This is a genomic window from Streptomyces sp. NPDC054796, assembly GCF_053611545.1.
In genome coordinates, this window is record NZ_JBSHAO010000009.1 from 57,672 (window position 1) to 219,404 (window position 161,733).

The following is a 161,733-nucleotide window of genomic DNA, read 5'->3' on the forward strand; positions in this document are numbered from 1 at the left end:
CCGTCACCGGCCTCCAGCGCCTCCAGCATCCGGGCCATGAGGGAGGGCTGGCTGCTGGACGAGATCAGTTCGCCGTCGCGCATCCGCGTGGCCAGCGGTACGTCGTCGTACACGCCCTCGCGCCAGCGCTCCCTGCGCCGCGGATCGGGGTCGTCGCGCCACAGCCGCTCCCGGGCGCCGCCCGGCGACACCGTGTAGTAGTACGGCACGAACAGTTCCCTCCGCACCTCGGCGAAGGCCGCGCGCCAGGCCGGGTCCGTGAGCGCACCGCCCGCGACGATCTCCTTTACGAGGTCCGACGCTCCACCCATACCTCCACTGTGCGGCGCACGGCCCCAGGACGCGAGGGCCGACACGGGCCCCGCTCCGGGGAGGGGCGGGGAGCGGGCCCGCGAGGGGCGTCGCGGGAGAGCGTCGTGGGGCGTCGTGGCGGGGCGTCGTCGCGGAAGAGGTCCTTCCGCGACGATCCGCGGCTAGCCTCGCCGCATGACGGACGCCGCGATCAAGGTCGAGGGTCTGCGCAAGCGGTACGGGGAGACACAGGCCGTCGACGGCGTCTCGTTCGAGGTCGGACGCGGCGAGTTCTACGGCATCCTCGGACCGAACGGCGCGGGCAAGACCACCACGCTGGAACTGGTCGAAGGACTGCGCGAGCCCGACGAGGGCTCCGCGACGCTGCTGGGGCGCCCCTCCTGGCCGCGCGACCCCGCGCTGCTGCGGCGCGTCGGCGTACAGCTCCAGTCCTCGTCCTTCTTCGAACGGCTCACGGCCCGCGAACAGATCCACACCTTCGCCTCGCTCTACGGCGTCCCCGCCGCACGCGCCGACGCGATGCTGGAGACCGTGGGGCTGACGGAGAAGGCCGGAACCCGCGAGAACAAGCTCTCCGGCGGGCAGGCGCAGCGGCTGTCGATCGCGTGCGCGCTGGTGCACGACCCGGAACTGGTGTTCCTGGACGAGCCCACCACGGGGCTCGACCCGCAGGCGCGCCGCAACCTGTGGGACCTGCTGCGACGGATCAACTCCGAGGGCCGCACGGTCGTGTTGACCACGCACTACATGGACGAGGCCGAGGTGCTGTGCGACCGGGTCGCCGTCATGGACCACGGCCGCATGCTGCGCGTGGGGACGCCCGCCGCGCTGGTGGAGGAGCTGGCCGTCGCGTCGCTGGAGGACGTGTTCCTCCAGCTCACGGGGAGGGAGTACAGGGAATGACGGCCTTCCTCAGCCTGTCCAGGGCCATGGCGCTGGGCATGTTCCGCGACCGCACTGCGGTCTTCTTCACGCTCGTCTTCCCGCTGATGTTCCTGGTCCTCTTCGGCGCCCTGTTCAAGGGCGACTCGACGACCCAGGCGAAGATCGTGCAGGTCGGCGACGTCGCCGTACTGGACGCCATCCCGGACAAGGAACGCGCCCAACTGCGCGACGTGCTGCGCGTCGAGAAGACGGACGGCTCGGCCGAGGCCCGCGCGCAGGCCATGGAGCGGGTGCGCGAGGGCGACATGGACGCGGTGGTCTTCCAGCGCGGCTCCGCCCCGAAGGGGGCAGACGGCGTGAAGGGGGCCGACGGCGCGAAGGGGGCCGACGGCGCCGAGGGTGCCGCGATCGAGCTGCGCTACTCGGCCGCCGACTCCGTACGTGCCGGTACCGTGCGCGGCGTCATCGACTCCGTCGTCCAGCAGGCCAACCAGCGTGCCACCGGGCAGCCGCCCGCCTTCCGGCTGGCGACGGCGCAGGTGGAGGACAGGTCGGTCAAGCCCATCCAGTACCTCACCCCGGGGCTGCTGGGCTGGGCGATCGCGATGGGAGGGGTGTTCGGGGCCGCGTTCAACCTGGTGAGCTGGCGCAAGAAGCGGATCCTGCGGCGGCTGTGGCTGGCCCCGGTGAGCGCGACCTCGGTGATCGGCGCGCGGGTCGGGGTGAACCTCGCGCTCGCCGCGGCCCAGACCCTCGTCTTCCTGGGGGTCGCCACGCTGCCGTACTACGGGCTGCGGCTCACCGGTCACTGGTGGCTCGCGCTGCCGCTGGTCGCGTGCGGGACGCTCGCGTTCCTGTCCATCGGCCTGGTCGTCGGCTCCTGGGCGAAGACCGAGGAGGCCGCCAACGGCCTCGCGCAGATCGTCATCCTCCCGATGGCCTTCCTGTCCGGCGCCTTCTTCCCGCTGGACGCCGCGCCGGGGTGGGTGCGCACGGTCTCCGACTTCATGCCGCTCAAGCACCTCTCCCAGGCGATGCAGGACGTCATGAGCCGCGGCGGAGGCTGGGGCGACGCGCTGCCCACTATGGGCGGCCTGCTCGCCTTCGCCGCGCTTCTGACGCTGCTCGCGTCGCGGCTGTTCCGGTGGGACGACGCGTAGTGCCCACGGTGGGACGCCGAGGGCCGAGGTGGAGCGGGCCGGGGACTAGGTCTCAGGGCCTGGGTCGTCGCGTCTGCGACCATGGAGGAGTGATGGAGATTCCGCGCGGCAGCTTGCAGACGCAGACCTTTTACGAGCAGGTCGGCGGCGAGGAGACCTTCCGACGGCTCGTGCACCGGTTCTACCAGGGCGTGGCGGAAGACCCGCTGCTGCGTCCCATGTACCCGGAGGAGGACCTCGGCCCGGCCGAGGAGCGCCTGGCGCTCTTCCTGATGCAGTACTGGGGCGGCCCCCGCACATACAGCGACAACCGCGGCCACCCGCGGCTGCGCATGCGGCACGCGCCGTTCAAGGTCGACCAGGCGGCGCACGACGCCTGGCTCCGGCACATGCGCGACGCCGTCGAGAGCCTGGAACTGGCCCCCGAGCACGAGCGTCAGCTCTGGGACTACCTCGTGTACGCGGCCAGGTCCATGGTCAACTCCGCGGACTGACCCCCTCCCGTGCCCCGGCCGGGGCACGGGGACACGGAGCGGGGGGCGGAGGAAAACGGGCGGGGAAACGGGGAGGGCGGGCGCCCACACAGGGGTGACGCTCACACGGGGGTGGCACTCACACGGGGGTGACGCTCAGCCCCGAGCCGCGTTCGCCGGGGCGGCGTACCACCACGGAGCCGTAGGGCGTACGCAGCCGCAGCCACGTACCCGCCCGCAGCAGCGACACAGGCTCCTTGCCGCGCAGGAACCCCAGCGCGTGTGCCGCGTGCGCCGCGCGCAGCGGAAGTTCCGTCCTGCCCAGGGGCCGCGACCAGATCTCCTCCGCGAGCGCGTCCAGCTCCTCGCGGGTGGGCTTGCGCGGCCCCACCCCCAGCTTCTCGGCGCGCTCGCGGAACTCGCCGACCGCCGCGGCGGCGACAGCCCGCACCGCGTCCGGCGGCACGTCGGCGAACGCCTGCCAGCCGCCCTTCGGCGGCAGCACCCCGGCCCAGGGCGGGCCCGTGACGGCGCTGGGAACGGTCACCGTCTCGGTCTTCTCCACGACGCCTTCCAGGAGTTCACCCGCGGAGACCGTGACATCCAGCTCCACCGGCTCCAGCAGACGCCCGGTCAGGACGGCCAGCACCTCGAACCGCGCGGGCTTGGCGAAGACCGCCGCGACGCCGCCGCCCGCCTGGATTCGGACGGCCGCGTTCTTCTCCCAGCGCAGCAGCCGCCCCAGGAACGCGACGAGCCCCGCCGCCTCTCCGGGGTCAGCGAATACCAGCCGCCGCTGCCGCACTGTCATCGAAATAGCCCTCCAGGAACCCCTTCTCGGCGGCCGTGAGCCGCCGGGGGCGTTCCTTCTCCAGGTTGTACGGCACGATGATCGTCTGCGCCCGTGCGTACACCGTGTCCGCGTCCTTGACCTCGTACGCCACCGTCGTGGACGCCGCACTGATCTTGGTCACCCATGTCTCGATGGTGACCGGCGTGTGCCGGTGCACCAGCGGGCGCAGGTAATCGATCTCGTGCCGCGCCACGACGGTGCCGCCCGTGAACGGTGCGACCTCACCGGCCCCGTCCCCCTCGCCCGTGTCCGCGTTCGCTTCCGCGTCCACCGACGACGCCGCCTCCCGCGCCAGCCGGAACATGAAGTCGATCCGCGCCTCCTCCAGATAGCGGAGGTAGACCACGTTGTTGACGTGCCCGAAGGCATCCATGTCCGACCAGCGCAGGGGGCACTGGTATGTGTGTCGCACGCTCAGCTCGCCCGTCCCGTCCTCAGCCGCGCGTGAGCTTCTTGTAGGTAGCGCGGTGCGGACGGGCCGCGTCCGGGCCCAGCCGCTCGATCTTGTTCTTCTCGTACGACTCGAAGTTGCCCTCGAACCAGAACCACTTGGACTCCCCCTCGTAGGCGAGGATGTGGGTGGCCACGCGGTCCAGGAACCAGCGGTCGTGGGAGACGACCACGGCGCAGCCGGGGAAGTCCAGCAGCGCGTTCTCCAGAGAGGAGAGCGTCTCCACGTCGAGGTCGTTCGTCGGCTCGTCGAGGAGGAGCAGGTTGCCGCCCTGCTTGAGCGTCAGCGCCAGGTTCAGGCGGTTGCGCTCACCGCCGGAGAGCACGCCCGCGGGCTTCTGCTGGTCCGGGCCCTTGAAGCCGAACGCCGACACGTACGCGCGCGAGGGCATCTCGACCTGGCCGACGTTGATGTAGTCCAGTTCGTCCGAGACGACCGCCCACAGCGTCTTCTTGGGGTCGATGTTCTCGCGGCTCTGGTCGACGTAGGAGATCTTGACCGTGTCGCCGACCTTGATGGCGCCCGCGTCCGGCTCCTCCAGGCCCTGGATCATCTTGAACAGCGTCGTCTTGCCGGCGCCGTTCGGGCCGATGACGCCGACGATGCCGTTGCGCGGGAGGGTGAAGGAGAGGTCGTCGATGAGGACCTTGTCGCCGAACGCCTTGTGGAGGTGCTCGACCTCGACGACGACGTTGCCCAGTCGCGGGCCCGGCGGGATCTGGATCTCCTCGAAGTCCAGCTTCCTGGTCTTCTCGGCCTCGGCGGCCATCTCCTCGTAACGGGTCAGACGGGCCCTCGACTTGGCCTGCCGCCCCTTGGCGTTGGAGCGCACCCAGTCCAGCTCGTCCTTGAGACGCTTCTGGCGCTTGGCGTCCTTCTGGCCCTCGACCTTGAGACGGGCCTGCTTCTTCTCCAGGTAGGTGGAGTAGTTGCCCTCGTAGCCCACGGCACGGCCGCGGTCCAGCTCCATGATCCACTCGGCGACGTTGTCCAGGAAGTACCTGTCGTGCGTGATCGCGATGACGGTGCCGGGGTACTTCGCGAGGTGCTGCTCCAGCCACTGGACGGACTCGGCGTCCAGGTGGTTGGTGGGCTCGTCGAGGAGGAGCAGGTCCGGCTGCTCCAGCAGGAGCTTGCAGAGCGCGACGCGGCGCTTCTCACCACCGGAGAGGTTGACCACGGGCCAGTCGCCGGGCGGGCAGCCCAGGGCGTCCATGGCCTGCTCGAGCTGGGCGTCGAGGTCCCAGGCGTTGGCGTGGTCGAGCTTCTCCTGGAGCTGGCCCATCTCCTCCATCAGCGCGTCGGAGTAGTCGGTGGCCATCTCTTCGGCGATCTCGTTGAAGCGGTCGAGCTTCGCCTTGATCTCCGCGACGCCGTCCTGCACGTTCTCCAGCACGGTCTTCGTCTCGTCCAGCGGCGGCTCCTGGAGCAGGATGCCGACGCTGTAACCGGGAGAGAGGAACGCGTCACCGTTGGACGGCTGCTCCAGCCCGGCCATGATCTTCAGCACCGTGGACTTACCGGCGCCGTTCGGGCCCACGACACCGATCTTCGCGCCGGGCAGAAAGCTCAGGGTGACGTCGTCGAGGATCACCTTGTCGCCGTGCGCCTTGCGCGCCTTGCGCATGGTGTAGATGTACTCAGCCAAGAGGAACCGTCCGGCAATCTGTAGGTGTCGAAGCGGCGGGAGCCGCCGCGCAGGTCATCACGCGACGGGCTGCCGCGTGGTCGAGCGCGACATCGCCGCGTAGGCATATAGAACCCATCTTGCCGCACACCCCCGCCAGGCCCGAAACGGGGCGGTCACCGCCCCGGCCCGGCACCGGCCCCCGGACCGCCCTTCCGGCACGGCTCCGGGGCCCGGCCACGTCCCACCCAGGCCCGTCTCCGAGCGCGGTACGTGTACGTGTGCGCAGCCGTGCGGCTACTCCTTGCCGTCGGCCTTCCCGGTGCCCCCGGCGCTCGCGTCGCCCTCGGTGCTCGGGGTGCCCTCGGCCGTCTCGGGGCCGCGCCTGCGTACGGCGAGGACCGCCACGCCGCCGACGACCACCAGGCCGATGGCGATGCCGATGATCCACGGGGTGCTGCTGCTGGCACCGGTCTCGGCAAGGTCGGCTGAGCCGTCCGCGGTGATGCCCTCCCCGCCACCGACCGTGGCCGGCTGGGTCTGCGGCGCCATGTCCGTCTCGTCCTGTGTGCTCACGGCGCTCGCCGTGGCGCAGTCCAGCACTCCGGAGAAGGTCTTCTCGAAACCGTGAGGCCCGGAGATCGCTATCCGGTAGGACTGGTCCTCCTCGACCGGCACCGTGATCGTGTCCTTGCCGCCCACGGGTATCTCGTGCTTCTCGCCGGAGAGGCGGAAGGCGAAGGGCTCGTCACCGCCGTTGGTCACGGTGACGTCCACACCGCCCTTGGCGCAGTTCTTCTGGGCGGTGGCGGCGGGTATCGCTCCGCCGTCTGCCCAGTTCGCCGTCGCGGTCGCGGAGACCGTGGAGGAACTGGACCCGGCGAGTATCTGCGTCTGGCTCTTGGCGTGCTCGCCGACGCCCGCGAAGGTGCGGCCGACGGGGACCTTGGCCGAGGTCTGCACGGTGAGGGAGGTGCTGCCGGGATCCGTGTCCTCCGGCACGTCGAAATACAGCTCGGTGCCGTTACGGGCCGTGTCCACGGGCTTGCCGTCCTTGCCGACGAGGTGGACGCCGCTGGCCGCGGCGTCGGCAGCGGGTGCCACGGCCACGCTCGGCTCGCTCGTGCGCACCGTGACGGGACCGATCCTGCCGCCCGCCTTGCCCGAGACCTCGGCGGGTTCGAGGCTCAGCGAGGCACGGGGCTCGGAGACGTTCCGGGCGGCCTTCTCCAGGTGGTCGGCGAGCTTCTCGGCGTCCGGATCGAGGGCCTCCACCTCGGCGTCGTCGGAATACCGCCATATCGCGACCTGTGTCCCCGCCGCTGCCGTGTCCGGCGTGAGCCTCTTGGCACCGGACGACTTCGCGAGCGCCTGGAGGTCATTGACCTGCGGATACGAGTGTCGCAGGATCCAGCGGATCTTCCCCGCTTCCTTGTTCGCGTGCAGCGAGGAAGCACTGGAGGGCACCTCCTGATAACGCGCCTGCTCCTGAGTGGGGTTGTCGACGTCCACGCAGTAGGACTGGAGGGTGCCCCCGCCCTGGACCCCCATCTCGAAGAGCCCGGCCCCGGTCTTTCTGCTCTCGCCGTCCTTGCGGACCACCGCCTGGTCGTAGGTCTCCAGGCCGTGCAGTGTCGCCGTCGCGCCGCCGTGCGGCGACGGCGCGCCCGCGGCGGCGGCCGGACCCGCGCCGGCCAGTGTCCCGGCAGCGAGCAGCCCTGCTGAGGCCACTGCCGCGACAGCCCGGCGAACGATGGCCCGCCTGCGTACAAACGTCATGGTCTTCCCCTCTGGGCGAGACGGACGGCGATGGCAGTCGCCCCCTTGGTGGTGTCTCGCCCATGAACGCTCAACCCCCGTCAGCTACGCGACGGATCGTAGAGAGCAGGCGTAACACGTTCCCCATCAATCCCGGCGCACAAGCGTTCTGACTCGCAATCGTTATCAGCGAATCCGAACGGACCGGGACGTTCACGACCCGGCCCGCTGACCTGGAACAACCGCGCCGGGAACCGCAGTTGCCCACATCACACTCCCGTCCGGCTCCTTTTCCGGCCTCCCTCCGGCCCTCTTTTCCGGCCTCCCTCCGGCCCTCTTTTCCGGCCCCTCTTCCAGTGCCAGGGGCACGCGTTCCTCCCCGCCCGGAGGGGCCGCCTCCAGCGCCGCCGGTTCCGGCACCGCACCGCCCGGCGGCGCGCCGCCGCCTCCCCGCTCGCCCTCGTCCGGCACGCCCGGGAAGGGCGCCGAGAAGGAAGGGGAAGAGGAGAGAGAAAGGGAAGGGGAGGGCGTCAGGCCCGGCTTCGCCTGGACCACGCGGACGAAGGCCGAGGTGCCGCGCGAGAGGTCGTGCCCGACCGTCGACGCGGTCAGATCCGCGGCCACGAAGCGCCGCCCCTCCTTCTCGCCCTCCCGGATCCGCAACTGCCCCTGCACGATGACCGGCTCGCCGACGGCCACCGACGACGCGACGTTCGCGGCGAGACCGCGCCAGGCCCATACCGTGAAAAAGCTGGTGTACGCGTCCGACCAGCAGCCCCGTTGCTGGTCGAAGCGCCGGACCGTGCTCGCGAGCCGGAACCGGGCGACCGGGGCCCCGGACGCCGACGTCTTGAACTCGACCTGCGTCGCCGCGTTCCCCACCACCGTCACATGTGCCTCATGCACAGCAAACCGCCTCCCCCTGGGCGACCGCCGCTTTCACGACGGCCGCCGCGTCTCGTGCTCTCCGGGCCGTCCTTGCTCCGGCCCCGCGGAGATTCCAGGATGCACGTCTCCGGCAATGCCGGGCGGATCCCGCCCAAAGCTGGGTATGACGTGCCAGTTGTGGATAACTCCCTCACCCGACCGAGTGAGACGGGGCCAGTGGGGAGGCGGAGAGACAGGGAGGCGGGGGTGTCGGCGGGCCCCGGAACCCGGCGGGCCCTAGATCCCGACGCGGTCCCCCGCGGCGATCACGTACTGCTCCCGCACCTCCCTGTACCGCAGCAGTTCCGCGGCCACCGGCTCCAGCACCCGCGTACGGCCGCACCCCGCCGCCAGGCGTCGCAGACGGCGCTCCTCCTCCAGCCCGTACGCGCGTGCCGGGCCCCTCGCCGCCGTACGGCAGCCCCAGGCCAGCAGCGGTCCGCCGAGCGAGCCGCCCGCCATCAGCAGCACCGGAAGCCATCCCGCGCCGTCGCTCAGCCCGACCATCGCGGCGAGCAGCCACAGCACGCCCAGCAACTGGAGCGCCGTCAGCAGCCCCTGGGCCGTGGTCGCCGCCGTCCACCACGGCGGGCGCGGCCTCGGGCCCCCGGCGGCCGGCGCGACGCCCGTGCCGGAGCAACCGGAGTCCTCCGCCCCCACCCGCTCCGGCGCTTCCTCCCGTACGGCCTCGTCCAACGCCTCCGGCAGCGCCTCGGCGCCGCGCCAGGCCGCCTCGCGCACCGTCAGCGCCCATGCCTCTGGCAGCCCGGCCGAGGCGCGCTCCGACAGCTCCCGTACGGCCTGTGCCACCACAGGGCGCGCGACGCTCGGTCCCGGACGCGGAGCGTCCGCTTCCCTGTCCGCTTCCTCGTCCGCGCCGTGCACGACGCCGCCGTCCGTCGAGCCCGACGGAACCGACGGTCCCGCCACGTCACCGTTCTGCCGGGCGCCCGCCTCGGCACCCGCCCTGTACCGGCGCAGCAGCCGCGACCACGACGTACCGCACGAGCGCTCCGCGTGCCGCAGCCACGCCCGTTCCGCCGCCTGGCCCGCCGCTGTGGCGCCCACGGCCGAGGCCAGACGGTCCTCGAAGTCCTCCCGTACGCGCTCCGTCAGGCCCACGGGTTCCTCGGCGCACTCCACGCCTGCCGCCCCGGTGACGGGAGCGAGGCCGGAGCCCGGGCCCGGGGCCGGGTCCGCGTAGACCGGACGCAGCCGTTCCACGGCGCCGTCCACGTCGGCGCTCAGGCGCAGTACGGGCGCGTTCCTTGTGGCGACGAAGTCGGCGAGTTCGGCGCGGAGTTCCGCGACGCCGTCACCGGTGAGCGCCGAGGTCGCCAGCACGCGCGCTCCGGGCTCGCCGTGCTCGCCCAGCGCCATGCCGTCCTCGTCCAGCAGCCGCCGCAGGTCGTCGAGGACCGTGCCCGTGGCCTCGCCTGGCAGCCGGTCGGTCTGGTTCAGCACGACGAAGGTGACCTCCGCGTATCCGGCGAGCGGGCGCAGATAGCGCTCGTGCAGCACCGCGTCGGCGTACTTCTCGGGGTCCACCACCCAGACCACCGCGTCGACCAGCCGCAGCAGCTTGTCGACCTGCTCCCTGTGGCCCTCGGCGACCGAGTCGTGGTCGGGCAGGTCGATCAGCACGAGCCCGTCCAGTGGGGTGGCCGGTGCGGTGTCCGTGCGCGCGGCGCCTCTGTTCGCGGTCTCCCTGCTCGCGGGATCCGTACTCACGGGGTCCGTGCTCGCGACGTCCCTGCCCGTGGACTCCGTTTCCGGCTCCGCCTGGGGGCCCGGGGCCGGGTGGCCGTGTTCCGGAACCGTCCGGTCCGTGGCGCGGTGACGCACGTCCGGCGCGATGCCGAGGCGGTCGAGGAGGCCGTCGGCGCCGCCCGCTTCCGCCGCTTCCCAGGTGCAGGCCACCGGCAGGGCCGTGGTGGGCCGACGCATTCCGGTCTCGGAGAAGCGTCCTTCGGCGAGCGCGTTGAAGAGCGACGACTTCCCGCTGCCGGTCGCCCCGGCGATCGCGACGGTCGTGTAAGCGCGGGGCAGCCGCCCCCGGGCGCCCGCCTCGTCGAGTACGCGCCCCGCCTCGGCCAGTTCCCGCCCCTCCACGCGCGCCCGCGACAGCCCGATCAGCTCGCGCAGCGCCCCGAGCCGCTGCCGCAGCGCGTCGTCGGGATGGGGGCCGAGGTGAGGGCCGGAGCCGGGGCCGGACCGCTGCGGCCCGCGCACGTACGCGTCACGGCCGTACGTATCACGGCCGTACGGGTCGCGGCGCGAGTCAGCGGTCCGGCCGGTGACGGCCATGGGTGTCTCCCGCGCCACCGGGGCCCCCGGGCCTCGCGCCTCCTGTTCTCGCTGACGGTTCCGTTCGCGCTCCAGCTCGCGCTCCCTCTCCCGTTCGTGGCGGGCCTCGGCCCTGCGCGCCGCCGTGGCCGGGCCGAGGGTCGCGCGGCGCGCGATCAGCCCGTCGTTCCAGGAGGGCCCGTTCACGCTCGCGTCCGCGCTCGCCTCGTCCGGCACGGTTACGGCGCCGCCCCCTGCTGACGGCTCCGAACCCGGGTCCGGCTCCCCGGCCGCCGACGTCCCCTGGACCCCTGCCTCGACGTCTCGCTCTTCGTCCCCCTCCCCGGGGAAACCACCCGTACGGGCGTTCTCGGACGACATCCCCGTCACCTCTCCCTCTGCCACTGCGCCACCTCCCGCGCCCGCGTTCCGGGCCGTTCCGCCTGAGCGGCGTGCAGCACGGAGAACGCGGCGATCAGTTCCACCTGCGGATCCGCGGTGGCCTCCAGTTCCTCCAGTGGCGCCAGCCGACGGTCGCGCTCCCCATACAGCACCCGCTCCACATAGGTGGACAGGAGCCGCCGTCCGCTCCGACGGAGGCGCTTCGCGCCCTCGGCGCCCAGGAGTCCGTGGAGCGTCCGGTAGGCGTCCCGGGCCCGTTCGCCGCCCAGCAGCGCCGTGGCGAGGAGCCCCGCGGCCTCGTCCGCCTCGGCGACGGACGTCCGCTCGGCGGCCCTCGCCTCCTCCTCGGCCAGCTCTACGAGGCAGCGGCGCCACCGCCGTACGAGCACGCCCATCCGCCCGCGCGCCTCCTCTCCGGCCTCCCCGGCCTTCGCGGCTCCCCCGGCCGCGTCAGGGACACCCACCGCGTCCCCCACCGCGCCCACCGCGCTCCCCGCGTCGACGGCACCCACGGCACCCCCCATGGCGACCGCCGGAGCACCTGGCTCGCCGCGCCAGGCACCGTTCGCGTGCTCGTCCGCCGAGGCGACGGCACCGGCGAGAAGCGCGGTGAGTCCGTCCTCGAAGGCGTCCAGGAGTTCGTCGCCGCCGCTGTCCACGGGGAAGCCGCGCCAGTGCGCCGCGGCGTCACCGGCCAGCAGTTCGCCGTCGTCGATCCGCTGCCGTACGCGCGCCGCGGCCTCCCCGTACGCCTCCTCGATGTGCCCCATCAGTCGCTGGGCCGCGGCGTGCTGCGCGGCGGCGGCGTTCGCGAGGGCGCCGACACGAGGGCGCAGGGACGCGAGCGCGCCCGTCGCCGTACGTTCGGCCGCGACCGCGCGCGCGGCGGGATCCCGCGCCCGCTGGGTCAGCCACTCGCGCAGCCCCGCCACGGCGGTGACCGGCAGCAGTCCTGAGCCGCCGGCGGACTCGGGCAGTTCGGGGATGGTGAAGCGGGGTACGTCGGCGAGCCCGTCCCGGTCGAGGAGCAGCCCGTACTGCCGGGCCACGTCGGGCGCGATCTGATGCGGCACCCGGTCCAGGACGGTGGCGAGCGTGACGTCGTACTCCTTCGCTGTGCGCAGCAGGTGCCACGGCACCGCGTCCCCGTAGCGCGCTGCGGTCGTCACCAGAACCCAGATGTCGGCGGCGCAGAGCAGTTCGGCGGCGAGGTCGCGGTTGCGGGCGACGAGGGAGTCGATGTCGGGGGCGTCGAGCAGGGCGAGGCCAGGGGGGAGCGCGGGGTCGGTCTCGATACGGAGCGCGCGGGCCTGGCCCGCGCCGTCGGGGCCGCGCTCGGCCTCCTCCTCAGCGGCGAGCAGTTCGTCGTCGGTGACGTCCACGACGCCACCCGGACCACGCCCGTTACCTCCGCCATCTGTGCCCCCGGCGGCCCCGGAACCACCGGAGCCCCCCGAATCGCCGGAGCCCGACACGCCCGGCGGACGGCCGTCCTGCCGGGGCATCCAGACGCGCCCGAGACGGGGCAGCACCCGCTGCCCCGCGAACCAGTGGTGGTCGTCCGGATGGCACACCAGCACCGGAGTGCGCGTGGTGGGACGCAGCACGCCCGCCTCGCTGACCCTGCGCCCGACGAGGGAGTTGACGAGTGTCGACTTGCCCGCGCCCGTCGAACCGCCGATGACGGCGAGCAGGGGAGCCTCGGGCGCGCGCAGCCGTGGGAGCAGGTAGTCGTCGAGCTGGTCGAGCAGCTCGTCCCGCGAACGGCGCGCGCGCTCGGCGCCCGCCAACGGCAGCGGAAAGCGTGCGGCGGCGACGCGGTCGCGCAGCGCGGTCAACGCGTCGAGAACTTCGGGCCGTACGTCCAAGATCGCCACATGGGTAGAATGCCCAATTTTGGCGGGTTTTTGAAGCGTATCCACGGCCCTGCGCATGGAAAACAACGGCATTCGCTCGGCAATTGCCCCATTCGCCCCATGTGACCCAAAGAACGGCCCCGCCGCAGCGGGCGCAGCCATAACGACTGAGCAACACCCTCACGGCGCGCCGCAAAAACCGCTGCACAAATCGCACCCGCCTGCGATTATCGGGACCGCTTCACTGAACCTCCACATGGTGTCGCGGACGTGAAGCAAGCGGTGCGAGCTACCCGGACCCCTATCCTTGACCCCGCCATGGTCACCCGGAGGCGCGCACGCCCATCCGCGACCAGGACTGGCCCCCGTAGCTCAGTGGATAGAGCAGGCGCCTTCTAAGCGCTTGGCCGCAGGTTCGAGTCCTGCCGGGGGCGCCATCATCGGCACGGCGGACAGCCCTCCCACCGGGAGGGCTTTTTCACTGATCTTCGCTGGTCAGAGGCACTCTAGTGCTGGCTGCGTAGCGACGGCGTAAGTTCCCGTCGGCTCGGCTCCCACTCGCACGGCGACGGCTGCCCGGCACCCGTGCGCGACCCGTGCGGCGAGAAGACCGCCTTGCGCGCCTTGTCCCAGACACGCCGGAAGACTGATCCGGCGCCCCGGCCCCTCGTCGTCACCGGGGCCGACAGCACTCCTGCGCCACGGAGACGAAGGCCGACTTCGCCCTCATGAGTTCATCCGGCCTCTCATGGCGCCGCAGGCAGTCGACGAGGTGCTGTGCGGCGGCAGCGGCCTCGGGCGGGCCCTCCAGGGTTACCCCGCCCAAGGCACGTTGCAGAAGAACCTCGTCGTCGGCGTGGCCCCGCCCGCTCCGCTCGGTGAGAATCCTCGCCTCGGCGGCACCGAGGAATTCCATGTAGGTCTGGCGGCGAAGCGCGAACTCGCGCTGCACGGACTCGGCGCGAAGTGTCGTGTGAACCGATTCGAGCAGCGCGTCCGCCTGGCGGTCTCCCGCGTGACGTGCCGCGGCGGCCTGCCGGATACCGGCGCTGCGGGTGTACCAGCCGGTTACCGCACTGCCCGCTACCGCCGAGCCCGCGGCGATCAGGGCGACTACCCAGTCACTCATGCCATCATCCTCCCGATCGGCCCCGGCTCGCCGCATCATCTCCGCCGAACGTGCGGCACGGATCACGCTCCGCCCCCCTTCGAAGAGCGGCCGATAGGATGGGATCATGTCGCCCGACGACGCGAATGAACCTACCGTGACCTGCGGAAACCGTGGAACCCTTCCGCCGAGCCCCGGTAGAATGAAGGATTACGGGCGACGGGCGACGGGCGACGGGCGACGGGCGACGGGCGACGGGCGACGGGCGACGGGCGACGGGCGACGGGCGACGGGCGACGGGCGACGGGTCTTGTTCGCGGCCCGCTCGGCAGTTGCCCTGTACCGCCTGCTCGACGTTCTTCCCGTCTTCTCCGGAGACGTCAGGATCACCCGCCTGTTCACACTCGTCCCCGGCTCCGACTTCGGAGCCGACGCCTTCTCGGCGATCGACGCTCTCGGCGGTCGCACAGTGCCGTGGAGCGAGGCGTGCGACGACTCGTACGACCTGATCGTCGCCGCGAGCCCGAAAGGCGACCTCAGGCTGCTGCGCGGCCCACGCGTCCTCGTGCCGCACGGCGCGGGTTTCAACAAAACAATCCGCAACGAAGGTTCGGCCCATGCGGCGTCCGGACTGGACCCGGCGTATCTGCGACGCGCCCACGACCACGCTCCGGCAGCGCTGCATGCCCTGGCCCACCCCGAGCAGATCACCAGGCTGGCCACCGCGGACCCGCGGGCCGCCCAGCGCGCGAAGGTGATCGGCGATCTCACCCTGGAACGCGTACTCGCCTCGGCCCCCTTGCGTGAGCGTTACCGGGCGGCACTGGGGACCGGCGCCCGCGAGCTGCTGGTCCTGGCCTCCACCTGGGGTCCCGAATCCCTGATCCGACGGCATCCCGGACTGCCCGCCCAGCTCGCGGCACACCTGCCGTACGACGAGTATCAGTTGGCGCTCGTGATCCATCCGAACGAGCGCAGTTCCCTGGGGAAATACGAGCTGGCCGAACGTCTCGCGCCGGCCCTCGACGCGGGAATGGTCCTGCCTGACCCGCACGAGGAGTGGGCCTCCGCTCTGATCGCCGGGGACGCCCTGGTAACCGACCACGGATCGGCCGCCCTGTACTACTGCGCCGCGCGGGACCGGCCCGTCGTGAGCGTCCACCCGGGCGGCGGCGGCGAACTGATACCCGGCAGCCCGATGGGCGTACTCCTCGACCGGATACCGCGGCTGGAAAGCGCCGGCAAGATCGCCGACGCACTGCGCGCGTACCGGCCGGGCCCCGGGCACGCCGCAGCTCAGGCCGCGTTCGCGCCCGTCAGTGACGCGATGGACCGGCTGCGGCGCGAGGTCTACGCCCTGCTCGGCCTCGCGCCACCCGGCTACGACGTCACGCCCCGGCTGCTGCCCTCGCCCGTGCCCGCGCCACGTGTGCCGACGGCGTTCGACGTCCACGTGGTGACCGGCGCGGCCGGCGTCCGGATCACCAGACATCCGGCCGGCACCGGGCTCCCCGGCCACCACCTGGCCGTGGAACACGGCGCCGCCAGTGAACGGCTGGCCCGTTCCGCCGGCCTGTTGTTCCGTCGTCCCCTCCCGCCGTCCGCCGCCCCCGTGGACCTGGCCTGGACCGCCGACGGGTGGACCCGGTACGCCCTGTCCGCCTACCCGGGCTGCCGTTCGGCGGCGGCTGTGCTGCCGAACGGCGCCTGCCTGCTCCGGATGCGCGGTCACGAGCGGGCCTACTCCGTCCAGGCCGAGCCCCGGTCCGCGTCAGGCCGCGTGACACGGATCGACCCGGCCATCGGCCTGTCGGCCGTACACGCGGGGCTGACCTCCCAGGAGCCCGCCGCGGACGGCCGCACCACGCTGAACTGCCTCGTGGGCGAGCGGACTTTCCACATCACCCTCCGCCCCGCCACGCACGCCGAAGCCGAGCAAGTGATCTAGCCCAGAGAGCCGCCCCAGGGCTGCCCCGGAGCTATCCCAGGCCGTTGCGTCGCCGGAAGGCCTGTGCTGCCGCGCGATGCTCTTCGGCCTCCGCCAGGTGGCCTTCGGCCGTGTCCAGTTCGGCGAGCGCGTCATGGACGCGTGCCAGGTCGAAGCCCGAGCGACGTCCGTCGGCCTGTCCGAGCGACCGCTCGTACAGCTCACGCGCCTCACCCGTCAGGCCGAGTCGGTACAGCACGCCGGCGAGAGCGAACGCCGAGCGTCCGATCAGCCTCTCGCGCCCTTCCTCCACGAACCCGGCATGCGCGTCGGACAGCAGCCGGCGGGCCGTCTCAAGGTCACCCGTCTTCGCGCTCGCCTCTCCCATCCGATAGGTCTGGAGCAGGGCACCGTAGGGGTTGGGAATCGCCCGGTGCATGTCGCGGGCGGCCGTGAAGTCGGCCAGTGCGGCATCCCACTCGCCTCGCGCGGCCTTGAGCATGCCGCGGTGCTCGACGGCCGAGGCGGCGAGCTTCCGGTCCCGTACGGAGTCCCCCAGCAGTTCAGCGGCGGACATCGCGCCGTCGATCTGCTCCTGGGCCTCGCGTAGCCGCTCCGACTCCCACAGCGGCCTGGCGAGCTGACAGCGCGTGCGCACCAGCCATCCCGCGTCGCCCCCGTGCCGGACCGCCGCGTCCACGGCGCGCCGGAAGACGTCGACGACCTCGGACTGGTGCGGGTGGTCGAGGGCGTGCGTCCACACGGGCTCGGACAGGGCCACGGTCTCGGTGTCCATCCCCCTGGCGTGCGCCAGGCGCGAGCACGCGAACAGCACATGCCGTTCCTCGTCCAGCCAGCGAGCCGCGCGTACGGCGTGTCCGGCCCGGGTCTCGCCGTCAGCGGCCGTATCCGGGTCCTCCAGTGGAACGTCCGGCGCGCCGGGGACCGGATCGAGGCGGTCCACGACGGTCAGCCGACGGCCGGCCGCGAACCGGTCGGCGAGCTGGGCCTGCCGCGCGAACCAGCGCAGCAGCCTGGCCTGTGCGGCGGCCGTCTCCTCCTCCGCCGTCTCCTGGCGGGACCGTCGCAGGGCGTGCGCGCGCAGCAGCCCCAGCAGCCTCATCTGGCCGGTCTCCGTCAGCGACAGCGGGCGCAGATCCAGTAATCCGGCTCCCCCGAGCTCCTCCAAGGCGTCCCGGCAGTCCTCCGGCCCCAGCCCCGACAGGGCGGTGGCGGAGTGCAGGGTGAACGTCTCACCGGGATGGTGCGCCAGCAAGCGGTAGAGGGAAGCCGCCGGGCGGGAGAGATCGGCGTAGAACGCGTCCCAGAGCCGCTCCACGCCGGACAGGCCCTTCTCGTTCAGCTCGGCCGTGAGGTCGGCGAGGAGACGAGAGAGCGGACGCAGCCGGTGCGTACGTACCCACTGGCCGGCTACGTGCAGCGCCGCGGGAAGGCCGCCGCACAACCGGACGATCTTCCGCGTCGCCTCCGGGTCCGAGGCCAGCCGGTGGTCCGGGACGATCCGCTCCAGCAGCTCTGCCGCCGCCTGGTCGTCCAGTGGCGGCAGGGCCAGATCCACCGCGGCGCCCGCTTCGAAATCGTGGAGCGGACCGTGGCTCGTGACGATCACCACGCTGTCGCCCGACGACGGGAGCAGGGGGACGACCTCGGAGGCGTAGCGGGCGTTGTCCAGGAGGAGGACCATTTTTGCTTCAGAGGTCCTGTTCCAGAACTGCCTGCACCGGGCCCCGTACTGCGCCTGCACCAGGTCCGGCGCCACGCCGAGAGAGTCCAGCAACCGGGAAAGCACATCACCGGGGTCCAGCACGCCGTCCACCCGGAAGTCGTCCAGATCGACGGACAGCACACCGTCCGTGAACGGGTAGCGGTCCCCGAGAGCGCGGGCGATCAGGACTGCCAGCTCCGTCTTGCCCAGGCCGCCAGGGCCGCTGAGCGCCAGCACCAGCGGCCGGGAACGGCTCCGCCAGTCCGTCACGGCGCGCAGGGCGCGTTCCCGCTCGTCGTCACGGTTGACAAAGTGCACCGGTTCCGGTGGAAGTTCGACCCTCACGACAACCCCCTTGACCCTCTGTAGTGCCCTGCACACACCGACCCGTGATCACGCACTCTAGACACTCCGACCGGCCGGCGTCTGGTGCCGCCGAAGGTCCGGGTCCGGCAGGTCGAAGTTCCGGGCGCTGTGCGCGCTCGGCCGGTCCTGGAGCGGCACGGCAGCGCGTCACTCGTGCCTTCTACCGGAATTGCGCGACATCCCCCGGGATTGCGTCGGTTCGGCTCCCGCTTCGCCCCACCCGCCTCGCACGCCCCCAGGAAGGGCACCTAGCCTGGGGCGTCCATGTGAGGCCGGTCGGGGTGGGGAGCGCGCGCGTATGCAGAGCCTGGGGGCCGACGATCCACGCGTCATCGGTGGGCATCGGCTGCTGGGCAGACTCGGCGAAGGCGGCATGGGACGCGTCTATCTGGCGCGGAGCGAGCGCGGACGGACCGTCGCCATCAAGGTCGTCCGCTCCGAGCTGGCGCGGCAGACCGACTTCCGGCGCCGCTTCCGGCGGGAGATCGAGGCCGCGGCGCGCGTGGGCGGCGAGTGGACGGCGCCCGTGCTGGACGCCGACACCGAGTCCGCGACCCCCTGGGTCGCCACCGGCTATATCGCCGGGCCCTCCCTCGCCGAGGTCGTCGGCGACACGTACGGGCCGCTGCCCGAACGCACCCTGACCGCGCTCGCCTCCGGCCTCGTCCAGTCGCTGCGGGCCATCCACAGCGCCGGGCTCGTCCACCGCGACCTCAAGCCCGCCAACATCCTCGTCACGCTCGACGGCCCCCGCGTCATCGACTTCGGCATCGCCCGCGCCCTGGACGCCGCCGACCGTTCGGAGGGCCCGCTCACCAGGACGGGCGCGCTGCTGGGGTCGCCCGGTTTCATGTCGCCCGAGCAGGTGCGCGGGCTGCCGGTGCATGCCGCGAGCGATGTGTTCTGCCTCGGGACCGTGCTGGCCTACGCCGCCTCCGGGCGGATGCCGTTCGGCACCGAGAGCAGCGGCATGCACGCGCTCCTCTTCCGGATCGCGGAGGAGCAGCCGGATCTGACGGGCGTGCCGGGGCGGCTCCACGGGCTCGTCGACTCCTGTCTCGCCAAGGACCCGCACCGGCGGCCCGGACTGGACGCGCTCGCTGAGCAGCTCGACGAGCGGATCGACGCGGCCTGGCTGCCGGGCGAGGTCCTGGCGCAGCTCGGGCGGCACGCGGCGGAGCTGCTGGACCACGAGGAGCCGCTGCCCGGCCCGGGGCAGGGCCAGGGGCCGGGCGGCGACGGGCAGGTGCCGGACGCGCGGGGCGCGCAGGGAGCGGCGGGCGCGGCGGGCGCGGCGGCGGACGCGATGGCTCCAGGGTCCGCGCCCTACGGAGAGGTGTACGGCAGTGCCCACGCCCAGGTTCCGGTCCCGGCGCCCGGCCCCGCGCCCGTCGGCGCCTTCGGGCCCCCGCTGGACGAACCGCCGCGCGTGACCCCGTCGGCCACGGACGCCGTAGAGGCGGAAGCCGGGGACACAGGAGACGCCGGAGACACCGGACAAGGGGCCGGTGCCGTCGGCAACGCGCCCACGGCCGGGGCGAAGTCGCCGCGCGACCTGGCGCGGCGGACCTACTGGCTGCTGATCGCGTACGCCGTGTACGCCGCCCTCAGCCTCCCCTTCCACATGGCGGGGACGCGCGGCGTCTCGAACGAGCCGGGAGGCCGGATAGGCCCCCTCGACTTCAACATGCTGAACGGCAGGGCCGGGCCGAGCGGCGCCGGGCTGCTCCTCGAAGTCCTCGGGGCGCTGACGGGTGTGGCACTCGTCGTCGCGTGGTCGATGTGGTTCTGGCGGGTACGGCTCAACGCCGAGGTGTTCGCGCCGGGCTGGAACCGGCACGGGAAGCGCATGGCGGTCGTCGGCTGGTTCCTGCCCGTCGCCAATCTCTTCCTGCCCAAGCGCGTCATCGAGGACATCTGGGCCGCCAGCCGCCCCGAAGGCCCCATCGCCGTCCCCGGCCCCGTTCCAGGACAGGGCCCCGGCTCCCTCCCTGGGAACGGCGCGGGCACCGCGCTCGGACACACCCCGCCGGGCGGCGCGTTCGGACCCGTCGCGACGGGCGGCGGCGCCCTGCCGCTCATCGGCGTGAAGAGCCCCCTGGTCGGCCTCTGGTGGGCGATGTGGCTGCTCTTCCTCCTCTTCTCCACCGTCGCCTCGTTCATCGGCTGGGCCGGTGACGGCGGCTACGCCACCACCTCCGTCTCGGCCGCCTTCGCCGTCGTGGAGAACCTCTGCTGCGTGCCCGCCGCCGTGCTCGGGGCCCTCGTCGTCAAGCGGATCACCGGCTTCCACGAGACCAGGCTCGCCGCCGCGCGCTGACCCGGCGCGGCCCTCGAACGGGCCCGCACACGCCACCCCGTGAGGGCGGCCCACGAGGAGTCCGCGCGGACAGGTGTGCAGGTCACACGGGTCGTGGGCGCGCGACCACGCTCCGCTCCGTACCGGTGTGACGCTTCTCTCCGGCTTCGCCACCCGAAGACTCATTGTCCGCTTCGCCCCCATAGGGATTGACCTGCGGCGATGACGGTTTCCGCGCCGCACTGGGGGCAATTTGATCTCGCCTGACGGTTTTTGGCGCATCAGGACGGGTGTGCTTACGGTCGCCACCGCTCGACCCGTTCGCCGCCCCCCTGACGGCGGACAGCCGCGACCGTAAGGAAAGAAACACCATGCTGTTCTCCGGCAAGGGCCGTCACCGCCGCCCCACCAAGGCCGCCCGTATCGCAGCCGTGACCGGCGTCGCGGGTGCCGCCGTCGCCGTTCCGCTCATGAGCGCGACCGGTGCCCAGGCCGCCTCCGTCGACACCTGGGACAAGGTCGCCCAGTGCGAGTCCGGTGGCAACTGGAGCATCAACACGGGCAACGGTTACTACGGTGGCCTCCAGTTCTCGAATTCGAGCTGGGCCGCCGCGGGTGGCACGCAGTACGCGCCCCGTGCGGACCTCGCCACCAAGGGCCAGCAGATAGCCGCGGCCGAGAAGCTGCTGGCCATCCAGGGCCCGGGCGCCTGGAGCTGCGCCGGTGCGGGCAACCTGAGCGCGGGCGGCCCCTCGCCCGACGTCAGCACGGGCGGCGGCAGCGGCAGCGGCAGCGGTTCCGGCAGCTCGCAGCAGAGCCAGGGCGAGAACCAGGGTCAGAGCCGACAGAACGAGCAGAGCCAGCAGCAGGCGAAGCCGCAGCAGGAGTCCGCTCCGGTCCAGCCGCAGCGGCAGTCCTCCGGCGGCGACTACACCGTGAAGTCCGGCGACACCCTGGGCACCATCGCCGCCGCGCACGGCACCGACTGGAAGCAGCTCTACCAGGAGAACAAGTCCGTCGTCGGTGGCGACCCGGACCTCATCCTCCCCGGCCAGCAGCTCCGGATCGGCTGACACCGCCCCTCCCCATGACCGCCGTGGTCCGCGCCCCTTCCCCCCGAGGGCGCGGGCCACGGCTCTTTTCGCCCCCGCTTTCCTCCCCGCCGCCTTCGCCGGGCACTCGGTACGGGCCCACCGACCATATGATCGTGCGTGAACGGAGAAGGGGCGGAGGGGCGGAGAGCCGCGGCGAGGCGAGGGGGGACGCACAGGGTGGCCAGCAGGACCGGTACCGGTACGGCCCAGCCGCTGAGGGCTGCGGGCTGGGTGCTGCTCGGACTCGCGGGTGCGACGGTGCTCGTGGCGGGGTTCGTCGTCGCGTGGCGGCATGTGCGCTTCTCGCCCGGACTGGTCGACGAATGGCCGGGCGGCGCCGTCGGATTCGGGCTGACCTGTGCGGTGGCCGCGCTGGTCGGCTGGTCGGGCTCGTTCCGCCTCGCCGCACGCGGCCTCACCTCGGACGGTTCGACGGACGGCGCCGACGAAGCGAGCGCCGACGGCAGCCCCGTCGACGGCAAGGCGGCGCACCGCCGCGACCTCGCCGGAGCCGTCTGCTGTGTGGTGCTCGGCGTGACGGGGCTCCTCTACGGCCTCGCCGTCGTCCCTCCCCGCTGGTGCTACCAGTCGCTGAGCCCGCGCTGCGACTCCCTGCCGGGCGCGGCCGAGGCGGGGATCGCCTTCCTCGGCACGCTGATCGTGGTCTTCTTCGCCAACGGCGCCGTCGCCGCGCTCCTGGAGCGGCTGCGAGAGCGGTCGCGGGAGCTGTGGAGCCGCCGACGGGCCGGGGCCGGGGCCGCGGCCGCGGCACGGCGGCGCGACGCGGACCGGCGGGGCACGCGCCGCGTCAGCGGGAGTTGATCATCGCGTAGTCGGCGCCGAGGACCCTGGGGGCGCCCGAGGGCGGCAGGTGGGCGACGGCCTGCCCGAGGTGGTCGTCGGTGATGGTGCGGCGCGCCGAGCCGTCGTAGACGGCCTCCGCCGAGGAGGGCGTCACGCCGGCCTCCTCGTCCTTCCCGCGCTCTCCGCTCCGGGCGGTGAGTTCGACGGTGTGGGCCACGGGCACGACCGCGAGCACGCCGCCGTCGGCGGTGCGCAGCGCGTAGGCCCGGCGGTCCTCCGGTTCGTCGGCGACGAACCGCTTCCTCACCCCCATCTCCGCCAGCACCTCGTCCCGCTCGCGGTGGATCTTCAGCGCGCGCCGTACCGGCTGCGTACGGGTGAGTTTCGCGCCCGCCTTCTCGCCGCCCGTGACGTACAGGTCCGTCACGGCCGAGGGCAGCCGGTCCGGGGCGAGGGGCGCTTCGCCGGGGGCCTCGTCGGTGTCCGCGACGGCGGCGGCGCCGTCGGCGCCCTCGACGACGCGCGGAAACCTCTCCTCCAGGAACGCGGCCGCCGTCAGCTTCCACCCGCCGCGCTCCCCCTCAGCCGTCTCGGGCTTCGCCCTGTCGAAGACCAGCAGCCGCCGCTGCTTCGAGTGGTCGACGCGCGCCGTCGCGGCGAACCAGTCGCCCTTGGCGGGGATGTGGAAGGAGATGTCCTCGTAGGTGAAGGGGACGAGATAGCCCTCCTTCTCCTTCTTGGACAGCGTGTCGAACTGCTCGTATCCGGCCTTACTGCGCGCGAACAGCGTCCCGCCCTCGACCGTCGAGAGCAGCTTGGCGTCCTGCCGCGCGTTGGCCTTGTTGTTGACCTCCACGTAGTGGTCGACGACCTCGCGCGCCGCCTTCCGCGAGAGCAGCGGGCGGCCCGTGGCCCCGGCGGTCGCGCTCGCCCTCGCGCGGGCCTCGGCCTCTCCGCCGTCGCCGTCCCCGTCGCCGCTGCCCGGACCTCCGGTGCAGGAAGCGAGCGCGCACGCCAGCGCCGGGGCGCAGAGCAGGGCGGCGACGCCTCGGCGACGGCTCAGTACGGTCAACAGGCCCATCGTCTCTCCCCGTTCACGCCGTTCACGTCTCCCCGTCCGCTTCGGACGGACCGGCCTCCGTATGATCGCGTGCCGCCCCGGCGAACGCGAGGCCGCACGGGCGTGCCGCACGGGCGTGGGGACCGCTTACGCGCGGTGAGTAGCGGTACTCAGCACCGATACGAGTAGCGGCGCGGGTGCTGCCAGAGCCCTCCCGGGACCACTGTCGGGGCATGGAAACGGGGACACGTCCGCGTACCGGCCTGCGGCCGGGCACGGGCGAGCGAACAAGTACGGAGACGGGCTCGGGGGCGGGGGCCGGCGCGGGAGCCGGAGCGGGGGCGGGGCGACTAGGGCTGTACGCGCTCAAGCCCTGGTACGCGCGACGGCTGACCGGCGTACGGATGCGGCTCGTCGCCCTGCGGGTTCCGCCCGACGCGGTGACCTGGACCGGCGTGACGGCGGGCGCCGCCGCGGGCGCCACGCTCGCGCTCGCCGGGCACGGCGTCGTCGCCGGACTGCTGGCAAGCGCCCTGCTCGCCCTGCGGCTGGCCTGCGCGAACCTCGACGGAGCCCTCGCCCGCGACACGGGCCGCACCAGCGCGCGGGGCGCCTTCGTCAACGAACTCGGCGACCGGCTCGCGGAGTTCGCCGTACTCGCCGGATGCGCCGCCGTCGCCCCGTGGTGGCTGGTGGCGCTGGCCGCGCTCGCGGCGACGCTGCCCTCGTGGGTGTCGCTCGCCTCGGCCGCGGCCGGAGGGCCGCGCCTCCAGGGCGGCCCCGTCGGCAAGACGGAGCGCTGTGCGCTGCTCGCGGCCGTCGCCCTCACCGGCTGGAGCGTCCCGCTGCTGACGGTGCTGGCCGCGGGCTCCGTACTCACCGCGGCACTCCGCTGCGTACGGGTCTGGCGAGCCCTGTGAGCGTGACCGGGGGCGTAGGCATGGACATGAGCATCGGCGGAATCAGCGGAATCGGGGGCGCCTTCGCGGTGAGCGGGTTCGCCGTGTGGCGCTCGGGGCGGCGCGAACTCGTCGAACGGTGGGTCAGTTGGCTCGTGATCGTGCCGGTCGTGTGGGGTGCGCTCGCCGCGGGGCCCGGGGGCGCCGCGTTGCTGGCGGCCGGGCTCGGCGTGGTCGCGGCCGTCGAGTTCGGGCGGCTGTGCGGGCTGCGGCACGCCGAGTCGGCCGTCGTCGTGGGCGCGGTCGCCGTGCTGCCCGTGGTGGCCTGGCTGGCACCCGGCTCCCTCGTACGGCTGTGGCTCGCGGCCCTTCTCGCCGTCGCCCTGGTGCCCGTGCTCGCGGGGGACGCCGAGGGCGGGGGCGAGCGGGCCAAGGGCGCGGTGTTCGGGGTGGTGTGGCTGCTGCCGCTGACGGGGCTCGTGCTGCTGGGGGAGCGCGCGCTGCCGCTGTGCGCGGCCATCGCGGTGAGCGACATCGCCGCGTGGTGCGCGGGTCGCGCCCTTCCGGGGTCCCCCGCGCTCTCGCCGCTCAGCCCCGCGAAACGCTGGGGCGGCGTGGCGGGCGGCGCGCTGGGCGGGGTCGCGGTGCTGTGGGTCGCGGGCGCGCTGACGTGGCCGCTCGCGCTGGCCGTCGCGGTCGGGGCACCGCTGGGCGACCTGCTCGAGTCCATGCTGAAGCGGGGCGCCGGCGTCAAGGACACCGGCGCGTGGCTGCCCGGCTTCGGCGGCCTCCTCGACCGCGTCGACTCCCTGCTGGTGGCCCTGGCCGTGGCGGTGGTCCTCTCATGAACCGGGACCAGGACCGAGACCGGGACCCGCGCCAACCCCGCTGGCGACACCTCCTGCGCACCGCACGGACGCGACGGACACACGGCAGCGACCCCCTCGCGAACCGCGCCCAGACACCACAGGCACACGGCGGCACCCCTGCCGTGAACCGCGACCGCGACACCGACCGAGACCGGGACCCCCACCAACCCCGCTGGCGACGCCTCCTACGCACCGCACGAACCCCACGGGCGCGCGGAACCACGCGCCTTCCGCCCCCGCCCGTCGGCGTGCCGCACGGCCAGGACGCACCCCGCGCCCGCGCCGAACACGCGCCCCCGCCCGCTGACGTGCCCCCGCCCACCGGTGGCACCCGGCTCGGCGCCCATGCGCGGCGCCTGTTGTGGCGCGGCGTGCTGCGGCTCACGGGCGGGCTCCGCGTCGAGGGGCGGCGGCATGTGCCGCGTGGTGGCTGTGTCGTCGTGGCTCCTCACGCGTCGCACGCCGACACGGCCGCGCTGCTCGCGGCCCTGCCCGCGCGGCGGCGCCCGCTCGTGGCCGCCGCGGCCGACTACTGGTTCGCCGGGCGGGCGCGCGCCACGCTCTGCCGCCGCCTGGTCGCGGGGTTCCCCGTGCGCCGTGGCGGGCGGGGCTTCGGCGACCTGGCGGCCTCGGCGGTACCGGCGCTGGCGCGCGGACAGGCCGTCGTGGTCTTCCCGGAAGGCACCCGTTCGCGCGACGGCTCCGTCGGCCGCTTCCGCAGCGGCGCCACCCGGCTGGCCGAACTGGCCGACGTGCCGCTGCTGCCCGTCGGCCTCGTGGGAACACGCACGCTCCTGCCCGCGCACGGCCGCCTGCGCCGTACGCGCGTGACGGTGCGGTTCGGGCCGCCGACCCGTGATCCGGAAACCGCGTGGCGCACCGTATGTGTGCTCGGGGGCCTCGCCGCACAGACAGCGGACGGGACGACGAACGAGAAGGGGGAGAGCCCTCATGCCAGGCCCGACCAGCCCGATCAGCACGACCGGTTCAACCAGCTCGACCGGCCCGACCAGTTCCACCACCTCCGCCGGTCCCCCTGACGCCCGCCCCTCCCCCCTCGCCCGCCTCAAGTGGGCCGCGGCCCGCGCGCTGCTCCGCACGGTCGGCCGTACCAGCAGGGGCATCCGCGTCGGCTGCCGGTACGGCTTCGACAGCGGCACGATGCTCGACTACGTCTACGTCGACCGCGCGGGCGGCCTCCTCGGCATCGGCAGGCTCATCGACCGCGTCCACCTCGACGCCGTCGGCTGGCGCGCCGTACGTGCACGGCGCGAGCTGCTCACGCGGATGCTGCGCGAGGAGATCGCGGGGCGCGGCGGCGAGGTCGTCGTCCTGGACGTCGCTGCGGGTCCGGGGCGCTATCTCCTGGACCTGCTGGCCGAGGACCAGCCCGGCGGCCAGCTCCGCGTCGTCTGCCGCGACCTGGCCACTGCCGGCCTGACGCGCGGACGCCGCCTGGCACGCGAACGTGGCCTCCCGGAGGGCTCGGTCACCTACGAGCGGGGCGACGCCTTCGACCCCGCGCCGCTGCCGGGCGGCAGGGCGCCGGACATCATCGTGGTCTCCGGCCTGTACGAACTGGTCCTCGACGACGACACGGTCCGCGAGTCGCTGGAGCGGCTGCGCGGAATGCTGGCCCCGGACGGCACGCTGCTCTTCACCACCCAGACCCGGCACCCGCAACTGGAGTTCATCGCGAACGTCCTCACCACGCGCGAGGGCCTGCCCTGGCGGATGAGGTGCCGCTCCGTGGAGGACGCGGAGGCGTGGGCGGTGAAGGCGGGCTTCCCCGCGCACTCCGTGGCCAGCCGTCGCGAGGATGTCGGCCTGTTCACGGTGACCCGCTGCGGCGGCGCCTGAGAAATCCACGGAGGAGATCCGCGGAAGAGGTCCGCCGGAAGCCCGAATGCCCTCGTCCCCCGCCCGTACTTGCCCGGAACGGGCAGACAGGGCGAACGGGCCCGAAGAGCCCGTTCTCGTGAACCCGGCAACCGGAAGCACCCCGGCGGCCCGACGGTCCCGCCTCGCGCCCGTCGCTCCCCGGCCGGAGAGGGGACGGAGCGCACGCGCGCCGCGTGCCCCGCGAAACGCGGGAACGGTTCGCGACGCGCCGAGGCCGATGCCCCCACCCCCGTCGGGGGCATCGGCCTCCGCGCCGCCCACCAGCGATGACGCCGGTGAACTCGCGCACGGACGGGAACGTGACCGTGAGGAGCGGACCGGCTGGCCCGGGTGCGAGCACCCGGAGGCCGACCGCTTCGGCACGTCCCCCGTGCTGCGGTGTGCCGTCATCGTGCCATTACGGAGTGCGGCAGCACATTGCCAGACCCCGGCAATTTTTACGCCGCACTTACGTCCCGGTCGCGGCGGAACCGCGCACGGTTGCGCCCGTGTGCCACAGGTTCGGTGCCGCCGTGTCACAACTCGCCACACGCGACTCGACGGTCACGGCTCGACGTCACAGCCCGACGGGCACGGCACCGGGCACCGCGCGCCGCTCACAGCTCGTTCTCGGGCCACCCCAGCAGCCGGGCGCCCATGGCCGCCGTCTCCAGCGTGAAGCGGTGCAGCGCGTCGCCCGGGTTGTAGCCGGTCAGGCCGCGGATGCGCTCCAGCCGGTAGGAGAACGTCCGCACACTCACGCCCAGCCGCCGCGCCGCCTCCGCGTTGACATAGCCCGCCGCCGCGTAGGCGGCCAGGGTGTCCAGCAGGGGCGCGGCTCCGCCCCGCGCGCCCGTCAGCGGGCCGAGCACCGTGCGCACGAGGTCGGCCATCGCAGCCCTGTCCCGCAGCAGCACGGGGAAGACCAGCAGCTCGGACGCGTTCAGCCGGGCTTGCGGCAGGCGCAGCTGGTCCGCGAGGTCGAGGGCGCCGAGCGCCTCCTCGTAGCTGCGCACCACGCCGCCGGCGCCGGGGTGCTCGCGGCCGACGGCTACGCGGCGCGCGCCCGCGTAGTGGGGCCCCGGGTCCTCGGCGAGGGCGACGAAGCAGTCCAGCACGTCGCGGTCGCCGCTCGCCGCGATGCACACGAGCCGCCCCTCCTTGGTGGACAGCAGCACGTCGCGCGGTCCGAAGCGGCCGAGCAGCTCGCGTTCGATGCGGCACACCGTCGGGTGCACGTCGTCGTACTTCTCCACGCCCGCCGCGACGGCCACCGTGTGCGCGTGCGCGAGCCGCAGCCCGAAGCGCTGGGCGCGTTCCGCGAGGCGGCCCAGGTCGCTGCGCCCGTAGAGGAGGTCGTCGATGAACTCGCGGCGTTCGCCCTCCTCCTGGCGCACCGCCAGCCGCTGGGCGCGCTCGTGGCCCTCGCCGAGCGCGGCGATCGCCGCCTCGACCGCGGCCAGCACCGCGTCCCCCGTACGCCCGCGCTCCGCCGCGCCCGCCGCCCTGGCGACGCCGGGCAGGGTGCCCCACAGCGTGCGCGTCCTGCCGAGGTAGAGACCGATCAGCTCGCGCAGGCCGTGCCCGGCCTCGGCCGCGCGCTCGCCCAGTTCCCTGAACGCGTCCAGCTCGTCCCTGCGCGGCAGCCGCCCGGTCTCCGAGACCTCGGCGAGCAGCCGTGGGTAGTCCCCCAGAAAGGTGCTGGATATCGCGTCGCCGCGCTTCACCGGGCTTCTCCGAGGATGCCCCGGCGTTCAGGCCGGGGAGGAATCGGCCCCCTGCGCAGCAGGGCAGGGACAGTCGGATCGCCGTCAGGGCGATCCGGCGTCCACTTGGTGACGGGGCGAGTGAGTCTGTCACGGTCCGTTGTGCTCAATTGTCAGTCCTCGCGGTGAGGTTCGGGGGTATGACGGCGCGAGTGCGGGCGGGGGAGAGTTGCGGGCATGTCCGGTACACCTATCGTCTGCGGCTGTCGTCCACGGCCCGGTCCGCGCTGGAGGCCGAGTGGGACCGCTGCCGGTGGATCTGGAACGAAGCGGTCGCCAAATCCCAGCGGGTGCACCGGCACAACCGGGCGAGTGGCCAGAGCGTGACGTGCGGCCCGGCCCAGTGGGAAGGCCGCCGACGCCGCAATCGGCGCCACCAAACAAGCCCTGGTGGAGATGGCCCGCAAACACGGGCGCATCCTGCACCTGGTCCATCCCGCACACACCACCATGGACTGTGCGCGGTGCGGAGCGAGAACCAAGCACGCACTCCCCCTCTCCGAAAGAACGTATGCCTGCACCACGTGCGGAGCCGTCTCGCCCAGAGACAAGAACTCCGCACGTGTAATGCTGGTCCGGGCCGGTCCGGGCTGGTCCGCACCCCGGCTAGCGCCCCTTCATCCATATGAGGGGGAGGCGTCCAAGTGGTGTTCCCTCGCCCCCCGGTGTCCGGCGTCGGCGCGGCACGGGTGGCCGCGGCCTCAGCGTAGGCCAGGGGGCGGCGACGGGAACCCTGCGCGGGAGGTCACACGGCCCGCGGGCCGATGCCGGGGCCCCATGAGGCCGGTGCCGGGCCATCGCGAGGGGCCGTTGTCGTGAACCGTACGGTTCGGGTTACGGTGTAAGGAAAACGTCAAGATCAATGATGTCAAGGTGTGCCGGGAAGTCTGGTCGGCGGCGCTTCGTCGCGTCCGAAACCGCCCACGAACCCGGAGCACACCGATGAACCCCTCCCCCGCACCCACCGCGCCCGGCGAGCGGCAGACCTCCCTGTTCGGCCGCCCCTCGGCGAGGGAACGGCGGCACCTGGCCGACGCGCTGCGCACCGAGACCGTGGGCGGCATGGTGCTGCTGGCCGCCGCGGTCGTCGCGCTCGTCCTGGCGAACACCCCGCTCAGCGATCTGTACGCGTCGGTCCGCTCGTTCCACTTCGGCATCCCCTCCCTCGGCCTCGACCTCTCCGTCGAGCACTGGGCCTCGGACGGGCTGCTCACCGTCTTCTTCTTCGTCGCCGGGATCGAGCTGAAGCGCGAGCTGGTCGCGGGCGAGCTGCGCAGACCCGCCGCCGCCGCGCTGCCCGTCGTCGCCGCCGTGTGCGGCATGGCCGTCCCCGCGCTCTTCTACGTCGCCACCAACCTCGCGGGCGGCGGGACGATGAACGGCTGGGCCGTGCCCATGGCCACCGACATCGCCTTCGCGCTCGGCGTCCTTGCGGTGATCGGCACCAACCTGCCCTCGGGCATCCGGGCCTTCCTGCTGACCCTGGCCATCGTCGACGACCTCGGCGCCATCCTCGTCATCGCCGTCTTCTTCACCTCCACGCTCAACTGGGCCGCGCTCGCCGGGGCCGTCGCCGGGCTCGTGCTCTTCCGGGTGCTGCACATCAATCTGCGGGTGCGCGGCTGGTACGTGTACGTGCCGCTCGCGCTGGTCATCTGGGCGCTGATGTACAACAGTGGCATCCACGCCACCGTCGCCGGTGTGGCCATGGGCATGCTGCTGCGCGTGCTCCCGCGCAAGGGCGCCGACGGCGAGCCCGTCGAGGAGACCTCGACGGCCGAGCGCGTCGAGCACCGGGTGCGGCCCCTGTCGGCCGGGGTGGCCGTGCCCTTCTTCGCGCTGTTCGCGGCCGGGGTCGCCGTCTCGGGGCCCGCGCTGGCCGAGACCTTCACCCGGCCCGAGCCGCTGGGCGTCGTCCTCGGTCTCTTCGCGGGCAAGTTCCTGGGCGTCTTCGGCGGCACATACCTCACCGCCCGCTTCACCAGGGCCCGGCTCAGCGACGATCTCGCCTGGTCCGACGTGGCGGGGGTCGCCGTGCTCGCGGGCATCGGCTTCACGGTCTCGCTGCTCATCACGGAGCTGGCCTTCACCGACCCGGAGACGACCGAGCACGTGAAGGCCGCCGTGCTGATCGGGTCGCTGCTCTCGGCGCTCGTCGCGTGCGTGCTGCTGAAGGTGCGGGACGCGAAGTACCGGGCGCTGTGGGAGGCGGAGACCCGCGACGAGGACCGGGACACCATCGCCGACATCGATCAGGAGGAGGACCCGGTACGGCGCCCGGCGGAGGCGGCACGCCGCGCGGCGGAACGGGCCCGCGAGGCGGAGGCCCGCGCCGGGCTAGCCGCGGACGGCGCTCAGGAGCCGTCGTCGCGGGACGGGTCGTCCTCCGACGGTGCCGAGGAGGGGCCCAGCTCCAGCCGCAGGAAGCGCGGCCGGTAGAGGGCGACATCGCGGTGGATCGCCTCCGTGCCGGACAGCACGTTGACGTCGTAGCTCATCAGCAGCCCCGTCCCCTCCCCCGCGCCGCTGTTGGCGCCCGACGCGAACTCGGCGTGCCCCTGCGGGTTGTACGGCACCGCGCCCGCGAGCGCGCCGCCCTCGGGCAGCGGGGGCTCGGCCACGGCTGAGGGGCCGTGCCAGGGGCCCGTCGGCGAGCACGACCAGTAGGACGTCACGTCCGACATGCCCTTGCCGCCGGGGCCGCCCGCGTCCATGGTCAGCAGCAGCCAGCTCTCGCCGTGCCGCACCACGGAGTACGTGCCCGTGGCGCCGCGCTGCTCCGTCTTGCCGACAAGTATCGGCTCGGAGTCCTCCGGGTCCGCCTGCCAGCCGCCGTCCTTGCCCGACCAGTACCGCCAGGCGTCCGCTTCGGCCAGCCGCCCCTCCGGGACCCGCGCCACGTGCGCGCGTGACGCCTTGCCGCTGACGCTGCCCTCGTCGGCGCCGAAGACGTACGTCCAGCCGCCCTCGGTGACGGCCGACGTCCCGTACAGCACGCGCCGCGCCAGGCCGTCGTCCGTGGGCCGGTAGACGGTGCTGACGTCCTCGACGCGCAGGTCGGGGAGGGAGAGCGTCGCCACCTGCGTCGCCCTCGGTACGCCGAAGATCCAGGGCGGCGAGCCCGCCTCGCGCTGCCACAGCAGCACCCGCACCACACGCTCGTCGTCCCCGGCCGACCTGGGCTCCACGACCGCCTGCACGGGCCAGCGCCACACCTCGCGCCCGTCGGACGTGGCCGTGCCGGGGAACAGGGCCGTGTGGCGTCCGCCGTTGCTGCCCAGCAGGGTGCGCTCGATCCGGCCCTCTGCCGACATCACCAGGCCCGCGTTGCGCACCCACACCGGGCTGGTGCCGCGGCTGCGTCCGCCGCCGAGCTGTTCGTCGACCTGGTCCAGGAAGGTGTCGGCTGACATCCACAGCGTCCGCCCGTCCGGAAGCCGCACGGAGCGGGTCCCGTCGCCGCCGGTCCAGTCGTCCAAGCGGGTGTTGTCGTTGCCGTAGCGTTCGAACTCCGCGGTCATGTCCGGCTCGTCCTGCCAGCCGACGGCCTTCACGCCCGCGCATCCGGGGCCGCCGTCCTCGTCGCCGGGCACACTGATGAGGAGCACGAGCACCACGAGCGCGGCGAGCAGCCCGAACCCGACAGCCGGTTTCCTCCGCGGCTGCCGTGCCGGCTGGGGCGGGCGGGGTCCCTCCATCACGGGCCAGGCTAGGCGCATACCGCGCCGCGCGGTCCGGCTTTGCGTCAGGTCGCGGGGGCCGACGTGCCCGTGCCGGGCGCCGGAGGGGTTCCGCAGGGGGCGGAACGGGCGTTCTGGCGAACTCCCGCCACCACGCGGCGCTGAGGCGGCACGACGATAGAGTCCCAGGCCATGGGGATGTGGAACGGGGACACCGGTCCGGGAGCGCCGGTACCGGACGGATACATACCGCAGGCGGCGCCTACGGCGGGAGGGCCCGGCCACGCACAGCCGGGGTACGGGGGTCACGCGCAGCCGGTACCGGGGCCGCCGGGAGGAGGCGGGCCCGGGTTCGACCCGTACGGCCAGGACCCCCACGGCAACGCGGGCGAGCAGCGCGAGAAGCGGGTCAGGCGGCGGATCCTGATCATCGCCGGGTCCGTCCTCGGCGTCGGCCTCCTGGCGCAGGCAGCGCTCGCCTTCTTCGTCGGCGACCCGGACGACGAGAGCCTGAGCGGCCCCGCGTACCGCATCACCGTGCCCCGCACGATCGACGGCGGACGGTACACGCTCGCCGAGGACTTCAGCGACGCGCCGCGCACCACGCTCGACATGGGCACCTCGCGGCGCTCCCGCGCGACGGTGAACGGGCTGACGCCCGTCGCGGGCCGCTACGAAGCGGAATCCGGCTCCGGGGAACTGGTCCTGCACGGCTACAACGGCCCCATGCGGGAGCCGCGCGCCTACCGCAACGCGCTGGTGTCCGCGCTCTACGGGATGGACGTCCCGCCCGAGGACGGCACCGAGTACACGCCCAAGGGCACGAAGGAGCCGGTGCGGTGCCTGCGGCTGCTGCTCGACGCGGCCGACCGAGGCTACGGCCACGGCACGGCGGAGGACGGCTCCTTCCCGGCCGCCGTCTGCTCCTGGGCGAACCGGAACTCCGTCGGCGCGCTCGTGGACACCCGCCCCCGCACCAACGAGAACGGCGAGATCGTCGGCCTCGAAGCCTTCGCCGAGCGCACGGGCGCCGTTCGCGCGCAGGTACGCGAGGCCGAGGGGTCCGCGGCGACGGCCGGGTGAGCGACGCGATGCGGAATCCGATGGAGTACCCCGGAGGTCCGACGGAGTACCCCGGAGGTCCGACGGGGCATCCGGGAGGCGGTCCGACGCCGGGCCCCTACGTCCCCGCCTGGGAGCCGCCAACGGACGTGGAAGCGGCGCTCTACGGGGCGAAGGCGCGGCAGGACTGGGCCGCGTACTACGACACGCTCGGCGACACCTGGCTCTGCTACTCCCTGCCGAGAGGGCCGCTCGACGCGCTCGGACAGCGCGACATGTACCCGTACTGGAGCCCGGTCACGGGCACCTGGTGCTTCGCCGTCCTCACGCAGGGGATGCTGCCCGCGCCCGTGGCAGAGCCGGTCTTCGTGCGCACCACCCTGGACAGCCTGGCCGCCAGTTGGCCCGACGACCGCTGGTGGCTGGCCGTGAACCCCGGTTCGCCGTGCGAGGCGTACTTCCCTGGGACGCTGCCGGTCCGCACGGTGTGGCGGCGCCACGCAGAGCGCGCGTGGCGTGGCCAGCGCGACACCCTCCGCACCCTGCGCGTGGGCGGCCCGCTGCACGGCCCCGTGGCGCACGGCCTCGCGTGCGGGGCGCTGCACTGCGTGCGCGACGGCTCGCTGTGGAACGCCATGGGCTGGCACGGCAGCGGCTACGACGGGGAGCGCGAGCGCATCAGGGGCCCGTGGGACGTCCACGGGCGCGACGACTGGCGCTACCGCCAGGAGCAGTTGCTGAACGGCGCGATGAGCGACCCCGACTGGGAGTTCGTCCTCGCCGTCCGCAGATCGCTCCACTCCGGCGACGACGAGCCCGAAGCGGCCGAGGGCGGCACCGACCGCACAGGTCCGGCCGCCGCGCTGCGCTGGCGCGCGGCGACCGAGCGCGCGGCGCGTGCCGAGGAGGGCGGAGAGGGAGGCGAGGGTGCCGATCCTGACGGTTCCGGCGCCGAAGCACGCGTCAAGCGGCTCCAGCAGCTCATCGGGCGGATCATGCGCTACGAGTCCCGCTTCCGCGCCGACGGGCTCCTGCCACCCGACGGCACCGTGCGCTCCGTCCGCGCCTGGGACTACGGCCTCGCCTCGATGATGGCGCGCTGGGGCCTGGGCGGGCGCTACTGCGACATGGCGGAGGCCGAGCGCGCCGTCGTGCGCGCCGGCGAGGTGAGCAAGGAGGCGTACGAGTCGTGGGAGGAGTTCTCGCTCGGCTATGTGCTCGGCCGGTGCCTGCACTTCGACGAGGAGCGCTACGGCGACTGGTACACGGACATGGTCACGGCCCACCGGATCCTCACCACGGACCCGGGCAGCCCCTGGCTCAACATTCCGTTCAAGTGATGTGAGGCGAAAGGTCGGTCCGGCATGGGTTGGTGGAGCGGGCACGGCGTACCCGGCGGATCCGGCGCGCCCGGCGGACCCGGCGTGCCCGGTGCGGCGGGGGCACCCGTAGCCGCGTGGCAGGCGCCGACGGACGTCGAACAGGCGCTGTACGAGGCCAAGGCCCGCGAGGACTGGCCCGGCTACTTCGACGTGCTCGGCAGCACCTGGCTCTACTGGTCCACGCCCCGGCACCCGCTGGACGCGGTCGGCCAGACGTCGTTCGGCTCGTACTGGAACCCGGGCACGCGCACCCGCTGCGTCGCCCTGTTCACCGCCGGCATGCTGCCGCCGCCCGTGCCCGACCCCGTCTTCGTCAGCAGGCACCTGGGCTCGCTCGCGCGGATCTGGCCCGACGACGAGTGGTGGCTGGCCGTCGACCCGGGTACGCCGTGCGAGGCGTACTTCCCCGCTGGCATGGCGCACCGGGCCGTGTGGCGGCAGCACTGGGAGCGGGCCTGGCGGCCACGGCACTCCACGCTGCGCACCCTGTGGACGGGCGGCCCCCTGCACGGCCCGGTGGCGCACGGGCTCGCGTGCGGGGCGCTGATGAGCGTGAAGAACGGCTCGTACTGGAACTCCGTCGCCTGGCACGGCACCGGCTACGACGACGAGGTGTACCTGCTCAAGCGGTGGTGGGGCGTCACCACGCGGGAGAAGTGGCTGACGTATCTGGAGGAACTGCTGCGCGGCGACATGGTCAGCGGCGCGTGGGAGTTCGTGCTGAAGGTGCGCGACACGCTCGCCCGCGCGTCCAGGACGGGCACGGTCTCCGTCGCCAAGTGGCGGGACGTGACCGAGCACCTGGCCCGCGAGCGGCTCGCCGAGACGCTCGCCGGTTCGGACGGCGGGCCGCACGGGCCCGTGGACGGAAGCGTCGCGGACGAGATCAAGCGGCTCCAGGGCCTGATCGGCAAGATCATGCGCTACGAGGCACGCTTCCGCGCCGACGGACTGCTGCCCGAGGACGGCTATGTGCGCTCCGTCCTCGCCTGGGACCACGGCCGCGCCTCCGGCATGGCCCGCTGGGGCCTGGGCGCCAGGTTCGGGGAGCTGTGGGAGACCGAGCAGGCACTGCTGCGGGCGGGGCGGGTCAGCCAGGCGTCGTACGACTCGTGGGAGGAGTTCTCCCGCGGCTATGTGCTGGGCCGGTGCCTGCACTTCGACGACGAGGAGTTCGGCGACTGGTACACGGAGATGCTGGACGCCCACCGCATCCTCACCACGGACCCGGCCAGCCCCTGGCTCAACGTCCCCTTCAAGTGAGCCCGCTCACGTAGAACCGTTCACGCAGAACCATTCACGCAGAACCGTTGGCGCAGGCCCGGTCCAGCAGCGCCTCCGCCGCGGCGCGTGCGTGCCTGCCGTAGTCCGCCTCGCCCAGCGCCATGGCCCGGCAGGCGGCCCCGTCCGCGAGGGTGGCCAGTTGTTCGGCGAGCGCGGCGGGTTCGGGGCAGCCCAGCTCCGTCAGCAGCGCCGCGATCAGCTCCGCCATCCGCAGCTTCTGCTCGCGGGCGTAGGAGTGGACCGCGCTGCGCGGGTCGGGGAACTCGGCTGCGGCGTCGATGAACGGGCAGCCGCGCACCGGAGCCGTGTCCTCCGGCGCCGCGTCCTCGCCATCCGGCGCCGTCACGGGCGGGTCGAACAGCTTGAGCAGCCGTTCCCTCGGGGGGATGTCCTCGCGGGTCAGCACGCCTTCCAGGGTGGCGCCCGACGAGGCGAGGGCCTGTAGGTGGGCGAGGACGAGGTCGTTCTTGGTCCGGAAGTGCGAGTAGAGCGTCCGCTTGGACACCGGCGCTTCCTCCGCGACCTGTTCCATGCCCGTCGCGTTGATCCCCTGCGTCGCGAACAGCCTGGCCGCGGCGGCCAGCACCCGCTCCCTGCCGCCGCGCCCGCGCCGTGAGGTTGTCGTAGCCGTCGCTGCACCCATAACGGCAAGTATACGCTCCCGTTTACTTCAGCCTCGTCACCCTGTTAAGGTCGCCTCGGAAGTAAACGGAACCGTTTACATAAGCCGTATGAACCATCACCGAGGAGTTCCCATGAACAGGCCGTCGTTCCCCGCCACCGAGACCGAGCTGAGCGGGCACGCGGAGAAGCTGATACGCGGCCGTCACGCGACCCGCGCGTTCCGCCCGGACCCCGTGCCCGAGGACACGATGCGGGCGGTCTTCGCGCTGGCCGGGGCCGCGCCGTCCAACTCCAACGCGCAGCCCTGGCGGGCCGAGGTGGTCAGCGGCGCGGCACGTGAGCGGCTGGCGGACGCGCTGGTGGCGGCCCACACCGAGCAGCGCACCTCGGTGGACTTCCCGTACTCCGAGGACATGTACACGCCGGTGCACCAGGCCCGTCGTGCCGCCTTCGGCGCCGGGCTGTACGGGGCGCTGGGCATCGGCCCCGACGACCACGCGGCGCGCGCCGCCTACGACGCCGAGAGCCTGCGCTTCTACGGCGCGCCGCACGCCGCGTTCCTGTTCGTCACCGGGGACGGCGGGCCCCGGCTGGCCGCCGACGTCGGCGCCTACATGCAGACGCTGCTCCTGGCGATGACCGCGTACGGCGTGGAGAGCTGCCCGCAGGGGCTGCTGAGCTTCTACGCGGACACCGTCCGCGCCGAACTCGGCGTCACCGAGGGAAAGCTGCTCGTCGGCGTCTCCTTCGGCTACGCCGACAACTCCGCGCCGGTGAACCACGTCGCGGCCGAGCGGTCCTGTCTCGCGTCGACGACGGCCTTCCACGCGTAGGCGCGGGACGCCCCATGACCGGTCAGCGCGGATTCACCGCGTCCGCCAGATCGTCCAGCGCGTCCGTCAGGAGGTCGGCGGTACGCAGATCGACGGGCGGGGGTTCCTCGGCGCGGGCCCACCAGCGCGACAGCGCCTCGTGGACCGGCTCCCAGTCGACGGGCCTGTTCTCGCGCACCGCTTCGGCGGCCGTCGTCACGGCGGGGCCCAGCGCGGCGGCGTAGTCGGCGGCGCCCTCGCTGGGCTTGGCGTCCCGCTCGGGCAGATGCGGTTCCAGCAGCATCGTCACGCGGCCCATCGTCACCAGCGCCGACTGCGCGTCATTGGCGGAGCGGCGCGAGAGACGGCCGCGGTGGCGTACGGGCTCGGCCCCCGCCCTGGCCGCCGTCTGCTCCCATTCGAGGCGCGCGGCGCGCGCGTCGAGAAGCGCCTCGCGGACCTGGCGGGGCGCGCGTTCGGCGGGGCGCGCGAAGCAGTCGAGCACGGCGATGGCGTAACGGCCGTTGGCCTCCAGCCAGTCGGCGAGCCTGTCGCGCAGCAGCGGCGTCTCCCAGGCGGGGAAGACGGCGTAGCTGAGCATGGCCAGGAGTCCGCCCACCGCCGTGAGCCAGATGCGCTCCAGCACCGTCTGGGACCACAGCGAGCCCGCGATGCCGAGCAGGAAGACGACATAGGCGCCCGTGCAGGCGGAGGTGATGGCGTAACCGGTGCCCATCAGCAGGTACATCGCACCGATCGACGCCACCGCCAGCGCCGCGCTCACATAGGCGCCCGGATGCGCCAGCCCCATCACCGCGCCCGCGAGGGCGACCCCGACCAGGGTCCCGGCGAAGCGGGCGACGCCGCGCTCGTACGTACGGGAGAAGTCGGGGCGCAGCACCATCACGGCGGTGAGCGCCACCCAGTAGCCGTGCTCGGGCGGGAGCGCCTGGCCCAGGAGGTAACCGGCGGCGGTGACGACGGCCAGGCGCAGCGCGTGGCGGCAGATCGGCGAGGACCAGCGGAACTCGCGGCGGAAGGTGCGCAGCGCGACGGGCACCAGTGCGGCGAGGGTGGGCCGGTGCAGGTGCCGCGGGCGGCGTACCCGGCGCCGCGTCCGCTCCTCCTGCGCCGCCTCCGCGGCCTCGGCCGCCTCGATGGCCTCCTGGAACGGGGTCTCGTCCGTCACGTCGCCCGGCCATCCCGGCGGCCCGTGCACCTCCTTGCGGACGGTGTGGAAGGTGGCGCGCGGGATGATGGGGATGGAGCGGGTGATCTCGACGGGTTCCTGCGCCGCGTCCACGGCGTCGTCCGTGAGCGCGATCAGCCGCATCGCCGCCTTGCGCGCGGGGCCCGTCAGCACGGGACCGGACTCCGGCACCTGGAGCACCTCCAGCGCCTCTTCCGGGATACGGACCCGTTCGCCCCGCCTGATGGCCCGCGCCGTCGCGTCGAGCACCGTCGCGGCGGCGCCGAGCAGGGCGCGCACGCGGTCGCGCTCCGGGCCGACCAACTGCGCGCCGCCGACGATCGGGTCGGCGAGCGAGGCGAGGACGGGCCGGAAGCGTTCGGCGAGCGCGCGGTAGCCGCCGAGCTGGCGCGGCCTGCGGCGAGCCTGCCGGGGGGTGACGGCGGCGGCGCTGCGGGCCTCCATCAGCGGCTCGGGGTCGAAGGGTGCCATGGGGTCGTGCCGCAGCCGCCGCGCGTAGTCGGCGACCCCGGCCAGCGCGTCGGCGAGCGTGTCGCGCCGCTCGCCCCAAGGGCGTACGGGAAACAGCACGATCAGCGTCGCCTGCACCACCCCGCCGACCGCGATGAGCCCCGCGTGCGCGAGGGCGCCCAGCACGGTGGTGGGCAGCGTGACGGTGACGAGCATGACGGCGATGGTCAGCGCGGCGACCACCCCGGACGTCGGCCCGACCCCCCACGCCATGCCGGCGGCGAACGCCCAGACCGCGAGCAGCACCACGAAGGCGGGCGGCCACGGTGCGAGCAGATAGCCGAGGAAGGTGGACACCGCGAGCCCGGCCGCAGCGGCGAGCGCGAGCACGGGGCGGGGCCGCCAGCTTCGCTGGAACGTCGCGACACCGGACGCGAAGGCGCCGAAAGCGGAGGACACCGCGAGCTGCGCGGAGCCCAGCGCGAGCGCGAGCCCGATCACGACGGCGACCCCGACCGCACCCCGCAGCGCGATGAGCGGGGTGAGCGAGGCGCGCTCGATGGTCAGTCCGGATCGGGCTGTCTCCTTGATCGCCCGGAGCCAGGGCATGGCCGTCATGCGTCCGAGAATACGGGCAGGGGCGGAAGACCCCTCGGCCCAGGGCCGGGGGTCCTCCGGTGTCGCGTGCGGTGTCGCGCGCCAACGCCCCGCAGGTCAGGGCGGTGAGGCGGGCGGCGGGTCACGGCAGCGGTCCCGTCAGCGGCCCCTCGGCCCGTCAGGAGGACGTCGGGAAGCCGAGGTTGATGCCGCCGCTGTCCGCGGGGTCCGGCCAGCGGGTCGTGATGACCTTGCCGCGGGTGTAGAAGTGGATGCCGTCGTTCCCGTAGATGTGCAGGTCCCCGAAGAGGGAGTCCTTCCAGCCGCCGAAGGAGTGGTGGCCGACGGGAACCGGAATGGGGACGTTGACGCCGACCATGCCCGCCTCGACCTCCAGCTGGAAGCGGCGGGCCGCGCCGCCGTCGCGGGTGAAGATGGCCGTGCCGTTGCCCCACTTGCTGCCGTTGATGAGCCGGATCGCCTCGTCGTACGTCTCCGCGCGCACCACGCACAGCACCGGGCCGAAGATCTCGTCCCGGTAGGCGTCCATCCCGGGCGAGACCCTGTCGAGCAGCGAGACCCCCAGGAAGAAGCCCTCCTCGTGCCCGGCGACGGTGTACCCGGTGCCGTCCACCACCACCTCCGCGCCCTGGGCGCGTGCTCCGTCCACGTACGAGGCCACCTTGTCGCGGTGCTCGCGCGTGATGAGGGGGCCCATCTCGGAGGCGGGATCGTCGCCGGGGCCGACGCGCAGCGCGCGGGCGCGGTCCGCGATCCTCGCGACCAGTTCGTCCCCGGCACCGCCGACCGCGACGACCACGGAGACGGCCATGCAGCGCTCACCGGCCGATCCGTACGCCGCGTTGATCGCGTTGTCCGCTGCGAAGTCGAGGTCGGCGTCGGGCAGGACGAGCATGTGGTTCTTGGCGCCGCCCAGCGCCTGGACCCGCTTGCCCGAGGCCACCGCGCCCTGCTGGATGTACCGGGCGATGGGCGTGGACCCCACGAAGGAGACCGCCGCCACGTCCGGGTGCTCCAGCAGCCGGTCGACGGCCACCTTGTCACCGTTGACGACGTTGAGGACGCCGTCGGGCAGACCGGCCTCGGCGGCGAGTTCCGCGAGCCGGTACGCGGCCGAGGGGTCCTTCTCGCTGGGCTTCAGCACGAAGGTGTTGCCGCAGGCGATGGCCAGCGGGAACATCCACATCGGCACCATCGCGGGGAAGTTGAACGGGGTGATGCCCGCGACGACGCCGACCGGCTGCCGGATGGAGGCGACGTCCACCCGCGTGGAGACCTGCGTGGACAGCTCGCCCTTCAGCTTCTCGGGGATGCCGCAGGCCAGCTCCACGATCTCCATGCCGCGCGCCACCTCACCGAGCGCGTCGGAGTGGACCTTGCCGTGCTCGGCCGTGATGAGGCCCGCGATCTCGTCGCGGTGCGCGTCCAGCAGCTCGCGGTACCTGAAGAGGAAGGCGGTGCGCCTGGCCAGCGACGACTGCGCCCAGTCCGGGTACGCCTCCCTGGCCGCCGCGACGGCCGCGTCGACCTCCTCCGCTGAGGCGAGCGAGACCCGCGTGGGCTGCGCGCCCGTCGCCGGGTCGTAGACGGGCCCGAAGCTGCCGGAAACGGACTCGACGGGCTTCCCGCCGATCCAGTGGCCGAGGGTCTTCATCAGAGGGAGCCTTCCTACGGGGTGTCGCGGGGTGTGGGGGCGTGCGGCGCTCACGAGGGGGGCGGGCAGGCCGTCGTGCGGGCAGACCGTCGGTCACAGGTGGTGGCGGCGTTGCGCCGCGTGGCGTTCGTACTCCTCGCGGGCCCTGACCGCCGCAGGGCGGCCCGAGGTCTCGGCCACCACCACGTCCCACCACGCCTGCGCCTCGGGCGCGGTGGCGGCGGTATCGGTCTCGACGTACACGCACGCGGGTCTCGACGAGGCCCGTGCGGCGGCCAGCGCCGCGCGCAACTCCCCGACCGTCCCCGCGCGGTGCACCTCCATGCCCAGCGACGCCGCGTTCGCCGCGAGGTCGACGGGCAGCGGGTCGCCCGTGTAGGTGCCGTCGGCCGCGCGGTAGCGGTAGGCGGTGCCGAAGCGTTCGGCGCCCGTCTGCTCGGAGAGGCCGCCGATGGACGCGTAGCCGTGGTTCTGGAAGAGCACCACGTTGATGTCGACGCCCTCCTGGACCGCGGTGACGATCTCCGTCGGGAGCATCAGATACGTGCCGTCCCCCACCAGCGCCCACACCGGCCGCTCCGGGGCCGCGAGGCGCACGCCGATGGCGGCGGGGATCTCGTAGCCCATGCAGGAGTAGCCGTATTCGAGGTGGTACTGGCGCGGTGAGCGGGCCCGCCACAGCTTGTGCAGATCGCCGGGGAGCGAACCGGCCGCGTTGATGATCACGTCGTCGTCGCCGACGGCCGCGTCCAGCGCGCCCAGCACCTGGGTCTGGGTCGGCCGCGCGTCCTCGTCGGGCGCCGCGTAAACGGAGTCGACGACCTCCTCCCAGCGGGCCTTGCCCGTCGCGGTCTCGGCCGCGTACTCCCCGGCCACCCGGTGCCCCGCCAGCGCCTCCGTCAGCGCTTCGAGCGCGGCCCGCGCGTCCGCGACCACCGCGAGCCCCGCCATCTTGTGGGAGTCGGAGGCGGCGACGTTGACGTTGACGAAGCGGACGGACGGGTCGGCGAAGAGGGTGTGCGACGCCGTGGTGAAGTCGGTCCAGCGGGTGCCGACGCCGAGGACGAGGTCGGCCGTGCGCGCCAGGTCGTCCGCCACGGCGGTGCCCGTGTGCCCGATGCCGCCCACGTCGCAGGGGTGGTCGTGGCGCAGCGAGCCCTTGCCCGCCTGCGTGGACGCGACGGGGATGCCCGTCGCGTCGGCCAGCGCGCGCAGCGCGTCCTCCGCCTCGCTGTGGTGCACGCCGCCGCCCGCGACGATCAGCGGCCGGTGCGCGGCGCGCACGGCCGCCGCCGCCTCGGCGAGCGCGTCCGCGTCCGGCGCCGGACGGCGCACGTGCCAGACGCGCTCGGCGAAGAACTCCTCCGGCCAGTCGTACGCCTCGGCCTGCACGTCCTGCGGCAGCGCGAGCGTGACAGCGCCGGTTTCGACGGGGTCGGTGAGCACGCGCATCGCCTGCATCACGGCGGGGATCAGGGCCTCGGGCCTGTGGACGCGGTCGAAGTAGCGGGAGACGGGCCGCAGCGCGTCGTTGACGGAGACGTCCCCCGCGTAGGGCACCTCCAGCTGCTGGAGCACGGGGTCCGCGACACGAGTGGCGAAGGTGTCGCCCGGCAGCAGCAGGACGGGCAGCCGGTTGACGGTGGCGAGCGCGGCGCCCGTGACGAGGTTGGTGGCGCCAGGGCCGATGGAGGTGGTCACAGCATGCGCCGAGAGGCGGTCCCGCTGACGGGCGTAGCCGACGGCCGCGTGCACCATGGCCTGCTCGTTCCTGCCCTGGAGATAGGGCAGCGGAGCCGGCGCCGGAGCGCCCTGGCTGTCGTGCCCGCCCTGCCCGCTCTCCAGGAGGGCCTGGCCCATTCCGGCGACGTTGCCGTGGCCGAAGATGCCCCAGCAGGCGGCGATGAGACGGTGGCGGCGGCCGTCGCGCTCGGTGTACTGGGCGGCGAGGAAACGCACGAGGGCCTGCGCGACGGTCAGCCGCCGCGTGGCGACCGGGGGCGTCGTCGCCGGTTCGGCGCCGGTGGCCGGTTCGGTGCCGGTGGCCGGTTCGGTGCCGGGCAGGGGGCCGGCGGCGGGCGGCGGGGCGGTACCCGGTGGTGTGTCCGTGCCCGTCGTCGATGGGCCTGTGCCGGACGGCCGTTCGGTGTCAGCGGTGTTCACTGTCCCGCCTCCCCTTCCACTGCCGGAGCGGTGTAGAGCGGCAGCCTTGGATCGACAGGCTGCCGCTCCCAACTGCCTCGGATCCAGGCATGATCAGGATGGTCGCAGATGAGCCAGGCCCGATCCAGCCCCGGACCGGCCATGACGTTGAGGTAGTACATGTCGTGTCCCGGTACGGCCATGGACGGACCGTGCCAGCCGTCGGGGATCAGCACGGCGTCGCCGCCGCGCACCTCGGCGAGGACGTCGGTGCCGCGCCCGTGCCCCGAGGGCGAGACGCGCTGGTAGCCGATCCCCGGGGCACCCCCGGGCGCCTCGGGCGCGTGGGCGATCTCGAAGTAGTAGATCTCCTCCAGCGCGCTCTCCTCCCCCGGCCGCTCCTCGTCGTGCTTGTGCGGCGGGAAGGAGGACCAGTTGCCGCCCGGGGTCAGCACCTCGACCGCGATGAGCCTGTCCGCCTCGAAGACGCCCGCCGCACCGAAGTTGTTGACCTGGCGCGAGCAGTTGCCGGTGCCGCGCAGCTCCACGGGCACGCCGGAGGCGGGCCCGTAGCGCGCGGGCAGCCGCCGCGCACAGCGCGCCCCGGTGAGCGCGAAGCGTCCGCCGTCCGCGCTGTCGATCCGTACGGTCGCGTCGCGCGGCACATAGGCGAAGTCGGTCACTCCGCTGAAGACGCTCGCGCGCCCCGCGAGCGGGAAGACGGCGTCCTCGACGGCGTCCTCCGCTGTCACCGTGCAGCCGCCGTTGAGGGGCAGCACGATCCACTCGCTGTCGCCCGTGCCGAACGTGTGCGTGCCGCCGGGTTCCAGTTCCAGCACGCGCAGGGAGGAGTAGGTCCAGCCCGCGCGTGCGGGGTCGATGTCCAGCGCGTACGGACCGGCAGCGGCGCTGCCCGCCGTCACATGGAACGCGCTCCCGGCGCTCCCGGCGCGCCCGGTGCTCCCGTCGCTGCCCGCCCTCTCCGGCATCCTCGTGCCCTCCGCCTCCGCTGTCGTCTTCCCGTCGGCCATGCCCGTCCTCACCGTCGCTTCTCGTACGTACCCCTCACAGCAGCCCGACCGCCGTGTCCACGGCTGCCGTGACATCGCCGTCCGCCGGATAGAGCAGTGTGCGGCCCACGACCAGCCCCCGCACGGTGGGCAGCCGCAGGGCCTTGCGCCACTTCTCGTACGTGACCTCCTGGTCCCCGTTCACCTCGCCGCCGAGCAGTACCGTCGGCAGCGTGGAGGTCTCGCAGACCCACGCCATGTCGTCCGGGTCCTCGGTCACCGGCAGCTTCAGCCAGGTGTAGGCGGACGTGCCCGCGAGGCCCGAGGCGATGGCGATGGACCTGGCGACGGCCTCCGCGCTCAGGTCGTTCGCCACCTTCCCGTCCACGCGGCGGCAGATGAACGGCTCGACGAAGACGGGGAGTCCGCGCTCGGCCATGGCGTCGATGGCGCGGGCCGTGGAGACCATGGTGCTGAGGGAGCCCTGGTCCTCGTAGTCGATACGGAGCAGGAGCTTGCCCGCGTCGAACCGCAGCCGCTCGATGTCCTGGGCGCGGTGGCCCGTGAAGCGGTCGTCGAGTTCGAAGGCCGCGCCCGCGAGACCGCCCCGGTTCATCGAGCCGACGACGACCTTGTCGTCCAGTGCGCCGAGGAGGAGCAGGTCCTCCAGGATGTCGGCGGTGGCGAGCACCCCGTCCACGCCGGGGCGGGAGAGCGCCAGCGTCAGCCGCTCCAGCAGGTCGGCGCGGTTGGCCATCGCGAGCTTGCGCTCGCCGACGCCCAAGGCACCGCGCGCGGGGTGGTCGGCGGCGATGATCATCAGCCGGTCGCGCCCTGTCCCGGACGCGGCGGACGCGGCAGGGGCACCGGGGACCCCGGGGGCGCCGGGGGCGCCGAGCAGCGGACGGCGGCGGCGCAGTGCCGCCGCCTCCGCGATGGCCTCGGGGTGCCTGCTGCGCACCGCGACGAGGTCGGGGATGCTGATGCTGCTCAAGGGGAGGCTCACTTTCCTGGCGGCGGAGTAGGCGACGGGGGACGAGGGGCGGGGGACGAGGGGCGGGCGGCCGGGTCAGTGCCCGAGGAGCGCGTCGACCTCGTCGGCAGTCGGCATCGCGGACGAACAGGCGAGCCGCGAGGCGACGAGCGCCCCGGCCGCGTTGGCGTACCGCATCACGTACTCCAGGTCCCAGCCCGCGAGCAGCCCGTGGCACAGCGAGCCGCCGAAGGAGTCCCCGGCGCCGAGCCCGTTGACGACCTCGACGGGGTGCGGCGGCACCTCGGCCTCGCCGCCGTCCCTCTGCAGGGCGAGCACACCCTTGGGCCCCTGCTTGACGACGGCGAGTTCGGCCCCGGCGGCCAGCAGCGCCTCGGCGCAGGCGCGGGGTTCGCGGGTGCCGGTGGCCACCTCGCACTCGTCGACGTTGCCGACGGCGACGGTCGCGTGCGCGAGCGCCCGGCGGTACACGGCGCGGGCCTCGTCGGGGTGCCCCCAGAACATCGGGCGCCAGTCCAGGTCGAAGACGGTGGTGCCGCTCTTCGCGCGGGCCTCCAGCGCGGCCAGGGTGGCGCTCCGGCTGGGCTCCTCGCACAGGCCGGTGCCTGACATCCAGAAGACGCGGGCAGCGCGGACCGCGTCGAGATCCAGTTCGTGGGCGTGGATCTCCAGGTCGGGTGCCTTGGGCTGACGGTAGAAGTAGAGCGGGAAGTCGTCCGGCGGGAAGATCTCGCAGAAGGTGACGGGCGTCGGGTACCGGTCGACGGGCGTCACCCAGCGGTCGTCCACGCCGAAGCCGGTGAGGGCCTGGTGGACGTACTCGCCGAAGGGGTCGCGGCCCGTGCGGCTGATGACGGCCGTGGTGCGGCCCAGCCTGGCCGCCGCGACGGCGACGTTGGTGGGCGAGCCGCCGAGGAACTTGCCGAAGGTCTCCACCTGGGGAAGGGGCACGCCGGTCTGGAGCGGGTAGATGTCCACTCCGATGCGGCCCATCGTGATGACGTCGAACGGCTCGTGAACGGCTGCCATGGGTGCCCTTCCGGGGAGCGGGAAGAAACGGTGACGGGGTACGCGTCCAGTAGGTCTCCCTCATCGTCGGACCGCCCGTCGACACCTGTCAATGATTTGTCCTTACATACGGACGTCTCGCGGAGCGGCGATCCCGGCGTCCCGTTACGTAAAGATGAAGTGTTGTCCTGACAAAGCCTTGACAGCGGCATTGCTCCCGGAGTTGGCTCACCCCGGCACACCCGCGACGCCGCACGCACGCATGCCGCACGCCGCACGCCGCACGCCGCACGTACAACGAGGAGCCCTCGCCATGACCGCTTCCCTCGACCGCCTCCGGGTCGGCTCAGCGCCCGACTCCTGGGGCGTCTGGTTCCCCGACGACCCCCAGCAGGTGCCCTGGTCCCGCTTCCTCGACGAGGTGTCGGGCGCGGGCTACGAGTGGATCGAGCTGGGCCCGTACGGCTATCTGCCCACCGACCCCGCGCGCCTCACCGACGAGGTGACCTCGCGCGGGCTCCAGGTCTCCGCAGGCACCGTCTTCACCTCCCTGCACCGGGGCCCGGAGGTGTGGGACGCCACCTGGGAACACGTCGGCCAGGTCGCGGAACTCACCCGCGCCATGGGCGCGGACCACCTCGTCGTCATCCCCTCCTTCTGGCGCGACGACAAGACCGCCGCGCTCATCGAGCCCAGCGAGCTGACCAGCGAGCAGTGGAGGCATCTGACGGGCGGCATGGAGCGGCTGGCGCGCGAGGTGCGCGAGCGGTACGGGCTCGGCATCGTCGTCCACCCGCACGCGGACACCCACATCGACACCGAGGAGCACGTCGCCCGCTTCCTCGACGCGACGGACCCGGACCTCGTCGGCCTGTGCCTGGACACGGGGCACTACGCGTACTGCGGCGGGGACAGCGTCAAGCTGATCGAGACCTACGGGGAACGCATCGGCTATCTGCACCTCAAGCAGGTGGACCCGGACATCCTGGCCGAGGTCGTACGGGACGGCATCCCGTTCGGGCCCGCCGTGAAGAAGGGCGTCATGTGCGAGCCGCCGCTCGGGGTGCCCGCGATGGAGCCGGTGCTCAGCGCGGCGCAGGGGCTGGGCGTCGACCTCTTCGCCATCGTCGAGCAGGACATGTACCCCTGCCCGCCGGACCGGCCCCGCCCCATCGCCGAGCGGACCCGCCGCTTCCTGCGCACCTGCGGCGCATAGCCCCGCCCCGCCCCGCCCCGCCCCGCCCCACCTCCCCTCCCCCGCCCGTACCTCTCCGAGCCGAGGGACGACATGAGTCACCACCCATCACTGGGCATAGCCGTGATCGGCACCGGCAAGATGGGCGCCGACCACGTGCGCCGCGTCCGCGACCTGATCAGCGGCGCCCGGGTCACCGCCGTCGTGGACATCGACGAGGCCCGCGCCGCGCATCTGGCCGACGGCATCGACGGCTGCACCGCCTACACCGACCCGGCCGCCGCCATGGACGACCCGGCCGTCGACGCGCTGATCATCGCCTCGCCGGGCCCCGCACACGAGGCCACCCTGCTCGACGCGCTCGCACGTGACCTGCCCGTCCTGTGCGAGAAGCCGCTGACCCCCGATGCCGAGAGCGCGCTGCGCGTACTGGAGGCCGAGCAACGGCTCGGGCACCGGCGCATCCAGGTGGGCTTCATGCGCCGGTTCGACCCCGAACACACGCGGCTCAAAAGGGTGCTGGCGGGCGGCGAACTGGGCCGGACGCTGCTGCTGCACTGCCGCCACCGCAACGTCTCCGTGCACGACTACTTCACCGACGAGATGCTCATCACCGACTCCGTCGTGCACGAGATGGACAGCGCGCGCTGGCTGCTGGAGCAGGAGATCACCGCCGTCACGGTGCTGAAGCCGGCCCGCTCCTCGCTCTCGCCGCGCGTCCTGAGCGACCCGCAACTGGTGCTGTTCGAGACCGCGGGCGGCGCGCTCGTCGACGTCGAGATCTTCGCGGCCGGCGGCTTCGGCTACCAGGTGCAGGCGGAGGCCGTGTGCGAGCGCGGCACGGCCCGGATCGGCGAGGGCGGCGGGGGCAGCGGGGGCGGCGGGGTGCTCACCAGCGCGGCGGGGCGCTGGGGCGGCGAGATCGACCAGGACTACGTCACGCGCTTCGAGGAGGCGTACGACCGCGAGGTGCGGCACTGGGCCGATGCCACCCGCCGAGGCGAGACCACCGGGCCCACCGCCTGGGACGGTTACGCGGCTGCCGCCGTGTGCGAGGCGGGCGTGCGGGCGCAGGCCACCGGGCAGCGCACCGAGGTCACGATGATCGAGCGCCCGGCCTTCTACGCCTGACGCCTCCGGCCCGCTCGGGAGGGGCGCGCCGGTGTCCGCGTACGGGAACGGGCGTCGGGGTCCCGTCACGAGCGTCACCGTTACACCGGTTCCGCGTCACAGACGCTCTACAGGCACGGCCCGGATGTCACGCAGCGTCGTTCACCGGGCACAGGGTGAGTGATCAACAGCCACCCCTGTGGGAGGTGCCGAGTAGATGGCCGACCGACGGCTCTGGTCGTACAAGGAAATCGCCGCGCACATCAGCGTCCAGCCGGACACCGTGCGCTCTTACCGGAAGCACGGCCTGCTGCCACAACCCGACCTGGTGGAGGGCGGTAAGCCGTACTGGTTCGCGGACACCATCCGCGAATGGGTCACGAGACGCCCCGGACACCGCGGAGGACGCTGACACACACCGCACCGCACACCCCCGACCCCCTTAGACCCCCTTACGGAACGGCCCCGGCCGCCTCTCCCGATGAGAGGCGGCCGGGGCCGTCCGCGGTTCCGCCTCGCCCGCGCTCACTCGCACCTGCCCGCACCCGCCCGCACTTCATACCTAGGGGGGGTATACTCTGGCAGTAGCGGTACAGAAGCGAAGCACGAGCGTCAGGAGAACCCCATGAGCAACGTCACCACCGTCTACAAGGTCTCCGGCATGACCTGCGGCCACTGCGAGGGCGCGGTCTCCGAGGAGGTCTCCGAGATCGAGGGCGTCTCCTCGGTCAAGGCCGTCGCCTCCACGGGCGAGGTCACCGTCGTCTCCACCGCTGAGCTGGACGACGAGGCCGTGCGCGCCGCCGTCGACGAGGCGGGCTACGAGCTGACGGGGCGCGCGTAACCACCATGCGCGGCACCACCGACACCCCCTCCTCCCCCGAGGCCGGGACCGGTTCCGGGACCGGCCCTGACCCCACCCGCGTCGAGCTGGCCATCGGCGGGATGACGTGCGCGTCCTGCGCCGCGCGCGTCGAGAAGAAGCTGAACCGGATGGAGGGCGTCACCGCCACCGTCAACTACGCGACGGAGAAGGCGAGGGTGACGTACGGCGAGGGGGTCTCCGTCGACGACCTGATCGCCACGGTGCGGCGCACCGGGTACAGCGCCGAGCCGCCGCCTCCTCCCCAGCCCCCGCCGCCCGCTCCGGCGGCGGAGGCCACGGAACCCGCACGGACCGACGCGCGGACGGACGCGCGGACGGACGCGCGGACGGACGCGCGGGACGACGGCGGAAGCGAGGGCGGGGACGGAGGCGCGGGCGCGCGGGAGCTGGCCGGGCTGCGTCAGCGCCTGTTCGTCACGCTCGCCCTGTCCGTGCCCGTCGTGCTGATGGCGATGGTCCCGGCCCTCCAGTTCGACAACTGGCAGTGGCTCTCGCTCACCCTCGCCGCGCCCGTGGTCGTGTGGGGCGGACTGCCCTTCCACCGCGCCACCTGGACGAACCTGCGGCACGGCGCCGCGACGATGGACACCCTGATCTCGGTCGGGACGCTGGCCGCCTTCGGCTGGTCCCTGTGGGCGCTGTTCTTCGGGGAGGCCGGGATGCCGGGGATGCGGCACCCCTTCTCGCTGACCGCGGAGCCGGGCGAGGGCGCGTCGGCGATCTATCTCGAAGTCGCGGCGGGCGTCACCGTCTTCATCCTGCTGGGCCGCTATCTGGAGACCCGCTCCAAGCGCAGCGCGGGCGCCGCGCTGCGCGCCCTGATGCGGCTCGGCGCGAAGGACGTGGCCGTGCTGCGCGGGGGCACCGAAACCCGGATCCCGGTGGAGCGGCTGGCCGTGGGCGACCACTTCGTCGTACGGCCGGGCGAGACCGTCGCCACTGACGGCACCGTCGTGGAGGGCTCCTCGGCGCTGGACACGTCGATGCTGACCGGTGAGTCGGTGCCGGTGGACGTCGGCGCGGGCGATCCGGTGACGGGCGCGACGGTGAACACGGCGGGGCGGCTGGTGGTGGAGGCCACCCGCGTCGGCTCCGACACGCAGCTCGCCCGGATGGCGCGGCTGGTGGAGGACGCACAGAGCGGCAAGGCGGAGGTGCAGCGGCTCGCCGACCGCGTCTCGGCCGTCTTCGTGCCCGTGGTCCTGCTGCTGGCGCTGGGCACGCTGGTGTGCTGGCTGCTGGCGACGAGCGACATCACGGCCGCGTTCACGGCCGCCGTCGCCGTACTGATCATCGCCTGCCCGTGCGCGCTGGGCCTGGCCACGCCCACGGCCCTGATGGTGGGCACGGGGCGCGGGGCGCAGCTCGGCATCCTCATCAAGGGCCCCGAGGTGCTGGAGTCGACGCGGCGCGTGGACACCGTCGTCCTGGACAAGACGGGCACGGTGACCACCGGGCACATGGCGCTCCGGGACGTCTTCGCCGGGGACGGCGTGGACGAGGCGGAGCTGCTGCGGCTCGCGGGCGCGCTGGAGGCCGCATCCGAGCATCCGGTCGCGCGCGCCGTCGCCGAGGGCGCCCGCGCACGGACAGGTTCGGGCTCGGGTTCGGGTTCGGGTACTGGCACGGGCGCTGGCGCGCTGCCCGTGCCCGAGCGGTTCGAGAACCTCGCCGGTGTCGGCGTGCGCGGCGTGGTGGAGGGCCGGAGCGTACGGGTCGGGCGCCCGGAGGGGGAGCTTCCGCCGAGGCTGGCCGCCTCCGCTCGGGCGGCCGAGGCCGAGGGGCGCACGGCCGTGGCTGTGAGCTGGGACGGGGAGGTGCGCGGCGTGCTGACCGTGGCCGACTCCGTGAAGGAGACGAGCGCCGAGGCCGTGCGCGCACTGCGGTCACTGGGCCTGGCCCCCGTGCTGCTGACCGGCGACAACCGCGCGGTGGCCGAGGCGGTAGCCCGCGAGGTCGGCATCGTCGAGGACTCGGACTCCCAGGAGGGCTACGGACAGGAGAGCTCCGGGCCGAAGGGCTCCGGGCCGAGCGACGGGCCCGGCGCCACGGACGGCCTGGTCATCGCGGGGGTGCTGCCCGAGGAGAAGGTCGAGCGGGTGCGCGGGCTCCAGCGCGAGGGCCGCACCGTCGCCATGGTCGGCGACGGCGTCAACGACGCGGCGGCGCTGGCCACGGCCGATCTGGGCCTGGCCATGGGCACGGGCACGGACGCCGCGATCGAGGCGGGCGACCTCACGCTCGTACGGGGCGATCTGCGGGTCGCCGCCGACGCCATCCGCCTCTCCCGGAAGACGCTGGCCACCATCAAGGGCAACCTCGTCTGGGCGTTCGGCTACAACGTCGCCGCGCTGCCGCTGGCCGCCGCCGGACTGCTGAACCCGATGATCGCGGGGGCCGCGATGGCCTTCTCCTCGGTCTTCGTGGTGACGAACAGCCTCCGCCTGCGCCGCTTCCGCTGAGCCGACACGGCCGATGCGCCGGAGACCTTCCGGTACCGGAGCCCCCTCGGCGCGGGAGACCTTCCCGTGAAGTCTCTTCACACAAAGGTCACGACGTCACGCCATATGACGAAAACGCCCCGTCGAGCAGGTCCCCCCACGGGCCTGTCGACGGGGCGTTCCGTTTCCCGGTCACGGATTCCCCCCACGGGATCCTGGCCGGGCGCTTGCTGGCTGCACGTACGGGTCGGGAGGGCCGCTCAAAGCTCCCCGTGCTGCACGCTTCACCCCTGTTGCATCACCGGGCCCGTCCCCCAAAGACGTGCTCGGTGCGGTGGCAGAAGGCTCCGCCGGGAGGCCATCGCCACCCTGTTAGACCTTCGACCCTCCGCAATGGTTACCCCCCAATCTCTGTGATCTAAATCTCTTCACAGATCTCCACAAAAGAAGAGCCCCGGTCCGCTTGGACCGGGGCCTTCCGAGGGTCCCGGGGATGCGTGCGGGCGCCCCGGGGAAGCGTCAGCGCGACTCGACCGGGACGTACTCACGCTCGACGACGCCCGTGTAGATCTGGCGCGGACGGCCGATGCGGGAGCCGGGCTCCTTGATCATCTCGTGCCACTGGGCGATCCAGCCGGGGAGGCGGCCCAGCGCGAACAGCACGGTGAACATGCTGGTCGGGAAGCCCATGGCCCGGTAGATCAGACCGGTGTAGAAGTCGACGTTCGGGTAGAGCTTGCGCTCCACGAAGTAGTCGTCGCTCAGAGCGTGCTCCTCCAGCCGGAGGGCGATGTCGAGCAGCTCGTCGCTCTTACCCAGGGCGGAGAGGACATCGTGCGCCGCGGCCTTGATGATCTTCGCCCGCGGGTCGAAGTTCTTGTAGACGCGGTGACCGAAGCCCATCAGCTTCACGCCGTCTTCCTTGTTCTTCACCTTGCGGATGAAGGTGTCGACATCGCCGCCCGCGGCCTGGATGCCCTGGAGCATCTCCAGAACGCTCTGGTTGGCGCCGCCGTGCAGGGGGCCCCACAGCGCGTTGATGCCCGCCGAGATGGAGGCGAACATGTTGGCCTGCGAGGACCCGACGAGGCGGACCGTCGACGTCGAACAGTTCTGCTCGTGGTCCGCGTGGAGGATCAGGAGCTTGTCGAGCGCGTTCACCACGACCGGGTCGAGGTCGTACTCGGCGGCCGGGACGGAGAACGTCATCCGCAGGAAGTTCTCGACGTAACCGAGGTCGTTGCGCGGGTAGACGACCGGGTGGCCCATGGCCTTCTTGTAGGCGTAGGCCGCGATCGTCGGAAGCTTGGCCAGCAGCCGGATCGTCGAGAGGTGGCGCTGCTCCTCGTCGAACGGGTTGTGGCTGTCCTGGTAGAAGGTCGACAGTGCACTGACGACCGAGGAGAGCATCGCCATCGGGTGGGCGTCACGCGGGAAGCCGTCGTAGAACCGCTTGACGTCCTCGTGCAGCAGGGTGTGCTGCGTGATCTCGTTCTTGAAGCCCGCCAGCTGGTCGACGGTGGGCAGCTCACCGTTGATCAGCAGATAGCCGGTCTCCAGGAAGGTGCCGCGCTCGGCCAGCTGCTCGATCGGGTAGCCGCGGTAGCGCAGGATGCCATTCTCACCGTCGAGATAGGTGATGGCGGATTTGTACGCGGCGGTGTTGCCATAGCCCGAATCCAGGGTCACCAGACCGGTCTCGGCCCTCAGCTTCCCGATGTCGAAACCACGGTCTCCGACCGTGCTGTCCACGACCGGGTAGCTGTACTCGCCGTCCCCGTACCGAAGTACTACAGAGTTGTCGCTCACGTCATCCCTCACCGACGTAGTGCCTCTTCTTCGAGGTGCCCTGACTCTCTCCACTTTCCCCCATTCAGTGCTGTGCGGTGCACTCGGGGTCGGCCAAAGGGCTCCTATGTGGCACGCAGTGCCTTTCTTTGAACATCCTGCACCCTGGAACCAGCGGCGGTCACCCCCCGAAACCGCTCTCGCCCCCGCCGGAGGGCACCGGCGGTCTCAGCGCCCCGCTGAGCCGGTGAGCCAGCGCGGTGCAGCGCCGACCCGCCGAGACGGTGCGCACCGCCTGCCCGATCGCCCTCCGCGAGCCCACCAGGACCACCAGGCGCTTTGCCCTGGTCACGGCCGTATAGAGCAGATTGCGCTGGAGCATCATCCAGGCACCCGTGGTGACGGGAATCACCACCGCCGGATACTCGCTGCCCTGCGATCTGTGGATGGTGACGGCATAGGCGTGGGACAGCTCGTCCAGTTCGTCGAAGTCGTACTCCACCTCTTCGTCCTCGTCCGTGCGGACGGTGAGCCGCTGATCGTCCAGGTGCATGGCGGTGACGACGCCGACGGTGCCGTTGAAGACTCCGTTGGCCCCCTTGTCGTAGTTGTTGCGGATCTGGGTGACCTTGTCTCCGACGCGGAAGACACGGCCGCCGAAGCGCTTCTCCGGCAGATCGGGGCGGGCCGGGGTCACCGCCTGCTGGAGCAGCCCGTTGAGCGTGCCGGCGCCCGCCGGGCCACGGTGCATGGGGGCCAGCACCTGGACGTCCCGGCGCGGATCGAGGCCGAAGCGGGCGGGGATGCGGCGCGCGACGACGTCCACCGTCAGCTTCCCGGCCTCCTCCGTGTCGTCCTCGACGAAGAGGAAGAAGTCACTCATTCCCTGGGTGACGGGCGGGGTGCCGGAATTGATGCGGTGCGCATTCGTCACCACCCCCGACTGCTGCGCCTGCCGGAAGATGCGCTTCAGCCGGACCGAGGGCACCGGACCCTCCTCGGCGAGCAGATCCCGCAGCACCTCCCCCGCACCGACCGACGGCAACTGGTCCACATCGCCCACCAGGAGCAGATGGGCGCCGGGCGGCACGGCCTTGACCAGCTTGTTCGCCAGGAGGAGATCGAGCATGGACGCCTCGTCCACGACGACGAGATCCGCTTCGAGGGGCCGCTCCCTGTCGTACGCGGCGTCCCCGCCCGGCTTCAGCTCCAGCAGCCTGTGGACGGTGGACGCCTCCACGCCCGTCAGCTCCGAGAGCCGCTTGGCGGCCCGTCCGGTGGGCGCCGCCAGCACCACCTTCGCCTTCTTGGCCCGCGCCAGCTCCACCACCGAGCGGACGGTGAAGGACTTGCCGCAGCCGGGGCCGCCCGTGAGGACGGCGACCTTCTCCGTCAGCGCCAGGCGCACGGCCTCGCGCTGCTCGGGCGCCAGCTCGGCCCCTGTGCGCGTGGCCAGCCAGCCCAGCGCCGCCTCCCAGTCCACGTCCCCGAAGGCGGGCAGCCGGTCCTCTTCGGTGCGCAGCAGCCTCAGCAACTGGCCCGACAGGGACAGCTCGGCCCGGTGGAAGGGCACCAGATAGACGGCGGTGCGCGGCTGCCCGTCCTCCCCGGGGACCGTCTCGCGCACGACCCCCTCCTCCTCGGCTGCCAGCTCGGCCAGGCAGTCGATCACCAGGCCCGTGTCCACCTGGAGCAGCTTCACCGAGTCCGAGATCAGCTCCTCCTCGGGGAGATAGCAGTGGCCCTGGTCCGTGGACTGGGACAGCGCGTACTGCATGCCCGCCTTGACGCGCTCCGGGCTGTCGTGGGGGATGCCGACGGCCTGGGCGATGCGGTCGGCGGTGAGGAAGCCGATGCCCCACACGTCGGCAGCGAGGCGGTAGGGCTGGTTCTTGACGACGGAGATGGAGGCATCGCCGTACTTCTTGTAGATCCGCACGGCGATGGAGGTGGAGACGCCGACTCCCTGGAGGAAGACCATCACCTCCTTGATGGCCTTCTGCTCCTCCCAGGCCGCCGCGATCTTCTTGGTCCGCTTGGGACCCAGCCCGGGGACCTGGATGAGCTGCTGTGCGTCGGCCTCGATGACATCGAGGGTGTCCGTCCCGAAGTGATCGACGATGCGCTCGGCCGTCTTCGGTCCGATGCCCTTGATCAGGCCCGAGCCGAGATAGCGGCGGATGCCCTGGACGGTGGCGGGGAGCACCGTCGTGTAGTTCTCCACGGTGAACTGGCGCCCGTACTGCGGGTGGGAGCCCCAGCGGCCCTCCATCCGCAGCGACTCGCCCACCTGCGCGCCGAGCAACGCGCCGACCACCGTGAGCAGTTCGCCACCGCGACCGGTGTCGACACGGGCCACGGTGTAGCCATTGTCCTCGTTGGCATACGTGATGCGTTCGAGGACGGCCTCAAGGACGGCGGGCTGGAACGACGACATGTCACAGACGGTAACGCCGCCCACCGACATCGCGGCAGCCCTGTGGATAACTCAGCGCCGCGCGATCCATGCCATTGGCATGGTCACGATCTGGTGTAGACCCCTTGCGCCCGCCCGTCGCATCCCTTGTGATGGCCCGGATGTAAACGTTTCCATCCGGGCGCCCCAAGGCTCCCGGCAAGCGGCGAGCGGCGAGACCGGAGCGGGGGCGGGGCACGGCGATGGCGGGCATCAAGGACGTGGCGTCACACGCTGGCGTCTCCGTCGCGACGGTCTCCCGCGTGCTCAACGGGCATCCGACCGTGCGCCCCGCGACCCGCGCCCTCGTGCTCTCGGCCGTCGCCGAACTCGGCTACCGCCCCAACGCGGTAGCGCGGTCCTTACGCACCCACCAGACCCGCACCCTCGGGCTCGTCATCAGCGACGTGCTCAACCCGTTCTTCACCGAGCTGGCCCGAGCGGTCGAGGACGCGGCGCGCTCCCGCGGCTACAGCGTCGTCATCGGCAACGCCGACGAGCGCCCCGACCTCCAGGACCACTACGTCCGCACCCTGCTGGAACACCGCATCGACGGCCTGCTCGTCTCGCCCACCGACGGCGGCTCGGCCCCCATGCTGGAGTCGGCCCGCGCCAGCGTCCCCATGGTCTTCGTCGACCGCTGGATCGCGGGCATCGACGTGCCCGTGGTGCACGCGGACGGGCACGGCGCCGTCCGCGATCTCGTCGCGCACCTGCACGCGCTCGGCCACCGCCGCCTCGCGGTCATCGCCGGGCCCGAGACGACCACCACAGGCAACGAGCGCGTCGCCGCCTTCCGCGCCGCGCTGGCCGCGCACGGGCTGCCGCTGCCCGACGCGTACATCGGCAAGGGCGACTTCCAGACGGAGAGCGGACGCCGGGCCACCGCCGCCTTCCTGGAACTCCCGGAGCCGCCGGAGGCGGTCTTCGCCACCGACAACCTGATGGCACTGGGCGCCATGGACGAACTGCGCGCCCGGGGCCTGCGGGTTCCCGACGACATGGCGCTGGCCGCCTTCGACGACATCCCGTGGTTCCTGCACACCGACCCGCCCATCACCGCCATCGCGCAGCCCACCACCGAGCTCGGCCACCGGGCCGTGCACGCACTCACCGATCTCGTGGAGGGCAGGGACGCCGGGTCCGTCACGCTCTCCGCGCGTCTCATAGCGCGCCGTTCCTGCGGCGAGGACGAAAGGAACGAAGGGAACAGACGTTGACTTCCCACGACCGGCCCCCGCCGGGCGGCAACCGTCATCCGGAGCTGCTGCGCACCGAGGGCATACGCAAGACCTTTCCCGGCGTCGTCGCCCTGGACGGGGTGGACTTCGACCTGCGGGCCGGAGAGGTGCACGTCCTGCTCGGCGAGAACGGCGCGGGCAAGAGCACCCTCATCAAGATCCTCTCGGGGATGTACCAGCCCGACGCGGGCCGGGTACTGCGCGAGGGCGCACCCGTGCGCGTGCACGGCGCCGAGGACGCCGAACGGCTCGGCATCGCCACCATCCACCAGGAGTTCAACCTCGTACCGCATCTGACGGTCGCGGAGAACATCTACCTGGGACGGCAGCCGCGCCGCTTCGGCCTCATCGACCGCAAGCGCATGGAGGCCGACGCGGCCGAACTGCTGCACCGCGTCGGCGTGAACGTCCCGCCGGGCACGCCCGTGCGCGAACTGGGCATCGCCAGGCGCCAGATGGTGGAGATCGCCAAGGCGCTCAGCCTGCGGGCACGCGTCCTGATCATGGACGAGCCCACGGCGGCGCTGACCGCCGACGAGGTGGAGCGGCTCTTCGAGATCGTGCGCGGGCTGCGCGCCGACGGCGTCGGCGTCGTCTTCATCACCCACCACCTGGAGGAGATCGCGGCCCTCGGCGACCGCGTCACCGTGCTGCGCGACGGCCGCAGCGTCGGCCAGGTCGCGGCGGACACCCCGCGCGACGACCTGGTGCGGCTGATGGTGGGCCGCAGCATCGAACAGCAGTACCCGCGCGTCACCGGGACCGCGACGGGCACTGCCACCGGCACCCAGGGCCCGCCGCTGCTGCGCGTCTCGGGGCTCTCGCGTGCCGGGACGTTCGACGGCGTGGGCTTCGAGGTCCGCGCGGGCGAGGTCGTGGGGCTCGCGGGCCTGGTGGGCTCTGGGCGTACGGAAGTGGCGCGCGCGGTCTTCGGCGCCGACGGCTACGACTCCGGCACCGTGGAGGTGCTGGGGCGGAAGCTGCCGCGCGGCGACGTGAGCGCGGCCATGGCGGCGGGCATCGGGCTCGTCCCCGAGGACCGCAAGGGCCAGGGCCTGCTGCTGGACGCCTCCGTACAGGAGAACCTGGGCCTGGTCACCCTGCGCGGCGCCACCCGGGGCGGCCTCGTGGACGTCTCCGGGCAGCGGCGCGCCGCCACCGGCATCGCGGAGCGGCTCGGCGTCCGGATGACCTCCATCGACCAGCACGTGCGCACCCTCTCGGGCGGCAACCAGCAGAAGGTCGTCATCGGCAAGTGGCTGCTGGGCAGGAGCAAGCTGCTGATCCTGGACGAGCCGACGCGCGGCATCGACGTCGGCGCGAAGGTCGAGATCTACGAACTCGTCAACGAACTCACCGCCTCGGGACACGCGGTGCTGATGATCTCCAGCGACCTCCCCGAGGTGCTGGGCATGAGCGACCGCGTCCTCGTGATGTCCCAGGGCCGCATCGCGGGCGAGCTCACGGCGGACCGGGCCACGCAGGACGACGTGATGCGGCTGGCCGTCGGCACCGCCACCCCCGGAGCGCCGCCGGGACAGCGGCACGGGCCCCGCCGAGGGGCCTCCGCACCAGGCACCCCCCACGCACCAGGCAAGACCGAGAGGAAGGGCTCCCGTGGCCACTGAAACCCAGAGCAGCGGCGGCCCCGGCCATGGACACCAGGGACGCCAGGGGCACCGCCTCGGCAAGCAGCGTCCCGGAGGGCCCGGACAGGGGCTGCCGCCCGTGCTGCGCAGGGTGCTGCTCGACAACGGGGCGCTCAGCGCCCTGGTCGTGATGATCGTCGTGATGACGCTGCTGTCGGGCGACTTCCTCAGCACCCAGAACCTGCTGAACGTCGGCGTCCAGGCCGCCGTCACCGCGATCCTCGCGTTCGGCGTCACCTACGTCATCGTCTCCGGGGGCATCGACCTGTCGGTCGGTTCCGTGGCCGCGTTCTCCGCGATCATGCTGGCCTGGACGGCGACGGACCAGTCGATGCCCGTCTGGCTCGCGGTGGTGATCTCGCTCGCCACCGGCGTCGCCTGCGGGCTGCTCAACGGTGTGCTGATCGCATACGGGAAGCTCCCCCCGTTCATCGCCACCCTGGCGATGCTCTCGGCCGCGCGCGGCCTGGCACTCGTCACCTCGCAGGGCACCCCGCTCGCGTTCCCGGACGCGATGGCCTCGGTCGGCGAGACCCTGGGCGGCTGGCTGCCCGTGCCCGTCCTGGTGATGCTCGTGATGGGCGGCATCGCGGCACTCGTACTGGCCCGCACCTACAGCGGACGCGCGATGTACGCGATCGGCGGCAACGAGGAGGCGGCACGGCTCTCGGGCATCCGGGTGCGCCGCCAGAAACTGGTCATCTACGGGCTGTCGGGCGCCTTCGCCGCCGTCGCGGGCATCGTCCTCGCCTCCCGGCTGGTCTCCGCGCAGCCGCAGGCCGCCATGGGCTACGAACTCGACGCCATCGCGGCCGTGGTGATCGGCGGAGCGAGCCTCTCCGGGGGCGTCGGCAAGGCTTCCGGAACGCTGATCGGCGCACTCATCCTGGCCGTTCTGCGCAATGGCCTCAACCTTCTGGACGTCTCCGCTTTCTGGCAGCAGGTGGTTATCGGAGCCGTCATTGCACTTGCCGTACTTCTGGATACACTGCGTCGCCGTACATGATCCCATTGCTACGGGGATGCTACGGGGAACAGCACGTCGTTCGTTTTAACTGCCACCGACTGCAAGGAATGCAGGAAATGAGCAAGAGATCGAGCACGTCCGCCGCGATGATCGTCGCGGCGTTGGCCCTCACGTCGACCGCGTGCGGGTCGGGATCCGCCGACTCCGGCGGGAAGGAGTCCGTGAAACTCGGACTCGCGATATCCACCCTGAACAACCCCTTCTTCGTCGAGATGAAGAAGGGCGCGGAGTCCGAGGCCAAGTCCGAGGGAGCGCAGCTCAACGTCCAGGACGCCCAGGACGACGCCTCCCAGCAGGCCAACCAGGTGCAGAACTTCACCTCGCAGAACGTGAAGTCGATCATCATCAACCCGGTGGACTCCGACGCCGCGGGCCCCTCCGTGAAGGCCGCGGGCAACGCGGACATCCCCGTCGTCGCCGCCGACCGCGGCGTGAACGGCGCGAAGGTGAAGACCACCGTCGCCTCGGACAACGTCGAGGGCGGCAAGCTCGCCGCGAAGGCGCTGGCCGAGCAGCTCGACGGCAAGGGCAGCATCCTGGTGCTGCGCGGCATCTCCGGCACCTCGGCATCCCGCGAGCGCGGCAAGGGCTTCGAAGAGGGCATCAAGAAGTACCCGGGCATCAAGATCGCCGCCAAGCAGCCCGCGAACTTCGACCGCGCCAAAGGCCTGGACGTCACCACCAACCTGCTCCAGTCCAACCCGGACATCACCGGCATCTTCGCCGAGAACGACGAGATGGCCCTCGGCGCCATCAAGGCCCTGGGCAGCAGGGCGGGCAAGTCCGTGAAGGTCGTCGGCTTCGACGGGACCCCGGACGGGCTCAAGGCCGTCGAGAAGGGCACGATGACCGTCACCGTCGCGCAGCAGCCCGACGAGCTGGGCAAGATGGCCGTGCGCAACGCCCTGCGCCTCGCCAAGGGCGACAGCGTCGACGAGGTCATCAAGGTGCCGGTCAAGGTCGTCGACGAGAAGAACGTCGACCAGTTCTCCTCCTGACCGGTGCGCGCGACCGCCCCTGGCGGACGCGACGTACCCGCGCGCCCGTACCGGAAGCCCCGCACCGGACGGAAGGCCCGCGACACCCCCGCCGCACGGCCCCGGGACACACGCCCCGCAGCACCCGCACGTCTGCGGGACGCGCGGACCGGGCCCCGTGCGGCATCCCACGCCCCGTGAGCACCACACGCCCTACGCTCGGCATGAGAACCGGCACGAGAACCGGCACGAGAGGACGCACCGGATGGACAGCGGCTACGACCTGCTCGTCGTGGGCTCGGCCAACGCCGACCTGGTGATCGGTGTGGAGCGCCGCCCGGCCGCGGGCGAGACCGTGCTCGGCACGGACCTCGTCACCAGCCCGGGCGGCAAGGGCGCCAACCAGGCGGCGGCAGCCGCCCGGCTCGGCGCCCGCACGGGGCTGCTGGCGCGCGTCGGCGACGACGCGCACGGGCGGATGCTGCGCGAAGCGCAGCGCGAAGCGGGCACCGACACCTCCACGCTGCTGGTGGGCGGTGCGCCCACAGGCGTCGCCCTCATCACGGTGGACCCGGCGGGCGACAACAGCATCGTCGTCTCGCCGGGCGCCAACGCGCGGCTCACGCCCGAGGACGTGGCGGCGGCCGAGGCGTCGCTGGCCGCCGCCGCGGTCGTCTCCCTCCAACTGGAGATCCCCTTGGAGACGGTCGCGGCCGTGGTACGGGCCGCCTCGGGCACCGGTACGCGGGTCGTGCTCAACCCCTCGCCGCCCGCGCCGCTCCCCGACGACGTGCTCGCCGCCGCCGATCCCCTGGTGGTCAACGAGCACGAGGCCCGCTACCTGCTGGACGACGGCGCGCGGAGCGACGACGGCGACGGCGACAGCGACGACGCACCCGAGCGGTGGGCCGCAGCGCTGCTGGAGCGGGGCCCGCGCAGCGTCGTCATCACCCTCGGCGCGGCCGGCGCCCTCGTCGCCGAGCGGGCCCCTGACGGCCCCGTACGGACCGTGCGGGTGGCCAGCCCCGCCGTGCGCGCCGTGGACACCACGGGCGCCGGAGACGCGTTCACCGGCGCACTGGGCTGGCGGCTCGGCCGGGGCAGCGGCCTGGAGGAGGCCGTGCGCTTCGCCGTACGCGTCGGCGCCGCCGCTGTCACCCGCGCGGGGGCGCAGGAGTCCTACCCGAACGCCCAGGAGCTGGAGAAGGAGTTCCCCGCGTGAAGAAGTCGGGCATTCTCAACCGTCATCTCTCCGGCGCGCTCGCCGTGCTGGGGCACACCGACGAGGTGATGGTCTGCGACGCCGGTCTGCCCATCCCCGACGGGCCCCTCGTGGTCGATCTCGCCTTCCGCGCGGGGACTCCCGCCTTCGCCGAGGTGCTGGAGGGGTTGCTCAACGAGCTCGAGGTGGAAGGCGCTGTCGCGGCGCGCGAGGTGCGTGAGCGCAACGCGGAGGCCGCGGGGCTGCTCGACGGGCTCTTCCCCGGCCTCGAACTGATACCCCACGCCGACCTGAAGACCCGCACCCGCACCGCCCGCCTGGTGGTCCGCACCGGCGAGGTCCGCCCTTACGCCAACGTCCTGCTGCGCTGCGGCGTCCCGTTCTAGGAGACGCGCCGGTGGCGCCCTGCCGGTGCCCCTGGGGTTTCGTCGCGCGGCTGAGGACCGGTGGCACAGGTTGTGCCCCCTCCCCCAGCGAACCGAACCCCGCGAAGGGGGCCGCCCCGGAAACTCGAAGGGCCCGGTCCGCGGACCGGGCCCTTCGTTCCCCCCAGGACTTCTCAAGCTCCCCCCTCAGAAGTCCCGATGCCACGTATGACTCGCGTTCCCCGCAAAGGGTTGCACGGGAATCCGCTTCTTTTTCCGGCAGTCCGACACGTCAGTCCAACGCGTGCCGCACGTAGCGTTCGGCAGTCTCCGCGAGGACTTCCGCGCCGTCGCGGGCCCACAGGTCCTCGTTGAAGATCTCCACCTCGACGGGCCCCTCGTGCCCCGCCGCGTCGGCGAGTTCGCGGAACCCGCGCAGGTCCACGCACCCGTCCCCGAGCTGGCCCCGTCCGAGCAGCACGCCCTCGGGCAGCGGGGTGATCCAGTCGGCGAGCTGGAAGGCCGCGATGCGGCCCCCCGCGCCGGCCCGCGCGATCTGCTCGGGTGCCCGGTCGTCCCACCACAGGTGGTAGGTGTCCACGACGACGCCCACCTCGTCGGCGGGGAAGCGCTCCGCGAGGTCGAGCGCCTGGGCCAGGGTCGAGACGACGCAGCGGTCCGAGGCGAACATCGGGTGCAGCGGCTCGACGGCCAGCCGAACGCCCCGTTCCCGCGCGTACGGGCCCAGTTCGGCCAGCGCCTCGGCGACCCGCTCCCGCGCGCCCGCCAGGTCCCGGCTCCCCTCCGGCAGCCCTCCGGAGACGAGCACCAGCGTCCCGGTCCCCAGCGTGGCCGCCTCGTCCAGCGCGGCGCGGTTGTCGTCCAGGGCGCGACGGCGCCCGTCCGGGTCGCTCTCGGTGAAGAAGCCGCCCCGGCACAGCGAGGTCACCTTCAGCCCGGCGTCCCGTACGAGGCGCGCGGCCTTCTCGACGCCGTACTCCTGGACGGGCTCGCGCCACAGGCCGACGCCCGTGATGCCCAGCCTGCCGCACTCCTCGGCGAGTTCGGGCAGGGAGAGCTGCTTGACGGTCCGCTGGTTGATGGAGAAGCGCGCGAGCGCGCCCTCGGGGAACCGGACGGCTCCGGAGGCGCCGGTTTCGCTGGTCACTGGGTCACTCCGTGAACGGCGAGAAGGTGCTGGACGCGGGCGCGCGCGAGGTCAGGATCGGGGAAGAGACCGAGCCCGTCGGCCAGTTCGTACGCGCGCGCCAGGTGCGGCAGCGAACGCGCCGACTGGAGGCCCCCGACCATCACGAAGTGGTCCTGGTGCCCCGCGAGCCAGGCGAGGAGGACGACGCCCGTCTTGTAGTAGCGGGTGGGCTCCCCGAAGAGGTGCCGGGAGAGCGGAACCGTCGGCTCCAGCAGCTCGGCGAACCCCTTCGCGTCCCCCGTGTCCAGCGTCCGCACCGCCTCGGCCGCCAGCGGCCCGAGCGGGTCGAAGATGCCCAGCAGGGCGTGGCTGAAGCCGCGTTCGTCGCCCGCGATCAGCTCGGGGTAGTGGAAGTCGTCGCCGGTGTAGCAGCGCACCCCGTCGGGCAGCCGCCTGCGCAGTTCCACTTCGCGGCGCGCGTCGAGCAGGGAGACCTTCACACCGTCGACCTTGTCGGGGTGCTCGGCGATGATCCGCAAGAAGGTGCCGGTGGCCTCGTCCAGGTCCGCGCTGCCCCAGTAGCCCGTCAGCGCCGGGTCGAACATGGGGCCCAGCCAGTGCAGGACGACGGGCTCGGCGGCCTGGCGCAGCAGGTGCCCGTACGTCTCCAGGTAGTCCTCGGGGCCCTTGGCGGCGGCTGCCAGGGCGCGGGAGGCCATCAGGATCGCCTGGGCGCCGCTCTCCTCGACGAGCGCCAGCTGCTCCTCGTAGGCGGCCCGTACGTCCGCGAGCCCGGCGTCCTGGCGCGTGAGCTGGTCCGTGCCGACGCCGCAGGCCACGCGTCCGCCCGTGGCGCGGGCCTCGGCCGCCGAGCGCCGGATCAGCTCGGCCGCGCCCGCCCAGTCCAGGCCCATGCCGCGCTGCGCGGTGTCCATGGCCTCGGCCACGCCGAGGCCGTGCGACCACAGGTGCCTGCGGAAGGCGAGGGTCGCGTCCCAGTCGACGGCGGCCGGGCCGCCCGGGTGGGTGTCGGCGAAGGGGTCGGCGACGACGTGCGCCGCGGAGAAGACGGTGCGCGAGACGAGGGGCGCGGCGGCGCCCCCCGGACCCGCGCCGGGGGCGCGCACGGCGGGCGCGGGCTCGGCGCGGGGCACATAGTCGCGCAGTTCGCCGGAGGGGCCGGGGAGGCGCAGGGGCGCCGGGCTCACAGGGACAGCTCCGGGACGTCGAAACGGCGGCCCTCAGTAGAGGAGCGCAGACCCAGCTCGGCCAGCTGCACGCCGCGCGCGCCCGCCAGCAGGTCCCAGTCGTAGGGCGCCCCGGTGGCGACGTGCCGCAGGAACAGCTCCCACTGGGACTTGAAGCCGTTGTCGAACTCCTCGTTGTCGGGCACCTCCTGCCACTGGTCGCGGAAGGTCTCGGTGGCGGGCAGGTCCGGGTTCCACACGGGCTTCGGGGTGGCCGAGCGGTGCTGTACGCGGCAGCGTCGCAGCCCCGCGACGGCGGAGCCCTCGGTGCCGTCCACCTGGAACTCGACGAGTTCGTCGCGGTTGACGCGCACCGCCCACGAGGAGTTGATCTGGGCGACGATGCCGCCCTCCAGCTCGAAGATGCCGTACGCGGAGTCGTCGGCGGTGGCGTCGTAGGGCTTGCGCCGCTCGTCCCAGCGCTGCGGGATGTGGGTGGCGGCGTGCGCCTGCACGGTGCGTACGCGGCCGAACAGCCCGTGGAGCACGTACTCCCAGTGCGGGAACATGTCCACGACGATGCCGCCGCCGTCCTCGGCGCGGTAGTTCCAGGAGGGGCGCTGCGCCTCCTGCCAGTCGCCTTCGAAGACCCAGTAGCCGAACTCGCCGCGCACGGACAGGATGCGGCCGAAGAAGCCGCCGTCGATGAGCCGCTTGAGCTTCAGCAGGCCCGGCAGGAACAGCTTGTCCTGGACGACGCCGTGCTTGACGCCCGCCGCCTGCGCCGACCTGGCCAGCTCCAGCGCGCCGTCCAGCCCGGTGGCCGTGGGCTTCTCGGTGTAGAGGTGCTTGCCCGCCGCGATGGCCTTCTTGAGGGCCTCTTCGCGCGCGGAGGTCACCTGGGAGTCGAAGTAGACGTCGATGCTCTCGTCGGCGAGCACGGCGTCGAGGTCGGTGGTCCAGGAGTCGAGGCCGTGCCGCTCGGCGATGGCCTTGAGCACCTGCTCACGGCGGCCGACGAGGACGGGCTCCGGCCACAGCACGCTGCCGTCGCCGAGGTCGATCCCGCCCTCCTCACGGATGGCGAGTATCGAGCGGACCAGGTGCTGGCGGTATCCCATGCGTCCGGTCACGCCGTTCATGGCGATGCGCACTGTCTTGCGTGTCACGTGGGCTCTTCTCCTTCGGTCCGCTCGCCCTCCTGGCGACTCTGCCGTAGGGCCGTAGAAAGCGCTTTCTACCTGTTCACGCTAGCCCGCTCGCGTGGGCTTCCACAAGAGGGCCGCTCAGCGCGGCCTGCCGGGGTACGCGAGGCGCACACCCGGTGGGGCCGCGGCGGGCCCGGTCATCGGCGTGCCGCTCCGTACCGCGTGCCGTCGACGTGCAGCTCGACCGCCGTCAGCGCGACGGCCAGGGGGCCAGGCACCAGGAAGAGGAGCGGCGGCATCGCCCAGGCGCAGACCACGGCCGTTGCCAGGGCGAGCAGGACCAGGGCGCTGCCCGGCAGGTCGCCCGCGGCCCGTACGGCGCCCGTACGCAGCGCGCTCCGCCAGCCGTGTGCCGACGTGGGCGCCGCGCACGCGCGCAGCCCCGCCACCGCGGCGACGGCGCCCACGACGGCCAGGAACAACCCGAACAGCCTCGCGCCCGGCAGCCCGGCGGCGGCCAGCGCCGCGTCGGCCACGAAGAGCGCGGCCAGCGCGAGCAGCACCCCTCCGGCCGCCAGATCGCCGCGCCAGGGGCGGGCCCGCAGCGCGTCGGCGTAGCGGCCCGCGGTGCACGGCTCCTCGTAGAGGCGGCGGCGTCGCAGCAGCGCGCACGCCGTGGACAGCGCGGCCGGGACGGTCACCAGGGGGAGGCAGGCGACGGCCGTGGCGAGGCCGAGGCTCAGCACGTCGGCGAACAGCTCGAAGCGCGGCCCGAACAGCTCCCCGCGCTCCCGTCGCGCGGCGGGCGCGGGCGCGTTCACGGCTTCCCCGGCTTCCCCGGCGTTCATGGCTTTCATGGCTTTCATGACGGCGGCCTCCCTCAGCCCTTGACGCCGGAGTTCGCCATGCCCTCGACCAGGAGCCGCTGGAAGGCGAGGAAGAAGAGCACGATGGGCAGCAGCGCGAAGACCGACATGGCGAACATCGGCCCGTAGGCGGACTGGCTGGAGGTGTCCACGAAGGTGCGCAGGGCCAGGGTGAGCGTGTACTTGTCCGGCTCGAAGAGGTAGATGAGCTGGGTGAAGAAGTCGTTCCAGGTCCAGATGAAGGTGAAGATCGCCGTAGTGATCAGCGCGGGCCTGGTGAGCGGCAGGATGACGCTGGCGAACGTACGGAAAGGACCGCAGCCGTCGATCTTCGCGGCCTCCTCCAGCTCGCGCGGCAGCCCGCGCATGAACTGCACGATGAGGAAGACGAAGAAGGCGTCCGTCGCGAGGAACTTCGGCAGCACCATCGGCCAGAAGCTGTTCACCATGCCGAGCTGGTTGAAGACGATGTACTGCGGGATGAGCACCGCGTGGTGCGGCAGCATGATCGTCGCGATCATGAACGCGAACAGCGGCCCCCGCAGCCTGAACCGCAGCCGCGCGAAGGCGTAGGCGGCGAGCGAGCAACTGAGGACGTTTCCGAGCACGGCGCCGACAGAGATGGTCAGCGAGTTGCCGAAGAGCTGGAGCAGGCTGACGCCCTCGATGCCCTCGGCGGCCGTCCCGTAGTTCTCCGTCGCCAGCCGCGAGGGCAGCAGCGCCAGGCTGGCCAGCACCTCGTCCGCGGGCTTGAACGACGTCGCGACGAGCCAGGCCAGCGGATACAGCATCACCACGAGGACGGCGAGGCAGCCCGCGTGCAGCGCGAACCGCGCCCAGTTGAAGGGCTTGCGCCGCGCCTGTGCGGGCGGCCCGCTGGGGGGCACGGCCGGTGGCCCGGCGGGGGCGTGCGCGGTGGCCGGGGAGCCGGTGGCGGACATCAGCGGTCCTCCTCGTTCGCGTAGAAGACCCAGGAGCGGGAGGTGCGGAAGAGCACCGCGGTCACGACGGCGATGGCGAGCAGCAGCACCCAGGCCATGGCGGAGGCGTAGCCCATGTGGGAGGCGGTGAAGCCGCGGTCGTAGAGGTAGAGCGTGTAGAACAGCGTGGAGTCCGCCGGGCCGCCACGGCCGCCGCTGACGGCGTAGGCGGGGGTGAAGACCTGGAACGCCTGGATGGTCTGGAGCACCAGGTTGAAGAACAGGACCGGCGAGAGCATCGGCAGCGTGATGGAGGCGAACTGCCGCCACCTGCTCGCCCCGTCCACGGCCGCCGCCTCGTACAGCTCCCCCGGTATCTGCTGGAGCCCGGCGAGGAAGATGACCATGGGCGCGCCGAACTGCCAGACCGTCAGCAGCGCGACGCTCAGCAGCGCCCAGCCCGGCTGGTTGACCCAGCCGCCGGTGTGGATGCCCACGGCGTCCAGCAGGTTGTCGACGGTGCCGCCGTCGTTGAAGATCGCCCGCCAGACCAGCGCGATGCTCATGGAGGCGCCGAGCAGCGAGGGCGCGTAGAAAGCGGAACGGTAGAAGCCCTTGCCCCGCTTCATCGACTTCAGCGCCACCGCCACGGCCAGCGCCAACGCGAGCTGGAGCGGCACGGCCACCAGGACGTACAGCAGCGTGTTGCCGACGGACCGCAGCAGCCTGGGGTCCTCGGTGAACATCTGCGTGTAGTTGCGCAGGCCGATCCAGGAGGGCGGGTCGAAGAGGTTGTAGTCCGTGAAGGAGAGATAGAGCGAGACCGCCATGGGCAGCAGCGTCAGCACGCCCGCGCCCAGCACCCACGGCGAGAGGAACACCCAGGCGGCGCCCTCGCGTTCGCGCTTCGGACGGCGTGCCCGTCCCCGTGCGTCCCCGCCGCCCGGCCGGCGCGTGGCCGGGTCGCCGCGCTCCCCCGTCCCCCGGGTCGCGGCCCCCTTGCCGACGCCCGTGCCTGTACCTGTGCCTGTGCCTGTGCCCGTACTCGAACCCGTGCCCGTACTCGCGCCCGACGCTGTCGTCATCACGGCCTCAGCTCCGCTCGTGCCTCGGTCAGGTAGTCCTCGGCGACCTCGCGCGGGGTCGCCTTCTCGAAGGCGACGTGGTCGTAGTCGCGCTGGAAGGTCGACTGGAGCCCGTTGTCGCCGCGCGGCGGCGCGGCGGGCGGGTCCTCGAGCCTGCCCTCCAGGGACTCCTGGAGCCCGGCGACCTGCTTCTGGAACCCGGTGACCTCGGGCAGCACACGCTTGCGCTGGACACTGTTGACGGGGGTGCCGCGGTCGACGCCGAGGATGTCGGCCGCCTCGTCGGAGTTCAGCAGGAAGTCGAGGAAGCGGGCCGCCTCACGCGGGTGCGCGCTGTTCGCCGCGATGCCCAGCAGCATGGACGGCTTGTAGTACTGGCCCGGCGTGCCGTCCTCCCCGGAGGGCATCGGGGCCAGCGCGAGCCGGTCCCCGTACATGGCCTCGTAACCGGCCGACGGCGCGTCCCAGTTGAACTCGGCCACCGCCTTGTCCCGGCCCATCGGGGAGTCCTCGACCGAACCCGCCATCTGCGTGGTGTCCCTCGCCGCGCTGACGAGGCCCTCCTTGCGGAGCTTCGAGGTGAACTCCCAGAAGCGGGCCAGGTCGGACGCGGCGAAAGCGGTCTGCCCGTCCTCCCCGTAGAGCCGCTTTCCCTGGCCGCGCAGCCAGACCTCGAACCAGTCCTCCATGGAGCCCGGGTCCGTCATGGGCCGCTCGTGACCGGCCGCCTTCAGCTCGCGCAGCGACGCCGCCCAGTCGTCCCACGTCCAGCCCGCCCTCGGCGGCTTCAGCCCGGCCTTCCGCCACGCCTCCTTGTCGTACGCCATGGCCTGGGTACCTATGCCCATGGGGAGCGCGTACTGGCGCCCGTCGACCTGCCCGGTCTTCAGCAGCCCCTTGTCCATGTCCCCCGTGGGCAGTTCGGCGCGCTGCTCGGCGAGGTCGAGCATCACGTCCGAGCCCGCGTACTGGCTGATCTGGCGGTAGTCGAGCTGGATGAGGTCGGGCACGTCGCTGCCCGCCGCCTGGGTGGCGAGCTTCTGCTTGTACGACTCGTACGTGGAGTACGACGTCTGGATGTCGATGCCTGGGTGGGCGCGTTCGAAGGCGGCGACCGCCTTGTTGGTGCGTTCGGCCCGGTCCGCGTTGCCCCACCAGGTGAAGCGGAGCGTGACCTTTCCGTCCGCCGCGGCCGAGTCCGCCGCGGAACCGCCGCTGCATCCGGCGAGCGTGGCACACAGCGCGAGCGCCACGGCCGCCGCGCAGGACGCCCTTGTCCTGGGTCGGGGCATGAGGGGGCCTTTCGGGGGTCGGAGCCTTCGGGAATCAGGGGTCTACGGGGGGGGCGAGGGGCTACGGGCCCGGGGAGGGAGGAAGGGGCGCCCGGTACCGAGGGGTCCGGTTCCGGTTCGGTCCGCTACGGAGAGGGCCGGGCGCCCCAGGGCGGTGCGGCTACTCGCCGTAGTACGGGAGCGTCGTGCCCGGCAGTTCGTACTCGTCGCGCCTGCCGCACATGCCGTAGCCGCCACGTCGCGTGGGCCCGGCCGCGCGCACCGTCCCGGCGGCGAGGTGGGCGGCGTCGCCCCGCGCGAGCGCCGTCAACTGCTCCCCCGTGCGTTCGGCCGCCGCCAGGGCGCCCGCACGCCAGCGCTCGCGCCACTCCTCGGCCTTGGGCGCCACGAGGCGCGCCGCGGCCCTGTGGAAGGCGCGCAGCGGCCCGTCGTCGCCGTCCGCGAGCGCCTCGCGCAGCCGCAGATAGCCCTCGACGGCCAGATCGCGCCGCTTGCGCGCGGCGGCCTCCGCCTCCGGGCCCTCCTTGGCGGGCAGAGCGGCGGCCCGCGCGTAGGCGTCCGGGTCTGCCAGCACGCCGGGCGGGAAGGTGAAGACCGCGTCGCCGGCCTCCGGCAGTCCACCGTTCTGCATCAGGACCGTCACCCGCAGATCCGAACCTTCGACCATCCGGTGCACGGTCCCCGGCGTGAACCAGGCCAGCGCGCCCGGCTCCAGCGGGGTCTCGGTGAACCCCTCCTCCAGCGTGAGCGTCTGCACGGCCCCCCGGCCCCCGGTGACGACGTACGCCTCCGTACAGGCCAGATGCAGATGCGGGCTCCCCCCGCACACCCCGTCGGCCGCCTCCCACGGGTAGGCGCTGATGTGGGACAGGCCGATCCCGCCCGGCAGCGGTGCCTCCATCACGAGCGGACCCCCCTCACCAGGCGAGCGACGCGAGGTGCCGCTCGATCCGGGCGCTGTCCCAGGCTCCGTCGGCGACCACCACCCGATAGCGGTACGCGAACGTGTCCCCCGGCTCCAGCGGGAACTCCTCGAAGAACGCCCAGGAGAAGGCGACGGACGGGATCGGCTCGGAGCGTACGAACCAGTGCGAGGCGTGGTGCGCCCCGGCGTTCTCCGGGGCGTGCGCGAAGGCGAGCGTGGAGTGCGCGTCCACGTCGTCGTGCTCGCCGACGACCGCGATCCACGGGTGGGCGGACGCGGGCTTGCCCATGGTCTCCTGGTCGGTGCTGGGGCCCTCGGGCGTCAGCACCTGGGCCCCGGTGAAGTCGCGCGGGCCGCGCCACTGGAGCCCGGTGTAGCCCGCCATCTCCCGCCCTGCCGTGGTGGGCGAGCCGAAGTGGAGCGTCTCGTCCCGGATGTTGGTGAGACGGATCGACCAGTCGATCGCGTACGCGCCCGACTCCGCGTCCGCCGAGTGCACCGCGACCGTACGGCTCTCGCGCGCCCACTCCTGGCCGCCGTGCTCGACCCAGGTGAGCGATTCGGTGAAGTCCAGCCGGTCCCTCGTCGCCTCGAAGGACGCGAAGCCGTCGTGGCGCATGGAACCGACCCGCTCGTGGATCGGCAGATAGCCCTGGCCGTGTATGTAGGAGTTGCCGCCCCAGAAGTTCTGCTCCGACACATGGCTCGCGGTCATCTGGAGGCCCTTGTGCCAACGGTGGTCGTTGGGCCGGTAGCCGCTGACCGTACGGCCCGCGAGCGTACGCAGCGGATGCGCGTACGGCTTGCGCGCCTCGAAGGCCACGGGGTCGGGAGCGTAGACGTAGGCGAACACCTCGGTACCGTCCACGGCGACGACGACGCGCTCGCCGTGTGTGTGCGTGACGGTGAGGGGCGCGGAGGGTTCCGAGGGGGTGGAGGCGGACGGAGCGGGGGCCGTGGAGGCGGCTGAGGCCGCTGAGGGTGCGGAGGGTGCGGTGATGCTCTCGGTCATGCTGTGGTCACTGCTCCTTCGGTGCGGTGGGGGCCCAGTCGGGGTGACCGCCGTGCATGGCGTCGTAGTAGGGGTCGCCGGGGCCGATCTCGCCCGCGAGGACGGGGCGGCCCGTGAACGCCGACTTGTAGAGCGCGGCGAGGAATTCGAGGGTCCGGTACGCCTCGGCGCCGCTGCCCGGAGGCCGTTCGCCCTTCTCCATGGCGTCGAGGAACCCGGCGAGCTGTGCGGCGTGCGAGCTGGGCAGATCGGCGGCCGGGGCCGGCCAGTGCGCGGTACGCGCCTCGTCCCCCTGGAGATGGGGCGCGGGGGTGTAGGACCAGTCGTCGTTGGCGTGCCCGTAGAGGTGCGTCAGCTCGACGGTCGCGTCCGCGCAGTCGATCCGGATGCGGCTGACCTCGTCGGGGCTGAGCACGCTGTTGACGACCGTCGCCATGGCGCCGTCGGCGAAGCGCACGAGCGCGGTCGAGACGTCCTCGCTCTCGATGTCGTGGACGAGCCTGCCCGCCATGGCCCGGATCTCGGTCCAGTCGCCCAGCAGGTGCAGCAGCAGGTCCATCTGGTGGATGCCGTGCCCCATCGTCGGACCGCCGCCCTCGGTGTCCCAACGGCCGCGCCAGGGCACGGAGTAGTACGCGGTGTCGCGGTACCAGGTCGTCTGGCAGTGCGCGACGAGCGGCTTCCCCAGCGCCCCGGTACGCAGCAGCTCGCGGGCGTGCACGGCGCCGGAACCGTAGCGGTGCTGGAAGACGACAGAGGCGTACGGTCCGCCTCCGTCCGTCGCCCCCTCCGATGCCTTCTCCGCCGACGCGATGCGCGCGTACTCGGCGAGGGAGAGGCACAGCGGCTTCTCGCACAGCACCCAGGCCCCGGCGCGCAGCGCGGCCTCGGCCTGCTCGGCGTGCAGGGAGGGCGGGGTGCCGATCAGGACCAGGTCGGGACGTTCGGCCGCGAGCATCTCCGCCAGCCCGCCGTAGCCGGTGACACCCTCGTCCGCCGCCAGCTCGCGGAACGCTGCGAGTCTCGTCGGGTCGACGTCGACGGCGGCCACCAGCCGTACGCGGTCGGCGTGTTCACGCAGGGCGGGCAGATGACTTCCGGTGACAATCCCGCCGGTGCCGACGACAGCGGCACGGAAGGGGGTCTTCTCCACGGGCATACAGCGAAAGCTCCTCGCCATAGAAAGCGCTTGCCGTCGGGGGGACACTAAGCCTGCCCCTCATGACAGGACAAGACCCCTGCACCACCCGGAACCGATCGGCGCCGGTCAGGGGCTGAGCAGGAGTCGAGCAGGAGCCGCACGGGGATTGAAACGTCTCAGTTCTTGAGCCCGGGGAGGGCGGGCCGGTGGCGCGGGAGCGGTGCGCGCAAGGTGTGTACGGGCAGCGCACGCGGGGTGAGAACATGACCTCGCCGACCCCGCACGCGGTTGCCGGAACCCGGGCCACCGGCCCGGACACCCGGCAACGGGACGTATGGACGCGCGTACGCCCCCTCGTCCGCCCCGCACCCAGGGGCGCGCATCCCGGCCCAGGGGCCCGGCTCCGGGACCCGCGTCCGGGACCCGCGTTCGGGCGGACCGGCACGGGCCCGAGGGGCAGGCGGCAGGATTACGTGACTTACGGAGGACTCATGGCAGTGACCCTGGCCGACGTCGCGGCCCGCGCGGGGGTCTCGGCGGCCACCGTCTCGCGCGTGCTCAGCGGCAACTACCCCGTCGCGGGCGCGACCCGCAGCCGGGTGCTGCGCGCGGTCGAGGACCTCCAGTACGTCGTCAACGGGCCTGCGAGCGCCCTCGCCGCAGCCACCTCCGACCTCGTGGGCGTCCTGGTCAACGACATCGCCGACCCGTTCTTCGGCATCATCGCCAGCGCGGTGCAGAGCGAGATGGGCGACGGCGGTACGGGCGGGGGCGCGGGCAGCCAGAAGCTCGCCGTCGTCTGCAACACCGGCGGCTCCCCCGAACGCGAACTCACCTACCTCACCCTCCTCCAGCGTCAGCGCGCCGCCGCCGTGGTGCTGAGCGGCGGCGCCGTCGAGGACGAGGAGCACGGCGAAGCGCTCGCCACCCGGCTGCGACGGCTCGCCGCGAGCGGCACCCGCGTCGTCCTGTGCGGCAGGCCGCCGCTGTCGGAGAGCCCGGGGGCGGGCGCGGGGACCCCGGACGCGGAGGCCGACGCCGAGGGCGAGACCAAGGTGAACGGGACCGGCGGGACGGTCGGCCGGGGCGCGTACGAAGCGCGCCCGAACGGCAACGGCGCCGCCGAGGGCCACGGCATCGTCACCCTCGCCTTCGACAACCGGGGTGGCGCCCGCCGCCTCACGGAGCACCTGCTCGCCCTCGGGCACCGCCGCATCGGCTACGTCGCAGGCCCCGCCGAACGCACCACCACCCGCCACCGCCTGGGAGGACACCGGCTCGCACTCCAGGAGCGGTTCCCCGAACTGCTGGACGAGGCGGAGCTGCTGACCGTCCACGGCGGCGAGTACAACCGCGCCTCCGGCTACGACGGCGCCCTCGAACTCCTGCGCCGCGCCCCCGGCATGACCGCCGTACTGGCCGCCAACGACACCGTCGCCCTCGGCATCTGCGCGGCCCTGCGCGACCAGGGGCTGCGCATCCCCGAGGACATCTCCGTCGCGGGCTTCGACGACCTCCCCTTCAGCGCGGACGCGGCCCCGGCACTGACCACGGTCCGCCTCCCCCTCCACGAAGCGGGCGCACGCGCCGGACGACTCGCCCTGGGCCGCGAGACCCCGCCCCCGGGCGGCATGGCGACGGTCCGCGCCGAACTGATGGTCCGCGCTTCCACGGCACCCCCACGCCAGGGGGCGGCTGGCAGATGACGACTGACAGATGGCGGCTGGCAGATGACGGCTATCAACTATCAGCCATCAGGTAACAGGTAACAGGTAACAGGTAACAGATTTTGTCAGCCATCCACTCCCGTACCCCTCCCCGCTGCGCCGGATGTGCGACAACGGTGCCGTCACACGGCACGGTTGCGGCATGGACCTTGTCGTACGGGTCCGCTATCTGATCCTCTGAGCCCATGCGACTCGCTTTCTCCACGCTCGGTGTCCCCGGCCTCCCCGTCCGCGAGGTGGCCCGGCTCGCCGCAGACAACGGGTTCCACGGTGTCGAGCTGCGCGCGCACCCGGAGGAACCCGTGCACCCCGGTCTGGGGCTGGCCGAACGGGTCGACGTGGTGGAGGAGTTCAAGGCGGCCGGGGTGGAGATCCTGGCGGTGGCGGGGTACGCGCGCGTCGCGGCACCCGGCGAGGACGACCCCGTACTGGCCGAAGTGCGCTCCCTCCTGGAGCTGGCCCGCGACCTCGGTGCCCCCTTCGTCCGCGTCTTCCCCGGTGGCGGGGGCTCCGGCGCGGAGGAGGCCGACGCCACGGCGGCGCGTCGGCTCGCCAAGACCGCGCCGCTCGCAGCGGACCTGGGGGTGCGCGTACTGCTGGAGACGCACGACTCGCACGGTACGGGCGCTGAAGCGGCGCGCGTGGTCGGCGCCGTGGGCCACGCCTCGGTCGGCGTGCTCTGGGACGTCATGCACACCTGGCGGGGCGGTGAGGCCCCGCAGGACACCCACCGCGTACTGGCGCCGTACCTCGGCTACGTACAGGTGAAGGACATCCCCTCGGCCGAGGACACCACTCCCCTGCCGCCCGGACAGGGCGTGCTTCCGCTGGGCGAGGTCGTCGAGCTGCTGACCCGCGCCGCCGACGAGGAGGCGGACAGCCCTCGCGAGACGGACGGCGGAGCACCGGCCGCCGACGCCGGAACCGGAACCGATCCCGTCGCGGGACTCAGCGAAGGCCAGAACCAGGAGCAGGGCCAGAGCCAGGAGCGCGGGCCGCGCGGCGCGGACGCGGACAGGGGCTGGCTGTGCTGGGAGTACGAGAAGCGCTGGTACCCGCAGGTCCCGGAGCTGCCGGAACTGCTGCCCGGCGTGCGCGACCATCTGATGCGCCTGCTCTCCGCCTCGGCCTGACGCCCCGGTCGCTCCTCGCCCGACGCCCGCCGGACCCGACCGGCCCCGGCGGGAACCCGCGCGGGGCGCCGTCCGTCTCATCGGAGTACCGCCGGGGCATCCCCGCGGTGCGGTGTCGGCACGCTGCTGGCTGCGTCGCTGACCACCTCTCCAGCCGCCCGCGCCCGGCGGTGCGCCGTCACCGGTGCACCCCCTTCAACGCGCCGGTGACGGCTCCCCTCGCAAAGCCGGAGGGCTGTGCCCGCCGCTGCTCAGCCAGACGCGGCGGCGGGCACAGCCCGGATTCACGAATGCGGCGCTGAGCCCTACGGGCGCAGCATCCGGTCCTGCTTCGCGGGCCGGTCCAGCTCGGAGTCGTAGCGCGTGAGCCGCTTCGGCGTGGCTCCCGGCTCGACGTCCACGCCCGCCCACTTCATCAGCGCGCGGGTGGCGGCGGCCCGGTCGTCCTCGCCGAGCTTGGCGATGTTCGCGCCGTGGTTCTGGCCCGGCGCGACGTAGACGTGCGCGTCCTTGGTCCCCTTGCCGACGCGGAAGGGCTCGGCGCTCCACGGGTCGTTCTCCCCGTTGACGAAGAGCATCCGCGAGGAACGGGTGCGCACCCACTTGTCGATGTCCTTCATCGCCTTGTGGTCGAAGCGCATCGGGATGTCCCTGGGGACGTACGTGCGGGGTACGTTGATGCCCGGGTACTTGCGCAGGTCGTCGAGCAGGGGCTCCTCGTAGTCGGGGGAGCCGAGCTGGGTGCCCGCCTGGTAGTAGTACGGCGTGTACGGCAGCATGCCCTGGTCGGTTCCGGCCGACCAGCCGCCGATCTCGTCGGCCCAGTCGTACAGCTCGTCCGTGGGCGCGTCGGGGGTGGGCACGGTCTCGCACTCGGCGCCGTCGAGGTGATACTGCCAGTAGCCCCATACGAGGTCCTGCGCGACCAGCTCGAACGCGCGGTCCGCGTCGCCCGCCAGCTCGAAGGTGTAGCCCTCGTCCTTGGCCCACTTGGCGATGCGGGAGACGAACTCGTCGCGCCGCTCGAAGATCTCGCGCTGCACCGCGTTGAGCCGGTCGCGGCAGGCGTCGGAGCCGACGTTCTCGAAGAAGTCGTAGTAGGCGGAGTCCTCGTCGTTGTTCACGTCGTTGGGCGCGACGTAGGCGACGGTGCCGTCCATGTCCTTCGGGTAGAAGCGGCGGTAGTACGTCGCCGTCATGCCGCCCTTGCTGCCGCCGGTCGAGATCCAGTTCTCGCCGTAGATGCGGTTCAGGGCCTTGAAGATGCGGTGCTGGTCGCTGGCCGCCTGCCAGATGTCGAGCTTCGACCAGTCGGCCGGGTCGGGCCGGGACGGGGTGAAGAAGCGGTACTCCATCGACACCTGGTTGCCGTCCGTCATCTGCGTGGGTTCGCTGCGACGGGGTTCAGTGTTGAGGCCGTAGCCGCTGGTGAAGAAGACGGTGGGACGGTCCTCGCCCTTGTGCAGGAGAGATATCCGCTGGTTGAACGTCCCCTTGGAGGGGTGCCGGTGATCGACCGGCTGCTTGTAGTTGAGGATGAAGAAGCGGTAGCCGTCGACCGGCTTCTCCTCTATGAGGCTCATCCCGGGTATCGCGAGGATCCGGTCCTTGATGTCGGTCCTGACCGCGGTGGCGGCCCCCGCCGACGTGGCGCCGACACTGACGGTGCCTATGAGCACCACGAGCGACAACAACCATCTGAGCGTTTTGCGCATGCGCCCTCCCCTGTGGACAGCAAAGGTCGCGGTGAACCTATCGGTGCGGCTGCCGTCCCGCCAGACCCGATCGCCGCCCCGGCCTCCCCTTTCGCGCCTTCTCGCGGGCGGGCACGGGTGTTCCTGCGGGGGTTCGCGGCTTCGCGGCACGGGCCTACGCTGGCTTCCCATGACCGACCTACCGTCACCGCCCCTGGTCACCGGCCCCCGCGACATGGCGCTGCTCGCCTTCGAGCGCCTGCCCGAGTCGCACCGCTTCGACGGGGACGACGCACCCCTGGGCTACGTCCTGATCGTGCTCCGTCACGAGGGGCACACCCTCATGACGTACCAGCGCAAGCGCGCCTGCTGGGAGCTGCCCGGCGGCGGCATCGAACCCGGCGAACGGCCCCGGGCCGCCGCCGTGCGCGAACTGCGGGAGGAGACGGGGCAGACGGTGCCCGAGGACGCCCTGCGCTTCGTCGGCTACGCGAAGACGGCGCTGGGGCCCACGCGGCACGTGCTGCGCGGCGCGGTCTACGCCGCCCACGCCCGCACCCGCGCCCCGTTCACGGCCAACGACGAGGTCTCCGCGGTCCACTGGCGCGCGGACGGCGCACCGCTGCCCGATGGGCTCGTGCAGACGGTGGACGAGTACGTGGTCGGGCTCTGCGAGGAGGGGTAACGGATGACGGATGACGGATATCAACTAACAGATTTCAGATAACGTCATCTGTCACCCCACCCCACCCCACCCCACCCCGCCCCCTCCCCGTCAGCTCACTCCCTCACCGTCACCTCCGCGATCCCCGCGGGCTTCTTCGCGTCCTTCGAGGTGACCGAGACCCTGACGTACCGGAAGGGCTGCTCGCCCTTGCCCTTGCCCCCGGCCTCGTCGGCGCGCTCCGGGCGCCAGTGGTCGCCGTCGGCCGAGACCTCGACCGTGTGGCTCTCCGGTGCCGTCCTGGACCACCGCGTCTTGACGCCCCCGTCGCCGTCCACGTGCACGGGCCTGCCCAGGTCGACCGTGAGCGCCCCCTTCTTGCCATTGGGGGTCCAGGCGGTGGCGCGGCTGCCGTCGACCGCGGCGCCCGCGTACATGCCGGGCTGTTCCGAGGACGCCTCGGCCTTGTGGCAGCGGGCCAGGTTCTCCGTCGGCTTCAGGTCGGGGCGCCGGGTCTTGAGCGTCAGCGGCGCGCCCTGGCTGACGACCTGGTCGCCCTGCGGGGTGTCCACCGTGAAGGGCTCGCCTTCGGTCAGCCGCACCGAGGTGTGGTGGGCGCCGAGTGCGATGTCGTACGTGCGGCCCTGCCAGCGCAGCCCCCGCAGTGTGACGCCCTCCTTGAGCTGGGGCGGCAGCATCGGGTCGAGCCGCAGCTTGTCCTCGCGCATCCGCTGCCCCGTCAGGCCGTTGGTGAAGACCTGGAGGAAGCCGCCCTTCCCGGTGAGGAAGTCCTGTGCGGGCGAACCGGAGAGCGGGTCCTCCGCGCCCGCCTTGTCGCCGCGTGCCTCCGAGAAGACGGAGAACGGGCCGCGCATGAACGGCCGTACGGACCGCTCCAGATAGGTGTAGGCGGAGCAGCCGGGCTCGTCCGTGTCGGCGGCGTCGATGGCGTGGACGGAGTCGGTCATGGCGGGCCCGTCCGGGTCGGTGCGCTCGGCGTAGTAGTCGAGCGTCCTGGCGGCGGTGGCCTTGGACATGGGCCACTCCAGGGGGTAGCGCAGCAGCACGGTGTCGGCCTGCTTGATGAGGGTCCCCTTGTAGCCGTCGTACTGCTGGAAGACGCCCTTCTCCTTGTCGTAGGGGATGCGCAGTTTGTCGGCGACGGCCGCCCACTTGCCGGGTACGGGCTCGCCCAGCAGCCGCGCCGCGCGGATGGTGTGGCGCAGGGTGGTGGCGGCGCCCGCGTTGGTGAAGACGGCGTCGTCGACGCCGTTGCTGTACTCGTCGGGGCCCGCGACGTTCTTGACGGAGTAGCTGCCGTCGCCGTTCCTGGTGGCGCGGTCCGCCCAGAACTCGGCGATGCCCTTGAGGACGGGCCAGCCGCGTTCGCGCAGCCATGTGGTGTCGCGGGTGGCGAGGTAGTACTGCCAGGTGGCCAGGGCGATGTCGCTCTGGAGGTGGTTCTGGGTGCGGCAGTGCGGCGGGTCCCAGCTGTGGCATTCCTTCCACAGGTCGCCGTGGCTGCCGGTGTTCCAGCCGTAGAAGAGGCCGGAGTGGCCGAGCTTGCGCGCGTTGGCGCGGGCGCCCTCGCGGGTGCGGTAGCGGTAGTCGATGACCGACTTGGCCAGTTCGGGGCGGGTGGCCAGCAGCCCCGGGTACATCCACGTCTCGGCGTCCCAGAAGACGAGGCCCGCGTAGTTGTCGCTGCTCAGCCCCGTGGGGGCGATGCTGTCGCCGGCGCCCTCGCGGGTGCTGGCGAGGAGCCCGTACTGCGTGGAGCGGAGCCACTTCTGCGTCTCGGGGCGGCCGTTGACCTCGACGTCGCTGCGCCACAGCTCGCGCCAGGAGGCCGTGTGCGCCGCGTACATGCGGTCCCAGCCCCGGTCAGCGGCCTCGCGCGAGGCGGTGAGGGCGCTCTTCTCGGGCGAGCCGGAGGTGAGTGCGGTGTCGACGCCGACGTATTTGGTGAACTCGTAGGTGTGGCCCCGTCGCGCGGTGAAGGAGACGTGCTGCTTCGCGGTCAGCTTCTTCGCGTCGTCCGCCCTTTGTTCACTCCTTGTACGCACCTCGGGTCCGGGCCGCAGGGTGGAGGCGACCGCTCCGTCGGTCTTCGTGCCGTCGGTGCGGAAGGTGACATCCATCGTGCCGCCGCTCCCGCCGCTCCCGCCGCCCCCACCGCCCCCGCGCGCCGTACGCGCGCCGTCAGCCGTGCGGTCGCCGCCGCCCGTCTGGGAGACGCGGCGCGCGCCGCGCCCGTCGAGGACGTCGGTCACGCGGGCCTCGCCGCTCCAGTGCGGGGTCATCCGCAGTCTGACGGCGCCCGTGTGGGCGTGGTCGCGGTCGGCGAGGACGTCGTAGGTGAGGTCGGTGGCGCGGCCGTCGGAAGCGGTCCAGGTCAGCGAGGTGCGGACGACGCCCTCGCGCATCCTGAGCGACTGGGTGTAGCGGGTGACGCGCCCCTTCGGGGTGCCGGAGGAGAACGTCTCGCCCGCTTCGCCACCGGTGGCGACGTTCAGCCCGGTCCAGGTGGGGAGCGCCGCGAGGGCCTGCCGGTTCTCGGCGGTCTCCTTGTTGTGCGCGTAGAGCCCGGCGACGAAGGAGCCGTCGTAGCGCGGAGTGAACAGGGGCCAGCCGGTCTTCTCGCCGGTGGCGGCGTATCCGGAGCCGTGGGGGGCGACGCGCTGGCCGAGATAGCCGTTGCCCACGTAGGCGCGGTAGCTGTCCTCGGGGTCGAGCCGGTGCGAGGAGAGCGTCCAGCCGCCGGGGGGCGGAGCCGGGAACGCGGCGGGGGTGCGGGCTTCCTGTGGGGGGTGGCTCGGCTGGGCCGCCGACGACGCCTGGGGCACGGCGGCCACGAGGGCGCAGGCGAGCGTCGGGGCCACGAGACGTGCGGGTCGAGGCATGGGAGGAACCTAAAGTTGTGAACATGACGAGTCAATAGATCTCGCCATGCGTACAACCCTTGAAAGATCAACGGTTCGGGTGAGGTTGATCCCCTCACCCGAACCCGCCCTCACGACGCCCTCACGCCGCCGCCGGCTGCGTCTCCCCCGTGAACGTCCGCCACAGCCGCGCGTAGTGCCCGTCGCGTGCCACCAGTTCGTCGTGGGTGCCGTCCTCCACGACCCGGCCGTGGTCCAGGACGACGACGCGGTCGGCCCGTGCCGCCGTCGTCAGCCGGTGGGCGACGACCAGGGTGGTGCGGGTGCCGGAGAGCCGGTCCGTGGCCTGGTTGACCAGGGATTCGGTGGCCAGGTCCAGCGCCGCCGTCGCCTCGTCCAGGAGCAGCACGTCCGGGTCGACCAGCTCGGCGCGGGCGAGCGCGATGAGCTGCCGCTGCCCGGCCGAGAGGTTCCTGCCGCGCTCGGCCACGGGGTGCAGATAACCGTCCGAGAGCGAGGCGATCATGTCGTGCGCTCCCACGGCGCGCGCCGCCGCCTCGACCCGCGCGTCGGTGGCGTCGGGCAGCCCGTAGGCGATGGCGTCGCGCACCGTCCCCGGGAAGAGGTACGGCTCCTGGGGCACGACGCCCAGCCGCCGGCGGTAGCCCGTCAGGTCCAGGGTGCGCAGGTCCTCGCCGTCGGCCAGTACCGCGCCCTCGGTCGGATCGTAGAAGCGGGCCACGAGCTTGACGAGGGTGGACTTGCCCGCGCCGGTCTCGCCGACGAAGGCGACGGTCTGGCCCGCCGGGACGGTCAGGTCGATGCCCGAGAGCGCCTCCTCCTCGTGGGCGCCGCCCTCGGCCGTCGTATAGCGGAAGTGCACGTCCCTGAACGCGATCTCGCCGCGCAGCGTGCCCACCTCGCGCGGGTGCTCGGGTGCCGGGGTGCTGGTCCGCTCGCGCAGCAGCTCCTGGATGCGGCCGAGCGAGACCGACGCCTGCTGATAGCCGTCGAAGACCTGGGAGAGCTGCTGCACCGGGGCGAAGAACAGCTCGATGTAGAGGAGGTAGGCGACCAGCGCGCCCGCCGTCAGCGTGCCGTTCTCGATCCGGCCCGAGCCGACGATGAGCACGGCGGCCGTGGCGAGGGAGGCCAGCAACTGGACAAACGGGAAGTAGACGGATATCAGCCACTGGCCGCGCACCCGGGCCTGCCGGTACCCGTCGCTGCGCCGTGTGAAGCGGTCGGCACCCCGGTCCTCGCCGCGGAACGCCTGGACCATGCGCAGCCCGGCGACCGACTCCTGGAGGTCGGCGTTGACGACGCTGACCCGCTCCCGCGCCAGTTCGTACGCCTTCACGCTCTTGCGCCGGAAGAAGACGGTGCCGATGACCAGCAGCGGCAGGGTCGCGAAGACGACCAGGGCGAGCTGGACGTCGATGACCAGGAGCGCGACGAGTATGCCGAGGAAGGTGAACACGGAGACGACGGCGGTGACGAGACCGGTCTGGAGGAAGGTGGACAGCGCGTCGACGTCGGTCGTCATACGGGTCATGACGGCGCCGGTCAGGTGCCGTTCGTAGTAGTCGAGGCCGAGGCGCTGGAGCTGCGCGAAGATCTTCACGCGGAGCGCGTAGAGCACCCGCTCGCCTGTGCGTCCCGTCAGCCGCATGGAGCCGTACTGCGCGCCCCACTGGGCCAGGACCACGGCGAGCGCGAGCCCGGCCGCCGTCCACACAGCGCCCAGGGCGGCCTTCTGCACGCCGTCGTCGATGCCGTGCCGGATCAGCACGGGCAGCAGCAGCCCGAACCCGGCGTCGAGCGCGGCGAAGACCAGGGCGACCGCCAGGGCCGCGCCGAAGCCGCGCAGCAGCCGCCTGAGCCCGTAGGACTCCTCCTCCCGCTCGGCCTGGTCCTCGTCGATGCCCGGGGTGTCGTTCGCGGGCGGCAGCGCCGCGACCTTGGCGAGGAGTTCCGGGCTGCCCGGCATGTCGGCCAGCTGCGAGGCGAAGCCGCCGGGGCGGCCCGCGGTCGCGGCGGACGAGGCCGTTCCGGAGGAGGTGCCGGTCCCCTCCTCGCCGTTCTTCCCGCCCGCCTCGTCGGGGCGTACCCACAGCTCGGGCGTGACGCCGCCGACCGCCTCGTGCGCGTCGTGGCCCGCGGCGCCCGCGGGGTCGCGGTCGGTCTCGCCCAGTTCGTCGGGGTCGGTCAGCAGCCGCCGGTAGAGGGCGCAGCGCGCGGTCAGCTCCTCGTGGGTGCCGGTGTCCACCAGGCGTCCGCCGTCCAGCACGGCGATGCGGTCGGCCAGCGCGAGCGTCGACTGCCGGTGCGCGATCAGCAGCGTCGTACGGCCCGCCATGACGCCGCGCAGCGCCTCGTGGATCTCGTGCTCGACCCGCGCGTCGACGGCCGAGGTGGCATCGTCCAGAAGCAGCAGCCGGGGGTCGGTGAGGATGGCGCGGGCGAGCGCGATGCGCTGCCGCTGGCCGCCGGAGAGGGTCAGGCCCTGCTCGCCGACGGTCGTGTCGTAGCCGTCGGGCAGCTCGGATATGAAGCCGTCGGCCTGCGCCGCGCGCGCGGCCGTGCGTATCTGCTCGTCGGTGGCGTCGGGGACGCCGTAGGCGATGTTCTCGCGGATGGACTCGGAGAACAGGAAGCTGTTCTCGGGGACGAGGCCGATGGCGGAGCGCAGCGAGTGCAGCGTCAGATCGCGCACGTCGTGCCCGCCGACGCGGACCGCGCCGCCCGTCACGTCGTAGTAGCGGGGCAGCAGCAGGGACACCGTGGACTTGCCGCTGCCGCTGGTGCCGACGACGGCCACGGTCTCGCCCGGTTCGACGCGCAGGGCGAAGCCGTCGAGCACGGGGCGGTCCTGGTCGTAGCCGAAGGTGACGTTCTCGAACTCGACGGACGCCTCCGCGTCCTCGGGCAGCTCACGCGCGTCCGGCGCCTCCGCCATCTGCGGCTCGGTGTCGATGAGGTCGTAGACGCGCTCGACGCCCGCCCTGGCCTGCTGCCCGACGGTGAGCATCATCGCGAGCATGCGCACGGGGCCGACCAACTGGGCGAGGTAGGTGGAGAAGGCGACGAAGGTGCCCAGGGTGATCTGTCCGCGCGTCGCCATCCAGCCGCCCAGCGCCAGCATCGCCACCTGGCCGAGGGAGGGGATGGACTGGAGCGCGGGCGTGTAGCGGGAGTTGAGCTTGACGGTGCGCAGCCGGGCGGCGAAGAGCGTGCGGCCGATGTCGCGCAGCTTCCGCTTCTCCTGCGCTTCCTGGCCGAACCCCTTGACCACGCGCACCCCGGTGACCGACCCGTCGACGACGGAGGCGACGGCTCCGGCCTGCTGCTGCGCGTACCAGGTGGCCGGGAAGAGGCGTGTGCGGCTGAGGTTCGCGATCCACCACAGGAGGGGGAAGACGGCGATCGAGACGAGGGTGAGCAGCGGGGAGAGGCTGACCATGACGACGAGCGCGATGGCGAAGAGCAGCACGTTGCCGAGCATCATCGGCACCATGAAGAGCAGGCTCTGGACGAGCTGGAGGTCGCTGGTGCCGCGCCCCACGACCTGCCCCGTGGACAGCTCGTCCTGGCTGCGGCCGTCGAGCCGGATGATCGAGCGGTACATGTCGGTACGCAGGTCGTGCTGGACGTCCAGGGCGAGGCGGCCTCCGTAGAAGCGCCGCACGTAGGTCAGCACGTAGACGACGACGGCAGCGGCGATCAGCAGGCCGATCCACAGCCACATGCCGCCCTGGCCGCCGACCACGACGTCGTCGATGATCACCTTGGTGAGCAGCGGTACGAGCGCCATGATGCCCATGCCCGCGAGCGAGGTGCCGAGGGCGAGCAGCACGTTGCGCTTGTACTGCCAGCAGTACGCGGCCAGCCGCCGGGCCCATCCGGCACCCTTGCCGACCCCGACCCCGACCCCGACCCCGGTTCCGGTTCCGTTCTTGGTGGTGCCGCCCGCCTTGGTGGTCCCGCTCTTCGTGTCCGTCCCCGTCACACCGCGTCCTCTCCGTCGCCTCAGTCGCCGCACTGCCGGATGCTGCAACGCCCTGGCGTGCGGATTTCATCCCGCCGCAACACGGCGCAACACTTCTCGGCGCGACAAAAGGGAGGCCCGGCGGCGGGGGTGCGCGCAAGGGGGCAAGGGGGGCGAGGGGAGTGAGGGGGGCGGGGAGGCGCGTTCAGGCGCTCACGGGGCGTGGGGGAGCCGCGGGAGCCGCAGCGTCAGCGCGTAGAGGCGCGTGAGCTGTGTGGCGGACGCGTTGTCGTCGCTGACCAGCAGTACGCGCAACCGCTCGCCGTGCGCCTGCCCGTGTCCGTGCCCCATGACGGCCAGGCCCTCGATGTTGTCGAGGAGGGGGTTGGACTGCGGCGACGGGTTGGGCGCGCCCAGGTCGGGGCAGTCGCCCAGGTCCGCGAGGAGGGTCTTGCGGACGAGACCGGTCCCGTCCTGTCCCGTCAGCTCGCCGACGCGGGTGACGTCGTCAGCGCCGCGCGGGTCGGCGAGGTAGAGGCGGACGGTGTTGCCGGTGCCCTGCTCGTAGCCGCGCTCCAGCACGAGGAGGCGGCCGTCCCCGGTGGCGGCGATCTCGGCCACCCCGAGCTTCTCGTCCACCGGGTAGCCCCACTGGCGCGCGGCCCGGAATCCGCCGTCACGCGCGCGGTCCCAGCTCTGCATCCGTACGAGGGGGCGTCCCGACGCGTCCTTGCCGTCCCCCGCCAGCGGGCCCTCCAGGGCGGCGGTCAGGGTGCGGCCGTGGCGCAGCGCGGTCAGCCCCTCGAAGGTCTGGTTCGCCTGGGCGCGCCCGGCCGGTGCGACCCGGAGCGCCTCGGGTACGGGCAGACGGCCCAGGAGGGTCCCAGTCCCGTCGTACCTGCGTACCGAGGGCTCTGTCTCCGAGGTGACCAGGCGGTCGCCGTCGCGCTCGACGACCAGGCCCTCCGAGTCCAGGGGCTCGCCCCGCTCGTCGGCGAGGGGCACGGCGCGGGTGGTGCGCGCCGTGGGCGGGCCGCCGGTGGTGCGCACATCGAGGGAGAACAGGACGGAGCGGTCCGACAGCGCGGCGATCCGCCCGTCCACGTCCCGCGCCAGCGCGGAGAGCCCCGCCACGGGGGTCCCCTGGTACTCCGTCTTGTCGAGCGCGTCCGAGTACCCGGCGACGCTCGCACGCGGCGAACACGCCCCGCCGCCGTCGCCGCCGCCGTGCGTCCGGGGGCTCGCGGCGGCGTGCGCGGCCGGGCCGACGGAGGTGAGGGCGGTGAGAGTGGCGAGCGCGGCGGTGGTGAGGGCGAGCGCGGTACGCGGACGCACGGTCACGGAGGTCCCCTTACGGTTCGGTCACGGCGGGCGGTCACGCCGACCGCGGGTACCGGCCGGGGACGAGCACGAGCAGCGTCGGACAGGCACGGTAACGGGACTCGGACGGCAGGTCACCGGGTACCGACGGCCGGGCGACATCTCGCGCACGCGGCCTCCGCTTCCGGGGCGAGTGGGGCAGGCCCGTCGACGCTCATCGGACCGGCGGTGGCCCTGGGAAGCGGGCGGCTCCCCAGGACCACCGCGGCCGTGGTGGCGTCGCTGGATGCGTACAGGCGGGCACCCCCCACGAGGCCGGCACTGTCGCCGTCATGCAACGCCCCCATCCCGCGGGACTGCGCTACGAAGTCTGTCGAGAACTTCCACGAGATGCACATCGACCGAACAGAATCAGTAACGTTGTGTGTTAAATAAGACTCATACAGTAACCAGTGAGGACGGCCGAGCCGATTCGCGCAACCCCCGCCCACCAGCACCCTTGTCTCCACGGCAACGGGAGGGCGCCGATACGGGGCGCGAGCGGACGCGCACAGGCCGTTTCGAACACGGCCGGAAACAACCCGGTCACCCCCCGAACACCTCGCCGGTCACACCCGTACCGCCCGGCCGGAAGGACGGTCTTCGACGCCTCCGACGCCGCTCAGCGCTCTCCCTCTCCCCCTTCCGCTCCCGCTACCCGCCCCTCCGCGATCTGGCGGCTCATGAGCGTCGTCAGCTCGTACGCCGTGTGCGAGGCGGCGACCGCCGTCATCTCGGCGTGGTCGTAGGCGGGCGCGACCTCGACCAGGTCGGCGGAGACGAGATGGCACCCGGCGAGCCCGCGCAGGATCTCGAGCAGTTCCCTCGACGTGAGGCCGCCCGCCTCCGGGGTGCCGGTTCCCGGGGCGTGGGCCGGGTCCAGGACGTCGATGTCGATGGAGACGTAGAGCGGCCGGTTCCCGATGCGCTGCCGCAACTGGTCGGCGACCTCGTCCACGCCCCGGCGCATCACGTCGGCCGAGGTGACGATGCCGAAGCCCATCCTGGCGTCCTCGTCCAGGTCCTTCTTGCCGTACAGCGGCCCGCGCGTGCCCACGTGCGAGACGGCCGAGGTGTCGAGCAGCCCCTCCTCGAAGGCTCGCCTGAACGGGGTGCCGTGGGTGTAGGCGGCGCCGAAGTAGGTGTCCCAGGTGTCCAGGTGGGCGTCGAAATGCAGAAGTGCCACGGGGCCGTGTTTGCGGGCGACCGAGCGCAGAAGCGGGAGGGCGATCGTATGGTCGCCGCCGAGGGTCATCAGCCGGGCGCCGCTGTCCAGGATGCCGTCGGCGGCCTCCTGGACGGTCTCGACGGCCTCGTCGATGTTGAAGGGGTTGGCCGCGATGTCGCCCGCGTCAGCCACCTGGGCGAGCGCGAAGGGGGAGGCGTCCTGCGCGGGGTTGTAGGGGCGCAGCAGGCGGGACGCCTCACGGATCGCGTTGCCGCCGAACCGGGCTCCGGGCCGGTAGGAGACCCCCGTGTCGAAGGGGACGCCGACGACGGCGACATCGGCACGCCCTCCCACCTCGTCCAGGCGGGGCAGCCGCGCGAAGGTGGCGGGGCCCGCGTAGCGCGGTATGCGCGAGGAGTCGACCGGGCCGCGGGGCTCGGGCGACGGCTGATGCTGGGGCTCGGGCGTCGGGGTACTCATGCTGTGAGCGTAAGGGGCTGCTTCTCGCACGCCTTTGGACAGTTCAGAGAGGTGCGGGAACACTTTTTGCCTCAGTGTCGAGCCGTTGAGCCGTCGCGTCCGCCCGCTCCCGCCCGCTTCACGCCCGTCTCGCGGCCCCCTCATGACCGTCGCCGATCACCTCTGATCACTGGTACGGCCGTCACGTGGCGCGCCCTCGGGTGACAATGACCGCATGCCCATATTCGCCACAGGCGCAGCCCCCACTCGCTCCGAGCTGATCGGCCACCTCGTCCGCACCCGTATCGCGGGGGATGTCGCCACGCCTCGTGAGAACAACCTCTCGCACTACAGGAAGCTGGCCAACGGCGACCGGCACTACTGGCTCGGCCTCGAACTCGGCGACCGGTGGGCCGATGAGCAGGATGTGCTCGCGGTGATGGCGGAGCGCTGCGGCGTCGTCGACGATCCCGACTTCCGTACGGGTCAGGACACCATCGACCCCGAGCTGACCGTGGGCGCCCTGGACCGCGCCGCGGCCGAGCTGCGCAAGGCGGCGGAGGGCGGGCAGCGGGTGCTGTTCGCGACGGGGCACCCCGGCGCGCTGCTGGACATGCACGGCACGCTGGCGTCCGCGCTGCACTCCGCCGGGTGCGACATCGTGCGGGTCCCGCTGGGGACGTACGCGGACGACGGCGTGATCGTCCAGTTCGGCGGCGTCGCGGCGTACGAGCGTGGCGCGTCCCTGTGGCACACCCACTCCCCCGAGCCGATGCGGGAGGTCCTGGACGGGCTGGTGCGCACGGAGCAGCCGCTGCCGGATCTGGTCGTGGCCGACCACGGCTGGGCGGGCTGCGCGGCGCAGCGCGGCATCTCCGCCGTGGGCTTCGCCGACTGCAACGACCCCGCCCTCTTCCTGGGCGAGGCGGAGGACACCCTTTCGGTCGCGGTCCCGCTGGACGACCACGTCGTGGACCCGCGTTTCTACGAGCCGATGACCGCGTACCTCCTGGAGGCGGCGGGGCTGTCGGGTTTCAACGGGGACGTCACGGCATAGTGCCCCGTTCCGTGCCGGGCCGCCGTTGTCCCGGTCCCGGTGTGGGGTCGAGGAAGACGCGGCGCACGGCGGGGAAGCGTGCCCGCAGCCGGGCCTCCGCGTCCTCGCAGGCCCACTCGATCTCGGCGGCCGTGGCGTAGTCGGCGAAGTCCACCTTGGCGGCGACGAGCACCTCGCGCGGCCCCTGCACGACGGTGACCAGTTCCAGTACCCGTTCCACGTCGGGCAGCGCGAGCAGTTCCGCACGCACCACGTCCCGCATCCGGGAGGGCAGCGCGCGTCCGATCAACAGGGAAGCGTTGCTGCGGCCGAGCGAGAAGGCGACGTACACCAGCAGCAGCCCGATGAGCAGCGAGGCGACGCCGTCCCACACGGACGAGCCGCTGAGCTGCCCCCCAAGCAGTCCGCCCGCGGCCAGGGCGAGCCCGGCGAGCGCCGCGGAGTCCTCCATGACGACGGCCTTCACGGCGGTGTCGGGCGTGTGCCGCAGGTAGGTGAGCGGCGGCATTCCGAGGCGCGCGGCCTCGCCCTTGAGCTGGCCCGTGCCCCTCAGCAGCGAATAGCCCTCCAGGAGGAAGGCGACGGCGAGGATGACGTACGAGAGCGTCGGGTCGCCCAGCTTCTCGCCGTGGCTGAGGGTGCGGATGCCGTCGTGGACCGCGAAGACGGCGCCGCCCACGAAGGTGGCGACGGAGGCGAGCATCGCCCAGATGTAGCGCTCGTTGCCGTGGCCGAGCGGGTACTCCTCGTCGGCGGGCTTCTCCGCCCGCTTCAGGGAGGTGAGCAGGAGGAGTTCGGTGACGGTGTCGGCCACGGAGTGGGCGGCCTCGGAGAGCATCGCGCTGGAGCCGCTGAGGATGCCGCCGATCGCCTTGGCGACGGCGATCCCGAGGTTGGCGAGACCCGCGACGACGACGGTGACCGTGCTCTCGCTCTCCGCCGCCCCCGCGCCCGAGCCCTCGCCCGGACCGGGGCCCGTTCCCATGCCCGTGCCCCCACTGATCCCCGCACCATTGCCCATAGTGGCGCAGTATGCCCGATTTGCGAGCCGCGCCTAGTCGCGCGGCACCCGCACCACGCCCTCCTGGATGACGGATACCGCGAGCCGCCCGTCACGGGTGAAGATGCGCCCCTTGCCGAGACCCCTGCCACCCTGGGCCGTCGGGCTCTCCTGGTCGTAGAGCAGCCACTCGTCCGCGCGGAAGGGGCGGTGGAACCACATGGCGTGGTCCAGGCTCGCGCCCACCACGTCGCCGACCGCCCAGCCGCCGCGCCCGTGTGCCAGGAGCACCGAGTCGAGCAGGGTCATGTCCGAGACGTAGGTGGCGAGGCAGATGTGCAGGGTGGGGTCGTCCAGTTCGCCGTCGAGCTTGCCGTTGGTGCGGAACCAGACCTGGGAGCGCGGGCGGCGCGGCCGTCCGACGCTGCCGAACGGGGGCTCCTCCACGTAGCGCAGGTCCACGGCGGCCCGCGCCTTCATCAGACGGCGGGGGACGTCCTCGTCGCGGAAGAGGTGCGCGTAGCGCGGCAGCATCTCCTCCGCCGTGGGGAGCGTCTCCGGGTCGGGCGCCTCGGGCATCGGCTCCTGGTGCTCCAGGCCCTCCTCGTGCGCCTGGAGGGAGGCGGAGAGGTGGAAGATGGGCTGCCCGTGCTGGACGGCGACGACGCGGCGCGTGGTGAAGGAGCGCCCGTCGCGGATGCGGTCGACCGTGTAGACGATCGGCGCGCCCGGGTCGCCCGTCCGCAGGAAGTACGCGTGCAGGGAGTGGGGAAGGCGCCCCTCCGGCACGGTGCGGCAGGCGGCGACGAGCGCCTGCGCGGCGACCTGTCCCCCGAAGACGCGGGGGACGACAGCGGCGCGGCTGCCGCCCCGGAAGATGTCCTGCTCGACCCGCTCCAGATCGAGCAGGTCGAGCAGGGACGCGAGTTCGTTGCTCATGCGGCTGATTGTGCCCGCAGGTGGCTACCAGCGGTTACGTCGAAGATCACAGTCTCACCGGGGATCACGGTCCCGCCCGGGATCACAGCCCCATCGACTTGGCGACGATGGAGCGCATGACCTCGCTCGTGCCTCCGTAGATGCGCGAGACGCGGGTGTCGGCGTACATGTTGGCGATCGGGTACTCCAGCATGTAGCCGTAGCCGCCGTGCAGCTGGAGGCACTTGTCGATGACCTTGGCGGCGAGTTCGGTGGTGAACAGCTTCGCGGAGGCGGCGTCGGCGGGGGTCAGCTCGTCCGCGTCGAGCGCCTCCAGCGCGCGGTCGACGACGGCCTGCATGGCGTCGACGTCGGCCTTGCAGTCGGCCAGGACGAACTTGGTGTTCTGGAAGGAGGCGACCTCCTTGCCGAAGACCGTGCGCTCCTTGACGTAGTCGTGCGCGAAGCGGACGGCGGCGGCGGACTGCGCGTAGGCGCCGATGGCGATGCCGAGGCGCTCCTGCGGGAGGTTCTGGCCGAGGTACGAGAACGCCTTGCCCTCCTCGCCGAGCAGGTCCTCCACGGGCACCTTGACGTCGGTGAAGGAGAGTTCGGCGGTGTCGGAGGCCCGCAGGCCGAGCTTGTCGAGCTTGCGGCCGACCGCGTAGCCCTCGCTCTTGGTGTCCACGACGAGGATGGAGATCCCGCCGCGGCGGTCGTCCGGGCTGGGCGGCGCGGTACGGGCGCAGACCAGCACGCGGTCGGCCTGTACGCCGCCGGTGATGAAGGTCTTGGCGCCGTTCAGCACGTAGTGCGTGCCGTCCTCGGAGAGCTTGGCCGTGGTCTTCATGCCGGCGAGGTCGGAGCCGGTGCCGGGCTCGGTCATCGCGATGGCGGTCATCATCTCGCCGGAGACGAAGTGGGGCAGCCAGCGCTTCTTCTGCTCCTCGTTGCCGTACTTGAGGATGTACGGGAGGCAGAGCGCGGTGTGCACGCTGGAGCCGCCGAAGCTGACCCCGGCGCGGGCGCACTCCTCGGTGATGACGGCGTTGAACTTGAAGCTCGTCTCGCCGGCGCCGCCGTACTCCTCGGGGACCTCGATACCGAATATGCCCAGCTCACCGAGCTTCTTGTAGAGGTCGCGCGGGACGTAGCCCTGCTCCTGCCACTCCTGGTAGTAGGGCACGACCTCGGACTCGATGAAGTCGCGAATGGTCTGCCGGAACGCCTCGTGGTCCTCGTTGAACACCGTGCGACGCATGCACGCCTCCTCTGGTCCCGCTTGTCCCGTGTGCCGCTCGTCCCACCGCGGTGGCCGCCCATGGGGCCTGCCACGGCAGGACACTCAGACATGGCTAAGCGCTTGCTCAGTACCGTCCGGCATCAAGCTACCCAGCGGTCACGTCGACTGTCCAGAGGCGGCGGCCACACGGGCGCCACGGCGGGGGCGTGCGACGCGGTGCGACGCCGGACGCGGCGGGCGCTAGGGGGTGACGGAGCGGCCGGGCGCCGCGGCGGCCAGGGCGCCGCGCGCGAGGCGGTGCAGCAGCGCCGCGGTGGTCGCGCGGTCCGGGAGCGCCGAGGGGCCGCTCAGATGCGGGGTGGAGTTGAGCAGCCCGAAGACCGTGTGAACGGAGACCCGCGCCTCCAATTCCGTCAGCGCCGGATACACGTTCCGCACGGCCGAGACCCACAGCTCCACGTACTGCCGCTGGAGCTTGCGCACCTGCTTGCGGTCACTGTCGCGCAGCCGGTCCAGCTCGCGGTCGTGGAGCGTGATGAGGGAGCGGTCGTCCAGCGCGAAGTCGATGTGCCCGTCGATCAGCGCGTCCAGGGTGGCCTCGGGGGCCAGACCGGCGGCGGCCGACTCCTCGACGCGCATCCGGCCACCCTCGTGCAGCCGCCGGCTGATGCCGACGAGCAGTTCGGCCAGCATGGCGTCCTTGCCCGCGAAGTGGCGATAGAGCCCGGGACCGCTGATGCCGACCGCCGCCCCTATCTCATCGACCCCGACCCCGTGGAAGCCGCGCTCGGCGAAGAGGCGCGCCGCCTCCCGCAGGATCTGCTCGCGGCGGGTCGGCGCTTCGGACCCCGTCTTCGTGCTCATGAATTCATTCTAGACACGGGTGTTAGTGAGCGTTAACCTGATGGAGGAGTTAACGAGCATTAACCGGCCGTCGGGTCCGGGCATGCCCGCGTGCGCCCGGGTCCAGGGCGGGCAGGGCGCCGCGGGGACGGCGCGGCAGGGCGGCGGAGTGGGCACGGGTGCGGGGCGAGGCGCGGAGCAAGGGAGCTCAGTGACATGAACGACTCGACGGGATCGACGACCACAGGAACAGCGGGCCCTGCCCGTGCTCCCGCGCCGACGGCCGCCGCGCCCTCGCCCTCGGCGTCGGCACCGGTGCTGGGCAGCTCCGCCGATCCGTCGTCCGACGCGTTCGCGGCCAACGTGGCGGCGCACCGTGAGCTGGCGGCGCGGCTGCGCGAGAAGCTGGCCACGGCGCGGCAGGGCGGCGGGGAGCGGGCGCGGGCACGTCACACCGCGCGCGGCAAGCTCCTGCCCCGGGACAGGGTGGACGCGCTGCTCGATCCCGGCTCCCCCTTCCTGGAGCTGTCGCCCCTCGCGGCCGACGGCATGTACGGGGACGCGGCGCCCGCCGCCGGGGTCATCGCGGGCATCGGGCGGGTATCGGGCCGCGAGGTGGTCGTGGTCGCGAACGACGCCACCGTCAAGGGCGGCACGTATTACCCGATGACGGTGAAGAAGCACCTGCGCGCCCAGGAGATCGCGCTGGAGAACCGGCTGCCGTGCGTCTATCTGGTCGATTCGGGCGGCGCCTTCCTGCCGATGCAGGACGAGGTCTTCCCGGACCGCGAGCACTTCGGCCGGATCTTCTACAACCAGGCGCGGATGTCGGGCGCCGGTGTCCCCCAGATCGCGGCGGTACTGGGCTCCTGCACGGCGGGCGGCGCCTATGTGCCCGCCATGAGCGACGAGGCGGTGATCGTCCGCGAGCAGGGCACGATCTTCCTGGGCGGGCCGCCGCTGGTGAAGGCCGCGACGGGCGAGGTCGTCACCGCCGAGGAGCTGGGCGGCGGCGAGGTGCACAGCCGCACCTCCGGTGTGACCGACCACCTCGCCGAGGACGACGCGCACGCGCTGCGCATCGTGCGGGACATCGTGCACACCCTCCCGGACCGCGGCCCGCTCCCCTGGCCGGTGCGCCCCGTCGAGGAACCGGCCGTCGATCCGGCGGGGCTGTACGGCGCGGTGCCCGTCGATTCCCGCACTCCGTACGACGTGCGCGAGGTGATCGCGCGCGTGGTGGACGGCTCCCGCTTCCAGGAGTTCAAGGCGGAGTACGGCACGACGCTGGTCACCGGCTTCGCCCGTATTCACGGCCACCCGGTGGGCATCGTGGCGAACAACGGCATCCTGTTCTCCGAGTCGGCGCAGAAGGGCGCCCACTTCGTCGAGCTGTGCGATCAGCGCGGCATCCCGCTGCTCTTCCTCCAGAACATCTCGGGCTTCATGGTCGGCAGGGACTATGAGGCGGGCGGCATCGCCAAGCACGGCGCCAAGATGGTCACCGCCGTGGCCTGCACTCGCGTGCCGAAGCTGACGGTCGTCATCGGCGGTTCCTACGGCGCGGGGAACTATTCGATGTGCGGCCGGGCCTATGACCCCCGCTTCCTGTGGATGTGGCCCAACGCCAAGATCTCCGTGATGGGCGGCGAGCAGGCGGCGGCCGTCCTCGCGACGGTGAAGCGCGATCAGATGGAGGCGCGCGGCGAGGAGTGGAGCGCGGAGGACGAGGAGGCGTTCCGGGCCCCCGTCCGCGCCCAGTACGAGGAACAGGGCAACGCCTATTACGCGACGGCGCGGCTCTGGGACGACGGCGTGATCGATCCCCTGGAGACCAGAACGGTGCTGGGCCTCGCGCTGACGGCCTGCGCGAACTCCCCCCTGCCGGAGACCGATCCGTCAGGCCCCCGCTTCGGCGTCTTCCGGATGTGACCGGATGCGCGGCCGGGTGCGGGACGTGACGGGCAGGGCGAGCGGAACGGATACGACATGACGGCGAACGCGGCAGACACCGCGCAGGTGACGGGCAGGGCGCAGGTGACGGGCGTGGCGGACATGAGGACGAGGGCGTGAGGGGGACAGTGGCGATGTTCGACACCGTGCTGGTGGCCAACAGGGGCGAGATCGCGGTGCGCGTGATCCGTAGCCTGCGCGCGATGGGCATCCGCTCGGCCGCGGTCTTCAGCGACGCGGACGCCGGGGCGCGGCATGTGCGGGAGGCGGACACCGCCGTGCGCATCGGGCCCGCTCCCGCGGCTTCGAGCTATCTCTCGGCCGAGCGGCTGCTGGCGGCGGCCCGCCGCACGGGGGCCCAGGCCGTCCACCCGGGTTACGGCTTCCTCGCGGAGAACGCCGCCTTCGCCCGCGCCTGCGAAGACGCCGGGCTGGCCTTCATCGGCCCACCCGCCGCCGCCATCGAGGTGATGGGCGACAAGATCCGCGCCAAGGAGACCGTCCAGGCGGCGGGGGTCCCGGTGGTGCCGGGCTCCTCGGGCAGCGGACTCTCCGACGGCGAACTGGCCGAGGCGGCACGCGGGATCGGCATGCCCGTGCTGCTGAAGCCCTCGGCGGGCGGCGGCGGCAAGGGCATGCGGCTGGTGCGGGACGAGGCCGCGCTGGAAGAGGAGATCGCGGCGGCCCGGCGCGAGGCACGGGGCGCGTTCGGCGACGACACCCTGCTCGTGGAGCGCTGGATCGACCACCCCCGGCACATCGAGATCCAGGTGCTGGCCGACGGGCAGGGCGGGGTGATCCACCTCGGGGAGCGCGAGTGTTCGCTCCAGCGCCGTCACCAGAAGATCGTCGAGGAGGCGCCCAGCCCGCTGCTGGACGAGACCACCCGCGCGTCGATGGGCCGGGCCGCCGTGGAGGCGGCCCGGTCGTGCGGGTATCTCGGCGCGGGCACCGTCGAGTTCATCGTCCCGGCCGACGATCCGGGCTCGTACTTCTTCATGGAGATGAACACCCGCCTCCAGGTCGAGCACCCCGTCACGGAGATGGTCACCGGGCTGGATCTGGTCGAGTGGCAGTTGAGGGTGGCCGCGGGCGAGTCGCTGCCGTTCGGGCAGGAGGGCGTCACCCTCACAGGGCACGCCGTGGAGGCCCGGGTCTGCGCGGAGACGGCGCGCGTGACCGGCGAGGGCAGGCACGTGGACTTCCTCCCCTCTGCGGGCACCGTGCTGCTGCTCCGCGAGCCAGGGGGCGAGGGGGTGCGCACGGACTCGGGGCTCGTGGAGGGCGCGGAGGTCGGCACCACGTACGACCCGATGCTCGCCAAGGTCGTCGCCCACGCCCAGGACAGGCCCACGGCGCTGCGCAGGCTGCGGGCGGCGCTCGCGGACACGGCGGTGCTGGGCGTCGAGACCAACACCGGTTTCCTGCGCCGTCTGCTGGCACACCCCGAAGTGACCGCGGGCACCATGGACACCGGCCTGGTGGACCGTGACGCGCATACCCTGGTGCGTACGGACGTGCCCGCCGCGGCCTATGCGGCGGCGGCCCTGTTGCGCCAGGCCGCACTGGAGCCCGCCCCGTCCGGGGACGCGGGATGGACCGACCCCTTCTCCGTGCCCACCGGCTGGCGCCTGGGCGGGGAGGCAGCGTGGACGCCCCACGCGCTGCGGGCTCCGGGCCACGATCCGGTGACCGTCCATGTCCGGGGCCGGGCCGACGACGCGTGGGTCGGCGTGGACGGTGCCGAGCCCGTGCCCGCGCGGCTGCTGTCGCCCGAGCGGGGCAGGGTCGGCCTGGAGTGGGACGGCGTCACCCACTTCTTCGACCACGCCCCCAGCGGCGCGGGCCGCTGGCTCGGCCGGGACGGCGACGGCTGGCACCTCCAGGACCACGATCCCGTCGCGGCCTCCCTCGGCGGCGCGGCGGGAGCGCACGGCGCCGACGCGCTCACCGCGCCCATGCCCGGCACCGTCACCCTGGTCAAGTCGTCGGTGGGCGAGGAGGTCACCGCGGGGCAGAGCCTCCTGGTGGTCGAGGCGATGAAGATGGAGCACGTCATCACCGCGCCCTACGACGGAACCGTCACCGAGCTGGACGTCACGGCGGGCAGCACCGTCGCCATGGACCAGGTGCTCGCGGTCGTGGAGCCCCGCGACGCCGCCGGGCCCGACGGCACACCCTCCGATGCCGCGCCCTCCAGCACCGCACACCCCGGGACCTCACATCCCGGAACGCCGTCGCACCGTGAGGAGGCGGGAGCATGATCGAGGGGCTGCCCATGCGCGTCCCCGTGGAGGGGCTTCCGGCGCGAGTGGAGATCTATGAGGTCGGGCCTCGGGACGGGTTGCAGAACGAGAAGGGGACCGTCCCCGTCGAGGTGAAGGCCGAGTTCATCCATCGGCTGCACGGCGCGGGGCTCACCACCGTCGAGGCCACGAGCTTCGTCCACCCCAAGTGGGTCCCCCAACTCGCGGACGCGGAGCAGTTGATGCCGCTCCTCCGCGATCTGCCGGACGGGCTGCGCCTGCCGGTGCTCGTGCCCAACGAACGCGGGCGCGAGCGGGCAGCCGCGCACGCCTGCCGGGACATCGCCGTCTTCGCCAGCGCCACCGAGTCCTTCGCCAAGGCCAATCTGAACCGCACGCTCGACGAATCCCTCGCGATGTTCGAGCCCGTGGTGTCCCGTGCCAAGGCGGACGGGCAGCGGGTGCGCGGCTATGTGTCGATGTGCTTCGGCGATCCCTGGGAGGGCCCCGTCCCTCTCACCCAGGTGGTCCGCGTCTGCCGCGCGCTCCTCGCGCAGGGCTGCGACGAGCTGAGCCTCGGCGACACCATCGGCGTGGCCACTCCGGGCCATGTCACGGCGCTGCTGTCCGCGCTGAACGAGGCCGGGGTGCCCACTGAGCGGCTCTCCGTCCACTTCCACGACACCTACGGGCAGGCCCTCGCCAACACCCTCGCCGCGCTCCAGCACGGGGTGACCACGGTGGACGCCTCGGCGGGCGGCCTGGGCGGCTGCCCCTACGCCAAGAGCGCCACAGGCAACCTCGCGACCGAGGACCTGGTGTGGATGCTGACGGGGCTCGGCGTCGAGACCGGTGTCGATCTCGGCCGTCTCACCGCCACCAGCGCGTGGATGGCCGACAAGCTGGGCCGCCCCAGCCCCTCGCGCACGGTCCGCGCCCTCACGGGCCCCGGCACGGACACCGGCACCGGCACAGACGCCGTAGCCAACACCGGCACCGGCCCCGGCACGGTCACCACCCCGCAGACCTCTCCTCCCGACTCCCACAAGGAGCAGTGAGCACCATGTCCCTGGACCACCGCCTCTCCCCCGAGCACGAGGAACTGCGCCGCACTGTCGAGCAGTTCGCGCACGATGTCGTGGCCCCGAAGATCGGGGAGTTCTACGAGCACCACGAGTTCCCGTACGAGATCGTCCGGCAGATGGGCGAGATGGGCCTGTTCGGGCTGCCGTTCCCCGAGGAGTACGGCGGCATGGGCGGCGATTACCTCGCCCTCTGCCTCGCCCTGGAGGAGCTGGCCCGGGTCGATTCGTCGGTGGCGATCACCCTGGAGGCCGGGGTCTCCCTCGGCGCCATGCCGGTCCACCGCTTCGGGACGGAGGAGCAGAAGCGCGAGTGGCTCCCCCGCCTGTGTTCCGGTGAGATTCTCGGTGCCTTCGGCCTGACCGAGCCGGAGTGCGGTTCCGACGCGGGCGGGACCCGTACCACCGCCGTCCTGGACGAGCGGACCGGCGAGTGGGTGATCAACGGCAGCAAGTCCTTCATCACCAACTCCGGTACGGACATCACGGGCCTGGTCACCGTCACCGCCGTGACGGGCCGCAAGGAGGACGGCGCGCCCCGGATCTCCTCGATCATCGTCCCCTCGGGCACCCCCGGCTTCACCGTCGCCCCGGCGTACTCCAAGGTCGGCTGGAACGCCTCGGACACCCATGAGCTGTCCTTCTCGGACGTCCGGGTCCCCGCGGCGAATCTGCTCGGCGAGGAGGGCCGGGGCTACGCGCAGTTCCTCCGCACCCTCGACGAGGGCCGTATCGCCATCGCAGCCCTGGCCACGGGCCTGGCGCAGGGCTGCGTGGACGAGTCGGTCTCCTACGCCCACACCCGGCACGCCTTCGGGAAGCCCATCGGCGCCAACCAGGCCATCCAGTTCAAGCTGGCCGACATGGAGATGCGCGCCCACACCTCGCGCATCGCCTGGCGGGACGCGGCGTCGCGGCTGCTCGCGGGCGAACCGTTCAAGAAGGAGGCGGCGCTGGCCAAGCTGTATTCGTCCGAGTCCGCGGTGACCAACGCACGCGAGGCCACCCAGATCCACGGCGGATACGGCTTCATGAACGAGTATCCGGTGGCCCGCATGTGGCGGGACTCGAAGATCCTGGAGATCGGGGAGGGCACGAGCGAGGTGCAGCGGATGCTGGTCGCCCGGGAGTTGGGCGTCGGATAATCACCGCATGGCGGAAATCACCCAGCGCGCGGGGGCATGGACCTTCGACGGGGACACCGTCCGCATCGTGCCGGGAGCGGAGCGGCACGTGCACCAGTTGCGCAGGTCACTGGGGGAAGTGGCGGTGCCCCTCACGGCCGTGGCGGGAGTGGCCTACGAGCCCGGCCGCAAGGGCGGCCGACTCCGGCTGCGTCTCCGCGACGGCGCCGACCCGCTCTCCCAGGTCGCGGGCGGCAGACTGCCGGACGCCTCGGACCCGTACCAACTGGCGGTGGAGAAGGACCGCACGGGCGTCGCGGAGTACTTCGTGGACGAGGTCCGCAACGCCCTGCTGCTGGAGCGCGTCCCGGACACGCCCTGCGACCGCTATCTGCTGCCGGGCCCGTCCGTGCCGCTCACCGCGAACGGCACGGACGGCACCGCCGGCTTCGACGGGGAACGCGTCCAGATCGAATGGAACTGGATGGCGGAGGAGAGCAAGGCGCACAACGGACGCCGCGTCTTCACCCTCCAGGAGCTGGAGGGCGTCGAGTGGACCCCCGCGATCGGCTGGGAGAGCGGCAGCCTCCGCTTCCGGCCCAAGGGAAAGCACCCCGTGCTCAAGCCCCAGCTCGACCCCAACTGCCTGATGCTGTGGGGCGTCCGGCAGAACCGCGAGAGCGGCGGCTCGGTGCTGCTGGCCGCGGCCGTCGTCGCCCGCCTCCCGCACCCCCAGGGGCACGGCCCGCACGGCGGCCACGGTCCCGGTCACGGGCCGGGCCCCGGACATGGATACGGGTACGGGTACGGGCATGGGCGCGGATACGGCCCGGGGTACGGGCGCGGCCCGCACGCCCACGCCGCGCACCCCTCCCCCGGCGCCACCCCGGACAGCGGCAGCGGCACCCCCGCCCTCGCGGGCAGCGACGCACCGGACGACGCGTACGGACAGCACGGGCAGCACCGGGAACGGGACGCCTCGGGGCACGACGTACTGCTGCGCCGGTTACGGGAACTGGGCGAGCTGCACAAGGGCGGCGTCCTGACCGACGAGGAGTTCGCCGCGGCGAAGAAGTCCGTCCTCGACCAGTTCTGACCCCCTGCCTCCACATCGGGGCCCCACAACGGACCCCGCGTCCTCAACGGTCAGCGGTAGCGGGCCACGGCACCTGCGGCGAGCGCCAGTAGTCGATGCCCAGCCGCTCCCAGCGCGGCGCCTGCTGCGCCAGCCGCTCCTTGTACGGGTCCCAGCCGTGCGTCGAAGCGGGCGACCAGCCCAGTTCCGCGATGCCCGGCAGCCGGGGGAAGGCCATGAACTCGACCTCGTCGCTCGTGTCCAGCGTCTCCGACCACAGCGGCGCCTCGACCCCGAGCACCGCCTCGCCCGGCGCGCCCTTCACATAACTGCCCGGATCCCAGTCGTAGGACTGCCGGACCTCGACATAGCCCGCCCAGCTCAGCCCGTACGGGGTGTCCTTGTCGTACTTCATGTCGAGGTAGGAGCGGTTGGCGGGCGAGAGGATCAGCCGGGTGCCGTTCTTCGCGGCCTCCGCCACCTCCGCCTCCTCGCCTGTCGTCCCCCAGTACTGCGCCACGGCGCCCTCGTCGGGCCCGGCGCCCGTCAACTGGTGCCAGCCGACGACCGTCTTGCCGTACTTGGCGACAATCTTCTGCGCCCGGTCCATGAACGCCACGTAGTCCTCGTGGCTGGTGGAGTGGGCCTCGTCGCCGCCGATGTGCAGATACGGGCCCGGCGTCAGCGCGGCGATCTCGCGCACCACGTCGTCCACGAAGTCGTAGGTGATCTCCTTCGGCACGCACAGCGAGCTGAAGCCGACCTCGGTACCGGTGTAGAGCGGAGGCGCTACGCCGTCGCAGTTCAGCTCCGCGTAGGAGGCGAGGGCGGCGTTCGTGTGGCCCGGCAGGTCGATCTCGGGCACGACGGTCAGATGGCGGGAAGCGGCGTAGCGCAGGATCTCGCGGTAGTCGTCCTTGGTGTAGTAGCCGCCGGGGCCTCCGCCGACCTCGGTGCTGCCGCCGTACGTCGCCAGCCGCGGCCAGGAGTCGATGGCGATGCGCCAGCCCTGGTCGTCGGACAGGTGCAGATGCAGCGTGTTGATCTTGTAGAGCGCGAGCTGGTCGATGTAGCGCTTGACCTTGTCCACGGAGAAGAAGTGCCGGGACACGTCCAGCATGGCGCTGCGGTACGCGTAGCGGGGCCGGTCGGTGACGGTGCCGCCCGCCACCTGCCACGGGCCCGGTCGCTCGCTGCGCGACTCGACCTCGGCCGGCAGCAACTGGCGCAGCGTCTGCACCCCGTGGAACAGCCCGGCGCCGGTCGGCGCGCTGATCACGGCCGCCTTACGGGACACGTCCAGCCGGTACCCCTCCTCCCCGAGCCCGCCCCCGACGTCGCCCCCGTGGCCCTCATCCGTGAGCCGGAGCTGGATGCCGTCGCGGCCCGGTTCGGTGGTGACGGGCAGCGCGTAGCCGGTGGAGGGGCGCAGCAGCGCGGCCAGAGCGCGCGCGGCCTCGCGGGCCTCACGGACCTCGCCACCCGAGCTGCCCGAGCCGCCCGAGCCGCCCGTCACCCGGATGGGGGTCCGCTCGCCGAGGGTGAAGGGCGCCCCGCCCTCCCGTACGGACGCCGGAGCGGGGATCACCTGGTCCAGCGGCCGTGGCGGACCGTCCGCTCCGGCGCCCACGGAAGGCGGGGCGACGGCCACGGCCGCCGATCCCGGCAGCGCGGCGGCGAGGAGGGTGACGCACAGCAGCAGCGGTCTGAGTCGTCTCACGAGCGGTCCCTTCGACGGTACGAGGGCTACGTGACAAGAGGGCCCCGAGGAGGGGGTGCGTGTGCGGAGTGCGACCGAGCGATCACTCACTCGTACCGCGCACCCCTCCAAGGGTCAAGGTGCAGACCATCCCCCGCCCCACTTGGTGGGCCCGGACGATATAAACACGCCACGCCTGCCCGATATCGGGCAGATTTCTTGCATAAGACGTGAGGAGCCCGCAGTATCGACGAATGCTCGAAGCCCGGACACCGGTCCATGACGACCTCATCGACCACCTGGCCCGCACCACACCGCTCCAGCGCGGCGAAGCGGCCCGGGTCGTACTCGACGTCCTGGCGTACTTCGACGAGACGACGGAAGAGTTCGTCCGCAGACGTCACCGTGAGATGCAGTCGGGCGGGCTGACCAACGCGGACATCTTCGAGCGGATCGCGGCCGAACTGCCGCACCGCGCGGTCGCGCCACCGGACCTCACACTCCGGCAGTTGCGCCGCATCGTCTACGGCTGACGCGACAGCGGCACGGCACAGCAGCACCGGCGCCAGCAACGGCGACACGCACGCAAGCAAGCAGCACAGGTACAAGCAGTACAGGTACAAGCAGTACAGGGCGAGGGAGAGGCGACAGCCGGCATGTGCGGAATCGTGGGATACATCGGCAAGCGCGAGGCGGCACCCCTGCTGCTGGAAGGCCTCCAGAGGCTGGAGTACCGGGGCTACGACTCCGCCGGTATCGCCATCCACAGCAGCGGTACGGGCAAGAGCGCGGGCCTCAAGACGGCCAAGACCAAGGGCCGGGTCCGCGACCTGGAGGACCGCCTCCCCAAGCGCTTCGCCGGCGCCACCGGCATCGCCCACACCCGCTGGGCCACCCACGGCGCCCCGAACGACGAGAACGCGCACCCGCACCTCGACGCGGCCGAGAAGGTCGCCGTCGTCCACAACGGCATCATCGACAACGCCTCCGAGCTGCGCGCCAAGCTCACCGCCGACGGCGTCGTCTTCCTCTCCGAGACGGACACCGAGGTGCTGTCCCACCTGATCGCACGCGCCCAGGCCGAGACGCTGGAGGCGCGGATCCAGGAGGCGCTGCGGCACGTCGAGGGCACCTACGGCATCGCCGTGCTGCACGAGGACTTCCCCGACCGGATCGTCGTGGCGCGCAACGGCTCCCCCGTCGTCCTGGGCATCGGCGAGCACGAGATGTTCGTGGCGTCCGACGTCGCCGCGCTCGTCTCGCACACCCGCCAGGTCGTCACCCTCGACGACGGCGAGATGGCCACCATCAAGGCCGACGACTACCGCACCTACACGACCGAGGGCTCGCGCACCTCCACCTCGCCCGAGACCGTCGAGTGGGCGGCCGAGTCGTACGACATGGGCGGCCACGACACGTACATGCACAAGGAGATCGCCGAGCAGGCCGACGCCGTGGACCGCGTGCTGCGCGGCCGTATCGACGACCGCTTCGCGACCGTCCACCTCGGCGGCCTCAACCTCGACGCGCGCGAGGCCCGCACCATGCGCCGCGTGAAGATCCTGGGCTGCGGCTCCGCGTACCACGCGGGCATGATCGGCGCCCAGTTGATCGAGGAGCTGGCGCGCATCCCCGCCGACGCCGAGCCCGCGAGCGAGTTCCGCTACCGCAACGCGGTCGTGGACCCCGACACCCTCTACATCGCGGTCAGCCAGTCGGGCGAGACCTACGACACCCTGGCGGCCGTCCAGGAGCTGAAGCGCAAGGGCGCCCGCGTCCTCGGAGTCGTGAACGTCGTGGGCTCGGCCATCGCGCGCGAGACGGACGGCGGCGTGTACGTGCACGCGGGCCCGGAGGTCTGCGTCGTGTCCACCAAGTGCTTCACCAACACCGCCGTCGCCTTCGGCCTGCTCGCCCTCCACCTGGGCCGCATCCGCGACCTGTCGGTGGCGGACGGAAAGCGCATCATCGCGGGCCTGCGCAAGCTGCCCGACCAGATCGCCGAGGTCCTGCGCGCCGAGGGCGAGATCGAGAAGCTGGCCGCCGACTACGCGCAGGCCAAGAGCATGATGTTCGTCGGCCGCGTACGGGGCTACCCTGTGGCCCGCGAGGCGTCGCTGAAGCTCAAGGAGGTCTCGTACATTCACGCCGAGGCGTACCCGGCCTCCGAGCTGAAGCACGGCCCTCTCGCGCTCATCGAGCCCGCCGTGCCGACGGTCGCGATCCTCCCGGACGACGATCTGCTCGACAAGAACCGCGCCACCCTGGAGGAGATCAAGGCCCGCAGCGGCAGGATCCTCGCCGTCGCGCACCAGGAGCAGGAGAAGGCGGACCACACGATCGTGGTACCCCGCAACGAGGTCGAGCTGGACCCCATCCTGATGGGCATCCCCCTCCAGCTCCTCGCGTACCACACGGCGCTGGCCCTGGGCCGGGACATCGACAAGCCCCGCAACCTGGCGAAGTCCGTCACGGTGGAGTGACCCGGACGCCCCTGGCGTCCCTGGCACCCTGTGGCACTCCCAGTGAACGTACGGGCGGGGTCCCGCGCAGGCCACCAACTGCGCGGAACCCCGCCTCCCCTGTGCCGGCGTCGCCCATTACGCCGGCGGGTGGGCTGCCGTACGGGACCGTCACCTCCCGTGCGACAGCACGTCCTTCCGGTGTTTCCGGCCCTACCTTTATGCCCCTCACAAGCGCACAATCCACCTCTACGCATGGGTAGATTTATCGATTGTCCGGTCATGAAACTCCCGTAGGGAGACGGGACTTGGAATCGCCGCCACGGGGAAGGGCAAACCGGGCGGCCGACATGCCGCGCGACACCCGCGCCGCGTCGCTGACGCGACTACGGAATCACCACGACCGGACGCTGCGCACGCCGCGCCAGCCTGCCCGCGACCGAGCCGAAGATCCGGCCGACGAGGCCGTGCGTGGAGCCGACCACGATGGCGTCCGCCTCGTACTCCTGGCCGACCTCTTCCAGCTCGTGGCAGATGTCGCCGCCCCGCTCGACGAGGATCCAGGGGACCTCGGAGAGGTGATCGGCGCAGGCCAGCTCCAGGCCCAGCACCTCGGTACGGTGGTCGGGGACGTCCACGAAGACGGGTGGCTCACAGCCCGCCCACACGGTGGTGGGCAGCCGGTTGGCCACATGGACGATGATCAGTCCGGAGCCGGAGCGGTTCGCCATGCCGATGGCGTAGGCGAGAGCGCGCTCGCTCGACATGGAGCCGTCGAAACCGACGACGACGCCGTGCTGAAAGGCCGGATCGCAGGAGTGGCGCGGTTCTTCCGCCGCCTCAGGCGTCACCGCGTGATCGGCGACCTGCTTACGGTCCGCTGGTTCGGGGATCTCGTGTCCAGCCATGATGTCTCGGCGAAGGGAGTCCTGTGTGCGGAGGAACGGCGGTTGACGTGTGCGCTCTCGTGAGTGGCTGAGGTGATGACGACCGGGAATAGCCTTTTCAAGTCCCTACCCCAAGGGTACGGCGGTACTCCCCCCTTGCCCAGGGCCCGGGGAGCTGCTGCCGGTCGAACGCTGACCCCGGAGCATGCCTCAGGGGCGGCCTTCGCGCAATGCCCCGCAGTGCCCCTTACAGTCCGCCCGGCCGGTTCTCCGCCGGTTCCCCGGCGGCCCTCCGCCCTGTCCGAGATCTTTCGCCACGCGGGCCGCGCAGGCCTCCGCCACCACGGCGGCCGGGGGCGGCCGGGCCCTCCGGCCCTGACGGGCGGGCCCCGCACACCCCCGTGAGTACGCCCCGTATGCCGTAGTGACCGGCACGAAGGGCCCGCGTTAGGCACGGCGTGCCCGTACTCCCGCACGATTCCGCCGCCCCACGCCCCGCCCCGCGCCCGGCCCCACGCTCCGCCTCGCGCCCCACCCCGCGTCTCGCCCCACGCCCCGCCTCCCGTCGCGGCCGCCGCCGCAGCCCCTCCCGCCCCGGCTCGCGCACGCGCGCCTACGCGCACACGCGCGCGTACGAGCCACCCGAGGGCCGCCCGCACGCCGCGCGATCCCGCGCCGACGCGGCGTGGTCCGGCTCGCGGGATTCGGCCGATCCGGTGACGGAGATCGTCCGCTGGGGTGCGTTCAGCAGCGCGCTCGTCCTGGTCGTTCTGCTGGTGTGCGGCTCATCGCCGCTGGTCGCCTTCGGTACGTCCATCGGACTGGTCGGCATCACCGCTGCCTGCCGGGCGCTCTTGCGCCAGTCGGAGCGCACGTACACGCGGCTGGCCGCCGAGCAGGCGGGCCCGCACCGGGGGCGGCACGGACGCACGGGCGCGGGGGCACACCGCGGGGGTCGACAACCGACGCACATCTGACCAGAGTGCGTAGTTCACTCCGGCGCACGAAAGCGGCTGAGTGGTGCGCCCGTGGAGTGACCTGATCGCACGACTGATCCCCCTCGTTTTTCGGCCAACTTCCGGCCGAGTACAGCCGCTTGTCGTGGGCTCCCCTCAACAGCCCTTTCACCAGGGAGGAAAGGACCACCGGGCACGTGTGCGCCCTATGGCGACGGGGCAGGGACGGCATGCGCACTTCCCAGCGGCGGCGCCGAGTGGAACGCTTCGTGATCGAATGCTTCACGCCAAGTTGCCTTATCGACATAACGTCGGGTGCCGAACTGGTCCCGCCAACCTCATCCGACACAGTAGATTCGATCTTGGCTATCGCCGCGGGGGAGACGTGTAGACCGAGAGGACGCGACGATTGAGGGGGGCTTAGTTCCAATGAGCCAGGACTCCACGAACGGCCCGGCGACGACCCGCAAGCTGGCCGCGCGCCGCCGGCGCGAGATCGTGGCGGTGTTGCTCTTCAGCGGTGGTCCCATCTTCGAGAGCTCCATCCCGCTCTCCGTCTTCGGCATCGACCGCCAGGACGCGGGTGTCCCGCGCTACCGGCTGTTGGTGTGTGCGGGCGAGGACGGGCCGCTGCGTACCACCGGTGGGCTCCAGCTCAGCGCACCGTACGGGCTGGAGGCACTCTCCCGCGCGGGCACCGTCGTGGTCCCCGCATGGCGCTCCATCACCCAGCCCCCGCCCACGGCGGCGCTGGACGCACTCCGCCGCGCGCACGAGGAGGGGGCGCGCATCATCGGTCTCTGCACCGGCGCTTTCGTGCTCGCCGCGGCCGGACTGCTGGACGGACGCCCCGCGACGACCCACTGGATGTACGCGCCGACACTCGCCAAGCGCTATCCCGCCGTCCACGTCGATCCCCGTGAACTGTTCGTGGACGACGGCGACATCCTCACCTCCGCCGGCACCGCCGCCGGGATCGACCTGTGCCTGCACGTGGTGCGCACCGATCACGGCGCCGAGGCGGCGGGCGCGCTGGCACGGCGCCTCGTGGTGCCACCGCGCCGTGGCAACGGCGCGGAGACCGGCGGCCATCCACGACATCTCGACCGCTCCTTACCAGAGGAAATCGGAGCCGATCCGCTCGCGGAGGTCGTGGCCTGGGCGCTGGAGCACCTGCACGAGCAGTTCGACGTCGAGACGCTCGCCGCACGTGCCTATATGTCCCGCCGGACCTTCGACCGGCGCTTCCGTTCCCTGACTGGGAGCGCTCCCCTCCAGTGGCTGATCACCCAGCGGGTCCTCCAGGCCCAGCGGCTGCTGGAGACGTCCGACTATTCGGTGGACGAGGTCGCGGGCCGCTGCGGCTTCCGCTCGCCCGTCGCGCTGCGCGGCCACTTCCGGCGCCAGCTCGGCTCCTCCCCCGCCGCCTACCGGGCCGCCTACCGCGCCCGGCGGCCGGACGCGGGTGCCGAGGACGTGCGGACGGAGTCGCTGGGCCACGAGCACCCCGGCCCCGTCCCGGGCCCCAGGCCGCCGGAGCCGCTCCGCGAGCTGCGGGACCCGAGGGAGGTCAGGGAGGCGCGGGAAGCCCGGGAGATGCGGGAGGGGCGCGACTTCCGTGAGCCCGGCCACGCCGCGCACATGGGCCACGCCGGCCAGCTCCGTGAACCGAGGGAGGCGCGAGAAACCAGGGAGGCGCGAGAGGCCAGGGAGACCAGGGAGACGAGGGAGGGACGCGGAGGCCGCATCGAACCGGGCAAACCGGATTCCGACGTCTACGCTCCACGGCTGCCGGGGCAGCGCGGGCGCAGCTCGGGCTGAGCGTCGGACGTAGGGTGAGGCGCATGAACGATCGCATGGTGTGGATCGACTGCGAGATGACGGGGCTCTCGCTGTCCGACGACGCGCTCATCGAGGTGGCGGCCCTGGTCACCGACTCGGAGCTGAACGTGCTCGGTGACGGTGTGGACATCGTCATCCGGCCCCCGGCCCGCTCCCTGGTGGCCATGCCCGAGGTGGTGCGCGAGATGCACACCGCCTCGGGCCTGCTCGACGAGCTGGACGAGGGCACGACGCTGGCCGACGCGCAGGAGCGCGTCCTCGCGTACATCCGCGAACACGTTCCGGAGCCGGGCAGGGCACCGCTGTGCGGGAACTCCGTCGGCACCGACCGCGGCTTCCTCGCCCGTGACATGCCGGAGCTGGAGGGCTACCTCCACTACCGCATCGTCGATGTGTCCTCGGTCAAGGAGCTGGCCCGCCGCTGGTTCCCGCGCGCCTACTTCAACAGCCCGGAGAAGAACGGCAACCACCGCGCGCTCGCGGACATCCGCGAGTCCATCGCCGAGCTGCGCTACTACCGCGAGGCGGTCTTCGTCCCCGCGCCCGGACCGGACTCCGACGCGGCGAAGAAGATCGCGGCGAAGCACGTGCTCCCCCGCGCATGAACCTGTGAGCGAGCACCCCCGCTGACCCTGTACACTCTTTCTCGGCCGGTCAGAAAAGCGCCGGTCATGGTGGATGTAGCTCAGATGGTAGAGCACCTGGTTGTGGTCCAGGATGTCGCGGGTTCAAGTCCCGTCATTCACCCTGAGAGGCAAGGCCCCCGGTCCGGGAACGGACCGGGGGCCTTCTTCGTGCGCGGGGCCGGTGGGGGCGCCGGGGCCCGGTCAGTCGGACGGGTCCGGCTGGTCGAACTCTGTCTCCAGGAGATCGAGTATGCGGCTCTCCTCCGGCCTCTCCGCCTCGTCCCCCGAGTTCGGGTCGGAGTCGGCCAGCAGGGCGTCGTCGTGGATGTCGGGTGTGGCGTCCGTCGGGTCGATGGTCATGGTTCCTCCGTGAGCGCGGGGCGTGCGGGCTCCTCGGCCCACGCTCAACGATCTACACCGTTCCCGGCCGCCCGGCACCCCGGGCGGTCCGTACGGGCCTCGCACCGCCCAGCAGCCATGACGTGCGTCACACCAGGCGGACGCCCTTTCTGGCCAGGTAGGCCACCGGGTCGACGTCGGAGCCGTAGCCGCGCTGGGCCCGTACCTCGAAGTGGAGGTGCGGGCCCGTGGTGCGCCCGCTGTTGCCGGAGCGGCCGATCAAGGTTCCGGCGCGCACGTGCTGGCCCCGCTGGACGGTGATCCGCGACAGGTGCGCGAAGAGCGTGTAGTGGCCGTCGTGCATACGGATCGTGACGGCCTTGCCGTAGGCGCCGGACCTTCCGGCGAAGACCACCGTGCCCGAGCCGACCGAGCGGACCGGGGTGCCCCTGGGGACCGCCAGATCGATGCCGGTGTGGTGGCCCGCCGCCCACTTCCCCTTGATGCCGTACTTCTGCGAGACGCGGCCGCCCGCCACGGGGCTCGCCCAGCCGCCCAGGTGGGTGAGCGCGTGAGCCTGCCCGGGGGCACGGGGGTGCGTCTGCGCCGCGACGGCCGTGTCGGCGGCCCCGGCGACGAGGAGGACGGCCGCCAGCGCGCCGCTCGCCGGACCGGCCCGGCGACGGCGTGCCCCGGCCGCTGTTCCTGCCCCGTGTCGCGTTTCTGAGGTCATATCAGCTAAGCAAAGGGCAGGGAGCGTCGGCCCGCATCCGGGCACTGTCCGGAGGAGTGACCGGAACCGGAGGAGTGACCGGAAGCCCGAGGGGCCCAAGAGCGCCGAGGGGCACGGTTACTCGTCGGGGCACCACCACAGGAAGCAGCCGTCGTCCCCGTCGCCCGTGGGGGTGGGGCTCGGCTCGGGTGCGGGCGGCGGCGCGGTGGTGCCAGGACCGCTCGTACGGGTGGGCGCCGGCCCCTCCGCACCGTCGCCGCCACCGCCCCCGGGAGCCCGGCCGTCGTCGGTGGCCTCGGCGGGGTCCGCCGTGGCGCCGCCCGGGGCGCGCCCGTCCGGCGTGCCGGTGGCGTCGCCGGCGTCGGCCGACGGTGTCGCGGAAACGGAAGCGGAACCAGACCTGTCCCCGTGCCCCGGCGAGGCGGACGTGCGCACCGCCGAGGGCGGGGTGGCCGAGGGCGACACGGCCGACGGGCCCTCGCCCACGGGGTGTTCGTCGGGGAGGACGTCGCCCACCTCGACCGCCGCGCCCGTGAGGGCGAGCCCCACGGCGAGGCCGAGCAGGACGCGCCGTCGCCGCTGTTTCGTACGGGACACGCGGTGCGCGGCGGGTCTGCGGCGACGGGACATCGCGTCACCGTACTTCCGTTCGCACGGGGCACCCCCTGGCGGGGTGCCGCCGCCCCACTTCCTTCACAGCATCCCAACGGTCCTCACGGCTGCCCCGGCCTCACCGGTGGTTCAAAGTCCCGAAGCCACCGGTTCGTTCCCGAAGCCCCGCCTCTCAGGACGAACCCCGGCGGACCAGCTCCGTCGGGAGCACCAGCCGGGGCCCCGGTGCCCTGGCCCCGGCCCCGCCCGCGGGGAGCGGCGGGCGGTCCCTGCGCCCCCGCGCGCCCGGCTCCCGTGCCATCAGCTCCAGCAGGGTCCTGGCCATCGCGCGCCCCATCTCCTCGATGGGCTGGCGCACCGTCGTCAGCGGCGGGTCCATGTGGCGGGCGACGGCCGAGTCGTCGAAGCCGACGAGCGCCACGTCGCCCGGCACGGTCCTGCCCGCCTCGCGCAGGGCCAGCCTGGCACCGGCGGCCATCACGTCGGAGGCGCAGAAGACGGCGTCCACGCCGGGCTCGCGCTCCAGCAGCTCGCGCATCGCGCGGTGGCCGCCCTCCTCCGTGAAGTCGCCGTGCGCGGTGAGCCGTTCGCCGTCCTCGCGGCCCGCGGCACGCATCGCCTCGCGGTAGCCCTCCAGGCGGCACTGCGCCACGTACATGTCGAGGGGCCCCGTGATGGTGGCGACGGCGCGCCTGCCGCGCCCTATGAGGTGCTCGACGGCCTGCTGTGCGCCGCCCTCGTTGTCGCAGTCGACGTAGGGCACGGTCTCCCCGCCGGAGCGGCGCCCGTTGAGCACGGCGGGCATCTCGATGCGCTCCAGCAGGTCGGGCAGCGGATCGTCGGCGTGCACGGAGATGAGGAGCACTCCGTCGACACGATGAGCGGTGACGTACTGCGCGAAGCGGTCGCGCTCGCGTCGGCTGCGTATGAGTGTCAGCAGCAACTGCATGTCCGTGTCGGCCAGTTCCGCGCTGACGCCGCGCAGGATGCCGGAGAAGTACGGCTCGGCGAAGAGCCGGGTCTCGGGCTCGGGGACGACGAGCGCGATGGCGTCGGCGCTCCCGGCGGCGAGGGCGCGCGCCGCGCGGTTGGGCACGTAGCCCAGTTCGGCGACGGCCGCCTGTACTGCGGCGCGGGTGCGGTCGCTGACGCGCGGCGAGCCGTTGATCACCCGGGACACGGTGCCCCGGCCGACCCCCGCGCGGGCGGCGACCTGTTCCAGCGTGGGCCTCGCACCTCCGGCGCGGCCCGTGCGGACTACGGCCATGCTGCCTCCCCCTCATGGACATGTTCCCCGTCGCTTCCCCCGCCGTGCGCGGCGCGGGTGCGGGCCCTGCCTGTCATGCTGCCCGCTCGCGCGGCGCGCGCGGGGCCGTGCCGTACGGGACGGCCCCGCGGGGGCGCGCGGGGCGCGGGCGCGGGATCCGTACCGTCGGGATCATTGAACTACACCCCGCCGTGAGCAAGTTGCTGCCACATGCCTTGACACCCCGCGAGGGCTCCGGGACTCTTCAACTCATCACGACTGGGAGCGCTCCCAACGTACTTCCCCTCTACACAACCCGTACGTTCGGGAGGACGCCAACATGCGCATCGACAGCCGTACCTCCCCGCGCCGCCACCTGCGCCGCCGCCTCGCCGCGTCCGTCCTCACGGCCGCGCTAGGGGCAGGTCTGCTGGGGGGCTGTGCGGAGGACAGCGAAGACGCCGGGTCCGGGGACAGCGGCGGCAAGGGCGGGACCGTGGTCTCGGTCGGTGTCTTCGGTGTCTTCGGTTACAAGCAGGCCGGGCTCTATGACGAGTACGAGAAGCTCAACCCCGGTGTGACCATCAAGGAGAACTCGACCGAGCGCAACGAGGACTATTACCCGGCGCTCCTCAACCACCTCACCGCGGGCAGCGGCCTCAGCGACATCCAGGCGGTCGAGGTCGACAACATCAACGAACTGGCCACCCTTCAGGCGGACAAGTTCGTCGACCTCGGCAAGGCGCCCGGGGTGGAGAAGGGCGACTGGCTCGACTGGAAGTGGGACCAGGCCGCCACCGAGAGCGGCAGCACCATAGGGCTGGGCACGGACATCGGCCCCATGGGCATCTGCTACCGCAAGGACCTGTTCAAGAAGGCCGGGCTGCCCACGGACCGCGACGAGGTGGGCGAGCTGTGGGCGGGCGACTGGAGCAAGTACGTCGACGCCGGCGAGGACTACATGAAGAACGCGCCCGAGGGCACCGCCTTCATGGACGGCGCCGCGGGCCTCTACAACGGTTCCGTCTCCAGTTACGCGAAGAAGAACTACACGGCCGGGGGCAAGCTGATCTACAAGGACAGCGAGGCCGTCAACGAGTCCTGGGACCTGGCCATGCGCGCCGTCGAGGGGAAGATGACGGGCAAGCTGAAGCAGTTCGACAAGGCGTGGGACCAGGCGTACGCCAACGGGACCTTCGCCAGCGTGATCTGCCCGCCCTGGATGCTCGGTTACATCAAAGAGAAGGCGGGCGACAAGGCCGAGGACCAGTGGGACGTGGCCCCCGCGCCCAAGCCGGCGAACTGGGGCGGCTCCTTCCTGACCGTCCCGGAGAAGGCCAAGAACAAGGAAGAGGCCATCAAGCTCGCCACCTGGCTGACCGCTCCCCAGCAGCAGGCGAAGCTCTTCCAGAAGCAGGCCAGCTTCCCCAGCTCCTCCACCGCGCTGGAGTTGCCCGAGGTGAAGGACGCCAAGCACGCCTACTTCGGTGACGCGCCCATCGGGAAGATCTTCTCGGACGCCGCCAGGGGCATCCCGACGGCCGTCCTCGGCCCGAAGGACGGGCTCATCAAGCAGACCTTCACCGACGTGGGCATCCTCCAGGTCGAGCAGCAGGGCAAGTCCCCCGAAGAGGGCTGGGACGCGGCTGTGAAGAAGATCGATGACGTCGTCGAGGACTGACCGCATCCCGGGAACGGGTCCGGACTCGGGTCCTGACCGCACGGACGGCTCCCCCGGCCCGCGCACGACGCGGGCACGGGGAGCCGGACGGGCAGGCCGGGACGGGCCGGGGGGCGGCGGGACGCGCGCGGGCGGCACGGGGCGCTCGCGCGCGGCGGAACGCCGCAGCCGCCGCTACCGGCGGGACGCGAAGTGGAGCCCCTACGCCTTCATCTCGCCGTTCTTCCTCTTCTTCGCCGCCTTCGGTCTCTTCCCGCTGCTCTACACGGGCTGGGCCTCGCTCCACAAGGTCTCGCTGCACAGCCCCACCGACATGGAGTGGGCCGGGCTGCACAACTACTCCCGGCTGCTGGAGGACGAGTTCTTCTGGAACGCGCTGCGCAACACGTTCACCATCGGGGTCATCTCGACGGTGCCGCAGTTGCTGATGGCGCTGGGCCTGGCGCATCTGCTCAACTACCGGCTGCGCGGCAGCACCTTCTTCCGCGTCGCGATGCTCACCCCGTACGCGACGTCCGTCGCCGCCGCGACCCTCGTCTTCACGCTGCTCTTCGGGCGGGACTACGGGATGATCAACTGGGCGTTCGGGCTCGTCGGCATCGACAACATCGACTGGGAGAACGGCACCTGGACGTCCCAGCTCGCGGTCTCCACCATCGTCATCTGGCGCTGGACGGGCTACAACACGCTGATCTACCTCGCCGCCATGCAGTCGGTGCCGGACGACCTGTACGAGTCGGCGGCCCTCGACGGTGCTTCGCGCTGGCAGCAGTTCCTGCACGTCACGGTGCCGTCGCTGCGGCCGACGATCCTGTTCACCGTCGTCGTCTCGACCATCGGCGCCACCCAGCTCTTCGGTGAGCCGCTGCTGTTCGGCGGCTCGCAGTCGGGCGGGGGCTCGCACCAGTTCCAGACGCTGGGCCTCTACCTGTACGAGCAGGGCTGGTTCAACTTCCACCTCGGCCGGGCGTCCGCCATCGCCTGGACGATGTTCCTGATCCTGATCGTGATCGGCCTGCTCAACTGGCTGATCGCCCGACGGCTCCAGAAGAGCCACGGAGGGGGTCCGTCATGACGACGCGGAGTGCGCTCGCCGTACGGGCCGAACGCGGCGACGAGGAGCCGGACGACGGGCGCGGCGGAGCCGGTCGCGGACGGGGCACCCGCGGACGCGGCAGCGGTCGCGGGCGCGGAGGACGGGCACGGCGCGCGCGGCGGACCGGTGCGGCCGGTTCCGCCGGGCGGCACCTGCACGGGGGCAGGCTGACCTACGCCGTGCTCGTCCTCTTCACCCTCGGTTCCCTCTTCCCGCTGGTGTGGACGGCGATCGCCGCGTCCCGCAACAACCAGCGGCTCGCCGAGACCCCGCCGCCCTTCTGGTTCGGCGGCAACCTCCTGAAGAACCTGGGCACCGCCTGGTCCGACGCGAACATGGGCAAGGCTCTGGTCAACACGGTGTTCGTCGCGGGGGCCGTGTCGGTCAGCACCGTGCTGTTCGCCACGCTCGCGGGGTTCGCCTTCGCCAAGCTCCGCTTCCGTGCGAAGAACACCCTGCTCCTGCTGGTGATCGGCACGATGATGGTGCCGCCGCAGCTCAGCGTCGTGCCGCTGTTCATGGCCATCGCCGAGCTGGAGTGGACCAACCAGCTCCAGGCCGTGATCCTGCCGACGATGGTGAGCGCCTTCGGGGTGTTCTTCATGCGGCAGTACCTGGTGAGCGCACTGCCCACCGAGCTGGTCGAGGCCGCCAGGGTGGACGGGGCGCACAGCCTGCGCGTGGTGTGGCACATCGTCTTCCCCGTCGCCCGCCCGGCGATGGCCGTCCTGGGGATGCTCACCTTCGTGATGGCCTGGAACGAGTTCTTCTGGCCGATCATCGCGCTCACCCAGGAGAACCCGACCGTGCAGGTCGCCCTCACCGGGCTCGGCCAGGGTTACATCCCCGACGAGTCCGTGATCATGGCCGGTGCCCTGCTGGGCACGCTGCCACTGCTGATCGCCTTCGGCCTGTTCGGCAAGCAGATCGTGGGCGGCATCATGCAGGGCGCCGTCAAGGGATGAGGCCAGGGGCGGCCCGGCCCACGTCCCCGGCCCGGGCCGCCCCGCTCCCCCGTCCGGCTCCACCCGCACCCGTACGCACTCTCCGCACCCGCACCGCACCCGTACCTCCAACCCTCGTACGCTCGCGAATGGGAGCGCTTCCATGACATTGACCTCCGAGGTGTCCACCTCCTCCGTACAGTTCCCCACCGACTTCCTGTGGGGCGCGTCCACGGCCGCCTACCAGGTCGAGGGCGCCACAGGGGAGGACGGCAGGACCCCCTCGATCTGGGACACGTTCGCGCACACCCCGGGAAAGGTGCTCGGCGGTGACACGGGCGACGTGGCCTGCGACCACTACCACCGCTTCCGGGACGACGTGGAGCTGATGTCCCGGCTCGGCCTCGGCGCCTACCGCTTCTCCGTCTCCTGGTCCCGCGTCCAGCCCATGGGCCGGGGCCCGGCCGTGCAGCGCGGACTGGACTTCTACCGCGCGCTGGTCGACGCGCTGCTGGCGAAGGGCATCACCCCCGTGCTCACCCTCTACCACTGGGACCTCCCCCAGGAGCTGGAGGACCTCGGCGGCTGGCCCCACCGCGACACGGCCCACCGCTTCGCGGACTACGCGCGGCTGGTCGCCGACGCGCTCGGCGACCGCGTCGAGCTGTGGACCACACTCAACGAGCCCTGGTGCAGCGCCTTCCTGGGCTACGGCTCCGGCGTCCACGCCCCGGGCCGCACCGACCACGTCGCCGCACTGCGCGCGGCCCACCACCTCAACCTCGGCCACGGCCTCGCGGCCCAGGCCCTGCGCGCCGCGCTCCCGGCGCGCGCCCAGCTCATGGTGAGCCTCAACCCCGCCGTCGTACGGGCCCGCACGGACTCGCCGGAGGACAGGGACGCGGCCCGTCGCGTCGACGCGCTGGCCACCCGCGTCTTCACGGGGCCCATGCTGCGCGGCGCCTACGACGACGACCTGTTCGCGGACACGGCGCGGCTGACCGACTGGTCCTTCGTGCGGGACGGGGACACGGCGACGGCCGGGCAGCCCCTCGACGGGCTCTGCCTCAACTACTACACGCCGTCCCTGGTCTCCGCCGCGCCGCTCGACGGCACCGTCGAGCGCCACGACGGGCACGGGGACAGCGCGCACTCGCCGTGGCCCGCGGCGGAGGGGGTGGCGTTCCACCAGCCGCCCGGGGCCAGGACGGAGATGGGCTGGAGCATCGACCCGTCGGGGCTGACCGACCTGCTGCTGCGCTTCCACGACGAGGTCCCGGGGCTGCCCCTCTACGTCACCGAGAACGGCGCCGCCTACGACGACGTACCGGACGCGGAGGGCCGCGTGCACGACCCGGAGCGTGTGGCGTACGTGCACAGCCATCTGGCCGCCGTCCACCAGGCACTGGCCGGGGGCGCGGATGTGCGGGGCTACTTCCTGTGGTCCCTGCTGGACAACTTCGAGTGGGCCTACGGGTACAGCAAGCGCTTCGGCGCCGTACGGGTCGACTTCGGGACACAGCGGCGCGTGCCGAAGACCTCCGCGCGCTGGTACGCGGAGGTGGCCAGAACGGGCGCGCTGCCCGACGTCGCGGAGGTCCCCGAGGCGGCCGACGCGGCCGACGTGACCGGTGCGGCGGAGACGGAGGCGGCGCCGGACGAGCGGTAGCGGACAGAGGGGGGCGGGGCGCAGCGGGTGGGGGGAGTGGTGCTTCCGCTGCGCCCCGCTCCGTGCCGGGGTCCTGGGGGCGACCCCGGGTGGGGGGTGGTGGTTCTGGGTCTGCGGGGTGTTCAGCCGTCGCTCAGCCGGTGAACGCCTTCGTGAAGTCGAAGTCGCCCTGCTCGATGCTGGAACACGTCGGGTCGGCCTGGTCCTTGGGGCCGCCGGGGCACGCCTTGTCGCGGGTGCCCGACCACATGGACAGCCAGCCCATGCCCTTCTCGTCGGCGAACTTCCGCACCTCGGTGGCGTCCTCGGGCTTGAAGACCTCCACGACCACGTCGTTGACGCCGATCATCGGCGTGATGGCCACGGTCTTCCACGCCTCGGCGTCGTCCTCGATGCCGAGCGACTCCTTGACCTGCTTCTGGGTGGCGGTCGCCGCCTGGGTCGCGTACTCGCCCATGTCGCCGTCGTAGGACGGGCCGTAGTCCATCGCCATGATGTTGACGGCGGAGACCTTGACCCCGTTCGCCTTGGCGTCCTCAAGCAGGGCGACCCCGTCCTGGGTGAGGCCCTCCGGCATGACGGGGAGGGTGAAGGAGACGTCCAGGTCCTGGTGGGACTTCTGGAGCGCGGCGATGGCCTTGGCGCGCTTGGTGTTGGCGGCGGTGTCGGGGAGGGCGCCGCCCTCGATGTCGAAGTCGGCCTTCTTCAGGTCGTAGGTGTCCACGACCTTCGCGTACGCCTTCTCCAGCTCCTCCGCCGAGCCGCAGGCCAGGCCGAGTTCGGAGCCGTTGGCGCCGCCGAAGGAGACCCGTACGTCGCCGCCCTTGGCGCGCAGCTCGTCGATCTGCTGGGCCACCGGGTTGTCGCCGAGGTCCTGGGTGCCGCCCCACTTGGGGGTGCAACCGCCGTCGGCGGCGGTGACGAAGGCGAGGTTGTACTCCTTGACGCCGGTCGCCTCGGCGCTCTTGAGCAGGTCGTACGAGGGCTGGAGCGAGGTGTCGACGTAGGGCGCGAAACCGGTTCCGGCCGCTGCCGCCTCCGTGCCCTCTCCGGCCGAGGTCGTGCCCGCCGTCGCGTTGGCGGCGAGCACGAAGCCCCCGCCCGCCACGATGGCCGCTGCCGCGGCTGCCCCGGTCAACTTCACTCTGCGGCTGGTACGGCGGCGGTGTCCGGCGTTGTTCGTCATCGTGGTGCTGCCTCGCTCATGTGGGGGGACATGGGAACGAGCAGCACGCTAGCTCCGCCGAATCGGACATTTAACCGGTACGGGACGGCAGTCGCGGACCTTATGACGCCCTTAAGGCAGCGAAAAGGACGCGCTGAGCCTCGAAGGTACGTTGGCGCCGGAGAGGCGCCTGACGGGCCGGTTCAGACCCGGCGTCGTCCCGGCAGAAGGTGCCCGTGCCGTCGGCGGGAGGTCCTGCGGTGGGCCCGTACCGCGCTGAAACGGCCCCCACCGTGCAGCGCCAGCCACACCCGTACCTCGGTACCGCCCAGCACCGAACGCCCCAGCCGCACATCCCCGCCCGTCGACTCCGCGACCCGGCGCACGATGTCGAGGCCGAGCCCCGTCGAACCGGGGCCGCCGTCGCCGTGGCCGCGGCGCAGGGCCGCGGCCGGGTCGGCGATGCCGCGGCCCGCGTCCGAGACCAGGATGATCACGGCGTCCTCCGCGCTGTGCACGTCGACCGAGAAGGCCGTGCCCTCGGGCGTGTGCCGGAAGACGTTGCCGAGCATCGCGTCGAGCGCGGCGGCCAGCTCGGCGCGCGCGACCGGCACCCGCACCGGGCGCTCCACCCCGGCGAGCCGCACCTCGCGGCCCTCGTCCTCGGCCAGCGCCGACCAGAAGCCCATCCGCTCCCTGATCACCTCGGCCGCGTCGCTCCCCGAGGCGACGCCCGCGCCGGGCGACTGCGCACGCTGTTCCCGCGCGGTGCGGATGATCTGGTCCACCTCGCCCTCCAGTTGGGCGACGGCCGAGCGCGTCTGCTCGGCCGCGTCGCCCTCGCCCAGAGAGGCGGCGTTGAGCCGCAGCACGGTCAGCGGGGTGCGCAGCCGGTGCGAGAGGTCGGCGGCCAGTTCGCGTTCGTTGGCGAGGAGCTGGACGACCTGGTCGGCCATGGAGTTGAACGCGACGGCCGCCGAGCGCAGCTCCGTCGGCCCCTCCTCGGGCACCCGCACCCCCAGCTTGCCCTCCCCCAGGTCGTGCGCGGCGCCTGCCAGCCGCTCGGCGGGGCCGACCATGCGGGTGCCGAGCCGGTCGGCGACCGCGACCGAGCCGACGACGAGCGCGAGCCCGACGCCCGCGAGGACCACCCACGCCGTGGTGACGCCGTTGCCGACCTCGTCGTCCGGTACGAAGACCTCGACCACGGCCACCTTTCCGCTGGCCACGGCGGTGGGCTGGAGCAGCGCGAAGCCGCCGGGCACCGAGACGCTGGACGCGCGGCCCAACCGCTGCGCCGTCGCCAGGTCGCCCTCCGACGCGCGCCGCTCGCCGACGACCACAGGCGCACGTTCCTTGGCACCGGCCGTGCCCGGCACACCGGGCACGTGCACCGCGAGCCGCCCGTCCGCACCCGCCTGCGTGCTGGCCACGGCGCGCTTGAGCGCCTGCCGGTCGGTGGTGATCGCGAGCGCGGGGCCGACGGCCGCCGCCTGCCGCTCCGCGTTCGAGAACGCGCGGTCGCGGGCCATCTCCTTGACGACGAGCCCGAGCGGTACGGCGAAGGCCACCACCACCATGACGGTCACGGCGAGGCACACCTTCACCAGCGCCCATCTCACGGCCCGGGCTCCCCTGCCTCCCCTGCCGCCCCGGCCCCTCCGGCGTCCCGCGGCGGCTCCAGCTTGACGCCGACGCCGCGCAGGGTGTGCAGATAGCGCGGGCTGGCGGCGGTCTCGCCGAGCTTGCGCCGCAGCCAGGACAGGTGCACGTCGATGGTCTGGTCGTCCCCGTAGGACTGCTGCCACACCTCGGCCAGCAGCTCCCTGCGCGCGACGACGACACCGGGGCGCCCGGCGAGGAACGCCAGCAGATCGAACTCGCGCCGCGTCAGGTCCAGCAGCGCCCCGTCCAGCTCCGCCTGCCGCCGCAGCGGGTCGATGGCGAGCCCGCCCACACGGATGACGCGGTCCTCGGCGACGGCCCCCGGCGCCCCCGCACCGCCGCGCGAGCGGCGCAGCACGGCGGCCATGCGCGCGGAGAGGTGCTCGACGGAGAAGGGCTTGACGAGGTAATCGTCGGCGCCGTCGTTGAGGAGCCGGACGATCTCGGTCTCGTCGTCGCGGGCCGTGGCGATGATGACGGGTACGTCGGTGATCCCCCGAAGCATCTTCAGCGCCTCGGCGCCGTCCAGATCGGGGAGCCCGAGATCGAGAATGACCACGTCGAACCCGACGTGTGCCACCTCACGCAACGCCTCCAGCGCCGTGCCCACACTGCGCACGGTGTGGGACGCCTCGGTGAGGTGCCGTATGAGGGCGGAGCGTACGAACTGGTCGTCCTCGACCACGAGCACACTTGCCATGGGCGGAACCGTACGCCATTACAGTGTGCGGGATGCAACGACGAGGACTGGTGCACGCGGCGGCGTGGACCCTGGCCACGGGGGCTGCCGTCACGCTGTCGTGGTTCGGTGTCCACACCGTGCTGTCCGGTACGGCCTACGATCCGCCGCGCGCCCTCCCCTTGTCCGAAGCGTCGCCCTCGCAGGCCGAGCCCCGCGCCTCCTCCACCCACCGGCCCAAGCCCTCACCCTCCTCCGCGAAGCCCTCCACGAGCGCTCCCCGCAAGCCGTCGAAGCCACCCGGAACCGGCTCCTCCTCCAAGAAGCCGTCCACCGGTTCCCGCAGCCCTTCGGGGGCGGCACCCGAGGGGAACGTGGAGGGCGAGACCGTCGCGGGAGGGCGCGCCGTCTTCGACATGGGTGAAGCTTCGGCCTCGCTGGTGTCGGCGACGCCGCACGCGGGCTGGGACATGAGGGTGTGGCGTGCCGACCACTGGATCCGTGTGACCTTCACCAAGGGCGACACGTCGTCCTCGGTCTTCTGCCGCTGGGACGACGGCCCGCCCCGCCTCGAGACGTTCGAGGGCTGACCGCCCCGTCCCCGACCGTCAGCGGAAGGCGTTCTCGGGCGGCAGGGGCGAGGGCTTCGCCGTCGCGTCCCTGACGGGTCCTGCACCGGCCGCGAAGTCCGCGAGCGCCTTGCCGTGCTCGACGCGCGCGGGGTGCGGGTCGCCCGCTGCGCGGCGCGTCAGATCGGCGACGGGCAACTCGCCGTCGGAGGCGAGGAGTACGGCGTTCCCGAAGCGCCGCCCCCGCAGCACGGCCGGGTCCGCGACGAGACACGCCCCCGCGAAGACCGCGCGCACGGTGGCGACCTGGGCCCGCATGTACGCGAGCGGCGCCTCACCGGAGCCGCCCGTACGCGACGAACGGGAGGGCCCGTCTGCGAGGTTGGCCGCGTAGTAGCCGCCGGGCCGCAGCACGCGGCGTACCTCGTCGAGGAACTCGGTGGTGGTGAGGTGCGCGGGGGTGCGGGCTCCGCTGAACACGTCCGCGATCACGAGGTCGGCCCAGCCCTCGGGGAGCTTCCCGAGTCCGGTGCGGGCGTCGCCGCCGCGTACCCGTATCCGCCACTCCCGTTCCAGCGGCAGCCACTCGCGCACGAACGCCACCAACGGCGCGTCCACCTCCACGACCTGCTGTGTGGAACGCGGCCTGGTGGCGGCGACGTAACGGGCGAGGGTGAGCGCGCCCCCGCCGAGGTGCAGCACCCGGACCGGGCGTCCCGGGGGCGCCACGAGGTCGGCGACGTGGCCGAGTCTGCGCTGGTACTCGAAGCCGAGGTGCGCTGGATCCGCCAGATCGACGTGCGACTGGGGGGCGCCGTCCAGGAGCAGCGTCCAGGCGCGGGCCCTGTCCGGGTCGGGCAGCAACTGCGCGAGCCCGCCCTCGACGTCCGCGCTCAGCGCCTCACGCGCCTGCCGCCCCCGCGCTCGCCCTCGCCGTCTGTCGTTCGCCACGTGGCCAGTATCGCCGAGGGCACGGTGCCGCGCGGTGCGGGGCGAACGCGGTGCTGTGCACGTGTGTGCCGTGCTGTGCTGTGCTGTGCGTGCTGGCGGGCGGGGGTGCTCCTGGACGGTGCGCGGCGCGGTGGGCCCTTCCACGTTTCCACCGCGCCGCGCGCCCGCCTTCCCCCTCCCCCGGGAGGCCGAGAAACACGGCTCCCCCCTCTCCCCGCCACGACGGCGGGAAACCCCTCACACCTTGTGGGCCGGGAACACCCGCCGGGCGGCCCTCACCCCCACCCCGCAGGGGTGAGGGGCGCCGTTCCGGTGCCCCGGCGGCCGGGAAGTCTCCCCGAAGGGGATCAGTGGCAGCGGTCCGCGGCCTCGATGGTGCGCGCCGCCTCGCCGAGTGCGTCCCGCAGCCGCGCGGGCTCCGTCGCCACCGCGTACGCGGTGGCGGGCGGCACGAGCCACCCCGTGCCCGCGACGGGCGGCTCCTCGGCCGTCGCGCGCGGACGCACGAGAGTCTGCGTGCACGCGCTGCCCGGCAGGTCCCAGCAGGCCGCCGTACCGGGCGGAACGAGGAAACCGAGGGTGTCGCCGGGCGCGTCGTGGAGCACGGGGCCCACCTCGTCGCGCAGCCGGAGGATGTCGACCGCCTCCAGGCCCTGCCGGGCCGGGACGGTCACCAAGTCGCAGGGCTCCGGGCGCGGAAGGCCCGCGCCGGGCGCCCCGGCCGACGGAGTGGTCCGCCGGGCGGCGTCCCACCCGCCGCCCACGGTGGTGCCGTTGCCTACGCCAGTGTTCAACACAGGGGCCCCTCCTCCGAACTCCTCGCCCGCGATGGTCATGCCGAGTTCAACGCCCGGGGGCGTCAACGGCTACGGCGGCCGGCCGCCGCAAAGGATGGCACTTCATGGCGGATCAAGGGTGAGATATCCGTTTTGTAGCCAAACACTGTGTGGCGAACCCGTCACAGACGGTACGGTCCCGCCATGGCGTCGTCACCTTCCGCGTCACGCGGTTCGCGTCGCGGGCCGAACACGGCCTTCCGGCGACTGCGCGGCACGCTGTCGCCCGGCGAGTTCGCCGCAGCCGTACGCCGGTCCGCACGCGAGATCGGCGAACAGGTCTCCTGCGATGCCCGTTATATCGGGCGGGTGGAGGCCGGTGAGATCCAATGTCCCAATTACGCGTACGAGCGGGTTTTCCTGCACATGTTTCCGGGCTACTCGCTCATGGACATGGGCTTCGCACCCCGCGAGTCCGTGCGGGGACGTGCGGCCCGTACTCAAAAGGGGGCGCTGGGAGGTGATGACGCGCCCATACATCCGGTGCTGCTCCAGACGGAGATCCGTACCGCCAGGGGCCATCCCTGCCGTATCGACTGTTCCAAGATCGACGAGGAGAGCGACGTGCTACGCCGCGCGTTCATGACCAGCGGCTCCGCCGCCCTGGCTACCGTTTCGTTCGGTGGCCCCGCAGCGGGCGAGGCCAGCGCCGCAGCCCCCACGGCCGCCTCTTCCGCGAGACGGGTCGGCGATTCCGAGGCCGAGGCCGTCGAGCGGGCCGTGCGCCACATCCGCCTGCTCGACGACCGGCACGGCGCCGACGGCCTCTACAAACGCGCGGGCGACTCGCTCCGCGCCGCCTACGAGTTGCTCGACGCGGGTACGCACCGCCGTGCCGTGTCCGACAGGTTGCACGCCGGTGCCGGTGAACTCGCCATCTCCGTGGGCTGGCTGGCCCACGACTCGGGCCGTTTCGGCGACGCCCGCTCCCACTACGCGGAGGCGCTGGCCACCGCGCGCGTCGCGGGGGACCCGGCACTGGAGGCACACGCCTTCTGCAACACGGCCTTCCTCGCCCGCGACGCGGACCGCCCGCGCGAGGCCGTACGGGCCGCGCAGGCCGGGCAGCAGGCGGCGAAGCACCTGGGCTCCGCGCGGCTGCTGTCGCTGCTCACCCTGCGGGAGGCGGGCGGCTGGGCCGGGCTCGGCGACCGAACCGCCTGCGAGGAGGCGCTGTCCAGGGCGCACACGCTGTTCGGCTCCGGCCCCTCCGACGCCGACCCCGAATGGATGAGTTTCTTCGGGGAGGCCGAGCTGGAGGGCCTGGAGGCGCAGTGCTGGTCGGCGCTCGGCGACTGGGGGCGCGCAGCGGAGCACGCCCGTCGCGCCGTGGCACTCCAGGACCCGCACTTCGTGCGCAACACGGCGCTCTTCACCGCCGAGCTGGCCGGTGACCTCGCGGCGCAGCGGCGCCCCGACGAGGCCGCCGACGCGGGCAGCAGGGCGCTGGCGCTGCTGGGCCCGGTGCAGTCCACCCGTATCCGCGCGATGCTGGAGGCGGCGGCGAAACGGTTGCGTCCGTTCGCGGAGGAACGTTCCGTGGCCGCCTTCCTGGGCCATCTGCCGCGCACGGCCTGATCCGCGTGCACGGTCCGGCCTTCCGAAGCCCGGGGCCTGTGTCCCGGGCTCCGGGCGTGCCGGGGCCTCGCGGGCTCCCGGGCCCGTCCCGGTCGGCCCGGCGGGTCAGTCCAGGTGGCCCGTGTCGTTCCAGCGCTCGATCGCGGGGGCGCCGTAGGCCCAGCCCAGGACCGAGAGCGAGGCGGGGGAAAGGCGCAGCCGGGCGGCGAAAGCGGGGTCGTAGCCCAGCCAGCGGGCGCCCAGGACGCGCAGCACGTGGCCGTGCGCGAAGACCATCACGTCGCGTTCGGCCGAACGGGCCCATTCGACGACCTCGTCCATGCGCGCGCCGACCGAGGAGAGCGCCTCGCCGCCCTCGACCCCGTCGCGCCAGATGAACCAGTCCTCCCCCGCGCGCTCCCGGATCTTCTCGGGCACCAGGCCCTCGTAGGCGCCGTAGTCCCACTCCATCAGCGTGTCCCACTCCTGGGCACGCCCGTCGCCGAAGCCCGCGAGGTCGCAGGTCTCGCGGGCCCGCGAGAGCGGGCTGGTGCGCACCTCGACGCCGGGGAGTCCGTCCCAGGGGGACCTGTGCAGCCGCTCGCCGAGCAGCTTGGCCGCCGCGCGGCCCTCGTCCAGCAGGGGGATGTCTGTGCGGCCTGTGTGCTGGCCTGTCACGGACCACTCGGTCTGTCCGTGCCGGACCAGCAGGATGCGCGCTGCCATCGGTACCTCTTCCGCATCTACGGCCTGATCTGCTCCTCTCCATCTTCGCGCAACTGATCGCCGGGCGACTTCCGGGGCCGTCGCGGGGCCCCCGAACGGGACAGCCGCAGGCCGCCGGGGGCGTCGCCGTGGACATCGGGGGCACGATTGTCGGCGGCGGATGCCAGACTTCCGCGGGTACTGCAATCTCCCGCGAGGCGAACGCCGATGACCACATCCCAAGGCCGCGTGCCGCCGCAGACAGCGGACGGCGGGACCCGGGGCGCCCGGACCCCGGACGGCGCGGACCCGGAGGCGCCGGGGCGCGCGAAGGCGCTGCACCGGCGGCTCGCCGAGCTGCGCGGCCCCGGCGTCCCGCAGCGCCCGCTCGACGCCCGCGCCCTCGCCGCCCTCGCGGCGAACCCCGGCTGCGACCGCCGCGCCCTGCTCGACGGCGCCGGGGTGGACAAGGGGGCGCTCGCCGAGGCGCTGGGCGCTCCCGCCTCCTTCGGGCAGTCGCAGTTCGCCTTCGTCCGCGGCAACGCCTTCGAGGCCCAGGTCAAGGCGGACGGCGGCGCCGAGCTGATCCGGCTGCTGTGCGCGCGTACGGGCGAGGAGCCGCCGGAGGCGGACGGGATCGCCGTCCCTGACCTCGCGGCCGACGGCCCGGCGGGGCGCGCCGAGCGCACCCGGCTGGCGCTGACGGGGGCGCCGGAGGGGTGGTCGCTGCTGGACCATCCGATGCTGGCGCTGGAGGTCGCGGGCTCGCTCGCGTATCTGGAGCCGGACGCGATCGCCGTGCATCCGGACGGCACCTGCACGGTGATCGAGATCAAGTCCTTCCCGATCCTGGACGGCGCGGCCGATCCGGCGAAGGTCGGCGCGGCGGCCCGTCAGGCGGCGGTGTACGCGCTGGCGCTGGACGGGCTGTGCACGGTGCGCGAGAAGGTGCTGCTGGTGTGCCCGAAGGACTTCTCCAACCTGCCGACGGCAGCGCGCGTCGACATCCGCAAGCAGCGCGCCACCACCCGCCGCCAGCTCGGGCGCCTCACCCGGGTCGAGGAGATCGCGGCTGCCCTCCCCGAGGGTGCGAGCCTCGATCCGTCGGCGCCCGCGTCCGAGCTGACGGCCTCCGTCGAGTCGGTGCCCGCCGCCTACGCGCCCGAGTGCCTCGCCAGTTGCGAGCTGGCCTTCCACTGCCGGGACCGGGCGCGGTCCCAGGGCGCGGTCGAGGCGCTGGGCCGCGCGACACGCGGTGAGCTGGGCGGTCTGACGACGGTGACCGAGGTCCTCGCCGCCGCGCACGGTCCCGCCTCCCCCGGCGACGATCCGGCGACGACGGCGCTGCGCCGCGCGGCACGGCTGCGCGCGGAGGCGCTGGGCGAGGGCGCCTCCGGGGCCGTGCCCGTACCGGCGTCCGAGTCCGAGCCCGCGCCCGCGAAGGAGGAGGCGTCCCCGTGTCGTTGATGTCCGCGCTGGCGCGCATGGAGGCCGTGGCGAGCGGGCGGGCGCGGCCCGTCGCGACGGTCCGGCACCGGCATCTCGCGCAGCGCCCCTTCGTCCTCGTCCCGCTGACCACGGCGGGCGAGACCGGCGCCCCGCTCGGCGCCCTCGTGGGGGACGATCAGGACGCGCCCCGGCTGCTCGTCGTCCCGCAGCCGCGCGACCGCGATCTGCGGTTCACGTTCCTGGCTGAGCTGGCCGACGCCGTGCTGCCGCACATCGAGTCCGCGCTCGACGACGTCGAGCTGGAGGAGCGCAAGGAGACCGATCCGGAGACCGGCAAGAAGGTGCCCGTCCAGGCCGAGGTGTGCGCGGACGCGCCCCAGTTGCTCGTCCCCAACTCCCCTGGCGTCGGCTTCGTGCGCCTCCTGGGCCGTTCGATGCGCTTCCGTCGTACGGCGGAGGAGGACCCGGACGCCGCGTATCCGGCGCCCCCGCGCGTCCCCCTGCTGGGGCGCTGGCTGACGCACTACGCCGAGCGGGCCCGCGTGCCGGGCCAGTCCCTGCTGCTGCCCATGACCGAGCTGCTGACCCGGCACTGGGCCACGGGCCAGAGCCAGTTGGAGGACCAGCACCTGGGCGCATTGCTCGCCTGGATAGCGCCCCCGGAGGGCGCGGAGTCCGGCGCCGAGGCGGCGCTGCGCGCGGAGGTCGAGCGGGACGCGGCGGGCCAGCTCGTCGTGCCGCCCGCAGGGCCCGCCACCGATCCGGCGTTCGACAACAAGCTGCTGGCCCCCGCCGTCAAGCGGTTCGACGCCGGGCTGCCGGGCGCCGAGGAGCAGGTGCGCGAGCTGATCGCCTCGCAACTGCGCCCGACGTGGGACGCGGTGTGGCACGGCGTCGAGCTGCTGCGCGGACTGCCCGAGGGCGAGCGCGTCCCCGAGCGCTGGCGGCGCGACCGCCTCTCGTACACCGGCCACCGCGACCGGCTGCGGGCTGGCGAGCCGCCGCAGCCGCGCAGGGACGACGCCGTCGCCGCGGCGCAGAAGCTCGCCACCCGCGAGCAGGCGCAGGCCCGTCTTGAGGCGCAGGAGGCGCTGGACGACCCCCTGGCGATGGCGGCGCGACGGCTGACGGGCGAGGCGTTCGCGGGGGAGGTCGTCGAGGTGGAGCCCGCGTTCTCGGAGGGCAAGCGGCCGATGCCGCGCCCCCTGGTCACGGTGCGCACGGACGACGAGCCGCATGTGTCCGAGGGCGGCAAGGTGCACAGGGTGCTGCCCGAAGGGGGCCAGCAGAGCGCCGAGTTCGTGGCGTACGAGGGCCCTGGACTGCTCACGGTGCGGCTCGTCAACGGCATGGGCCGCGCCAAGGAACCGGCGCCCGGCACCGTCCCCGAGAAGGGCGACAGGGTGTGCTGGACCCTCTTCGAGCACGCCCCCAGGGGCGGCCCCGGGCTCCCGGGCCAGGAGGACACCCCCTGGACACACGGCGGCCCGCCCGCCACGGCCACCGCCCCGGACGCACCGGACCCGGTGACGGCCGAGGACCTGCTGTGAACGGGTACACGAACGACGCGTCACGTGTACGCGACGCGGGTCCGGTACGCGTGACGGGTCCTGTACGCGCCGTGGGGCCCGTACGCGACGCGGGACCCGGGTGCGACGCAGGCCCCGTACGCGACACGAGGCCCGTACCCGTCACGGATCCCGTGCGTCATGGGAGCCCGTGCCGTCCCACCGCCCCGAGCAGCCGTCAGGAGCACCGTTGACCGCCGCACCCCACAGCGCAGCGCCCGCACAGGGCGCAGAACCCGCAGAGGCCACGCCACGCGCGCTCCCGCCCGGCGACGCCGCGGCCCGCGCCACCGACGCGATCCTCCACGACACGCTGCACGGCACGGACCGGGGCGTCGTCGTGGACTCGCCGCCCGGCGCCGGCAAGTCCACGCTCGTCGTCCGCGCGGCGCGCGAACTGGCGGCTGCCGGGCACCGGCTGATGGTCGTGGCGCAGACGAACGCGCAGGTGGACGATCTCGTGGACCGCCTCGCGACGGCCGATCCCGAGCTGCCCGTCGGCCGTCTGCACAGCAGCGAGCCGCATCCGTACGACCCCGTGCTCGACGAGCACCCCTCCGTCGTCACCTCGGCCAAGCCCGCCGATCTCGCCGAGCTGAACGTCGTCGTGTCCACCTCGGCCAAGTGGGCGTGGGTCAAGACCGAGGAGCCGTGGCCCTACGCGATCGTGGACGAGGCGTATCAGATGCGCTCGGACGCGCTGCTCGCCGTCGCCGGGCTCTTCGAGCGGGCGCTGTTCGTCGGCGATCCCGGCCAGCTCGACCCGTTCAGCCAGGTCGGGGCCGAGCAGTGGGCGGGGCTGTCGTACGACCCGTCGGCGAGCGCCGTCGCCACGCTCCTCTCGCACAACCCCGGCCTGCCGCAGCACCGCCTCCCCGTCTCCTGGCGGCTGCCCGCTTCGGCCGCGCCGCTGGTGTCCTCGGCGTTCTACCCGTTCACGCCGTTCCGCGCGGGCACGGAGGCGGGCGACCGCGCCCTCTCCTTCGGCGCGCCCTCCGACGGCTCCGCCGTTGACCGCGTCCTCGACGAGGCGGCCGGGGCGGGCTGGGGGCTGCTGGAGCTGCCGGAGCGGCGTACGCCCCGCACGGACCCGGAGGCGGTCGCGGCCGTCGCCCAGGTGGTGCGGCGGCTGCTGGACCGCGAGGGCGCGGCCGTCAGCGAGCGCTCCCCCGCGCCCACGCCGCTGACCGCCGACCGGATCGCCGTCGGCACCGCGCACCGCGACCAGGCGGCGGCCGTGCGGGGCGCCCTCGCCGGGCTGGGAGTCGAGGGCGTCACGGTGGACACGGCGAACCGGCTCCAGGGCCGCGAGTTCGACGTCACCGTCGTGCTGCATCCGCTCTCGGGCCGCCCGGACGCGACGGCGTTCCACCTGGAGACGGGGCGCCTGTGCGTGCTGGCCTCGCGGCACCGGCACGCGTGCGTGGTGGTGTGCAGGGCGGGGGTGCGGGAACTGCTGGACGAGCACCCCTCGACGGAGCCCGTCCAGCTCGGCATCGAGGTCAAGTTCCCCGACGGCTGGGAGGCCAACCACGCGGTCCTCGCCCACCTGGCGGAGCACGCGGTCCGGTGGGAGGAGCAGGTCACGGGGGTGCGGGCCCCGTAGCCCGTACGGGGCCAGGCCGGGGCCCGTAGTCCACGCGTGCCGGGGGTAGGGAGGAGGGAGCGCGCGGTGAGTGCGCGGGGCGGGCTCCCGGGCCGTCCCACCGGAAGGGCCCGCGGGAAAGCGTCCGGCGGGAAGCGTGAGCGGGAAGCGCACAATGGAACGCGGCCCACGACCCTGGAGGTAGCCAGATGCCCGAGCCGCACTCGGCTCCGGATCCGCGCGGCAGTGCGCCGCGCTTCCGCCGGCCCGCACCGCTGCTGTTCGAACCGTCGGACGCGGCACCCGACGCGGAGCACTTCTTCGACCTGGAGTCCATGGCCGACCCGCGCGAGCTGCTCGGCCGGGCCACCGAGCTGGCGCTGGCCTTCCGCGCCGCCGCCGACCGCGCCGTGGAGTTCCAGGCCATCGCGGCGGCACAGCTCGCCGACCCCAAGCGCTTCGACCGGCTCTCGGAGGCGGCCATCGCGGAGCGCGGCGAGTGGACCGAGGACTACGCGCGGAAGATGATCGAGTTCGGCCGCGAGCTGCTCGCCGACCGCGGGCCGGAGTGACGTCGGCACCGGGGGCCGGGGGCGACGCCGGCGGCGCGGGCGCGGGCGACGTCCGCACCGCGGGTCCCCGGAAAGGCTGAGGGGAGCGGGGCCACCGCGAGGCCATGGCGCCCTCGGAACGGCTGAGAGGAACCGGACTGCTGTCCGGCCGCCCGATCATGATGTGGCATATGCGCAGCGAAAGATAGCGGACCCTCGGCGACGTTGTCCCGATTTCTGTCAATCCACAGAAACGGAACCCCGTCTTTCGCTACACGTATATGCCATGAGCGATTGGCACGGGGAAACCCCTCCTCAGCACTCGGACGTCTTCCAGCTCGCCTCGATCACGTCGTCCCGCGGCTCCACCCGTGACGCCCGTGACACCCGCAGCACCCGTGACGCCCGTTCCGCTCGCACCCCACGGGGCACGCACGGTGCCGTCCCGTCCCCCTGGCCCGAGCGGCCCAGGCGACACGCGTGGCCCCTGTGGCCCGAGGGAGCCGAGCGGGCCGAGCGGGCGGAGGAGGAAGCGGAGGCGGAGGAGTCCACGGGCCCCGCCCACGTCACCCCGGCCGGAGCCGACTGGCTCGCCTCCGCCAGCGCCTTCCCGCGCAGCGTCCACGCCCTGTGGGACCTGCGCCCCACCGCGCCCAGCGTGCTGCCCTGCGGCACGGTCTTCGACATCGTGAGCACGTCACCCGTCTTCGGGCGCCGCCTCCTCGACCGGCTCTGGTCGGGAGGCCCGGGCAGCGGCCCCGTCGCCGCGCATCGGGGGCGCGCCCTGCTCTTCGCCGCGCCGGGCACGGCGCAGCGGCTCCCCGCGCTGCTGAACTGGGAGGAGTGGCGCACGCCGCACGGCTCGGGGGAGGGGACGGAGGCCGGGGAGGGCCCCGAGTCCGAGTCCGGGTCCGGGTCCGACGGCCCCGCGGAAACGATCCCCCCGCTGCTCTGCCACGGCCTCGGCGACGCCGTCACCATCCCAGCGCTCCGCCCCGCCGGTCCTCCCCCGTCCGACGCCGCCGACCGCCCCGCCTCGCGCTGGCTCGTCGCGCCCGACGTGCGGTACCCCTGGCTGCCCGGACCCGAGGTGCTGCTCTGGGCCTGCGTCCGCACGATGCGCTCCTTCCGCTCCGTCCGCGCAGGTGGGGAAGGGCGTACACGTGAACAATCGATTTTCACAACGCAGGATCGTGATGCTAAGGTCTACGACGTCAGCAGGCGCCGCTAGCTCAGTTGGTTAGAGCAGCTGACTCTTAATCAGCGGGTCCGGGGTTCGAGTCCCTGGCGGCGCACAGACGGTCGAAGGCCCCTCGCGGAAGCGAGGGGCCTTCGGCGTTCCCGGCTCCACCCCTGGCTCCGGCATCCCTCACACCGGGCCGTCCCTCGTGACCTTCACGTCCCAGCCGTGCCGGTCGCCGCGCCCCGTGACCTCCACGCGCACGCCCCCGCCCCGCTCCGTCGCATAGCTCTCCCCCACGCGCAGCGGGGCGTCGGCGAGCTGCGGAAGGACCGAGCTGCCCACGCAGGCGCCCCGGCGCGGGTGGCCGTCGATGACCTCGACCGGGCCCTCCGTCGAGGCGCGGTCGCTGCGCACCCAGTACATGAGCACCCCGCTCTGGCACACGGCGCCGTCGTTCCCGTACCGGCCGCGCGCCTCCAGGGCGAGGGCCTCGTACGGGCCCGTACGGACGACGGTCAGGCGCTTGTCGTCCGCGCCGCCCAGGGGCCCGGCCCCGAGCGGACGGAGGGTGTGGCGGCTGGTGCCCGCGCGGTCGGGGACGCAGGAGACGTTGCGGCGCTCCAGCCAGCCGAGCTTCCACTTGTGCCATCCGAAGGGGTCGGGCGCCAGCCCGAACTGGCTTCCCATGAGGTCCCAGTCCCCGACGTACGTGTCCCAGTCGGCCTTGCCGTCCTCGGGGCGCTGATAGAGGTCGGGCAGGTCGAAGACGTGGCCCGTCTCGTGGGCCAGGACATTGCGGTCGGGCGGACTCTGCTCGAAGACGGTGACGAGGCGGCGCAGCTCGGTGCCGTCGGCCTCGATGGGGTCGTCGAAGTTGACGACCTTCGTCGCGTCCGAGTTCACGCCCGGCGCGTCGGGGTCGGCGACGAGATACACGAAGTCGTACGCGCCGAAGTCCACGTGCGGGTCGGCCGCCGCCACCGCGTCGCGCAGGTAGGAGCCGCGCCTGCCGGAGTCCCAGTCGCGCTGTATCTCGTACGACGTGGACTCCTGCGGCATCTCGATCCAGCGCTTGGCCGGGTGCGGGCGCAGCGTGAACGCGCCGTAGGAGGCGCGTGTGAAGAACCGCGTGGTGGCCGGGAAGTGGTCGGCGGCCAGTTCGCGCGGGGTGGCCAGGGGCCGGGAGTCGGGGAAGGAGAGGAAGATCATGGCCGCGTCGAGGGTGCCGCGCGGCCGGGGGTAGGAGGGGTTCCAGGAGTCGAGGCCCAGCGAGTGGTGGGCATCGGTCCTGGGCAGGGCGCACGGGCCGCCCGCCGCCTGCGCTGTCACGGGGCCCGCGATGAGCGCCATGCCCATGAAGGCCGTCAGAGCGGTCAGAACCGCGGCCATGCGACGCCAACCGCGCGCCGCGGCCACCCCGTCGGGTATACGCGTTTGCGCCACGTCTCGACCTCACCGGATCAGGAAGTGCGGACCGCCTCCACACTGTCCTGATTTGGCGGTATACGCCCTGTTCCGTTGGTCCAGTCGAGTCACCCGCGATATGACTACCCCGAGTAATGCTCGGTCGTAGACGATCAGGCTTGTTCCCACCTTCGAGGGGTTTCGGTCACCCTCGTGCGAACACGTGCGTCCCACGTGCACCAATGGGCTTGATCGACGCCGGGGACACTGGCTCGGTTATGGCGCGAACCTCTATGATCGGCACATTTCCAGCGCGGATCCGCCTCTGGGCGCCCAGGCCGACCGCCCGGCCTATCCGCACGAGTCGAGTCCCCCGTGGGAGCGATCGGTGAACGGACCCCCCGAAGGACCGGGCAACAACTCCGGCGACGCCCCCGGAACACCACCGCGAACCATCACGGAAGGTAATCGTCACCAGGAACGGCGAACGCGGCGGAAGACCCGGGAAGGTCAGGACGGTCAGGACGGCCAGGAAAGCGAGGACGGCCAGGAGGGCCAGCACCCCGAGGGTGGCCGCGCTTCGGCGGCCCGCGGGCCGCACGCCCGGCGCGGGGACTTCCGCGCCGCCTTCAACGCGGCGCAGCTCCCCATGGCGGTCGTCGACCGCGACGGCCGCGTGCTCAGCGCCAACCGGGCGCTGGGCTCCCTGCTCGGCACCCGCCCCCAGGCCCTCACCTCGACCCCTGTCGCGGATCTGACGGGGCTGCGGCTCGACGAACGCGTACGAGCCGCGTACCACGACGTGCTCCAGGGCCGCGGCGAGCGGATGAGCTGCACCAGCAGGCTCAAACACGCCGACGGGCACACCCTGTGGGCCGAGATCACGGTCACCCCCACGGCCCGCCGCGGCGAATCCCTGCTGTCCGTCACGGACATCACCGAACGGCGCGATCTCCAGGAGCGCCTGCGTCACCACCAGATGCACGACCCGGTGACCAGGCTGCCCAACCGCACCCTCTTCTTCGAGCGCCTCTCGACGGCGCTCGGCGACACGGCCACGGGCCGCATCGGCATCTGCTACCTCGACCTCGACGGCTTCAAGGCCGTCAACGACACCCTCGGGCACCGGATCGGGGACGAACTGCTGGTCGCGGTCGCGCGGCGGATCACACAGTGCGCAGAGGACTGCGGCGGCCACGACGAGGAGTACGGCGGCGGCCACCTCGTCGCACGGCTGGGCGGCGACGAGTTCGCGCTGCTGGTGGAGAGCTCCACGGGCACGGAGCAGATGTCCGAGCTGGCGCAGGCCCTGCTGGCCGCCCTGCAACGCCCCTTCGACCTGGCGGGCCAGCGCCTCGCCGTCTCCGCCAGCATCGGCGTGGTGGAGCGCGAGGCGGAGGGCACCGGGCCCACGGAGCTGATGCAGGCGGCCGACACCACGCTGTACTGGGCGAAGGCCGACGGCAAGGCGCGCTGGACCCTCTTCGACCCCGAGCGCAACGCGCACCGCATGACCCGGCAGGAACTGTCGAGCACGCTGCGCCGGGGCGTGGAGCACGGCGAGTTCGTGGTGGAGTACCAGCCCATCGTGGGCTTCGCCGACGATGCGCTGCGCGGCGTGGAGGCCCTGGTGCGCTGGCGGCATCCACGGTTCGGCACGCTCGGGCCCAACCAGTTCATCGGGCTCGCCGAGGAGAACGGCGCCATCGTTCCGCTGGGCCGGTGGGTGCTTGCCGAATCGTGCCGCCAGGCCCGGCGCTGGATGCTGGAACATCCAGGACCGCCGCTCTTCGTCAGCGTCAACGTGGCAGTGCGCCAGGTCTGGGACTCGGATCTGGTCGCCGACGTGGCCCGCATCCTCGACGAGACCGGGCTGCCCTCGGGACTGCTCCAGCTCGAACTGACCGAGTCGGCGGTGATGGGGTCAGCGGGGCGGCCCCTCCAGGCGTTGCAGGCGCTGAGCGAGATGGGTGTCCGCATCGCCATCGACGACTTCGGCACCGGCTACTCCAACCTCGCCTACCTCAGCCGCCTCCCCGTCCGCGCCCTCAAGCTGGACGGCTCCTTCGTGCGGGGGTTCCGTACCGCGCGGCACACCAATCCCGCCGACGAGACGATCGTGGCCGCGCTCGTGCAGCTCGCGCACAAGCTGGGGCTGACGGTGACCGCCGAGTGCGTGGAGGGGCCGGCGCAGGCGGAACGGCTCCGTCGCATCGGCTGCGACACGGGCCAGGGCTGGCACTACGCCAAGCCCATGCCGGCTGAGCGCATCGACGCACTGCTGCGGTAGCGCTGCGCTGGGCTGTCTGGCGTTTCGGAGTGGCCCCTTCACGGGGGTGTTGCGCGGGACGGTTCGCCGGTGTGGGTGTTGCCGTAGGGTCCCGCGCTGGTTTTTGCGCCGCTTCACGGGGGTGGCGTCGTGTGGCTTGGCGCCATGTTCGGGCGCGGGCCGGTGGCTTCGGCGCGGCGTGTGGTTGCGGTGCGTCGCGGCTGGCGCCGCGTGATCCTTGGCTGGTGCCGGTGGCCGTGTGGGGTGCGTGGGTGGTGGGGGTCGGCGCCGCGCCGGGGTGTCTCCTCGGCGTGAAGCCATCGTCGTCGGCTTTCCGCCGGTGACTTTCTCGACCTGCGGGGACACCCCACCACGTCCCCTCCCAGCCCGGTGACCAACCGCAGGTCGGTGGCCACTTCGGTTGTTCCCGTGCTGTGTGCCCGCACCTCGCGGTACGGGCCCAGCCCTACCACGGAAAGCCGACGGCGACGCGCCACCCCTGTTGTGGGCAAGCGTCCCGCTCGGCGGGACGGGTGGGCACAACCCACCCACCGGGCCGCAGCCGCAAACGACACCCCCAGGAGGCACCCGGATAGGCGTCCCCTGGGACAGGGGTCAGGGCTGGTCGGGCAGCGAGTAGGCGTCGGCGATGAGTTCGTAGGAACGGACGCGGGCCGAAGGGGTGTGGGCGTTGGCGGTGATCATCAGTTCGTTGGCGCCGGTGCGCTTGGCCAGCGCGTCGAGCCCGTCCCGTACCGCGTCAGGCGTACCGTGCACGACGTTCCCGAGCCAGCCGTCGACGAAGTCCCGCTCGACCGCGCTGAAGGTGTACGCCTCGGCCTCCTCGGGCGTCGGTATCAGCCCAGGCCGCCCCGTCCGCAGCCGCAGCATGGACAGCGCCCCGGTGAGCACCTGACGCCGGGCCTCGTTCTCGTCGTCGGCGGCGAGCGCGGCGGCGCCGATCAGCGCGTACGGCTCGTCCAGCACGGCGGAGGGGCGGAACGTCTCGCGGTAGAGGTCCAGGGCCGGGATGGTGTTGGCCGACGAGAAGTGGTGGGCGAACGCGAAGGGCAGCCCGAGCTGGCCCGCGAGCTGTGCGCTGAAGCCGGAGGAGCCCAGCAGCCAGACCGGCGGGCGTCCGCCGTCGCCGCCCTGGACAGGTCCTGGCACGGCGTGGATGCGCGCGTAGCGGTGGCCGTCGGGGAAGTCGTCGTCGAGGAAGCGGATCAGTTCGGCGAGCTGCTGCGGGAACTCGTCGGCGCCCTCGCGGAGCTTGTCCGAGCGGCGCAGCGCGGCGGCCGTCGCGCCGTCGGTGCCGGGCGCGCGGCCCAGGCCGAGGTCGATGCGGCCCGGCGCGAGCGCCTCCAGCGTGCCGAACTGTTCGGCGATCACCAGCGGGGCGTGGTTGGGCAGCATGACGCCGCCGGAGCCGAGCCGGATGCGGCGGGTGTGCGCGGCGAGGTGGGCCAGGATCACGGCGGGCGAGGAGCTGGCGACGCCCGGCATGGAGTGGTGCTCGGCCACCCAGTAGCGGGTGAAGCCGCGGCTCTCGGCCAGGCGCGCGGTCTCCGTGGAGGCGCGCAGCGCGTCGGTCGCGGTGTGCCCGACGCCGACGTTCGCCAGGTCCAGCACGGACAGCGCGACGGGTGCCGTGCCCCGCGCCTCGCCCCTGATGGGGTCCTGGGCGCTGTCCCGCGGGCCCGCGCCCGTGGCTGTCTCCGTGCTGTCGCTCGTGCCGTGCGCGTGCGCGTCGCTCACCGTTGGGCCTCGCCTCTCGCTCTGCTGTGCCGTACAGCAGATGACAACCCCGCGCGTCCCCCGTCTCTTCCCGGTGCGCGTGTGCGACGGACCACGGGGTGCGGGACGCGCCCGTACGGACAAAGAAAGCGAATGGCCGTACCGCTCCGGCGCGGGGCCGGGGCGGTACGGCCATGGCAGCCGTGCCGTGGACGTGCCGTCGTCAGGAGAAGAGGGTGCCCAGGCGCGGGCAGCGCACCTTCGCGTCCAGGAGGCGCAGCCCCTCCCATGCGGTGACCTGGTTGGCGGTCAGCACGGGCTTGCCGAGCGCCTCCTCCAGCTCGGGGATCCAGGCGGCGGTGTGCAGGGCCGTGTCCGGGAGCAGTACCGCCTGCGCCTCGGGGTGGTCGCCGCCCCGCGCCAGTGCCAGGACCTCATCCTTGCCCCAGGTGCCGACCTCGGCCGCCGTGATGATGCCGCTGCCGCGCATCGAGACGACCTCGGCGCCCGCCGCCTTGAGGAAGCCGGTGAACAGCTCGCCCACGTCCTCCGGGTAGGTCGCCGCGATGGCGACCCGCTCGGCCCCGAGCGCGCGTACCGCGCCGGCGAAGGCGAAGGACGTGCTGGAGGCGGGCAGCCCGGCCGTCGCCGACAGCTCGCGCACCTGCTCGTGCGCGCCGTCCCAGCCGAAGACGAAGCTGGCGCTGGTGCAGGCCCAGACGACCGCCTGGACGCCGTGCTCCTTGACCTCGGCGACCTTGTCGGCCAGCCGCCCCGCCGAGCCCATCTCCAGCAGCGCGTCCACGCGGTGGGCGTCCTCGCCGATGTCGGTGTGCACCAGCGGCAGCCGTACCTCGGCGCCCGCCTCGGCCAGGATGCCCTCCAGCCGGGGGTAGTCGTCCTCGGCCGAATAGCCGGGGTACAGGAATCCGACCGCCCGCGTGGGCTCTGCCGCGTTCGCCATCTACGCCTCCCGAAGCGTTGACCTTGTTCCCTGCTGTGCTGCGGTTCTTCGTGGTGCCGTGTGGGCATGGAGGGGCACCGGGCTGCTTGTCGGCCCGGCGCCGTGTTCGGTTCGTTTCGCGGGGGCGCCCTCGTACGGGCGCCTACACGGGCGGCTGTGCGCCGCCCCACTCGTCGGGGAGGGGGGACGAGGGGTCGTGCCCCTCCATGGGCTCGGCGCTCTCGGTGCCCGCGCCCGCGAGGGCCGCCTCCGGCTCCGGATCGGCGGGCTCGGAAGCGGCGGGGACGGACGGTTCGCTCACCCCGTAGGGCTCCGGCGGCGAAGGTGCCATCGCCGCCGGGCCGCGTCGCGCGACGGGGTCGAGCAGCGCCTGGTACGGGCCGACGGCCTGCTTGCCGACGCGCCGCAGCGCCGCCCACATCGTCACCTGGTTGGCGGAGAGGACGGGCATCCTCAGCTCCGCCTCCAGCTGGGGGATGACGTCGTACGTCGGAAGGTTGGTGCAGCTGATGAAGAGCGCGTCCGGCGAGTCCACGGCCGCCTCGCGGGCCATGTCCACGACGTCGCGGTACGGCACCCGCCAGATCTCGCGGGTCAGCCCGAGATAGCTGCGCCCCGTGACCGCGATCCCGGCCTCGCCGAGGAACTCCTCCAGCGAGTCGGTGACCGACTTCGTGTACGGGGTGACCACCGCGACACGCCGTGCGCCGATCTCCTCGAGCGCGTCGAGGAGGGCGCCCGAGGTGGTGAGGGAGGGCAGCTCACCGGCCTGGGCCATCGCGGCGCTCATCGCCCGCTCTCCCTCGATGCCGCCCACGAAGCTGCCGGACGTGCACGCGTAGGCGAGGACTTCCGGAGCCACCGCCACCAGCGCTTGTACGGCCTCGCGCAGCGTTTCGTGTTCGCTGACGAGGCGGGCCAGGTCGAGGCTTACCTCGACGGGGACAAAAGGAGTGCGCGTGAGGTGCAGGGATACGTCGTCCGGAACCCAGCGCCACAGCTCACGGTCCAGTGCGAAGTCGAAGGGTGCGACGATTCCGACACCGCGTTGTGGCTGCGGTCCGCCGAGGAAGGAGACATCCATTTCGAGCCCCAAAGAACGGAGGGGTGGCCTGCGGCCAGAAGCCAGCAGAAGGGGGAAAAGGAAAGCCGGACAGAAGCCGGGACGCAGGGACAGATGCCTTTGTTGACGAAGGTAGTTTGCGCTCCCTACCGTGGTCAATCCTCGCATCTGCTGCAAGATCCCGCCTTGCTCGATCAGCCAACCGCACCCTCGTTTCGAAATGGTTTCCTGCCTATGTCCGAAACCTGTGTTCTTGTCCTCGACGCCGAGCCCCTGCCCAGGCTCGATCGGCTCCGGGGGCGCGCACGCGTCGTACACGCCGACGAGAAGTCCCTCGCCACTCACCTTCCGGAGGCCGATGTGCTTCTGGTCTGGGATTTCCTGTCCGACGCGGTGCGGGAGGCGTGGCCTGGCGGGGGCCCCAGGCCGCGCTGGGTGCACACGCCGAGCGCGGGGGTGGACCGGCTGCTGCCCGAGCTGTCCGCCTCCCCGGACACGGTCGTCACGAATGCCAGGGGAGTCTTTGACCAGCCCATTGCCGAATACGTGGCCGGACTCGTTCTAGCTATGGCCAAAGATTTCCCCGGAAGCTGGGAATTGCAGCGCCGGAGGACGTGGCGACACCGGGAGACAATTCGGGTGGGCGGCACTCGTGCGCTGGTCGTCGGATCGGGCCCAATTGGCCGCACAATTGGCCGCACACTTATGGCACTGGGTGTCACAGTTGACCTCGTTGGCCGTACAGCTCGCGACACCGATCCGGAATTCGGCCGGGTCCACGGGAACGCGGCTCTGCCGACGCTGCTCGGCGAGGCGGACTGGGTGGTCTGCGTGGCCCCGCTCACCGAGGAATCACGCGGCCTCTTCGACGCGGCGGCCTTCTCCCGCATGAAGCCGGGCGCCCGCTTCATCAACGTCGGCCGGGGCCAGCACGTCGTCGAGGACGACCTGGTCGAGGCGCTGCGGGCCGAGCGGATCGCGGGCGCCGCGCTCGACGTCTTCGCACAGGAGCCCCTGGCGGACGGCAGCCCGCTGTGGGACGTGCCGGGACTGCTGGTCTCGCCCCATATGAGCGGCGACACGCTGGGCTGGCGCGACGACCTGGCCGAGCAGTTCCTCGACAACTTCGACCGGTGGGAGGCGGGCGAGCCCCTGCTGAACGTGGTCGACAAGGGCCTCGGCTACGTACCGAGCACGTAGCCGAGCATGTGCCCGGCCGGGCACGTGCACCGGCCGGGCACATGGCCGCCGGGCACACAGCCAAGGCCAGCACGCGGGTGTTCCACAGCGTTCCGTCACTCTCACCTCACCGGAAGGTGCCGCCATGTCGGATCTCACCACTCTCACCGCGACCCAGCTCGTCGCCGGGTACGCGGCGGGGGACTTCTCCCCCGTCGACGCGGCCCGCGCGACGCTGGAGCGCGCGGAAGCCACGCAGCCGCACGTGAACGCCTTCGTCCGCATCGACGCCGAGCAGGCGCTCGCCCAGGCCAGGGAGTCCGAGGAGCGGTGGCGGCGCGGGCAGCCGCGGGGGCTGGTCGACGGGGTGCCCGTGACGGTGAAGGACATCCTGCTCCAGAAGGGCGGCCCCACCTACAAGGGCTCGTGGGCCGTCGGCGACGAGGGCCCCTGGGACGAGGACGCGCCCTCCGTCGCGCGGCTGCGCGAGCACGGCGCGGTCTTCCTCGGCAAGACGACGACGCCCGAGTTCGGCTGGAAGGGCGTCACCGACAGCCCCCGGCACGGTGCGACGGGCAACCCGTACGACCCGTCGCGCACGGCGGGCGGCTCCAGCGGCGGCGGCGCTGCGGCCGTCGCGCTGGGCGCAGGACCGCTGAGCCTGGGCACGGACGGGGGCGGTTCGGTCCGCATCCCGGCCGCGTTCTGCGGGATCTTCGCGATGAAGCCGACGTACGGGCGGGTCCCGATCTATCCCGCGAGCGCCTTCGGCACCCTCGCGCACGTGGGCCCCATGACCCGGGACGCGGCGGACGCGGCGCTGCTGATGGACGTGATCACGGGCCCCGACCCGCGCGACTGGTCCCAGCTCGGCCCGGTGACCCACAGCTTCCGCGACGGGCTCGCCGGGGGCGTCGAGGGGCTGCGCGTCGCGTACTCGCCCAGCTTCGGCGGTCAGGTGGCCGTCGACCAGCAGGTGGCCGCCGCCGTGCGGCGCACGGTGGAGCGGCTCGTGGAGCTGGGCGCGCACGTCGAGGAGACCGATCCGGACCTCGCTGACCCCGTGGATGCCTTCCACACACTCTGGTTCTCGGGAGCCGCACGCGTGACGGAGAGTTTCAGCCAAGATCAGCGCGCGGCCCTGGACCCCGGTCTGCGCGAGATCTGCGAAGAGGGGGCGCGCGCCACGGCCCTCGACTACCTCGCCGCCGTCGACGTCCGCATGGCGCTGGGCAAGGCGATGGGCGCCTTCCACGAGACGTACGACCTGCTGGTGACGCCCGCGCTGCCGATCACCGCCTTCGGGGCCGGACTTGAAGTGCCCGAGGGCTCCCCGCACACGCGCTGGACGGGCTGGACGCCCTTCACGTACCCGTTCAACATGACGCAGCAGCCCGCCGCCTCCGTCCCCTGCGGGGTGGACGCCGACGGGCTGCCGGTCGGCATCCAGCTCGTGGCCGCGCGCCACCGCGACGACCTGGTGCTGCGCGCCGCGCAGGCGCTGTACGAGGCGGGGGCCGCGGACATTCCGGCCCCCGCGCTCGCCTCTCTCGTTACGCCCGCCGGAAGTTGAGCGTCTCGCCGAGCGCTCCGGCGCGCCAGAGGTCCTGACACGCCTCGGCCATCTCGTCGAGACCGTCCACGACCGCTCCCCAGACGATGCCGGGAACCCACCCGGCATCGCCGTTGATCAGGAGGTTGTTGCGCTCGTAGAAGAGCGCGAGATCGATGACGGTGGCCCGTTCGGCATGGGCGGCCTTGCCGCCCTGCTGTTCGGCCGCTGCCTCATATCCGTAGGACGCGGTGCCCAACTGGGTGTTGGAGAACGTGAAATAGCAGAGGTCTCCCGGAATGGGAGTGATAGTGGGATTCTCCAGCGGCGGCTCCTCAGGGGCGAAGGGCGGGATGAGGGCGTAGATCTCGTTGCGGGCATACTTGGCGTGGTACACGTCTCCGCCGAGCGGAAGCGCGTTCCACACCGCCTCACAAGTGATCGGCGCCCTGTCGTCGAGCAGCTTGGCGGTGCAGCTCACTCCCCGCTTGTCCAGCGAGACTTCAATGAAGCGATCGGCCATCGTGCCTCCGCATGAGGGTTGGTCATTTACGTGTCAATAGTGACGCAAATGTCAACCCCACAACGACCCCGTCAAGGGCCGGAAACGATCCGCATATCTTCGGCTTAACTGGGTAGCCGCGCGCCCATGGCTCCACCACGAGGGAACAACACCGGAAGTGCCGGAAGAGGTTTCACGCGCCGCTCTCTGCTCGCAGGAGCGGCGTCTTTGGGTGCGGTGGGAGCGCTCGGAGCGACGACGGCGTGCAGCCGTGTCTCCAGCGCCGACGCCGCGAACGGGGGCGATCTACTGGAACGATTGAGGGCCCAAGGGACCGTACGGCTGGGCATCGCCGGTGAACAGCCCTACAGCTACATCGACAAGGACGGGGAGCTGACCGGGTCCTCCCCGGCCATCGCCCGCGTCATCTTCGAGCGGCTGGGCATCGCCAGCGTGCAGCCGCTGCCCACCGAGTTCAACTCGCTCATCCCGGGACTGAACTCGCAGCAGTTCGACGTGGTCGCGGCGGGCATGTACATCACGCCCGAGCGCTGCGCGCAGGTGCTCTTCGCCGATCCCGAGTACGAGATGCCGGACGCGTTCATCGTGCGCAAGGGAAATCCGAAGAATCTGCGCACATACAAGGACATCAAGAAGACCGGAGCCAAAATGGCGACCGGCGTCGGTTATGCCGAAATCGACTACGCCAAGGACGCGGGCGTCGAACAGGACAGCATGATGCTGCTCCAGGACCAGCTCGCGGGACTGCTGGCCGTCGAACAGGGCAGGGCCGACGTCTTCGCGGGAACTGCGGTGACGGTCCGCAATGTGGTCAAGCAGACCAAGAGCAGGCGGGCCGAGTACACCGAGGCATTCACGCCCACTCTGGACGGCAAGCCCGATCTGGGCACCGGAGCCTTCGCGTTCAGGAAGGGCGAGGACAATCTCCGCGACGCCTTCAACGCGGAACTGCGGAAGATGAAGAAGAGCGGTGAACTCCTGCGCGTCATGAAGCCCTTCGGATTCCTGGAGGGCGAGATGACGGACATGACGGCTAAGGAGCGCTGCAAATGACCGAGCTGACAGCGGGTCTGTGGGAACTCCTGCTGAAGGGTGTCTGGGTCACGATCCAGCTCACCGTCTACAGCGCCGCACTCGGTGCCTCCGTCGCCTTCGTGGTGGGCGTGGCCAGGACGAACCGGCTCTGGATCGTCCGCTTCCTCTCCGGCCTCTACATGGAGGTCTTCCGGGGTTCGTCGGCGCTGGTGCTGATGTTCTGGCTGTTCTTCGTGCTGCCGGTCGCGCTCGGCTGGCAGTTGGTGCCCATGTGGGCGGCCGTGCTGGCGCTCGGGCTGTCCTACGGCGCGTACGGCTCGGAGATCGTCCGTGGCGCCATCGCCGCCGTCGCCCCCGCGCAGCGGGAAGCGGGCATCGCGCTCAGCTTCAGCCCGTGGCAGCGACTCACCAAGATCATCCTGCCGCAGGCGTGGCCGGAAATGATCCCGCCGGCCAACAACCTGCTGATCGAGCTGCTCAAGGGCACGGCGCTGGTCTCGATCATGGGCGTCGGCGACATCACCTTCGGGGCCTCGCTGGTGCGCAACGCGCTCGGCCAGAGCGCCCCGGTCTACACGATCATCCTGGTCATGTACTTCGTCCTCGCGTTCGTCCTCACCCGCGGCATGCGCGTGCTGGAACGCCACGCGAAGGCGGGCCTCGGGCAGGCGCCCCGGAAACAGGGATTCCTCACGCGCAAGCTGGACGCGCGCGCTGAGTCGGACCAGGCGGCGCGGCAGACCGCCGCCGGTGGAGGGGGTACCGCATGAGCTGGGACTGGTCGGCCGTCGGCGATTTCATGCCGTACTTCTGGGACGGCGTACTCCTCACACTCCAGGCGCTGGTGCTCGGTTCGCTGATCGCCTTCGCCCTCGGACTCGTCTGGGCCATGGCGCAGCGCTCGCGGTTCAAGGCCGTGCGCTGGCCGGTGAACGTGGTCACCGAGTTCGTCCGCAACACCCCGCTGCTGGTGCAGCTCTTCTTCCTCTACTTCGTGCTGCCCGAGTGGGGCATCACCTTCTCGGCGCTGGTCACGGGTGTCATCGGCCTCGGCCTGCACTACTCGACGTACACCGCCGAGGTCTACCGCGCCGGTATCGACGCCGTTCCCGTCGGACAGTGGGAGGCCGCCACCGCGCTGAGCCTGCCGCCCGGCCGTACGTGGGGCGCCGTGATCCTGCCGCAGGCGATCCGCCGCGTGGTGCCCGCGCTGGGCAACTACGTCGTCGCGATGCTGAAGGACTCCCCGATGATCGCCACCATCGGCGCGCTCGAACTGCTCGGCCAGGCACGGCAGTTCAGCGCGGACACCTTCCAGCCGACGGAGCCGATCACGGTCATCGGCATCGCCTTCATCCTCATCGCCTACCCGGCTTCCCTGCTTATGCGAGCCCTGGAGCGTCGTCTTGTCCGTTGACAACAGCAACAGCACCTCGAAAGAGACCCCGAACCCCACCGTGGACGGCAGCGAACTGATCAAGTTCGACAACGTCACCAAGCGGTTCGGCAGCAACGTCGTCCTGGACAACCTCTGTTTCGACGTCGCCTCCGGCAAGCACGTCACCCTCATCGGCCCCTCGGGATCGGGCAAGACGACGATCCTGCGGCTGCTGATGACGCTCGTGAAGCCGGACGAGGGAACGATCAAGGTCGCCGGTGACTACCTCACCCACGAGGAGAAGAACGGCAAGCTCGTCCCGTCGGGCGAGAAGCACTCCCGTGAGGTGCGCAAGAACATCGGCATGGTGTTCCAGCAGTTCAACCTCTTCCCCAACATGAAGGTCCTGCGGAACATCACCGAGGCACCCGTCCACGTTCTCGGGCTGGGCAAGGACGAGGCCGAGCAGCGGGCCCGCGAGCTGCTGGAGCTGGTCGGCCTGACCGAGCACATCGACAAGTACCCGTCCCAGCTCTCCGGCGGCCAGCAGCAGCGCGTGGCCATCGCCCGCGCGCTGGCCATGCGCCCGCAGGTGCTGCTGCTGGACGAGGTCACCTCGGCCCTGGACCCCGAGCTGGTGGCGGGCGTCCTGGACGTGCTGCGCGACATCGCGCACACGACGGACATCACCATGCTGTGCGTCACCCACGAGATGAACTTCGCGCGCGACATCTCGGACGACGTGCTGATGTTCGACGCGGGCCGCGTGATCGAGTCCGGCTCCCCGGAGAAGATCTTCAGCGATCCGGAGCACGAGCGCACCCGCGAGTTCCTGAGCGCGGTCCTCTGAGGGCTGTTCTCCGGACCCGGCCCGCCGGGCGCGTACGACGGGCGCGGCCCCTCTCTCCCGAGGGACCGCGCCCGTCGCGCGCTGCCGGGCCCCGGCTCGGCCCGGCGCCCGGCCCCGTTGTGGCTCCCGCCAACGGCATATGCCGATAGCAGCGACAACTCCTTCGCCGACGTCACTTCACCGCTATCGTGAGAGGCACTGCCGTGACAGGACGCGACGGTCACGGCGCAAACGGTCACACCCTCCAAGGAGGCCACCGTGGCGCTCAGGCCCGAGCCAACCGCGCCGTTCCACTCGGTGCAGTACGCGCTGCGCGTGCTGGAGGCGGTCGCCAGGCAGCGCGACGGCATCACCGAGGACGCGCTCTCCCACGAGACGGGCCTCCCACCCGGACACCTCGCGCATCTGCTGCTGATGCTGCGCCGCGAGAACTACGTCGAGCGCCTTGAGGACGGCAGCTTCGTCGTCGGCGAGTCCCTCGTCTTGCTGGGCACGGGAGGCGACAGGGAGCGGGCGCTGCGCGAGCGGCTCCAGCGCACCCTGGCCGATCTCCGCGACTCCATCGGCGCGGCCGTCTACTACAGCCGTTACCGCGACGGCGAGCTGGAGATCGCCGAGGTCATGGACGGCCCCGGCACCCCGGCCGTGAACCAGTGGGTGGACTTCCGCTCGGCCGTGCACGCCACCGCGATCGGCAAGTGCCTGCTGGGCCAGCTCGACCACGACGGCCGCAAGGACCACCTCTCCCGCCACAAGACAGCACGTCTCACCTCGCGGACGATCACGGACGAGGCGCTGCTGCTGAACACCCTGGAGCGCCAGCCGCCGACGGTCCCCGTACTCGATCTCCAGGAGTACGCGGTGGGCACGGTCTGCGCGGCGGTGCCGATCACGGCCGGGGCCTCCGTCGGCTGCCTCGCGCTGTCCCTGCCGGTGGAGCACGCGCACCGGCTGCGCAGGGCGGCCGAGACGCTGAGCCGGAGGGCGGCTCCGGTGCTGCTCTCGCTCTCCCTCTGAACCCTTCCGGCCGCTCCCCGGCCCCTCCCCGGCCGTCCCCCTGCCCCGCCCTGGGCTCGCGCGCGCCCGCGCGCGTCGCACCGATCTTGGTCGGAAGCACCCCCCGGAAGGGGGTAGTATTTCTTCTGTCAGCCGGAAACGGCAGGCACCCGCGCCGCTAGCTCAGTTGGTTAGAGCAGCTGACTCTTAATCAGCGGGTCCGGGGTTCGAGTCCCTGGCGGCGCACAGAAACTGAGGCCCCTCGCGAGAGCGAGGGGCCTCAGTCGTGTCTCCACAGGCTCGTCCGCCTACGGCCGCGTGCTCAGCGCTCCAGCAGTTCCTCCCGCCCGTGCGCGCGGTAGCGCCCGGCCAGCTCCGCGAGATCCGTGGCGGTGAGCGGGCGGTACGCGGTGCCCGGCGCCGTCTCCCCCTCGTACGGGCGCCACCAGACCGGCTCCGCACACCGGAACCCCTCCCCGCGCAGCGCCGCACGCTGGATCTTGTTCGTCGCCGTGACCGGCATCCGCGACACGACGCGGACGTAGCGCGGGGCCGCCTTCGTCGAGAGGTCGCCCTGCCCGGCCAGGAACCCGGTGAACGCTACGGGGTCGAAGACGGCACCCTCCGTGAGGGCGAGGGTGGCCATGACCTGGTCGCCCGAGACGGGGTCGGGCACGGCGTAGACGGCGGCCGAAGCGACGCAGGGGAAGCGGGCGAGGATGTTCTCGATGACGGCCGCCGCGAGGTTCTCCCCGTCGACGCGGATACGGTCGTCGGCGCGGCCGGCGAAGTGGAACCAGCCCTCCTCGTCGCGGTAGAAGAGATCGCCCGTCCAGTACCAGCCCCCGCGCGTACGGGCGGCGGCGGCCTCCTCGTTCTTCCAGTACCCCTCGAACAGGGAGCGGCGGCGCCCGCCGCCCCTGTTGACCAGCTCGCCGATCGCCTCGTCCCCGTTCAGCAGCTTCCCGTCCGGGCCTGTCCTGGCGCGGGGGCGCTCCTCGCCGGTGTCCGGGTCGACGACGGCCAGGTCCTCGCCCTCGGCGGCGCGGCCGACGGCGCCTGGCGGGGCTCCGGGCGCGTGCTGGATGGCGGCGCCGCCCTCGGAGGAGCCGTAGCCCTCGACCAGCCGCACGCCGAAGCGTGCCGTGAACCGCGCCGCGTCGACCGGACCCGCCTCGGTGCCGAAGCCGAGGCGCAGCGGGTTGTCGGCGTCGTCCGGGCGCTCGGGGGTGGCCAGCAGGTACTGCACGGCGCGGCCCACGTAGGTGAAGTAGGTCGCTCCGTGCGCCCGGACCTCGGGCAGGAAGCGGGAGGCGGAGAAGCGGCGGGAGAGCGCCACGGAGGCGCCGCCCGCGAGGGTCGGGGCCCAGCCCGCGATCACGGCGTTGCCGTGGAAGAGCGGCATGCACAGGTAGTGGACGTCCGACGGGCGCACCGCGAACTGCCGCACCAGCGCCTGGCCCGCGGCGGCGAGCCGCCCCTGGCTGACGATCACCGCCTTGGGCGCGCCCGTCGAGCCCGAGGTGAAGGTGAGCAGCATCCGGCGCGCCGGTTCCGGTTTCCGCAGCGTCGCCTCGCCGGGCCGCGCACCCTCGTAGGGGCGCAGCAGCTCGGCCCAGGCGGGCTCGTCGGTGACGAGGGTGCGCGGGGCGCGCGGGGAACCGGGCGCCCCGGCTCCGGCTCCGGTTCCGGTTCCGGTTCCGAGTCCGAGCCCGGCCAGGAGCGGGAGGTGGGTCCGCTCGGTGACGAGGAGGGCGCAGTCGGTGTGGGTGATGTCGCGGGCCAGTTCCGCGCCGCGCCGGGTGGGGTTGATCCCCACCGCGGTGGCCCCGGCGAGCGCGCAGGCGGCGAGCCACATCGGGTACTCGGGGACGTTGTCGAGCAGCAGTCCCACGTGCGGCTCGGCCCCGCGCGGGAGCAGATCCGTGAGCAGCGCCGCACGGGCCGCCGCGGCGGCGGTGAAGGCGTGGTGGCTGTACGTCCCGCCCTCGAAGCGCAGGCCGCCGGGGCTGTGGTCGCCCCAGCCCGCGCGTATCAGCTCGTCGACGGTGACGGCCCGCGCGCGGTCGGCCCGTACGTGGTCGGTGTGAGCGGGCTCGTCGGTGTGCGGTGCGCTCATGGGCGCGCACCATAGTTGACGATGCGTCAGATGGGGAGCCCTTCGCGACGGTCCTCGCGGCGTTCGCGGGTGGCGCCGAGCAGGGCCAGCACGACTCCGGCCGCCGCCCACGCGGCCAGCACCCACAGCGGCCCCGTCAGCGCGTTGCCGTGGAAGTAGGCGATGTTGCGGACGGCGTGGGTGCCCGCGCCCGGGGTGAGCCAGTCGCCGATGGCACGCCAGAAGGGCGGGATCATGCTGCCCTGGTAGGCGCCGCCCGCGCTGGGGTTGCCGAGCACCACGAAGATCAGGATGGCCAGCCCGATCCCGATGACGCCGAAGAGGACCTGGAGCGCGATGGTCACGGCGCCCGTGCCGAAGACGATCAGCGTGCCCAGCCAGGTCAGCGCCCAGAAGTGACCCGGCAGCGCCCCCAGCACGGGGTCCACGATGACGGCGCCGCCGATGCCGGACAGGACCGCGTAGACCGCCATGACACCGAGCCTGATGACGGCCCTGCGGACGTTGGCCGGGCGGGCGCCCGCCGTGACACCCAGCATGGAGGCGGCCAGATAGCCGCCGACGAGCCAGCCGATGACGAGGTAGAACGCCGTCAGGCTGCCCTGGTCCTGCTCGTGCGCCGGGACCATGTCGTACACCGCGACCTGCCGGTTCTCCTTGGCCGACGCCTCCTTGACGACCTTGGTCACCGCCTCGGTGACCGAGCTGCCCGTCGCCGAGGCCACGAGGAGGGTGTCCTTGGAGCTGCGCGGGTCGGCCACGAAGGCGGCCTCCGCCTTCCGCTGCTCGACGCGCTCGCGGGCCGCCTTCTCGTCCTTGACGACGGTGGTGTCCAGCGGCTCGCCGGGAAGCGCGTCGAACCTGTCCGCCACCTGCTGCGGGGCCGCGACGGCGAGGGGGACGCGCTGGGGCTCCGGGTGATGGAACGAGCCGATGTACGAGAGCAGGAAGCCCAGTTGGACCAGGAAGACGGCCGTCATGAGGAGGAAGGCGCGGGGGGTGATCGCGTCCCGCAGCTCGGCGACGAGGGGAGAGTTGCGCATGGGAAAGTCCTTCTTCGGCGATTTACCCCATGCATACCGCAATGTCCGCGCGCCACGCGGGAAGGGGCGGGCGGGTGAACGGAACTCCTCCGGGCGTCGGGCTGAACGTCGGTCTGAACATTGACCCGAACATTGGTCTGGACATGACGAAGAACCAGAGGTTAGATTCGCGGCTGGTCTAGACCGCAGTACCTCAGTGCACTCCGATCCCCCCACGATCACCAGGAGCGAGCATGCGCAAGAGGATCACCGCGGCCGTCGTCGGGCTCGGGCTCGGCGGAGCGGCCATGCTGTTCACCGGCGGCTCGGCCCAGGGCCACGGCTTCAGCACCGACCCCACCAGCCGACAGTCCCACTGCGCCGACGGCACCGTCAGCGACTGCGGGCCCATCCAGCACGAGCCGCAGAGCGTCGAGGGCCCCAAGGGGTTCCCTGAGGCGGGCCCGGAGGACGGCGCCATCTGCTCGGGCGGCAACGAGGGCTTCAAGCAGCTCGACGACCCGCGCGGCGGCGAGTGGCCCACCACCAAGCTGACGGCGGGCGCGAACCACACCTTCACATGGTCGCTGACGGCCATGCACTCGACGACGGACTTCCGCTACTACGTCACCAAGGACGGCTGGGACCCGAGCAAGCCGCTCACCCGCGCCGACCTGGAGCCCGAGCCCTTCCTGACGGTGCCGATGAACGGCGAGCAGCCGCCGTCGCAGTGGAGCGCCGAGGGCAAGCTCCCCGAGGGGAAGACGGGCAAGCACCTGATCCTGAGCGTGTGGAACATCGCCGACACGGCGAACGCGTTCTACGCCTGCTCCGACGTCGAGTTCTGACCCGGAGCGGAGGGAACCCGGGCGACGAGGAAGCCGGGCGACGCGATGCGGGCCGGGCCGCGGGGATCCCGCGGCCCGGCCCCTTCCCGCCGAGCGCGCCCGAGAGGCCGCGCAGCGGTCAGAAGCGGACGTCCGAGCAGGCGTAGAACGCGTTGCCCGTGTCCGCGATCGTCCACACCGCGAGGATGAGGTGTCTGCCGGACTTGTTCGGCAGCGTGCCCGAGTGGCTCTCGGTGTTCCCGGGCCGCCGGCCGTTCATGGGGACGGTGAGGAACGGCGCGGTCTCCAGGTCGGCGCGGGTCAGCTTGCGGCTGCCGTCCCAGCCGTCCTTGGTGATGTAGTAGCGGTAGTCCGTCGTCGCGTGCGCCGCCGTGTTCCGCCAGGTGAAGGTGTAGTTCTGGCCCGCCGTCAGCTTGGTGGTGGGCCACTGCCCGCCGCGCGGGTCGTCCAGTTCGGCGAACCGCGCGTTGCCGCCCGCGCAGATGGTGCCGTCGCGCGGCCCAGAGGCGGGGAAGCCCTTGGGGCCCTCGACGCTCTGGGGCTCCCACTGGATCTGACCGCAGCCGGTCACGGTGCCGTTGGCGCAGTACATCTGCCTGCTGGGCGGGGTGGTCGAGTAGCCGTGCGCCTGCGCGGGGCCGCCGGTGACCAGCACCGACGTTCCCGCGATGCCGAGGACGGCCAGGCCCGTGGTGATCCTGCTTCGCATCCTTCGTCGCATGCCGCGCTCCTAAGAACGTGAGGGGTTGCGAGAGCTGGTCCAGACCAACTCTGAAGCTAGCGCCGTCAATTAGGCATGTCCAGACCAATAGTGGGGGAAGTCGCACCTTCGCATGGTGAAAGGGGACCGGCGTCCGCGAAACTCGCCGTATGCTCCCCGCGACCCTCACCCCGCGCGCCCTCGGCCGCGCCCTCCTCACACGTCAACTGCTCACCGAACGGGCGCGGATGACCGCGCTGGACGCCGTCGAGCACCTCGTCGGCCTCCAGGCGCAGGCGCCCAGGCCGCCCTACTTCGGGCTCTGGTCCCGCCTCGCCGGCTTCCGGGCCGAGGAGCTGTCGGCCCTGCTGCTGGACCGCAGCGCCGTCCGCGTCAGCGTCATGCGCGGCACCGTCCACCTCATCAGCGCCCGCGACTGCGTCCAGCTCGCGCCGCTGACCCGGCCGCTGTACGAGCGGGCCGTGCGCAGCCGCTACCGCGCCGAGCTGGCCGGGACCGACCCCCAGGAGATCGCCGACGCCGGGCTCGCCCTCGTACGGGAGAGCCCGCGCCCGGCAGCCGAGCTGGGCACGCTGCTCCAGGAGCGCTGGCCGGGGCGCGACCCGCGCATGCTCTCCCAGGTGGTGCGCCACCTCGCCCCCGTCGTGCAGATCCCCCCGAGGGGCGTGTGGGGGCGCGCGGGTGCTCCGGTGTACGCGGCGGCCGAGACCTGGCTCGGCAGACCCATGGCCAAGGAACCGTGCGTCGAGACCGTCCTGCTGCGTTATCTGCGCGCGTTCGGACCCGCCTCGGTCATGGACGCGCAGCAGTGGTCGGGACTGACCAGGCTGGGCGAGGTCATGGAGCGGCTGCGGCCACAGCTCAGGGTCTTCACGGACGGGGCGGGACGCGAACTGTTCGACGTGCCGGAGGCGCCGCGCCCTGACCCGGAGCTGCCCGTGCCGCCGCGCTTCGTCGCCGAGTACGACAACCTCGTCCTCGCGCACGCCGACCGCACCCGGCTGATCGACGAGCGCGACCGCGCGCACCTCGCGAGCCGCAACGGCCAGGTCCCCGGCACCGTGCTGCTGGACGGCGCGGTGTGCGGGACGTGGAAGGCCGGGGAGAGCCGGGGCGCCGCGACACTGACCGTGACGCCCTTCCGCTGGCTCTCCGACGAGGAGGAGCGGGAACTGGCCGAGGAGGGCGAACGGCTGCTCGCCTTCGCCACGGGCTCGTCGGGCTCCTCGGGCGCGACGGGCGCGACGGGCGCCTCGGGCGCCTCGGGCGCCTCGGGCGCGGGAGTGACACGCACCGTCAGCTTCACCGCACCGCCCCGGACGTAGGATGTCCACGGTCACTGGGAGGGCGATGTGAACAACCGGGGAATGGCACGTGAGATCCAGGAGCGGATCAAGAAGCTGATCGTCGACCGGAGACTGCCCTCCGGGTCCCCGATGCCCACCGAGAACGAGCTGATGGAGCAGCTCGGCGTCAGCCGCAACTCCGTGCGCGAGGCGCTCAAGGCACTCCAGGCGATGGGGATCGTCGAGATCCGGCACGGCTTCGGTACCTACGTCGGCGCGATGGACATGGCCCCGATGATCGAGGGCCTCACCTTCCGCACCGTCGCCGCGCACTACCGGGGCGAGGACAGCCTGTCGGAGCTGCTGGAGCTGCGCGAGGCGATAGAGACCGGGCTCATCGCCCGGCTGGTGAGCGGACCCGCGCCCGAGACGGATCTGGACGAACTCCAGGAACTGGTCGCACGGATGGGCGAGGAGGCGGACGCGGGGGGCGTGCGCGCCGGTACGGACCGCGCCTTCCACATCGCCCTCTACCGCGGCCTGGGCAACACCCTGCTGAGCGAGGTCCTGGACGCCTTCTGGGACGCCTTCCACCGTGTGCGGACCGACCTCGCCGATCTCCATCAGGACCCCAAGACCACCCGTGACCAGCACGCGGAGATCCTCGCCGCCGTGCAGTCGGGGGACGTGCTGCGGGCCGAGGCCGCCGTGCGCGAGCACTTCGACAACATCCGCGCACGGCTTCGCTCCACGGTTCCCACACAGTCCACTCGAATTGATGACGCGTCCGTCACATCTGCTACGGCAATCCCGCCCCTTCGCGGGTAAACAGCGTCTTTCCGGCCTTGCGCTCCCGTAGCGACTCGGGGAACCTGCTGGAGATTCGCCGATTCGCCAAGATCCGGTGCGGGGACCGGAGTCGGGGACGACGCCCGTACGCAATCGGCGACGGTCATCATGCAACCGCGCAGCGGCCCGGCCTTGTCTGACTCAGTGGCGGCCGTCGCGCGCCGCGCCCGGGCCGGGGGACCAGAAGGACGCGGGCACGTACGAGCACACGCAGCACACTGCGTGCGGGGGGATGGACTCATGACGTCGACACCGCCACACAGTGCCCGGCAACAGCAGCCCGGCTACGACCCGTCGCAGACCGCCCAGTTGCGCATACCGCGCCAGCACAGACCGCGCGGTACGAACGGCCGCGGTCTGCGCTGGTCGCCCAAGGCCCTGCCCCGTTACGACTACGAGCACTACAGCCGTCTCGCGGGCCCCCTCACCCAGCCCGACCCGGACAAGCCCTACCGCGTCCGCTACCGCAGCCTGCTCGCCGACGAGCCGCACCGCGTCAGGGCCGCCGTGCTGCTGTGCCTGGCGCCGCTCGTCTCCGCCGGGCTGCTGGTCTGGCTGATGCAGCCCCAGCACTGGACGCAGCGCGACGCGGGCGAGGTCTCGGACCTGGTGCTGAAGCTCGACATCGTCATGCTGGTCTCCATCGGCCTCATCGAGCTGTTCCGCACCCTCAACGTGCTCTCCAACGCACACGCCACGCTGGTCGCGAGGGACCCCATACCCGTGGTCCCCGAATCCGGTACCAAGGTCGCCTTCCTCACCTCGTTCGTGCCCGGCAAGGAGCCGATCGAGATGGTGACGAAGACCCTCGAAGCCGCCGTGAAGATCCGGCACCGGGGGCTGCTGCACGTCTGGCTGCTCGACGAGGGCGACGACCCCGAGGTGAAGGAGGTCTGCGCCAGGCTGGGCGTCCACCACTTCTCCCGCAAGGGCGTGCCCGAGTGGAACCGCGAGAAGGGCCCGCACCGCGCGAAGACCAAGCACGGCAACTACAACGCCTGGCTGGCCGCGCACGGCGCGCGGTACGACTACTTCGCTTCCGTCGACACCGACCACGTGCCGCTGCCCAACTACCTGGAGCGGATGCTCGGTTACTTCCGCGATCCGGACGTCGGCTTCGTCATCGGGCCGCAGGTCTACGGCAACTACGACAACTTCGTCACCAAGGCCGCCGAGAGCCAGCAGTTCCTCTTCCACGCCCTGATCCAGCGCGCGGGCAACCGCTACGAAGCGCCCATGTTCGTCGGCACCAGCAACGCCGTGCGCATCAGCGCCATCAAGGGCATCGGCGGGCTCTACGACTCCATCACGGAGGACATGGCGACGGGCTTCGAGATGCACCGTGCCAAGAACCCCGCGACGGGCAACAAGTGGCGCTCGGTCTACACCCCGGACGTGCTCGCCGTCGGCGAGGGCCCCAACGCCTGGACGGACTTCTTCACCCAGCAGCTGCGCTGGTCGCGCGGGACCTACGAGACGATCCTCAAGCAGTACGGCAGGGGCGTCTTCACCCTCGGCCCGGGGAAGCTCTTCAACTACACGATGCTGATGCTGTTCTACCCGATCTCGGCGCTGAACTGGATCCTCGCGGCCCTGAGCTGCGCCCTCTTCCTGGGCCTGGGCGCCTCGGGTGTGCAGATCGACCCCGCCGTGTGGATGGCGCTGTACGGCAACGCCACGGCGCTCCAGATCGGCCTCTACGTCTGGAACCGGCGCCACAATGTCTCCCCGCACGAGCCGGAGGGCTCCGGGGGCCTCGCCGGGATGCTGATGTCCGCGCTCTCGGCGCCCATCTACGCACGCTCCCTCTTCGACACCGTGCTGCGCCGCAAGAGCAAGTTCGTGGTGACCCCGAAGGGCGACTCGGCCAGCCCCGACACCCTCTTCGGCACCTTCCGGGTGCACCTCTTCTTCATCCTCGTCTTCGGCGGCTCGCTGGGCGGCTCCTTCTACCTGGGCCACGACCACCCCGCGATGCTGACGTGGGCCGCGCTGGCCATGCTCATCACGGCGGCGCCGATCATCGGCTGGCGGTTCACCGTCCGCGCCGAGAAGAAGAAGCGCAGACAGGAACGCCGGGAACGTCAGGGGCAAGGCCAGCAGGGCAGTAGTCAGGGGCAGGGGCAGGCGCCACAGGCGCAGGAGCAGGCGCACCGGCAGCCACAACCGCAGGCGCTGCCGCCGCAGCAGCAGCCGCAGCCGCACCGGCAGCCGTTGCCGCAAGAGCAGCCGCCGAGCTGGGCCGCCACTCCTGACGAGACCATGCACACCGCCCTTGGGGGACGCAAGCAATGAAGTACCGACCGACCCGCCGCACCCGTCGCATAGCGATCGGTGCGGCGGTGGTCCTCGTGATCGCCGGTTTCAACGGGCCCGCGCTCTACGGCTTCGCCTCGGAGCAGTACCACGAGTACAAGATCAACCAGCCGGAGTACAAGGCCGAGAACGGGCACTGGCAGACCGTCGACGTCCCCGAGAAGTACAAGATCAACACGATCCACGCGGCGCTGCTCCACACCGGCAAGGTCCTGCTGGTGGCGGGCTCGGGCAACGACGCGAAGCAGTTCAAGGCGAAGACCTTCCGGACGGTCCTGTGGGACCCGGAGAAGAACACCTTCAAGAACATCCCCACCCCCAACGACCTCTTCTGCGCCGGGCACACCCAGCTTCCCGACGGCAAGCTGCTGGTCGCCGGCGGCACTCAGCGCTACGAGAAGCTCGGCGGCGACGTGAAGAAGGCCGGCGGCCTGATGATCGTCCACAACGAGAGCCCGGACCGCGCCAAGACCCTCAAGGCGGGCACCCGCTTCACGGGCAGGGACAACGGCAAGACGTTCGTCGCCAAGGACAACGTCCTCGTCCCCCGCGCCAAGAAGACGGCCGACCCGGTCACGGGCCAGGTCAAGGTCACCCCCAGCTTCGCGCGGGTCTACGTGGAGGCCGAGAAGGAGGGCAAGAAGTACCAGACGGGCACCGAGGACAACTACCGGGTCCAGGGTCTGCGGGGCGCCGATAGGAAGAACATCTACGGCATCGCCCAGAAGCTCTCCTTCGACAAGAAGGACTTCCAGGGGATCAAGGACGCCTACGAGTTCGACCCCGTCGCCGAGCGCTACATCACCGTCGACCCGATGAACGAGGCGCGCTGGTACCCGACGCTGACCACCCTGGAGGACGGCAAGGTCCTCTCGGTCTCCGGGCTCGACGAGATCGGGCAGGTCGTCCCCGGCAAGAACGAGATCTACGACCCGGACACGAAGAAGTGGTCGTACCTGCCCAGGACGCGCTTCTTCCCGACGTACCCCTCCCTGCACCTCACCGACGACAACGAGCTGTTCTACTCCGGGGCCAACGCCGGTTACGGGCCCGCCGACAAGGGCCGCACCCCCGGCATCTGGAACCTGGAGACCAACGGCTTCCGCAAGATCCCCGGCATGAGCGACCCGGACGCGCTGGAGACGGCCATGACGGTGCCGCTCCCGCCCACCCAGGACCGCAGGTACATGGTGCTCGGGGGCGGCGGCGTCGGCGAGTCCAAGAAGTCCACCGAGAAGACCCGCATCGTGGACCTCAAGGAGGACGCGCCGCGCTTCCGTGACGGGCCCGACCTCTACGCCAAGGCCCGCTACCCCAGCAGCGTCATCCTCCCGGACGACACGGTGCTGACCACGAACGGCTCCGGCGACTACCGGGGGCGCAGCGACAGCAACATCCTCAAGGCCGAGATCTACGACCCGAGGACCAACACCAAGAAGGGCGTGGCCGACCCGCTGGTGGGCCGCAACTACCACTCGGGCGCGCTGCTGCTGCCCGACGGGCGCGTGATGACGTTCGGCTCCGACTCGCTCTACGGCGACGCGGCCAATACCAAACCCGGCACCTTCGAGCAGCAGATCGACATCTACACCCCGCCGTACCTGCACAAGAGCGGCGAGCGCCCGGAACTGAAGGACGACGGGAAGGCCCGCAAGACGGTCCGGCTCGGGGGCAGTGTGTCGTTCAAGAGCAAGGACGCGAAGGACATCAAGAAGATGCGCCTGATGCGGCCCAGTTCCTTCACGCACGTCACGAACGTCGAGCAGTCCTCGGTGGCGCTGGACTTCGAGCGTACGGAGGACGGCGTCTCCGTCACTCTGCCCGAGGACCCCTCGCTGGTCCCGCCCGGCTGGTGGATGGTCACGGCGGTCGACGAGCTGGGACTGCCGTCGGAGTCCCTGTGGGTCAAGGTCCCCACGTCGCCGACGGCCCAGTCCCCGACGACGGTCGCCGAGTCACCGTGACGTGGTGACGTCTCCGGCGCACACATGAGGGAGGGCCCCGCGACGCGATGTCGCGGGGCCCTTTCGTCGTGCGGGTGCCGGAAACGTCAGCCCTTCGTGTTGCGGGCCAGGTCCAGCGCGTACTCGGGCCACCACTCGCCCGCCTTCGGGCCGCCCTTGCACTCCCCGTCGGACTCGCCGGGGCGCTTGATCCACAGATAGGCGTCGACCAGCGGCTCGCCCGTCTTCGTGGTGGGCGCCTTGCCGAGCGCTCGGCCCTCGGGGTTGCACCACGCCTCCTCGTCGGCCGCCGCGCCCTCGACGGGGCCGTTGCCGTTGCGGCTGGTGTCGACGACGAACGGCTTGTTACCGATCATCGGGGAGACCTTCTTGCCGTACGCCACGTTCGAGGCGGTGGTCTGGTAGTTGGAGACGTTCAGCGCGAAGCCGTCCGCCTTGTCGATGCCCGCGCGCCGCAGCGGCTCCACGAGACCGCCCGGATCGCGCACCCAGTCGGGGTTGCCCGCGTCCAGGTACACCTTGGTCTTCGACAGTCCCTTGAGCTTGGTCACGGCCTCGTTCAGCAGCGCGTACCGCTCGTCGTGGAACTCCTGGGGCGTGCAGCCCTCGGCCAGGAGGTGCGGGATCGCGTCCGGTTCGACGATCACCGTGGCCGCGCGGTCCCCGATGCCCTTGACGACCTTGTCGAGCCAGTCGCGGTAGGCGCCGGCGTCCGCCGCGCCGCCCTTCGAATACTGGCCGCAGTCGCGGTGCGGGATGTTGTAGAGCACGAGCAGCGCGTCGCGGTCGGCCTTGGCCGCGGCGCTGGTCAGCTTCTCCGTCTGGCCCTGGGGGTCCTCGGTGCCGACCCACTCGGCCACGGGCTGCTTCGCGATCTTGTCGATCAGCGCCGCCTCGTCGGCCTTGTCCGCTTCGCGGTACTCGGCGGCCTGACGCGCGGCGTTGCCCTGCGGGTTGACCCAGTACGGGGCGACGGACCTGGGCCGCTGCCCGGCCGCGTCGCCCGACTTCTCGCCGCCCCCGCCGGAACCACCGTCCGACGACGAGAAGCACCCGGCCAGCAGCAGCACCGCCCCCACGGCCGTGCCGCCCGCGACGCACCTCGTACGCGTACGGGTACGCGCACGAGCACGGGCGCCCGTATGGGCACTCCCGCTCCTCCCGCCGGCGTAGTTGCCGTACATCCACTCCCCCTCGGCCGCACTGACCGGGAGACACTCCCCCGGCCCCCTGGAACACACCGGACCTGGCCATCGTGTCACAGGGCCACGCGCCGGCCGCGAAACTGTCGTGCAGCTGTTACGGGTGGCCGCCGCGGGCTCCCGTGCCCCGGACCGCGGCCTGACCCTTCGTCAACTCGGCCTGAAACGAGGAGTGTCGGCCGGATCGTTTCGTGACGGGTCCACGGGGACGTCATACGGTGGCCCCAGGACCCCGGACCCTGGTCTCGACGCCCCTCTCCGGCCCCTTTCCTCTCGCAGGCCCGGAGACAGGGGCAAGGGTGCCCGGCCGGAGTCCTCCTGAGGGGGGAGTGGATCCCCGCCGGGCACCCCGCACAGGCCGTATTGACAGTGGACATGCCAGGCTGGGACTCTCCGAGCGGTACATATTCATACTGAGGCGACGGTGCGCAGGAACCCGGTGCGATTCCGGGACGGTCCCGCCACTGTGTCCGTGAGGCCGGGGCGCGCGCACGCCGCCCGGGGCCGCACGGGAGTCAGGAACTGACCTGTCGCTTCTCCGCCAACGGGGCGTGGAAACCCCAGGAGGAGGCACGCGGATGTCCCTGCACACCGCTCAACCGACCGCGACGGGCGCGGCCCTTCCCGAGGCCGATGTCACGATCCGCTCGCGCGACTGGCTCATCGCCGCCGCTGCGGCCATCGTCGCGCTGATCGCGCTCTACGCCGTCTTCGTCGACAACGGCAACATCATCTCGGCCACCGGCAGCTATCTGCACGAGTTCTCGCACGACGGCAGGCACCTCTTCGGCGCCCCCTGCCACTGACGGGACGCGTACGCACATGACACCCGCATCCTCGTCACCGGCTTCCCCTTCGCCGTCCGTTTCCTCCCCTTCTTCCTCTTCTCACCCTTCGACCGTTTCACCGGCGTCGGCCCCGTACCCGCTGCTGCCCCTGCTGCGCAGAGGGCTCGCGGCCGGTGGCGTGGCCGGGCTGCTCTCGGGGCTGTTCTCGTTGCTCCTCGCCGAGCCCCTGATGGACAGGGCGATCGGCCTGGAGGAGAAGCGCGCGGCTGCCGAGCACGCCCACGCGCACGGGGGCGGCGGGCAGGCGCACTCGCACGCGGCGGAGGCCGAGGAGCTGTTCTCCCGTGGCACCCAGCACTTCGGCCTGGTGGTCACCGCCGTGGTCGTCGGGCTCGCCATCGGCGTCTTCTTCGCCCTGGCGTACGTGCTCGTCCACCGCACCCGCACGCTCCACGACCGCCCCTGGGAGCGGGCGCTGACCCTCGCGGGCGCCGGGTTCCTCGCCCTGTCGCTGCTGCCCGCGCTGCGCTATCCCGCCAACCCGCCCGGCGTCGGCGACAGCGGCACCGTCTCCGAACGGCAGGCCCTGTGGGTGGCCGCGCTCGCCATCGGCGTGCTCGGCATGCTGCTGGCCTGGCAACTGCACGTACGGCTCGGCCGCGCGGGGCACGGCGCTCCGGTGCGCCAGCTCGCCGCGACGGCCGCCGCGACCGGCACCCTCGCGGTGCTCTTCCTCCTCCCGGGCAACCCCGATCCCGTGCCGGTGCCCGCGCCCCTGCTGTGGGACTTCCGGGTGCTCTCGCTGGCCTCGCACGTCCTGCTGTGGGCGGCGCTCGGCGTCACCTTCGGCGCGCTGGGGCTGCGCGCGGCGCGTGCGGGACAGGGACAGGGCGCGCGGACCCCGCGGACAACGGCGGAGCCCGCCGGGGCGTCCGGGGACGCGTAACGGCACGTCGCACGCGGTGCCGTGGGGCGGTGAGCGGGCCATGTACCCCTG

127 protein-coding genes, 4 tRNA genes, 2 pseudogenes and 1 riboswitch (1 of these 134 cut by a window edge) are annotated in these 161,733 nt (G+C 72.3%); of the genes and pseudogenes, 71 read left to right on the forward strand and 62 right to left on the reverse strand.

Features of this window, described 5'->3' with window-relative positions:
- A protein-coding gene (locus tag ACWGJ2_RS10135; protein ID WP_453345551.1) for a methyltransferase domain-containing protein crosses the window boundary here: on the reverse strand, positions 1 to 311 show its 5' end (the start). 772 nt of this gene lie to the left of the window's left edge; only the first 311 of its 1,083 coding nucleotides appear in the window; the start codon lies at positions 309 to 311; its stop codon lies off the left edge, out of view.
- A 175-nt stretch (positions 312 to 486) separates the two neighbouring features.
- Here ACWGJ2_RS10135 and ACWGJ2_RS10140 point away from each other — a divergent pair, with 175 nt between their 5' ends.
- The 3 genes from ACWGJ2_RS10140 to ACWGJ2_RS10150 all read left to right on the forward strand — a co-directional run bounded on the left by ACWGJ2_RS10140 (position 487) and on the right by ACWGJ2_RS10150 (position 2,851).
- Positions 487 to 1,215 carry an ABC transporter ATP-binding protein gene (locus ACWGJ2_RS10140; RefSeq protein ID WP_453345552.1) on the forward strand — a complete coding sequence of 243 codons (729 nt, stop codon included), beginning with the start codon at positions 487 to 489 and terminating at the stop codon, positions 1,213 to 1,215.
- Positions 1,212 to 2,357 (forward strand): ABC transporter permease, encoded by a 1,146-nt coding sequence (locus ACWGJ2_RS10145; protein WP_453345553.1) that lies wholly within the window; start codon positions 1,212 to 1,214, stop codon positions 2,355 to 2,357. Before ACWGJ2_RS10140 ends, ACWGJ2_RS10145 begins: the two co-directional genes overlap by 4 nt.
- Before the next feature lie 89 nt (positions 2,358 to 2,446).
- On the forward strand, positions 2,447 to 2,851 hold the full coding sequence (locus ACWGJ2_RS10150; RefSeq protein WP_453345554.1) for a globin: 405 nt from the start codon (positions 2,447 to 2,449) through the stop codon (positions 2,849 to 2,851).
- Between the two features lie 118 nt (positions 2,852 to 2,969).
- Here the strand turns inward: ACWGJ2_RS10150 and ACWGJ2_RS10155 are convergent, their stop codons facing one another.
- The 7 genes from ACWGJ2_RS10155 to ACWGJ2_RS10185 all read right to left on the reverse strand — a co-directional run bounded on the left by ACWGJ2_RS10155 (position 2,970) and on the right by ACWGJ2_RS10185 (position 13,002).
- Positions 2,970 to 3,641, reverse strand: a complete 672-nt coding sequence (locus tag ACWGJ2_RS10155; protein ID WP_453345555.1) for a hypothetical protein — start codon at positions 3,639 to 3,641, stop codon at positions 2,970 to 2,972.
- Positions 3,607 to 4,095: an acyl-CoA thioesterase gene (locus ACWGJ2_RS10160; protein WP_453345556.1), complete on the reverse strand. Its 489-nt coding sequence runs from the start codon at positions 4,093 to 4,095 to the stop codon at positions 3,607 to 3,609. Before ACWGJ2_RS10160 ends, ACWGJ2_RS10155 begins: the two co-directional genes overlap by 35 nt.
- 22 nt (positions 4,096 to 4,117) lie before the next feature.
- Positions 4,118 to 5,782, reverse strand: a complete 1,665-nt coding sequence (gene ettA, locus ACWGJ2_RS10165) for an energy-dependent translational throttle protein EttA (protein ID WP_453345557.1) — start codon at positions 5,780 to 5,782, stop codon at positions 4,118 to 4,120.
- Between the two features lie 276 nt (positions 5,783 to 6,058).
- Positions 6,059 to 7,540: a Cys-Gln thioester bond-forming surface protein gene (locus tag ACWGJ2_RS10170; protein WP_453345558.1), complete on the reverse strand. Its 1,482-nt coding sequence runs from the start codon at positions 7,538 to 7,540 to the stop codon at positions 6,059 to 6,061.
- Positions 7,541 to 7,732: 192 nt separating this feature from the next.
- Complete coding sequence (locus tag ACWGJ2_RS10175) at positions 7,733 to 8,425, reverse strand: single-stranded DNA-binding protein (protein WP_453345559.1); 693 nt, start codon at positions 8,423 to 8,425, stop codon at positions 7,733 to 7,735.
- Positions 8,426 to 8,683: 258 nt separating this feature from the next.
- Positions 8,684 to 11,113: a dynamin family protein gene (locus ACWGJ2_RS10180; RefSeq protein WP_453345560.1), complete on the reverse strand. Its 2,430-nt coding sequence runs from the start codon at positions 11,111 to 11,113 to the stop codon at positions 8,684 to 8,686.
- Positions 11,114 to 11,118: 5 nt separating this feature from the next.
- On the reverse strand, positions 11,119 to 13,002 hold the full coding sequence (locus ACWGJ2_RS10185) for a GTPase domain-containing protein (RefSeq protein ID WP_453345666.1): 1,884 nt from the start codon (positions 13,000 to 13,002) through the stop codon (positions 11,119 to 11,121).
- Positions 13,003 to 13,351: 349 nt separating this feature from the next.
- Here ACWGJ2_RS10185 and ACWGJ2_RS10190 point away from each other — a divergent pair.
- Positions 13,352 to 13,427, forward strand: a tRNA-Arg gene (locus tag ACWGJ2_RS10190).
- 236 nt (positions 13,428 to 13,663) lie between these two features.
- Here ACWGJ2_RS10190 and ACWGJ2_RS10195 read toward each other — a convergent pair.
- On the reverse strand, positions 13,664 to 14,119 hold the full coding sequence (locus ACWGJ2_RS10195) for a hypothetical protein (protein ID WP_453345561.1): 456 nt from the start codon (positions 14,117 to 14,119) through the stop codon (positions 13,664 to 13,666).
- Positions 14,120 to 14,300: 181 nt separating this feature from the next.
- On the opposite strand from ACWGJ2_RS10195, the gene ACWGJ2_RS10200 reads away from it, so the two are divergent.
- The gene (locus ACWGJ2_RS10200; RefSeq protein WP_453345562.1) at positions 14,301 to 16,046 is read left to right on the forward strand and encodes a translation initiation factor 2; all 1,746 of its coding nucleotides are present in this window, start codon (positions 14,301 to 14,303) and stop codon (positions 16,044 to 16,046) included.
- 31 nt (positions 16,047 to 16,077) lie between these two features.
- Here ACWGJ2_RS10200 and ACWGJ2_RS10205 read toward each other — a convergent pair whose 3' ends face one another.
- A complete protein-coding gene (locus tag ACWGJ2_RS10205; RefSeq protein ID WP_453345563.1) occupies positions 16,078 to 18,096 on the reverse strand; it encodes an NB-ARC domain-containing protein in 2,019 nt (672 codons plus the stop codon).
- Positions 18,097 to 18,415: 319 nt separating this feature from the next.
- On the opposite strand from ACWGJ2_RS10205, the gene ACWGJ2_RS10210 reads away from it, so the two are divergent.
- The 3 genes from ACWGJ2_RS10210 (at position 18,416) to ACWGJ2_RS10220 (ending at position 22,332) form a co-directional block, all read left to right on the forward strand.
- Complete coding sequence (locus ACWGJ2_RS10210) at positions 18,416 to 20,437, forward strand: protein kinase domain-containing protein (RefSeq protein WP_453345564.1); 2,022 nt, start codon at positions 18,416 to 18,418, stop codon at positions 20,435 to 20,437.
- 350 nt (positions 20,438 to 20,787) lie between these two features.
- Positions 20,788 to 21,489, forward strand: coding sequence for a LysM peptidoglycan-binding domain-containing protein (locus ACWGJ2_RS10215; RefSeq protein ID WP_453345565.1), 702 nt, complete (start codon positions 20,788 to 20,790; stop codon positions 21,487 to 21,489).
- 198 nt (positions 21,490 to 21,687) lie between these two features.
- Positions 21,688 to 22,332, forward strand: a complete 645-nt coding sequence (locus ACWGJ2_RS10220; protein ID WP_453345566.1) for a hypothetical protein — start codon at positions 21,688 to 21,690, stop codon at positions 22,330 to 22,332.
- On the opposite strand, the gene ACWGJ2_RS10225 is transcribed toward ACWGJ2_RS10220, so the two are convergent.
- Positions 22,319 to 23,395 carry a hypothetical protein gene (locus tag ACWGJ2_RS10225; protein WP_453345567.1) on the reverse strand — a complete coding sequence of 359 codons (1,077 nt, stop codon included), beginning with the start codon at positions 23,393 to 23,395 and terminating at the stop codon, positions 22,319 to 22,321. The genes ACWGJ2_RS10220 and ACWGJ2_RS10225 overlap by 14 nt on opposite strands.
- 212 nt (positions 23,396 to 23,607) lie before the next feature.
- Here ACWGJ2_RS10225 and ACWGJ2_RS10230 point away from each other — a divergent pair, with 212 nt between their 5' ends.
- The 4 genes from ACWGJ2_RS10230 (at position 23,608) to ACWGJ2_RS10245 (ending at position 27,002) form a co-directional block, all read left to right on the forward strand.
- Positions 23,608 to 24,294 carry a CDP-alcohol phosphatidyltransferase family protein gene (locus ACWGJ2_RS10230; protein WP_453345568.1) on the forward strand — a complete coding sequence of 229 codons (687 nt, stop codon included), beginning with the start codon at positions 23,608 to 23,610 and terminating at the stop codon, positions 24,292 to 24,294.
- 2 nt (positions 24,295 to 24,296) lie between these two features.
- Complete coding sequence (locus ACWGJ2_RS10235) at positions 24,297 to 25,121, forward strand: phosphatidate cytidylyltransferase (RefSeq protein WP_453345569.1); 825 nt, start codon at positions 24,297 to 24,299, stop codon at positions 25,119 to 25,121.
- A gap of 269 nt (positions 25,122 to 25,390) precedes the next feature.
- Entirely contained in the window at positions 25,391 to 26,182 is a 792-nt protein-coding gene (locus tag ACWGJ2_RS10240; protein WP_453345570.1) for a lysophospholipid acyltransferase family protein, read from the forward strand.
- On the forward strand, positions 26,094 to 27,002 hold the full coding sequence (locus ACWGJ2_RS10245; protein WP_453345571.1) for a class I SAM-dependent methyltransferase family protein: 909 nt from the start codon (positions 26,094 to 26,096) through the stop codon (positions 27,000 to 27,002). The genes ACWGJ2_RS10240 and ACWGJ2_RS10245 overlap by 89 nt, the downstream gene beginning before the upstream one ends.
- 638 nt (positions 27,003 to 27,640) lie before the next feature.
- On the opposite strand, the gene ACWGJ2_RS10250 is transcribed toward ACWGJ2_RS10245, so the two are convergent.
- Positions 27,641 to 28,750, reverse strand: coding sequence for a PucR family transcriptional regulator (locus tag ACWGJ2_RS10250; RefSeq protein WP_453345572.1), 1,110 nt, complete (start codon positions 28,748 to 28,750; stop codon positions 27,641 to 27,643).
- Positions 28,751 to 29,137: 387 nt separating this feature from the next.
- On the opposite strand from ACWGJ2_RS10250, the pseudogene ACWGJ2_RS10255 reads away from it, so the two are divergent.
- Positions 29,138 to 29,374: pseudogene (locus tag ACWGJ2_RS10255) on the forward strand (zinc ribbon domain-containing protein); the annotation flags it as partial.
- A gap of 357 nt (positions 29,375 to 29,731) precedes the next feature.
- On the forward strand, positions 29,732 to 31,228 hold the full coding sequence (gene nhaA / locus ACWGJ2_RS10260; protein ID WP_453345573.1) for a Na+/H+ antiporter NhaA: 1,497 nt from the start codon (positions 29,732 to 29,734) through the stop codon (positions 31,226 to 31,228).
- Here the strand turns inward: nhaA and ACWGJ2_RS10265 are convergent.
- Complete coding sequence (locus ACWGJ2_RS10265; RefSeq protein WP_453345574.1) at positions 31,144 to 32,487, reverse strand: DUF4185 domain-containing protein; 1,344 nt, start codon at positions 32,485 to 32,487, stop codon at positions 31,144 to 31,146. The two genes, nhaA and ACWGJ2_RS10265, sit on opposite strands and share 85 nt — an antisense overlap.
- 174 nt (positions 32,488 to 32,661) lie before the next feature.
- Here ACWGJ2_RS10265 and ACWGJ2_RS10270 point away from each other — a divergent pair, with 174 nt between their 5' ends.
- The 3 genes from ACWGJ2_RS10270 to ACWGJ2_RS10280 are packed head-to-tail and all read left to right on the forward strand — an operon-like array spanning position 32,662 to position 36,176.
- The gene (locus ACWGJ2_RS10270; protein ID WP_453345575.1) at positions 32,662 to 33,552 is read left to right on the forward strand and encodes a hypothetical protein; all 891 of its coding nucleotides are present in this window, start codon (positions 32,662 to 32,664) and stop codon (positions 33,550 to 33,552) included.
- 20 nt (positions 33,553 to 33,572) lie between these two features.
- Positions 33,573 to 34,871, forward strand: coding sequence for a DUF1266 domain-containing protein (locus ACWGJ2_RS10275; RefSeq protein ID WP_453345576.1), 1,299 nt, complete (start codon positions 33,573 to 33,575; stop codon positions 34,869 to 34,871).
- A 24-nt stretch (positions 34,872 to 34,895) separates the two neighbouring features.
- A complete protein-coding gene (locus ACWGJ2_RS10280; protein ID WP_453345577.1) occupies positions 34,896 to 36,176 on the forward strand; it encodes a DUF1266 domain-containing protein in 1,281 nt (426 codons plus the stop codon).
- A gap of 34 nt (positions 36,177 to 36,210) precedes the next feature.
- Here the strand turns inward: ACWGJ2_RS10280 and ACWGJ2_RS10285 are convergent, their stop codons facing one another.
- Positions 36,211 to 36,840, reverse strand: coding sequence for a TetR/AcrR family transcriptional regulator (locus ACWGJ2_RS10285; protein WP_453345578.1), 630 nt, complete (start codon positions 36,838 to 36,840; stop codon positions 36,211 to 36,213).
- A 112-nt stretch (positions 36,841 to 36,952) separates the two neighbouring features.
- Between ACWGJ2_RS10285 and ACWGJ2_RS10290 the strand changes: the two genes are divergently transcribed.
- A complete protein-coding gene (locus tag ACWGJ2_RS10290; RefSeq protein WP_453345579.1) occupies positions 36,953 to 37,654 on the forward strand; it encodes a nitroreductase in 702 nt (233 codons plus the stop codon).
- Positions 37,655 to 37,676: 22 nt separating this feature from the next.
- On the opposite strand, the gene ACWGJ2_RS10295 is transcribed toward ACWGJ2_RS10290, so the two are convergent.
- The 6 genes from ACWGJ2_RS10295 to iolC all read right to left on the reverse strand — a co-directional run bounded on the left by ACWGJ2_RS10295 (position 37,677) and on the right by iolC (position 46,740).
- Complete coding sequence (locus ACWGJ2_RS10295; RefSeq protein WP_453345667.1) at positions 37,677 to 39,902, reverse strand: FUSC family protein; 2,226 nt, start codon at positions 39,900 to 39,902, stop codon at positions 37,677 to 37,679.
- Between the two features lie 166 nt (positions 39,903 to 40,068).
- Positions 40,069 to 41,565: a CoA-acylating methylmalonate-semialdehyde dehydrogenase gene (locus ACWGJ2_RS10300; RefSeq protein WP_453345580.1), complete on the reverse strand. Its 1,497-nt coding sequence runs from the start codon at positions 41,563 to 41,565 to the stop codon at positions 40,069 to 40,071.
- A 93-nt stretch (positions 41,566 to 41,658) separates the two neighbouring features.
- Complete coding sequence (gene iolD / locus ACWGJ2_RS10305; RefSeq protein WP_453345668.1) at positions 41,659 to 43,545, reverse strand: 3D-(3,5/4)-trihydroxycyclohexane-1,2-dione acylhydrolase (decyclizing); 1,887 nt, start codon at positions 43,543 to 43,545, stop codon at positions 41,659 to 41,661.
- Positions 43,546 to 43,724: 179 nt separating this feature from the next.
- Positions 43,725 to 44,696, reverse strand: a complete 972-nt coding sequence (gene iolB, locus ACWGJ2_RS10310; RefSeq protein WP_453345669.1) for a 5-deoxy-glucuronate isomerase — start codon at positions 44,694 to 44,696, stop codon at positions 43,725 to 43,727.
- Between the two features lie 76 nt (positions 44,697 to 44,772).
- Positions 44,773 to 45,711 (reverse strand): Cgl0159 family (beta/alpha)8-fold protein, encoded by a 939-nt coding sequence (locus tag ACWGJ2_RS10315; RefSeq protein WP_453345581.1) that lies wholly within the window; start codon positions 45,709 to 45,711, stop codon positions 44,773 to 44,775.
- A gap of 75 nt (positions 45,712 to 45,786) precedes the next feature.
- Positions 45,787 to 46,740 (reverse strand): 5-dehydro-2-deoxygluconokinase, encoded by a 954-nt coding sequence (gene iolC / locus ACWGJ2_RS10320; RefSeq protein ID WP_453345582.1) that lies wholly within the window; start codon positions 46,738 to 46,740, stop codon positions 45,787 to 45,789.
- Positions 46,741 to 47,032: 292 nt separating this feature from the next.
- Between iolC and ACWGJ2_RS10325 the strand changes: the two genes are divergently transcribed.
- The 5 genes from ACWGJ2_RS10325 (at position 47,033) to ACWGJ2_RS10345 (ending at position 52,372) form a co-directional block, all read left to right on the forward strand.
- The gene (locus ACWGJ2_RS10325) at positions 47,033 to 47,935 is read left to right on the forward strand and encodes a sugar phosphate isomerase/epimerase family protein (protein ID WP_453345583.1); all 903 of its coding nucleotides are present in this window, start codon (positions 47,033 to 47,035) and stop codon (positions 47,933 to 47,935) included.
- A 72-nt stretch (positions 47,936 to 48,007) separates the two neighbouring features.
- Complete coding sequence (locus ACWGJ2_RS10330) at positions 48,008 to 49,045, forward strand: Gfo/Idh/MocA family protein (protein WP_453345584.1); 1,038 nt, start codon at positions 48,008 to 48,010, stop codon at positions 49,043 to 49,045.
- Between the two features lie 196 nt (positions 49,046 to 49,241).
- Positions 49,242 to 49,436: a helix-turn-helix transcriptional regulator gene (locus ACWGJ2_RS10335; RefSeq protein WP_453345585.1), complete on the forward strand. Its 195-nt coding sequence runs from the start codon at positions 49,242 to 49,244 to the stop codon at positions 49,434 to 49,436.
- 69 nt (positions 49,437 to 49,505) lie between these two features.
- A complete protein-coding gene (locus tag ACWGJ2_RS10340; protein ID WP_453345586.1) occupies positions 49,506 to 49,868 on the forward strand; it encodes a heavy-metal-associated domain-containing protein in 363 nt (120 codons plus the stop codon).
- 5 nt (positions 49,869 to 49,873) lie between these two features.
- A complete protein-coding gene (locus tag ACWGJ2_RS10345; protein ID WP_453345587.1) occupies positions 49,874 to 52,372 on the forward strand; it encodes a heavy metal translocating P-type ATPase in 2,499 nt (832 codons plus the stop codon).
- Positions 52,373 to 52,870: 498 nt separating this feature from the next.
- Here the strand turns inward: ACWGJ2_RS10345 and ACWGJ2_RS10350 are convergent, their stop codons facing one another.
- Positions 52,871 to 54,160, reverse strand: coding sequence for a citrate synthase (locus tag ACWGJ2_RS10350; RefSeq protein ID WP_453345588.1), 1,290 nt, complete (start codon positions 54,158 to 54,160; stop codon positions 52,871 to 52,873).
- A gap of 160 nt (positions 54,161 to 54,320) precedes the next feature.
- Complete coding sequence (gene recD2 / locus ACWGJ2_RS10355) at positions 54,321 to 56,576, reverse strand: SF1B family DNA helicase RecD2 (protein WP_453345589.1); 2,256 nt, start codon at positions 56,574 to 56,576, stop codon at positions 54,321 to 54,323.
- A 221-nt stretch (positions 56,577 to 56,797) separates the two neighbouring features.
- Here recD2 and ACWGJ2_RS10360 point away from each other — a divergent pair, with 221 nt between their 5' ends.
- The 5 genes and pseudogenes from ACWGJ2_RS10360 to rbsD all read left to right on the forward strand — a co-directional run bounded on the left by ACWGJ2_RS10360 (position 56,798) and on the right by rbsD (position 63,096).
- Positions 56,798 to 57,814, forward strand: a complete 1,017-nt coding sequence (locus ACWGJ2_RS10360) for a LacI family DNA-binding transcriptional regulator (RefSeq protein WP_453345590.1) — start codon at positions 56,798 to 56,800, stop codon at positions 57,812 to 57,814.
- Entirely contained in the window at positions 57,811 to 59,463 is a 1,653-nt protein-coding gene (locus tag ACWGJ2_RS10365; RefSeq protein ID WP_453345591.1) for a sugar ABC transporter ATP-binding protein, read from the forward strand. The genes ACWGJ2_RS10360 and ACWGJ2_RS10365 overlap by 4 nt, the downstream gene beginning before the upstream one ends.
- Positions 59,464 to 59,614: 151 nt before the next feature.
- A pseudogene (locus ACWGJ2_RS10370) lies at positions 59,615 to 61,509 on the forward strand (ABC transporter permease/substrate-binding protein).
- 244 nt (positions 61,510 to 61,753) lie between these two features.
- The gene (locus tag ACWGJ2_RS10375) at positions 61,754 to 62,710 is read left to right on the forward strand and encodes a ribokinase (RefSeq protein ID WP_453345592.1); all 957 of its coding nucleotides are present in this window, start codon (positions 61,754 to 61,756) and stop codon (positions 62,708 to 62,710) included.
- Positions 62,707 to 63,096: a D-ribose pyranase gene (gene rbsD, locus ACWGJ2_RS10380; RefSeq protein ID WP_453345593.1), complete on the forward strand. Its 390-nt coding sequence runs from the start codon at positions 62,707 to 62,709 to the stop codon at positions 63,094 to 63,096. Before ACWGJ2_RS10375 ends, rbsD begins: the two co-directional genes overlap by 4 nt.
- A gap of 271 nt (positions 63,097 to 63,367) precedes the next feature.
- Here the strand turns inward: rbsD and ACWGJ2_RS10385 are convergent, their stop codons facing one another.
- The 10 genes from ACWGJ2_RS10385 to ACWGJ2_RS10430 all read right to left on the reverse strand — a co-directional run bounded on the left by ACWGJ2_RS10385 (position 63,368) and on the right by ACWGJ2_RS10430 (position 73,819).
- Positions 63,368 to 64,243, reverse strand: coding sequence for a sugar phosphate isomerase/epimerase family protein (locus ACWGJ2_RS10385; RefSeq protein ID WP_453345594.1), 876 nt, complete (start codon positions 64,241 to 64,243; stop codon positions 63,368 to 63,370).
- Entirely contained in the window at positions 64,240 to 65,433 is a 1,194-nt protein-coding gene (locus ACWGJ2_RS10390; RefSeq protein ID WP_453345595.1) for a dihydrodipicolinate synthase family protein, read from the reverse strand. Before ACWGJ2_RS10390 ends, ACWGJ2_RS10385 begins: the two co-directional genes overlap by 4 nt.
- Entirely contained in the window at positions 65,430 to 66,581 is a 1,152-nt protein-coding gene (locus ACWGJ2_RS10395) for a Gfo/Idh/MocA family protein (protein ID WP_453345596.1), read from the reverse strand. The genes ACWGJ2_RS10390 and ACWGJ2_RS10395 overlap by 4 nt, the downstream gene beginning before the upstream one ends.
- Positions 66,582 to 66,757: 176 nt before the next feature.
- Positions 66,758 to 67,426 (reverse strand): hypothetical protein, encoded by a 669-nt coding sequence (locus ACWGJ2_RS10400; RefSeq protein ID WP_453345597.1) that lies wholly within the window; start codon positions 67,424 to 67,426, stop codon positions 66,758 to 66,760.
- Positions 67,427 to 67,440: 14 nt separating this feature from the next.
- Positions 67,441 to 68,217 (reverse strand): carbohydrate ABC transporter permease, encoded by a 777-nt coding sequence (locus tag ACWGJ2_RS10405; protein WP_453345670.1) that lies wholly within the window; start codon positions 68,215 to 68,217, stop codon positions 67,441 to 67,443.
- Between the two features lie 149 nt (positions 68,218 to 68,366).
- Positions 68,367 to 69,431: a carbohydrate ABC transporter permease gene (locus tag ACWGJ2_RS10410; RefSeq protein WP_453345598.1), complete on the reverse strand. Its 1,065-nt coding sequence runs from the start codon at positions 69,429 to 69,431 to the stop codon at positions 68,367 to 68,369.
- Complete coding sequence (locus tag ACWGJ2_RS10415) at positions 69,431 to 70,723, reverse strand: ABC transporter substrate-binding protein (protein ID WP_453345599.1); 1,293 nt, start codon at positions 70,721 to 70,723, stop codon at positions 69,431 to 69,433. Before ACWGJ2_RS10415 ends, ACWGJ2_RS10410 begins: the two co-directional genes overlap by 1 nt.
- A 160-nt stretch (positions 70,724 to 70,883) precedes the next feature.
- Entirely contained in the window at positions 70,884 to 71,624 is a 741-nt protein-coding gene (locus ACWGJ2_RS10420) for a cupin (protein ID WP_453345671.1), read from the reverse strand.
- A gap of 16 nt (positions 71,625 to 71,640) precedes the next feature.
- Complete coding sequence (locus tag ACWGJ2_RS10425; RefSeq protein ID WP_453345600.1) at positions 71,641 to 72,660, reverse strand: DUF6807 domain-containing protein; 1,020 nt, start codon at positions 72,658 to 72,660, stop codon at positions 71,641 to 71,643.
- Between the two features lie 7 nt (positions 72,661 to 72,667).
- Positions 72,668 to 73,819, reverse strand: coding sequence for a Gfo/Idh/MocA family protein (locus tag ACWGJ2_RS10430; RefSeq protein WP_453345601.1), 1,152 nt, complete (start codon positions 73,817 to 73,819; stop codon positions 72,668 to 72,670).
- Between the two features lie 473 nt (positions 73,820 to 74,292).
- Here ACWGJ2_RS10430 and ACWGJ2_RS10435 point away from each other — a divergent pair, with 473 nt between their 5' ends.
- Both ACWGJ2_RS10435 and ACWGJ2_RS10440 read left to right on the forward strand, forming a co-directional pair.
- On the forward strand, positions 74,293 to 75,507 hold the full coding sequence (locus ACWGJ2_RS10435) for a LacI family DNA-binding transcriptional regulator (protein ID WP_453345602.1): 1,215 nt from the start codon (positions 74,293 to 74,295) through the stop codon (positions 75,505 to 75,507).
- A 206-nt stretch (positions 75,508 to 75,713) separates the two neighbouring features.
- The gene (locus tag ACWGJ2_RS10440) at positions 75,714 to 76,661 is read left to right on the forward strand and encodes a sugar phosphate isomerase/epimerase family protein (protein ID WP_453345603.1); all 948 of its coding nucleotides are present in this window, start codon (positions 75,714 to 75,716) and stop codon (positions 76,659 to 76,661) included.
- Positions 76,662 to 76,966: 305 nt separating this feature from the next.
- On the opposite strand, the gene ACWGJ2_RS10445 is transcribed toward ACWGJ2_RS10440, so the two are convergent.
- The gene (locus ACWGJ2_RS10445) at positions 76,967 to 78,376 is read right to left on the reverse strand and encodes a S28 family serine protease (RefSeq protein ID WP_453345604.1); all 1,410 of its coding nucleotides are present in this window, start codon (positions 78,374 to 78,376) and stop codon (positions 76,967 to 76,969) included.
- Positions 78,377 to 78,545: 169 nt separating this feature from the next.
- On the opposite strand from ACWGJ2_RS10445, the gene ACWGJ2_RS10450 reads away from it, so the two are divergent.
- Positions 78,546 to 79,040, forward strand: a complete 495-nt coding sequence (locus tag ACWGJ2_RS10450; protein ID WP_453345605.1) for an NUDIX hydrolase — start codon at positions 78,546 to 78,548, stop codon at positions 79,038 to 79,040.
- 95 nt (positions 79,041 to 79,135) lie between these two features.
- On the opposite strand, the gene ACWGJ2_RS10455 is transcribed toward ACWGJ2_RS10450, so the two are convergent.
- The 4 genes from ACWGJ2_RS10455 to speB form a co-directional block, all read right to left on the reverse strand.
- Positions 79,136 to 81,922, reverse strand: a complete 2,787-nt coding sequence (locus tag ACWGJ2_RS10455; protein ID WP_453345606.1) for a glycosyl hydrolase family 95 catalytic domain-containing protein — start codon at positions 81,920 to 81,922, stop codon at positions 79,136 to 79,138.
- Positions 81,923 to 82,043: 121 nt separating this feature from the next.
- Positions 82,044 to 85,790, reverse strand: a complete 3,747-nt coding sequence (locus ACWGJ2_RS10460; protein ID WP_453345672.1) for an ABC transporter ATP-binding protein — start codon at positions 85,788 to 85,790, stop codon at positions 82,044 to 82,046.
- Positions 85,791 to 86,102: 312 nt separating this feature from the next.
- On the reverse strand, positions 86,103 to 87,224 hold the full coding sequence (locus ACWGJ2_RS10465) for an esterase-like activity of phytase family protein (RefSeq protein ID WP_453345673.1): 1,122 nt from the start codon (positions 87,222 to 87,224) through the stop codon (positions 86,103 to 86,105).
- A gap of 646 nt (positions 87,225 to 87,870) precedes the next feature.
- Complete coding sequence (gene speB / locus ACWGJ2_RS10470; RefSeq protein ID WP_453345607.1) at positions 87,871 to 88,896, reverse strand: agmatinase; 1,026 nt, start codon at positions 88,894 to 88,896, stop codon at positions 87,871 to 87,873.
- Positions 88,897 to 89,110: 214 nt separating this feature from the next.
- Between speB and ACWGJ2_RS10475 the strand changes: the two genes are divergently transcribed.
- On the forward strand, positions 89,111 to 89,932 hold the full coding sequence (locus tag ACWGJ2_RS10475; RefSeq protein WP_453345608.1) for a phosphatase: 822 nt from the start codon (positions 89,111 to 89,113) through the stop codon (positions 89,930 to 89,932).
- Here ACWGJ2_RS10475 and ACWGJ2_RS10480 read toward each other — a convergent pair.
- The 4 genes from ACWGJ2_RS10480 to ACWGJ2_RS10495 all read right to left on the reverse strand — a co-directional run bounded on the left by ACWGJ2_RS10480 (position 89,922) and on the right by ACWGJ2_RS10495 (position 93,957).
- Entirely contained in the window at positions 89,922 to 90,917 is a 996-nt protein-coding gene (locus tag ACWGJ2_RS10480; RefSeq protein WP_453345609.1) for a cation diffusion facilitator family transporter, read from the reverse strand. The genes ACWGJ2_RS10475 and ACWGJ2_RS10480 overlap by 11 nt on opposite strands.
- A gap of 69 nt (positions 90,918 to 90,986) precedes the next feature.
- Positions 90,987 to 91,871: an acyl-CoA thioesterase II gene (gene tesB / locus ACWGJ2_RS10485; RefSeq protein ID WP_453345610.1), complete on the reverse strand. Its 885-nt coding sequence runs from the start codon at positions 91,869 to 91,871 to the stop codon at positions 90,987 to 90,989.
- 82 nt (positions 91,872 to 91,953) lie between these two features.
- The gene (locus tag ACWGJ2_RS10490; RefSeq protein ID WP_453345611.1) at positions 91,954 to 93,111 is read right to left on the reverse strand and encodes an acyl-CoA dehydrogenase family protein; all 1,158 of its coding nucleotides are present in this window, start codon (positions 93,109 to 93,111) and stop codon (positions 91,954 to 91,956) included.
- 222 nt (positions 93,112 to 93,333) lie between these two features.
- Positions 93,334 to 93,957, reverse strand: coding sequence for an SACE_7040 family transcriptional regulator (locus ACWGJ2_RS10495; RefSeq protein ID WP_453345612.1), 624 nt, complete (start codon positions 93,955 to 93,957; stop codon positions 93,334 to 93,336).
- A gap of 294 nt (positions 93,958 to 94,251) precedes the next feature.
- Here ACWGJ2_RS10495 and ACWGJ2_RS10500 point away from each other — a divergent pair, with 294 nt between their 5' ends.
- The 5 genes from ACWGJ2_RS10500 (at position 94,252) to ACWGJ2_RS10520 (ending at position 101,437) form a co-directional block, all read left to right on the forward strand.
- Positions 94,252 to 95,868, forward strand: coding sequence for a carboxyl transferase domain-containing protein (locus ACWGJ2_RS10500; RefSeq protein ID WP_453345674.1), 1,617 nt, complete (start codon positions 94,252 to 94,254; stop codon positions 95,866 to 95,868).
- 155 nt (positions 95,869 to 96,023) lie between these two features.
- A complete protein-coding gene (locus ACWGJ2_RS10505; protein ID WP_453345675.1) occupies positions 96,024 to 98,153 on the forward strand; it encodes an acetyl/propionyl/methylcrotonyl-CoA carboxylase subunit alpha in 2,130 nt (709 codons plus the stop codon).
- Positions 98,150 to 99,193: a hydroxymethylglutaryl-CoA lyase gene (locus tag ACWGJ2_RS10510; protein ID WP_453345613.1), complete on the forward strand. Its 1,044-nt coding sequence runs from the start codon at positions 98,150 to 98,152 to the stop codon at positions 99,191 to 99,193. The genes ACWGJ2_RS10505 and ACWGJ2_RS10510 overlap by 4 nt, the downstream gene beginning before the upstream one ends.
- A 5-nt stretch (positions 99,194 to 99,198) precedes the next feature.
- On the forward strand, positions 99,199 to 100,362 hold the full coding sequence (locus tag ACWGJ2_RS10515) for an acyl-CoA dehydrogenase family protein (protein WP_453345676.1): 1,164 nt from the start codon (positions 99,199 to 99,201) through the stop codon (positions 100,360 to 100,362).
- Positions 100,363 to 100,369: 7 nt separating this feature from the next.
- Positions 100,370 to 101,437, forward strand: coding sequence for a DUF4429 domain-containing protein (locus tag ACWGJ2_RS10520; protein WP_453345614.1), 1,068 nt, complete (start codon positions 100,370 to 100,372; stop codon positions 101,435 to 101,437).
- 43 nt (positions 101,438 to 101,480) lie between these two features.
- Here the strand turns inward: ACWGJ2_RS10520 and ACWGJ2_RS10525 are convergent, their stop codons facing one another.
- Positions 101,481 to 103,136 (reverse strand): family 20 glycosylhydrolase, encoded by a 1,656-nt coding sequence (locus ACWGJ2_RS10525; protein ID WP_453345615.1) that lies wholly within the window; start codon positions 103,134 to 103,136, stop codon positions 101,481 to 101,483.
- A gap of 233 nt (positions 103,137 to 103,369) precedes the next feature.
- On the opposite strand from ACWGJ2_RS10525, the gene ACWGJ2_RS10530 reads away from it, so the two are divergent.
- Positions 103,370 to 103,648 (forward strand): hypothetical protein, encoded by a 279-nt coding sequence (locus ACWGJ2_RS10530; protein ID WP_453345616.1) that lies wholly within the window; start codon positions 103,370 to 103,372, stop codon positions 103,646 to 103,648.
- A gap of 123 nt (positions 103,649 to 103,771) precedes the next feature.
- The gene (gene glmS, locus ACWGJ2_RS10535; RefSeq protein ID WP_453345617.1) at positions 103,772 to 105,598 is read left to right on the forward strand and encodes a glutamine--fructose-6-phosphate transaminase (isomerizing); all 1,827 of its coding nucleotides are present in this window, start codon (positions 103,772 to 103,774) and stop codon (positions 105,596 to 105,598) included.
- 365 nt (positions 105,599 to 105,963) lie between these two features.
- On the opposite strand, the gene ACWGJ2_RS10540 is transcribed toward glmS, so the two are convergent.
- Positions 105,964 to 106,485 (reverse strand): universal stress protein, encoded by a 522-nt coding sequence (locus ACWGJ2_RS10540; RefSeq protein ID WP_453345618.1) that lies wholly within the window; start codon positions 106,483 to 106,485, stop codon positions 105,964 to 105,966.
- A gap of 695 nt (positions 106,486 to 107,180) precedes the next feature.
- Between ACWGJ2_RS10540 and ACWGJ2_RS10545 the strand changes: the two genes are divergently transcribed.
- From ACWGJ2_RS10545 to ACWGJ2_RS10560, 4 genes are all read left to right on the forward strand, one after another.
- Positions 107,181 to 107,441, forward strand: coding sequence for a hypothetical protein (locus tag ACWGJ2_RS10545; protein WP_453345619.1), 261 nt, complete (start codon positions 107,181 to 107,183; stop codon positions 107,439 to 107,441).
- Between the two features lie 408 nt (positions 107,442 to 107,849).
- Positions 107,850 to 109,241 carry a helix-turn-helix domain-containing protein gene (locus ACWGJ2_RS10550; RefSeq protein ID WP_453345620.1) on the forward strand — a complete coding sequence of 464 codons (1,392 nt, stop codon included), beginning with the start codon at positions 107,850 to 107,852 and terminating at the stop codon, positions 109,239 to 109,241.
- Between the two features lie 23 nt (positions 109,242 to 109,264).
- Positions 109,265 to 109,867: an oligoribonuclease gene (orn, locus tag ACWGJ2_RS10555; protein WP_453345621.1), complete on the forward strand. Its 603-nt coding sequence runs from the start codon at positions 109,265 to 109,267 to the stop codon at positions 109,865 to 109,867.
- Between the two features lie 69 nt (positions 109,868 to 109,936).
- Positions 109,937 to 110,009: transfer RNA gene (locus ACWGJ2_RS10560), tRNA-His, on the forward strand.
- 80 nt (positions 110,010 to 110,089) lie between these two features.
- On the opposite strand, the gene ACWGJ2_RS10565 is transcribed toward ACWGJ2_RS10560, so the two are convergent.
- From ACWGJ2_RS10565 to ACWGJ2_RS10580, 4 genes are all read right to left on the reverse strand, one after another.
- The gene (locus ACWGJ2_RS10565; RefSeq protein WP_453345622.1) at positions 110,090 to 110,248 is read right to left on the reverse strand and encodes a hypothetical protein; all 159 of its coding nucleotides are present in this window, start codon (positions 110,246 to 110,248) and stop codon (positions 110,090 to 110,092) included.
- 127 nt (positions 110,249 to 110,375) lie between these two features.
- On the reverse strand, positions 110,376 to 110,960 hold the full coding sequence (locus ACWGJ2_RS10570) for a murein hydrolase activator EnvC family protein (protein WP_453345623.1): 585 nt from the start codon (positions 110,958 to 110,960) through the stop codon (positions 110,376 to 110,378).
- A 117-nt stretch (positions 110,961 to 111,077) separates the two neighbouring features.
- On the reverse strand, positions 111,078 to 111,590 hold the full coding sequence (locus ACWGJ2_RS10575; protein WP_453345624.1) for a hypothetical protein: 513 nt from the start codon (positions 111,588 to 111,590) through the stop codon (positions 111,078 to 111,080).
- 154 nt (positions 111,591 to 111,744) lie between these two features.
- Positions 111,745 to 112,839, reverse strand: coding sequence for a LacI family DNA-binding transcriptional regulator (locus tag ACWGJ2_RS10580; protein ID WP_453345625.1), 1,095 nt, complete (start codon positions 112,837 to 112,839; stop codon positions 111,745 to 111,747).
- A gap of 319 nt (positions 112,840 to 113,158) precedes the next feature.
- Between ACWGJ2_RS10580 and ACWGJ2_RS10585 the strand changes: the two genes are divergently transcribed.
- The 4 genes from ACWGJ2_RS10585 (at position 113,159) to ACWGJ2_RS10600 (ending at position 118,208) form a co-directional block, all read left to right on the forward strand.
- Positions 113,159 to 114,499, forward strand: coding sequence for an ABC transporter substrate-binding protein (locus ACWGJ2_RS10585; protein WP_453345626.1), 1,341 nt, complete (start codon positions 113,159 to 113,161; stop codon positions 114,497 to 114,499).
- Positions 114,480 to 115,574: a carbohydrate ABC transporter permease gene (locus ACWGJ2_RS10590; RefSeq protein WP_453345627.1), complete on the forward strand. Its 1,095-nt coding sequence runs from the start codon at positions 114,480 to 114,482 to the stop codon at positions 115,572 to 115,574. The genes ACWGJ2_RS10585 and ACWGJ2_RS10590 overlap by 20 nt, the downstream gene beginning before the upstream one ends.
- The gene (locus ACWGJ2_RS10595; protein WP_453345628.1) at positions 115,571 to 116,560 is read left to right on the forward strand and encodes a carbohydrate ABC transporter permease; all 990 of its coding nucleotides are present in this window, start codon (positions 115,571 to 115,573) and stop codon (positions 116,558 to 116,560) included. Before ACWGJ2_RS10590 ends, ACWGJ2_RS10595 begins: the two co-directional genes overlap by 4 nt.
- 142 nt (positions 116,561 to 116,702) lie before the next feature.
- Positions 116,703 to 118,208: a GH1 family beta-glucosidase gene (locus ACWGJ2_RS10600; protein WP_453345629.1), complete on the forward strand. Its 1,506-nt coding sequence runs from the start codon at positions 116,703 to 116,705 to the stop codon at positions 118,206 to 118,208.
- Positions 118,209 to 118,341: 133 nt separating this feature from the next.
- On the opposite strand, the gene ACWGJ2_RS10605 is transcribed toward ACWGJ2_RS10600, so the two are convergent.
- The 3 genes from ACWGJ2_RS10605 to ACWGJ2_RS10615 all read right to left on the reverse strand — a co-directional run bounded on the left by ACWGJ2_RS10605 (position 118,342) and on the right by ACWGJ2_RS10615 (position 121,738).
- Entirely contained in the window at positions 118,342 to 119,394 is a 1,053-nt protein-coding gene (locus ACWGJ2_RS10605) for a chitinase (protein WP_453345630.1), read from the reverse strand.
- 182 nt (positions 119,395 to 119,576) lie between these two features.
- On the reverse strand, positions 119,577 to 120,995 hold the full coding sequence (locus ACWGJ2_RS10610) for an ATP-binding protein (RefSeq protein ID WP_453345631.1): 1,419 nt from the start codon (positions 120,993 to 120,995) through the stop codon (positions 119,577 to 119,579).
- Positions 120,992 to 121,738 (reverse strand): response regulator transcription factor, encoded by a 747-nt coding sequence (locus ACWGJ2_RS10615; RefSeq protein ID WP_453345632.1) that lies wholly within the window; start codon positions 121,736 to 121,738, stop codon positions 120,992 to 120,994. Before ACWGJ2_RS10615 ends, ACWGJ2_RS10610 begins: the two co-directional genes overlap by 4 nt.
- A 32-nt stretch (positions 121,739 to 121,770) precedes the next feature.
- Between ACWGJ2_RS10615 and ACWGJ2_RS10620 the strand changes: the two genes are divergently transcribed.
- Entirely contained in the window at positions 121,771 to 122,307 is a 537-nt protein-coding gene (locus ACWGJ2_RS10620) for a hypothetical protein (RefSeq protein ID WP_453345633.1), read from the forward strand.
- 18 nt (positions 122,308 to 122,325) lie between these two features.
- Here the strand turns inward: ACWGJ2_RS10620 and ACWGJ2_RS10625 are convergent, their stop codons facing one another.
- Positions 122,326 to 123,237 carry a spermidine synthase gene (locus ACWGJ2_RS10625; RefSeq protein ID WP_453345634.1) on the reverse strand — a complete coding sequence of 304 codons (912 nt, stop codon included), beginning with the start codon at positions 123,235 to 123,237 and terminating at the stop codon, positions 122,326 to 122,328.
- A gap of 347 nt (positions 123,238 to 123,584) precedes the next feature.
- The gene (locus ACWGJ2_RS10630; protein ID WP_453345635.1) at positions 123,585 to 124,031 is read right to left on the reverse strand and encodes a hypothetical protein; all 447 of its coding nucleotides are present in this window, start codon (positions 124,029 to 124,031) and stop codon (positions 123,585 to 123,587) included.
- Between the two features lie 186 nt (positions 124,032 to 124,217).
- Between ACWGJ2_RS10630 and ACWGJ2_RS10635 the strand changes: the two genes are divergently transcribed.
- Positions 124,218 to 125,651 (forward strand): tetratricopeptide repeat protein, encoded by a 1,434-nt coding sequence (locus tag ACWGJ2_RS10635; protein WP_453345636.1) that lies wholly within the window; start codon positions 124,218 to 124,220, stop codon positions 125,649 to 125,651.
- Positions 125,652 to 125,756: 105 nt separating this feature from the next.
- Here ACWGJ2_RS10635 and ACWGJ2_RS10640 read toward each other — a convergent pair whose 3' ends face one another.
- Positions 125,757 to 126,356 carry a histidine phosphatase family protein gene (locus ACWGJ2_RS10640; protein WP_453345637.1) on the reverse strand — a complete coding sequence of 200 codons (600 nt, stop codon included), beginning with the start codon at positions 126,354 to 126,356 and terminating at the stop codon, positions 125,757 to 125,759.
- 207 nt (positions 126,357 to 126,563) lie between these two features.
- Between ACWGJ2_RS10640 and ACWGJ2_RS10645 the strand changes: the two genes are divergently transcribed.
- From ACWGJ2_RS10645 to ACWGJ2_RS10670, 6 genes are all read left to right on the forward strand, one after another.
- Positions 126,564 to 127,802, forward strand: a complete 1,239-nt coding sequence (locus ACWGJ2_RS10645; RefSeq protein WP_453345638.1) for a hypothetical protein — start codon at positions 126,564 to 126,566, stop codon at positions 127,800 to 127,802.
- Complete coding sequence (locus tag ACWGJ2_RS10650; protein ID WP_453345639.1) at positions 127,793 to 129,334, forward strand: hypothetical protein; 1,542 nt, start codon at positions 127,793 to 127,795, stop codon at positions 129,332 to 129,334. Before ACWGJ2_RS10645 ends, ACWGJ2_RS10650 begins: the two co-directional genes overlap by 10 nt.
- Positions 129,335 to 129,650: 316 nt before the next feature.
- On the forward strand, positions 129,651 to 130,958 hold the full coding sequence (locus ACWGJ2_RS10655) for an AAA domain-containing protein (RefSeq protein WP_453345677.1): 1,308 nt from the start codon (positions 129,651 to 129,653) through the stop codon (positions 130,956 to 130,958).
- Between the two features lie 188 nt (positions 130,959 to 131,146).
- Positions 131,147 to 131,509: a hypothetical protein gene (locus ACWGJ2_RS10660; protein WP_453345640.1), complete on the forward strand. Its 363-nt coding sequence runs from the start codon at positions 131,147 to 131,149 to the stop codon at positions 131,507 to 131,509.
- Positions 131,510 to 131,975: 466 nt separating this feature from the next.
- Positions 131,976 to 132,719, forward strand: a complete 744-nt coding sequence (locus ACWGJ2_RS10665; protein ID WP_453345678.1) for a hypothetical protein — start codon at positions 131,976 to 131,978, stop codon at positions 132,717 to 132,719.
- Positions 132,710 to 132,783 (forward strand) — tRNA-Lys (locus tag ACWGJ2_RS10670). Before ACWGJ2_RS10665 ends, ACWGJ2_RS10670 begins: the two co-directional genes overlap by 10 nt.
- Positions 132,784 to 132,857: 74 nt before the next feature.
- On the opposite strand, the gene ACWGJ2_RS10675 is transcribed toward ACWGJ2_RS10670, so the two are convergent.
- On the reverse strand, positions 132,858 to 134,060 hold the full coding sequence (locus ACWGJ2_RS10675) for a M6 family metalloprotease domain-containing protein (RefSeq protein WP_453345641.1): 1,203 nt from the start codon (positions 134,058 to 134,060) through the stop codon (positions 132,858 to 132,860).
- A 664-nt stretch (positions 134,061 to 134,724) separates the two neighbouring features.
- Between ACWGJ2_RS10675 and ACWGJ2_RS10680 the strand changes: the two genes are divergently transcribed.
- On the forward strand, positions 134,725 to 136,365 hold the full coding sequence (locus ACWGJ2_RS10680) for a putative bifunctional diguanylate cyclase/phosphodiesterase (protein WP_453345679.1): 1,641 nt from the start codon (positions 134,725 to 134,727) through the stop codon (positions 136,363 to 136,365).
- Between the two features lie 594 nt (positions 136,366 to 136,959).
- On the opposite strand, the gene ACWGJ2_RS10685 is transcribed toward ACWGJ2_RS10680, so the two are convergent.
- The 3 genes from ACWGJ2_RS10685 to ACWGJ2_RS10695 all read right to left on the reverse strand — a co-directional run bounded on the left by ACWGJ2_RS10685 (position 136,960) and on the right by ACWGJ2_RS10695 (position 140,129).
- Complete coding sequence (locus tag ACWGJ2_RS10685; protein WP_453345680.1) at positions 136,960 to 138,018, reverse strand: LLM class flavin-dependent oxidoreductase; 1,059 nt, start codon at positions 138,016 to 138,018, stop codon at positions 136,960 to 136,962.
- A gap of 286 nt (positions 138,019 to 138,304) precedes the next feature.
- Complete coding sequence (locus ACWGJ2_RS10690; protein ID WP_453345642.1) at positions 138,305 to 139,045, reverse strand: maleate cis-trans isomerase family protein; 741 nt, start codon at positions 139,043 to 139,045, stop codon at positions 138,305 to 138,307.
- A 142-nt stretch (positions 139,046 to 139,187) separates the two neighbouring features.
- Positions 139,188 to 140,129, reverse strand: coding sequence for a maleate cis-trans isomerase family protein (locus ACWGJ2_RS10695; protein WP_453345643.1), 942 nt, complete (start codon positions 140,127 to 140,129; stop codon positions 139,188 to 139,190).
- 213 nt (positions 140,130 to 140,342) lie between these two features.
- Here ACWGJ2_RS10695 and ACWGJ2_RS10700 point away from each other — a divergent pair, with 213 nt between their 5' ends.
- Complete coding sequence (locus tag ACWGJ2_RS10700) at positions 140,343 to 141,308, forward strand: D-2-hydroxyacid dehydrogenase (RefSeq protein ID WP_453345644.1); 966 nt, start codon at positions 140,343 to 140,345, stop codon at positions 141,306 to 141,308.
- Between the two features lie 124 nt (positions 141,309 to 141,432).
- Entirely contained in the window at positions 141,433 to 142,860 is a 1,428-nt protein-coding gene (locus ACWGJ2_RS10705) for an amidase (protein WP_453345645.1), read from the forward strand.
- Here ACWGJ2_RS10705 and ACWGJ2_RS10710 read toward each other — a convergent pair.
- On the reverse strand, positions 142,841 to 143,362 hold the full coding sequence (locus ACWGJ2_RS10710) for a DUF3830 family protein (RefSeq protein ID WP_453345646.1): 522 nt from the start codon (positions 143,360 to 143,362) through the stop codon (positions 142,841 to 142,843). The two genes, ACWGJ2_RS10705 and ACWGJ2_RS10710, sit on opposite strands and share 20 nt — an antisense overlap.
- A 126-nt stretch (positions 143,363 to 143,488) precedes the next feature.
- Between ACWGJ2_RS10710 and ehuB the strand changes: the two genes are divergently transcribed.
- From ehuB to ACWGJ2_RS10740, 6 genes are all read left to right on the forward strand, one after another.
- Positions 143,489 to 144,415, forward strand: a complete 927-nt coding sequence (ehuB, locus tag ACWGJ2_RS10715; RefSeq protein ID WP_453345647.1) for an ectoine/hydroxyectoine ABC transporter substrate-binding protein EhuB — start codon at positions 143,489 to 143,491, stop codon at positions 144,413 to 144,415.
- Positions 144,412 to 145,167 (forward strand): ectoine/hydroxyectoine ABC transporter permease subunit EhuC, encoded by a 756-nt coding sequence (ehuC, locus tag ACWGJ2_RS10720; protein ID WP_453345648.1) that lies wholly within the window; start codon positions 144,412 to 144,414, stop codon positions 145,165 to 145,167. The genes ehuB and ehuC overlap by 4 nt, the downstream gene beginning before the upstream one ends.
- Positions 145,164 to 145,814: an ectoine/hydroxyectoine ABC transporter permease subunit EhuD gene (gene ehuD / locus ACWGJ2_RS10725; protein WP_453345649.1), complete on the forward strand. Its 651-nt coding sequence runs from the start codon at positions 145,164 to 145,166 to the stop codon at positions 145,812 to 145,814. The genes ehuC and ehuD overlap by 4 nt, the downstream gene beginning before the upstream one ends.
- 40 nt (positions 145,815 to 145,854) lie before the next feature.
- The gene (ehuA, locus tag ACWGJ2_RS10730; protein WP_453345681.1) at positions 145,855 to 146,625 is read left to right on the forward strand and encodes an ectoine/hydroxyectoine ABC transporter ATP-binding protein EhuA; all 771 of its coding nucleotides are present in this window, start codon (positions 145,855 to 145,857) and stop codon (positions 146,623 to 146,625) included.
- 258 nt (positions 146,626 to 146,883) lie between these two features.
- Positions 146,884 to 147,642, forward strand: a complete 759-nt coding sequence (locus ACWGJ2_RS10735) for an IclR family transcriptional regulator (protein ID WP_453345650.1) — start codon at positions 146,884 to 146,886, stop codon at positions 147,640 to 147,642.
- 151 nt (positions 147,643 to 147,793) lie between these two features.
- A tRNA-Lys gene (locus ACWGJ2_RS10740) sits at positions 147,794 to 147,867 on the forward strand.
- 76 nt (positions 147,868 to 147,943) lie between these two features.
- Here ACWGJ2_RS10740 and ACWGJ2_RS10745 read toward each other — a convergent pair.
- Positions 147,944 to 149,740 (reverse strand): AMP-binding protein, encoded by a 1,797-nt coding sequence (locus ACWGJ2_RS10745; RefSeq protein ID WP_453345651.1) that lies wholly within the window; start codon positions 149,738 to 149,740, stop codon positions 147,944 to 147,946.
- Positions 149,741 to 149,766: 26 nt separating this feature from the next.
- Positions 149,767 to 150,783 carry an ABC transporter permease gene (locus tag ACWGJ2_RS10750; protein WP_453345652.1) on the reverse strand — a complete coding sequence of 339 codons (1,017 nt, stop codon included), beginning with the start codon at positions 150,781 to 150,783 and terminating at the stop codon, positions 149,767 to 149,769.
- 233 nt (positions 150,784 to 151,016) lie between these two features.
- Between ACWGJ2_RS10750 and ACWGJ2_RS10755 the strand changes: the two genes are divergently transcribed.
- A complete protein-coding gene (locus ACWGJ2_RS10755) occupies positions 151,017 to 151,610 on the forward strand; it encodes a lytic polysaccharide monooxygenase auxiliary activity family 9 protein (RefSeq protein WP_453345653.1) in 594 nt (197 codons plus the stop codon).
- 118 nt (positions 151,611 to 151,728) lie between these two features.
- On the opposite strand, the gene ACWGJ2_RS10760 is transcribed toward ACWGJ2_RS10755, so the two are convergent.
- Positions 151,729 to 152,319 carry a lytic polysaccharide monooxygenase auxiliary activity family 9 protein gene (locus ACWGJ2_RS10760; RefSeq protein WP_453345682.1) on the reverse strand — a complete coding sequence of 197 codons (591 nt, stop codon included), beginning with the start codon at positions 152,317 to 152,319 and terminating at the stop codon, positions 151,729 to 151,731.
- Positions 152,320 to 152,480: 161 nt separating this feature from the next.
- Here ACWGJ2_RS10760 and ACWGJ2_RS10765 point away from each other — a divergent pair, with 161 nt between their 5' ends.
- The 4 genes from ACWGJ2_RS10765 (at position 152,481) to ACWGJ2_RS10780 (ending at position 158,746) form a co-directional block, all read left to right on the forward strand.
- Positions 152,481 to 153,656 (forward strand): winged helix DNA-binding domain-containing protein, encoded by a 1,176-nt coding sequence (locus tag ACWGJ2_RS10765; RefSeq protein WP_453345654.1) that lies wholly within the window; start codon positions 152,481 to 152,483, stop codon positions 153,654 to 153,656.
- A gap of 42 nt (positions 153,657 to 153,698) precedes the next feature.
- Positions 153,699 to 154,445: a FadR/GntR family transcriptional regulator gene (locus ACWGJ2_RS10770; protein ID WP_453345655.1), complete on the forward strand. Its 747-nt coding sequence runs from the start codon at positions 153,699 to 153,701 to the stop codon at positions 154,443 to 154,445.
- 261 nt (positions 154,446 to 154,706) lie between these two features.
- Complete coding sequence (locus ACWGJ2_RS10775) at positions 154,707 to 156,761, forward strand: glycosyltransferase family 2 protein (RefSeq protein ID WP_453345656.1); 2,055 nt, start codon at positions 154,707 to 154,709, stop codon at positions 156,759 to 156,761.
- Positions 156,758 to 158,746 carry a galactose oxidase-like domain-containing protein gene (locus tag ACWGJ2_RS10780; RefSeq protein ID WP_453345657.1) on the forward strand — a complete coding sequence of 663 codons (1,989 nt, stop codon included), beginning with the start codon at positions 156,758 to 156,760 and terminating at the stop codon, positions 158,744 to 158,746. The genes ACWGJ2_RS10775 and ACWGJ2_RS10780 overlap by 4 nt, the downstream gene beginning before the upstream one ends.
- 86 nt (positions 158,747 to 158,832) lie before the next feature.
- Here ACWGJ2_RS10780 and ACWGJ2_RS10785 read toward each other — a convergent pair whose 3' ends face one another.
- Complete coding sequence (locus ACWGJ2_RS10785; protein ID WP_453345658.1) at positions 158,833 to 159,930, reverse strand: glycoside hydrolase family 6 protein; 1,098 nt, start codon at positions 159,928 to 159,930, stop codon at positions 158,833 to 158,835.
- Positions 159,931 to 160,353: 423 nt separating this feature from the next.
- Positions 160,354 to 160,494: riboswitch (cobalamin riboswitch) on the forward strand.
- Between the two features lie 32 nt (positions 160,495 to 160,526).
- Here ACWGJ2_RS10785 and ACWGJ2_RS10790 point away from each other — a divergent pair.
- Both ACWGJ2_RS10790 and ACWGJ2_RS10795 read left to right on the forward strand, forming a co-directional pair.
- Positions 160,527 to 160,754, forward strand: coding sequence for a CbtB domain-containing protein (locus ACWGJ2_RS10790; protein WP_453345659.1), 228 nt, complete (start codon positions 160,527 to 160,529; stop codon positions 160,752 to 160,754).
- A 16-nt stretch (positions 160,755 to 160,770) separates the two neighbouring features.
- On the forward strand, positions 160,771 to 161,682 hold the full coding sequence (locus ACWGJ2_RS10795) for a CbtA family protein (RefSeq protein WP_453345660.1): 912 nt from the start codon (positions 160,771 to 160,773) through the stop codon (positions 161,680 to 161,682).
- Positions 161,683 to 161,733 lie beyond the last annotated feature (51 nt).

What these genes read in the sequence shown, in the direction of transcription:
- ACWGJ2_RS10140 (WP_453345552.1), top strand. Translation starts at nt 487, where the DNA reads ATGACGGACGCCGCGATCAAGGTCGAGGGTCTGCGCAAGCGGTACGGG.
- ACWGJ2_RS10145 (WP_453345553.1), top strand. Translation starts at nt 1,212, where the DNA reads ATGACGGCCTTCCTCAGCCTGTCCAGGGCCATGGCGCTGGGCATGTTC.
- ACWGJ2_RS10155 (WP_453345555.1), bottom strand. Translation starts at nt 3,641, where the DNA reads ATGACAGTGCGGCAGCGGCGGCTGGTATTCGCTGACCCCGGAGAGGCG.
- ACWGJ2_RS10170 (WP_453345558.1), bottom strand. Translation starts at nt 7,540, where the DNA reads ATGACGTTTGTACGCAGGCGGGCCATCGTTCGCCGGGCTGTCGCGGCA.
- ACWGJ2_RS10180 (WP_453345560.1), bottom strand. Translation starts at nt 11,113, where the DNA reads ATGTCGTCCGAGAACGCCCGTACGGGTGGTTTCCCCGGGGAGGGGGAC.
- ACWGJ2_RS10195 (WP_453345561.1), bottom strand. Translation starts at nt 14,119, where the DNA reads ATGAGTGACTGGGTAGTCGCCCTGATCGCCGCGGGCTCGGCGGTAGCG.
- ACWGJ2_RS10200 (WP_453345562.1), top strand. Translation starts at nt 14,301, where the DNA reads ATGAAGGATTACGGGCGACGGGCGACGGGCGACGGGCGACGGGCGACG.
- ACWGJ2_RS10210 (WP_453345564.1), top strand. Translation starts at nt 18,416, where the DNA reads ATGCAGAGCCTGGGGGCCGACGATCCACGCGTCATCGGTGGGCATCGG.
- ACWGJ2_RS10215 (WP_453345565.1), top strand. Translation starts at nt 20,788, where the DNA reads ATGCTGTTCTCCGGCAAGGGCCGTCACCGCCGCCCCACCAAGGCCGCC.
- ACWGJ2_RS10225 (WP_453345567.1), bottom strand. Translation starts at nt 23,395, where the DNA reads ATGGGCCTGTTGACCGTACTGAGCCGTCGCCGAGGCGTCGCCGCCCTG.
- ACWGJ2_RS10230 (WP_453345568.1), top strand. Translation starts at nt 23,608, where the DNA reads ATGGAAACGGGGACACGTCCGCGTACCGGCCTGCGGCCGGGCACGGGC.
- ACWGJ2_RS10245 (WP_453345571.1), top strand. Translation starts at nt 26,094, where the DNA reads ATGCCAGGCCCGACCAGCCCGATCAGCACGACCGGTTCAACCAGCTCG.
- nhaA (WP_453345573.1), top strand. Translation starts at nt 29,732, where the DNA reads ATGAACCCCTCCCCCGCACCCACCGCGCCCGGCGAGCGGCAGACCTCC.
- ACWGJ2_RS10265 (WP_453345574.1), bottom strand. Translation starts at nt 32,487, where the DNA reads ATGGAGGGACCCCGCCCGCCCCAGCCGGCACGGCAGCCGCGGAGGAAA.
- ACWGJ2_RS10270 (WP_453345575.1), top strand. Translation starts at nt 32,662, where the DNA reads ATGGGGATGTGGAACGGGGACACCGGTCCGGGAGCGCCGGTACCGGAC.
- ACWGJ2_RS10275 (WP_453345576.1), top strand. Translation starts at nt 33,573, where the DNA reads ATGGAGTACCCCGGAGGTCCGACGGAGTACCCCGGAGGTCCGACGGGG.
- ACWGJ2_RS10280 (WP_453345577.1), top strand. Translation starts at nt 34,896, where the DNA reads ATGGGTTGGTGGAGCGGGCACGGCGTACCCGGCGGATCCGGCGCGCCC.
- ACWGJ2_RS10285 (WP_453345578.1), bottom strand. Translation starts at nt 36,840, where the DNA reads ATGGGTGCAGCGACGGCTACGACAACCTCACGGCGCGGGCGCGGCGGC.
- ACWGJ2_RS10290 (WP_453345579.1), top strand. Translation starts at nt 36,953, where the DNA reads ATGAACAGGCCGTCGTTCCCCGCCACCGAGACCGAGCTGAGCGGGCAC.
- ACWGJ2_RS10295 (WP_453345667.1), bottom strand. Translation starts at nt 39,902, where the DNA reads ATGCCCTGGCTCCGGGCGATCAAGGAGACAGCCCGATCCGGACTGACC.
- ACWGJ2_RS10300 (WP_453345580.1), bottom strand. Translation starts at nt 41,565, where the DNA reads ATGAAGACCCTCGGCCACTGGATCGGCGGGAAGCCCGTCGAGTCCGTT.
- iolB (WP_453345669.1), bottom strand. Translation starts at nt 44,696, where the DNA reads ATGCCGGAGAGGGCGGGCAGCGACGGGAGCACCGGGCGCGCCGGGAGC.
- iolC (WP_453345582.1), bottom strand. Translation starts at nt 46,740, where the DNA reads ATGGCAGCCGTTCACGAGCCGTTCGACGTCATCACGATGGGCCGCATC.
- ACWGJ2_RS10325 (WP_453345583.1), top strand. Translation starts at nt 47,033, where the DNA reads ATGACCGCTTCCCTCGACCGCCTCCGGGTCGGCTCAGCGCCCGACTCC.
- ACWGJ2_RS10330 (WP_453345584.1), top strand. Translation starts at nt 48,008, where the DNA reads ATGAGTCACCACCCATCACTGGGCATAGCCGTGATCGGCACCGGCAAG.
- ACWGJ2_RS10335 (WP_453345585.1), top strand. Translation starts at nt 49,242, where the DNA reads ATGGCCGACCGACGGCTCTGGTCGTACAAGGAAATCGCCGCGCACATC.
- ACWGJ2_RS10340 (WP_453345586.1), top strand. Translation starts at nt 49,506, where the DNA reads ATGAGAGGCGGCCGGGGCCGTCCGCGGTTCCGCCTCGCCCGCGCTCAC.
- ACWGJ2_RS10345 (WP_453345587.1), top strand. Translation starts at nt 49,874, where the DNA reads ATGCGCGGCACCACCGACACCCCCTCCTCCCCCGAGGCCGGGACCGGT.
- recD2 (WP_453345589.1), bottom strand. Translation starts at nt 56,576, where the DNA reads ATGTCGTCGTTCCAGCCCGCCGTCCTTGAGGCCGTCCTCGAACGCATC.
- ACWGJ2_RS10360 (WP_453345590.1), top strand. Translation starts at nt 56,798, where the DNA reads ATGGCGGGCATCAAGGACGTGGCGTCACACGCTGGCGTCTCCGTCGCG.
- ACWGJ2_RS10375 (WP_453345592.1), top strand. Translation starts at nt 61,754, where the DNA reads ATGGACAGCGGCTACGACCTGCTCGTCGTGGGCTCGGCCAACGCCGAC.
- ACWGJ2_RS10400 (WP_453345597.1), bottom strand. Translation starts at nt 67,426, where the DNA reads ATGAAAGCCATGAAAGCCATGAACGCCGGGGAAGCCGGGGAAGCCGTG.
- ACWGJ2_RS10405 (WP_453345670.1), bottom strand. Translation starts at nt 68,217, where the DNA reads ATGCTGTATCCGCTGGCCTGGCTCGTCGCGACGTCGTTCAAGCCCGCG.
- ACWGJ2_RS10410 (WP_453345598.1), bottom strand. Translation starts at nt 69,431, where the DNA reads ATGACGACAGCGTCGGGCGCGAGTACGGGCACGGGTTCGAGTACGGGC.
- ACWGJ2_RS10415 (WP_453345599.1), bottom strand. Translation starts at nt 70,723, where the DNA reads ATGCCCCGACCCAGGACAAGGGCGTCCTGCGCGGCGGCCGTGGCGCTC.
- ACWGJ2_RS10420 (WP_453345671.1), bottom strand. Translation starts at nt 71,624, where the DNA reads ATGGAGGCACCGCTGCCGGGCGGGATCGGCCTGTCCCACATCAGCGCC.
- ACWGJ2_RS10425 (WP_453345600.1), bottom strand. Translation starts at nt 72,660, where the DNA reads ATGACCGAGAGCATCACCGCACCCTCCGCACCCTCAGCGGCCTCAGCC.
- ACWGJ2_RS10430 (WP_453345601.1), bottom strand. Translation starts at nt 73,819, where the DNA reads ATGCCCGTGGAGAAGACCCCCTTCCGTGCCGCTGTCGTCGGCACCGGC.
- ACWGJ2_RS10435 (WP_453345602.1), top strand. Translation starts at nt 74,293, where the DNA reads ATGGCAGTGACCCTGGCCGACGTCGCGGCCCGCGCGGGGGTCTCGGCG.
- ACWGJ2_RS10440 (WP_453345603.1), top strand. Translation starts at nt 75,714, where the DNA reads ATGCGACTCGCTTTCTCCACGCTCGGTGTCCCCGGCCTCCCCGTCCGC.
- ACWGJ2_RS10445 (WP_453345604.1), bottom strand. Translation starts at nt 78,376, where the DNA reads ATGCGCAAAACGCTCAGATGGTTGTTGTCGCTCGTGGTGCTCATAGGC.
- ACWGJ2_RS10450 (WP_453345605.1), top strand. Translation starts at nt 78,546, where the DNA reads ATGACCGACCTACCGTCACCGCCCCTGGTCACCGGCCCCCGCGACATG.
- ACWGJ2_RS10455 (WP_453345606.1), bottom strand. Translation starts at nt 81,922, where the DNA reads ATGCCTCGACCCGCACGTCTCGTGGCCCCGACGCTCGCCTGCGCCCTC.
- speB (WP_453345607.1), bottom strand. Translation starts at nt 88,896, where the DNA reads ATGAGTACCCCGACGCCCGAGCCCCAGCATCAGCCGTCGCCCGAGCCC.
- ACWGJ2_RS10475 (WP_453345608.1), top strand. Translation starts at nt 89,111, where the DNA reads ATGCCCATATTCGCCACAGGCGCAGCCCCCACTCGCTCCGAGCTGATC.
- ACWGJ2_RS10480 (WP_453345609.1), bottom strand. Translation starts at nt 90,917, where the DNA reads ATGGGAACGGGCCCCGGTCCGGGCGAGGGCTCGGGCGCGGGGGCGGCG.
- tesB (WP_453345610.1), bottom strand. Translation starts at nt 91,871, where the DNA reads ATGAGCAACGAACTCGCGTCCCTGCTCGACCTGCTCGATCTGGAGCGG.
- ACWGJ2_RS10490 (WP_453345611.1), bottom strand. Translation starts at nt 93,111, where the DNA reads ATGCGTCGCACGGTGTTCAACGAGGACCACGAGGCGTTCCGGCAGACC.
- ACWGJ2_RS10495 (WP_453345612.1), bottom strand. Translation starts at nt 93,957, where the DNA reads ATGAGCACGAAGACGGGGTCCGAAGCGCCGACCCGCCGCGAGCAGATC.
- ACWGJ2_RS10505 (WP_453345675.1), top strand. Translation starts at nt 96,024, where the DNA reads ATGTTCGACACCGTGCTGGTGGCCAACAGGGGCGAGATCGCGGTGCGC.
- ACWGJ2_RS10510 (WP_453345613.1), top strand. Translation starts at nt 98,150, where the DNA reads ATGATCGAGGGGCTGCCCATGCGCGTCCCCGTGGAGGGGCTTCCGGCG.
- ACWGJ2_RS10515 (WP_453345676.1), top strand. Translation starts at nt 99,199, where the DNA reads ATGTCCCTGGACCACCGCCTCTCCCCCGAGCACGAGGAACTGCGCCGC.
- ACWGJ2_RS10520 (WP_453345614.1), top strand. Translation starts at nt 100,370, where the DNA reads ATGGCGGAAATCACCCAGCGCGCGGGGGCATGGACCTTCGACGGGGAC.
- ACWGJ2_RS10530 (WP_453345616.1), top strand. Translation starts at nt 103,370, where the DNA reads ATGCTCGAAGCCCGGACACCGGTCCATGACGACCTCATCGACCACCTG.
- glmS (WP_453345617.1), top strand. Translation starts at nt 103,772, where the DNA reads ATGTGCGGAATCGTGGGATACATCGGCAAGCGCGAGGCGGCACCCCTG.
- ACWGJ2_RS10540 (WP_453345618.1), bottom strand. Translation starts at nt 106,485, where the DNA reads ATGGCTGGACACGAGATCCCCGAACCAGCGGACCGTAAGCAGGTCGCC.
- ACWGJ2_RS10550 (WP_453345620.1), top strand. Translation starts at nt 107,850, where the DNA reads ATGAGCCAGGACTCCACGAACGGCCCGGCGACGACCCGCAAGCTGGCC.
- orn (WP_453345621.1), top strand. Translation starts at nt 109,265, where the DNA reads ATGAACGATCGCATGGTGTGGATCGACTGCGAGATGACGGGGCTCTCG.
- ACWGJ2_RS10565 (WP_453345622.1), bottom strand. Translation starts at nt 110,248, where the DNA reads ATGACCATCGACCCGACGGACGCCACACCCGACATCCACGACGACGCC.
- ACWGJ2_RS10570 (WP_453345623.1), bottom strand. Translation starts at nt 110,960, where the DNA reads ATGACCTCAGAAACGCGACACGGGGCAGGAACAGCGGCCGGGGCACGC.
- ACWGJ2_RS10575 (WP_453345624.1), bottom strand. Translation starts at nt 111,590, where the DNA reads ATGTCCCGTCGCCGCAGACCCGCCGCGCACCGCGTGTCCCGTACGAAA.
- ACWGJ2_RS10580 (WP_453345625.1), bottom strand. Translation starts at nt 112,839, where the DNA reads ATGGCCGTAGTCCGCACGGGCCGCGCCGGAGGTGCGAGGCCCACGCTG.
- ACWGJ2_RS10585 (WP_453345626.1), top strand. Translation starts at nt 113,159, where the DNA reads ATGCGCATCGACAGCCGTACCTCCCCGCGCCGCCACCTGCGCCGCCGC.
- ACWGJ2_RS10590 (WP_453345627.1), top strand. Translation starts at nt 114,480, where the DNA reads ATGACGTCGTCGAGGACTGACCGCATCCCGGGAACGGGTCCGGACTCG.
- ACWGJ2_RS10595 (WP_453345628.1), top strand. Translation starts at nt 115,571, where the DNA reads ATGACGACGCGGAGTGCGCTCGCCGTACGGGCCGAACGCGGCGACGAG.
- ACWGJ2_RS10600 (WP_453345629.1), top strand. Translation starts at nt 116,703, where the DNA reads ATGACATTGACCTCCGAGGTGTCCACCTCCTCCGTACAGTTCCCCACC.
- ACWGJ2_RS10605 (WP_453345630.1), bottom strand. Translation starts at nt 119,394, where the DNA reads ATGACGAACAACGCCGGACACCGCCGCCGTACCAGCCGCAGAGTGAAG.
- ACWGJ2_RS10615 (WP_453345632.1), bottom strand. Translation starts at nt 121,738, where the DNA reads ATGGCAAGTGTGCTCGTGGTCGAGGACGACCAGTTCGTACGCTCCGCC.
- ACWGJ2_RS10620 (WP_453345633.1), top strand. Translation starts at nt 121,771, where the DNA reads ATGCAACGACGAGGACTGGTGCACGCGGCGGCGTGGACCCTGGCCACG.
- ACWGJ2_RS10635 (WP_453345636.1), top strand. Translation starts at nt 124,218, where the DNA reads ATGGCGTCGTCACCTTCCGCGTCACGCGGTTCGCGTCGCGGGCCGAAC.
- ACWGJ2_RS10640 (WP_453345637.1), bottom strand. Translation starts at nt 126,356, where the DNA reads ATGGCAGCGCGCATCCTGCTGGTCCGGCACGGACAGACCGAGTGGTCC.
- ACWGJ2_RS10645 (WP_453345638.1), top strand. Translation starts at nt 126,564, where the DNA reads ATGACCACATCCCAAGGCCGCGTGCCGCCGCAGACAGCGGACGGCGGG.
- ACWGJ2_RS10660 (WP_453345640.1), top strand. Translation starts at nt 131,147, where the DNA reads ATGCCCGAGCCGCACTCGGCTCCGGATCCGCGCGGCAGTGCGCCGCGC.
- ACWGJ2_RS10675 (WP_453345641.1), bottom strand. Translation starts at nt 134,060, where the DNA reads ATGGCCGCGGTTCTGACCGCTCTGACGGCCTTCATGGGCATGGCGCTC.
- ACWGJ2_RS10680 (WP_453345679.1), top strand. Translation starts at nt 134,725, where the DNA reads ATGGCGGTCGTCGACCGCGACGGCCGCGTGCTCAGCGCCAACCGGGCG.
- ACWGJ2_RS10690 (WP_453345642.1), bottom strand. Translation starts at nt 139,045, where the DNA reads ATGGCGAACGCGGCAGAGCCCACGCGGGCGGTCGGATTCCTGTACCCC.
- ACWGJ2_RS10695 (WP_453345643.1), bottom strand. Translation starts at nt 140,129, where the DNA reads ATGGATGTCTCCTTCCTCGGCGGACCGCAGCCACAACGCGGTGTCGGA.
- ACWGJ2_RS10700 (WP_453345644.1), top strand. Translation starts at nt 140,343, where the DNA reads ATGTCCGAAACCTGTGTTCTTGTCCTCGACGCCGAGCCCCTGCCCAGG.
- ACWGJ2_RS10705 (WP_453345645.1), top strand. Translation starts at nt 141,433, where the DNA reads ATGTCGGATCTCACCACTCTCACCGCGACCCAGCTCGTCGCCGGGTAC.
- ACWGJ2_RS10710 (WP_453345646.1), bottom strand. Translation starts at nt 143,362, where the DNA reads ATGGCCGATCGCTTCATTGAAGTCTCGCTGGACAAGCGGGGAGTGAGC.
- ehuB (WP_453345647.1), top strand. Translation starts at nt 143,489, where the DNA reads ATGGCTCCACCACGAGGGAACAACACCGGAAGTGCCGGAAGAGGTTTC.
- ehuC (WP_453345648.1), top strand. Translation starts at nt 144,412, where the DNA reads ATGACCGAGCTGACAGCGGGTCTGTGGGAACTCCTGCTGAAGGGTGTC.
- ehuD (WP_453345649.1), top strand. Translation starts at nt 145,164, where the DNA reads ATGAGCTGGGACTGGTCGGCCGTCGGCGATTTCATGCCGTACTTCTGG.
- ACWGJ2_RS10745 (WP_453345651.1), bottom strand. Translation starts at nt 149,740, where the DNA reads ATGAGCGCACCGCACACCGACGAGCCCGCTCACACCGACCACGTACGG.
- ACWGJ2_RS10750 (WP_453345652.1), bottom strand. Translation starts at nt 150,783, where the DNA reads ATGCGCAACTCTCCCCTCGTCGCCGAGCTGCGGGACGCGATCACCCCC.
- ACWGJ2_RS10755 (WP_453345653.1), top strand. Translation starts at nt 151,017, where the DNA reads ATGCGCAAGAGGATCACCGCGGCCGTCGTCGGGCTCGGGCTCGGCGGA.
- ACWGJ2_RS10760 (WP_453345682.1), bottom strand. Translation starts at nt 152,319, where the DNA reads ATGCGAAGCAGGATCACCACGGGCCTGGCCGTCCTCGGCATCGCGGGA.
- ACWGJ2_RS10765 (WP_453345654.1), top strand. Translation starts at nt 152,481, where the DNA reads ATGCTCCCCGCGACCCTCACCCCGCGCGCCCTCGGCCGCGCCCTCCTC.
- ACWGJ2_RS10770 (WP_453345655.1), top strand. Translation starts at nt 153,699, where the DNA reads ATGGCACGTGAGATCCAGGAGCGGATCAAGAAGCTGATCGTCGACCGG.
- ACWGJ2_RS10775 (WP_453345656.1), top strand. Translation starts at nt 154,707, where the DNA reads ATGACGTCGACACCGCCACACAGTGCCCGGCAACAGCAGCCCGGCTAC.
- ACWGJ2_RS10780 (WP_453345657.1), top strand. Translation starts at nt 156,758, where the DNA reads ATGAAGTACCGACCGACCCGCCGCACCCGTCGCATAGCGATCGGTGCG.
- ACWGJ2_RS10785 (WP_453345658.1), bottom strand. Translation starts at nt 159,930, where the DNA reads ATGTACGGCAACTACGCCGGCGGGAGGAGCGGGAGTGCCCATACGGGC.
- ACWGJ2_RS10790 (WP_453345659.1), top strand. Translation starts at nt 160,527, where the DNA reads ATGTCCCTGCACACCGCTCAACCGACCGCGACGGGCGCGGCCCTTCCC.
- ACWGJ2_RS10795 (WP_453345660.1), top strand. Translation starts at nt 160,771, where the DNA reads ATGACACCCGCATCCTCGTCACCGGCTTCCCCTTCGCCGTCCGTTTCC.